The sequence below is a fragment of the Montanilutibacter psychrotolerans genome (assembly GCF_003719825.1).
Taxonomy (GTDB): Bacteria; Pseudomonadota; Gammaproteobacteria; order Xanthomonadales; family Xanthomonadaceae; genus Montanilutibacter; species Montanilutibacter psychrotolerans.
In genome coordinates this window covers 1-230,686 of the sequence record NZ_RIBS01000002.1, presented here as the reverse complement: position 1 = coordinate 230,686, position 230,686 = coordinate 1, and the positions used below count along the sequence as shown (strand labels likewise).

At 67.8% G+C, this 230,686-nt stretch carries 191 protein-coding genes, 12 tRNA genes, 1 other RNA gene and 1 pseudogene (1 of these 205 cut by a window edge); 80 read left to right on the top strand and 125 right to left on the bottom strand.

What is annotated here, in order from left to right:
• The 5 genes from ispH to murJ all read right to left on the bottom strand — a co-directional run.
• Positions 1-772 carry the 5' portion of a 4-hydroxy-3-methylbut-2-enyl diphosphate reductase gene (gene ispH / locus EER27_RS04620; RefSeq protein ID WP_123086863.1) on the bottom strand. The gene continues 179 nt to the left of window position 1, outside the view, so only the first 772 of its 951 coding nucleotides appear in the window; its start codon is at positions 770-772; the stop codon falls past the left edge of the window.
• A gap of 60 nt (positions 773-832) precedes the next feature.
• Positions 833-1,348 (bottom strand): signal peptidase II, encoded by a 516-nt coding sequence (lspA, locus tag EER27_RS04615; RefSeq protein ID WP_123086862.1) that lies wholly within the window; start codon positions 1,346-1,348, stop codon positions 833-835.
• A gap of 127 nt (positions 1,349-1,475) precedes the next feature.
• Complete coding sequence (gene ileS, locus EER27_RS04610) at positions 1,476-4,319, bottom strand: isoleucine--tRNA ligase (protein WP_223807206.1); 2,844 nt, start codon at positions 4,317-4,319, stop codon at positions 1,476-1,478.
• Between the two features lie 62 nt (positions 4,320-4,381).
• Positions 4,382-5,332 (bottom strand): bifunctional riboflavin kinase/FAD synthetase, encoded by a 951-nt coding sequence (locus tag EER27_RS04605; RefSeq protein ID WP_123086860.1) that lies wholly within the window; start codon positions 5,330-5,332, stop codon positions 4,382-4,384.
• A gap of 49 nt (positions 5,333-5,381) precedes the next feature.
• Positions 5,382-6,923, bottom strand: coding sequence for a murein biosynthesis integral membrane protein MurJ (gene murJ, locus EER27_RS04600; RefSeq protein WP_123086859.1), 1,542 nt, complete (start codon positions 6,921-6,923; stop codon positions 5,382-5,384).
• Positions 6,924-7,094: 171 nt separating this feature from the next.
• Here murJ and rpsT point away from each other — a divergent pair, with 171 nt between their 5' ends.
• On the top strand, positions 7,095-7,364 hold the full coding sequence (gene rpsT, locus EER27_RS04595) for a 30S ribosomal protein S20 (protein WP_123086858.1): 270 nt from the start codon (positions 7,095-7,097) through the stop codon (positions 7,362-7,364).
• A gap of 231 nt (positions 7,365-7,595) precedes the next feature.
• Here rpsT and obgE read toward each other — a convergent pair whose 3' ends face one another.
• From obgE to rplU, 3 genes are all read right to left on the bottom strand, one after another.
• The gene (obgE, locus tag EER27_RS04590) at positions 7,596-8,666 is read right to left on the bottom strand and encodes a GTPase ObgE (protein WP_123086857.1); all 1,071 of its coding nucleotides are present in this window, start codon (positions 8,664-8,666) and stop codon (positions 7,596-7,598) included.
• Between the two features lie 202 nt (positions 8,667-8,868).
• Entirely contained in the window at positions 8,869-9,126 is a 258-nt protein-coding gene (gene rpmA, locus EER27_RS04585) for a 50S ribosomal protein L27 (RefSeq protein WP_123086856.1), read from the bottom strand.
• A gap of 12 nt (positions 9,127-9,138) precedes the next feature.
• Positions 9,139-9,456 carry a 50S ribosomal protein L21 gene (gene rplU / locus EER27_RS04580; RefSeq protein WP_123086855.1) on the bottom strand — a complete coding sequence of 106 codons (318 nt, stop codon included), beginning with the start codon at positions 9,454-9,456 and terminating at the stop codon, positions 9,139-9,141.
• A gap of 960 nt (positions 9,457-10,416) precedes the next feature.
• Here rplU and EER27_RS04575 point away from each other — a divergent pair.
• From EER27_RS04575 to EER27_RS17250, 4 genes are all read left to right on the top strand, one after another.
• Positions 10,417-12,492, top strand: a complete 2,076-nt coding sequence (locus tag EER27_RS04575) for a S8 family peptidase (protein ID WP_190285645.1) — start codon at positions 10,417-10,419, stop codon at positions 12,490-12,492.
• A gap of 106 nt (positions 12,493-12,598) precedes the next feature.
• The gene (locus tag EER27_RS04570) at positions 12,599-13,561 is read left to right on the top strand and encodes an OmpA family protein (RefSeq protein ID WP_123086853.1); all 963 of its coding nucleotides are present in this window, start codon (positions 12,599-12,601) and stop codon (positions 13,559-13,561) included.
• A gap of 161 nt (positions 13,562-13,722) precedes the next feature.
• Positions 13,723-16,635 carry an excinuclease ABC subunit UvrA gene (gene uvrA / locus EER27_RS04565; RefSeq protein WP_123086852.1) on the top strand — a complete coding sequence of 971 codons (2,913 nt, stop codon included), beginning with the start codon at positions 13,723-13,725 and terminating at the stop codon, positions 16,633-16,635.
• A gap of 671 nt (positions 16,636-17,306) precedes the next feature.
• Entirely contained in the window at positions 17,307-17,678 is a 372-nt protein-coding gene (locus tag EER27_RS17250) for an acyl-CoA thioesterase (RefSeq protein ID WP_425480818.1), read from the top strand.
• A gap of 163 nt (positions 17,679-17,841) precedes the next feature.
• Here the strand turns inward: EER27_RS17250 and EER27_RS04555 are convergent, their stop codons facing one another.
• Complete coding sequence (locus EER27_RS04555) at positions 17,842-18,288, bottom strand: copper chaperone PCu(A)C (RefSeq protein WP_123086851.1); 447 nt, start codon at positions 18,286-18,288, stop codon at positions 17,842-17,844.
• Positions 18,289-18,541: 253 nt separating this feature from the next.
• Here EER27_RS04555 and EER27_RS04550 point away from each other — a divergent pair, with 253 nt between their 5' ends.
• The gene (locus EER27_RS04550; RefSeq protein WP_123086850.1) at positions 18,542-19,300 is read left to right on the top strand and encodes an enoyl-CoA hydratase/isomerase family protein; all 759 of its coding nucleotides are present in this window, start codon (positions 18,542-18,544) and stop codon (positions 19,298-19,300) included.
• A 134-nt stretch (positions 19,301-19,434) separates the two neighbouring features.
• Here EER27_RS04550 and EER27_RS04545 read toward each other — a convergent pair whose 3' ends face one another.
• The 3 genes and pseudogenes from EER27_RS04545 to EER27_RS04535 form a co-directional block, all read right to left on the bottom strand.
• Positions 19,435-20,283: a sulfurtransferase gene (locus EER27_RS04545; RefSeq protein ID WP_123086849.1), complete on the bottom strand. Its 849-nt coding sequence runs from the start codon at positions 20,281-20,283 to the stop codon at positions 19,435-19,437.
• Positions 20,280-21,082: pseudogene (locus tag EER27_RS04540) on the bottom strand (CoA pyrophosphatase). Before EER27_RS04540 ends, EER27_RS04545 begins: the two are co-directional and overlap by 4 nt.
• Before the next feature lie 268 nt (positions 21,083-21,350).
• Positions 21,351-22,034, bottom strand: coding sequence for an FKBP-type peptidyl-prolyl cis-trans isomerase N-terminal domain-containing protein (locus EER27_RS04535; protein ID WP_123086848.1), 684 nt, complete (start codon positions 22,032-22,034; stop codon positions 21,351-21,353).
• Positions 22,035-22,263: 229 nt separating this feature from the next.
• On the opposite strand from EER27_RS04535, the gene EER27_RS04530 reads away from it, so the two are divergent.
• The 4 genes from EER27_RS04530 to EER27_RS04515 all read left to right on the top strand — a co-directional run bounded on the left by EER27_RS04530 (position 22,264) and on the right by EER27_RS04515 (position 25,547).
• Positions 22,264-23,046 carry an enoyl-CoA hydratase/isomerase family protein gene (locus EER27_RS04530; protein WP_123086847.1) on the top strand — a complete coding sequence of 261 codons (783 nt, stop codon included), beginning with the start codon at positions 22,264-22,266 and terminating at the stop codon, positions 23,044-23,046.
• A gap of 53 nt (positions 23,047-23,099) precedes the next feature.
• Positions 23,100-23,465, top strand: a complete 366-nt coding sequence (locus EER27_RS17475) for a hypothetical protein (protein WP_123087253.1) — start codon at positions 23,100-23,102, stop codon at positions 23,463-23,465.
• 131 nt (positions 23,466-23,596) lie between these two features.
• On the top strand, positions 23,597-24,250 hold the full coding sequence (nth, locus tag EER27_RS04520; protein ID WP_123086846.1) for an endonuclease III: 654 nt from the start codon (positions 23,597-23,599) through the stop codon (positions 24,248-24,250).
• 145 nt (positions 24,251-24,395) lie between these two features.
• A complete protein-coding gene (locus EER27_RS04515) occupies positions 24,396-25,547 on the top strand; it encodes an OprO/OprP family phosphate-selective porin (protein WP_123086845.1) in 1,152 nt (383 codons plus the stop codon).
• Between the two features lie 305 nt (positions 25,548-25,852).
• On the opposite strand, the gene EER27_RS04510 is transcribed toward EER27_RS04515, so the two are convergent.
• A complete protein-coding gene (locus EER27_RS04510) occupies positions 25,853-27,400 on the bottom strand; it encodes a glycoside hydrolase family 71 protein (RefSeq protein WP_123086844.1) in 1,548 nt (515 codons plus the stop codon).
• A 319-nt stretch (positions 27,401-27,719) separates the two neighbouring features.
• Between EER27_RS04510 and pstS (EER27_RS04505) the strand changes: the two genes are divergently transcribed.
• The 11 genes from pstS (EER27_RS04505) (at position 27,720) to rnt (ending at position 37,866) form a co-directional block, all read left to right on the top strand.
• Positions 27,720-28,739 (top strand): phosphate ABC transporter substrate-binding protein PstS, encoded by a 1,020-nt coding sequence (gene pstS / locus EER27_RS04505; protein ID WP_223807172.1) that lies wholly within the window; start codon positions 27,720-27,722, stop codon positions 28,737-28,739.
• Between the two features lie 303 nt (positions 28,740-29,042).
• The gene (gene pstS / locus EER27_RS04500) at positions 29,043-30,134 is read left to right on the top strand and encodes a phosphate ABC transporter substrate-binding protein PstS (RefSeq protein WP_123087252.1); all 1,092 of its coding nucleotides are present in this window, start codon (positions 29,043-29,045) and stop codon (positions 30,132-30,134) included.
• A gap of 165 nt (positions 30,135-30,299) precedes the next feature.
• The gene (gene pstC, locus EER27_RS04495) at positions 30,300-31,268 is read left to right on the top strand and encodes a phosphate ABC transporter permease subunit PstC (protein WP_123086842.1); all 969 of its coding nucleotides are present in this window, start codon (positions 30,300-30,302) and stop codon (positions 31,266-31,268) included.
• Entirely contained in the window at positions 31,268-32,155 is an 888-nt protein-coding gene (gene pstA, locus EER27_RS04490; RefSeq protein WP_123086841.1) for a phosphate ABC transporter permease PstA, read from the top strand. Before pstC ends, pstA begins: the two co-directional genes overlap by 1 nt.
• Before the next feature lie 34 nt (positions 32,156-32,189).
• The gene (pstB, locus tag EER27_RS04485; protein WP_223807171.1) at positions 32,190-33,002 is read left to right on the top strand and encodes a phosphate ABC transporter ATP-binding protein PstB; all 813 of its coding nucleotides are present in this window, start codon (positions 32,190-32,192) and stop codon (positions 33,000-33,002) included.
• A 154-nt stretch (positions 33,003-33,156) separates the two neighbouring features.
• The gene (phoU, locus tag EER27_RS04480; protein ID WP_123086839.1) at positions 33,157-33,867 is read left to right on the top strand and encodes a phosphate signaling complex protein PhoU; all 711 of its coding nucleotides are present in this window, start codon (positions 33,157-33,159) and stop codon (positions 33,865-33,867) included.
• 229 nt (positions 33,868-34,096) lie between these two features.
• On the top strand, positions 34,097-34,615 hold the full coding sequence (locus tag EER27_RS04475) for an RNA polymerase sigma factor (protein WP_123086838.1): 519 nt from the start codon (positions 34,097-34,099) through the stop codon (positions 34,613-34,615).
• Positions 34,616-34,711: 96 nt separating this feature from the next.
• Positions 34,712-35,308, top strand: coding sequence for an HvfA family oxazolone/thioamide-modified RiPP metallophore (locus EER27_RS04470; protein ID WP_123086837.1), 597 nt, complete (start codon positions 34,712-34,714; stop codon positions 35,306-35,308).
• Positions 35,309-35,367: 59 nt separating this feature from the next.
• The gene (locus EER27_RS04465; protein ID WP_123086836.1) at positions 35,368-36,216 is read left to right on the top strand and encodes an HvfB family MNIO-type RiPP peptide maturase; all 849 of its coding nucleotides are present in this window, start codon (positions 35,368-35,370) and stop codon (positions 36,214-36,216) included.
• Positions 36,203-37,015: an HvfC family RiPP maturation protein gene (locus EER27_RS04460; protein WP_123086835.1), complete on the top strand. Its 813-nt coding sequence runs from the start codon at positions 36,203-36,205 to the stop codon at positions 37,013-37,015. Before EER27_RS04465 ends, EER27_RS04460 begins: the two co-directional genes overlap by 14 nt.
• A gap of 164 nt (positions 37,016-37,179) precedes the next feature.
• Positions 37,180-37,866, top strand: a complete 687-nt coding sequence (gene rnt, locus EER27_RS04455) for a ribonuclease T (protein WP_425480814.1) — start codon at positions 37,180-37,182, stop codon at positions 37,864-37,866.
• An 87-nt stretch (positions 37,867-37,953) separates the two neighbouring features.
• Here the strand turns inward: rnt and folE2 are convergent, their stop codons facing one another.
• The 6 genes from folE2 to efp form a co-directional block, all read right to left on the bottom strand.
• Positions 37,954-38,898, bottom strand: coding sequence for a GTP cyclohydrolase FolE2 (gene folE2 / locus EER27_RS04450; RefSeq protein ID WP_223807170.1), 945 nt, complete (start codon positions 38,896-38,898; stop codon positions 37,954-37,956).
• Between the two features lie 90 nt (positions 38,899-38,988).
• On the bottom strand, positions 38,989-39,756 hold the full coding sequence (locus EER27_RS04445; RefSeq protein WP_148040931.1) for an isoprenoid biosynthesis enzyme family protein: 768 nt from the start codon (positions 39,754-39,756) through the stop codon (positions 38,989-38,991).
• Entirely contained in the window at positions 39,753-40,427 is a 675-nt protein-coding gene (locus tag EER27_RS04440) for a phosphoglycolate phosphatase (RefSeq protein ID WP_123086832.1), read from the bottom strand. Before EER27_RS04440 ends, EER27_RS04445 begins: the two co-directional genes overlap by 4 nt.
• A gap of 313 nt (positions 40,428-40,740) precedes the next feature.
• A complete protein-coding gene (gene ubiG, locus EER27_RS04430) occupies positions 40,741-41,469 on the bottom strand; it encodes a bifunctional 2-polyprenyl-6-hydroxyphenol methylase/3-demethylubiquinol 3-O-methyltransferase UbiG (protein WP_123086830.1) in 729 nt (242 codons plus the stop codon).
• Between the two features lie 142 nt (positions 41,470-41,611).
• Positions 41,612-42,955 (bottom strand): TRZ/ATZ family hydrolase, encoded by a 1,344-nt coding sequence (locus EER27_RS04425; protein ID WP_123086829.1) that lies wholly within the window; start codon positions 42,953-42,955, stop codon positions 41,612-41,614.
• A 177-nt stretch (positions 42,956-43,132) separates the two neighbouring features.
• On the bottom strand, positions 43,133-43,699 hold the full coding sequence (gene efp / locus EER27_RS04420) for an elongation factor P (protein ID WP_123086828.1): 567 nt from the start codon (positions 43,697-43,699) through the stop codon (positions 43,133-43,135).
• A gap of 139 nt (positions 43,700-43,838) precedes the next feature.
• Between efp and epmB the strand changes: the two genes are divergently transcribed.
• Both epmB and EER27_RS04410 read left to right on the top strand, forming a co-directional pair.
• Positions 43,839-44,870 (top strand): EF-P beta-lysylation protein EpmB, encoded by a 1,032-nt coding sequence (gene epmB, locus EER27_RS04415; protein WP_123086827.1) that lies wholly within the window; start codon positions 43,839-43,841, stop codon positions 44,868-44,870.
• Positions 44,871-44,987: 117 nt separating this feature from the next.
• Entirely contained in the window at positions 44,988-47,072 is a 2,085-nt protein-coding gene (locus tag EER27_RS04410; RefSeq protein ID WP_123086826.1) for an EAL domain-containing response regulator, read from the top strand.
• A gap of 379 nt (positions 47,073-47,451) precedes the next feature.
• On the opposite strand, the gene htpX is transcribed toward EER27_RS04410, so the two are convergent.
• Entirely contained in the window at positions 47,452-48,366 is a 915-nt protein-coding gene (htpX, locus tag EER27_RS04405; RefSeq protein WP_123086825.1) for a protease HtpX, read from the bottom strand.
• A gap of 96 nt (positions 48,367-48,462) precedes the next feature.
• Here htpX and cysZ point away from each other — a divergent pair, with 96 nt between their 5' ends.
• The 4 genes from cysZ to EER27_RS04385 all read left to right on the top strand — a co-directional run bounded on the left by cysZ (position 48,463) and on the right by EER27_RS04385 (position 51,754).
• The gene (cysZ, locus tag EER27_RS04400; protein WP_123086824.1) at positions 48,463-49,218 is read left to right on the top strand and encodes a sulfate transporter CysZ; all 756 of its coding nucleotides are present in this window, start codon (positions 48,463-48,465) and stop codon (positions 49,216-49,218) included.
• A gap of 10 nt (positions 49,219-49,228) precedes the next feature.
• The gene (gluQRS, locus tag EER27_RS04395) at positions 49,229-50,176 is read left to right on the top strand and encodes a tRNA glutamyl-Q(34) synthetase GluQRS (protein ID WP_123086823.1); all 948 of its coding nucleotides are present in this window, start codon (positions 49,229-49,231) and stop codon (positions 50,174-50,176) included.
• 45 nt (positions 50,177-50,221) lie between these two features.
• Positions 50,222-50,962 carry an acetoacetyl-CoA reductase gene (gene phbB, locus EER27_RS04390; protein ID WP_123086822.1) on the top strand — a complete coding sequence of 247 codons (741 nt, stop codon included), beginning with the start codon at positions 50,222-50,224 and terminating at the stop codon, positions 50,960-50,962.
• Between the two features lie 285 nt (positions 50,963-51,247).
• Entirely contained in the window at positions 51,248-51,754 is a 507-nt protein-coding gene (locus EER27_RS04385) for a hypothetical protein (protein WP_148040930.1), read from the top strand.
• A gap of 273 nt (positions 51,755-52,027) precedes the next feature.
• Here EER27_RS04385 and EER27_RS17055 read toward each other — a convergent pair whose 3' ends face one another.
• From EER27_RS17055 to EER27_RS04360, 5 genes are all read right to left on the bottom strand, one after another.
• A complete protein-coding gene (locus EER27_RS17055; protein ID WP_123086820.1) occupies positions 52,028-52,369 on the bottom strand; it encodes a hypothetical protein in 342 nt (113 codons plus the stop codon).
• A 366-nt stretch (positions 52,370-52,735) separates the two neighbouring features.
• Positions 52,736-55,552: a serine/threonine-protein kinase gene (locus EER27_RS04375; RefSeq protein ID WP_123086819.1), complete on the bottom strand. Its 2,817-nt coding sequence runs from the start codon at positions 55,550-55,552 to the stop codon at positions 52,736-52,738.
• Between the two features lie 161 nt (positions 55,553-55,713).
• A complete protein-coding gene (locus EER27_RS04370; protein WP_148040928.1) occupies positions 55,714-56,289 on the bottom strand; it encodes an ECF-type sigma factor in 576 nt (191 codons plus the stop codon).
• Between the two features lie 123 nt (positions 56,290-56,412).
• Complete coding sequence (locus EER27_RS04365) at positions 56,413-58,209, bottom strand: TPM domain-containing protein (protein WP_123086817.1); 1,797 nt, start codon at positions 58,207-58,209, stop codon at positions 56,413-56,415.
• Between the two features lie 70 nt (positions 58,210-58,279).
• On the bottom strand, positions 58,280-59,167 hold the full coding sequence (locus EER27_RS04360) for a DUF3667 domain-containing protein (protein ID WP_123086816.1): 888 nt from the start codon (positions 59,165-59,167) through the stop codon (positions 58,280-58,282).
• 229 nt (positions 59,168-59,396) lie between these two features.
• On the opposite strand from EER27_RS04360, the gene phaR reads away from it, so the two are divergent.
• Positions 59,397-59,888: a polyhydroxyalkanoate synthesis repressor PhaR gene (phaR, locus tag EER27_RS04355; protein WP_123086815.1), complete on the top strand. Its 492-nt coding sequence runs from the start codon at positions 59,397-59,399 to the stop codon at positions 59,886-59,888.
• 214 nt (positions 59,889-60,102) lie between these two features.
• Positions 60,103-60,843, top strand: a complete 741-nt coding sequence (gene phbB, locus EER27_RS04350) for an acetoacetyl-CoA reductase (protein ID WP_123086814.1) — start codon at positions 60,103-60,105, stop codon at positions 60,841-60,843.
• A gap of 43 nt (positions 60,844-60,886) precedes the next feature.
• Here the strand turns inward: phbB (EER27_RS04350) and EER27_RS04345 are convergent, their stop codons facing one another.
• Positions 60,887-61,810 carry a M48 family metallopeptidase gene (locus EER27_RS04345; protein ID WP_123086813.1) on the bottom strand — a complete coding sequence of 308 codons (924 nt, stop codon included), beginning with the start codon at positions 61,808-61,810 and terminating at the stop codon, positions 60,887-60,889.
• A gap of 18 nt (positions 61,811-61,828) precedes the next feature.
• Positions 61,829-63,679, bottom strand: a complete 1,851-nt coding sequence (locus EER27_RS04340) for a formylglycine-generating enzyme family protein (RefSeq protein WP_123086812.1) — start codon at positions 63,677-63,679, stop codon at positions 61,829-61,831.
• A gap of 125 nt (positions 63,680-63,804) precedes the next feature.
• Here EER27_RS04340 and rnd point away from each other — a divergent pair, with 125 nt between their 5' ends.
• A complete protein-coding gene (rnd, locus tag EER27_RS04335; RefSeq protein ID WP_123086811.1) occupies positions 63,805-64,923 on the top strand; it encodes a ribonuclease D in 1,119 nt (372 codons plus the stop codon).
• A 96-nt stretch (positions 64,924-65,019) separates the two neighbouring features.
• Positions 65,020-65,095, top strand: a tRNA-Ala gene (locus tag EER27_RS04330).
• Positions 65,096-65,224: 129 nt separating this feature from the next.
• Here the strand turns inward: EER27_RS04330 and EER27_RS04325 are convergent.
• The 3 genes from EER27_RS04325 to EER27_RS04315 form a co-directional block, all read right to left on the bottom strand.
• On the bottom strand, positions 65,225-65,758 hold the full coding sequence (locus EER27_RS04325) for a hypothetical protein (RefSeq protein ID WP_123086810.1): 534 nt from the start codon (positions 65,756-65,758) through the stop codon (positions 65,225-65,227).
• A gap of 536 nt (positions 65,759-66,294) precedes the next feature.
• Entirely contained in the window at positions 66,295-66,600 is a 306-nt protein-coding gene (locus tag EER27_RS04320) for a hypothetical protein (protein WP_148040927.1), read from the bottom strand.
• 83 nt (positions 66,601-66,683) lie between these two features.
• Positions 66,684-71,564: an RHS repeat-associated core domain-containing protein gene (locus EER27_RS04315; protein ID WP_123086808.1), complete on the bottom strand. Its 4,881-nt coding sequence runs from the start codon at positions 71,562-71,564 to the stop codon at positions 66,684-66,686.
• A gap of 468 nt (positions 71,565-72,032) precedes the next feature.
• Between EER27_RS04315 and nfi the strand changes: the two genes are divergently transcribed.
• Positions 72,033-72,710, top strand: coding sequence for a deoxyribonuclease V (gene nfi / locus EER27_RS04310; protein WP_123086807.1), 678 nt, complete (start codon positions 72,033-72,035; stop codon positions 72,708-72,710).
• A 46-nt stretch (positions 72,711-72,756) separates the two neighbouring features.
• Here the strand turns inward: nfi and EER27_RS04305 are convergent, their stop codons facing one another.
• The 15 genes from EER27_RS04305 to EER27_RS04240 form a co-directional block, all read right to left on the bottom strand.
• Positions 72,757-73,122, bottom strand: coding sequence for a toxin-antitoxin system YwqK family antitoxin (locus tag EER27_RS04305; RefSeq protein ID WP_190285643.1), 366 nt, complete (start codon positions 73,120-73,122; stop codon positions 72,757-72,759).
• 58 nt (positions 73,123-73,180) lie between these two features.
• On the bottom strand, positions 73,181-77,998 hold the full coding sequence (locus EER27_RS04300; protein ID WP_190285642.1) for an RHS repeat-associated core domain-containing protein: 4,818 nt from the start codon (positions 77,996-77,998) through the stop codon (positions 73,181-73,183).
• A 488-nt stretch (positions 77,999-78,486) separates the two neighbouring features.
• Positions 78,487-79,167: a hypothetical protein gene (locus EER27_RS04295; RefSeq protein ID WP_148040926.1), complete on the bottom strand. Its 681-nt coding sequence runs from the start codon at positions 79,165-79,167 to the stop codon at positions 78,487-78,489.
• The gene (locus tag EER27_RS04290) at positions 79,164-79,505 is read right to left on the bottom strand and encodes a hypothetical protein (protein ID WP_223807169.1); all 342 of its coding nucleotides are present in this window, start codon (positions 79,503-79,505) and stop codon (positions 79,164-79,166) included. The genes EER27_RS04295 and EER27_RS04290 overlap by 4 nt, the downstream gene beginning before the upstream one ends.
• Positions 79,506-79,678: 173 nt before the next feature.
• Positions 79,679-79,957 carry a hypothetical protein gene (locus tag EER27_RS04285; protein ID WP_123086803.1) on the bottom strand — a complete coding sequence of 93 codons (279 nt, stop codon included), beginning with the start codon at positions 79,955-79,957 and terminating at the stop codon, positions 79,679-79,681.
• A complete protein-coding gene (locus EER27_RS04280) occupies positions 79,950-84,890 on the bottom strand; it encodes an RHS repeat-associated core domain-containing protein (RefSeq protein WP_123086802.1) in 4,941 nt (1,646 codons plus the stop codon). Before EER27_RS04280 ends, EER27_RS04285 begins: the two co-directional genes overlap by 8 nt.
• A 263-nt stretch (positions 84,891-85,153) precedes the next feature.
• Entirely contained in the window at positions 85,154-85,525 is a 372-nt protein-coding gene (locus tag EER27_RS04275; RefSeq protein ID WP_148040925.1) for a hypothetical protein, read from the bottom strand.
• A 14-nt stretch (positions 85,526-85,539) separates the two neighbouring features.
• Positions 85,540-90,567 (bottom strand): RHS repeat-associated core domain-containing protein, encoded by a 5,028-nt coding sequence (locus tag EER27_RS04270; protein WP_123086800.1) that lies wholly within the window; start codon positions 90,565-90,567, stop codon positions 85,540-85,542.
• 286 nt (positions 90,568-90,853) lie between these two features.
• Positions 90,854-91,240 carry an immunity 22 family protein gene (locus EER27_RS04265; protein WP_123086799.1) on the bottom strand — a complete coding sequence of 129 codons (387 nt, stop codon included), beginning with the start codon at positions 91,238-91,240 and terminating at the stop codon, positions 90,854-90,856.
• A 161-nt stretch (positions 91,241-91,401) separates the two neighbouring features.
• Positions 91,402-91,923: an SMI1/KNR4 family protein gene (locus EER27_RS04260; protein ID WP_123086798.1), complete on the bottom strand. Its 522-nt coding sequence runs from the start codon at positions 91,921-91,923 to the stop codon at positions 91,402-91,404.
• Between the two features lie 137 nt (positions 91,924-92,060).
• The gene (locus tag EER27_RS04255) at positions 92,061-92,672 is read right to left on the bottom strand and encodes a DUF8184 family protein (RefSeq protein ID WP_148040924.1); all 612 of its coding nucleotides are present in this window, start codon (positions 92,670-92,672) and stop codon (positions 92,061-92,063) included.
• Positions 92,660-97,279, bottom strand: coding sequence for an RHS repeat-associated core domain-containing protein (locus tag EER27_RS04250; RefSeq protein WP_123086796.1), 4,620 nt, complete (start codon positions 97,277-97,279; stop codon positions 92,660-92,662). Before EER27_RS04250 ends, EER27_RS04255 begins: the two co-directional genes overlap by 13 nt.
• Before the next feature lie 47 nt (positions 97,280-97,326).
• Entirely contained in the window at positions 97,327-97,455 is a 129-nt protein-coding gene (locus EER27_RS17430; RefSeq protein WP_263316925.1) for a hypothetical protein, read from the bottom strand.
• The gene (locus EER27_RS04245; protein WP_223807168.1) at positions 97,452-99,083 is read right to left on the bottom strand and encodes a hypothetical protein; all 1,632 of its coding nucleotides are present in this window, start codon (positions 99,081-99,083) and stop codon (positions 97,452-97,454) included. Before EER27_RS04245 ends, EER27_RS17430 begins: the two co-directional genes overlap by 4 nt.
• Positions 99,084-99,169: 86 nt before the next feature.
• The gene (locus EER27_RS04240) at positions 99,170-101,440 is read right to left on the bottom strand and encodes a type VI secretion system Vgr family protein (RefSeq protein WP_223807167.1); all 2,271 of its coding nucleotides are present in this window, start codon (positions 101,438-101,440) and stop codon (positions 99,170-99,172) included.
• Positions 101,441-101,735: 295 nt separating this feature from the next.
• On the opposite strand from EER27_RS04240, the gene EER27_RS04235 reads away from it, so the two are divergent.
• The 8 genes from EER27_RS04235 (at position 101,736) to EER27_RS04200 (ending at position 109,551) form a co-directional block, all read left to right on the top strand.
• Positions 101,736-101,812 (top strand) — tRNA-Arg (locus EER27_RS04235).
• A 119-nt stretch (positions 101,813-101,931) separates the two neighbouring features.
• On the top strand, positions 101,932-103,464 hold the full coding sequence (amaB, locus tag EER27_RS04230; protein WP_123086794.1) for an L-piperidine-6-carboxylate dehydrogenase: 1,533 nt from the start codon (positions 101,932-101,934) through the stop codon (positions 103,462-103,464).
• Positions 103,465-103,513: 49 nt separating this feature from the next.
• Positions 103,514-103,795, top strand: coding sequence for a DUF4190 domain-containing protein (locus EER27_RS04225; protein ID WP_123086793.1), 282 nt, complete (start codon positions 103,514-103,516; stop codon positions 103,793-103,795).
• Between the two features lie 13 nt (positions 103,796-103,808).
• Positions 103,809-104,870 carry a quinone-dependent dihydroorotate dehydrogenase gene (locus EER27_RS04220; RefSeq protein ID WP_123086792.1) on the top strand — a complete coding sequence of 354 codons (1,062 nt, stop codon included), beginning with the start codon at positions 103,809-103,811 and terminating at the stop codon, positions 104,868-104,870.
• Positions 104,871-104,891: 21 nt separating this feature from the next.
• Positions 104,892-105,938: a UDP-N-acetylmuramate dehydrogenase gene (murB, locus tag EER27_RS04215; RefSeq protein ID WP_123086791.1), complete on the top strand. Its 1,047-nt coding sequence runs from the start codon at positions 104,892-104,894 to the stop codon at positions 105,936-105,938.
• Positions 105,939-106,094: 156 nt separating this feature from the next.
• Positions 106,095-107,009, top strand: a complete 915-nt coding sequence (locus tag EER27_RS04210; RefSeq protein WP_223807166.1) for a DMT family transporter — start codon at positions 106,095-106,097, stop codon at positions 107,007-107,009.
• Positions 107,010-107,328: 319 nt separating this feature from the next.
• Complete coding sequence (locus EER27_RS04205; RefSeq protein WP_123086789.1) at positions 107,329-108,744, top strand: pectin acetylesterase-family hydrolase; 1,416 nt, start codon at positions 107,329-107,331, stop codon at positions 108,742-108,744.
• A gap of 174 nt (positions 108,745-108,918) precedes the next feature.
• On the top strand, positions 108,919-109,551 hold the full coding sequence (locus tag EER27_RS04200; protein ID WP_148040923.1) for a hypothetical protein: 633 nt from the start codon (positions 108,919-108,921) through the stop codon (positions 109,549-109,551).
• Positions 109,552-109,689: 138 nt separating this feature from the next.
• On the opposite strand, the gene EER27_RS04195 is transcribed toward EER27_RS04200, so the two are convergent.
• Both EER27_RS04195 and ispG read right to left on the bottom strand, forming a co-directional pair.
• A complete protein-coding gene (locus EER27_RS04195; protein WP_223807204.1) occupies positions 109,690-110,319 on the bottom strand; it encodes a phosphatase PAP2 family protein in 630 nt (209 codons plus the stop codon).
• A 97-nt stretch (positions 110,320-110,416) separates the two neighbouring features.
• A complete protein-coding gene (gene ispG, locus EER27_RS04190; RefSeq protein ID WP_123086786.1) occupies positions 110,417-111,688 on the bottom strand; it encodes a flavodoxin-dependent (E)-4-hydroxy-3-methylbut-2-enyl-diphosphate synthase in 1,272 nt (423 codons plus the stop codon).
• A gap of 170 nt (positions 111,689-111,858) precedes the next feature.
• Here ispG and xseA point away from each other — a divergent pair, with 170 nt between their 5' ends.
• The 3 genes from xseA to EER27_RS04175 all read left to right on the top strand — a co-directional run bounded on the left by xseA (position 111,859) and on the right by EER27_RS04175 (position 116,606).
• Entirely contained in the window at positions 111,859-113,190 is a 1,332-nt protein-coding gene (gene xseA / locus EER27_RS04185) for an exodeoxyribonuclease VII large subunit (protein WP_123086785.1), read from the top strand.
• A gap of 136 nt (positions 113,191-113,326) precedes the next feature.
• The gene (locus EER27_RS04180) at positions 113,327-114,757 is read left to right on the top strand and encodes an aldehyde dehydrogenase family protein (RefSeq protein ID WP_123086784.1); all 1,431 of its coding nucleotides are present in this window, start codon (positions 113,327-113,329) and stop codon (positions 114,755-114,757) included.
• Between the two features lie 139 nt (positions 114,758-114,896).
• Positions 114,897-116,606, top strand: a complete 1,710-nt coding sequence (locus tag EER27_RS04175) for a vWA domain-containing protein (RefSeq protein WP_123086783.1) — start codon at positions 114,897-114,899, stop codon at positions 116,604-116,606.
• 6 nt (positions 116,607-116,612) lie between these two features.
• On the opposite strand, the gene EER27_RS04170 is transcribed toward EER27_RS04175, so the two are convergent.
• Positions 116,613-119,522, bottom strand: a complete 2,910-nt coding sequence (locus tag EER27_RS04170; protein WP_123086782.1) for an EAL domain-containing protein — start codon at positions 119,520-119,522, stop codon at positions 116,613-116,615.
• 237 nt (positions 119,523-119,759) lie between these two features.
• On the opposite strand from EER27_RS04170, the gene EER27_RS04165 reads away from it, so the two are divergent.
• From EER27_RS04165 to EER27_RS04145, 5 genes are all read left to right on the top strand, one after another.
• Positions 119,760-120,329: an RNA polymerase sigma factor gene (locus EER27_RS04165; RefSeq protein WP_123086781.1), complete on the top strand. Its 570-nt coding sequence runs from the start codon at positions 119,760-119,762 to the stop codon at positions 120,327-120,329.
• The gene (locus EER27_RS04160; protein WP_123086780.1) at positions 120,326-121,381 is read left to right on the top strand and encodes a hypothetical protein; all 1,056 of its coding nucleotides are present in this window, start codon (positions 120,326-120,328) and stop codon (positions 121,379-121,381) included. Before EER27_RS04165 ends, EER27_RS04160 begins: the two co-directional genes overlap by 4 nt.
• An 88-nt stretch (positions 121,382-121,469) precedes the next feature.
• Positions 121,470-122,078: an IMPACT family protein gene (locus EER27_RS04155; RefSeq protein WP_223807165.1), complete on the top strand. Its 609-nt coding sequence runs from the start codon at positions 121,470-121,472 to the stop codon at positions 122,076-122,078.
• Positions 122,075-123,835 (top strand): ABC transporter transmembrane domain-containing protein, encoded by a 1,761-nt coding sequence (locus tag EER27_RS04150; RefSeq protein WP_123086778.1) that lies wholly within the window; start codon positions 122,075-122,077, stop codon positions 123,833-123,835. The genes EER27_RS04155 and EER27_RS04150 overlap by 4 nt, the downstream gene beginning before the upstream one ends.
• 109 nt (positions 123,836-123,944) lie before the next feature.
• Entirely contained in the window at positions 123,945-124,466 is a 522-nt protein-coding gene (locus EER27_RS04145; RefSeq protein WP_123086777.1) for a DUF4303 domain-containing protein, read from the top strand.
• 296 nt (positions 124,467-124,762) lie between these two features.
• On the opposite strand, the gene EER27_RS16850 is transcribed toward EER27_RS04145, so the two are convergent.
• Genes EER27_RS16850 through EER27_RS04125 form a run of 4 tightly spaced genes read right to left on the bottom strand, consistent with a single transcriptional unit; the run spans position 124,763 to position 132,795 of the window.
• Positions 124,763-125,686 (bottom strand): DUF6708 domain-containing protein, encoded by a 924-nt coding sequence (locus EER27_RS16850; RefSeq protein ID WP_148040922.1) that lies wholly within the window; start codon positions 125,684-125,686, stop codon positions 124,763-124,765.
• A gap of 4 nt (positions 125,687-125,690) precedes the next feature.
• Positions 125,691-129,056, bottom strand: a complete 3,366-nt coding sequence (locus EER27_RS04135) for a T6SS effector BTH_I2691 family protein (protein ID WP_148040921.1) — start codon at positions 129,054-129,056, stop codon at positions 125,691-125,693.
• 5 nt (positions 129,057-129,061) lie between these two features.
• The gene (locus EER27_RS04130) at positions 129,062-130,057 is read right to left on the bottom strand and encodes a DUF4123 domain-containing protein (protein ID WP_148040920.1); all 996 of its coding nucleotides are present in this window, start codon (positions 130,055-130,057) and stop codon (positions 129,062-129,064) included.
• Positions 130,045-132,795 (bottom strand): type VI secretion system Vgr family protein, encoded by a 2,751-nt coding sequence (locus EER27_RS04125; RefSeq protein WP_123086773.1) that lies wholly within the window; start codon positions 132,793-132,795, stop codon positions 130,045-130,047. The genes EER27_RS04130 and EER27_RS04125 overlap by 13 nt, the downstream gene beginning before the upstream one ends.
• A 400-nt stretch (positions 132,796-133,195) precedes the next feature.
• Here EER27_RS04125 and EER27_RS17425 point away from each other — a divergent pair, with 400 nt between their 5' ends.
• Positions 133,196-133,330, top strand: a complete 135-nt coding sequence (locus EER27_RS17425) for a hypothetical protein (RefSeq protein ID WP_263316924.1) — start codon at positions 133,196-133,198, stop codon at positions 133,328-133,330.
• 54 nt (positions 133,331-133,384) lie between these two features.
• Here EER27_RS17425 and EER27_RS04120 read toward each other — a convergent pair whose 3' ends face one another.
• The 11 genes from EER27_RS04120 to EER27_RS04070 all read right to left on the bottom strand — a co-directional run bounded on the left by EER27_RS04120 (position 133,385) and on the right by EER27_RS04070 (position 145,230).
• Positions 133,385-135,022, bottom strand: coding sequence for an acyl-CoA dehydrogenase family protein (locus EER27_RS04120; protein ID WP_123086772.1), 1,638 nt, complete (start codon positions 135,020-135,022; stop codon positions 133,385-133,387).
• Positions 135,023-135,125: 103 nt separating this feature from the next.
• On the bottom strand, positions 135,126-136,379 hold the full coding sequence (locus EER27_RS04115; RefSeq protein ID WP_123086771.1) for an FAD-dependent oxidoreductase: 1,254 nt from the start codon (positions 136,377-136,379) through the stop codon (positions 135,126-135,128).
• A gap of 125 nt (positions 136,380-136,504) precedes the next feature.
• On the bottom strand, positions 136,505-136,711 hold the full coding sequence (locus EER27_RS04110) for a cold-shock protein (RefSeq protein ID WP_123086770.1): 207 nt from the start codon (positions 136,709-136,711) through the stop codon (positions 136,505-136,507).
• 115 nt (positions 136,712-136,826) lie between these two features.
• On the bottom strand, positions 136,827-137,579 hold the full coding sequence (locus EER27_RS04105; RefSeq protein ID WP_190285641.1) for an S-methyl-5'-thioinosine phosphorylase: 753 nt from the start codon (positions 137,577-137,579) through the stop codon (positions 136,827-136,829).
• 1 nt (position 137,580) lies between these two features.
• Positions 137,581-138,135: a hypoxanthine-guanine phosphoribosyltransferase gene (locus EER27_RS04100; RefSeq protein WP_123086769.1), complete on the bottom strand. Its 555-nt coding sequence runs from the start codon at positions 138,133-138,135 to the stop codon at positions 137,581-137,583.
• A complete protein-coding gene (gene nagZ / locus EER27_RS04095; RefSeq protein ID WP_123086768.1) occupies positions 138,135-139,130 on the bottom strand; it encodes a beta-N-acetylhexosaminidase in 996 nt (331 codons plus the stop codon). The genes EER27_RS04100 and nagZ overlap by 1 nt, the downstream gene beginning before the upstream one ends.
• Before the next feature lie 332 nt (positions 139,131-139,462).
• Positions 139,463-140,161, bottom strand: a complete 699-nt coding sequence (locus EER27_RS04090) for a DsbA family oxidoreductase (protein ID WP_123086767.1) — start codon at positions 140,159-140,161, stop codon at positions 139,463-139,465.
• Positions 140,162-140,211: 50 nt separating this feature from the next.
• Positions 140,212-140,739: a CYTH domain-containing protein gene (locus EER27_RS04085; RefSeq protein ID WP_123086766.1), complete on the bottom strand. Its 528-nt coding sequence runs from the start codon at positions 140,737-140,739 to the stop codon at positions 140,212-140,214.
• Between the two features lie 81 nt (positions 140,740-140,820).
• A complete protein-coding gene (gene rlmD, locus EER27_RS04080; RefSeq protein WP_425480817.1) occupies positions 140,821-142,194 on the bottom strand; it encodes a 23S rRNA (uracil(1939)-C(5))-methyltransferase RlmD in 1,374 nt (457 codons plus the stop codon).
• 142 nt (positions 142,195-142,336) lie between these two features.
• Positions 142,337-142,963, bottom strand: a complete 627-nt coding sequence (locus tag EER27_RS04075) for a YdbL family probable chaperone protein (protein WP_123086765.1) — start codon at positions 142,961-142,963, stop codon at positions 142,337-142,339.
• A gap of 239 nt (positions 142,964-143,202) precedes the next feature.
• Positions 143,203-145,230, bottom strand: a complete 2,028-nt coding sequence (locus EER27_RS04070; protein WP_123086764.1) for an intermembrane phospholipid transport YdbH family protein — start codon at positions 145,228-145,230, stop codon at positions 143,203-143,205.
• Positions 145,231-145,263: 33 nt separating this feature from the next.
• On the opposite strand from EER27_RS04070, the gene EER27_RS04065 reads away from it, so the two are divergent.
• On the top strand, positions 145,264-146,079 hold the full coding sequence (locus tag EER27_RS04065; RefSeq protein WP_190285639.1) for a response regulator: 816 nt from the start codon (positions 145,264-145,266) through the stop codon (positions 146,077-146,079).
• A gap of 47 nt (positions 146,080-146,126) precedes the next feature.
• Here EER27_RS04065 and recO read toward each other — a convergent pair whose 3' ends face one another.
• The 9 genes from recO to rpoE all read right to left on the bottom strand — a co-directional run bounded on the left by recO (position 146,127) and on the right by rpoE (position 155,284).
• Complete coding sequence (gene recO, locus EER27_RS04060; RefSeq protein ID WP_123086762.1) at positions 146,127-146,900, bottom strand: DNA repair protein RecO; 774 nt, start codon at positions 146,898-146,900, stop codon at positions 146,127-146,129.
• 93 nt (positions 146,901-146,993) lie between these two features.
• Positions 146,994-147,902, bottom strand: coding sequence for a GTPase Era (gene era, locus EER27_RS04055; RefSeq protein WP_123086761.1), 909 nt, complete (start codon positions 147,900-147,902; stop codon positions 146,994-146,996).
• 305 nt (positions 147,903-148,207) lie between these two features.
• Positions 148,208-148,876 (bottom strand): ribonuclease III, encoded by a 669-nt coding sequence (rnc, locus tag EER27_RS04050; protein WP_123086760.1) that lies wholly within the window; start codon positions 148,874-148,876, stop codon positions 148,208-148,210.
• 1 nt (position 148,877) lies between these two features.
• A complete protein-coding gene (locus EER27_RS04045; protein ID WP_123086759.1) occupies positions 148,878-149,255 on the bottom strand; it encodes a DUF4845 domain-containing protein in 378 nt (125 codons plus the stop codon).
• A gap of 52 nt (positions 149,256-149,307) precedes the next feature.
• Positions 149,308-150,093 carry a signal peptidase I gene (lepB, locus tag EER27_RS04040; RefSeq protein ID WP_123086758.1) on the bottom strand — a complete coding sequence of 262 codons (786 nt, stop codon included), beginning with the start codon at positions 150,091-150,093 and terminating at the stop codon, positions 149,308-149,310.
• Positions 150,094-150,212: 119 nt separating this feature from the next.
• Complete coding sequence (gene lepA, locus EER27_RS04035) at positions 150,213-152,006, bottom strand: translation elongation factor 4 (protein WP_123086757.1); 1,794 nt, start codon at positions 152,004-152,006, stop codon at positions 150,213-150,215.
• Positions 152,007-152,153: 147 nt separating this feature from the next.
• Positions 152,154-153,668 carry a DegQ family serine endoprotease gene (locus EER27_RS04030; RefSeq protein WP_123086756.1) on the bottom strand — a complete coding sequence of 505 codons (1,515 nt, stop codon included), beginning with the start codon at positions 153,666-153,668 and terminating at the stop codon, positions 152,154-152,156.
• 60 nt (positions 153,669-153,728) lie between these two features.
• Positions 153,729-154,637 (bottom strand): sigma-E factor negative regulatory protein, encoded by a 909-nt coding sequence (locus EER27_RS04025; protein ID WP_190285638.1) that lies wholly within the window; start codon positions 154,635-154,637, stop codon positions 153,729-153,731.
• An 8-nt stretch (positions 154,638-154,645) separates the two neighbouring features.
• Entirely contained in the window at positions 154,646-155,284 is a 639-nt protein-coding gene (gene rpoE, locus EER27_RS04020; RefSeq protein WP_123086754.1) for an RNA polymerase sigma factor RpoE, read from the bottom strand.
• A gap of 225 nt (positions 155,285-155,509) precedes the next feature.
• On the opposite strand from rpoE, the gene EER27_RS04015 reads away from it, so the two are divergent.
• The gene (locus EER27_RS04015) at positions 155,510-157,588 is read left to right on the top strand and encodes a 3-hydroxyacyl-CoA dehydrogenase NAD-binding domain-containing protein (protein WP_123086753.1); all 2,079 of its coding nucleotides are present in this window, start codon (positions 155,510-155,512) and stop codon (positions 157,586-157,588) included.
• Between the two features lie 138 nt (positions 157,589-157,726).
• Here the strand turns inward: EER27_RS04015 and EER27_RS04010 are convergent, their stop codons facing one another.
• The 14 genes from EER27_RS04010 to EER27_RS03945 form a co-directional block, all read right to left on the bottom strand.
• Positions 157,727-158,359 (bottom strand): hypothetical protein, encoded by a 633-nt coding sequence (locus EER27_RS04010; protein WP_148040919.1) that lies wholly within the window; start codon positions 158,357-158,359, stop codon positions 157,727-157,729.
• A gap of 45 nt (positions 158,360-158,404) precedes the next feature.
• The gene (locus EER27_RS04005) at positions 158,405-158,767 is read right to left on the bottom strand and encodes a PilZ domain-containing protein (RefSeq protein ID WP_123086751.1); all 363 of its coding nucleotides are present in this window, start codon (positions 158,765-158,767) and stop codon (positions 158,405-158,407) included.
• Positions 158,768-158,769: 2 nt separating this feature from the next.
• Complete coding sequence (locus EER27_RS04000) at positions 158,770-159,732, bottom strand: DNA polymerase III subunit delta' (protein ID WP_123086750.1); 963 nt, start codon at positions 159,730-159,732, stop codon at positions 158,770-158,772.
• Positions 159,729-160,397 carry a dTMP kinase gene (tmk, locus tag EER27_RS03995; protein WP_123086749.1) on the bottom strand — a complete coding sequence of 223 codons (669 nt, stop codon included), beginning with the start codon at positions 160,395-160,397 and terminating at the stop codon, positions 159,729-159,731. Before tmk ends, EER27_RS04000 begins: the two co-directional genes overlap by 4 nt.
• Positions 160,394-161,401, bottom strand: coding sequence for an endolytic transglycosylase MltG (mltG, locus tag EER27_RS03990; RefSeq protein ID WP_123087247.1), 1,008 nt, complete (start codon positions 161,399-161,401; stop codon positions 160,394-160,396). Before mltG ends, tmk begins: the two co-directional genes overlap by 4 nt.
• Before the next feature lie 79 nt (positions 161,402-161,480).
• On the bottom strand, positions 161,481-162,317 hold the full coding sequence (gene pabC / locus EER27_RS03985; RefSeq protein WP_190285637.1) for an aminodeoxychorismate lyase: 837 nt from the start codon (positions 162,315-162,317) through the stop codon (positions 161,481-161,483).
• Positions 162,318-162,393: 76 nt separating this feature from the next.
• Positions 162,394-163,746: an aminodeoxychorismate synthase component I gene (locus tag EER27_RS03980; RefSeq protein ID WP_123086747.1), complete on the bottom strand. Its 1,353-nt coding sequence runs from the start codon at positions 163,744-163,746 to the stop codon at positions 162,394-162,396.
• Positions 163,747-163,981: 235 nt separating this feature from the next.
• A complete protein-coding gene (gene fabF, locus EER27_RS03975; RefSeq protein WP_123087246.1) occupies positions 163,982-165,232 on the bottom strand; it encodes a beta-ketoacyl-ACP synthase II in 1,251 nt (416 codons plus the stop codon).
• A gap of 165 nt (positions 165,233-165,397) precedes the next feature.
• Positions 165,398-165,637 carry an acyl carrier protein gene (gene acpP / locus EER27_RS03970; RefSeq protein WP_036135371.1) on the bottom strand — a complete coding sequence of 80 codons (240 nt, stop codon included), beginning with the start codon at positions 165,635-165,637 and terminating at the stop codon, positions 165,398-165,400.
• A 116-nt stretch (positions 165,638-165,753) separates the two neighbouring features.
• A complete protein-coding gene (fabG, locus tag EER27_RS03965) occupies positions 165,754-166,497 on the bottom strand; it encodes a 3-oxoacyl-ACP reductase FabG (RefSeq protein WP_123086746.1) in 744 nt (247 codons plus the stop codon).
• A 97-nt stretch (positions 166,498-166,594) separates the two neighbouring features.
• Positions 166,595-167,551: an ACP S-malonyltransferase gene (gene fabD / locus EER27_RS03960; RefSeq protein WP_123086745.1), complete on the bottom strand. Its 957-nt coding sequence runs from the start codon at positions 167,549-167,551 to the stop codon at positions 166,595-166,597.
• A gap of 337 nt (positions 167,552-167,888) precedes the next feature.
• Complete coding sequence (locus EER27_RS03955; protein WP_123086744.1) at positions 167,889-168,869, bottom strand: beta-ketoacyl-ACP synthase III; 981 nt, start codon at positions 168,867-168,869, stop codon at positions 167,889-167,891.
• 186 nt (positions 168,870-169,055) lie between these two features.
• Complete coding sequence (rpmF, locus tag EER27_RS03950) at positions 169,056-169,250, bottom strand: 50S ribosomal protein L32 (protein WP_123086743.1); 195 nt, start codon at positions 169,248-169,250, stop codon at positions 169,056-169,058.
• A 43-nt stretch (positions 169,251-169,293) separates the two neighbouring features.
• Positions 169,294-169,806, bottom strand: coding sequence for a YceD family protein (locus EER27_RS03945; RefSeq protein WP_123086742.1), 513 nt, complete (start codon positions 169,804-169,806; stop codon positions 169,294-169,296).
• A 123-nt stretch (positions 169,807-169,929) separates the two neighbouring features.
• On the opposite strand from EER27_RS03945, the gene EER27_RS03940 reads away from it, so the two are divergent.
• A complete protein-coding gene (locus EER27_RS03940) occupies positions 169,930-170,289 on the top strand; it encodes a hypothetical protein (RefSeq protein ID WP_123086741.1) in 360 nt (119 codons plus the stop codon).
• A 3-nt stretch (positions 170,290-170,292) separates the two neighbouring features.
• Positions 170,293-170,895: a Maf family protein gene (locus EER27_RS03935; RefSeq protein ID WP_123086740.1), complete on the top strand. Its 603-nt coding sequence runs from the start codon at positions 170,293-170,295 to the stop codon at positions 170,893-170,895.
• A gap of 48 nt (positions 170,896-170,943) precedes the next feature.
• On the opposite strand, the gene EER27_RS03930 is transcribed toward EER27_RS03935, so the two are convergent.
• Entirely contained in the window at positions 170,944-172,782 is a 1,839-nt protein-coding gene (locus tag EER27_RS03930; protein WP_123086739.1) for an ArnT family glycosyltransferase, read from the bottom strand.
• A 46-nt stretch (positions 172,783-172,828) separates the two neighbouring features.
• Between EER27_RS03930 and EER27_RS03925 the strand changes: the two genes are divergently transcribed.
• From EER27_RS03925 to EER27_RS03910, 4 genes are all read left to right on the top strand, one after another.
• Positions 172,829-173,782: an AAA family ATPase gene (locus EER27_RS03925; RefSeq protein ID WP_123086738.1), complete on the top strand. Its 954-nt coding sequence runs from the start codon at positions 172,829-172,831 to the stop codon at positions 173,780-173,782.
• A gap of 153 nt (positions 173,783-173,935) precedes the next feature.
• On the top strand, positions 173,936-174,877 hold the full coding sequence (locus tag EER27_RS03920) for a DUF58 domain-containing protein (RefSeq protein ID WP_123086737.1): 942 nt from the start codon (positions 173,936-173,938) through the stop codon (positions 174,875-174,877).
• Positions 174,870-176,861 carry a transglutaminase TgpA family protein gene (locus EER27_RS03915; RefSeq protein WP_123086736.1) on the top strand — a complete coding sequence of 664 codons (1,992 nt, stop codon included), beginning with the start codon at positions 174,870-174,872 and terminating at the stop codon, positions 176,859-176,861. Before EER27_RS03920 ends, EER27_RS03915 begins: the two co-directional genes overlap by 8 nt.
• Positions 176,858-177,343: a Slp family lipoprotein gene (locus EER27_RS03910; protein WP_190285636.1), complete on the top strand. Its 486-nt coding sequence runs from the start codon at positions 176,858-176,860 to the stop codon at positions 177,341-177,343. Before EER27_RS03915 ends, EER27_RS03910 begins: the two co-directional genes overlap by 4 nt.
• Positions 177,344-177,542: 199 nt before the next feature.
• Here EER27_RS03910 and EER27_RS03905 read toward each other — a convergent pair whose 3' ends face one another.
• The 5 genes from EER27_RS03905 to dnaX form a co-directional block, all read right to left on the bottom strand.
• Positions 177,543-178,052: a hypothetical protein gene (locus EER27_RS03905; protein WP_123086734.1), complete on the bottom strand. Its 510-nt coding sequence runs from the start codon at positions 178,050-178,052 to the stop codon at positions 177,543-177,545.
• Positions 178,053-178,133: 81 nt separating this feature from the next.
• The gene (locus EER27_RS03900; protein ID WP_123086733.1) at positions 178,134-178,487 is read right to left on the bottom strand and encodes a histidine triad nucleotide-binding protein; all 354 of its coding nucleotides are present in this window, start codon (positions 178,485-178,487) and stop codon (positions 178,134-178,136) included.
• A 100-nt stretch (positions 178,488-178,587) separates the two neighbouring features.
• Complete coding sequence (gene recR, locus EER27_RS03895) at positions 178,588-179,187, bottom strand: recombination mediator RecR (RefSeq protein WP_123086732.1); 600 nt, start codon at positions 179,185-179,187, stop codon at positions 178,588-178,590.
• Between the two features lie 151 nt (positions 179,188-179,338).
• Positions 179,339-179,659 (bottom strand): YbaB/EbfC family nucleoid-associated protein, encoded by a 321-nt coding sequence (locus EER27_RS03890; protein ID WP_123086731.1) that lies wholly within the window; start codon positions 179,657-179,659, stop codon positions 179,339-179,341.
• Positions 179,660-179,780: 121 nt separating this feature from the next.
• Positions 179,781-181,901 carry a DNA polymerase III subunit gamma/tau gene (gene dnaX / locus EER27_RS03885; RefSeq protein ID WP_123086730.1) on the bottom strand — a complete coding sequence of 707 codons (2,121 nt, stop codon included), beginning with the start codon at positions 181,899-181,901 and terminating at the stop codon, positions 179,781-179,783.
• A 256-nt stretch (positions 181,902-182,157) separates the two neighbouring features.
• On the opposite strand from dnaX, the gene EER27_RS03880 reads away from it, so the two are divergent.
• Positions 182,158-182,250: transfer RNA gene (locus tag EER27_RS03880), tRNA-Ser, on the top strand.
• A gap of 117 nt (positions 182,251-182,367) precedes the next feature.
• Positions 182,368-182,464, top strand: an RNA gene (gene ffs, locus EER27_RS03875) — signal recognition particle sRNA small type.
• 119 nt (positions 182,465-182,583) lie between these two features.
• Here the strand turns inward: ffs and EER27_RS03870 are convergent.
• The 6 genes from EER27_RS03870 to EER27_RS03845 all read right to left on the bottom strand — a co-directional run bounded on the left by EER27_RS03870 (position 182,584) and on the right by EER27_RS03845 (position 186,527).
• Positions 182,584-183,036: a molybdenum cofactor biosynthesis protein MoaE gene (locus EER27_RS03870; protein ID WP_123086729.1), complete on the bottom strand. Its 453-nt coding sequence runs from the start codon at positions 183,034-183,036 to the stop codon at positions 182,584-182,586.
• An 84-nt stretch (positions 183,037-183,120) separates the two neighbouring features.
• Positions 183,121-183,384, bottom strand: a complete 264-nt coding sequence (locus EER27_RS03865) for a MoaD/ThiS family protein (protein ID WP_123087245.1) — start codon at positions 183,382-183,384, stop codon at positions 183,121-183,123.
• A 59-nt stretch (positions 183,385-183,443) separates the two neighbouring features.
• Positions 183,444-183,935 (bottom strand): cyclic pyranopterin monophosphate synthase MoaC, encoded by a 492-nt coding sequence (moaC, locus tag EER27_RS03860; protein ID WP_223807164.1) that lies wholly within the window; start codon positions 183,933-183,935, stop codon positions 183,444-183,446.
• 60 nt (positions 183,936-183,995) lie between these two features.
• A complete protein-coding gene (gene moaA / locus EER27_RS03855; RefSeq protein WP_123086728.1) occupies positions 183,996-185,021 on the bottom strand; it encodes a GTP 3',8-cyclase MoaA in 1,026 nt (341 codons plus the stop codon).
• Complete coding sequence (locus EER27_RS03850; protein ID WP_123086727.1) at positions 185,018-185,776, bottom strand: MBL fold metallo-hydrolase; 759 nt, start codon at positions 185,774-185,776, stop codon at positions 185,018-185,020. The genes moaA and EER27_RS03850 overlap by 4 nt, the downstream gene beginning before the upstream one ends.
• 1 nt (position 185,777) lies before the next feature.
• Positions 185,778-186,527, bottom strand: a complete 750-nt coding sequence (locus EER27_RS03845; protein ID WP_123086726.1) for a 3-deoxy-D-manno-octulosonic acid kinase — start codon at positions 186,525-186,527, stop codon at positions 185,778-185,780.
• Between the two features lie 16 nt (positions 186,528-186,543).
• Here EER27_RS03845 and EER27_RS03840 point away from each other — a divergent pair, with 16 nt between their 5' ends.
• Entirely contained in the window at positions 186,544-187,599 is a 1,056-nt protein-coding gene (locus tag EER27_RS03840; RefSeq protein WP_123086725.1) for a glycosyltransferase family 9 protein, read from the top strand.
• Positions 187,600-187,692: 93 nt separating this feature from the next.
• Here EER27_RS03840 and EER27_RS03835 read toward each other — a convergent pair whose 3' ends face one another.
• Complete coding sequence (locus tag EER27_RS03835; protein WP_123087243.1) at positions 187,693-188,106, bottom strand: DUF6165 family protein; 414 nt, start codon at positions 188,104-188,106, stop codon at positions 187,693-187,695.
• A 101-nt stretch (positions 188,107-188,207) separates the two neighbouring features.
• Between EER27_RS03835 and EER27_RS03830 the strand changes: the two genes are divergently transcribed.
• Both EER27_RS03830 and EER27_RS03825 read left to right on the top strand, forming a co-directional pair.
• Positions 188,208-188,298: transfer RNA gene (locus tag EER27_RS03830), tRNA-Ser, on the top strand.
• 163 nt (positions 188,299-188,461) lie between these two features.
• Complete coding sequence (locus tag EER27_RS03825; RefSeq protein ID WP_123086724.1) at positions 188,462-189,166, top strand: PP2C family protein-serine/threonine phosphatase; 705 nt, start codon at positions 188,462-188,464, stop codon at positions 189,164-189,166.
• A gap of 72 nt (positions 189,167-189,238) precedes the next feature.
• Here EER27_RS03825 and dnaQ read toward each other — a convergent pair whose 3' ends face one another.
• The 3 genes from dnaQ to EER27_RS03810 all read right to left on the bottom strand — a co-directional run bounded on the left by dnaQ (position 189,239) and on the right by EER27_RS03810 (position 191,249).
• Positions 189,239-189,970: a DNA polymerase III subunit epsilon gene (dnaQ, locus tag EER27_RS03820; protein WP_123086723.1), complete on the bottom strand. Its 732-nt coding sequence runs from the start codon at positions 189,968-189,970 to the stop codon at positions 189,239-189,241.
• A gap of 70 nt (positions 189,971-190,040) precedes the next feature.
• Positions 190,041-190,517 carry a ribonuclease HI gene (rnhA, locus tag EER27_RS03815; RefSeq protein ID WP_123086722.1) on the bottom strand — a complete coding sequence of 159 codons (477 nt, stop codon included), beginning with the start codon at positions 190,515-190,517 and terminating at the stop codon, positions 190,041-190,043.
• A gap of 27 nt (positions 190,518-190,544) precedes the next feature.
• Positions 190,545-191,249, bottom strand: coding sequence for a methyltransferase domain-containing protein (locus tag EER27_RS03810; RefSeq protein ID WP_190285635.1), 705 nt, complete (start codon positions 191,247-191,249; stop codon positions 190,545-190,547).
• A gap of 116 nt (positions 191,250-191,365) precedes the next feature.
• Here EER27_RS03810 and gloB point away from each other — a divergent pair, with 116 nt between their 5' ends.
• The 3 genes from gloB to EER27_RS03795 all read left to right on the top strand — a co-directional run bounded on the left by gloB (position 191,366) and on the right by EER27_RS03795 (position 194,330).
• Positions 191,366-192,145, top strand: a complete 780-nt coding sequence (gene gloB, locus EER27_RS03805; RefSeq protein WP_123086720.1) for a hydroxyacylglutathione hydrolase — start codon at positions 191,366-191,368, stop codon at positions 192,143-192,145.
• Positions 192,121-193,386 (top strand): lytic transglycosylase domain-containing protein, encoded by a 1,266-nt coding sequence (locus EER27_RS03800; RefSeq protein WP_425480813.1) that lies wholly within the window; start codon positions 192,121-192,123, stop codon positions 193,384-193,386. The genes gloB and EER27_RS03800 overlap by 25 nt, the downstream gene beginning before the upstream one ends.
• A gap of 152 nt (positions 193,387-193,538) precedes the next feature.
• Positions 193,539-194,330, top strand: a complete 792-nt coding sequence (locus tag EER27_RS03795) for an enoyl-ACP reductase FabI (RefSeq protein ID WP_123086718.1) — start codon at positions 193,539-193,541, stop codon at positions 194,328-194,330.
• A 114-nt stretch (positions 194,331-194,444) separates the two neighbouring features.
• Here EER27_RS03795 and EER27_RS03790 read toward each other — a convergent pair whose 3' ends face one another.
• From EER27_RS03790 to EER27_RS03725, 14 genes are all read right to left on the bottom strand, one after another.
• Positions 194,445-196,424, bottom strand: a complete 1,980-nt coding sequence (locus EER27_RS03790) for a SurA N-terminal domain-containing protein (protein ID WP_123086717.1) — start codon at positions 196,422-196,424, stop codon at positions 194,445-194,447.
• 180 nt (positions 196,425-196,604) lie between these two features.
• A tRNA-Asp gene (locus EER27_RS03785) sits at positions 196,605-196,681 on the bottom strand.
• Between the two features lie 107 nt (positions 196,682-196,788).
• Positions 196,789-196,865: transfer RNA gene (locus tag EER27_RS03780), tRNA-Asp, on the bottom strand.
• Positions 196,866-196,902: 37 nt separating this feature from the next.
• Positions 196,903-196,977: transfer RNA gene (locus EER27_RS03775), tRNA-Val, on the bottom strand.
• An 11-nt stretch (positions 196,978-196,988) separates the two neighbouring features.
• Positions 196,989-197,288 carry an HU family DNA-binding protein gene (locus EER27_RS03770; protein WP_484502468.1) on the bottom strand — a complete coding sequence of 100 codons (300 nt, stop codon included), beginning with the start codon at positions 197,286-197,288 and terminating at the stop codon, positions 196,989-196,991.
• Positions 197,289-197,480: 192 nt separating this feature from the next.
• Positions 197,481-199,913: an endopeptidase La gene (gene lon / locus EER27_RS03765; protein ID WP_123086715.1), complete on the bottom strand. Its 2,433-nt coding sequence runs from the start codon at positions 199,911-199,913 to the stop codon at positions 197,481-197,483.
• A 204-nt stretch (positions 199,914-200,117) separates the two neighbouring features.
• Complete coding sequence (clpX, locus tag EER27_RS03760; protein WP_123086714.1) at positions 200,118-201,410, bottom strand: ATP-dependent Clp protease ATP-binding subunit ClpX; 1,293 nt, start codon at positions 201,408-201,410, stop codon at positions 200,118-200,120.
• A gap of 139 nt (positions 201,411-201,549) precedes the next feature.
• Positions 201,550-202,176: an ATP-dependent Clp endopeptidase proteolytic subunit ClpP gene (gene clpP, locus EER27_RS03755; protein ID WP_123086713.1), complete on the bottom strand. Its 627-nt coding sequence runs from the start codon at positions 202,174-202,176 to the stop codon at positions 201,550-201,552.
• A gap of 121 nt (positions 202,177-202,297) precedes the next feature.
• Positions 202,298-203,590 (bottom strand): trigger factor, encoded by a 1,293-nt coding sequence (gene tig / locus EER27_RS03750; protein WP_123087242.1) that lies wholly within the window; start codon positions 203,588-203,590, stop codon positions 202,298-202,300.
• A 169-nt stretch (positions 203,591-203,759) separates the two neighbouring features.
• Positions 203,760-203,845, bottom strand: a tRNA-Leu gene (locus EER27_RS03745).
• An 88-nt stretch (positions 203,846-203,933) separates the two neighbouring features.
• Positions 203,934-204,009 (bottom strand) — tRNA-Lys (locus EER27_RS03740).
• Between the two features lie 32 nt (positions 204,010-204,041).
• A tRNA-His gene (locus EER27_RS03735) sits at positions 204,042-204,118 on the bottom strand.
• A 33-nt stretch (positions 204,119-204,151) separates the two neighbouring features.
• Positions 204,152-204,228: transfer RNA gene (locus EER27_RS03730), tRNA-Arg, on the bottom strand.
• Positions 204,229-204,259: 31 nt separating this feature from the next.
• A tRNA-Pro gene (locus tag EER27_RS03725) sits at positions 204,260-204,336 on the bottom strand.
• Between the two features lie 145 nt (positions 204,337-204,481).
• Here EER27_RS03725 and EER27_RS03720 point away from each other — a divergent pair.
• Positions 204,482-205,237, top strand: a complete 756-nt coding sequence (locus EER27_RS03720) for a Bax inhibitor-1/YccA family protein (RefSeq protein WP_190285634.1) — start codon at positions 204,482-204,484, stop codon at positions 205,235-205,237.
• Between the two features lie 84 nt (positions 205,238-205,321).
• Here EER27_RS03720 and EER27_RS03715 read toward each other — a convergent pair whose 3' ends face one another.
• The 4 genes from EER27_RS03715 to grxC all read right to left on the bottom strand — a co-directional run bounded on the left by EER27_RS03715 (position 205,322) and on the right by grxC (position 208,903).
• Positions 205,322-206,671, bottom strand: a complete 1,350-nt coding sequence (locus tag EER27_RS03715; protein ID WP_123086711.1) for a Na+/H+ antiporter NhaC family protein — start codon at positions 206,669-206,671, stop codon at positions 205,322-205,324.
• 220 nt (positions 206,672-206,891) lie between these two features.
• Complete coding sequence (locus EER27_RS03710) at positions 206,892-207,899, bottom strand: isocitrate dehydrogenase (protein ID WP_123086710.1); 1,008 nt, start codon at positions 207,897-207,899, stop codon at positions 206,892-206,894.
• A gap of 312 nt (positions 207,900-208,211) precedes the next feature.
• Positions 208,212-208,622 carry a carboxymuconolactone decarboxylase family protein gene (locus EER27_RS03705; protein WP_123086709.1) on the bottom strand — a complete coding sequence of 137 codons (411 nt, stop codon included), beginning with the start codon at positions 208,620-208,622 and terminating at the stop codon, positions 208,212-208,214.
• Positions 208,619-208,903, bottom strand: coding sequence for a glutaredoxin 3 (gene grxC / locus EER27_RS03700; protein WP_223807162.1), 285 nt, complete (start codon positions 208,901-208,903; stop codon positions 208,619-208,621). Before grxC ends, EER27_RS03705 begins: the two co-directional genes overlap by 4 nt.
• A gap of 259 nt (positions 208,904-209,162) precedes the next feature.
• Between grxC and EER27_RS03695 the strand changes: the two genes are divergently transcribed.
• The 5 genes from EER27_RS03695 (at position 209,163) to ppx (ending at position 216,912) form a co-directional block, all read left to right on the top strand.
• Positions 209,163-210,749, top strand: a complete 1,587-nt coding sequence (locus EER27_RS03695; RefSeq protein ID WP_223807161.1) for a M48 family metalloprotease — start codon at positions 209,163-209,165, stop codon at positions 210,747-210,749.
• Between the two features lie 233 nt (positions 210,750-210,982).
• Positions 210,983-211,690 carry a phosphate regulon transcriptional regulator PhoB gene (gene phoB / locus EER27_RS03690; protein ID WP_123086707.1) on the top strand — a complete coding sequence of 236 codons (708 nt, stop codon included), beginning with the start codon at positions 210,983-210,985 and terminating at the stop codon, positions 211,688-211,690.
• 115 nt (positions 211,691-211,805) lie between these two features.
• On the top strand, positions 211,806-213,125 hold the full coding sequence (phoR, locus tag EER27_RS03685) for a phosphate regulon sensor histidine kinase PhoR (protein WP_123086706.1): 1,320 nt from the start codon (positions 211,806-211,808) through the stop codon (positions 213,123-213,125).
• Between the two features lie 170 nt (positions 213,126-213,295).
• Positions 213,296-215,368, top strand: coding sequence for a polyphosphate kinase 1 (gene ppk1 / locus EER27_RS03680; protein WP_123087240.1), 2,073 nt, complete (start codon positions 213,296-213,298; stop codon positions 215,366-215,368).
• A 23-nt stretch (positions 215,369-215,391) separates the two neighbouring features.
• A complete protein-coding gene (gene ppx, locus EER27_RS03675) occupies positions 215,392-216,912 on the top strand; it encodes an exopolyphosphatase (protein ID WP_123087239.1) in 1,521 nt (506 codons plus the stop codon).
• Between the two features lie 56 nt (positions 216,913-216,968).
• On the opposite strand, the gene EER27_RS03670 is transcribed toward ppx, so the two are convergent.
• Positions 216,969-217,883: a LysR family transcriptional regulator gene (locus EER27_RS03670; RefSeq protein ID WP_123086705.1), complete on the bottom strand. Its 915-nt coding sequence runs from the start codon at positions 217,881-217,883 to the stop codon at positions 216,969-216,971.
• 106 nt (positions 217,884-217,989) lie between these two features.
• Between EER27_RS03670 and gstA the strand changes: the two genes are divergently transcribed.
• The 7 genes from gstA (at position 217,990) to EER27_RS03640 (ending at position 225,406) form a co-directional block, all read left to right on the top strand.
• Positions 217,990-218,613, top strand: a complete 624-nt coding sequence (gene gstA / locus EER27_RS03665) for a glutathione transferase GstA (RefSeq protein WP_123086704.1) — start codon at positions 217,990-217,992, stop codon at positions 218,611-218,613.
• Positions 218,610-219,701 (top strand): NAD(P)H-dependent flavin oxidoreductase, encoded by a 1,092-nt coding sequence (locus EER27_RS03660; RefSeq protein WP_223807159.1) that lies wholly within the window; start codon positions 218,610-218,612, stop codon positions 219,699-219,701. The genes gstA and EER27_RS03660 overlap by 4 nt, the downstream gene beginning before the upstream one ends.
• 532 nt (positions 219,702-220,233) lie before the next feature.
• Complete coding sequence (locus EER27_RS16845) at positions 220,234-220,485, top strand: hypothetical protein (protein ID WP_148040918.1); 252 nt, start codon at positions 220,234-220,236, stop codon at positions 220,483-220,485.
• 98 nt (positions 220,486-220,583) lie between these two features.
• Complete coding sequence (locus EER27_RS03655; protein ID WP_123086703.1) at positions 220,584-221,090, top strand: Csu type fimbrial protein; 507 nt, start codon at positions 220,584-220,586, stop codon at positions 221,088-221,090.
• A 14-nt stretch (positions 221,091-221,104) separates the two neighbouring features.
• The gene (locus EER27_RS03650) at positions 221,105-221,908 is read left to right on the top strand and encodes a fimbrial biogenesis chaperone (protein ID WP_123087237.1); all 804 of its coding nucleotides are present in this window, start codon (positions 221,105-221,107) and stop codon (positions 221,906-221,908) included.
• Positions 221,909-222,014: 106 nt separating this feature from the next.
• On the top strand, positions 222,015-224,378 hold the full coding sequence (locus tag EER27_RS03645; RefSeq protein ID WP_123087236.1) for a fimbria/pilus outer membrane usher protein: 2,364 nt from the start codon (positions 222,015-222,017) through the stop codon (positions 224,376-224,378).
• Positions 224,375-225,406 carry a Csu type fimbrial protein gene (locus EER27_RS03640; protein ID WP_123086702.1) on the top strand — a complete coding sequence of 344 codons (1,032 nt, stop codon included), beginning with the start codon at positions 224,375-224,377 and terminating at the stop codon, positions 225,404-225,406. Before EER27_RS03645 ends, EER27_RS03640 begins: the two co-directional genes overlap by 4 nt.
• Positions 225,407-225,490: 84 nt before the next feature.
• Here the strand turns inward: EER27_RS03640 and EER27_RS03635 are convergent, their stop codons facing one another.
• The 3 genes from EER27_RS03635 to EER27_RS03625 form a co-directional block, all read right to left on the bottom strand.
• Positions 225,491-226,021: an REP-associated tyrosine transposase gene (locus EER27_RS03635; RefSeq protein ID WP_123086701.1), complete on the bottom strand. Its 531-nt coding sequence runs from the start codon at positions 226,019-226,021 to the stop codon at positions 225,491-225,493.
• Positions 226,022-226,362: 341 nt separating this feature from the next.
• Positions 226,363-226,653, bottom strand: a complete 291-nt coding sequence (locus tag EER27_RS03630) for a YciI family protein (RefSeq protein WP_123086700.1) — start codon at positions 226,651-226,653, stop codon at positions 226,363-226,365.
• 267 nt (positions 226,654-226,920) lie between these two features.
• Positions 226,921-227,130: a hypothetical protein gene (locus EER27_RS03625; RefSeq protein ID WP_148040917.1), complete on the bottom strand. Its 210-nt coding sequence runs from the start codon at positions 227,128-227,130 to the stop codon at positions 226,921-226,923.
• Between the two features lie 512 nt (positions 227,131-227,642).
• Here EER27_RS03625 and rpsB point away from each other — a divergent pair.
• Together rpsB and tsf are read left to right on the top strand one after the other, a co-directional pair.
• Entirely contained in the window at positions 227,643-228,464 is an 822-nt protein-coding gene (rpsB, locus tag EER27_RS03620) for a 30S ribosomal protein S2 (RefSeq protein WP_123086698.1), read from the top strand.
• Positions 228,465-228,610: 146 nt separating this feature from the next.
• Positions 228,611-229,486 (top strand): translation elongation factor Ts, encoded by an 876-nt coding sequence (gene tsf / locus EER27_RS03615; protein WP_123086697.1) that lies wholly within the window; start codon positions 228,611-228,613, stop codon positions 229,484-229,486.
• A gap of 169 nt (positions 229,487-229,655) precedes the next feature.
• Here the strand turns inward: tsf and EER27_RS03610 are convergent, their stop codons facing one another.
• Positions 229,656-230,348 (bottom strand): AIM24 family protein, encoded by a 693-nt coding sequence (locus EER27_RS03610; protein ID WP_123086696.1) that lies wholly within the window; start codon positions 230,346-230,348, stop codon positions 229,656-229,658.
• Between the last annotated feature and the right edge of the window lie 338 nt (positions 230,349-230,686).

The following is a 230,686-nucleotide window of genomic DNA, read 5'->3' as shown; positions in this document are numbered from 1 at the left end:
CCCACTGCGGGTCGATTTCGATCGCGCCGTCGATCAGGTAGGCATCAACGCCCTCGCGCTCGGCCAGCTCGCGCAGGCGGTTGGAATTGGAGCTGTTGGGCGAGCCGACCACCAGCACCAGGTCGCACTGGGCCGCCAGCTCGCGCACGGCGTCCTGGCGGTTCTGGGTGGCATAGCAGATGTCGTCGTTCTTCGGGCCCTGGATCGACGGGAAGCGCACCTTCAGCGCCTCGATGACGGTGCGGGTGTCGTCGACCGACAGCGTGGTCTGCGTGGTGTAGGCGAGGTTGTCGGGTTGGCTCACTTCCAGCACGTTGACGTCGTCGACGTCCTCCACCAGGTAGATCTGGCCGGTGCCTGCCTCGCGTCGCCACTGGCCCATCGTGCCTTCGACTTCGGGGTGGCCCTCGTGGCCGATCAGCACCACGTCACGGCCGGCGCGGCAGTTGCGGGTGACCTCCAGGTGCACCTTGGTGACCAGCGGACAGGTGGCGTCGAAGACCTTGAGTCCGCGACGGTCGGCCTCGGCGCGCACGGCCTGCGAGACGCCGTGGGCGCTGAAGATCACCGTGGCGTCGTCAGGCACTTCGTGGAGTTCTTCGACGAAGATCGCGCCGCGCCGCTTGAGGTCGTCAACGACAAACCGGTTGTGCACGACTTCGTGGCGCACGTAGATCGGTGCGCCCAGGGTTTCGATGGCGCGCTTGACGATCTCGATCGCGCGGTCGACGCCGGCGCAGAAGCCACGGGGGTTGGCGAGCAGTACGTCCATGGGATCAGTGCTCCCGCTGCAGAAGGACGGAGTGCGCGGTACGTGAGCCAGCCATCGATCTTACTCCCCTGCCCCGGTGCCGGCCTTGGCGGAGTCGCCGGACTTCGTCAACGCCGTGGCGAAGATTCCCACGGCGGCAACCACGATCGCCGAATCGGCGATGTTGAACGCGGGCCAGTAGTAATCGCCGACGTGCCATTGGATGAAATCCACGACATGGCCGTGCAGGAGGCGGTCGATGAGGTTGCCGATGGCTCCGCCGATCACCAGCGAGAACGGCAACGCGGTCTTCCAGTCGTGGCGCGGGGTGCGCGACATCCAGACGCCAAGACCGATGCTGATGGCCAGCGCGAGCACGCTGAAGAAGTACTTCTGCCAGCCGCCGGCATCGCTGAGGAAACTGAAGGCCGCGCCGGTGTTGTAGGTGCGGTACCAGTTCCAGAAGCCCTCGATCACCGGAACCTGGGTGTACTCGGGCAGCGACGACAGCACCCAGGCCTTGCTGAGCTGGTCGAGGACGATGACCACGACCGAGACGATCAGCCAGGGCAACGCGTTGGGTTTGGGATGGGACATGGTGGGGCTCCTGGTTCCCGCTTGCGGTGCGGCTCCCGTTCGGGAGCCAGGCACCTTGGCCGGGAGGGTGTGTCACGTGGTCGCCGGTCCGGTCGAAACCGGCGCCGGCACGGCTGCGCGCGGCCAATCAGAACCAGCGACGGTCCTCGCCTTCGCCGTCGACGTTGTCGACGCAGCGGCCGCACAGCGTCGGATGGGCGGCAAGCAGGCCGACGTCGGCCCGGTAATGCCAGCAACGCGCGCACTTGGATTTCGTGGAAGCACTGGCGGACACCGCGATGTCCTTGATGGCGTCGTCGGCCACGATCTCGACATCGCCGCTGATGAACAGGAAGCGCAATTCGTCGACGAACGGCGACAACCAGTTCTGCTCGGTGACGCCACAGCGCAGCGAGATCTCCGCCTCCAGCGCGGCGCCGATCTCGCCTGCGGCGCGCATCGGCTCGAGCGTCGCGCTGACCTGCTCGCGCAGCGCCAGCAGCCGGTCGAAATCTGCCGCCGACAGCGGCGCGTCATCGGGCAGCGGCGACAGGCCGTCGTACCACGTGGTGAACAGCACGTTGTCCTCGCGCGCCACGCCGTTCTCGTGCTGCGGCAGGTAACGCCACATCTCGTCGGCGGTGAAGCTCAGGATTGGTGCGATCCAGCGAACGAATGCCTCGGCGATGCGGTACATCGCGGTCTGTGCCGAACGCCGACCGCGGGAATCCTCGCGCATCGTGTACAGGCGGTCCTTGGTGACGTCCAGATACAGCGACCCCAGATCAACACTGCAGAAGTTGGACAGCGCCTGCACGATCTCGGCGAAGTCGTAGCGCTCGTAGGCGGCGACGATCTTCTCCTGCAGCTGGTGCGCGCGGTGCACGATCCAGCGGTCCAGCACCACCATGTCGGCGGGCGCGACCAGGTCGCGAGCCGGCTCGAACCCGTGCAAGTTGCCCAGCAGGAAGCGCGCGGTGTTGCGAATGCGGCGGTAGGCGTCGCCGCTGCGCTTCAGGATCTCGTCCGACACCGACATCTCGTTGCAGTAGTCGGTCGAGGCGATCCACAGGCGCAGAACGTCGGCGCCCATCCCGCTGATGACCTTCTGCGGCTCGACGGTATTGCCGATCGACTTGGACATCTTCTTGCCCTGCGCATCGACGGTGAAGCCGTGCGTCAGCACCTGCCGGTACGGCGCCACGCCGTCCATCGCCACGCCGGTGAGCAGCGAGCTGTGGAACCAGCCGCGGTGCTGGTCGGAGCCTTCCAGGTAGAGATCGGCCGGCTTGCCCAGGCCATCGTCCGCGCGCTGCGCAAGCACGCACTCGTGGGTGACACCGGAGTCGAACCAGACGTCGAGGATGTCGCTGATCTTGTCGTAGTCGCCGGCCTCGTCGCCGAGCAGTTCGGCCGCGTCGAGCGTGTACCAGGCGTCGACGCCATCGTGCTCGATGCGTTGTGCAACCTGGAGCATGAGTTCTGGCGTGCGCGGGTGCGGCTCGCCGGTCTCGCGGTGAACGAACATCGCGATCGGCACGCCCCAGGTGCGCTGGCGGCTGATGCACCAGTCCGGGCGCCCTTCGATCATGCCGTAGATGCGCGCCTCGCCCCACTCGGGCACCCACGCGACGCGGCCGATCTCGGCCAGCGCATCGCGGCGCAGGTTGGCCTGCTCCATCGAGATGAACCACTGCGGCGTCGCACGGAACGCAACGGGCGTCTTGTGACGCCAGCAATGCGGGTAACTGTGTCCGACCTTGCTCGCGGCCAGCAGCGTGCCATTGGCGCGAAGCACCTCGATGATCGGATCGTTGGCCTTCCAGATGTGCAGGCCGGCCAGCACCAGCTCGCCCGCCGGCGGCGTCGAGGGCAGGTACAGGCCGCGGCCATCGACCGGGTTCATCTGCGCGGCGCTGTACTGGTCCAGCAGGTCGTAGCGCAGCGCGACGGAAAAGTCTTCCTGACCGTGGCCGGGCGCGGTGTGCACCACGCCGGTGCCGTCGTCGGCGGTGACGTGTTCGCCGACCAGCACGGGCAGGTCGCGTTCGGCGTAGAACGGATGCTGCAGGTGATGACCTTCGAGCTCGGCACCCGTGACACGACCCAGTGGCGCGTAATCCGGCAGACCCTGCACGTCCATCAAGGTCTCGAACACGCCGTAGCGCGTCAGCGCACGGGTCCACAGCGCATCGGCGAGCACGAGCAGGCGGCGCTTGCCCTGCGGCGTGCGCGGGCCTTCGACCAGCACGTAGTCGAGCTCGGCGCCGACGGTAACTGCCAGGCTGGCCGGCAGCGTCCACGGGGTGGTGGTCCAGATCGGCATCGCCACGTCGGTGTCGCCATCGATGGCGACACCGAACACGGCGGCAAGCTTGCCCGGGTTGCGTGCGGGATAGGCGACGTCGATGGTCGGCGACACCTTGTCGGCGTATTCGATCTCGGCCTCGGCCAGTGCCGAACCGCAGTCGAAGCACCAGTGCACGGGCTTGGCGCCGCGCACCAGGTGGCCGCGCTCGACGATCTTCGCCAACGCGCGGACGATGCCGGCCTCGGTGCTGAAATCCATCGTGCGGTACGGATTGGCCCAGTCGCCGATCACGCCCAGGCGCTTGAAGTCGCGGCGCTGGAGGTCGATCTGCTCGGTGGCGTACTCGCGGCACTTCTGGCGGAACGCGGCGGCGTCGAGCTTGTCGCCGACCTTGCCGTGCTTCTTCTCGACCGCATGCTCGATCGGCAGACCGTGGCAGTCCCAGCCCGGCACGTAAGGCGCATCGAAGCCGGCCAGCAGCTTCGACTTGACGATCACGTCCTTGAGGACCTTGTTGACCGCGTGGCCAATGTGGATGCTGCCGTTCGCGTATGGCGGGCCGTCGTGCAGCACGAAGCGGCGCTCGCGCTGACCGACCTTGTCGCGAATGCGCGCGTACAAGTCCTCGGCCTCCCAGCGCGCGAGCGTCTCGGGCTCGCGCTTGGGCAGGTCGCCGCGCATCGGGAAATCCGTCGCGGGCAGGTGCAGGGTGGATTTGTACGGGTTGGCGGAAGCGTCGGAATTCACGCGAGGGCTCGTTGTTGGTAGTGCGCAAGGAGGTCGCGTGCCTGTTGGGCATCGCGATGCATCTGCTCGGTCAATGCCGGCAGGTTGTCGAACTTGAGCTCATCGCGCAGCTTTGCGACGAACTCGACCTCGATCCGGCGTCCGTACAGATCGCCGTCGAAGTCGAACAGATGGGCTTCGAGCAAGGGTTCGACGCCGTCGACCGTGGGCCGGGTACCCAGGCTGGACACCGATGGCCACGGCTGGGGCCCCACGCCGTGCACGCGCGTGGCGTAGATGCCCGACAGCGCCGGCGTCTTGCCGCCGAAGCGAAGATTTGCGGTGGGGAACCCAAGCGTGCGCCCCAGTTGCTTGCCACGCACCACCCGCCCGCCGATCGCATACGGCCTGCCCAGCAGCTGGGCGGCCGTGGCGAAGTCGCCGGCCTGCAACGCAGCGCGGATGCGGGTGCTGGACACGCGCTCCCCGTCGAGCAGCACCGGGGCGATCTCGCCAGCGACGAAGCCGCACTCTTCGCCTATGCGCTGCAGCAACGCCAGATCGCCGGCGCGGCCCTTGCCGAAGCGGAATTCGGGTCCGACCCAGACCTCGCGTGCCGACAATCGCTGCACCAGCACCTGCTGGACGAACGCCTCGGCCGATTGGCTGCACAGGCGCTTGTCGAAGCGAAGCAGACCGACCTGGTCAACGCCCAGGTCACGCAGGCCTTCGAACTTGGCCCGCGCAGACAACAAGCGCGGCGGCGGGTTGGCGGGGGCGAAGAACTCGCGCGGCAGCGGCTCGAAGCTCAACGCCACCGACGCAAGGCCCAAATCGCGCGCACGCGAAATCGTGTGGCGCACCAACGCCCGATGCCCAAGGTGCAGGCCGTCGAAGGCGCCGATGCAGACCACACTGCCGTGCGGGCACCGGGGCCCGCCTTCGACGTCACGAAACAGCCTGCTCATTGCGTTGAAGTATAGCCGTGGTGCGGCTTCTCAAGGTTCCACGGCCGTATCAATGGCGCAGATGGCGTGGCCGAAGGCCCAGCGCCAGCACCGTCGCGCCATACGCGGCAGCCCCGGCAGCCACCGCGGCCATCAGCCAGATCCAGCGCCACAGGGCCGGCAGGACCGTCCAGTCGCCGACGTGCTGACGCACCGCCAGCACCACCGCGGCCATTACCACCAGCCCCACGAGGATGCGCAGCAACCAGCGCCCCCAGCCTGGCTCGGCGTGATACAGCCCCTGTCGACGGAGGTAGCGCCACAGCAGCGCGGCGTTGAGCATGCCGGCGATGGCCGTCGCGGCGGCGATGCCGACATGGGCGCTCTTGTAGCCCGCCAGCCAAAGTGGCGTCACCAGGGCGATGGTCAGCAGTACGTTGGCGACCACCGTCCAGATCGCCGCACGCATCGGCGTCCTGGTGTCCTGGCGCGCGTAGAACGCTGGCAGCAGCACCTTGCTGAGCATGAACGTCGGAATGCCCACGCTCATTGCGGTCAGTGCGTAACCGACCATGCGAGTGTCCTCGGCGGTGAAACGGCCGTGCCGGAACAGCGCGGCAGTCAGCGGCTCAGACAGCAGGGCCAGCCCCAGTGCGGCCGGCGTGCCGATCAGCATGACGATGCGCAAGCCCCAGTCCAGCGCCTTGGAGTAACCGGCGGCATCCGCATCGGCGTGGTGGCGCGACAGCTGCGGCAGGATCACCGTACCGATCGCGACGCCGAACAAGCCCAGCGGCAGCTCGGTGAGACGGTCGGAGTAGTACAGCCAGGACTGCGCGGCGGGTACCAGGAGCGATGCGAACATGGTGCCGACCAGCACGTTCACCTGGGCCACCGACGAAGAGAAGATCGTCGGCAGCATCAGCTTGCGCACCCGCTGCACCCCTTCGTGGCGGAAATTGAAGCGGAATCTCGGACGAATCCCCAGCCGGCCCATCGCCGGCCACAGCACCGCCATCTGCAGGATGCCCGCGGCCAATACGCCCCAGGCCATGGCCTGCTCGGGCACCTTGAGGTAGTCCGCCAGGAACAGCATCGCCGCAATCATCGCCAGGTTGTGCAGCACCGGCGTCAGCGCTGGCAGGCCAAAGTGCTTGAAGCTGTTGAGCGCCGCGCCCGCCAGCGCGGTCATCGAGATGAACGTCAGGTACGGGAAGGTGATGCGCAGCATGTCCGCGGCCAGCGGCACGGTCTGCGCGTCCTTGTCGGCAAACAGCAGGAACAGCCTGGCGATCCACGGCGCCATCAACATGCCCAGCGCACTGACCACCACCACCGCAGCCAGCAGCGCGCCGGCGATGTGATCAAGGAACTCCTGCAAGGCCTTCTGGTCACCCTTCTGCTTGAGCTCGGACAGGACCGGCACGAACGCCGACGAGAACGACCCTTCGGCGAAGATCCGCCGCAGGTAATTGGGGATGCGATACGCGACGACGAACGCGCTGACCGCCGGCCCGGCGCCGAACAGGCTGGCCTGCAGCCAGTCGCGCAGATAGCCGGCGATGCGCGAGATGAAGGTCATCAGGCTGAACACCGCGGTCGAACGCAGCATGCCGCCCTGCCGGCGGGCGTTGCCCGGGCCGCCACCGCTCACGCATCACCCCACATCGCAAAGTCTCCACAGCAGTTGACGCAAGCCACTGAATCCTCCATACTTTTGGGTCTGATTTTCCGTAACACGATCTTCCACCCAGCTTTATTCAAAACTTTCCAGGAATTCGCCGTGGCAAACATCAAGTCCGCCAAGAAGCGCGCCAAGCAGGCTGTCGTGCGCAATGCCCGTAACGCCAGCCAGCGTTCGATGCTGCGCACCGCCGTGAAGAAGGTGCTCAAGGCCCTGGGCGAGAACGACGCCGCCGGCGCCGAGACCGCCTTCGCGATCGCCCAGCCGGTCCTCGACCGCCTGAGCTCGCGCGGCCTGATCCACAAGAACAAGGCTGCTCGCCACAAGAGCCGCCTGACCGCTCGCATCAAGGCCCTCAAGGCCGCTTGATACGCCGGTAGCAAGACACGAAAAAACCCGGCTCCGGCCGGGTTTTTTTGTGCCCGCGATTTGACCGCTGCGAGCGTCGAGCCGAGTGGTCGACCCGGGCGCATTGCACCGACGCGCACGCGCACGCGTCGCCACGAGATCCGCGCCGCCTGCAGCGCGCACCCGACAAAACGAAAAGCCGGCGTGGGCCGGCTCTTTCGATGGGACAGTCACCCCGGACACGCCCTGGCCTCAGCCGGCGCCGCCATTGGCGGCTGCTTCCAGTTCATCCTCGCGCTGGCGATCGAAGAACGCCATGACGTCCAGCATGATCGGCATCGTGCCGTCGCGGCCGATGGCCGACACCAGGTACCAGCGGTCCGTCCAGCCGAGTTCGTCGATCACCGCCTGGGCCGCCGCCTTCTGCTCTTCCTCGAGCAGCAGGTCGGCCTTGTTGAGCACCAGCCAGCGAGGCTTCTGGAGCAGCTCGGGATCGTGCTTGCGCAGCTCGTTTTCGATCGCGCGCACCTGCTCGGCCGGCGTCAGTCCCGCTGCCTCGCCCTCGTGCAACTCCATGGGGGCGATATCGACCAGGTGCAACAGCAGGCGCGTACGCTGCAGGTGGCGCAGGAACTGCGCGCCAAGGCCGGCACCGTCGGCCGCCCCTTCGATCAGGCCGGGAATGTCGGCGATGACGAAGCTGCGGTACTGCTCGACGCGCACCACGCCAAGGTTGGGGTACAGCGTGGTGAACGGATAGTCCGCCACCTTTGGCGTTGCCGCCGACACGGCCCGGATCAGGGTGCTCTTGCCGGCATTCGGGAAGCCAAGGAGGCCAACGTCGGCAAGCAGCTTGAGCTCCATCTTCAGCATGCGCTGCTCGCCTTCCAGGCCGGGTAATGCGCGCTGCGGAGAGCGATTGGTGGAACTCTTGAAATGCATGTTGCCAAGGCCGCCCTTGCCACCCTTGGCTACCAGCAACCGATCACCGTGGCGAGTCAGGTCGCCGATCACCTCGTCGGTTTCGACATTGGTGATCACCGTGCCAACCGGCACCGTGATGGTCAGGTCATCGCCACCTTTGCCGTACGCCTGCCGACCCATCCCGTTCTCGCCACGCTTGGCGCGGAACATCTTCTGGTGGCGGAAGTCGACCAAGGTGTTGAGGTTTTCGTCCGCGACGAGCCAGACGCTGCCGCCGTCACCGCCATCGCCGCCATCGGGACCACCGAGCGGGATGAACTTCTCGCGACGGAAACCAACGCAGCCATTGCCGCCATTGCCTGCGATGACCTGGATTTCGGCTTCGTCGACGAGTTTCATGAGGGGAACCTTGGATATTGCGGGAATGGTGATACGGAACTGACGCGCAAGGCGAGGCCGGATCCGGTCGCGTACGGGCGAGTTTAGCCCCGAGCCGCAAGCCCGGGCGGCATCGCCCGAGGATTGCCCCGGTGAATGCCCAGCTCCACAGAAACGAAAAGCCCCGCCGAAGCGGGGCCTCCCGGACTGCAGCGACCGGCGATTACTCGCCGATGACGCTGACGGTGCGGCGCTTCTTCGGGCCCTTGGTCGAGAACTCGACCTTGCCATCGACGAGCGCGAACAGCGTGTGGTCACGGCCGAGGCCGACGCCGCTACCCGGATGGAACTGGGTGCCGCGCTGACGCACGATGATGTTGCCGGCCTCGATGGCCTGGCCGCCGTAGATCTTCACGCCCAAGTACTTCGGGTTGGAGTCGCGGCCGTTGCGGGTTGAACCTACGCCCTTTTTCTGTGCCATGGCGGCTTCTCCTTACTTGGCGCCACCGGCGATGCCGGTGATCTCGATTTCGGTGAAATGCTGACGGTGACCCATCTGCTTGCGGTGATGCTTGCGGCGACGGAACTTCACGATGCGCACCTTGTCGGCGCGGCCGTGGCCGATCACCTTGGCAGAGACGACGGCACCCTTCACGGCATCGCCAATCTTCACGCCATCGCTACCGCCCAGCATCAGGACGTTTTCGAGTTTGATCTCGCTGCCGGCTTCGACATCGAGCAGCTCGACACGCAGGGTTTCACCCTGCATCACGCGGTATTGCTTACCGCCTGTGACTACAACTGCGTACATGACCAGATTCCTCTGTAGTTATTTTTGGTCGCTGCCGCACCCGAAACCGGGCGGACAGAAGCGGAATTGTAGAGGCTTCAGCGAGTTACGGCAACCACCCCCACATCCACCGGGGAGAGTCGGCCCAGGACGCGCGCCCGCGCTCGGCAACAGCGGCCCGGGGCGCGCAATGGCCCGAGAGCCGCCAGAAATGCGACGGATGTCACAGCCCGCACGCCCTCGGGTGACGGCGGAGGCGGCGGCAGGGCGATCAAGCCATGGACGGCCCCGGGGCAGGCCCGATTTTGAAGGCGTAACACCGCCCCCGGGAGCACTTCGACCCGACGGAACGCGGTGAACTGCCATCCCCCTACCCCACGAATCTGCCAGTCACCCCCTTGACGGAGCACTGTCGCGGCTTTGCGCGAACTCGGCCACTCGTTCACGCAGGAGTCACTTGCGCGACGACAACACGTCCTCTAGGTTCGATTGCGATCGCCTCCGGCGGTCGTTCGCAATCCCGACGGCACCTCGCGTGACCATGCCCCTGGGCACTGGCCAGCGCGTGATGGCGTCGCCATCGAGTGATGCGCCCCATGCGACAGGATGTCGTACAAGAGTTCGCGGCCAAGCTGGCCAAATCGTGGCCGACGTGCACCCGGACGGGCATGTCCGGCCAAGTGCGGCGGCCCGATCCTGCGAGTTCGGCGCACTCGCCTTGCTTGCGCATCCAGGCGCTACAGGCGCAACACGCTATCGGCCCGTTGGGCCGGCCCCATCCGCAGCATGCCCGCCGGCAACCCGATCCGAGGTTGCCCGGGCCACCGCCATTCGTCCGCCTGCCCCGCCCACATGGAAGGCGAACGGGCCGGTGACGACGCAAGTCCCTGCGACGTGCCATCAGGCCCGACGCGGGAAAACACCCGGAACAGCACAGGGGATGTGACGGGATTCCTGAAGCAACAGAAAAGGATTTTTGTGATGACTCGTAAAGCTCCTTCGATCAAGCTGACCTTGCTCGCCATCGCCACCGCGGTAGCGATCTCACCCGCGGCCTATTCCGGCAGCAAGTTCGCTGCAGTGGCCGGACAGGACCGTCTGGCAGCGCCGGCAGCACAAGGCGCGGCCAAGGCCGAGCAGTACGACCGCTTCATCGTTTCCTATCGCGCCGACGCCAAGCGCCTCGTCGCCAACACGCGCAGCCAGCAGCTGACGACCGCCTCGCGCACGCTGGGCTTCGCGGTCCGCCCGATGCGCACGCTCGCCACCGGTGCCGAGCTGCTGCGTACCGATCGCAAGCTCGACGACGCGGCGATGAAGCTGCTGGCGATCGAACTGATGAAGGACCCGAACGTCCTCGCCGTCGAGCCCGACCGCCTGCGCAAGCCGCTGATGGTTCCCAACGATCCCGGCTACGCGCAGCAGTGGCACTACAAGAATGGCCCGGGCGGCATCAACGCCGAACCGGCGTGGGACCTGTCGACCGGCACCGGCGTCGTGGTGGCGGTGCTCGACACCGGCATCACCCCGCATAGCGACCTCAACGGCAACATCGTTCCGGGCTACGACTTCATCAACGACCCCGAAGTGTCCGTCGACGGCGACGGCCGCGACGCGGACGCCAACGACCCGGGCGATTGGCACGACGGCTCGTGCAGCATCTTTGGCACCCCCGATGACAGCAGCTGGCACGGCACCCACGTCGCCGGCACGATCGCGGCGGCGACCAACAACGGTGCCGGCGTGGCCGGCGTCGCGCACGGTGCGAAGGTCCAGCCGGTGCGTGTGCTTGGTCGCTGCGGTGGCTACGAGTCCGACATCATCGATGCAGTGACCTGGGCTTCGGGCGGCACCGTCGCCGGCGTGCCCGCCAACCCGACCCCGGCCGAGGTCATCAACCTCAGCCTGGGCGGCAGTGGCGCGTGCAGCGTGGCCGAGCAGGCGGCGTTCGATGGCGCGGTGGCACGCGGCACCACGGTGGCGATCGCCGCCGGCAACTCCGGTTCCGACGTCGCCAACTTCTCGCCGGCCAACTGCAACAACATCATCGCCGTGTCGGCGGTGGGGCCGACCGGCGCGCTGGCCGGCTACTCCAACTTCGGTGCCAAGGTCGACGTCGCCGCTCCGGGCGGCTCGGGCGCGGCGCCGGCAGAGGCCAACATCCTGTCGACGCTGAATCTCGGCGCCCAGGGCCAGGAAGGTGAAGGCTTTGCGTGGTACGCCGGCACCTCGATGGCGGCACCGCACGTGGCCGGCGTGATCGCGTTGATGCAGGCAGCCGCGGCCGCCCCGAAGACCCCGGCGGAGATCGAGAAGATCCTCGTCAACACCGCCTATGCCAACGGCGGCTTCCCGGTGTCGTGCGGCTACGACAAGCCCTGTGGTTCGGGTGTGGTGGATGCCCGCGCCGCGGTCGCCGTTGCCAACGGCAGCGAGCCGTTGCCGTCCGACCCGCCGCCGCCGCCGCCGCCGCCGCCGGCAATCCCGCTGTCCAACGGTGTGACCGTCACGGCCATCGAAGTGCTCAAGAACGGCCGCATCCGTTACGAGCTGGCCGTGCCCAACGGCGCGTCGAACCTGCTGTTCGCCATGTACGGCGGCACCGGCGACGCGGACATCTACGTGCGTTATGGCGCCGAACCGACCGATACCGCCTACGACTGCCGTCCGTTCTCGGCTGGCAACAACGAGAACTGCTTCTTCCCGACCCCGCAGGGCGGCAAGTGGTACGTGACGATCAAGGGCTTTGCCGCGACCAGCACCGGGATCTCGCTGTACCCGAGCTTCGTGGACGGCAACTGGCCGCGAGCACTTGAGGCCGAAGCCACCGCGCTCAGCAGCCACCGCACCCGGGTGAACCTGAGCTGGACCCACGGCAAGCGCAACGTCGACGTCTGGCGCAACGGCGCGATCCTCAAGACCGTCCGTAACAACGGCGCCACCATCGACACGTTCCGGATCATCGGATCGGGCACGATGGCCTACAAGCTGTGCAACAACGGCACCGCGGAGTGCTCGGACGAAGTCTCCATCGACTACGCGTCGAAGAAGAAGTAATCGCGGCAACGCAATCGGAAGGCCCGGCAACGGGCCTTCCCTTGTCGGAGCGGGCCACGCCCGCCCCGGCACGTTCCGCCCGCCACGCCACGTTCCGGAGAGCTACATGACCGCAGCCGTTCCACGCGATGCCACCACGTCCGGGCATCGCGCCATCGGGAAGACCCTTCCGCTGGCCCTGTTGATCGCCACCGCCCTCGTCGGCGCGTGCTCGCAGGCGCCGCCACCCGCGCAGCCGGCCGCTTCCGCGACCGCCGAGCCCGCGCCACCCGCGCCCGCCAAGCCGGTGAGCAGCGCCAACATCGTCCCCTCCGACGCCCGCATCAGCCTGGTCAACAACAACGGCCAGTTGCGCTACGACGGGCAAGTCGACAACGAAGCCACCGCCAAGCGCATCGTCGCCGCGCTTTCGGGCACCCACGCCCAGAGCCGCCTGTCCGGTCACCTGGCCACCGAACCCGGCACGCGTCCGGCGTCGTGGCAGGACAACCTGGGCGCGTTCGCCGCCGATTTCGACGTCTCCGGCGCCGCCGTCAGTTTCGAAGCCGACCGGATTGTCCTGTCCGGCCAGGTTGCCCAGGCCGATCGGCGCCGGCTGCTTGAACGGGCCCGGGTCCTGTTTCCCAAGCACCGCTACCTCGGCCTGTTCGAAGGCCTCGACGCCGACGCGGCGCCTCCGTCCGGGCCGGCCCGTGCGCTGGCTGATTTCAAGCCCGGCGGCTCGGAGGTGGAGTTGTTGATGGCGCTGAACCAGTCCTCGATCGGTTTCGCTCGCGAAAGCGCACAGATCGACGCATCCAGCCTCGACCTGGTCAGCCGTGCCGCCACCGCGCTCAAAGCCGCCCCCGGCGATGCGCGCATCGAGATTTCCGGTCCGGTTGACGACACAGGCGACAACGAACGCGACCTTGCCTTGTCCAAGCAGCGCGCCGACGCGCTGAAGGCGCAGCTGATCATCAACGGCGTCAATCCTGCGGCGATCGAGACCCGCGGCCGCACGCGGGCCACCGCCGACAAGGCATCCTCGCCGCACCAGGGCAATCTGGGATTCCGCCTGCTGAGCCAGTAGCGACACGCTGGCAGCACCGCCACGCAAGGGTCGCGGGCGCCATTCCCGCGACCCGGCCCGGGACTTTCCTTACGCGGATTTGCCCCCACATCCTGCAGTGCCTAAGCTCACTGGTTCGCCGTTGCCAGCTGACGGCGCCCCCACCCCACTGCAGGCTCCCGATGGCGCTGGATTTCATCCGCATCCGCGGTGCGCGGACGCACAACCTCAAGAACATCGACCTCGACCTGCCTCGCGACAAGTTGATCGTGATCACCGGCCTGTCGGGCTCGGGCAAATCGTCGCTGGCGTTCGACACCATCTACGCCGAAGGCCAGCGTCGCTATGTCGAGTCGCTGTCGGCCTACGCGCGGCAATTCCTGTCGGTGATGGAAAAGCCCGACGTCGATCACATCGAGGGCCTCAGCCCGGCGATCTCGATCGAACAGAAGTCGACATCGCACAACCCGCGGTCGACGGTCGGCACCATCACCGAAATCTACGACTACCTGCGCCTGCTGTACGCACGCGTCGGCATGCCGCGCTGCCCCGACCACGACTACCCGCTGGAAGCCCAGACGGTCAGCCAGATGGTCGATCAGGTCATCGCGCTGGGCGCCACCGACGAAGGCCGCGAGCAACGCTGGATGCTGCTGGCGCCGGTGGTGCGTGAGCGCAAGGGCGAACACGCCCAGGTGTTCGAGCAGTTGCGCGCGCAAGGCTACGTTCGCGTGCGCGTGGACGGCGTCCTGCACGAGATCGACGCGGTGCCGCCGTTGGCGTTGCGCGTCAAGCACACCATCGAGGCCGTGGTCGATCGCTTCAAGCCGCGCGAGGACCTCAAGCAGCGCCTGGCCGAATCGTTCGAGACCGCGCTCAAGATCGGCGACGGCATGGCGCAGGTGGTGTCGCTGGACAACGCCGACGCCGCGCCGCTGCTGTTCTCGTCCAAGTACAGCTGCCCGGTCTGCGATTACGCATTGCCGGAGCTGGAACCGCGGCTGTTCTCGTTCAACTCGCCGGTGGGCGCATGCCCGACCTGCGACGGCCTCGGCGTCGCGCAGTTCTTCGATCCCGCGCGCGTGGTCGTGCACCCCGAATTGGCCTTGTCGGCCGGCGCGGTGCGCGGCTGGGACCGTCGCAATGCGTACTACTTCCAGCTCATCCAGTCGCTGGCCAAGCACTACAGGTTCGATGTCGACACGCCGTGGCAGCTGCTGACCGATGACGTGCGCAACGCCGTGCTGTTTGGCAGTGGCAACGAGCTGATCAACTTCAACTACCTCACCGAGAGCGGCACGCGCAGCCAGCGCAAGCACAAGTTCGAGGGCATCGTGCCCAACCTCGAACGTCGCTACCGCGAGACCGAATCCTCGGCGGTGCGCGAGGAACTATCGAAGTACATCAGCGAGCGCTCCTGCACCGAGTGCGGCGGCGCGCGCCTCAACCGCGCGGCGCGCAGCGTGTTCGTCGCCGACCGTCCGCTGCCGGAGCTGGTGGTGTTGCCCGTCGACGAGGCGCTGACGTTCTTCCGCGGCCTCAACCTGCCCGGCTGGCGCGGCGAGATCGCCGGCAAGATCGTCAAGGAGATCGGCGATCGACTGCGCTTCCTCGTCGATGTCGGCCTCGATTACCTCACCCTTGAACGCAAGGCCGATTCGCTGTCCGGTGGCGAGGCCCAGCGCATCCGCCTGGCCAGCCAGATCGGTGCGGGCCTGGTGGGCGTGATGTACGTGCTCGACGAGCCGTCGATCGGCCTGCACCAGCGCGACAACGAGCGCTTGCTCGGCACCCTCACCCGACTGCGCGACCTGGGCAACACGGTGATCGTGGTCGAGCACGACGAGGACGCCATCCGGCTTGCCGACTACATCGTCGACATCGGCCCGGGCGCTGGCGTGCACGGCGGCGAGGTGGTGGCGCAGGGCCAGTTTGCGGACGTGCTGAAGGCGCCGCGATCGCTGACCGGCCAGTACCTCAGCGGAAAGAGGCGCATCGAGGTGCCCGGAAAGCGCCACAAGCCCAATCCCAAGGCGCTGTTCAAGCTGCGCGGCGCCAGCGGCAACAACCTCAAGGACGTCGACCTCACGATCCCGGCCAGCCTGTTCACGTGCGTCACCGGCGTGTCCGGTTCGGGCAAGTCGACGCTGATCAACGACACGCTGTACTCCATCGCCGCCAACGAACTCAACGGCGCGTCGCACACCATCGCGCCGCACCGTTCGTACGAGAACATCGAGCTGTTCGACAAGGTGGTCGACATCGACCAGTCGCCGATCGGTCGTACCCCGCGCTCCAACCCGGCAACCTACACCGGCCTGTTCACGCCACTGCGCGAGCTGTTCGCGCAGGTGCCCGAGGCGCGCGCGCGCGGCTACTCGCCGGGCCGTTTCAGCTTCAACGTGCGCGGCGGACGCTGCGAAGCCTGCCAGGGCGACGGCCTGATCAAGGTCGAGATGCACTTCCTGCCCGATGTGTACGTACCGTGCGACGTCTGCGGGGGCAAGCGCTACAACCGCGAGACGCTGGAGGTGCTGTACAAGGGTTACAACATCAACGACGTCCTGGGCATGACGGTCGAGGATGCGCTGTCGCTGTTCGAGGCGATCCCGTCGATCTCGCGCAAGCTCGAAACGCTGATGGACGTGGGCCTGAGCTACATCAAGCTCGGCCAATCGGCGACCACGCTCTCCGGCGGCGAGGCGCAACGCGTCAAGCTGTCCAAGGAGCTGTCTCGCCGCGACACGGGCCAGACGCTGTACATCCTCGACGAGCCCACCACCGGCCTGCACTTCCACGACATCGAGCACCTGCTCGCCGTGCTGCATCGTCTGCGCGACGACGGCAACACCGTGGTCGTGATCGAGCACAACCTGGATGTCATCAAGACCGCCGACTGGGTGATCGACCTGGGTCCGGAGGGCGGCCATCGCGGCGGCACCATCCTGGCCACGGGCACGCCCGAAGACATCGCGGCACTGCCGCATTCGCATACCGGCCACTTCCTCGCCCCGCTGCTGGGCGTGGGCAAGCCCGATACCACCAAGGGCCGCTCCGGCGCCCGCAAGACCGACAAGAAGACTTCCGCCGCATGAGCGACACCCGTTCCCCCAGCTCCTCCAAGCCCGGTTCCCACGAGTCCCGTCCCGACAAGTCCGGTTCCGAGAAGGCCCGCACCGAGAAGCCCGGTTCCGAGAAGCCCCGCTCCGAGAAGCCCAGCTCCGACAAGCCCCGTGCCGACAAGCCGGCCGACGCATCGGCCGCCAAGCCCGCCGGCAAGGCCCGCAAGCCGCGCAAGCCCGCACCCCGCAAGCGCAAGGCCGCTGTGGCCACGGCCGACATCGCCGTCGCCCAGCCCGAAACCGGGGCCGCACAGGCCGCAACCTCGTCCCATGACGATCCGTCGGCACCGGCGCACCGTCCCATTGCAGACGTGATCGTGACCACCGATGCGCCGGCCGGTCCGGCCGTCGCTGACCTCGGCGCGGTGACGCCGGTCGCCGCCGCGGTCGCGATCGCGGGCAGCGCCGCACCCGCGGCCACGGCGCCCGCCACGCCTCTCGATGCGGCTCCCGCCGCAGCGCCAGCCGCACCGGTTGCCGCTACCGAAGCCGTTGTCGCGCCGGCCCCGGAACGCGCGGTTACCCAGCAACAGCGGGCACCCGACAGTGGCAAAACCACGCAACGTCACGACGAGAAGCCGCGCCAGCAACACGGCAAGCGCGCCCAGCACGGCGCCGGCATCCAGACCCTGATCCGCGTGCCGATGCCGGTGCGCTGGCGTGACCTGGACGCGTTCAACCACGTCAACAACTCCAAGTACCTGAGCTACCTGGAGGAAGCACGACTGCAGTGGATGCTGACCGTGCCGGGCCAGGGCCTGGACGAGCACGTCGCCCCCGTCGTCGCCGCGGCCAATCTCAACTACCGGCGCCCGATCGAGTGGCCGAACGAGGTGATGATCGAGCTGTTTGTCGAGCGTCTGGGCAACACCAGCCTCAGCATCGGCCATCGCATCGTCGATGCACGCGACACCTCGGTGTTGTACTGCGACGGCCAGGTGGTGATGGTCTGGATCGATCGCGGCACCGGCGCGGCCGCACCTTTGCCGTCGGCGGTCCGCACGGCCTGCGCCTGACAGGCGCGCTTCGGCGGCCGCTATTTCGGCGGCCGCGATTCAACGTCGCCCCGGCAGTCGCTGCGACCTCGCGGGCGGCTTGGGGCACCCTCAGCGGTTCGCGGCATGCGAGGCGAAGCGGTCGCACCGGTCGCCGCGTTCGTTGGCGCGGCCGGTGGGGCGATTACTGGCCCGGTCGACGAACGTCGAACTCGCCCCGCAGTACGCCGCCTTCCTTCAGTGCGAATTCCACCACCACCTTGCTGCCCGGCCGCAGCGGCGCGGTCGGACGCATCAACATCAGGTGCATGCCGCCGGGCTTGAGCACGGCAACGCCGTCTGGCGCGATGCGCAGCTCGGGCATCGCGCGCATGCGGCTGATGCCGTCGACGATGCGCGTTTCGTGCAGCGAGGTGTCGGCGAACGACGGGCTGCTGGCACCGACGATCGTGACCGGCGTGGCGCAGCGGTTCTCGATGCGCGCGAACCCGGCGAGCATCGGCATCTGCGCAGGCGGCATGCGAACCCAACCTTCGCTGATGGTGGGCGTGCAGGCACGTGCACCGGCAGGCAGGAACGCGGCTGCAATCAGCGAAACCGCAAGGACAATGGAGGCGCGTGGGCTGTTCATCGGCCTATGATACGGCAGCGTCTTTCCGCAGCCCGTCATGTGCCGCGCTTCGCCCTGCTCCGCGGGCATGCACGTCCTCGGCGGACCTTCACCGGAGTCGACCTGCGACAGTCACCAACGCCCGACTGTCGCCGTTCGCGCGCCGATGCACGGAAGGATGCGGAAACGCCGAATTCGACGTCGACGTGCCGGCTCAGCATCGCGCACGACTCGACCGTACCGCCCATTGCCGCTGGATCCAGGGAGTGAACCCATGAGCCTCATCGAGACCATCCACCACGGCGACGTGGTCGAACTGCAACTGGCTCGCGCGCCGGTCAACGCCTTGAACCCCGAGTTGTGCCTGGCGCTGCGCGCGGGCATCGACAAGGCCGTCGCGGAGGGGGCCGGCGGCATCGTGCTCAGCGGTGGCCAGAAGGTGTTCTCCGCCGGCCTTGACGTGCCGCATCTGCTGTCGCTGGGTGAGGACCGCGCGGCATTGACCGCCGCCTGGCAGGCTTTCTTCGACGCTGCGCTCGCGATCGCGGCGAGCCCGGTACCGGTGGTCGCGGCGATCGCCGGACATGCGCCGGCCGGCGGCTGCGTGCTCGCGCTGTGCTGCGATTACCGGGTGATGGTGTCGGGGCCGGCGCGGATCGGCCTCAACGAGACACAGGTCGGGCTGGTCGCCCCCGAAGGCATCCAGCGGCTGCTGCGGCGTGTGGTCGGCGACTACCGCGCCGAGCGTCTGTTGGTCGCCGGCGAGATGGTCGATGCCGGGCAGGCCCTGCAGATCGGCCTGGTCGACGAACTCGTCGAAGTCGAACACGTGGCGCAGCGAGCGCGTCTTTGGCTCGAACAGCTGCTGGCCTTGCCGCGCGCGGCCATGCTGCAGACGCGCGCGATTGCACGCGCCGACGTCGCCGCCGCACTGCAGCCGCAGAACATCGAACTGCCGCGCTTCATCGAAAGCTGGTACTCGGCCGGCACCCAGCAGGCGCTGCATGCGCTGGTGGACCGGCTGCGCAAGTAGGTTCGTTGCGCGATCACGGGGCACGTCGTGACGCGGTTGCGTCACGACGGCCTTTTACCGGATTGCGTGGCAGGTGCGACTCCCTGCCTCGTACAGACCGCTGCCGTCCGGCAACGGCCACCGTACCTCGGCGCTCAGCCTTCGCCGGTCGCCACCGGTCGCGACGGGTCTTCCAGCCATCCGCTCCACGAGCCGGTGAATAGACGCGCGCCCGGCAACCCGGCATGCGCCATCGCCAGCAAGTGATGGCAGGCGGTGACACCCGATCCGCACATCACCACGGCCTGCAACGGCGCGCGGCCGTCGAGCAAGGCGGTGAATTCGGCGGCCAGTTCCTCGCGCGGCTTGAAGCGACCGTCGCGCAGGTTGTCGACGTACGGACGGTTGAGCGCACCCGGCACGTGTCCGGCAACGCGATCCAGCGGCTCGATCTCGCCGCGGAAACGTTCGCGCGCACGTGCATCGACCAGCAGCCCACCGGCCTCCACGTGCAATGCCGCCTGCTCGGCATCCAGCAGGAGGCCGCGCTCGAACAGTGCCTCGTAGACCGTCGCCGCGGGCGTCGGCACCTGATCGTCGACCGGCAGCCCTAGCGCGGTCCAGCGCGACCAGCCGCCGTCGAGCACGGCGACCTGTTCGTGGCCGAGTGCGCGCAGCAGAAACCAGGCACGCGCCGCGGCCAGAGCGCCGTCGCCGGCGTCGTACACCACGACACGGTGGGCCTGCGTGATACCCCAGCGCCCCAGCGCCGCGGTGAAGTCCTCGGCGTCCGGCCAGGGATGACGACCGCCGGTCTTGCGATGGTCGGACAGATCACGGTCGAGATCGGCATGGCGAGCGCCCGGAATGTGCCCGGCCCGCCAGTTCGCTTCGCCAGCCGTGCGGTCGGCGAGCACCACGCGCGCATCCAGCACCACCAGGTCGTCGTCGCCCAACGCATTGGCCAGTTCCTCGGCCGATACCAACGCTGTCCAGTTCGTCATCGCACGCCCTCCAGGCGTTGCCTCAGGTTGTACAGCATCGATGCGGTCGCGCCCCAGATGCGTTGCGCCGGGTAGCGGTACTCGAACACATGGCGGATGCGACCGCGGAATTCCAGCTCCCGTCGCTCGAGGCGATCGGGATCGAGCAACAGCGCCAGTGGCACTTCGAACACTTCGGCGACTTCGCCGGGGTCCGGGAGTGCCTGGTAGTCGGCTGCAATCAACGCGACCAGTGGCGTAACCCGGAAGCCGGTGATCGTCGCCAGCGGATCCAGATAGCCCAGCGGTCGGATCTGCGCTTCGTCCAGACCGATCTCTTCGCCGGCCTCGCGGATTGCGGCGGCACGCACGTCGGCGTCGCCGGGCTCGGTCCGGCCGCCGGGGAAACTCACCTGGCCACCGTGGTTGCGCAACCGATCGGTGCGCCGGGTCAACACGACCTGCAAGCCCTCCTCGCGCGGCACCAGGCCGACCAGCACCGCGGCGTCAACCAGGCTGTCGCCGTCGAGCAGGCCATCGAGCTCGTCGAGGTTCCAGCATGGCCCATCCGGTGGCGCGTCCAGCGGATGCAGCGCCGGTACCAGCTCGGAGACACTGGCCTGCAGGGTGTTCACCGAAGCCGCGACTCGCGTTCGGGCAGCACGGTTTCCATGAGCCGGAGGCGCTCGTCGTCGTTCATCTGCGACCAGCGGGCGATTTCCGCACCGGTGCGCAGGCAGCCGCCGCACAGGCCGTCATCGCGCAGCGTGCAAACGCCGGTGCAAGGGCTGAGGACGGCGCGGAACGATGGAGAAATCATGGGAAGGTTGTACCGGCACAGCCACGCCCGGAGGGCAGGCTGGCCTTGATGGTAAAAGCACGGTCGAGACCGGACGGAACCGCGAACGGCCGCAGCGGGCGGTCCACATTGTGCAGGACGGCACGTGTGCGGTGGCACATGCAGGCAGGATCGCGCGATTCGCACGGGCCTGCACCCACCATCCCACCAGGCATCACGCCGGCCAGAAATGCGTTGCGCCGGCAAGCCGGCGCAACGCGGAAACCGCTGGGCATGCCTGCCCGGCTGTTTACTTGACGCTGATCAGCTTGACCTCGAACTGCACCGCCATGTTCGGCGGGAACGGCGTGTTCGGGTTGGCGCCATAAGCGTGTTCCGGCGGCAGGGTGATTTCCCACTTCGAGCCGGCGGGCATCATCAGCAGCACGTCGCGCATCGCCTTCATCTCGATGTCGCTGAGCTTGATGTCCGGCATCGCGCGGCCCTGGGCGTTCTGCGGCTGGCGCTCGCCCCATGCAAACGGGCCGGCGACTTCGAGCTGCACGGTGCTGGCCAGCGTCGGCTTGGCGCCGGTGCCGGTCTCGACGATGCGGTACTGCACGCCGCTGGCAAGGCTCTGCACGCCCGGCTTGCCCTTGTTGGCGGCAACGAAGGCATCGCTCTTGGTCTTGTTGGTGGCCGCGGCAGTTTCCCACTCGGCCTTGGCCTTGGCGGTCTGGCGGGCCTGCATGGCCTGAACGGCAGCGCGCAGCTGGTCGACGGGAACCGTCGGCGGCGTCTTGCTGTTGCCGTCCCGCAGGCCCTTGATGATGGTGTTGATGTCGACCTGCTCACCGCTCTCGGCGACGTTGCGACCAAGGTCGTAACCCAGCGCGTAGCTCAGCTTGCCCTTCTCGGTCGAAGTGTCCTGTGCAGCGGCGTTGCCGGCCAGAACCATGGCCGCGACAGCGGCAGCGATCAAACGCAACTTCATTCGGTGGAACCTCCGGGGGTTGATCGAGGCCGTGATGCGGCTTCGACGGAATAACGCAATGTCGGTCTAATCGGCCCGAATTGACGCGCTAGGATAACGACGCCCGCCCTTAACCGCCACTGACGTCGCCGGGGTCTGACCACGGCAGCGCCAGCGAGTTCCATCGTGGCTAAGTGCTTGTCCTGCTTGCCAAACCACGCCCCCCCCCGCGACCCCAGCCGGAACCCACATGTCCGAATCGCCCCTGCTCGTTTCCGATCACGGCGCCGTGCGCCGCATCACCGTCAATCGCCCCGACAAACTGAACGCGCTCAACGCCGCCACGCTCGACGCCCTGCTGGTGGCGTTCGACGCGGCCGCCGACGACGCGTCAGTACGCGCGGTAATCCTGACCGGCGCTGGCCCGAAGGCCTTTGTCGCCGGTGCCGACATTGCCGAGATGAACCAGCTGACGCCGGTGCAGGGCCGCGATTTCTCGCTGCGCGGGCAACGGATGATGCGTCGCGTGGAGAAGATGCCAAAGCCGGTGATCGCGATGGTCAACGGTTTCGCCCTGGGCGGTGGTCTGGAACTGGCCATGTGCTGCCACCTGCGCATCGCCGCCGACACCGCCAAGGTCGGCCAGCCGGAAATCAACCTCGGCCTGATCCCCGGTTTCGGCGGTACCCAGCGCCTGCTGCGCCTGGCCGGCCGTGCGGCGACGCTGGAGCTGTGCCTGGTCGGCGCACCGATCGACGCCAACCGCGCGCGCGAGCTCGGCATCGTCAACCGCGTGGTCCCCGCCGCCGAGCTGGAGGCCGAAACGATGAAGCTGGCCGAACAGCTGGCCGGCGCCGCACCGCTGGCCCTGCGCGGCACGCTCGACTGCATAAACGTCGGTGGCGAATGCGGCATCGAGGAAGGCCTGGAGTACGAAGCCGCGCAGTTCGGCCTGATGTTCGCCACCCAGGACATGCGCGAAGGCACCAGCGCGTTCCTGGAGCGTCGCAAGCCGGTGTTTGGCGGCCAGTGAGTCCGATCGGCCACTGCCCGAACTGCGGCTGCCGCGATGCCGGCGGCACCGCCGTGCATGCGGTGGTCGCGGCATTGCTCGACGGCGACGTCGATGCCGCGCTGGAACGCGGACTGCTGGTCACGCCGGCGTGTCTGGCCTGCGATGGGGCCTGCACCGCCGTGTTCGCCAACGCACGCGGCGAGCGCCAGCGCGCGCTGGCCGCCCGCGAACGCTACCGCGAGCGCGCGACGCGGTTGCAGCGACGGGCCGACGAGCGCGCGCAACGCCGCCAGGCCGGCGCGGGCGCAGCAACGGGTCCCGCCTCCGAGGCAACCCAGACACCGCAAGCCCCGGCGCCTCGCCCCGCACTCCCGTCGGCCGCCGCCGCGGCACTGGCTCGTGCCAAAGCGCGCGCCGCGGGGCAGGAACCACGATGAGCAAGACGACAAGTCCGCCGGCAAGATCGCGCACGCCCGGTGCCGCAAAACCCGGACTGCGCAAGGCGAAGACGGGCACCGCCGCAGCGTCCCCAGCTCGCAAGCCGGCCGCGCGTGGCAGCACTGCGCGCATGCCAGCCGCAGACGCCGAGCGGATGTTCGAGCGACTCAAGGCGCTCAACCCCAAGCCGGTCACCGAGCTGGAGTACACCAGTCCCTACGAGCTGCTGGTGGCGGTCGCGCTGTCGGCGCAGGCCACCGACGTCGGCGTCAACAAGGCCACCCGGAAGCTGTTCCCGGTGGCCAACACGCCGCAGGCGATCGCCGCGCTCGGCGTCGAAAGTCTCAAGCGCTACATCGCCACCATCGGCCTGTACAACACCAAGGCAGCCAACGTGGTGGCCATGGCCCATCGGTTGATCGAGCACCATGGCGGCGACGTCCCGCGCGACCGCGTCGCGCTGGAAGCCCTGCCCGGCGTGGGCCGCAAGACCGCCAACGTGGTGCTCAACACCGCGTTCGGCGAACCGACGATGGCCGTCGATACGCACATCTTCCGCGTTGCCAATCGCACCGGCCTGGCGCCGGGCAAGACCGTGCGCGCGGTCGAGGACGGCCTGTTGAAGGCCGTGCCCGCGGCCTACCTTCACGACGCGCACCATTGGCTGATCCTGCACGGCCGCTACGTCTGCAAGGCCCGCAAGCCCGATTGCCCGCACTGCGCGATTCGCGACCTGTGCCGATTCAAGGACAAGACACCGGGGGAGCCGGACGCAGTGACGTGACGGGGACGGCAGCGTGGGCGTGATGGCGATGCCCCTGGCGGCTTCATCAAAGCGTCATCCCGCGGACACAAGTCAGCGTTGTCACATTTACGCAATCTTCACAACCTAGGCTGCGCCGCACCTCTCCACGTTCCAGGCCGCCGCAATGAAACTCTCCCGCAACATCCTCGCCGTCGCCCTGCTCGGCGCCATCGTCGCCCCGGCCGCGCACGCGGAAATCGCGATCGACGTGATCGGCGGTTCCGAGATCACGTTCGAAGGCCTGGTCCAGGCCGACTACAACAAGTTCAACAGCGACGTGGCCAACCTCAATGCCGACGCGCCCGATGGCACGGACGCCGACCAGGAGCTGCGCCGCGCCGAGCTGGTGCTCAAGGGCAAGGGCCCGGGCAACATCGAGTGGGTGATCGGTTACGACGCCAAGGCCGACAAGTGGCTCGACGTCAACGCCAAGTACAAGCTCGGCGGCGACAGCAACCACTACCTGCAGCTGGGCCAGTTCAAGCAGCCCAACAGCCTGGAAGAGCTGTCCTCGACCAAGAACAACGACTTCATCTCCAAGGCGATGGTGACCAACACCTTCGCCGTCGCCCGCCGCCTCGGCGCTGGCTACACCTTCGGCACCAACGACTACAGCCTGACCGCCAGCTACTTCGGTCGCGAGCTGACGCGCAACCTGGCCCACGGTTCGGGCTACGGCCTCCGCGGCACCTGGGCGCCGATCAACGACAAGGGCAACGTGCTGCACCTGGGCCTGTCGTACGTGAACTTCGACACCGATGCCGACACCCTGCGCTACCGCGCGCGTCCGGACGCCGACCTCGCCGGCGCCCGTCTGGTCGACACCGGCAACCTCACCAACACCGACCGCGTCTCGACGATCGGCCTGGAAAGCTTCTACGTGCACGGCCCGCTGAAGCTGCAGGGCGAGTACATGAAGTCCGATGTCAGCCGCTACGGCACCAACAGCGACGACTTCAGCGGCACCTCGGGTTACCTCAGCGGCGTGTACAACATCACCGGGGAGACCTGGGGCTACAAGGCCGGCGTGCCGACCACCGGCCTGCCCGACGATCCGGCGACCGGCATGTGGCAGGTGGGCCTGCGCTACGACACGATGGACCTGGACGACGGCAGGGTGCTTGGCGGACAGATGGACACCGTCACCGCCGGCGTCAACTGGTACTGGCGTTCGAACTTCAAGTTCATGCTGAACTACGTCAAGGCCACCAGCGACCGCCGCGGCGTCAGCGATGACCCGAGCATCATCGAAGGCCGCGTGCAGTTCTTCTGGTAAGCCACATCAGCCAGGTCGGGCGCTACCGCACCCGTCCCGGCGATACCGGGCCCGCACGTCACAGCCACAGTGCCGGGTCCTGAACGAAGAAAGGCGCGACTCCGGTCGCGCCTTTTTCGTATCCCGCGTCGGAGATTCCCATCCTGCGCGGAACGCCGCCATCGGACCGTGGGGCTTCGCCGCGCACGCATGAGCACAAGAGCGTCCGCGTGCCACGCACGTCGTTCTCACACCCTGCCAACTCCCGACGCACCCGCTGAAGGCGTGGTGCGCCGGAAGTGCATGCCCGTGGCGACGCGACGGAATTACTCAGGCAACGGACGCTGGCACTCGATGCTGCCGCCCGCGTAGTACGTCAGGTCCTGATAGGTCACCGACGCCGTGCTCGACACGCGGCTGGCCAGCGATTCGATCAGTTGCCCACCGCGACGCAGCTCGAACTCCGGCCGGGTGCCGGGCACCAGCGGCACCTTGAACGAAACCAGTCCGGCGTTCGCGTTCAATTTGCGGATGTTGCTGCCCTGGCGGATCGTTAGCTCACCCGGTGCGGTCAGCAACGCCAGGAGCTCGACGTTGTTCTCGGCCGCCGGACCGGCCGGGATCTTGAACGCGCCCGCGGTCTGCTTGGTGGTGTCGTACGGCGCATCGGCGCGCTGCTTGCGATGGAAGTAGTACAGGCCATCACGCTGGATCGGGGGCGCCACGCCGGTCTTGAACCACGCGGTGTAGTACGCGGTCAGGTCGGCCACGGCATAGCCGCGGTCACGCGATGGTGCGATCTGCGTCTCGCTGTAGTCGTTCCACGTCAGCAGCGTCAACCAGTCGGCATCGCTCTCGATCGCCTTCTGGAAGAAACCGCGCATCGTCGAGCTGTTGGAGGGCTCCCAATGGCGCAGCTCGAGCAGGGTGTCCTTGCGCACGCGAATGTCCTGGAACGCGGCACGGGCGATCCACTTGACGCCGTGATTGCGCGCTTCGGTGGCTTCGGTGACGTTGGAGGAAGCCTGCGTCGCCCAGCGTCCATCCCAGCGCGAGTAACCGTCGATGGTGCGGTACCACTCGTCCGGGTCCGGCAGCGCGGCTATGGTGCTGCGCGAAAGGAAGAACGGGTACCACGCGGTCTCCACGCCTTGGGCCTGCAACTGGTCGAACAGCAGTTGCCACCATTGGATCGGCTTGCCGCCGCTCGACGCCGGCCGCTCCGGATAGAACGTCACCAGCGGCAGGCGCCCATCGGGCAGACGATAGACCGACGGGTGGTTGGCGACGGCACGGATGGTTGCCGCCAGCTCGTCGGGCAGTGCGTTCGCTTCCTTCGGGAAGCCGGGGCCGAGCACGATCTTGAAGCCCGGATCGACCGCCTGCGCGGCGGCCAGCATGGCGTTCACGCGGTTCCAGCGGTCGTCGGAATGCTGTTGCCGGTGCGACATCTCAAGGATGAAACCGTCCAGGCCCATCGCAATGGCCTGGCGGATCTCGACCTCGAAGTTCAACTGCCGCCAGTTGGATTCGGGCCGCTTGGGCATCGTCAACGGCCGATCGCGCAGGGCGCCGCCGGTGTTGCTGTACTGGCTGCTTCCGCCGGTGGGGCTCAACCAGCGGTCGTACCAGTTGCTGCTGTCGGCCTCGTTGCTGATCGACAACGGGTACGGCGGAAAGTACCAGGCGAAAACCTTCTTCTCGGAGGCGCGCAGCACTTCGATGCTGGGCTGCGCGAAGGCGTAGCACTGCGACGAGGCATTCGCGGCGACGTTGGCGGGCGTGCGAGGCCCCGCGCTCATCGCGGGGGGCGCCATCGCCAATGCGATCAGCACGGCGGCACATCGGACCAGGCGCGGACATGAAGCGATCATGACGGTCTTCCTTGAGGGTCGTTGTTGGCGGCACGACGACACGCGTGTCGTCTGCCGGACGGTGAATCCTTGCGTGCAGGCGACGCTAGTGAGCGAGTGCCGTGGATGCAACGGCGCGAAAAAGAAAGTGCTAAGCCACGCACACAAACCTCGCCAGAAGCTGTGTTCCAGCCGTGGACGCAATGCACCAGCCGCGGTATGTCGCGAGGCGATCGACCGGCGTCATGGGACCGAAACATTCGCGACGCGCGGCTGTCACGAGACCGTTATGAAATGGCCGCGGGCGGGCTACGCCCGTGTCGTCCTCCAGGAGTCCTTCGTGTTCAAGTCCATCCAGTTCCGCCTCGCCGCGATTGCGTTGTCCGTCGCGTTCGTGGCCAATGCGCAGGCTGCCGACGTAACCGGCGCCGGTGCTTCGTTCGTGTATCCGGTCATGTCGAAGTGGTCGGCCGATTACGCCGCCGCCAGCGGCAAGCGCGTCAATTACCAGTCGATCGGCTCCGGCGGCGGCATCGCGCAGATCAAGGCCGCGACCGTCGACTTCGGCTCGTCCGATGCGCCGCTGCGTCCCGAAGAGTTGGCGCGCCACGGCCTGGCACAGTTCCCGTCGGTGATCGGCGGCGTGGTGCCGGTGCTCAACGTGCCGGGCATCCAGGCCGGTGCGATGAAGCTCGACGGCGCGCTGCTGGCCGACGTTTTCCTGGGCCGGGTCACCAAATGGAACGACCCGCGCATCGTCGCGCTCAATGCCGGCCTGCAGCTGCCCGACCTGAAAATCACCGTGGTCCACCGCTCCGACGGCTCGGGCACCACGTTCAACTTCGTCAACTACCTGTCCAAGGTCAGCCCGCAGTGGCAGTCCACGGTGGGTGAAGGCACCGCCGTGAAGTGGCCGATCGGCATCGGCGGCAAGGGCAACGAAGGCGTCGCGGCTTACGTCAAGCAGATCCGTGGCGGCATCGGCTACGTCGAGATGTCCTATGCCCTGCAGAACCGCATGGCCTACTCGCGCCTGCGCAACGCCGCCGGCAACTACGTCAACCCGAGCGATGACAGCTTCCAGGCCGCCGCCGCGAGCGCCGACTGGGCCTCTGCCCGCGACTTCTACCTGGTGATGACCAATGCCCCGGGCGAGAACTCCTGGCCGATCACCGCCACCAACTTCATCCTGATGTACAAGCAGCCCAAGAATGCCGCCGGCGCCAAGAACGCCAAGGAATTCTTCCGCTGGGTGTACGCCAACGGTGACGCGCAGGCCAAGGCGCTGGACTACGTCTCCCTGCCCGACGCGCTGGTCCAGCGCATCGAGGCCTACTGGACGCAGAACATGGCGTACTGAGCCGGCGGCTGACCGGATCAAACCGAGGCGCACTCCGGCTTCGTGCACGACCTGCGACGGGCCTTCGGGCCCGTCGTTCGTTGGGCCGACCGGGCCGACCGGGCCGAGCGCCGCGCATCCGCGCCATCTCGGGGCCCGCAGCGGACGCCCGCCCGGCCGGCCCACAACCCGGAAAGCCTTGCGCACCGGCACCCGCCCCCCGTGAATGAAGGGCAGGTTGCCGGTGTCATTGCCGTGTAACAAAAACATCATTTCATGGCGCCATCGCCGACCGCCCGGTCGGCCTTCGTCATGGAGTTACGCATGAAGTCCTCGCCGGTACGCCTTGCGGCCCTTTCCCTCGCCATCGTGGTGGCCGTTGCCGCGTGCAAGCCCGGTGCCGACGCTCCGGCGACCGCCGACGGCGCCACCGCGCCCGCAGCCGGTGCGCCTGCTGGCGACCGCGTCGCAGCCGAGATCACCGGCGCCGGTGCGACCTTCATCTTCCCGCTGATCTCCAAGTGGTCGGGCGATTACCACCAGGCCACCGGCGCGAAGGTCAACTACCAGTCGATCGGTTCCGGCGGCGGCATCGCGCAGATCAAGGCCGGCACGGTGGACTTCGGCTCGTCCGACAAGCCGCTGTCGAGCGAGGAACTCGCTGCCGCCGGCCTGGGGCAATTCCCGTCGGCCATCGGCGGGGTGGTGCCGGTCGTCAATGTCGAGGGCGTCGCGGCCGGCAAGCTGCGCCTCACCGGCCCGCTGTTGGCGGACATCTTCTTGGGCAAGGTGGCCAAGTGGAACGATCCGGCCATCGCCGCGATCAATCCCGGCGTCGCCCTGCCCGACCTGAAGATCAACCTCGTGCACCGCTCCGACGGATCGGGCACCACCTTCAATTTCGCCAACTACCTGTCCAAGGTCAGCCCGGCCTGGAAGGACAGCGTCGGCGAAGGCACCTCGGTCAAGTGGCCAGGTGGTGTCGGCGGCAAGGGCAACGAAGGCGTGGCGTCGTACGTGCAGCAGATCAAGGGTTCGATCGGCTATGTCGAGCTGGCCTATGCGATCCAGAACAACATGGCCTACACCACGCTGCAGAACGCCGCCGGCAACTGGATCGAGCCCAACGCCGCGTCGTTCCAGGCCGCGGCCGCCACCGCCGACTGGGCCGGTGCGAAGGACTTCAACCTCGTGATCACCAATGCCGCCGGCCCGCAGGCATGGCCGATCACCGCCACCAATTTCATCCTGATGCACAAGCAGCCCAAGGACGCCAAGCGCAGCGCGGATGCGCTGGCGTTCTTCAAGTGGGCCCTCGAAGGCGGCCAGCCGCAGGCGCAGGAGCTGCACTACGTGCCGCTGCCGGCCGAGCTGGTCACCCAGGTGAAGGCGTACTGGGCCGCCGAGTTCAAGTGAGGCTGGCAGCCCGTCCGCGCCCCGCGCGGACGTGGCAGCCGCGTCGTACTGGCCATGCCCCCGACGCGGGGCCGTGACACGAACCGGGTTGACCGCAACGCCTGCCCACCACCCGCGCGCCTGCTCCAGGACGGAGCAGGCAGGACATCGCCCTTGCGAGTACCGATGAACACCACCACCCTCCCCGCCACCGCGCCCAGCCGCCGCGACGTGCTCGATGCGCGCAACGACCGGCTGTTCCGCTACGCGCTCAATGCCACCGTCGCCCTGGTGCTGGTGGCCCTGGCGGGTGCTGCGCTGTCGATGCTGTGGGGCGGCCGCCACGTGCTGGCGACCTCCGGCCTGGATTTCTTCATCACCACCGAGTGGAACCCGGTCGAGGACAAATACGGCGCACTGGTGCCGATCTACGGCACGGTGATCACCGCCCTCATCGCCATGCTGATCGCGGTACCGGTGAGCTTCGGCATCGCGTTCTTCCTGACCGAAGTCGCACCGCGCTGGCTGCGCGCGCCGGTGGCCACCGCCATCGAGCTGCTGGCCGGCATTCCGTCGATCATCTACGGCATGTGGGGCCTGTTCGTGCTGGTGCCGGTGATGACGGAATACGTCACGCCCTGGCTCAACGACCACGCTGGCGAGCTGCCCGTCATCGGACGTTTCTTCCAGGGTCCGCCGCTGGGCATCGGCATGCTCACTGCCGGCATCGTGCTGGCAATCATGGTCATCCCGTTCATTTCCTCCGTGATGCGCGAGGTGTTCCTGACCGTGCCGACACGACTCAAGGAATCGGCCTACGCACTGGGTTCGACGCGCTGGGAAGTGAGCTGGGACATCGTACTTCCGTACACGCGCTCGGCCGTGATCGGCGGCATCTTCCTCGGCCTGGGTCGCGCGCTGGGCGAAACGATGGCGGTGGCGTTCGTGATCGGCAACAGCGTCAACTTCTCGGCTTCGCTGCTGGAGCCGGGGACCACCATCGCCGCCCTGATCGCCAACGATTTCGGCGAGGCGACCGAAACCTATCGATCGGCGCTGCTGCTGCTGGGCTTCGTGCTGTTCGTGGTCACCTTCGTGGTGCTGGCGCTGGCACGCTTGATGCTGATGCAGCTGTCGCGCAAGGAGGGCAATTGATGAACGCCACCACCGCTTCGGTCGTGTCGCCTGCCGCCGCGTCCCTGTATCGCCGTCGTCGCATCGCCAACGTGGTCGCACTGACGCTGTCGTGCGCGGCCGCGTTGCTGGGCCTGTTCTTCCTGGGCTGGATCCTCTGGACGCTGGTGGCCAAGGGCCTGGGCGGCATCGACTGGGCGCTGTTCTCCCAGGACACGCCACCGCCGATGCAGGTGGGCGGCCTGCGCAACGCGTTCTTCGGCAGCGCCGTGATGTGCGCGATCGCGATCGCGATCGGCACCCCGCTGGGCATCGCCGCCGGCACCTGGCTGGCCGAGTACGGTGCCGGCCGCAAGCTCGGCACGGTGGTGCGCTTCGTCAACGACATCCTGCTGTCGGCGCCATCGATCGTGCTCGGCCTGTTCGTCTACACGCTGGTGGTGATGCAGAGCGGCGGCAACTTCTCGGCACTGGCAGGCGCGATCTCGCTGGCCTTCATCGTGCTGCCCGTCGTCGTGCGTACCACCGACGAGATGCTGCGGCTGGTGCCCTCGCAGATGCGCGAAGCCGCGCTGTCGCTGGGCGTCCCGCAGTGGAAGGTGATCGTGCAGGTGCTGTACCGCAGTGCCTCGGCGGGCATCGTCACCGGCGTGTTGCTCGCGCTGGCACGCATCTCCGGCGAAACCGCACCGCTGTTGTTCACCGCATTCGGCAACCAGTACTGGAGCACCGACGTATTGCAGCCCATCGCCAGCGTGCCGGTCGTGATGAACCAGTTTGCCGGCAGCCCCTACGAAACCTGGCAGACGCTGGCCTGGGCCGGCGCCCTGGTGCTGACCCTGTTCGTGCTGGTGATCAGCCTGCTGGCGCGTGCTCTCATACTGCGCAACCGGGTGAGCCATGACTGACCTTTCGATCCAACCCGACCTGCGAACCCCGCCCATGAACGACGCCCGCATTTCCCTCGCCATGCCCGCGCGCGCCCCTGCGGCCGAAGTCGCCCCGGTCAAGCTCGCCGCGCGCGGGCTGAACTTCCACTACGACAAATTTCACGCGCTCAAGGACATCCACCTGGAGATCCCCGAGAAGCGCGTGACCGCGCTGATCGGACCGTCGGGCTGCGGCAAGTCGACGCTGTTGCGCATCTTCAACCGCATTTATGCGCTGTACCCCAAGCTGGTGGCATCGGGCCAGGTGCTGCTCGACGGCGAAAACATCCTTGACGCCAAGTACCCGATGAACCGGCTGCGCAGCAAGGTCGGCATGGTGTTCCAGAAGCCGGTGCCGTTCCCGATGACGATCTTCGAGAACGTCGCCTACGGCATCCGGCATCACGAGAAGCTTTCCAAGGCCGAGATGGCCGTCCGCGTCGAGGGCGCGCTGCGCCAGGGCGCGCTGTGGGACGAGGTCAAGGACAAGCTGGGCCAGAGTGCACTGGGACTGTCCGGCGGCCAGCAGCAGCGGCTGTGCATCGCCCGCGCGGTGGCGCTCAAGCCCGACGTGCTGTTGCTCGACGAGCCGACGTCGGCACTGGACCCGATCTCCACCAGCCGCATCGAACAACTGGTGGAAGAGCTCAAGAAGGACTACACGATCGCCATCGTGACCCACAACATGCAACAGGCCGCGCGCGTGTCCGACTTCACCGCCTTCATGTACCTGGGCGACCTGGTCGAGCACGGCCCCACCGAAACCATCTTCCAGAGTCCGACCCGGCAGCAGACCGAGGACTACATCACCGGCCGGTTCGGCTGAGCCGGACGCGTCACGCCGACACGACGACGGTGGCGCAGCAGGTGCAGGCGACGCGACGTCGCCGCATGCAGCGCGCGCCCTTTCCCATCCCGCCCATCGGGCACCTTCTTCCGGAGGAAGGAGGGAACCACATCAAGGACGAAGGAGCACCGACATGAGCCCCCCAATGCACGACCACATCGTCAAGAGCTACGACGACGAGCAGCACCGCCTGCTCGACGAGACCCTGCGCATGGGCGAGATGGCCGCCTCCCAGCTGGAGGCCGCGCTGGACGTCGTGCGACGCCGCGACGGCAAGGCCGCCGAGCGCATCATCGCCAACGACGAGGCGATCGACGCGCTCGAGCAAGAGATCAGCCACGACGTCATGAAGCTGGCGCTGCGCGGGCCGATGGCGCGCGACCTGCGCCAGATCCTCGCCGCGATCCGCATCGCCTCCGACATCGAGCGCATCGGCGACTACGCGGCCAACGTCGCCAAGCGTTCGACGGCGCTGAACCTGTCGCCGCCGCTGCCGCACGTCAACGGCCTGCATGCGCTGGGCACGCTGGCGGTGACGCAGCTGCGCGATGTGCTGGCCGCGTACCGGACCAGCGACGTCGAAGCCGCGCAGCGCGTTCGGGCGCGCGACGCCGAGGTCGACCTGGCCTACACCGCGCTGTTCCGCGAGCTCCTGACCTACATGATGGAGGACGCACGCAGCATCACTGCCTGCACCCACCTGCTGTTCATGGCCAAGAACATCGAGCGGATCGGCGACCACGCCACCAACATCGCCGAGAACGTCTGGTTCCTCGTGCGCGGCGAGGAGCTGCTGCCGCCGCGCGAGAAGCGCGACGACAGCAACACCGCCACCGGGCCGTAATCGACCGGTTGCACTTGCTGGCTGGACTCGCTGGCTGGACCCGGTAGTGGTGGGCCGAGCTCGGTTGGCTGAACCCGCAGGGTGGAGCGCGGGGGCCGAATCCCCAGCCTGAATCCGCGCAAAACCACGGCCCGGGGCATCGCACCCGGGCCGAACCGTTTCGGCCCTCGCTTGACTCTTCTCCGATGCGTGGTGGGCAATCCCTGCCCTACTGCCGGAGAATCGTCCCATGGCCGCCATCGTGATTGCCCCCGACGACCTGCACGCCGCCCGCCGTGGCGATGCGATGGCGCTCGAGCGCGTGCTGGCCCATTCGCGCCAGGACCTGCGCCGCTACGCCGAGTACCACTGCGTCATCAACGACGTGGAGGACGCGGTGCAGGAAACCCTGATCACCGTCTCGCGCAAGCTGGCCGACCTGCGCGCGTTGGAGTGTTTCACCTCCTGGCTGTTCCGTATCGTCAAGCGCGAATGCAACCGCCTCAAGCGCGCCATGCGCACGATCAGCGGAGACGTGATCACCGACGACATCCTGCCGCCGGTGCAGCACGAACCGGCCGAATGGCGGCACGATGTCGCTGCCGCACTCGAGTCCCTGCCGGCCCACTACCGCGAAGTGGTGTTGCTGCGCGACCTCGAAGGCCTGACCATCGCCGAGATCGCGGACCGGCTCGACATCGGCCGCGAAGCCGTCAAGTCGCGGCTGCATCGCGCACGTCTGCTGGCGCGCGAGTACCTCGACCGCTGACCGTAATGCGACGAATGCGTCAACCTGCCGGCTCGTCACTGGCGTAGATTCCTGCCTTCAGTTCCCCCAACCCCGTCCATCCAAGGAGAGACCCGCATGAACAGCAAGAACCGCAAGCCGATGTCGCTCGCCGTTGGCGCCGCCCTGATTGGCGGCCTGAGTCTGAGCGCGTCGGCCTTCGCGATGAGCGACCTGACCCAGGGCTACCTGCTCGGCGCGCAGGAAGCCGCAGCCGCCGCGGCCCCCGCCGAAGGCAAGTGTGGCGAAGGTGCGTGCGGCATGACCAAGATGGACACCGACCAGGACGGCAGCCTGTCGCAGGCCGAGTACACGGCCGCGCACGGCGGCGACGGCAGCGGTTTCGCTGCACACGACACCAACGGTGACGGTTCGATCAGCGCTGCCGAGGTGGAAGCCCACCACGCCGCCAAGGCCGGTGAAGGCAAGTGCGGCGAAGGCCAGTGCGGTGGCGACAAGACCGCCGGCGAAGGCAGCTGTGGTGGCCACGCCGCCGCAGGCGAAGCCAAGGCTGCCGAAGGCGGCTGCGGTGCCCACGCCGCTGCAGCGGCACCCGAGGCGGCCGCTGCGGCTCCGGCAGCAGCTGCCGCTCCGGCGCAGACCGCACCGGCTCCCACCTTGGTCCCGGCCGCCAAGAAGGCCGCCGAAGGCAAGTGCGGCGGTTCGACGCCGTAATGGTTGGCATCGTCCGCTCGCAGGCGTTGGTGCTTTCCTGTGCGGACTGCCGCTGAACCATGAGCCGACCGCTGCCTGCAACGAGCGTCGGACTCGGACTGCGGCGGGCCCTGCTGGGCCCGCTGCAGGACGCGCCCACCGGCGACTTCGATTTCCTCGAATGCGCGCCGGAGAACTGGATCGGCGTGGGCGGTCGCCTCGGCGACGCGCTCGCGCAGCTGGCGTCCCGTCACCCGCTGTGCTGCCATGGCCTGTCGTTGTCGCTGGGCGGTTGCGCGCCGCTCGATCGCGAATTGTTGGCGCAGGTGCGCGATTTCCTCGACCACTACCGCGTCCCGCTGTACAGCGAGCACCTGAGCTACTGCAGCGACGACGGCCAGTTGTACGACCTGTTACCAATTCCGTTCACCGAAGAAGCCGTGCGCCACGTCGCCGCGCGCATCCAAGAAACACAGGACCTGCTCGGTCGCCGCATCGCCATCGAGAACGCTTCGTACTACGCCGCGCCGCACCAGCGCATGAGCGAGCTGGAGTTCACGTGCGCGGTGTTGGCCGAAGCCGATTGCGACCTGCTGCTGGACGTCAACAACGTCTACGTCAACGCGATCAATCATCGCTACGACGCCAGCGCGTTCATTGCCGGCCTGCCAGGTGATCGCATTGCCTGCCTTCACGTCGCCGGCCATTACGACGAAGCGCCGGACCTCAAGATCGACACCCACGGCGCACCGGTCAAGGATGCGGTGTGGTCGTTGCTGGGCGAAACCTACGCACGTTTCGGCGCGCGTCCGACGGTGCTCGAACGCGATTTCAATTTCCCGCCCTACGCCGAGTTGGTTGCCGAACTGGGCACCGTCCGTTCGATCATGCGCGATCACGCGCGCGCCGACCGCCATGCCCACGCCTGACCGACCCACTGCCGACACACCGATCGCCCAAGCGCCCGCGCGCCTGCGCGAGCAACAGTTCGAGCTGACACGGCACCTGCGCGATCCGCAGTCCATCCCTGCACCGCCCGGCATCGAGGAACGCCGCCTGGCGGTGTATCGCGAGTTGCTGTTCAACAATCTCGCCGGCCTGCTGGCCGGCAGCTTTCCGGTGATCCGCAGGCTGCTCGACGACGGTGCCTGGCGCACGCTGGTGCGCGATTTCTATCGCGAGCACCGCTGTCGCTCGCCGCTGTTCACGCGCATCGCGGGCGAGTTCACCGACTACCTCGCGCAGGTGCCGTTGCACGAGCGCGACCTGCCGGCATTCCTGCCCGAGCTGGCGCATTACGAGTGGGTCGAGCTGGCGCTGCAGATCGACGAGTCGGCGGCGCCCGCGCCTTGGACGCCTGCCGACGAATCGGACCTGGTGGACACGGGCCTGGCGCTGTCGCCACTGGCCTGGCCATTGGCTTACCGGTGGCCCGTGCACAGGATCGGCCCGGACCATCGCCCCGACACGCCACCGGACACGCCCACGTTGCTGCTGGTTCGACGCGAACGCGACGGCAATGTGCGCTTTTCCGAACTGAGCCCGCTGGCATTCCGCCTGCTCCAGCTGCTGGAAGCCGGGCCGGGAGCGACGGGCCGCACGTTGCTGCTGGCGCTGGCCGTCGAGGCTGGCAGCGACGATGCCAGCGCATTCGTCGCGCACGGCGTGCCGCTGCTGCGCCAGATGCAGGCCAGTGGCGTCCTGACGGCTACCTCGAGCGCGGACTGACAGCCGCATTCCGACGACTCGATGACCCGGCGCGACGGCGCGCCAGCCAAGCGCACCGGCGTCAGCAACCCCGCCGACCGCCGACCGAAGGGAGCCGCAACGTCCGGGTTCCGGGTCGGTCTGCTAGGCTTCCGCACCGCACCAACGCCGTACCGAGTCCCGCCATGCCCGCAATGCCCGTCGACGTCCCCTCCGGGATCGCCGCCCCCGCCCCTGCCGCCGAAGCCACCACCACATCGGCGCCCGGCACGCTGGCGTCCCGCTTTCGCGGCTTCCTGCCGGTGGTGGTGGATGTGGAAACCGGCGGCTTCGACTGGAACCGCCATGCCCTGCTCGAGATCGCGGTCGCTCCGCTGGACCTCGACGAGAACGGCCAGCTCGTGGTCGGTGAGATCACCAGCAGCCATGTGATGCCGGCACCCGGCACCGAGATCGACCCGAAGTCGCTGGAGATCACCGGCATCGATGTCGACCACCCGTTCCGCGCGGCACGCAACGAGCGCGCGGCGCTCGATCACGTGTTTGCGCCGGTGCGCGAGGCAGCCAAGCGGCACGGCTGCCAGCGCGCGATCCTGGTCGGTCACAACGCCCACTTCGATCTCAATTTCCTCAACGCCGCCGTCGCGCGTTGCGGCCACAAGCGCAACCCGTTCCATCCGTTCAGCGTGTTCGACACGGTCACCCTGGCCGGTGTCGCCTACGGCCAGACCGTGCTTGCGCGCGCGGTGCAGGCCTCGGGCCTGGAGTGGGACGGCAACCAGGCGCATTCGGCGGTGTACGACACCGAGCGCACCGCGCAGCTGTTCTGCCGGATCGTCAACGCGCTGCCGCGGTTGACGTCGGCCGGTTGATGCCGCCCGGCTGAGGCTCGTCGGGCGACATCGGCGCGACATCGCCGACGCATTCGTCACCGCGGGAGCCGCGGTGACGCGCTCACTTCAAGCGACGTTGACGCCGCTGACCCGCGCCACCGCATCGTGCGGGTGCAGGCTTTCGTAGTGCTCGACCTCTGCCTCGAATCGCTCGATGCGCGGATCGGCGGCGAGCACCGCAGCGACACGGCGCGCAGCGTCCTCGCAGAACATGAGGTTCTCGGCATTGAGGCGGGCGAAGGCCTGCTCGTCGTCGCGCTTGACGGCGGTCTGGACCGGCGTGCCCAGCGCGTGCTCGACCGCATCGATCAATGCCGCCAATGGCAGTTCGTCGAACTGCGGGCGCAACTCGACGCGCATCGAAGCGCGGCTGCGCTGCGCGTGCGGCGTGGCGGCCAGGCCACGCTCCGACGCCAGCCAGTCACTCACCACCGCGGCCGACAACGGCCGGGCGACCGCGAAATCCTCGCTGAAGCGCTCGGCGTTGAGCTGGCGCGACAACGCGGCAGACGCCGGACACGTACTGGAATATTCGACCGAGAACTTCAGCGCCAGGCGCAGGTGACCGCCGCTGAGGTTGGCGTCGATCTCGACCGGATAGCGCTTCCAGCCGGCGTTGCCGCTGGCCAGCGCGGGCCGCAGCAGCAACTGGTCGTAGCGCAGCGCCAGGCGTGCCTGTGAGGAGATGCCGGCCTGCGAATCCACCAGCGACTGCAGCACGCGGCGCAGGCCAGCCGGGGTCACCACTTCGCTGGCAAACGCGTCCTGCAGGCGCAGGTAGAGCCGCGACATGTGGATGCCGCGCGTGTCGGCCGAGGTCAGGTCGACACCGACGTCGACCGAGGCGGCGACCTGGATCGGATCGCCTCCCGGGGAGGCGACGCGCAGTGGCAGGGCGATGTTCGACATCCCGACCCAGTCGAGCGGACGCGCCATGGCGGCGGCGTCGAACGCCACGTCGGGGAGTTCGCGTACGACGGCGGGATGGAGGCTATGCGGGGGATTGGTCACGTCAGCACAGGTGGGGGCGGCGCGTGGGGTTCGCAACGGGGGCCATTCTAGCCGGCCCGCCGGCCGCCCCCTCCCTCGCACCTGCAACAGTCAGTTGCGGGCGGCGCGCCAGGCCTGCCAGAGCGTCGACCAGGCCGGCAGCGGACGGACCGCATCGCCGCGGCGCAGCCGTTCGCGTGCCAGGGCCGCGTGGACTCGTCGCAGCCGGGTCGACGCCCGCTGGCCGGGCCACCGGGCGGTCTGCTCGTTGATCCAGGCGGCGCTCGCGTTGCCCTCGCCGGCCCGCGCCAGCATCGCCAGTGGCACCTGCGTCTCGTCGCCGTGCAGGCCACGCGCCTGCAGCAGGCAGGCCGTGATCACGGCGGCATCGGCCGTAGCGCGAGCCTCCGTGCGATCGGCGTCGCCGTCGGCGGACGCCTCCGCTGGCGACAGCGCCGCGTCGATGCGGGCGATGGCCAGCGCGAACGGCTGCAGCATCGCGGCGGCTTCGTCGAGATCGCGCGGGCGCTCGCGACTGGCGGCCAGCGCCGGCAACGCCGCCGCCAGTGCCGCCCACGGCGCCGGCAGACGCTGCAAGGCGACGCCCAGCGGGTGGCGGCGGGCGCCCCGGGACCAGCCAGCCAGCTCCTCCTGCCACCAGGCCAGCTTGGCCGCGCCCGGGCGCGCATCGCTGCCGCCCCAGGCCGCGTCGCCCAGTTCCTGCTGCAAGGTGGCCCAGGCCAGGGCGGCGGCGCGTTGCCCGACGGGCACAAACACCTCCGCCAGCGGCCATTCCGGCCAGCGCACCCGCCACTTGCCGATGAAATCGGCCAGCGCTTCGCCGCCGTCGTCACGGCTGTCGATGTCCGGCGCGCTCATGGTGTTGCCGGCCAGGCCGCTGCTGCGCACAGCTCGCCGGCGTCCTCGATCAGCACGTCGCCGTTCCAGGCCAGCGGATCGTCCTCGGCCAGGCGGTAGCCCCACAGCGCGACCACCGACGGCATGCCGGCGGCGCGCGCGGCGATGATGTCGCGCTCGTCGTCGCCGACGTACACGCAGTCTTCCGGCGCCACGTCGATGCGCTGCGCGGCAACCAGCAGCGGCAACGGATCGGGCTTGCGTGCCGCCAGGGTGTCGCCGCCGATCAGCACCGCACAGCGGTGTTGCCAACCCAGCAGCGGGATCAGCTGCACCGCGAGGTACTCGGGCTTGTTGGTGACGATGCCCCAGACGCAGCCCTGCGCCTCGAGCGCGGCGAGCATGGCTTCGACACCGGCAAACGGCGCACCGTGCCGGCCCAGCTCGCGTTGGTAGAGCGCGAGAAACTCGGGGATCCAGCCATCGCGCTGTTGCGCGTCGACATCGTCGAACGCCGCACCCACCATCGCCCGCGCGCCCTTGGACACGTGCGGACGCAGGTCGGCCAGGGCCATGTCGGGCCGGCCGCGCGCGGCGCGCATGGCGTTGACGGCGGCGAGCATGTCCGGCGCGCTGTCGAGCAGCGTGCCATCGAGGTCGAACAGCACGGCTTTGGGGAATCGGGTGGGCATGGGACTCGGGGTTCGGGGGTCGGGGGTCGGGGGTCGGGGGTCGGGGGTCGGGGGTCGGGGTGCGGGGTGCGGGGTGCGGGGTGCGGGGTGCGGGGTTCGAGGTTCGGGGTTCAGGGTTCAGGGTTCAGGGGCTTGATCTTGATCAGCTCGGTAGGAGGAGTGGTCTCAGATCCCATTGCACTGAACCGCCTCGCCGACCCGAATCACGATGTCGGCCACAGACCACAGGCGCCACAGGTCCCGAGTCCCGAGTCCCGAGTCCCGAGAGTCCCGAGCCCCGAGCCCCGAGTCCCGAGAGTCCCGAATCCTCACGTCACTCCCCGCCTGGCTTCACCGCGCAGGCCAGGTAGTTCACGTCGGTGCGCGAGATCACCTTGGCCGAGTTGTTCCACGGTTCGTACATCAGTCCGCTGACGTCCTCGAGTCGCAGGTCGGCCTCGCGCAGCCAGGCGGCCAGTTCGGACGGCTTGATGAAATCGCGATAGGTGTGGGTGCCCTTGGGCAGCAGCCCCGCGACGTACTCGGCGCCGACGATGGCCAACGCGAATGCCGCCGGTGTGCGGTTGAGCGTCGACAGGAACAGACGCCCGCCAGGCTTCAACAGCGTTGCGCAGGCGGCGATGATCGCGCCCGGGTCGGGCACGTGCTCGAGCATCTCCATGCAGGTGATCGCATCGAAACTGCCGGGCAGCTCCGCCGCCAGCGACTCCACCGACTGCAGGCGGTAGTCGACCTCCACGCCGGTTTCCAGCCGGTGCAGCTTGGCCACCTTGACCAGTTCCGGCGCCAGGTCGAGCGCGGTGACCTGCGCGCCTTCGACGGCCAGCGCTTCGCTGAGCAGACCGGCGCCGCAGCCGACGTCGAGCACGCGCGCACCGCGCAACGTGGTGCGCTGGGCCACATAACCCAGGCGCGCCGGGTTCAGCGCGTGCAGTGCCTTCTGCGGGCCTTCCGGGTCCCACCAGCGGTTGGCCAGTGCGCCGAACTTGTCGAGCTCGGCCTGGCTGAAGTTGTCGTTGGGCGCGGCGGAAGGGTCGGTCATGGCGGCACATCCAGGAAAGCATCGTTACGGCTGGCCCGCCTCATCGGACGCGGGCCGGGAGGGCCGGACTTCGGGCGCGATTCACCCAGTGACGCCGAGCCCAGGAAACGGAAACGAAATGGCGGAAGTTGCGAGGTGCAGATCATGAGATCCGGATACCGGCGATCCGGCTGCGCCATTGGCGCGCGTTGGCCACCAGCGCCTCGACATCCAGGTCGACCAGCACGCGCTGGCGCAGCTTCGCACGCCCTGCGATCCACACATCGCTGATCTGGTGCCGGCCGGTGGCGTAGACCAGTTGCGAGATCACGTGGTGCAGCGGCTGGGTTTCCAGTTGACCCAGGTCGACGCAGGCCAGGTCGGCCATCTTGCCCGGCTCGATCGAGCCGATCCGGTCGTCGAAGCCCAGCGCCTTTGCGCCACCCAGCGTGGCCGCATGCAGCGCGCTGGCGGCGTCGAGCGCGGACGCGTCGCCGGACACGGCCTTGGCCAGCAGGGCCGCGGTGCGCATCTCGCCGAACATGTCCAGGTCGTTGTTGCTGGCGCAGCCGTCGGTGCCGATGGCGACGTTGACGCCGCCGCGCTGCAGATTTCCGACCGGGCAGAAACCCGAGGCCAGCTTGAGGTTGGATTCCGGGCAATGCACCACGCTGACGCCACGCTGCGCGCACAGTGCGATCTCGGCGGAGTTCAGCTGGGTCATGTGCACGGCGATCAGGCGATCGTTGACCAGGCCCAGGCGGTCCAGCCGCGCGAGCGGGCGCTGGCCATGCGTGGCCTGAGATTCGTCGCACTCGTGGGCCGTCTCGTGCACATGGCAGTGCACGGGGATGTCGAGCTGGTCGGACAGCATGCGGATGCGTTCGAAGCTCGTATCCGACACCGTGTACGGCGCGTGCGGGGCAAACGCCGTCGCCACCAGCGGGTCATCGCGCCACTGGTCCCAGACTTCGCCTGCCTTGTCGAAGTACTCGTCGTCGGACTTCGCCCAGGCGGTGGGGAAATCGATCACCGGCAGGCCAACGCGCGCACGGAAGCCATGGCGCTTGTAGACGGCGGCCTGCACGTCGGGGAAGAAGTAGTTCTCGTTGGCGCAGGTGGTGCCGCCGCGCAGCATCTCGGCGATTGCCAGGGTGATGCCGTCGGCGACGAACTCCGGCCCGATCACCGCACCCTCGATCGGCCAGATGTGGCCCTGCAGCCATTCCATCAGCGGCAGATCGTCGGCGATGCCGCGCAGCAGCGTCATCGGGTTGTGCGTGTGGGCGTTGACCAGGCCCGGGATCAGCGCCGCATCCGGGCGCGAGACGGTCTCGCCGGCGACGTAGCGTCGACGGGCCTCGGCGGTGGGCAGCACGGCGACGATGGCGCCGGCCGTGACGACAACGGCGTGGTCCTCGAGGGCCACGCCGTGCGGGATGACCGGCACGACCCAGCCGGCTTCGATCAACAGGTCGCAGGGCTGGGGTGCGTGTTCGGTCGTCATGCGTTTCCTTTGTCGTGGTCCCGGGATGGCCGGGCGTCCCTGTCGAGGGCGGGCATGCACCTGGCGAGATGCCACGCCGCACCATCGCGTCCTGCGATCGTGTTCCGCGATCGGCCGCCATCGCGCCGGGCACGACGGCGGTCGTTCCGCGCGCCGGAGCGCGCGGGGTCGGCGGTCTTACTTGACGCGGCTGACGTACTCACCCGAGCGGGTGTCGACCTTGACGGTCTCGTCCTGGCTGACGAACAGCGGCACGCGCACCACCGCGCCAGTCTCGAGCGTGGCCGGCTTGCCGCCGCCACCCGAGGTGTCGCCGCGAACGCCCGGGTCGGTCTCGACGATCTTCAGCTCAACGAAGTTCGGCGGCTGGACCATGATCGGCACGCCGTTCCACAGCGTCACCACGCACTCTTCCTCGCCCTTGAGCCACTTTTCGGCGCCGCCCATGCCGGCCTTGTCGGACTGGACCTGCTCGAAGCTCTCCGGGTTCATGAAGTGCCAGTACTCGCCATCGGCGTACAGGAACTGCATGTCGGTGTCGACGACGTCCGCGGCCTCGACGTCGTCGGTGGCCTTCATGGTCATTTCGACCACGCGGCCGGACTTGATGCTGCGGTACTTCACGCGGGTGAAGGCCTGGCCCTTGCCCGGCTTGACGTACTCGGTCTCGGTGATGATGCACGGGTCGCGGTTGACCAGGATCTTCATCCCGTTCTTGACGTCGTTCATGCCATAGGTGGCCATGCTGGAACTCCTGCGGAAATGTGAGGGGGTTGGAGCAGTCCGTCGGAACGGCTGTCTCCGGGCCGCCTGGATCGGCGGGCGCTAGAATGCCGGGCTGCGCGGCCGCCAAAGGCCGCACCAGCGCAAAAAACGGACCCGCATGATACCCGCAGCCCCGGCCTCCTTGCAGCCGCCCTCCGCCATCGCCCCGATGCCGACTCCGCGCTGGCAACAGCTGTGGCGCGACGCGGTGCGCGATCCACGCGAACTGCTGGCGATGCTCGGCCTGGAATCGGCCGCCCTGGCGATCTCCGACGAGGCGGCCGCGCAGTTCCCACTGCGGGTACCGCGCGGCTTCGTGGCACGCATGCGCCACGGCGACCCGAACGACCCGTTGCTGCGCCAGGTGCTGCCGCTGGATGCCGAGATGCACCCGATGCCGGGCTTCAGCCTGGACGCGGTAGGCGACGGGGCCGCCAAGGCCGGCGACGGCGTGATCCGCAAGTACCGCGGCCGGGCCCTGCTGGTCAGCACGGGCAGCTGCGCGATCCATTGCCGCTATTGCTTCCGCCGGCACTTCCCGTATGCCGAGGAGACCGCGGCCGCGGCCGGGTGGCGCAACGCGGTCGAGTTGATCCGCGCCGACGCGTCGATCGACGAGGTGATCCTGTCGGGCGGCGACCCCTGGTCGCTGTCGACGTCGAAGCTTGCCGAACTGACCGATGCGCTGGCCACGATCGGCCACCTCAAGCGCCTGCGCATCCACACCCGCCTGCCAGTGGTGCTGCCCGAACGCGTCGATGCCGCCCTGCTGGAGTGGCTGTCGGCATTGCCCTGGCCGGTGACGGTGGTCCTGCACGCCAACCACGCCCGCGAGTTCGACGCCCAGGTGGACGCCGCCCTGGCGAGCCTGCGCGGCACCGGGGTGATGCTGCTCAACCAGGCCGTGCTGCTGCGCGGGGTCAACGACTCGGTGGAGGCACTGGCCGAGCTCAGCGAACGCGGCCACGCCGCCGGCGTGCTGCCCTACTACCTGCACCAGCTCGACCGGGTCCAGGGCTCGGCACACTTCGAGATCGGCGACGACCGCGCGCGCAGTCTGCATGCTGCATTGGCCGCGCGGCTTTCGGGCTACCTTGTGCCAAAGTTGGTGCGCGAGGTCGCAGGGGACACCGGCAAGCGCCCGCTGTAGCACGTCGACAGCCGCCCCGGCGCGGCCATCAGCGACGCCCTGGGTCACGAAACGCCGCGTTGCGCATGGACGGCAGACGCTGCTTCGTGTCATAACGCCGGGCCTAAGGAGGTGGCTATGCAATTCGGTAAAGACGCCGCACTGCGCCTGCTGATCGTCGACGACAGTGTCGAAGCCGCCGAGGCGATCGTCAGCGGACTGCGCAACGGTGGCATCGCGGCCCGGCCCAGCCGGCCCGAAAACGAGGCCCAGTTCGACGAGTTGCTTGGCAGCCAGCCGCCAGACATGGTGGTGGCCGCGCGCGATGCGCGCAGCGTGCCGCTGGCCACGGTGATGCGGCTGGTCGACGCCAGCGGCAAGGACCTGCCGGTTCTGGTCGTACAGGACACCATCGACGACGCCAGCGTGCTCGAAGCGGCCCAGATGGGCGTGCGCGCGATCGCCTTGCGCGGTCGCATCGAACACGTGCAGAGCGTGGTTCGCGCCGAATGGGCCGACCTGGAGGCACGCCGCTCGCAACGCAAACTGGCCGCCCAGGTCCGCGAGACCGAGCGCCGCTGCGACTCGCTGATCGAGTCCTCGCGCGACCCCATCGCCTACGTCCACGAAGGCATGCATATCCGCGCCAACTCGGCGTACCTGGAAATCTTCGGATACGAGTCGTTCGACGAGATCGAGGGCATGTCGCTGCTCGACATGGTCGCGCCGCACGACGTCGAAGGTTTCAAGCACCTGCTCAAGCAGTTGTCCAAGGGCGAGGCACCCCCGCCACGCCACGAACTGACCGCCCGCACGCTGGACGGAACCGACTTCCCCGCGGTCATGGAATTCACCGCCGCCACCTACGAGGGCGAGTCGTGCCAGCAGGTGGTGATCCGCCGTCACGAACCCGAGTTCGACCCCGAGCTCGCGCGAGAAGTCGAGGAACTGCGCCAGCGCGACCAGGCCACCGGCCTGCTCAACCGCGCAACGTTCCTGCGCGCGCTCGAGGACGTCATCGCCGACGCCGCCCAGAACGCCAGCAGCCATAGCCTGCTGCTGGTCGAGCCCGACCACTACACGCAATTGCTGCAGGACATCGGCCTGGACGCCGCCGACCAGCTGATCGGTGCCTGCGCCGCCCGCCTGCGCAGCGCGCTGGGTCCGGACGACATCGCCGCGCGCTTCGGCGAGCATCAGTTCGCCGTGCTCCGTCGCAACACCGAGCACCGTGGCACGCTCGAGCTGGCCGAAGCCGTGCGCAAGGCATTCGCTGAAAACCTGCTCGAGGCCGGGAGCCGCTCGCTCAACGCCACCACCAGCATCGGCGGCGTGCAGATCGGCCAGCGCATCGCCAGCGTCACAGCGGTGCTGGGCAAGGCCAGCCAGGGCGTGCAGTCCACGATCGGCGTGGGCGGCAACCGTATCGAGCTGTTCGACCCGGGCGCGGTCGATCGCGCCGAACAGGAGCGCATCGAAGCCTGGGTCGCGCGCATCCGCGATGCGATCGACAACGACCAGTTCCTGATGCACTACCAACCGGTGATCAGCCTGCACGGCGAGCCGGAAGAGAAGTACGACGCCTACCTGCGCATGCGCGGTGAGCACGGCGACCTGGTGCAGCCGTTGACGTTCCTGCCGATTGCCGAGGAGCACGGGCTGCTCTGGGAGATCGACCGCTGGGTAGTCGGACGCGCCATCGCGGTGATCGGCGAGCGCCTCAAGCTCGGCCGGCGTACCACCCTGATGGTGCGCATCACCGAGGCATCGCTCCAGGACGACAGCCTGGTCGTGCTGATCCGCGAACAGCTGACCAAGCACGGCGCCGAAGGCAACCTGCTGGTGCTGCAATTGTCCGAGTCCAAGGTGTTCACCAACCTCGGCGCGGCGCAGACGTTCCTGTCGCAGGTGTCGGCGCTGGGCGTGCAGGTCGGCCTGGAGCAGTTCGGCAGCGGCCTCAATTCGTTCCAGCTGCTGAGCCATTTCGACGCGTCGCTGCTGAAGCTGGACCGGGCATTCATGGAGGAGCTGGCCGGCAGCGCCGAACACCAGCAGCGCGTGCGCGCCATCGCCGACAAGGCCCACGAACTGGGCAAGCAGACGATCGCCGAATTCGTGCAGGACGCGGCCAGCATGACCCACCTGTTCGCCGCGGGCGTCGACTACGCCCAGGGCCACTTCCTGGCAGCGGCCGGCCCGGAAATGGACTACGAGTTCCAGTAAAGCCCTTGGCGGTGCCCACCCGGCACCGCCGTTGCACCGGCGGGGCCGGAGTTGAACTGGCGGGTGTGGGCGAAACAGCGACTGGGGCAAGCGAAGCGAACCCCGGCATCGCGAAGCCCCCACAACCGCGGAACCAGCGCGCAGCGGGCGCCTAAAGTGCCCGTCGCAAATCACCGCAACGCGTCGTTGGGTGTTTGCGTCGGCCGACGCCGCCTGTCACCCCGCGTCATTGGGTTTTCGCTGCGGCCGACGCCGCCATCGTCACACGCCGTGGGCTCCGTCTCGCTCAGCTCAGCTCACGCGTCACCCCACCCATGCGTTGCGCATGGGCGGGGGAAGCACAGGGCGTCCTGGCGGGAGCCCTCGCCTCGTCAGCGCCTCAGCGGCTGACCACGCGACCCTGCGCCGACTGCATCGGCGAGACGTTGCGCAACGCTTCGATGCGCTGCTCCAGCGGCGGGTGGCTCATCAGCAGCTTGCTCAGGCCGTGGCCGACGGCGCCGCTGATGCCGAATGCCGCCACCTGCTTGGGCAGCGTGCTGGCGCCGTAGGTCTGCGACAGGCGCTGCAGCGCGGCAATCATCTTGTCGCGACCGGCCAGGCTGGCTCCGCCCGCATCGGCGCGGAACTCGCGGTAACGCGAGAACCACATCGCAATCATGCTGGCGAACAGGCCGAATACCATGTCCAGCACGAACACGATCACGTAGTAGCCGATTCCGGGGCCGCCTTCGCGGTTGCCGCTGATGTAGCTGTCGATGACCCGTCCGACCACGCGCGCCAAGACGATCACGAAGGTGTTCAGCACGCCCTGGATCAGCGCCATGGTCACCATATCGCCGTTGGCGACGTGGCTGACCTCGTGCGCCAGCACCGCTTCGGCCTCCTCGCGGCTCATCGCGCGCAGCAGGCCCGTGGAGACGGCGACCAGCGAGTTGTTGCGGCTGGGACCGGTGGCGAAGGCGTTGATCTCGGGCGCGTCGTAGATCGCGACCTCGGGCATCTTGATGCCGGCGGCCTCCGCCTGGCGACGCACGGTGGTGACCAGCCACTGTTCGGACTCGTTGCGCGGCTGTTCGATCACGTACGCGCCCGTGCCGCGCTTGGCCATCCACTTGGACAGCATCAGCGAGATCATCGATCCGCCAAAACCGAACATCGTGGCCATCAGCAGCAATGCGCCGTTGTTGCCCAGCTGGATGCCGAAGACGTTCTGCAACACCGCCATGACGATGCTGAGCAATGCCAGCACGGCCAGGTTGGTGGCAAGGAAAAGTGCGATTCGCTTGAACATGGGGCCTCTGCTTTCCGGACCGGAGGGTTGCCGGGGTTTCTGCCTAGATTGGGTAGACTCGCCGCCACTTCAAGCCCACCCGGAATCCCCTCACGCATGGACCTGCACCGTACCGGCCTCGCCCTGGCCCAGCACGCGGTCTCGCCGCTGGCCGGCGCGCGCTACCTCCTGCGCGGTTATCGGATGCTGTTCAACCCCGGCATCCGCCGCTTCGTGGCGTGGCCGCTGCTGGCCAACCTGGTGCTGCTGACGCTGGCGTTCGCCGGCGCGCTGTGGGGCATGGACTGGCTGCTCGACCGCTGGATCAGCGAATCGTGGAGCTGGGTGAACTGGATCCTCAAGCCGCTGCTGGGGTTGCTGCTACTGGCGGTCACGGTGCTGTCGTTCGGCCTGGTCGGGCAATTGCTGCTGGCGCCGTTCTACGGCCTGCTGGCGCGACGGGTGGAAATGCGCCTGCGCGGCGGCAGCCAGGAGGTGGAGATCCCGCTGATGGTCGAGCTGCGCCAGTCGCTGCGCCTGCAGCTGCGCATCCTGGGCTATGTCGCGGTGCGCCTGTTGCTGGTGCTGGTGGTCAGCCTGATCCCGGGACTTGGCCTGCTGGCCGCGCCGATCAACCTCTTGTTCGCCGGCTGGCTGCTGGCGATCGAAACCGCCGGCAACCCGCTGGGCAACTGGGGCTGGGCGCCGCAACGGCAGCTGGCATTCCTGCGCCGCCATCGCAGTGCGGCGATCGGCTTCGGCGTGTGCGTGGTCGCCGCGAGCCTGGTGCCGGTGCTGAACTTCGCGGCGATGCCCGCGGCGGTGTGCGGCATGACCGCGTTCTGCCTCGACCACGCCGGCCCGGAAGACTGACGTCACGCGCATGGCCTCGACACACCCGCACGATGCCGCGTCGGCGCCCGACGGCTACCGCGGTCGCTTCGCACCCTCGCCCACCGGTCCGCTGCACATGGGCTCGCTGGTGGCCGCGTTGGGTAGCTGGCTGCTGGCCCGTCATGCCGGTGGTGCGTGGTTGCTGCGGATCGAGGACATCGACCCACCGCGCGAGGTCGCCGGCGCGGCGGACGCGCAACTGGCGGCATTGGCTGCCTTCGGCCTGCACGGCGACGGACCGGTGATGCGGCAGAGCCAGCGCGACGTGCCGTACCAGGAGGCGCTCGATGCCCTGCTCGCCACGGGTGCGGCGTTTGCGTGCCATTGCAGTCGCAGCGACCTGGCATCCAGCGGCGGCATCCACCGTCTTTGCGTCGCCCGCGCGCCGCGCAGCGGCCAGGTGCAACCGGCGATACGCCTGCGGGTTGCCGATGGCGCGGTGGTGCGTTTCGACGATCTCATCCAGGGGCCGCAGCAGCAGGATGTCGCCGGCGTGGTTGGCGACTTCGTGTTGCGCCGCGCCGATGGCTACTGGGCCTATCAGCTGGCCGTGGTGGTCGACGATGCCGCGCAGCGCATCACCGACGTCGTGCGCGGAGCCGACCTGCTCGGCTCGACCGCCCGCCAGATCCTGCTGCAACGCGCGCTCGGCCTGCCGACGCCGCGCTACGCCCACCTGCCGCTGGTGCTCGACGCACACGGACGAAAGCTGTCCAAATCCGATGCGGCGCAACCGGTCGATCCCGACCAGCCCGTGGCAGCGTTGCGCACGGCCTGGCAGTTGATCGGCCAGGACGCGTCCGCGCTGGCGGAGGCAGGCGATGCCGACGCCCTGCTGGCCTGTGCACTGGCCGCGTTCAAGCCGCAGGCGATACCGCCCGGACAGCCGCCGGCCGACATTGCAGCGCAGCGTAGAACTTTCATGATTGGCGACTAGAATCCATGGCGGACCGCACCTTGCGGTCGACATGGAGAGCACGGCATGCAGTCACGCGTTGCACTGGTCACCGGCGGTACTGGCGGCATCGGCACCTCGATCGTGAAGCAGCTCGCCCGGATGGGTCACCGCGTCGCCACCAATTTCCGCGACGAAGCCAAGGGACTGGCGTGGCAGGCGCAGTTGCGCGACGAGGGCGTCGACGTCGCACTCGCGCAGGGCGACGTGGCATCGCCCGAGCAGGCAGAAGCGCTGGTGCGCGAGGTCGAGCGGCAACTCGGACCGGTCGAGATCCTCATCAACAACGCCGGCATCACCCGCGACTCGACGTTCCACAAGATGACCGCGCAGCAGTGGAACGACGTGATCGGCACCAACCTCAATTCCTGCTTCAACGTCACCCGCCCCGTCATCGAGGGCATGCGCGATCGCAAGTGGGGGCGGATCGTGCAGATCGCCTCGATCAACGGCCAGAAGGGCCAGTACGGCCAGGCCAACTACGCCGCCGCAAAGGCCGGCATGCACGGCTTCACGATCTCGCTGGCGCAGGAAAACGCGAAGTTCGGCATCACCGTCAACACCGTCTCGCCCGGCTACATCGGCACCGACATGGTGATGGCCGTGCCCGAGGAAGTGCGCAACAAGATCGTCGCGCAGATCCCCACCGGGCGCCTGGGCACGCCGGAGGAAATCGCCTACGCGGTGGGCTTCTTCATGCCAGACGAAGCCGCCTGGATCACCGGCGCCAACCTGTCCGCGAACGGCGGCCAGTACATGGGCTGGTAGGGCCCGCCGCCGCGCCAGCGGATAGCACCCCGGAAAAGGCCAGCCGCAGGGCTGGCCTTTTTGCGTCTGGAGCGACAGCGAGGCAGTCGCGCGGCGCGCACGTAGTTGGGCCGGACGCAGGGTCGGACTCCCACAGGGCGGCGCGATGCTCGCCGTCACCCGGGTCGAGCGCCACACTGGTTTTGCTGACGTGCGTCACATCGGCGAGGGGGGGAGGCTTGTGTTCTGCGCGTTTTTCGTTGTGACCCGGTAACGACACCGGCTCCGCCCGCCACGGAAACCGCCATGCAGGACCCCCGCCCCACCCCGCTCCCGTGCCCCGTTCCGGACCCCGAGCCGGCCCGAGACGTCGGACTGGCCAGTCACGACGCAGCGCTCGGCCTGACCAGTCTGTTGCTGGGCACGCCAGGCCTGACGGCCAACGGCGCGGTCCTGCTGGATCTGTCGACGCCGGCCTACACCATGGCCATGCAGGTGCCGGCGGAACTGCGGGAGCGGATCGAATCGCAGGTCATCGACAACGCCGAGCTGCAAGTGATGGACGCAACCACGTTCGAACAGCAGGGCGCGGGCCTGTTGCTGGGGCGTCTGGGCGTCGACGTGGTACGCGCACGCGAACAGGTGCAGCGCTTCGTCGAGCGTCTCGCCGGCTCACGCGGCGCCCCACTTGGCCTGGCATGGGACGGCACGATCATGGTCACCGCCAGCGATTACCAATTGGCCGACACGCGCTATCGGCACTGGTTGGGGGAGTCCGTACCGGCACCAACGATCTCCAAGGCGGTTGGCTAGCCCGCCGTAGGATGGGTTGAGCGCAGCGATACCCATCACCGCGATCCGAGCGCGCACCAAGGCCACGGCCGGGCAGTGGCCGGCGAGCACGCCGTAGGATGGGTTGAGCGCAGCGATACCCATCACCACGATCCGAACGCGCGCGCCAAGGTGGCCGGCGAGTCGAGGCGATCCCCTGCGTAGCCGGTTGCCGAGGGCGACAACACCAGACGCAATTGGTCGCCGTGGCGTGCGATGGGTATCGCTGCGCTCAACCCATCCTACTGGGCTAGTTCAGCCAACCTCATCTGGATGAAATGACCGTTCGCGATCCCACTCACTCTTGGGCTTCTTTAGGAACTGCCAAAACGCGTAGGCGTAGCCTGCCAAGAAGACAACGACAAAACCGCCGTCCGGCCAGCCCAAAGTGAATGCCATAAATGGCCCGACCACCAGCAGGATGGCACTCCAAAGGATGTTCATGCCAATGGCGTGACTTCTCAATTCTCGGTAAGACCTAAAGCCCGCGTACTTGTGGAGCACGCTTTGGCCTTGACGCTTCAGGCAGACCCCCCAGAAGGTCAAGTAGCCCAACCCCCACGCGGCCGGCAAGCCGAGCAGTATCGACAACAGCATCGCGTTTCCCCCGGGCATCACTCGGAGAATTATGTCGGCTTTCGGTAGCCGTAGGATGGGTTGAGCGCAGCGATACCCATCAACCGCAATCCGAACGCGCGCCAAGGCCACGGCCGGGCAGCACGCCGTAGGGTGGGTTGAGCGTAGCGAAACCCATTAACCGCGGTCCAGCTGCGCACGCCAAGGTGACCGCGCGGCGGTGGCCGGCGAGTCGAGGCGATCCCCTGCGTATCCGGTTGCAGAGGGCAACAACACCAGGCGCAAATGGTCGTCGTGGCGTGCGATGGGTATCGCTGCGCTCAACCCATCCTACTGGGCCCTCCAAGACGGTGGGTTAGCCAGCCGACCGAGCCGGTGGCAACCGAATCAGAAGTCGAACACCAGCCCAAACGGTTCTGACAGGGGCGCATCCCCGGCCAGGGCCTGCAGTTTCGTGCGCGACTGGTGCAGGCGTTGCGGCGCCGGTCCCGCGCCGCCGAGGTCGTGCGCCAGGCGGGCGTGTAGCAGGTCGAATTGCCACAGCAGCGGATGCTCGGCCGCATTGAGCGCAGCCGCGTATCGCGGCCGCATCGCAGCCAGCACGAGAACCGCCGACGCATCGCGCGACTGCACCGCGCGCGCCCATTGCAGGTGGATCTCGCTGCGCACCAGACGCGGGTCCACGCGGGTCGCCTGCGATTTGCGCTGGCGCATCATCGCCAGGGCACGTTCGAACCAGTCGATCGCCCCCGCACTGTCGCCGGCCAGCAGGCGGCAACGGCCGAGCGCGTCCATCGCGCCGGACGCGCCGGCATCGGGCTTGCCTTCGGCCAGTAGCAGGCTTTCCTGCAACGCCGCCTGGAACGCGCGCTCCGCTCCGGCCAGGTCGCCTTGTTGCAGCGACACCTCGCCCAGGATGTGACGCACATTGGCGTGCACGTCATCGGGACGATCGGCCGCCGCCGCGAAACCGGCCGGATTCAGGCGCTGATCGGCCTGGCGTGCCAGCGGCGCGGCAAGGTCGGGGCGCAGCGCGGCGTTGAGCAGTTTGGCGGCGAACCCTTCCGACTGGGCCAGCACCTCGGGGTCGATGTCCTTGCCGCGCAGGTGCGGCAGCTGCGCCATCATCAGGTCGGCGCCGCGGCGGTAGTCGCCGCGCACGCCGTAGGACAGCGCCAGTTGCAGTCGCAGCGTGGCCACGCGCGGATGGTGGACGCTGAGCAGCTTGGTCATCCGTGGCAACACGGCCTCGTAGCCGGCAATCGCGATATCGGTCTCGCCCAGCCTGGACTGGGCACGGGCCAGGTTGTAGCGGGCGACCAGCTGATCGGCCTCCAGCGCGTCTGGCGTCTGCTGGTGCAGGCGCAGGGCCTGCTCGTAGACCGGGATGGCTTCACGCACCTGACCGCTGCGCACCAGCGCGATCGCCACGTTGGTGTGCGCGCGTGCCTTGTACTTGGTGGCACCGCCACCGTCGGCCATCAGCAGCGCAAGCGCCTCGCGGTAGTCCACCAGTGCCCGCTCCTCCTGCCCCAGACCGGCCAGTGCGTTGCCGCGCTCCAGCAGCAGGCGCGCCGCGGGCGGCTCGTTCACCTGCGGCAGACTGCGGGCGAAGGCCATGTTGGCGTCGATCACGTCGAAGGCGGCCTGGTGGTCGTGGTCCTCGGCGCTGGCATAGGACAGGTACTCGACCAGCTGCAGGTACTCGTCGGGACGCGCGTCGCGCTCCGGCGCCAGCTGCTCCATGGCGTACCGCAGGTGCGGCCGCGCCTTGGCCATGTACCCCATGCTCATGAAGACCGTGCCCACTTCACTTTCCAGTTGGCCACGCGTGCGCGGGTCGTCACCGAAGCGCTCGGGCAGCCCGGCGGCGGCGCGCTCCAGCAATTGCGCGGCGGTGAGGGCCTCGCCCTCGGTCTGTTCGGGCTTGCTCTCGACGAACACGTCGCGCAGGAACGCGATGGTGGCCTCGGCACGCTGGAACTGCTCGCGTTCGGCCTGCAGCTTGCGCCAGCCGAACCCGCCGGCACCGACGGCAACCATCGCCAGCACCGCCACCAGGCTGCTGGCGACGCGATGCCGGCGCACGAACTTTCGGCCCCGGTAGGCCCAACCGTCGCGGTGCACGCGCACCGGCAGATGCTGCTGCCAGCGTCGCAGGTCGTCGGCCAGCGCCTGCGCGGTGGGGTAGCGGTCGCCGGGTTCGTCGGCGGTGGCCACCGCGACGATCCGTTCGAGGTCGCCGCGCAGCACGGCCTGCAGGCGCGACGGTGCGAGTCCGCGCGCGGAGGCGATCGCCAGCGCGCCGGCGGCGTCATCGCGCATGCGTGCGGCGTAGTCGGCCGCCAGGCGTGGCCACGGCGGCGGCCCGGCTTCGCCCGTGCGCGCGGGCAGCGGACCGCCGAGCATCTCGCGCAGCAGCAGACCGAGCTGGTAGATGTCGGTGGCGATCGTCGGTGTTTCGCCCCGGCGCTGTTCGGGCGCGGCGTAGCTTGGCGTCATCGCCAGCAGTTGGGTCTGGGTGGCATCGCCGTCGTCGAGCAGGCGGGCGATGCCGAAGTCGAGCAGCTTGGGTTCGCCGTCGGCGCCCACCAGCACGTTGGCCGGCTTGATGTCGCGATGCACGACCAGATTGGCATGCGCGAACTGCACGGCCTCGCACAGCCGCGCCAGCAGCCCGACCCGGGTGTCGACACCGACCTTGTGCTGGTCGCACCAGCGCGTGATGGTCTCGCCGCGCACGTACTCCAGCGCAAACCATGGGTTGCCGTGGTCGTCGATGCCGCCGTCCAGCAGCTGCGCGATCTGCGGATGCTGCAGGCGCGCGAGGATCGCGCGCTCGCGCAGGAAGCGTTCTGCCAGCGGCGCGTAACCGGCGCGGATGCGCTTGATGGCGACCTCGCGCTCGAACGCACCGTCGGCGCGTTCAGCCAGCAGCACCTCGCCCATGCCGCCATGGCCGATGCGCCGTCGCAGTCGCCATGGGCCCAGGCGTTCGCCATCCACTGCCGGTTGCATCGGCGGCGGTAGCGGCCCGTGCGTTTCGTCCTCGTCGACGCGCGCAAGCAGCGCCTCGACGCGTTCGCGCAGCTCGGGCCTGCCCTCGCAGCGCGCGGCGATCGCGCCGGCTCGCGCTTCGGGCGCGTGCTCGAGCACTTCGCGCAGCAACTGCAGGGCATCACGATCGAGCTGGGTGTTGGCCATGGCGTTCCGTGTGTGGGCGGCATGGAGACCGCGCCTGGAATGGGACTACGAACTGTCGGCGACGAACCTGACATTGCCGGCGCCGCGCCTTCTGCAACCGGCCGGCGCGCCGGCCGCTCGGGCAACCCGACGCCGACATCGCGCGGCCACCTGTCGCCGGATCAGTCCTCGAGTCGTTCGCGCAACCAGGCGCGTGCGGCCGCCCAGTCGCGGTAGATCGTGCGCTCCTCGACATCCAGCAAGGTCGCGACCTCCGCCACGCTGAGGCCCACGAAGTAACGCAGCTCGACCACCTTGGCCATTCGCTCGTCGATCGTCGCCAGCTCCCGCAGCGCGTCGTCCAGCTCGGGCAGACGCGTGTCGTCGGGGATCGGCAGGTTCAACGCCAGCGTGAAGTCGTCGCGCCGCCATTGCCCGCCGTGCTTGTCGCTGGCGGCCTTGCGGGCGCGATCGACCAGCAACTGGCGCATGATCCGCGCCGCGGTGTTGAACAGGTGCGCGCGGCTGTGCAGCTGCTGCGGCTGCTCGGCCCCCAGCAGACGCAGGAACACGTCGTTGACCAGGGCGGTCGGCTGCAGCGTGTCGTGGCCGCGGTGGCCGCGCAGTTCGCGATTGGCGATCGCGCGCAGCTCCGAGTAGACCATCGGCAACAGCTGGTCCAGCGCCTGGGCATCGCCCGCGCTCCAGCGCTGCACCAGTACCGTAGCGTCGTGGCCAGTCGTGGCGTTATCGTGCATTCGCGTGATCTCCCCACGGCCGGGGCCGCGGGGCGCATGGTTGCCGGCGGCGGCGCCGTGCGTCAACTGGCGCCGGACGGGTCCGCCGCGGTGGCGACGGGGCCGGACGGACTCCCGGAAGGCTCAGTCGAGCTGGTCATAGCTCAGCACGTCCAGGCTCTGGGTGTCCTTGGTGTTCCAGGTGAAGTTGTCGACGCGGGTGATGAACGCGTAGCGGCGCCCCTGCGCCAGCGCGCCGCCCGGCATCAGGCCCTGGGTGTTGGGATCGACGTACAGGACCACCTTGTGGCCCTCGGCCACCTGCACCTGCAACGGGAGGAAGCCCTGGCGAAGCCGGACGGTGCTGACCCATGCCGCCTTGTCGCCGGTCGGCGGATTGAGCCGGAGCACCGTGCCCTGCATGCGCACGATCTTGCCGCGGGTCGGGTCGCTGTTCGGATCGCTGGCGACGCCGCGCTGCATGGCGGTATCCCAGGCGCTCTTGAACGTCGTCCAGGCCTGGCCGTAGCTCTGGTAGGGAATCGTCCAGTCGAAATTGTCGGTGTCGCGGCGGAAGCGGTCGCTGCGACCGAAGAACATTTCGCTGGCGCCACCGCGACAGCCGTGCTTGCAGCTGAAGGCGATGGTCGACAGCACACGTCGCATGTCCCGGGTTGCCTCTTCGACGTCGGCGCTGCCCACCATGGTGGTTGCCAGTGCCACGCCCGGGCCCATCGCCAGGCCGGCCTGCTGGACTTTGGGCGCATACACCAGCACGACGCCGTTGCCGACATCGAGCTTGCCCACGCGCAGCTGGCGCAGCATCGCCTGGGCATAGGCGTTGGCGTCCAGTCCGTCGAGGTCGTCCACGACCAGGGTCACGATCTCCACGCCATGTGCCTGGGCGTGGTCGAACATCGCCTTTTCCACCTTCGCACGCACCACAGGCTCGACCATGCCGGTTTCGTCGTAGACAAACCGGCTGAACTTGGATGGCGTGGCGCTGGCACTGACGGCCGGCAGCACGTCGCGCACGCCGCCGGGCGCCGGCGCGCTGACCGCCACGGTGTCAGGCGTGACGCCTGCCGTTGCCGGGTGGGCCGGCGTCGGAAGCGAGGTTATGGGGCCGGCGGACGATGCCGGTGCAACCACCACCGGGCTCTGGTTCTGCGCGATGGGCGGCGCTACGCCGCTGCTGCAGCGGGTCCCGCCCTGCTGCAGGCAGGCCTGCTTCCAGCCGTCCTCGATCGCCGCCACGCGCTTGCCCCGCCCGGGATGCGTCGGGCCGTCGCCTTCGGGCACGAGGGTGACCATCGCCTTCTGCGCATCGACCAGTTGCGCGCCCATCTTGTAGAGCACGAAGCCGCTGAACTTGTCGGCCTCCAGCTCGATCGGCGGCTGGCTGCCACCGGGGGTGATGGTGTGCCCGGACAGGTGGTGGCCGATCTCGTGCGCCATGATGCTCACCGGCGCCCAGTCGTTGTTGCCGGTCGCGCGGCGGACTTCGTCCATGAAGTTCTTGTTGAACGCGATCACGCGGCGCGGCAGCTTGTCCGGTCCCAGCACGATCAGCGCGGCGGCGTTGGGCACGTTGGCCTCGACCACGTGGAAGTTCTGCGGCAAGCCGGTGAAGTTCATGATCCTGGCGACCATGTCGCGGCAGTCCGTCGGCGGATTGCCGCCCATGCCGTTCGCGTCCACCGTCACCGGCGAGCCGTCGTACGAGCACGCCTGCAGCGACAGGGCCAGCTGGTCGACCATTTCCGTCTCACTCATCGCCAGCGCCACGCTGGGCGGGGTCGCGGCCGGCACGACGCCGCCGCGCGCGTCCTGCGCGACCGCTTCGGCCGGCGAGCCGCCACAGCCTGCCAGCGCCACTGCCAGGGCGGTCGGTATCGCGGCCAGGGTGAGGGTGCGGCGCAGCGTCTGATTGCACTTCATGGTTTGGGTTCCAATGGGTAAGGAGACTCGGGATGGGCATCGGTCTCGTGTCCGGCGCCCGTGATGCGACTCAGGCCAGTTGTGCCATCACTGCCTTGATCAGGGCCCACGCGTACAGACGCTGCAGGCCGACCTTGATCGCGACGAACAACGCGATCGCCAACAGCAGCCGCGGCCATTCGCGCCGCAGGTCGATGACGAAGAACTGGCGGAACGCGACGGTCACGATCGTCGCCGCGACCAGGTTCATGTAGAGGACCGACCACTGCTTGTGGATCTGCAGGTAGTCGGCGCTGCGCAGCAGCAGGGGCGGCAGCATGTTGAGCAGCTGCGCGCACAGGATCAGGAACTGGCAGTAGGTCGCCAGCACCAGGTGCTCGACAGAGTTGTAGCCAAGCCGACGACGGAAGATCAACAGCGAGCTGGCCAGTACCGCGACGATGCCGAGCGAGAAGCTCCACTTGCCGTACGACTGCAGCAGCTCGCCGGCCTTGCCGAGGTTTGCATCACCGGCGGCAAACCAGCGGTTTTCGCTCAGCAGCAGCAACAACAGCCCCACGGCCACCAGCAACAGTTTCAGTGGATGGGTGTGGCGTTTGCGCGCGCCCAGCACGTATTCGCGCGCCACCCGCCCTGGCCCGGTGGCCAACGCCCACGCGGCCTTGACGATGTCCAGCTCGAACCAGCGCCAGCTCTGCCAGATCTCGGTGCGCAGGTCGCGACTGCTGAACCGCACCACCTTCTTCTGCCCGCATTGGCCGCAGAACGGCGTGCTCAGTCCGGCGCCGCAGTTGCGGCAGATGGCCCGTTCGAAATGCGCGCCGTCAACGTCGGCCGGCAGCACGCCCGGCGCGATGCACTCGTCCGCCGCCGATCGCGGCAACGACGCCGGCTGGCGCTCCGGCTGCGCCACTGAGAGCAGGCGCCCCGGTGGTGATGTGGTCGAGGCTGGATCCATGGCGCTCCCTTCCCGTCGGTCGCCGTTCGCGTCACGGCGTCGTCGCCTGGCGCAGTCGCGGAACAGCCCGCGCTCTACTGTCGGGTACGAAGGAGTGGATCGATTCCTGACATTCCCCGCCTGGACGGCCGGCTGCCCGCCGGCGGTCGAGCAACGGCGATGGCTGCTTGCATGGCCCGTTCCCCTGAGCCATGCTCGGCTCCATCAGGTTTTAGAGCCTTTGCCCAATATGACCTCGCTACGAGTCATCAAGAAGTACCCGAATCGGCGGCTCTACGACACCGAGATCTCGAGCTACATCACGATCGAGGACGTTCGCCAGTTGATCGTCGACGGTGAGGATTTCGAGGTGCGCGACGCGCGCTCGGGCGATGACCTCACCCGCCAGGTACTGCTGCAGATCATCGCCGAGCAGGAGCAGGACGGTGAGCCGGTGCTGTCCACCCAGTTGCTCAGCCAGATCATTCGCTTCTACGGCGACTCGTTGCAGGGTTTCATGGGCAGCTACCTGGAGCGCTCGATGCAGGTCTTCCTCGACCAGCAGCAGCAATTCCGCAGCCAGGTCGGTGGCATGCTCGGCCAGACGCCCTGGGCGATGATGAACCAGCTCACCGAACGCAACATGGCCATGTGGAAGGAGTTCCAGCAGAACCTTTCCGGCAGCGTCGGCCAGACCCCTTCGGCAACCAAGGCCCGTCCGGAAACCAAGCGCGGGCGCTGAACCCGGGACGACGGGCGCGCGCCGCATCGGGCGCCGTTCGGGGTTGCGCACGCGGCCGACGCGTGCGACGAAGCGGCAGTGCCCACGGTGGCGCGCCGCGCCCGGGACCCAGCCCCTGCGCCCCTCGCCCGCCACCAACTTCCATTGCGCCGCCCACACCGGGTGCGCATCGGCCCGCGGCGCCGTCCGGGCCACGAACCCTCAGGCAAGCCCCATGAACAAGCGCATCGCCGTCGTCAGCGGCGGCATCGGCGGACTCGGCACCGAGATCTGCAAGACCCTCGCCCGGGCCGGGCGCCGCGTGGTCGCAATCGACCTGCCCGGGCACCCGGATCGCATCGACGCGTTCTCCCGCGCAACCCAAGGCCTGGATGTCAGCTTCGAAGCAGCCGACGTCGCGGACTTCGAGGCCTGCGCGGCACTGGTGCGCAAGGTCGAGGACGAACACGGCTCGCTCGACATCCTCGTCAACGCTGCCGGCATCACCCGCGACACCAGCTTGCGCAAGATGGACCGCCGGCAATGGGACGAGGTGCTGTCGGTCAATCTGGACGGCGTGTTCAACCTGTGCCGGCACGCGGTGGACGGGATGACCACGCGCGGCTTCGGCCGCATCGTCAACATCAGTTCGGTCAATGGCCAGACCGGTCAGTTCGGGCAGACCAACTACTGCGCGGCCAAGGCCGGCATGCACGGTTTCACGATGGCGCTGGCACGCGATGTCGCCCGGCGCGGCGTCACCGTGAACTCTGTTTCGCCGGGGTACTGCGAAACGGCGATGGTGATGGCGGTGCCCGAGGAGATCCGCGCGCGGATCGTCGACAACGTCCCGGTGGGGCGCCTGGGCAAGCCCGAGGAGATCGCACGCGCGGTCGAGTTTCTTGGCGCCGACGACGCGGGCTTCATCACCGGGGCCAACATCCCGGTGAATGGCGGGATGTTCATGAGCTTCTGATCGGCGACGGCCGCACTCCCGGCCGTGCCGATGGCACGCCGCACTACGGCGCGCGTTGCCCCTGGCAGTACTTGGCGCGGAACGCCTCGGCCTGCGGCATCAACGATTGCAGATGGGCGATGCGGTTGTCCGGATCGGGATGGGTCGACGCGAACTCAGGCGGGCGTTGCCCGCTGCCCAGCTGCGCCATGCGTTGCCACAGCGGGATCGCCGCGGCCGGGTCGTAGCAGGCGGCGGCGGCCAGCATCAGGCCCACCTGATCCGCCTGCGTCTCGTGGGTGCGGCCGTACGGCAGGATGAACCCGTACTGCGCGCCTGCCCCCAATGCCGCCATCACCGCTTGCTGCTGTTGCGGGTCCATGCCGCCAAACGCGACGCCGGCGGCCATTTGCCCCATCTGCACGAGCTTCTGCTGCGCCATGCGTTGCGAACCATGTCGCAGCAACGCATGGGCGATCTCATGGCCCATCACCACGGCCATCGCGTGCTCGTTCTCGGCCACGGGCAACAACCCGGTGTACACCGCCATCTTGCCGCCGGGCAGGCAGAACGCATTGACCTCCTCGGACTGGATCACGCTGACATCCCACTGGAACCCCTGATAGTCGGTCGGCGCCTGCTGTTGGTTCTGCGCGGCCAGCGCCGCGGTGACCTCCGGTACCCGGGCCACCAGGCGGTTGGCGATCTCACGGATCTGCCGGCTGACCTGCGCGTCGGGGGGCAGCAACGCACCCTGCGCGGCAGCGTCGCTCTGCACCTGCTGGTAGGCCTGGGTGCCGAGCTGCACTTCCTCCTCGGCGGTGGCGCCGTAGTGGGCTTTCTCGCCGGTGTAGGGATCGACCTTGGCGCTGCCGAACCACGTCCATGCCGCGTAGCCGGCAAACAGGATCAGGATCCACCAGCGCACACCGCCGCCTCGCCGTTTGCCGCCCTGTGCAGCGGCGCCACCCATCGGATCGATCCTCATGCCTGCCACCCTCGCCTGTCAGATGTCACGGACCACGCGGAATCCCACGCGGGCGTTGGTTGCGTCGGTGTCGGCGCTGGCGCGCCAGGCCGAACGCGTCTGTGCTGGCGAGCTCGCCCACGAGCCGCCACGCACCACCGCCGTCCGACAGCCGGGATTGACCCAGGCCTGGCCGCCGTCGGGCGCGCGTCGGTAGCTGTCGTGCCAACAGTCGGCCACCCACTCGCTGACGTTACCGGTCATGTCGTGAAGGCCATAGCCATTGGCGCGGTAGCTGCCAACCCGCACCGGCCCCCAGGCACCATCGCCGTACCCGGCAAAGGCGTTGCGCCATCGGCGCCCACTGGGCGACGGGTCCTCGGCACCGGTGAAGTTGCCCGTGCGCGGCGGCGGCACATCCGCGGCCCACGGAAAGCGTCCGTCGCTGCCCGCCCGCAGCGCGTACTCGAACTCAGCTTCGCTGGGCAGCCGGTAACGCTTCCCGGTCTGCTGCGACAACCACTGCGCGTAGGCCAGCGCGTCCTTGTGGCTGACGTGCAGCACCGGCTGGTCGTCCGCGGCGGGCTTGCCGGCATAGTCGGCCCGCCAGTCGACGCCGCCGCGGCGCACCAGGTTGCCACTGCGTTCGTCGTAGGCGGTGGAATAGCCACGGCGCGTGGCACGCGCGCGATGACCGCTGGCGGTGATGAAACGCCGGAACTCGGCGACGCTGACCTCGGTGCGCGCCATCGCGAATCCGCGCGCGAAGCGCACGTTCCGGGCCGGGCGTTCTGCATCGCCGGCGTCGGCCTCGCCCTCGGCCGCCCCCATGCGGAATGCGCCGTGCGGCACGATCACCAATTGCGGTCCGCGGCCGCCGTCACCCAGCGCGTCGGTGAAAGTCTGACCAGGGCGGAACAGGCCGTAGTGCACGGCCAGGTCGATGCGCTCGCGCAGTTCCACCGCCGCCGGATCGCCGCTGGGCGCGATCCGCAACAGCTGCGCCAGATGCTCGCGGGCGGTGTCGATGCCGTCTTCCTGCGACAACGCGGCAATGCCCTGGTCGCGAAGCTGGCCGACGCGCGCCACGCGCTGCGCCTGGATACGCGCGCGCGCGTGATCGACGGTATCCAACTCGGGTCGGACCTTGCCGGCGTGTGCCAGCCAGGTTTCGACCGCTGCATAGTCGCTGCTCTCGGCGGCGGACTCCGCACGACGGATCAGCGCGCTTTCGGCGGCAGCAAGCCCCTGGGACGCACGCGCATCGCCAGGACGCAGCTTCAGCGCCTCGCGGAATTTCGCCAGCGCACCGCCCTTGCCGCTTTCGCCGATGCGGCCATCGGCGAGTTCGCGCTCGCCCAGACGGTTGGCCTGCTGGGATTGGTCGGCCGTGTCCAGCCGCGCCAGGTAGGCCAGCACGGCGTCGGCGTCGCGATCGATCGTGCGCGCGACGGCGCCGATCTCGTGCGCATGGCGCAGTTGCAGTGGATCGTCGTCGATCGTGGCCAGCGCCGCGTCGCCCTGCGCCAGCAGTCGCGTGGTGGCGTCGCCCAGCGCCTTCGCAGTGGCTGTGTCCGTGGCGTCGTGGGTGCGCAGGGCCAGGTAGATCGGAATCGCCGCATCGGCGTCGCCGTACAGGCGGCCCTCCGCCAGCGCGGTGGCGGCGCGCTTGCGCAATGCGGCGGCGTTGTCGGCGGTGACCTCGATGACCGGCGCGCGCCACGGCGGCACCGGCGAGACTTCCTGGTCCGCGCTGACGGTGACGGCAGGCGCGCGCGCATCCGGGGCCGCTGGGGTGCGCGCAGCCTCGTCCGGTGACGGCCGGCTGCAGCCAACCGCCAGTGCACTTGCGATGGTCGCCACCAGGGTGGCCGTCAGGATCCCGCGCATCGTCCTCCGTACCCTGCGACTGCGCCCGACACGGGGGCTGCCGAACTGTCCGGAACGAGCCCGGGCCTCTGAAATTAGGCTATTGTCGCCCGCCCCGGCAAGTTTGCCGCGTGACCGTAGCGCCTGTGACCGACTGGATTACCGACCCCGCCCTCCTGCAGCAGCGCCTTGCCTTCCGCCCGGCGCGGATTGGCCTGGACACCGAGTTCATTCGCGAGCGTACCTTCTGGCCACAGCTGGCCCTGGTGCAGATCGCGTTCGAGACCGCCGACGGCGCCATGGAGGTCCTGCTGGTCGACCCGCTGGCCCCCGGCATCCTCGATGCCCTCGCGCCGATCCTGGCCGACACGGGCATCCTCAAGCTCATGCACAGCCCCAGCGAGGATCTGGTCGCGTTCCGGCACAGCTGCGGCGTGGTGCCCCAACCGTTGTTCGATACCCAGCTGGCCGCGGCGCTGGCCGGGATCGGCAGCGGCCTGGGCTACCAGAAGCTGGTCGAACAGTTGACCGGCATCGCACTGGCCAAGGGCGAGACGCGCTCGGACTGGCTGCGCCGCCCGTTGTCGCCCGCGCAGTTGGAATACGCCGCCGACGACGTCCGTCATCTGTTCGCGATGCACGACATCCTGCACGGTCAGTTGGAGCGGTTGGGCAGAAGCGAATGGCTCGCCGAAGACGCTACCCGCACCGTCCTCAACGCCGAGAACGAAGGCCCGGAGCGCTGGCCGCACCTGTCGCTGCGCAGCGCGCAGTTCCTCGATCGCGACAGTCAGCAGCGTCTGCTGCGTCTGCTGCGTTGGCGCGACGTGTACGCGCGCGGCAACGACCGCCCGCGCAACTGGATCCTCGACAACGAACTGGCCGTCGCGATCGCGCGCACCACGCCGGGCGATCGGGGCGCGATGCTGCAACTGCTCGACAGCCATCCCAAGGCGCCGCGCAAGCTGGCCGACGTGATCTGGGACGCGCTGGGCACGCCGCTGGCGGACGAGAACGACGCACCGGATGCATCCGTCGCCGAAACCCGCGACAAGCAGCGCCTGCGCAAACTGCAGGACGCCGTGGCGGCGCGCAGCAGTGAACTCGGTCTCGCCGATGGCGTGCTGGCCTCCCGCCGCTGGCTGGAAGCATTGCTCGACCAGGGCCAGTGGCCGGAGGCACTGGCGGGATGGCGCCGGCAGTTGCTCGAACCGGTGTTGGCGCCGTTGATCGCGCAGCCACCGGCCACGCAACCGGCGAGCTGACCGGCTCGGCGCGGCGTCCCGCATCGATGGATGCGCGAGGGATGCAAAGGGCTGGCGCTGGTCGAATCATGCCGCTAAACTGGCGGCCACTTTCGTGGGGCGGTAGCTCAGCTGGGAGAGCGCCACGTTCGCATCGTGGAGGTCAGGGGTTCGATCCCCCTCCGCTCCACCACGAAATGAGAAGGGCCGTGAGCAATCACGGCCCTTTTTCTTTGGATCTTCACGCTCGCCAGGGCTTCCGTGCAGAACCCAAAAAAAGAGCGGCCCTGAGGCCGCTCCTTTTATCCATCGCCGTTGGCGCTCAACCGTTGACCACCAACTGGATGTTGTGCTTTTTGGCATACACCTTCTGTGCAGCGTCCAGCGCCTCGCCGTCGGTGTCGTAGGTGTCGGATGCGGCCTGCAGCCGCTCGAGCAACGGCGCCAGCTGCGCTTCGGTGTAGCCATCGGGCAGGGCTGCGATTTCCTGCATCGTGGCCAGCACTGTGTCGACGCTCTTCTGGAAGGCCTTCAGTTTGACGTCGAGATCCTGCGCGTCTTCGGGAATCCCGAAGCCCTCGTAGCCCTTGCCGTAGTTGCCCAGTTCCTTGCGCGGATTGTCCAGCGAGTTCTTGTACCCCTTCATCGACTTGAGCTCGCTCGCGTCTGCCAGCATCTTCTCGCCGCGCTCGCCGCCGATCCAGGGCTCGGTCTGCGAGACGACGCCGTTCCAGATCGAGATGTTGTGAGTCAGGTAGTCGTCCGGCGACATGTTCTTGTTGCCGGTGGTGGGATCGCACGCGGACACCAGAGTCGCGCACAGCGCAAGAAATACGAGGGTTACGAGATTCTTCAAGAGGATTTCCTTATTAAAAACGATGCCTGCCAACAATCGGCGTGGTAGCGGAGGGCAAGGGAGTCGACGCATGGCAACATGCCGAGTCGGGGCCGGCGAGATCTTCCTTGATGGGTGCATTGGCTACAGGCCAGGCCGATGTACGACCCGAGCGAGCGATGCGCGGCGATTGTACCGCCAACGCCAGCGCCGACCGCATGCGCGCCGCCATTGCGTAAGGCGACGCTCCCAAATGCGCGCGATCCACGCAGGCGGACACGATGCGACCTCCCCCGATTTCGGGTAGCACGCCGATCTGAAGTCCCATCCCACCAGGGCTGGCGTAACGAAAACGCCCCCACATCGCGAGCCGATTCCTCGCGTCGCCCCGAATCATCGACGCGATCGTGCATCGCGTCGCTCAATCAACCGATGCACAGCCAGCGGCGCCGCTGAGATCCCTGCGTGCGCGCCGACTCGATCACGCCAAGGATCGACGGTGCTTGCCAGCGCTGTCCGACGTCGCGGGTGCGCGGTTGGCGTGGCTTGGCCTGCTTCTAGAATCGCTTGAAGAACCCGTACTCCTGCCACTCGAGGATCGACATTGCCCCTTCGTCGTCCCCTTCGAACTCCATGAGGTTTCCGAACGGGTCGCGAATCACGGCGGTCAGGCCACCGGGGTGCATGTAGACCGCCTTGAACTCCACCCCGCGTCGTATCCACTCCGCGCAACGGCCGGAGATATCGCCGTCGAAACCGAGGCTGAAGAGGGAATACTCCTGTGGCGTTACGACGCCATCAACGTACTTGAGCTGAAGTTCAACCTCGTCACTGGGCCAGACCGAGATGGCGCCGTGTGTCATGGGAAATCCAAGCTTTCCTGAGTAGAACTCGAGCGCCTGATCCTTGCGCGCGCGCGGGATGTGCAAATGGACAACCAACCTCATCAGACGCACCTCGTCATGGAAGGGGGGCGGGTGCTGACCGACGAGGCAGCACGGACCGCCGCAATCAGCGTGGATTTTCCACGGTGGACCGTTGCCCCAACTCTGTTGAGGGCTTCGACCTCCGCCTGGTAGAACGGACTTCTGTTCACCGCGCCATCCACTCCGATGTCGATGAAGTGGTACCCCTCGCGGTGCATTCTCTCTATCCAATCGACATTTCCCTGGATGGCCAGCTCTTCCCACTCCCTGGTACTCATGTCGTAGGCGCTCGCCCCCGAATCGCGGACGATGCGGCTCCAGTCCTTGGATATCGTTCTGAACTCGGTATTGGGAAGCTTCTTCCTCACCTCTTCGGCATATTTGTTGACGGCATTCTGGCCCTCGCCAAAGATGACGTACTTCTCGAGCCCGAGCGGGTCGATCCAGCCAAACGCGTTCGCCGCGTACGCATACAGATTGCTCCCGCCGATGATTCGAATCGGGTCCTGCCCGACGAACATGCCAAGCGACGGAGCGTAGTAGCGATGGCGGTTGTAATGCAGGCCCGTCTCCGCATCGAAGTACTGCCCCTGGAAACGCAGCGGGTTGTCGACCTTGGCAACGTGCTGGGTGGTGATCTCACCCCAGGCGGCATGACTGGCTGACCACAGCAGCTCGCCGTCGGCGGCGGTGATGCGCGTGGGGCAGCCGTTGGGGTCCACGTGGTAGTGGCGGATGCGGGTGACCCAGCGGGTGGTGTCTGTCGCCGGGGCGGCGGAGAACAACGCGACCACGGTGCTTGCGGCGTTGGACGGAGCAGTCGATGCGCCGTTGGGATTCGTTGAATCCTGTGCTTGGGAAACGGGCACTCCTGAAACGGGCGCAATGGAAAACGCGTCGGCCTCGGTTTTCCTCTCGGCCGGGGCCGTGACTGCCGCTGGCGGCGCGACGATTGCCCGCGCAGGTTTGTCGCCAGCGGCGCCCAATGCCATTCCACCCAGGCCGGATTCCCCGGCCTCCGGACGTGCTCCCTGCAAGGAGCCGGTGTCCGGCTCGCGAGGCGCGGCGATGGCATTGAGGGCGCCGGTAGACGGTGTGTCGGCGGGTGCGACGCCCAGCCTCATGCCGCCGAGGCCGCCGAAACCGGCGGTGGCGGCACTGGCGTCGGCCGGTCCTCTCGCCGGCCGATCCGCGAAACGCTTCAGCGAGGGATCCGGTGCGAGAGTCGCCGCATTCCCAGGCGACTGCGCGGCCGCCCTCCCCGTCAGGGGCTGCGCGGGGGCTGGCTCGACGGGGGCAAGCGCTCCCGCGCCGTCGCCTTTCGTGGGCGCGACGGCGCCGGTAGCCCCCGGCGACTCGAAAGCACCGCCATCCACGCGGTTCGCGTCGTTCGCCGCACTCGCGTCCTCCGGCACCGCCACGCGATCGATCAGCGCCAGCGGGACGAAACTGCCGGGGTAATAGACGTACTCGCGCACCTGCGCGTGCAGCGGCTCGAAGGCGCGCTGTCGTTGGCGTCGGGTGAGGAAATCCAGCGGCACGCCATCGTCGCGCAAGGCGGGGGCGTTGGTTTGGCCGTTGGGGTGGGTGACCTCGCCCAGCAGGGCGTCGCCGTCCCAGAAGAACCAGGTGGTGTGGGTGGGGTTGCGTTTGAACACCCGCCGGCCCAGCGCGTCGTAGCCGTAGCGCGTGCGTTGACCGAGGCGGATGCTTTCCACCAGGCGCTGGTTGACGTCCCAGTGCAAGTGCAGGTCGCGGACGTCGTCGCCGGGGCGGTCAAAGCGGCGGGTTTCGCCACGGCGGACCAGGTTGCCGGCGCGGTCGAAGACGTAGCGCTGGCCCTCATGGTCGCCTTCCCGGGACCAGTGTTCTGGTTCGGCCGCACCGCCAACCACCTGCTTCGCGCGGATCTGCTGCACGCGGGTGCGCAGGCGATCGCCGGCCGGGTCGCTGAGGTGGTGGGTCAGCTGGCTGCGTGGGTCGAGGTGAGTGAGCAGGCGGCCGATGGGGTCGTAGGTGTAGACATCATCGCCCTGCTGGCTGTCGCGGCGTGCGGTCAGGTTGCCGCTGCGATCGTAGTCGTACGCGGTGTCGAACAGCGCCGCTTCGCCGCGCATCACGCGCTGCGCGCTGAGCATGCCGCGCTCGTCGTAGTGCAGCTCGCGTTGTACCTGCGGGCTCAGGTGCTCGGTGGTGGCGCGGCCCAGTGCATCGCGTTCGAAGACGATTGGCGCGTCGTCGTTGAGGATGATGCGGCTCACCTGACCACGCGCGTCGTAGTCGCAGGCGACGCGGTGCCCGGCGCTGGTCTGTCGCAACACGCGCCGGCCGCAGGCATCGAAGGTGTTGGCGATGCGGAAGCCGTCCTGGACTTCTTCGCTCAGGCGGCCCTCGGCATCGAAGGCGCGAGTGATGCGCCGGTGCGGATTGCACACCTCGACCAGGTGACCCTGCCGGTCGTACTTGAAGGTCTCCCTGAAACCGTCCGGCAAGGTCTTGGCGGTGAGGCGGCCGAGCCGATCGGTGGCGTAGGCGATTTCGCGACCCAGCGGGTCGCTGGTGCCGGTCAGGCGACCGGCAGGGTCGTAGCGGTACTGGCGCGGCTGGCCCCAGTAATCCACTTCCTCGACGATCCGGCCCATTGCGTCGCGACGCAGCTGGTAACGCTCGCCGCGCTGGTTGATGAGCGCGACCAGTTGCTCCTCGCTGTCGTACTCGTAGCGCATGCTGTGGCCGTCGGCCTGCACGCGCCGCGCGATCTGGCCGATGCCGACGTACTCCAGCCGGGTGACCTGGCCGGCCTCGTCGGTGTGGCGGACCAGCTGGCCCTCGGCGTCGTACTCGCAGCGGACAACGCCGCCGGGGTGCTCGACACGCTGCAGCCGGCCCCGCGGATCGAACTGGTAACGCGTGACCTGCCCCGCCGCGTTGGTCTGCGACTGCAGCCGGCCGAGTCCATCGTGCGCGTAACGGTCGCTCGCACCGAGCGGGTCGGTAAGCCGATGCAATTGGCCGTGGCGATCGAACTGCAGTTGCGTCACCGCGCCCAGCGGGTCGGTGTGCGACTGCAGTTGGCCGGCGTCGTCGTACTCGAACCTCGACACCGCGCCCAGCGGCGTGGCCTGTTCGATCAGCAGGCCGCGCTCGTCCCAACACTGCCGCCACACCGCCTGACCCGGATCGGTAACGGCGACCGGGCGGTCGTCGGCGTCGTAGGCGGATTCCAGGGTGCTGCCGTCGGGCCGCGTGAGCGTGAGCAGGTTGCCGCGCTCGTCGTACGCGAACTGCGTGCGCGCACCGGCGGGGTCGGTGGTGGCGACGGTGCGGCCGACGTCGTCGTACTCGAACACCGTCACGCCGTCGAGCGGATCGATCTCGCACAGCGGCAGGCCGTTGTCGTCGAACTTCACGATCGACACGTGGCCCAGCGAGTCGGTGATCTCGGTTTCGTTGAGTTGGCTGTCGTAGCGGAAACGGTAGTCGTGCAGACCGCCGTCGCCCCACGCGTGGATGACCTGCCAGCGGGCGTTGTAGGCGTAGTAGAACGACAGACCGACGCGGTCGGTGTGACGCAGCAGGCGGTGCTGCTGGTACTCGAACGTGCGCGCCGCGTCGAGGGCGTCCAGCGCCGCGACCAGGTCGCCCTCGGCGCTGTAGCGATAGCTCACCAGCGGATGGTTCAGACCGGTCGCCGGATCGTGCAGTTGCAGACGCTCGATGCGACCGCCGCGCGATGCCACCTCCAGGAACCGTCCCTGCAGGACCTGTCCGGTGCCGGCATCGTCAATGCCGCTTTCGACAATGCGAACCAGTTGGCCGTCACGGCGTTCGAACCGCCAGTGATTGCCGCACAGGCCCTCGATACGTTCGATCGGCAACGCCTGTGGTTGCAATGCCGCGACGTTCGCCGGACCCGCGACAAAGCCGTGCCGCAGGCCGTCCTTGGTGCGCACCCATAGTTCGTCGCCTTCACGGAACAACCGCGCGCCGTCGACGAACTCGCGCACCGCATGCTCGATGCCCTCGCCCGCCGGCAGCTGCGGAAACACTGCCGTGCTGGCCGCGTCGACGAACAGCACCGTGCCGTCGGGTTCGATCTCCAGGCGGATGTCGGCCGGGGTCTGCCAGCCGTGGCCGCACACACCCGCATGCGCGTTGTTGGAACCGTAACGGCGCGTCCACGCCAGCGGCAGGCGGCCGGGAATGCTGAAGTCTTCGTGCGCGACCGACACGCTGCCGTCGCGGATATCCACTGGCTCGGCGCGCAGCACCTTGCACTTCAGGAACCCCGGCTCCATGTTCTTGAACAGCTTCTGCCGCACTTTCTTGAACGCATCCGCCGCGCGCCCGGCGATGCCGGTCTTCTTGAGCACCTTACCCAGCCCCGCCAGGCCCGCGTTGAACAGCAGCGAGGTCCACGACACCGTCGGCGGACCACCGACAAACACGTTGGTCGGGATCGCCAGGTTCAGCGTGGTCGGCAGCAGCAGCGACAAGTGCGGCTTCTTCGGCTTCTTCAGCCGGAACGGCGCCACCATGCCCACGATGTTGCACGCCAGCACCGGCATCGCCACCCGCGAGAACGGTTCGCCGTCGGCGAGCACCGTCTTGCTGCCCATGAAGATCTCGTCGTCCCATTGCGGGCCCATCGGCATCTTCATGGTCGGCATCCACACCCCGCCCACCGGGATGTGGATGTCCAACCCCATCGAACCGGCCGTGGCGCGCTTGATGCCGTTGACCTGCACGGTGCCGCCGATCACCGGGATGTAGTCGAACGGATCGAGCACGATGCCGATGTGCGGCGTCGGCAACGGGATCGGAATCGGTGACGGCGGAATCAGGTACAGATGGATATCGATCCCGAGTTGCGGATCGAAATGCTTGGCAGCGATGGTCATCGTGGTGCGTGTCCTGCGGTCCGTGCAGTGGTCGTCCAGAAGGGCCAGTCGAACAACAGTTGGGCCCCTCGATCCCTGATCATCGGCATCGCAGCAGAGGCGTCACCGATCCGCATCGCGCGAAAGTCACGCGACGGTGCACAAAGATTACTCCGCCAACGCGTGCAACTCGGGTGCCGCGGTCAGGGCCTTCGTCACGTTCTGCACAATCTCGTCCCGCGACAACCGCCGGGATCCCCAGCCCGCTCACCAACCCGTTCGTCCGGCACCGGTCACGCGCCGGCGCCACTGCGCGGCTGGCGAATCGCCAACGCCCAGATCGCGTCGAATCACGGAGTGGATTCAGACCAGGCAGTCGCCATCGCCGGGGTGACGCGGAGTGGTGTTGCCGACGGTATTGGAGCTCGCCGCATTCCTCGGCATCGCCGGACCGGGCTACGCTAGATGCCCTCCACTCGGCCGCGCTGCATGCATCCCTACCTCGACTTGCCCTGGCCTGCCGACGAAGCCGCAGCCGAAGACCAGCAACGGCGACTCGCACCGCTGGTCGAGCGCGAGGACCGGTTCGCCGACATCCGTTACGTGGCCGGCGTCGACGTGGCCTACGCAGCGCACAGCGACCGCCTGGTCGCCGCCGCGGTGGTCTTGGATGCGACCTCGCTGGCAGTGGTCGAACAAAGTCTGGTCGAGGACGTGGTGCGCTTCCCCTACATCCCCGGGCTGTTCTCGTTTCGCGAGTTGCCGCCCATCGCCGCCGCCCTGCAGCGGCTGCAGACCCCGCCGGACCTGATCGTCTGCGATGGCCAGGGGCTGGCGCATCCACGCCGCTTCGGCCTGGCTTGCCACCTGGGCGTGATGTTCGACGTGCCGGTGATCGGTTGCGGCAAGACCCGGCTGGTGGGCCGCCATGCGCCGGTCGGGCCCGCACGCGGCGAGCATGCCGACCTGCTCGATGGCGACGAGATCATCGGCAGCGCGCTGCGAACCCGAACCGGAATCAATCCGTTGTACGTGTCGGTGGGCCACCGCATTGGACTTGCCAGTGCGCGCGACTGGGTGTTGCGCTTGAGCCCCACCTACCGCCTGCCGGAAACGACGCGGGCCGCGGACCACCTGGTGCAGGAGGCCCTGAAAGTCGCCGACTGAAGGACCTCCTCGCCCTGGCAGCGCCCTGGGCGCAGGCCGCCCGTGCTCAGCCCGCCGGTCCGCGCGCCTTGCGCTCACGCAGCTGCAGCAGCAACGTGTGCAACGTCGACCCGGGTTCGAGCACACGGTGCACCTGCAGCTGCCCGCTTTCGTCCCATTCGTTGTATTCGGTCTCGACGCCCAGCTCGGCCCGCTTCACCGACGCCAGCACGCCGTTCTCGTGCCAGGTCGTGAGCTTGTCCGGGCCGCACCCGTGCTGGGCAATCCACTCGTGGCTCAACTGTCCATTGGGGTGCCACTCGCGGCAAAGACCCTTTGGCAATCCGTTGACCATCGTCAACTCGTAGCTGAGCTGCCCGTCCGGATAGGTGCAGTACGTCACGCCGGTGAACGGTTGCCCATCCAGCGTCATCTGATCGCCTTCACCGGGCTCCAGATCTTCGTCCGAAACCCGCAAGACCGGGGGAGATTCATTTGACAAAGTGCACTCCATCGAGCAGATGCTCGCAATGTGGACAGGCCTCTTTGTAATCGCCGATGGCGACACCGGGCTTGCCGTAGGACTCCATTGACCATACGGCGATGTCGCTCAGGGTTGCGCCCTTCCGCGCATTCAACAGTTCATTGACCGCGTAGATCTCGGAATGCGTGCCTGGACCCTTGCTAATCTCCTCGCCATTGTGTGCCCGATAGGGCGGCACGCTGGACATCCTTTCGTTGATCGACGGGTGGAGATCGCTTGGAAAGTAGCCAGCGAGATTGTTGGTGTAGACCTTGCTCATTTTCCCTGTCTTGAGGTCGACGGCAATGGAAAAGCAGGGCCCGCGCTTCTTCTTGCCGATACGGCCTTTCATGCCTGTATATTCCTCCCAGGTCGCCTTCTTCATCGCGGCTTCCTGCGCCGCGGTGGGGCACTTCTTCAACCCCAGTGGATCGATCCACCCCACCGGGTTGATGCCGTAGGCGTAGAGATCATCGCCGCCCACCAGGCGCAGCGGGTCCTGCGTGACGTACTGTCCGGAGTGCGGGTCGTAATAACGAAAGCGGTTGTAGCTCAGCCCGGTTTCGGCATCGTGGTACTGCCCTTGGTAGCGCAGGGGGTTGTCCACTTCATCGGCGTGCAGGCACGCGATCGCGCCCCAGGTGGCATAGCTGGCCGACCACACGACGTGCCCTGCGTCGTCGAACAGGCGCACCGGGAGGCCATTCGGGTCGACGTGGTAGTGGAAGACCTCGCGATCGTCGGCGTCTTCAGGAACCGCACCCTCGGGCGACGGAGCCAGTGGTTGCGATGTCACCGGCGCGTCGGCGTGCCGGTCCGTTCCGCTGGCGGTCCCAGCGGGGCCCGCGTGCGAGGACGACGACGGAGTCGCTGTATCGCTCAGGCCCTCCGCCTGCACGGCAAGGCCGCGTGACGGCCCCTGTGTCATCCCTTCCGCGCATCCCAGCCTGGTCAGGGCCGCATCGCCATCCGACACGGGCACCGCCGTGCTCACCGCGTTCTCGCGGGTCTGCGATGGTTCGGCGTGGACAGGCTCACGACCGCCGAGGGCAAGCCCCCCCAGTCCGCCAAAGCCCAGGCCGGACGCGGAGCGTGTCGAGGATACTGGCGCAAGCATCGCGATCGGCTTTGCCGGTGGTGCGCACGCGAGACCTCCCGCGGCCGCTGACGAAGGCGCGACGGGAAGCAGGCCTGAGCGCATCACAGCCCCAGGCTGTGGAGCGGCAACAAGTGCGGCGGCGCACGGCGCTTGTGGCGACGCCGCTGCCGTGACTGCGCGCTGCCGCCTCGATGATGCCGACGAGCGCCGGTCCACCAGCGCCAGCGGCACGAAACTGCCCGGGTAGTAGATGAACTCGCGAACGCGGGCATGCAGCGACGCCGAGGACTCACGGCGCTTGCGGGCAGCCATCAGGTCGGCGACGGTGCCGGTGGCGCGCACGGTCCCGTGTGCCTGCGCGTTGCCTTCGCGAACCTCGCCGAGCAATGCGTCGCCATCCCAGAAAAACCACGTGGTGTGGGTCGGCCCGCGCTTGAACGCCCGACGGCCGAGGGCGTCGTAGCCATAGTGCGTGGTCACTCCATCGCCGCGGCTTTCCACCAGCCGGTGATTCCCGTCCCAGCGCAGCTGCAGCCCGTCTTCTTCGCCAGGGTTGCCCGGGCGGCTCGTCGTACGACGGCGCCGCACGAGGTTGCCGGCCCGGTCGAAGCTGTAGTCCTGGCCGTCCCAGCTTCCCTCGCGGGCCCAGTGTCCGGGGGCGTGGCCCTCGGCTCCGGCGGCCTGCTGCAGGCGAACCTCCTGCACGTGCGTGGTCATGCGGCCACCGGCCGGGTCGTGCAGGAACTGCGCGCTGCGTCCAGCCGCGTCGGTGTGCGCCAGCAGGCGGCCAATCGGGTCGTAGGCAAAAGCTTCAGCCCCATGCTGGCTGTCGCTGCGCCGGGTCATGTTTCCGGAGCGGTCAAAGTCGTATGCAGTCTCGAAGGCCGTCGTCTGTCCGACGAGCACCGTCTCGCTGGCGGGCAGGCCCAGCGCGTTGTAGCGGCGCAGACGCTGCAGGCGTTCGCCCATGCGCTCGCCGACGATGCGCCCCAGAGCATCGCGCTCGATGACCATCGGCGAGCCGTCGTTGATCGTGATTGCCGACACCAGCCCGCGGACGTCGAACTGCTGCGCAACACGATTGCCGGCGCTGGTTTCGCGCAGTACACGATTGCCGAGCGCATCGTAGGTGTTGCTGATCCGGAAGCCGTCCTGACGCTCCTCGACGAGCCGTCGCTCCGCGTCGAAAACCCTTTGCACCAGACGATGCGCGCTGCGCATCTCGACCAGCTGACCGCAGCGATCGTAGCGAAAGGTTTCCTGCACTTTGTGGCCCGGGCGCAGGGTATCGTCCATGTGGCGGGCGGTGATCCTGCCCAGCCGATCGTTGCTGCAGGTGACCACCTGACCGGACGGATCGATTGTCTCGATCAGCCGCCCACCCGCGTCGAAACGGTAATGACGCGCCTGGCCCCAGTAATCGACTTCACGGACGATGCGGCCCAGCGGATCGAACTCGAACTCGCAACGCTCCCCACGCTGGTTGACGAAGGCGACAAGGCGCTCTTCGGTGTCGTACAGATGGTGCACCGCGTGCCCATCGGGCTGGACGCGCCTGCTGAGCTGGCCGGTACCGGCATACTCCAGGCGCGTGACCGCGCCGGCCGCATCCACGTGACGCAACAGACGATCCTCGGCGTCGAACGTGTGGTGCAGCTCGCCTCCGCCTGGCAGCAAGACCCGGACCACTCGCCCCTTCGCGTCGTGGTGGTAGCGCGTCATCGCGCCGACGACATCGACATGACAGATCAGGCGCCCCATCGCGTCATGCTCGAAGCGATTGGCGTGCCCCAGCGGATCGGTCATGCAGGCCAGTTGCCCATGCCGATCGAACGCAACAAGCGTGCTGGCCCCCAGCGCGTTGGTAACGCTGTGCAACTGACCGTGGTGGTCGTAGTCATAGCGGGTGGTTGCCCCCAGCGGCGAGCACTGGGCGCGCAGCAGGCCGCGCTTGTCCCACTGCCGGGCCCAGGTGGCGCCGTCCGGTTCGATCGTCTCGATCGATCGATCCTCCTCGTCGTAGCGGACCTGCAACTGGCTGCCATCGGCACGGGTGAGTTTCAGCGCGTTGCCGCGATCGTCGTACGCGAACTCTGTACGCAGGCCCATCGGGTCGACCACGGCCGTGGTGCGGCCGACCTCGTCGTACTCGAACACGGTCACGCCGTCGAGTGGATCGATCTCGCACAGCGGCAGGCCGTTGTCATCGAACTTCACCAACGACACGTGACCCAGCGAGTCGGTGATCTCGGTCTCGTTGAGCGCGCTGTCGTAGCGGAACCGGTAGTCGTGCAGGCCGCCGTCGCCCCAGGCGTGGATGGCCTGCCACCGGGCGTTGTAGGCGTAGTAGAACGACAGGCCGACGCGGTCGGTGTGGCGCAGCAGTCGGTGCTGCTGGTACTCGAACGTGAGCGCCGCATCGAGGGCGTCCGACGCCGCGACCAGGTCGCCTCCGCCATCGTGACGATAGCTGACCAATGGGTGGCTGATGCCGGTGGCGGGGTCGTGCAATTGCAAGCGTTCGATCAGGCCACGACGCGTCTGCACGTCCAGATAGCGCCCCTGCAGGCCGTCGACACCGCTTTCGACAATGCGAACCAGCTGGCCGTCACGGCGCTCGAACCGCCAGTGGTTGCCGCACAGGTCCTCGATGCGTTCGATCGGCAGCGCCTGTGGTTGCAGTGCCGCGACGTTCGCGGGGCCCGCGACAAAACCGTACCGCAGGCCCTCCTTGGTGCGTACCCACAGCCCGTCGCCATCGCGGAACAACCGCGCGCCGTCCACGAACTCGCGCACCGCGTGCTCGATGCCCTCGCCCGCCGGTAGCTGCGGGAACACCGCGGTACTGCTCGCGTCGACGAACAGCACCGTGCCGTCGGGCTCGATCTCCAGGCGAATGTCGGCCGGGGTCTGCCAGCCGTGGCCGCACAGCCCGGCGTGGGCATTGACCGAGCTGTAGCGACGCGTCCACGTCAGCGGCAGGCGGCCGGGAATACTGAAGTCCTCGTGTTCCACCGACACGCTGCCGTCGCGGATGTCCACCGGTTCGGCACGCAGCACGACGCACTTCAGGAACCCGGGCTCCATGTTCTCGAACAGCTTCTGACGCACTTTTTTGAACGACTTCGAAGCGCGCCGGGCGATGCGGGACTTCTTCAGCACCTTGCCCAGCCCCGCCAGGCCCGCGCCGAACAGCAGCGAGGTCCACGACACGGTCGGCGGACCACCGACGAAAACGTTGGTCGGAATCGCCAGGTTCAGCGTGGTCGGCAACAGCAGCGAAACGTGCGGCTTCTTAGGCTTCAGCCGGAACGGCGCCACCATGCCCACGATGTTGCACGCCAGCACGGGCATCGCCACCCGCGCGAACGGTTCGCTGTCGGCGAGCACCGTCTTGCTGCCCATGAAGATCTCGTCTTCCCACTGCGGCCCCATCGGCATCTTCATCGTCGGCATCCACGCACCGCCCACCGGGATGTGGATGTCCAGGCCCATCGAACCGGCCGTGGCGCGCTTGATGCCGTTGACCTGCACGGTGCCGCCAATCACCGGGACGTAGTCGAACGGATCGAGCACGATGCCGATGTGCGGCGTCGGCAACGGAACCGGAACCAGCGACGGCGGAATCAGGTACAGATGGATGTCGATCCCGAGTTGCGGATCGAAATGCTTGGCGGCGATGGTCATCGTGGCGCGCTTCCTGCGGTCCGTGCAGTGGTCGTCCAGAAGGGCCAGTCGGACAACAGCCGTGCCCCTCGATCCCTGGTCATCGGCATCGCAGCGGGCGTCGCCGATCCGCATCGCGCCAAGATCACACGACGTGCTCAAAGCGTATGCCGCCAATGCGCTGAACTTTGTGCCGAAGCAAAGGACTTCATTGCGCTCTGCGCGATCACGCGTCCCGCAGAAATCGCGCCGGGATCACCTACCCGCTTGCCGGCGCCTCGTAACGGTCACGCGCCCACCCGTAGTGGACGAAGGCTAGACCTAATGCATGGGGGCTAACCCGATCGTCTCGATCCGGACGCGGTTCCGCTGGTTGGCGCGGCAGAACTACATCGTCGCCAACCGGGCCAGCCACATGGAACTGCCGCAGCTGGAGCAGCGTGCGACAAAAGCAACACCGCCCGGCCGTGCCGAGCGATGGGTTGGTTCTTGGCGGCTAGGAAAGAAGGCTACGAGGCCGCTGGCGGCTTTGAGAAGTCTTTGTAGAAGACATCATCTCTCACCTGCCCGATGACCTCGCGCAATGCCTCCTTACGGGCAATAACCCACGCGTCCCCATCGCTCTGGATCAACATTCCGTCGACCTCAGGTAAGTCGCACACCGTTTGTGCCGCTCGAATCAGCGGCATCCCTGTGAACTCTTCACCCAGCCTGACGTCATCCATCGACGTGTAGAACAACCCAATTCGGCCCAGATCAATGTTCGCAATTTGCAGCCTGAGCCCCATGCCGGAAGGCGCGTCCAAAGATCCTCGACACGCCGCAATTGCGGTTGCATCCACCGAGGAAAAGACGTCTGAATTGCTGAAGCGGCGAAAAAATCCCGCATCGGCCTCGCGATCAGTGCTTTCGATGATGCACTCGTTGAGAGTCATTGAACCGAGCCAGTAGGTGGTCGAACCGAACATCGAATGAGCAGCCAGCAATGTCCCTTCGGGTACAACGGCTATGCCACTGCCAGTTTCATCGCCACTATCGCCGCTGGAGACGGTTGCACTTGCAACGCTGACGACGGTCCGCCCTTCAGACCGCAGGCTACCGCTTGCCGCTCCGAAGCGAACAATTCGACCACGCGACGCCGCACGCAACGACCGACGATCGGCCGTGACTGACCGCAAGGCGCGCGTCACGTCTCCTTGCGTCGCTGATAGACAGCGGAGGTATAGGCGCGTGGTTCGACCGGCAGCCTTCCGTACAACTGCTCAGCGTCCTTTCGCCACCAGTAGTCCGAATACTGCCCCGGCGTGCTCGATTCATAGATCGCCACCATGCCCAGCAGTGCAGATGGCGTGTCGGCCAGGAAGTCCCAGCCATCCCGCTCCGCTCCGAACATCTCGGAGGCCGGGTTGTACCAAAGCTGATACCCCTTCTCTTTCAGCACAGCCAAAGCCGTGTTGTAGACATTCGTATAGTCGCAAAGCGCTGGCATGACATTTCCTTGAAGAAGGGGCGAGTCGGTCAGGTGCAACGACCGGAATTGGGCAACAACGTCATCGCAGAGAACGGTATCCCGTTCTTGAATGGCCGCCTGCACCGCGCAACTCGGGTGCCCAAGCCGGGGCATTCGCCACGTTCTGCACAATCTCGCATCCCGCAGCACCAGTCGGGATCACCTACCCGCTTGCCAGCGCCCTGCACCGGTCACGCTCCAACACCACCGCGCGGCTGACGCATCGCCAATGCCCAGACCGCGTCGAATGCTTCGTCCGGAATGGGCTCGGCCCGCTCCGTCGCGGGATCGAACTCGGGGCGGCTGGTGAAGTCGTACTCGCCGTCAAAGCTGTCCTCACGCGTGGCCCAGTAGTAGACCCCGTTGAAGACGCTGACGTGGCGGACGATCATTCCGTCCACGACCTCGCAGAAGAACTCGCCCTCGTCCCCTTCGTGGGACTCCATGTACATCTTGTAGTAGTTACCCACGACACCCCACCGGTCCGTGACTTCTAATTCGTCCAGTCAAATCGAGGTTTCCATCGTTGAGCACGAACTGGATACCCCTTCTTGCGTTGTTTCCATTGGCCGTCAATCCGTGCCGAACTTCCAGATCGCTGACGTCGATCTCGATGTAGTGGGTCAGATTGTCGATGTTCGATCCTCGATTGTAGAAGAGCGAGGACAGCTGCCCAAGCGACAACTTCTTGTCCCTGAGTTGCTGCTGGTTGAGATCCTGCTTCGTCGCCACGCCGACGACATCCTCCGGAACGATATCGGCAAGGTACTGTCCGTCGCCGTAGCGGGCGTGGTCGAATCCGGTGGAACGCCACAGTTCGTTCGAATCCAGGATTCTCTGCAGGTTCTCCCCGCTGGTGTAGTGGAACAGTGTCGTCCTGCCGCCGTCGTACACGATGCTCGGGAGGCGCTCCGGGCCGCCCGCGTACGTGCCACCGAAACTGCCGACGGGTTCGACCGGCGGATCGACCGGTGTGCTGGTAAGGCCCAGTGGATCCGCCCAGGCAATGGCGTTTCGCGAGTACTCGTACGTGTTGGTGCCGCCGAGCAGCCGGATCGGATCCTGACCGACAAACTGTCCGATGCCACTGTCGTAATAGCGATGCCGGTTGTAGTGCAGCCCGCTTTCGGCGTCGAAGTATTGCCCCTGGAACCGCAGCGGGTTGTCGATGCGAGCAACGTGCTGCTGTCGCGTCGCTCCCCACGCAGTGAAGCCCATCGACCAGGCGACCTGCCCGTCCATGGTCGTCACTCGTGTCGGACAACCGTTTGGGTCCACGTGGTAGTGATAGACCACCGTCTCCCATTCGACACTTGCCTGCCGTTCTTCGGACAGATCCGCGCGCGCGATGACCGGGACAGAGGCCGCCTCGAAAGCGTCTTCGTTCGCGGGCACGGCCGTGTCGACCGTCGAACGAATGATCTCGCTCGACGTCACTGGCGCTGCAGCCAACAGGCCGGGCCCGGATTGACCTGACGTGCCGCCGGCGCTTGCCAGCATCCCCAGTCCGCCCAGGCCGCCCAATGCCGCAACCGGACCTGTGCTCTGGGCTTGCGCTGGAACGTCCGAGGTCGGTCCCGAATCACTTGGCGCCGCTGGCTGCGCCGTACCCGATGCCTCAGTCGCCTGAGCGAGGGCGAGCGATCCAGTTGCGGGCTCCTTGGCGGTCGGCTGGCCGAGGGTCATTGCGCCCAGCCCGCCAAATCCACCGCCAGTCATTGGCGAGGCCCGCGTGCCCGCTGGCGTGGGCGCTTTCGCGTGTGCCGGTGCTGACTGGATGACCGCGGCCGCATGTGGCGCGACAAGCGGCACGAGTGGAACCTTTTTCGGCGCAGATGCGTCACGGGAGGCGTTCGGGTGCCGCATGACCGGGTCGCCGGCCTGGCTCGCAGTCGATCGGACTTCCTGCTTGTCCAACATCGCCAGCGGCACGAACGTGCCCGGGTAGTACACGTACTCGCGTGCGCGCTTGTGCAACGCCTCGAACGCCTGCTTGCGCTTTCGCGCCGCCAGGAGGTCGAGGACGTTGCTTTCGCCAAGCGCCGGCATCTTGACCGCGTCGTTGGCGTGAGTGACTTCAGCCAGCAGCGCATTCCCATCCCAGAAGAACCAGGTGGTATGGGTCGGATTGCGCTTGAAGACACGGCGACCAAGCGGGTCGTAGCCGTATCCCGTGCACTTGCCGTCCTTGCGGCTTTCGACCAGGCGGTTGTTGGCGTCCCAGCGCAGGTGCAGGTCACGGACCTCGTCGCCGGGGCCATCAAAGCTGCGGGACTCACCACGGCGGACCAGGTTGCCCGAGCGGTCAAATACGTAGTGCAGGCCTTCGTGGCTGCCTTCCCGAGTCCACTGGTCAGGCAGGATGTCGGCGCCAACGGCCCGCTGCAGGCGCAACTCCTGTACCCGGGTACGCAGGCGGTCGCCCGCCGGGTCGTTCAGGAAATGGGTGATCCTGTTGGTTGGGTCGACATGACTCAACAAGCGTCCCAAGGGGTCATAGGCGTAGTGATCATCGCCGTGTTCGCTGTCGTTGCGTCCCGTCAGGTTGCCGCTGCGATCGTATGCATAGCGCGTCTCGAACAGTGGCGCCTCGCCGTGCGACACCGATTGCGCGGTCAGCCGACCGCGGGCGTCGTACTTTCTTTGGCGCCGCACCTGGGGGCCGAGACGCTCGCCGACGATGCGGCCCATCTCGTCGCGCTCGATGACGATCGGCGCTTCATCGTTGAGCGCGATGCGGTCGAGGTGTCCGCTCCGGTCGTACGCGCAAGCGACGCGATTGCCGATGCTGGTTTCGCGCAACACGCGCCGACCGAGGATGTCGTAGGTGCTGGTGACGCGGAATCCGTCCTGATTCTCTTCGACCAGCTGCCCCGCCGCGTCGAAGGTGCGCGTCACGTGGCGATGCGGGTTACGCAGCTCGATCAGGCGACCCGCCCGGTCGTACTTGAACTGCTCTTTGAACGGCTTTGCTCCTCCGTCCGGGTGCAGCAGCGTCTTGGCGGTGATGCGTCCCAAGGGATCGGTGACGTAGGCCGTTGCCTGCCCCAACGGGTCGACGATGCCGGTCAGGCGTCCGGCGGCGTCGTAACGGTATTGACGCGCCTGGTTCCAGTAGTCCACCTCTTCGGTGACGCGCCCAACCGGGTCGCGGTGGAGACGGTGCGTCTCTCCGCGCTGGTTGGTGACGGCGACGAGCCGTTCTTCGGTGTCGTACTCGTAACGGACGCAGTGGCCGTCGGGCTGCACGCGCTTGGCGACCTGGCCCAGGCCGACAAACTCCAGTCGGGTGACTGCGCCGAAAGTGTCGGTGTGGCGGGTCAGCTGGTCTTCGGCGTCGTAGTCGCAACGCACCCTGCCGGAGGGCTGTTCCACTTGCAGCAGTCGGCCCTTGGCGTCGTAGTGGTAGCGAGCAACCTGGCCATCGCGGGTGGTCCGCTGCTGCAGGCAGCCCAGGCCATCGTGCGTAAACGTGCTCGCCGCACCCGCCGGATCAACCAGACGTTGCAAGTGACCATGGCGATCGAACTGCAATCGGGTCGATGCGCCCAATGGATCGGTGTGGTTGCGCAGCAGTCCGTTGTCGTCATAGTCGAAGTGCGATATCGCACCCAACGGCGTGACCTGCTCGATCAGCAGACCGCGCGCGTCCCAGCGTTGCGTCCAGGCGGCTCCACCGGGGTCGGTGACCGTGAGCGGGCGGTCGTCATCGTCATAGGTGCTGCACAACGTGTTGCCATCGGCCCGGGTCAGCGTGAGCAGATTGCCGCGCTCGTCGTATTCGAACTCGGACCGCAGGCCCATCGGGTCGACCACGGCCGTCGTGCGGCCGACGTCGTCGTACTCGAACACCGTCACGCCATCGAGCGGATCGATCTCGCACAGCGGCAGGCCGTTGTCGTCGAACTTCACGATCGACACGTGGCCCAGCGAGTCGGTGATCTCGGTCTCGTTGAGCGCGCTGTCGTAGCGGAACCGGTAGTCGTGCAGGCCGCCGTCGCCCCAGGCGTGGATAACCTGCCAGCGGGCGTTGTAGGCGTAGTAGAACGACAGACCGACGCGGTCGGTGTGGCGCAGCAAATGGTGCTGCTGGTACTCGAACGTGCGCGCCGCGTCGAGTGCGTCCAGCGCCGCGACCAGGTCGCCCTCGGCGCTGTAGCGATAGCTCACCAGCGGGTGGTTCAGACCGGTCGCCGGATCGTGCAGTTGCAGGCGCTCGATGCGACCGCCGCGCGATGCCACCTCCAGGAACCGTCCCTGCAAGACCTGTCCGGTGCCGGCATCGTCAATGCCGCTTTCGACAATGCGGACCAGGCTGCCGTGCGCGCGCTCGAACCGCCAGTGGTTGCCACACAGGTCCTCGATACGTTCGATCGGCAACGCCTGTGGTTGCAATGCCGCGACGTTCGCCGGACCCGCGACAAAGCCGTGCCGCAGGCCGTCCTTGGTGCGCACCCATAGTTCGTCGCCTTCACGGAACAACCGCGCGCCGTCAACGAACTCGCGCACCGCGTGCTCGATGCCCTCGCCCACCGGCAGCTGCGGAAATACCGCCGTGCTGCTCGCGTCGACGAACAGCACCGTGCCGTCGGGTTCGATCTCCAGGCGGATGTCGGCCGGGGTCTGCCAGCCGTGGCCGCACACACCCGCATGCGCGTTGTTGGAACCGTAACGGCGCGTCCACGCCAGCGGCAGGCGGCCGGGAATGCTGAAGTCTTCGTGCGCGACCGACACGCTGCCGTCGCGGATATCCACTGGCTCGGCGCGCAGCACCTTGCACTTCAGGAACCCCGGCTCCATGTTCTTGAACAGCTTCTGCCGCACTTTCTTGAACGTATCCGCCGCGCGCCCGGCGATGCCGGTCTTCTTGAGCACCTTACCCAGCCCCGCCAGGCCCGCGTTGAACAGCAGCGAGGTCCACGACACCGTCGGCGGACCACCGACAAACACGTTGGTCGGGATCGCCAGGTTCAGCGTGGTCGGCAGCAGCAGCGACAAGTGCGGCTTCTTCGGCTTCTTCAGCCGGAACGGCGCCACCATGCCCACGATGTTGCACGCCAACACCGGCATCGCCACCCGCGAGAACGGTTCGCCGTCGGCGAGCACCGTCTTGCTGCCCATGAAGATCTCGTCGTCCCATTGCGGGCCCATCGGCATCTTCATGGTCGGCATCCACACCCCGCCCACCGGGATGTGGATGTCCAGGCCCATCGAACCGGCCGTGGCGCGCTTGATGCCGTTGACCTGCACCGTGCCGCCGATCACCGGGATGTAGTCGAACGGATCGAGCACGATGCCGATGTGCGGCGTCGGCAACGGGATCGGAATCGGTGACGGCGGGATCAGGTAGAGGTGGATGTCGATCCCGAGTTGCGGATCGAAATGCTTGGCAGCGATGGTCATCGTGGTGCGTGTCCTGCGGTCCGTGCAGTGGTCGATCAGAAGGGCCAGTGGAACAACAGCTTGGCCCTTCGATCGCTGATCATCGGCATCGCAGCAGAGGCGTCGCCGATCCGCATCGCGCGAAGATCACGCGACGGGGCGCAAAGAATAATCCGCCAATGCGCGTCGGACTCGAATCGCAGCTGTACGAAATCGCAACACTGTGTCGTCGCGCAGGTTTTCGATGGCCTGCCGCGCGACCTGGCGTCGCGCGGCGCGTGCGGTCAGCGTGCGTCTGCCTGGTTGGCCAGCTCCGGCAATCCCGCCTGGCGTCGCGCCTGCACGATGTAATCCAGGTAGCGCGGTGCGTTGTCCTGACTGCTGCGATAGGCGTTCAGGCGCAGGCGCCAGTGCTCGTCCCAGCTCGGCGTACCGCCCGAAGGCCGCTCGCCCGAGCGTTCACGCTCGATGTCCCGATCCACCGATCCGGTGAAGTCGGCCCACATCCGATCGGTGTCGCGGATCATCACGTTACCTTGGGTATCGCGACGCGAGTCGACGAACGGCTCCTCTCCCCGCGCCCCACGGCTGCAGGCGGCCATGACCAGCCCGGCAACGACGACGATGCCCAGCCCGATCCACATCCATCCGCTCATCGATTTGTTCTCCATCAATCTCCGCCCGGCGGCAAGCCACGCTGCAGTCCGTTGTCGGTGTGGATATTCACCGTGTTCTTCCAGTTTCGTATCACGCCCCACAGCCGCTTGGGATTGATCGTGGTGTAGGCGTTGGCGACATCGCCGTAGGGCTGATCGTAGATCAGGGTACCGCCGTTGACGTTGACCGCGTCCTGCGCGCTGTTGCGGCTGAGCGCGGGGCTGCGCATGTCGAACGTCGACCCCGGTGGCAGCAGGCCGCGGCGCGCGGCGTTGGCGGCGGTCAGCGTGCCCTGGCTGTGGGCGATGATGCGCATCGGGTGATCGACGCCGCGGAACGCGTCAGCGAAACCGTCGGTCAGCGGATCGATTCTTGGGTTGCGACCGCGGAACAGCCGCTGCATGCCCGCCTCCCAGATATCGCCCAGGCCGCCTGCGGACGAATGGTTGAAGTAGGCCGGCTGTCGCGTCTGGTTGACGATGCGCACGATCTCGTCGCGATCACCGCGGATGCCGTTGGTCCGCACTTCCTGGTAGTCATTGAGATTGCGCGACCCGCCGTCCGGGAAGATCCATTCACCGCGCCGGCATGCGGCCAGCCCCCACGGGTCCACCCACGACAACGGCCCGCCGTTGCCATAGAGATACGGATTGATGCCGCCGGCCAGACCTGCGGGATCGGCGCTGATGTACGCGCCGACGTGCGCATCGTAGTAGCGGTGCAAGTTGTAGTTCAGGCCCGTCTCGACGTCGTGGTACTGGCCCTGCAGGCGCAGCGGATTGGCGACGGCGGAATCCGGATGTGGTGCCGGCGCGCCCCAGGGATCGTGCGGGGCGCTCCATACCACCGCGCCCTGCGCATCGGTGATGCGCACCGGGCAGCTGTTGGCGTCGTTGTGGAAGAAGTACATCGTGCGAACACGCTGCATCGCCGGAAGTGCGGGGCTGGTGGAAGGCTTCGGCGGCCCCGCCGTGGTGCGTTCCGGCGACGAGGGCACGGACGACGCTGCCGCTTCCGGCCTGCCTGGGGCGGGTGGTGTCGGTGTCGGTGTCGGCGCTGGCGTGACCGCGGACGCCGAAGGCGAACCGGCCATGCGCAGTGGCGACTGCGCGGCCAGTCGCATTCCCTGCCCCAACTTTCCGGCCATCGGCGCGGCCGTTGGCGTTCCCAGTGGGCCGCCCAACGACAGGCCCTGGCCCAGGCCAGCCGGCGGCGCAGCCGCGGGCGGGCTGTCGCCGGTGTCGCCGGTGTCGCCGGTGTCGCCGGTGTCGCTGGGGGCGGAGCCAGGCGCCGGCACACCGGCATCGCGCACATCGGTCGCGTCGTGCGAGCGGCTTGGCGGCGACCCCGGCAGCATCGGCGATGGGTCGCGCAACGCAAGGGCGCCTTCGCCCGCGGCAGGCATTCCGAACCGTTCCGCTGCGGGCGCGGGGACAGGTGCTTCGACCGCGTCTGCCGCCGCGCCATCCTCCACACGAAGCGCCGCGCCGCCCGCCGCACTGTCGCCATCGCACGCGTCATGGTCGCTATCGACCGGTTCCAACCGGTCCTCGACCAGCACCAACGGCTCGAACGTGTCGGGGCGATACACGTACTCGCGCGCTTGCGGATGCAGCGCCTTCAGCGCACGCAGGCGCTCGCGGGCCGCCACGAAGTCGACCACCTGCCCCGAGTGCAGCGCCACCGGGGTGTCCTGCGCGGCATGGGGCTGCTCCACTTCGGCCAGCAGTGCATCGCCGTCCCAGAAGAACCACGTGGTGCCCGTGGCACGCCGCTTGAACACGCGGCGACCCAGCGCGTCATAGCCGTAGCGCGTGCACTGGCCATTGCGTTCCCCGCCTTCCCAGCGGCTTTCGACGAGACGCTGCTGCGCATCCCACACCAGGCGCAGGCGCGGCGATCCGGGCAGGTGCTCGGCGACGCGCTCGAGCAGGTTGCCGGCGCGGTCGTAGGTGTAACGGACGCCGTCGTGCGTGCCTTCGCGCGACCAATCGACCACCGCCTCGTCGGCACCACCGGCAGCGCGGCGCATCTCGACCGCGCGCACGCGCGTGCCCAGTCGGTCGCCGGCCGGATCGACCAGCCAGGCGTGGATGCGGCCGGCAGCGTCCACGCGCTCCAGCAACCGACCCATCGGGTCGTGCACGTAGCGATCATCCCCCTGGTGACTGTCGTAGCGGGCCAGCGGCCGGCCGGCACGATCGTGGTCGTACGCCGTGCCGAACAACGGCTCGGCGTCCTTGAGCAACAGCTGCGCGCTGATGTGGCCGTCGTCGCTGTACTCGAACTGGCGTGTCAATGCCGGACTGAGACGCTCGACGACCGTCTGCCCCAGCAGATTCCGGCCGATCGCGATCGGGGCGGCGTCGTTGACGGTGATTCCCTGCGGCCGGCCAGCCGGATCGTAAGCAATCGCGACGGTGTTGCCGGCATCGCTGCGGCGGAGCACGCGGTTGCCGCTGGCGTCGTAGCCGTAGTCGACCGCGAAGCCGTTCTGCACTTCGCGGGTGAGCCTGCCGTCGCCATCGAACGCGCGGACGATGTGGCTGGCAGGGCTGCGCAGTTCGATCAGCTGCCCGCGGCAGTCGTAGCGGTAACGCTCGCTGACCTGGCGTTGCGGGTCGTCGGTGTCGGGCATCGTGCGCGTGGTGATGCGCCCGAGCGCATCGGTCTCGTAGGCAACCTGACGACCCAGTGCGTCGTGCGTGCGCCGCAGGCGTCCGGCCGGGTCGTAGTCGTAGCGACGCGACTGGCCCCAGTAGTCGACCTCTTCGATCACCCGGCCCAGCGGGTCGCGCCGCAGTGCATGCCGCTCGCCGCGCTGGTTGAGCACCCCGACCAGCCGCTCCTCGGTGTCGTACTCGTAACGTACCGCGTGCCCGTCGGGCTGCACGCGTCGTGCGATCTGGCCAATGCCGGCGTACTCGATCCGCGTCAGCGCACCGGCCTCGTCGCGGTGCGCCACCAGTTGCCCTTCGCCGTCGTACTCGCACGCAACGGTCGCGCCGTTGGGGCGCACGATCTTCAGGACGCGGCCCTTGTCGTCGTTGCGGAACACCGTGGCCGCGCCATTGGCATCGACCAGCCGCTGAAGCCTGCCCAGTGCATCGTGTTCGTAGGCGGTGGCATGGCCGAGCGGATTGGTGACCGATGCGACCAGACCGTGGCGATCGAAGGCGATCGTGCTGCGTGCGCCAAGCGGGTTCACCTGGCCCTGCAACTGTCCGCGCTCGTCGTACTCGTTGCGCGTCGCCGCGCCCGACGGCAGGACGTGCTCGAGCAACAGGCCGCGAGGATCCCAGCGCTGGGTCCAACTGGCGGCACCGTCAGCGAACGCGATGGGCAGATCGTTGTCGTCGTAATCGATGCGCATTGCGCTGCCGTCGGCGCGGGTCAGCGCCAGCAGATTGCCGCGCGCGTCGTACGCAAACCCGGTGCGCAGGCCCATCGGGTCGACCACGGCTGTCGTGCGGCCAACGTCGTCGTACTCGAACACCGTCACGCCATCGAGCGGATCGATCTCGCACAGCGGCAGGCCGTTGTCGTCGAACTTGATGACCGAGACGTGCCCGAGCGAATCGGTGACCTCGGTTTCGTTGAGCACCGTGTCGTAGCGGAACCGGTAGTCGTGCAGGCCGCCGTCGCCCCAGGCGTGCACCACGCGCCAGTGCCGGTCGTAGCCGTAGCAGAACGACAGCCCCACGCGGTCGGTGTGGCGCAGCAGGTGGTGCTGCTGGTACTCGAAGGTGCGCGCCGCATCGAGGGCATCCAGCGCGGCGACCAGGTCGCCTTCGCCGTCGTACTCGTATCGGACCAGCGGATGGTTGCTGCCGGTCGCGGGGTCATGCAACTGCATCCGGTCGATCCGGCCATGACGGGATTCGACCTCCACGAAGCGGCCCTGCAGACCGTCGAAGGCACTTTCGACGATGCGAATCAGCCGCCCGTCGCGACGCTCGAAGCGCCAGTGGTTGCCGCAGTGGTCCTCGATACTCTCGATGGGCACGCGGCGCGGCGCCAACACGATCACGCTACCGAGCTCGTGCGGGAAGCGGTGAACGACGCCGTACTTCGAACGCACCAGCAGCCAGCTTCCACGCTCGTCGTCGCGCCGGATCAACCGCGCACCGTCGACGATCTCCAGCACTGCATGCTCGATGCCCTCGCCCGCCGGCAATTGCGGGAACACGGCGGTGCTGGCCGCGTCGACGAACAGCACAGTGCCGTCGGGCTCGATTTCCAGGCGGATGTCGGCCGGGGTCTGCCAGCCGTGCCCGCACAGGCCGGCGTAGGCATTGACCGAGCTGTAGCGACGCGTCCACGTCAGCGGCAGGCGGCCGGGAATATTGAAGTCCTCGTGTTCCACCGAGACGCTGCCGTCGCGGATGTCCACCGGTTCGGCACGCAGCACGTTGCACTTGAGGAACCCCGGGGGCAGGTTTGCAAACAGCTTCTGCCGAACCCTCTTGAACGCATCCGCCGCGCGCCCGGCGATGCCGGTCTTCTTGAGCACCTTACCCAGCCCCGCCAGGCCCGCGTTGAACAGCAACGACGTCCACGACACCGTCGGCGGACCACCGACAAACACGTTGGTCGGAATCGCCAGGTTCAACGTGGTCGGCAGCAGCAGCGACAAATGCGGCTTCTTCGGCTTCTTCAGCCGGAACGGCGCCACCATGCCCACGATGTTGCACGCCAGCACCGGCATCGCCACCCGCGAGAACGGTTCGCCGTCGGCGAGCACCGTCTTGCTGCCCATGAAGATCTCGTCGTCCCATTGCGGGCCCATCGGCATCTTCATGGTCGGCATCCAGATCCCGCCCACCGGGATGTGGATGTCCAGACCCATCGAACCGGCCGTGGCGCGTTTGATGCCGTTGACGTGCACGGTGCCGCCGATCACCGGGATGTAGTCGAACGGATCGAGCACGATGCCGATGTGCGGCGTCGGCAACGGGATCGGAATCGGTGACGGCGGAATCAGGTACAGATGGATGTCGATCCCGAGTTGCGGATCGAAATGCTTGGCAGCGATGGTCATGTTTCCGGCATCTCCCTTTGCCTGGCTTCCGGCCCCATCGGCGCGCGCTCGCGAACCGGATGAAACCGTGCCTCGTCAACGTTCCTTCGCCTAGCCCGGACGCCCCTGTCCGCAGCCCGACGCAAACCGATACTGCCCCTCAACAACCTTCCGCCGCCAGTGACCGGGACCCGTCCGAACGGATCGGAACACCCCCGCCTGCAGCCAACGCCAGTGCTACGCCTTTATCACTCCCCGATCCGTGCGTGCGTTCGCAATCGCACACTTCCAGCCCACGCACCTGCGCTCAGGCAGCAAACCCGAACACGCCCACCAGGACCAGGTCGTTGTAACGCTGGCCCACCCGGGTGGTGCCGTCGAAGTCGACCATCGTGAAGCAGGCGTTTGCCTGGGCAATGCCGTGGGCCTCGCATGCGGCGTTGATTTCCACGTCGAACTGATCCGAGTAGGGCACCACGCCGATGACCTGCTGCACATCGACAATGTCGCCTGCGTAATGCGACGAGAAGAAGTCGAAATCGAACCATTCCACACCGGTATCGCGGCAGAACCCGCACGCGCAGCCCCGCCCCTCCAGGTCGAAGTAGCTGTGCCAGGCGTCATCGTCGCGCTGCTCGCTGGTTCCGATCCAGACGTGGATTTTCCGGTTGGGTGCGGGGGGCGTTATGTCCATGGGCAAGGCATTCCTCCGTTCACGCGTTCATCCGGGACGGCAGGATGCCGCGCAGTGTCTGACTCAACTGGGCGGAGTACGCGCCCGGATTGGTGATGATTCCGACAAGCCTGCGCGGCAACTGCGGCACACCGGTGGTTGATGCGCCGGGTACATCGGGCTCATGCCAGCGTCGGAACAAACTCGGGAGACTGGTCGGCCATCGCCGCTGTCACGCGATCCAGGAATGCCTGGAACGAGTCCGCGACCCGATAGAGGTCGCCCGATTCGTCGACCTCGGCAAAATGCACGCGGCGCCGCTCCTGGCTGTGCAGATGGGTGCGGTCCCAGTAGAACAATCCGGCGTGGGGGCCGCTGCCCACCAGCACGTACGGGTTCCCGCCCGGATCGCTGCCGACGATCGTCGCGTCCTCGACAAAAGCAATCTCGTCAACGAACTCGCCGTTGAAGTCGACGAGATTGAAGTTCTCGTTCTGCAGGCCGTAGCCCAGGAAGGTGTCGAAGGAAATCTGCCCGTTGTCGACGCCGTCGTACGTCAGCTCGCAATAGTTCGGACGGTCGATGTACCAGCCGTTGTAGCGCTCGAGGAAGCCCCGGTAGTCGCCGGGAAGCGTCCGTTCCAGTTCGGCCTGCAATGCGTCGATCTCGTCGGCCGTCAGGCCCTTCGCGTACTCAATTGCCATGCGGTGTGCTCCTCACGCCATGCCGCCTGTGCAGTACGACGAGAAGATGTCGACATCGAGCCATTCCCCGTCGCGATCATCGTACTCCCGGCACCTTGCCTTGACTGGACGTCGACTCCAACGGTGCGCGAACTCGCTCAATCCGGCAAACCGGCCTCGAGCAGTTCGGACAAGGTCTCGGCAACGAACGGGGCGGTGGCCAGTTCGTAATCGATCTCGCCGTCCGGCGAGCGGCAGACGATGCGCTGGCCATCGACGCCGGCCGACAGCAACTCAACACGTTGCCACGGGCTGGGAATCACCAGAAACAACTGACCGTCCTTGCGCGTGATGCGGATCGATTTCTCAACCTTTCCGTCGACGGACCGGATCACGTTGAGCAAGGTGATGGCTCCCTGTTGCAGGTTGACCTCGATCACGTCGTGCGCGTCGGGCGGAAGCGCGTGCCCGCCCTGCAACAAGCGGTGCGTGAGTCGGTGCATCACCTGGTCGCTGTCATACGTGCTCGTGACCTCGAACGATTCCGGCTCGCCCCGATAGACGGCTTCGAGCTGCATGGTCCGGAAGTCATCCGAGAACCCGGCATGCGTCACCGGTACCAGCGATCGCTCGCCCGCGGGGTTCTGGTCGATCTCCAGCGTCTGCGTCGCGGTGTCGAAGTACAAAGAAGGCTCGGCTGAAACCCGGATCTTTCCGGAGCGGTAGTCACAGGAAAATACGGCGTTTTTCGGATTTTTCACGGTATGCATGGTGCGACGTTCTCCAGAGCCTCCCAGGCCCGCTTCGACTTCTGTGGATCGGTTCCGTCCCCGGCGTGGATGCCGTGCAGCGTCTGACTCAACTGGGCGAAATGCGCAGCTGGAATGGTGATGGTTCCAACGACCCTGTTACCCACGCTCTTGGGAATCGTCACACTAGCGGCGTTGCCTTGCTGGAGCACATCGAAGATGTTCGCACGGCAACCGGTGCAAACGCCCACCGGCTTGATGCCGCTGTCCCGGAAATGGCCGACCACGTCGCTGATGGTGACGTGCTGGTTGTCGAAACCTCCGCCCTCGTCGAGGAACCAGTTGAGGGCGTTGATTTCCGCATGGCCCGGACCGTCGGTGCTTGCCATGCGCTTGGAGACATTGCCTACCGTGATCGTCGCCGTAGCACCGTTCATGGGGTCGTCTCCCCACAAGCCCAGCGGATCGATCCAGCCGGTCGGGTTGTCGACGTAGGCGTAAACGTTGAGTCCCCCCATCAGGCCGATCGGATCCTGGCTGACGTACTGTCCGATCGTCGGGTCGTAGTACCGATACCGGTTGTAGTGAAGGCCCGACTCGGAATCGAAGTACTGCCCCTGGAACCGCAACGGATTGGCGATCTCCGTCACCGTGGTACCTGCCACCGCGCCCCAGGCGGAAAGACCGGTTGACCAGACCACCCTGCCTTCGGCATCGGTGATCCGGCGCGGGCAACCGTTTGGATCGTTGTGAAAGTGGTAGATGGCGCGCGGCGGCGTCGGTGCGTCCGCGTGGCCCGACGCTTCCGCGTCTTCATCGGCCCCGGGAGTGGCGTCAACCACCGCAACCGGCTCGATGGCGTCGGCTTGGCGGATGACTGGCTCGTCAATCGCTTCCTGCTGAGATGGCGTCGCGGCCAACGACCACCCGCCACCCAGGCTGGCTCCCAGTCCCAGCCCGGGCGGCTTCTCCGATGCGGGACCGGCATCGGCGAGAGGACCGCCAAGTCTGGCCAATGCACCCGCCGAGGCGTCGCGACCGGAAAACGGCGATATGGCATGGGCGACGCCGGGCATCGGCGTCACCTCGAGCGCCTTGCGCGCCGGCACCGACCTGACGAAAGCGGACGAATCGCCGCTGTCGAGAGGCTCGATCAGGAACAACGGCTCGAACGAACCGGGCCGATACACATACTCGCGCGCCTTCGCATGGAAATTCTTGCGCGCGTCGGCATGCCGGCGCGCGGCAAGCAGATCGATCACCTTGCCGCTGGTGGCATTGGTGGTCTCGGCAGCATCGTCGTTTGGCCGTGTAACTTCGGCCATCAAGGCATCGCCGTCCCAGAAGAACCAGGTCGTCTCGCGCGCACCGCGCTTGAACACTCGACGCCCCAGGGCATCGTAGCCGTAGCGCGTGCGGGACTCGACACCGTCTGCACCGAGCACGCGGACCTGCGTCAGGCGTTGGTGGGCATCCCAGTCCAGGCTGAGCGGTGATTCGCCGGACCGATGGGGGGTACTGCGACTGCCGAGGTTGCCGGCCGCATCGAAACGGTATCGCCGGCCACCGTGATCACCCTCGCGCCACCACTCCGATACGACGTCGGCGTCTCCTCCCATGACGCTGCGAACTTGCGCCTGTTGTACCCGCGTCTGGAGCCGGTCGCCGGCCGGGTCGCTGAACCAGTTGGCCAGCCGGCCTTCGGGGTCCGTGTGCTCGATCAGTCGGCCCAGGGGGTCGTAGGCAAACCGGTCCGTTCCCTGGCCGGTATCGGCGCGACGCGTGAGGTTGCCCTTGATGTCGTACTCATAGGAGGTTTCGAACACCGGCACCTGGCCCCGGTGCAAGACGAGCGCCGCCATGTGGCCATCTAGGTAGGTGCGCTGTCGTACCAGCGCGGCCCCCAACAGTTCGCGCACGGGGAGGCCGGCGGCATCGCGCTCGATGCGGATGGCATCAGCATCGTCGACCGCAATCCGTACCGGCATACCTCGCGCATCGAGTTCGAACGTCAAGGCGTTGCCGACATCGCTGCTGCGCCCGACACGCCGCCCCATCGGATCGTACGCATACTTGATGTGGAAGCCGTTTTGCACCTCCTCGATGAGACGGTCCTCGGCATCGAAGCGGCGGGTCACCTGGCTGGCCGGACTGCTGAACTTGATGAGCTGTCCCGCTGCGCTGTAGCAGAAGCGCTCCTTGAGCTGGACGCCAGGATGGGCGTCGTCAGGCGTACGCTTCTCGATGATGCGTCCGAGCGCATCGGTCGTGAAGAACATCACCCGTCCCAACGGATCGCTACTGCTCACGATCCGGCTGGCCGCGTCATAGCGATGGTGTCGCGACTGGCCCCAAAAGTCGGTCTCGCGGACCACCCGGCCCAGTGCATCGCGATCGAACTGGTAGGTTTCGTCGCGCTGGTTGACGACTGCCGTCAACTGCCCTTCGCTGCCGTAGCGGTAGCGGACGCTGGCTTGCCCAGGCTGCGAGCGCCGCGCAATCCAGCCGATTCCGCAGTACTCAAGATGCGTCACCAGACCGCTTTCGTCGCGGTGGCGGATCAAACGGTCCTCGCTGTCGTACTCGCAGTTGACGCGCTCCGCGCCCGGTCGAACGATCTCCACCAAGCGTCGCTTTGCATCGTAACGATACTGCGTGCTGCGACCGTCGGGGTGCTGCTCCTCCAGCAGGCATCCCATCACGTCGTGACGACGATGGATGGTGCGATCCAGCGCGTCGGTCACCTCGGCAAGCAGGCCATACCGATCAAATGCCAGCCGAAGCTGGGCGCCGCAGGCATCGGTGTGCTCAGTCAGCAATCCGCACGCATCGTATCGATAGTGCAGTTCATGGCCCAACGGAGTCCGTTGCGCGGTCATCTGACCGCGCTCGTCCCAATCCTGGCACCAGGCAGCGCCCAACGCATCGACGACCCGAACCGGACGATCGTTGTCGTCGTACTCGGCGGCGTCGGCGCCGCCATCGGCGCGGACCAGGCGGAGCACGTTGCCGCGCTCGTCGTACTCGAACTGGGTACGCAGGCCCATCGGGTCGACCACGGCCGTCGTGCGGCCGACGTCGTCGTACTCGAACACCGTCACGCCGTCGAGCGGATCGATCTCGCACAGCGGCAGGCCGTTGTCGTCGAACTTCACCAACGACACGTGGCCCAGCGAGTCGGTGATCTCGGTCTCGTGCAACAGATCGTCGTAGTGGAACCGGTAGTCGTGCAGGCCACCGTCACCCCAGGCGTGAATGACCTTCCAGCGGGCGTTGTAGGCGTAGTAGAACGACAGACCGACGCGGTCGGTGTGGCGCAGCAGGCGGTGCTGCTGGTACTCGAACGTGCGTGCGGCGTCGAGGGCGTCCAATGCCGCGATCAGATCGCCTTCGCCATCGTGGCGATAGCTGACCAGTGGGTGGCTGATGCCGCTAGCGGGGTCGTGCAATTGCAGGCGTTCGATCAGACCGTGACGCGTCTGCACATCCAGGTAGCGCCCCTGCAGGCCGTCGATGCCGCTTTCGACAATGCGAACCAGTTGGCCGTCACGGCGTTCGAACCGCCAGTGATTGCCACACAGGTCCTCGATACGCTCGATCGGCAGCGCCCGCGGCTGCAGTGCCGCGACGTTCGCCGGACCCGCGACAAAGCCGTGCCGCAGACCGTCCTTGGTGCGCACCCACAGCCACTCGTCTTCGCGGAACAACCGCGCGCCGTCGACGAACTCGCGCACCGCGTGCTCGATGCCCTCGCCCGCCGGCAGTTGCGGGAACACCGCCGTGCTGCTCGCGTCGATGAACAACACCGTGCCGTCAGGCTCGACTTCCAGGCGGATGTCGGCCGGCGTTTGCCAGCCGTGGCCGCACAGGCCGGCGTGGGCATTGACCGAGCTGTAGCGACGCGTCCACGTCAGCGGCAGGCGGCCGGGAATGTTGAAGTCCTCGTGTTCCACCGACACGCTGCCGTCGCGGATGTCCACCGGCTCGGCGCGCAGCACCTTGCACTTCAAAAACCCCGGTTCCATGTTCTTGAACAGCTTCTGCCGCACTTTCTTGAACGCATCCGCCGCGCGCCCGGCGATGCCGGTCTTCTTCAGCACCTTGCCCAGCCCCGCCAGGCCCGCGTTGAACAGCAACGACGTCCACGACACCGTCGGCGGACCACCGACGAACACGTTGGTCGGGATCGCCAGGTTCAACGTGGTCGGCAGCAGCAGCGACAAATGCGGCTTCTTCGGCTTCTTCAGCCGGAACGGCGCCACCATGCCCACGATGTTGCACGCCAACACCGGCATCGCCACCCGCGAAAACGGTTCGCCGTCGGCGAGCACCGTCTTGCTGCCCATGAAGATCTCGTCGTCCCACTGCGGGCCCATCGGCATCTTCATGGTCGGCATCCAGATCCCGCCCACGGGAATGTGGATGTCCAACCCCATCGACCCCGCCGTGGCGCGCTTGATGCCATTGACCTGCACCGTGCCGCCGATCACCGGGATGTAGTCGAACGGATCGAGCACGATGCCGATGTGCGGCGTCGGCAACGGGATCGGAATCGGTGACGGCGGGATCAGGTACAGATGGATGTCGATCCCCAGTTGCGGATCGAAATGCTTGGCAGCGATGGTCATGGCTGAACTCCTTGTCCGTTGCCGGACTCAACGCCTGACCGCATCCCTCACAGGATGCGACGTAGCCCTCGCAGAAACGCGCGAACCTCTTCGTTGTGCTGGTCACCCAGCCAATACACGACCGCGATGCCCGCCACGATGAACGCGCCCAGCACGATCCACCGACGCAGGATCACGCGATCTGCTCCGCCAGCTCAGGCGCCGCGCTCTTCGCGCCGCCGGCCTTGGCATCACCCTCCAGCAGGTCGGACGGATCCGGCAGCTCGGCGAACTTCGGCGGCGCGCTCCATTCCGGCACGTCCTTGTCGAGCGGGTGCTTGACGTCGGGCAAGCCGTTCCAGGTGGCGTGCAGGAAATCGCGGCCCACCGCGACCACCTTGCGGAAGAATTCATCGCCGCCGGCGATCAGGCGCTCGCGCTCATGGCAGACCTTGGCGAAGCTGGTCTCGAAACGGCCGAACATTGCCGATTCGATCTTCTCCAGCGCCGCCGGCACCGGCACTGCGCCGAGCTTGGTCGAATCGGTTTCGGCCTGCGCATGGGCGGCCGCGATCTCGGCCTGGTATTCGGTGGCGCATTGCTCGATCTTCTCGACGCGGCGCGCGTCCTGCAGACGCAGCATGTCCTGCAGCAGCAGCGGCAGGGTTGTCATCGGTCGGTCGGATGGCGGCATCGCGCGCGCCTCGGCCATCGCGGCCAGATAGTGCTCGCGCGCGGGCTCACGCTTGCCCGCCGATGCCAGGCAGAAACCCGCCATGCGCAGGCCTTCCAGCACGAACATCGCGTTGGGCACGCGCCGAGCCGCCTCGGCGCCTTCCACATACGCCTGCGCGGCACGTTCGGGCTGCTCGGCCGTCAACCACGCGCCGGCTTCGCCGAACCAGGTCTGCATGACCAGGTTGGCGCCGGCCGGGTGCTGCGCCAGCTCGGCCTTGGTGGCGCACTCGCGCGCACTGCGGTAGCGCGCGATCGCTTCGGGAAGCTGCTTCTCCTTGAGGTGCCCGCCGGCCACGGCCATGTGCAGCACCACCTGCTGATCCGGCCATTGCTGGCGCTCGGCCAGTGCCAGCGCCTTGTCGGCACGCTTGGCGGTCTGCGCCGCGGTGCCGCGCTCAAGCAGGGTCATCACGTCGGCCAGCATCTGCCGGTACGCCGTCTGCGGCCCGGCACCGCCGGATTGCGCGGCGGTCGCGCGGGCGATGTCGAACATGTCGATCGGCGCATCGATCACCCGCACCGCCTTGCCGTGGCGTTCGACCAGCGCCTGCCACTGCTTCGACTCGGCATGGTCGACGATCGACAGGCGCACGTTCGCAGCCACCGGCGCAGCAAGGGCGTTGTCGAGCCAGTGTTCCAACGCCTGCGCCGAACTCACGCGCGAGGGCGAGAGGTTGGCGGCGAAGTAGCGAAGATGCGGCTGGTAGTGCGTGGCGAAGGACTCGAACATCTTCACCACACCCATCGGACTATCGGGGTACTCGGCGTGGGCGCCTTGCCAGTCGATGGCGGCGCCCTGTTCCTTGAGGCTTTCGCGACTGCCCACGTAGCCCACCTGCAAGGTGTCCAGCAGCGCGCGGCTGTAGCCGAAACCGGTTTCGAAGGGGGCGTCGAAATTGACGAACAAATCGGGCGTCATCGCGACCTCCGAGTGCTTGTGCGCCTCGAAGAACGCCGCGAGCATCCGGTCGGCATTGCCGGGGATGCGCCAGACCACCAGACGCACGTCTGGCGATTCGGTCGCCTCGATCCAGAGATCGCGCAGGTCGTCGATCCGCTTTTCGACGGGGCTCTTGGCTTCGCTCATTGCTTGCTACTCCCTGCGGCGGCGATCGCATGGTGCGTTCGCCGCATACGGCGTCCTGGGTGGCCGCGTGGCGGCCACCAAACGACTCAGTTCAGATTGATCTTGGCGCCGTTGACGGTGACGCCTGCGGCATTGATCACGATCGTCGAGCCACCCGAGGAGATGGTGATCTCGCCGCTGGTGATCGAGATGCCGGAGGCTTCGCCTACGCCCATCGCGACCAGGCTGTCCGACACCACCGCCATGTCGCCCTTGGACGCGTTGACCTGCGTGCCGGTGGCGAAATGGGTGAGGTTGCCCGTCACCGTGACCGTGCGCTCGCCCACATTGGAATCCTCGACCACGCCTTCGACATGGCGCTTGTCCAGGTTGTTCACGTTGACGTTGCGCCCCGACTGAAGGGTTTCGGTCAACTTCTTGGCCACGGTCCACTCGGCCGGACCCTCGATGGTCTCCGTCCACGGACCACCGGAGCGCGTGCTGGTGTAGGGGCCGGTCAGGGTGGTCTTCAGTGGGCCGGTGATGGTCTCGGTGTAGCCGACCCCGGGAATGGTGAGCGTCTGGCCGGTCTCGAAGGTTTCGGTAACCGGGCCCTTGACGGTGCTGGTCTTCATGCCCGTCACCGTGCTGGTTCGCGCCCCGGTCACGGTCAGGGAGTCGTCGCCGGTCACGCTGATCCCGCGCTTGCCGCCGACCGAGATGGTCTGGTCGACGCCGACGCTCATCGTGTGGTTGTTGGCCACGTCGGTGGACTTGTTGTTCTTGACCGACGCGGTCTGGTCGTTCTGCACCGTGGTCGCCATGTCGCGCTGGGCGTGCATGTTGAGCAGCTGCTTGCCGGCGCCGTCGTGCATGGTGACTTCGTTGTGGCCCTCGCCCTTGACGGTCCGGGACTTCATGCCGCTGACCTCAAGGCCGAACGGGGGCATGTTGTCTTCGTTGTAGACACGACCGGTGATGATCGGACGGTCCGGGTCACCATCGAGGAAGTCGACCACGACCTCCTGGCCGATACGCGGCGCCGACACGCCGCCCATGCCGCTGCCGGCCCAGGGGCTGGCCACGCGCACCCAGCACGAGCTGCTTTCGTCGAAGCGGCCGAGGCGGTCCCAGTGGAACTGCACCTTCACCCGGCCGTACTTGTCGGCGTGGATCTCCTCGCCCGGCGGGCCGACCACGGTCGCGGTCTGCGGACCGGGCATGCGCGGACGCGGGGTGTTGCGCAACGGCCGGTAGGCGATCTTGCGCCGCAGGCAGGTCACCTGGCAGCGGTAGATGCCGCCGACCACGTCATCGAAATCCTCGTTGAAGTTGTTGCGCGCCTCGTGATGGACCTCGAGAAGCAGGAACTCGCGCGTCTCGGATTCGGCTTCGGTGTGGTCGTAGTGCCCGTACAGCTCGAAGTGACGGCCCGCCTGCAGCAGGCGGTGGCTGCCGGCACCCTCGAACAGCTTGGTCTGCCACGCCTCTTCCTGCGCGCGCAGGCCCGCCAGTGCCTCGCCGATGCGGCTGTCGGCATAGCGCGCGGCGCCGTCGTAGCGGTACGTCTCCAGCTTGGGCAGCACGCCGCTGGGGATATCGAGCAGGCGGTCGGCCGCGAGCGGGCTGCGCGGCTGCTTGAAGTCGAAGCTCTTGAGTGATTGCACGTTGGAGCCGACACGCCGGCGCGTTGCCCAATGGTCCAGGCCGTTCTCGACCTGCACGCCCTGCTCGGCCTGCCAGGCCACGCGCGGTGCGTGGTCGATCGGCTTGCTGGTGGTCGAGTCGTCAGCCAGGACCATCGTGTGGCCTTCCTGGTTGTGCTCGAAGAAGTAGTGGATGCCCGCATCCTCGAGCAGGCGCGACACGAACGCGAAGTCGGACTCGTTGTACTGCACGCAGTACGAGAGCTTGGGGTAGGCGCCGGCGGTGACGTCGTAGCGCACCGTCGCCAGTCCCGAATAGCCCTCGAAGACCTGCTCGACGATCTCGACCACCGACAACGCCTGGAAGATGCGGCAATTGGCGGAGTGTTCGAGGAACGCGAACCACGGGCTGACGCTGGCGCGGTAGCGGGCCAGGCCACCGTCGGTGCCGGTGCGGGCGAACTCGCGCACGTAACCGTGGAACTGCCGGTCGCCGGCCGGCGTCTGCAGGTTGAGCATCAGCGGTTGGCCGACCAGCTGCTTGAGCTCGAGGTGGGCGTCGGGCGAGAGCAGCTCCACGTCGTAGGTGAACGGCCGCGACACGAACTCGCTGCCCTGGAAGCGCGCCACGACGAAGGGCTCGGGGCTCAGCGGCGAGGTCACACGGATCAGACGGGTGTCCTGGTTGAAACGGACGACGCGGGCCAAGGCCTCGGGGGTGTATCCGTACACGGTGCATCTCCTTTGCATGCCGCCGTTGCGGCTATCGGTCAGGCGTCGCCTTTGCCCTGCGGGTGCAGGTCCGGCGCACGTCGCTCACTGGTTTCGCCATAAAGGCTAGTCGGTTCACGCCCTGCTGTATGAACCGATTCTGAGCCCGAACGTACCTGACCGCACGTGATGGCGTTCGCAGGTCAATCGCATCGTGCCGACGTGTCAGCCCGATGACAGATCAGCCCGGTGACAAGGCCGGGCCGGGACCGGCGATTTCCGGCCGGCCTGCGGTTCGTGCAAAAATGGCAAGCTTGGCCCCGTAGCTCAGCTGGATAGAGCGGTCCCCTCCTAAGGGACAGGTCGCACGTTCGAATCGTGTCGGGGCCGCCAGACCACCATCTGTCGCGCGTTTGTGCGCAAGAGCCCGGCCCGAGACGGCCGGACTTCTCAATAGCTTGCCGTGTCGGGGCGTCCATCCCGGCCGGCAACCGCCCCAGGGAGTTACCGCAATGACCCACCCCGTCCTGACCGCCCTCGGCCTGAACGACACCGAGTCGGGCACCTACCTCGGCAGCGGCCAGTGGTCCGCGACCGCTGACGCCGGTGTGCTCGAATCGATCAATCCGACGACCGGCGACGTCCTGGCCCGGGTCCAGGCGTCGTCGCAGTCCGATTACGACACCATCGTCGAGCGTGCCCAGGCCGCCTTCAAGGTGTGGCGCACCACGCCGGCCCCGCGCCGCGGCGAGGCGATCCGCCTGTGCGCGGACGCCCTGCGCCAGCACAAGGACGCACTGGGTTCGCTGGTCGCGCTGGAGATGGGCAAGTCCAAGCCCGAAGGCGACGGCGAAGTGCAGGAGATGATCGACATCGGCGAGTTCGCCGTGGGTCTGTCGCGCCAGCTGTACGGCCTGACCATGCACTCCGAGCGCCCGGGCCACCGCATGTACGAGCAGTGGCACCCGCTGGGCCTGGTGGGCGTGATCTCGGCGTTCAACTTCCCGGTTGCCGTGTGGGCCTGGAACTCGTTCATCGCCGCCATCTGCGGTGACATCACCATCTGGAAGCCGTCGCCGAAGACCCCGCTGTCGGCCGTGGCCTCGATGAAGATCTGCAACGACGCGCTGAAGGCCGGCGGTTTCCCGGACATCTTCTTCCTGTTCAACGACGCCGGCACCGAGCTGGCCTCGTCGTTCGTCGACGACAAGCGCATCGGGCTGGTCAGCTTCACCGGTTCGACCAAGGTCGGCCGCATGGTCGGCGAGCGCGTCGCGCGCCGCATGGGCCGTTCGCTGCTCGAGCTGGGCGGCAACAACGCCATCATCGTCGACGCCAGCGCCGACCTGAAGCTGGCGATCCCGGCGATCGTGTTCGGCGCCGTCGGCACCGCCGGCCAGCGCTGCACCACCACGCGCCGGTTGTTCGTCCAGGAATCGATCTTCGATGACGTGCTGGCCAAGCTGGTCGCCGCGTACAAGCAGGTCGAGAAGAAGATCGGCGACCCGACCGACCCGACCAACCTGATGGGCCCGCTCAACAGCCGCGACGCGGTGCAGGCCTACCTCGATGCGGTCGAGAACGCCAAGGCGGCCGGCGGTACGGTGCAGACCGGCGGCGCGGCCATCGAGGGTCGCGGCAACTTCGTGCTGCCCACCATCGTCACCGGCCTGGAAAACGATGCCGAGGTCGTGCAGACCGAAACCTTCGCCCCGATCCTGTACGTCATGAAGTTCAAGACGCTGGACGAGGCGATCGAGCTGCAGAACGCCGTGCCGCAGGGCCTGTCGTCGTCGATCTTCACCGAGAACCTGAAGGCGGCCGAGGCGTTCCTGTCGGCGGCCGGTTCGGACTGCGGCATCGCCAACGTCAACATCGGCACCAGCGGCGCCGAGATCGGCGGCGCGTTCGGCGGTGAGAAGGAGACCGGCGGTGGTCGTGAGTCGGGTTCGGATGCCTGGCGCGCCTACATGCGCCGCCAGACGAATACGATCAACTACTCCGACGCGCTGCCGCTCGCCCAGGGCATCAAGTTCGAGTTCTGATCGTTCGAGTTCTGATCCCACGCCGCGCCAACCGACACAGGGAAGCACCATGCAGACCAGTACCCGCCAGACCAGCACGCTCGCCGTCGTCAGCCTGGTTGCCGGCATCCTGGGCTGGACGGTGCTACCCCTGCTCGGAAGCATCGGCGCGATCATCCTCGGCCACCTGGCCCGCGCCGAAATCCGGCGCGAGCCGCAACGCCTGGAAGGCGATGCGATGGCCGTCGCCGGACTAGTGCTGGGATGGGTTTCGGCACTGCTGTGGGTGCTGGGCATCCTGGCCTTTCTGGCGTTCTTTGGCGGACTGGCCTGGCTGGCCGCGCTGAACTGAGTCACGGACCGACATGTACTCGCTAGCACGCCCCTTCCTGTTCCACCTCGACGCCGAGCGCGCCCACGGCCTGGGCCTCAAGGCGCTCGAAGCGGCTTACCGCAGCGGCTTCAACCCGCTGCTGGCGGCCACGTCCGAGCCGCTGCCCACCAAGGTATTCGGCCTGACTTTCCCTAACCCGGTCGGCCTGGCCGCCGGGCTGGACAAGAACGGGGAGCACATCGACGCGCTGCTCGCGCTGGGCTTTGGCTTCGTCGAAATCGGCACGGTCACGCCGCGCCCGCAGGCCGGCAACCCCAAGCCGCGCATGTTCCGCCTTCCCGAGCACCAGGCCGTCATCAACCGCCTGGGCTTCAACAACGCCGGCGTCGATGCGCTGGTGCGCAATGTCGAACGCGCGCGCCGCAAGGGCGCGGGCCTGCTGGGCATCAACATCGGCAAGAACCGCGACACGCCCAACGAGTCGGCCGAAGACGACTACCTGCACTGCCTCGAGCGCGTCTACCCGCTGGCCGACTACATCACCGTCAACATCTCCTCGCCCAACACCGCGGGACTGCGCGAGCTGCAGGAAGAACAGTCCCTGCGCCGCCTGGTGACCATCCTGCGCGACATGCAGGAACTGCTGGGCGCCAAGCACGGCAAGCGGGTGCCGATGCTGGTCAAGGTGGCGCCGGACCTGTCCGACGCCGACATCGAAGCGGCCGCGCGCGTGCTATCGGACCTGCACGTCGACGGCGTGATCGCCACCAACACCACCATCGCGCGCACCTCGGTCGAGGGCTCGCGCCATGCGGGCGAAGCCGGCGGCCTGTCCGGCAAGCCGTTGATGGCCCAATCGACCATGGTGCTGCGCATGCTGCGTACGCGCCTTCCCGAATCCATGCCGCTGGTCGGCGTGGGCGGCATCCTCACCGGCGCCGACGCGGTCACCAAGATGGCGGCCGGCGCGAGCCTGGTGCAGTGCTACAGCGGCCTGGTCTATCGCGGCCCGGCGCTGGTGCACGAATGCGTCGAGGCGATCCGCCGACGCAAGGAAGCCCCCAGCCGCGGCAACGTGCCACCAACGCTCTGAAGGACCGGTCTGCCGCATCGCATGAATGACGCCATCCGCATCACCCGCGATGCTCCGCTGCAGTCGCGCAACTCCTTCGGCGTGCGTGCGCGTGCGCCGATGCTGGTCGAAGTCGCCGACGCCGGCGCCCTGCCCCAGGTGCTGCAACGCCCCGAGCTGAGCGACGGGATCGCGCTGGTGCTCGGTGGCGGCAGCAACCTGCTGTTCGCCGGCGACCCGGCCGGCGTGGTGCTGGCCCTGGCCGGCCGCCGCACCACCGTGGTTCCCGGCAGCGACAACGACGACGGCGCCATCGTGCGTGCCGACGCCGGCGTGATCTGGCACGAGCTGGTCCTGCGCACGCTCGATATCGGCCTGTCCGGGCTCGAGAACCTGGCGCTGATCCCGGGCACCGCCGGCGCTGCGCCGATCCAGAACATCGGTGCCTACGGCGTCGAGGTCTGCGACTACATCCACGCGGTCGAAGCCTTCGAGCCGGCGACCGGCAAACTGCACCGGCTGGACCGCGACGCCTGCCGGTTTGCCTACCGCGACAGCCTGTTCAAGCAGCAGCCCGATCGCTACATCGTCACCGCCGTGGAGTTTGCGCTGCCGCGCAGCCCGCGACTGAAACTCGACTACGCCGGCATCGGCGAACAGCTCGACGCCGAAGGCATCACCGCACCGACGCCACGCGATGTCGCCGACGCGGTCATCGCGATCCGTCGCCGCAAGCTGCCCGACCCGGACCGGCTGGGCAACGCCGGCAGTTTCTTCAAGAACCCCATCGTGCCGGCAACGCAGGCCGACGCCCTGCTGGCCGAACACCCCGCCCTGCCCGCATTCCGTGGCAACGACGCGCACAGTCGCAAGCTGTCTGCGGCCTGGCTGATCGATGCCTGCGGCTGGAAAGGGCATCGCGACGGCGACGCCGGCGTCGCCGCGTCGCACGCGCTGGTGCTGGTCAACCACGGTCATGCCAGCGGCCAGCAGTTGCTCGACCTCGCGCGTCGTATCGCCGAGTCGGTGCACGCACGCTTCGGCGTCGCGCTGGAGCCCGAGCCTCGCGTGATCGGCGCCAGCTGGTAGTCCGATGCCGAGACGGCACTGCAGCGCCCACGGCGGCGCGCCCGATCACCGGCGTGCGCGCCGCGCCGTCGGCGATCTCCCCGGAGCGGCGCCAACGCATGCTGCAACCGGATCCGCGGGTCCCGGACCACGCCACCGCTGACCCACCCGAGCCCCATGCCGACAACGCCCCGTCACCCGCACGCTCGCGCCGCCCTGCTCATGCTCGGCAGCACCCTGTTCTTCGCGTTGATGACGGTGGCGATCCGGCTGGCATCGGAAACCCTGCATACGTTCGAGATCGCGTTCTTCCGCAACTTCTTCGGTGTCGTGGCCGCGTTGCCGCTGGTGTTCAAGCACGGCCCGGGGCTGCTGCGGACCGACCGCCTGCCCAAGTACCTGTTCCGCTGCCTGATCGGCGTGGTGTCGATGTTCTGCAGCTTCTGGGCCATCGGCAACCTGCCGCTCGCCCAGGCCGTGTCGCTGTCGTATTCCACGCCGCTGTTCGTGACCATCGCCGCGGTGTGGTTCCTGCACGAGCACGTCCGCGCGCGACGCTGGGTGGCGGTGGTGGCCGGCTTCATCGGCGTATTGGTGATCGTGCGCCCGGGCAGCGCGGAATTCTCCGCCGCCAGCCTGGTGGCGGTGGCGGCCGCCGTGCTCAGCGGACTCGTGTCGATCCAGATCAAGCAGCTTTCGGCCACCGAACCGGCCGACCGCATCGTGTTGTGGACCACGCTGCTGTGGGTGCCGATGTCGCTGGGCCCGGCGCTGTTCGTGTGGGAATGGCCGCAAGGCATCACCTGGCTGTGGGTGGCTGCCGCGGGCGGACTGGGCACGGCGGGTCACATGCTGTGGACGCGCGCGATCAAACTGGGCGACGTGTCCGCGCTGACCCCGATCAGCTTCATGCAATTGCCGGTGGTGGCGCTGTTCGGGTTCCTGCTGTTCAACGAGGACATCGACCGCTGGACGGCGATCGGCGCCGGCATCATTTTCGCCGCCAACGCCTACATCGCGCGCCGCGAGGCGGTGCTGGCGCGCAACGCGCAGACCTCCGCGCCACTCACGGGTGCCAAGCCGGGCGAGTGACTGGCGGTGCGCTTGCCCTGATGAGCCAACGGTGGTGCCGCCCGAGATGGCCGGCCCATGAACCACCGGCCACGTCTCCGCTTGTGCAACGCAGCGAAGACACGCCGCCTGGCAGCGCGAAAGGGGGGTAAACCGGCCGCCGCGCGGGCAGTTCGCGGCCGTATTCGGCGCCAACCGGCCGCCGTCGTTGACCCCGCCGGAAGCCGGCCCGTATCACTACGCAGCCGTATGGTTACGGCAACCGGCGCCCAGGATTGGCTGCTCATTCCTTGCAGGGCGTGCTGGCACGGCTCACAGGACTGACCGGAGGGATACGCCCATGGACCGCAAGCACTCGGCAAGCCTCGCACTCGGCATCGCACTGGCCCTGGCCGCTCCGGCCGCCCTGGCCGAAGACGGCGACTACTGGTGGTGGCAACAGATCGCCAACCTGTTCTCACCGCCGCCGGCCGACAACCGCGTCACCAGCGACCAGGCCAACGCGGCCAGCTACCCGCTGCGCGATCACGCGGACGGCTTCAGCGACGGGTTCCAGCCCGGGCTCTACTACAGCTGGCAGACCGTGCGCATGGCGCCGGAAACCGGCGCGGTGTGCAGCAACGGTTCGCCGTTCAAGATCTTCGTCAACCGCGTGCCCAACACCCGCAACACGCTCATCTACATGGAAGGTGGCGGCGCATGCTGGGACTACGACAGCTGCCAGGGCCTGACCAAGCGCGGCGCGCGCAATCCCAACGGCATCCCCGACGACTACATGAGCCTGCTCAACCCTTCGGCGAGCCTGGTCAGCCCCTTCGTCACGCGGGTGTCGATCACCGCCGATTACGTCAAGACGCAGAACTGGAACCTGGTCTACGTGCCCTACTGCACGGGCGACATCTATGCCGGCGACAAGGTGGCCGTGTACCCCGACCCGCGGGGCGAGAAGCCGCCGCTGGTCTATCACCACAACGGCCTGCGCAACCAGCGCGCGGTGGTGGCCTGGATGAAGAACCACCTGCCGCGTCCCACCCAGCTGGTGCAGACCGGCTGCAGCGCCGGCGGCGTTGGCAGCCTGATCAACTACGAACACATGCGCGGCGATCTGGCCGCCGATCGCGGCTTCCTGATCGACGACTCCGGCCCGGTGTTCAGCGCTCCGGTCGGCGCCGATCCGAACCAGTACCCGTCGCAACCGCTGTTCACCACCATCCGCTCGGCCTGGGGCATGGACGCGGCCAACGGGCCGCTGGCGTACGCCGCGGCGGGCCTGGGTGCTCACGGCTTCAACAGCACCGACCTGGGTACGGTGGTTCCTGCGCTGGCGGCCAAGCGTCCGGGCGACCGCCTGGGCATCACCTACTTCTGGCAGGACCTGAATTACTCGTCGTACTCGTACGAGCGCTTCCACGACGACATCGCCAACGCGCCGACCCAAGCCGCGAAGGAAGCGCTGATCCACCAGAAATGGGCGGTCGACACCCACCGGCTGCGCCAGACCACCGATGCGCTGCCCAACGTCGGCGGCTACTACCCGCAGTTCCGCGCGCTCAACGAGAGCCACTGCGACAGCATCGTCGACTTCAAGCATGGCGACGTGCAGGAGCGCAATCTGCAGCTGGGCAACTTCATCGACAACGTGCTCAACGGCCAAGGCGCGGTGATGGACGCCTCCGAGGCCAACGACGCGGCCGATCGCGCCAAGCCGTACAACATCTTCTACGCGCTGATCGACCAGTTGCTGGCCGGTGGTTGAACACTGCCGAGCGTCGCCGGGGCCCGCCGCGATTGACCGCGGCGGGTCCGTCGGGCGGGTGTGGGCAAGCCAGGGGCGGCTTACCCACGCCTCAGGCGCGGCGCGGCGGCGCCCCGGAGCAGATGCCGCGATGGCCGCACGTCGCGGCACGGTCGAACCCACAGGGAGCTTTCGATGAAACGACGGAACCTCGCGGTAGTGGTGGTGCTCGTGCTCGGCATCGGCGGAACGCTGGGCGTCGCGCAGTGGCGGCAAGCCGCGCCACCCGTGGCGGCCGCCACCGACCGGACGGACAACCCGGGAACGGCGCGGGGCAATCCCGGCGTGCCCGAGGCGTGGCGCAACGATCCGCGCGTGCGCGCCTACCGCGACCGCCTTGCCTTCCAGCGCGACGCCCGATTGTTCGCGCGCCAGGCCGCCGGCCTCGACCCGGCCGAGCGCGCACGCCGCGCAGGGCGCCTGGCCAGCGCGATCGATCACTACGAACGGGCCGGCGAGCTGTCCGCCGGCGAAACCCTGATGCTGCGCATCGGCCTGATCCGCGCCGACGACGGCGACGAAGCCACCCAGGTGCGTCGCATCACCGACCTGGTCGAGCGCTACCGCGCGCATGCCCGCGCGCGCAACGCGGCCTTCCTTCAAGCGCAGCGCAATGACCCCGCGTTCAACGACTACAAGCATCGTGAGGCGCGCATCGTCCGCGAGGTGATGGCCATGACCCGGATCCCCGGCGGACTTCCCCGCGACACGTACCTGCGCCAACGCCTTCAGCAGGAGCGGCAGCTGGCGTACGCGGACACGCATTGATGCGTGAACCGGCGCGCTCCTGCGAGATTCGGGGTGAGGGGCGCGATGTCCGATGACGGGTGAGGAGGAAATGCGTCGGCGGTTGCGGGTACGTCGCGTGCCGATCTCGTATGCCGGGGTGCGCTTTGCTTCCCCGGCCTAGGCTGTTTGCGAGCGCCAAGGCCGGAAGTCGCCCCGGAACACCAGCAAGTACACCGCCACCGCCCATACCGAGGCCGCGGCCCAGCCGGCCAGGATGTCGGACGGGAAATGCACGCCCAGGTAGATCCGCGACAACCCAACCAGCGGCACGAACACCGCCATGGCCGCGACCACCGGCCAGCGCCATCGCGTGTGCCACGTCAGCAGCACCAGCACCCACGCCAGCGTCATCGAGCCCATGGCGTGGCCACTGGGAAAACTGAAGTTGTGCTCGGGTGCGATCGACTCCCACAGCGCCGGTCGGTCGCGCGCAAACGCCGGCTTGGCCGCGAGGTTCAGCAACGCCGAACCCGCCAACGCGATGGCGGCAAACGCCGCTTCGCGAAACCGCCGGCACAGCGTCAGGCCCAGCACCAGCACGATGTCGAACGGCACCACGCCCTGCAGATAGCCGATTCGGCTGACCAGCACGAACAGGCGGTCGAAGCCGTCGCGCGCCAGCGAATGCGCCAGGCGCAGGATCGGTTCGTCGAACGGGATCTCCGCTCGCTCGTGAATCTCGTCGGCCAGCTCGGCAAACCCCCACAGCGGCAGCAGCAAGCCCATGAACACCAGGGCAAGGCGCATGCCATGCCGGCGCAGCAGGCGCGCGATCAGGCCTGCTTCAACCTGCAGTGCCGTGCTGGCGGCCTGCGACGCAACGTCGACCGCGTCGCGCCCGGGTTCAGGCGACGCGGGCATTCCCGCCATAGTTCCGTTCGACGTAGAGGTCGATGAGGCCGACGAACTCGTCGGCGATGTTCTCGCCGCGCAAGGTCACGGTCTTCTCGCCATCCTCGAACACCGGCGCTGCCGGTGCCTCGCCCGTGCCCGGCAGCGAGATGCCGATGTTGGCGTGTCGCGATTCGCCCGGGCCATTGACGATGCAGCCCATCACCGCAAGCGTGAGGTTCTCCGCGCCCGGATGGGTGACCTTCCACTCGGGCATCTTCGCCCGGACGTGCTCCTGCACCTTCTGCGCGAGCTCCTGGAAGAACGTGCTGGTAGTGCGTCCGCAGCCCGGGCACGCGGTGACCATCGGCGTGAACGCGCGCAGTCCCATGGTCTGCAGCAATTCCTGAGCAACGATGACCTCGTTGCTGCGCGCCTGACCCGGTTCGGGCGTCAGCGAGATGCGGATCGTGTCGCCGATGCCTTCCTGCAGCAGCACGCCCAGCGCCGCGCTCGACGCCACGATGCCCTTGCTGCCGATGCCGGCCTCGGTCAGGCCCAGGTGCAGCGCGTAGTCGCCGCGGCGGGCCAGCTCGCGGTACACCGCGACCAGCTCCTGCACGCCACTGACCTTGGCGCTGAGCACGATGCGATCGGCCGGCAGGCCAATCTCCACGGCGCGGGCGGCCGACTCCAGCGCCGACAGGATCAGCGCCTCGCGCAGCACGCGGCCTGCGTCCCAGGGTTCGGCGCGCAGGTGGTTCTCGTCCATCAGCCGGGTGGCCAGCGACTGGTCGAGCGACCCCCAGTTGGCGCCGATCCGCACCGGTTTGTCGTGCTTGATCGCCAGCTCGATGAGCGTTGCGAACTGCGCATCCTTCTTCTTGCCGAACCCGACGTTGCCGGGGTTGATGCGGTACTTGGCCAGCGCCTGGGCGGCGGCCGGCTCGGCGGTCAACAGCTGGTGCCCGTTGTAGTGGAAGTCGCCGATGATGGGGACCTCGATGCCCATCATCGCCAGCTTGTCGACGATGCGCGGCACCGCGGCGGCGGCTTCGGCGGTGTTGACCGTCACCCGCACCATCTCCGAACCCGCGCGCCACAGTTCGGCCACCTGCTTGGTGGTGCTGGCGACATCGGCCGTGTCGGTGTTGGTCATCGACTGCACCACCACCGGCGCGCCGCCACCGACCTGGACGCCACCGATGGTGACGGCTCGGGTCAGGCGGCGCGGCAAGGGGCCGAATCCGGGGTTGGCGCAGGGCAGAATCTGGTCGGTCGTCATCCCCCTATTGTAAGCCACCGCCCAGCGGCGCTTGCCCTGTTCCGGGTTCAGCACGCCCCGTCACGACGTGCCCACCGGTGGCTGCCCGCAGCGCCGCCATGCGAGCCCGGCGTGACCGGGGACGGCGCCTGCGTTACCTTGGCCCGCCCGATCGCGATGCCCCACCGCAGATGAACCGCGACGACGCCAACCACGTCCTCAGCCCGAGCCAGCTCAACACGCTGGCGCGCGACCTGCTGGAAGGCGCGTTCGGGCTGGTGTGGGTCGAAGGCGAACTGGGCAATCTCTCGCGGCCGTCCTCGGGACACCTGTACTTCACGCTCAAGGACGCGCGCGCGCAGGTGCGCTGCGCGATGTTCAAGCCCAAGAGCAGCTGGCTGAAATTCGTGCCGCGCGAGGGTTTGCGCGTGCTCGCGCGCGGCCGGTTGACGCTGTACGAGGCGCGCGGCGACTACCAGCTGGTGCTGGACCACATGGAAGAAGCCGGCGAAGGCGCGCTGCGCCGCGCCTACGACGAACTCAAGGCGCGCCTGCAGGCCGAAGGCCTGTTCGACGCCGAGCGCAAACGCGCGTTGCCGGCGTTTCCGTCGCGAATCGGCGTGATCACCTCGGCCAGCGGCGCGGCGGTGCGCGACGTGCTCAGCGTACTCGCCCGGCGCTTTCCGCTGGTGGACGCCGAGGTGCTGCCGGTGCCCGTGCAGGGCGACGGCGCGGCCGCGCAGATCACCCGGATGCTGCAGCGCGCCGATGCCTGCGGGCGTTACGACGTGCTGGTGCTGGCGCGCGGCGGCGGCTCGTTGGAAGACCTGTGGGCGTTCAACGACGAGGCCCTGGCCCGAGCGATCGCGGCGAGTTCGACACCGGTGGTGTCGGCGATCGGCCACGAGACCGACTTCAGCCTGTCCGATTTCGCTGCCGATCTGCGCGCGCCAACGCCGTCGGTCGCGGCCGAACTGCTGGTGCCCAGCCGCGACGACCTGCTGCGCCGGTTGGCCGCGATCGACGCGCGCCTGCGCAACCTGCAACTGCAACGCCTGCGGCAGGCGATGCAACGCGCCGACCGTGCCGCGCTTCGCCTGCACGCCTTGCGACCTCGCGCGCGCCTGGACCTGCTGCATCGTCGCCAGGCCGAAGCGCTGCGACGCCTGTCCGCGGCCTGGCAACGCCGCCTGGAGCGCGAGCGTGCACGGCTGCGGCATGCCGAGGCGGTGCTGCGCGCTGGCCATCCGCAACGCCGCATGGACCGCCTTCAAGCGCGCCTGGCCGCAGTGGCCCAGCGTCCACAGGCGGCGATGGCGCGCCGCCTGGCGCACGACGCGTTGCGCCTGCGCGGCCTGGCCCGTTCGCTGGAAGCGGTGAGCCCGCTGGCAACCGTCGCCCGCGGTTACGCGATCCTGCGGACCGAAGACGGCCGCGTGGTGCGCAGCGTGCTGGATGCCGCGCCCGGCGATCGCGTGGCCGCCCGCCTCGTCGATGGCGAGCTGCGGCTGCGCGTGGAGTAGTCCCGCGCGGGCCACCCGGGCTGGCCTGGTCGCAAGCGAAGGCACAGCGAGTGAACGCAGCCAGCGCACGTGCACGCCGGCGCATCCCGTTTGCGCTTAACCTCGCCACTCCAGCGCCGGTGGAAAGGAGCCCCGCATGTTGAAGAAGCGCTACCCCTATTACCTGGCCAATCGTCCGGTCATGGCCGACAGCCAGCTCGACGTCCACGACAAGTACAGCGGCCGGCGTGTCGCGCGCGTGGCGATGGCCGATGCGGGCACGGTGAGAAAGGCGATCGTCGCCGCGCACAAGGCGCGCGACGCCATGGCCGCCTTCACGCCCGATGCCCGACGCGACGTGCTCGAACATTGCGTGCGCCGCTTCGGTGAGCGCAGCGAGGAACTCGCGCGCGCGCTGTGCATCGAGGCAGGCAAACCGATCCGCGACGCGCGCGGCGAAGTGGCCCGGCTGATCGACACCTTCCGCATCGCCGCCGGCGAGGCGACGCGCATCGAGGGCGAGACGATCGAGCTGCAGCTCTCGCCGCGCACACGCGGCTACCGTGGCATCACACGACGGGTGCCGGTGGGCGTTTGCAGTTTCATCACGCCGTTCAATTTTCCGCTCAACCTGGTCGCGCACAAGGTTGCCCCGGCCATCGCCGCGGGCTGCCCGTTCGTGCTCAAGCCGGCGGCCAAGACGCCGCTGGGCGCGCTGATCATCGCCGAGGTGCTGGCCGAGACCGATCTGCCCCGCGGCGCGTTCTCGGTGCTGCCGTGCTCCAACGAGGACGCCGCGCAACTGGTCGAGGACGAACGCATTGCGCTGCTGAGCTTCACCGGCGGTCCGATCGGCTGGGAGCTCAAGGCGCGTGCCGGACGCAAGAAGGTGACCCTGGAGCTGGGCGGCAACGCGGCGTGCATCGTCGACGCCGATCCGGGGGCGTCGCTGGATCATGTCGTCGAACGGCTGGTGTTTGGCGCCTACTACCAGAGCGGCCAGAGCTGCATCAGCGTGCAGCGCATCTACGCGCACGCGGCGGTGTACGACAAGCTGCGCCGCAAGCTCAAGGCGGCGGTCGGCAAGCTGCGCATGGGCGACCCCGGCGACGAGGCCACCTTCATCGGCCCGATGATCGACGAGGACGCGGCGATCCGTGTCGCGTCGTGGATTGACCAGGCGCGCAAGGCCGGCGCCAAGCTGATCGCCGGCGGCACGCGCGAAGGCAACCTGCTGCCGGCGAGCCTGCTGGAGAAGGTGCCGCGCGATGCGTTGCTCAACCGTTGCGAGGCGTTCGGGCCGGTCGCACTGCTCGAGCCGTTCGAGGACTTCGATGCCGCGATCGACGCGGTCAACGACAGCGAGTTCGGCCTGCAGGCCGGCGTGTTCACTGGCCGCCTCGACCACGCGATGCGGGCCTGGGACCGGCTCGACGTCGGCGGCGTGATCGTCGGCGATGTGCCGAGCTTCCGCGTCGACAACATGCCCTATGGCGGAGTGAAGCACTCCGGGCTGGGCCGGGAGGGTGTGCGCCACGCGATCGCCGACATGACCGAGCCGCGTTTGCTGGTGATCCGCACGGTGTGAGCCTGCGCGGCGTGAGCAGCGAGCGGGCTCGCGCCCCGCTCGCTGCCCGCTCGTCACTGGCCGAAAGGTTTTCTTCGCCAGGGCAACCCCACCCGCCAGCACCGTGCGTTCGAGCTTCCGTCCACCACGGGAGTACCCCATGAAACGCCATCTGCTGTTCGTCGCGATCCTCGGCTGCGCCGCGCTGACCTCCTGCCAGACCGCCGGCGACTCGGCCGCTTCCGCGTCCGACAAAGAGTCCGACCCCACCGAAGGCCGCGCGCCGGAAGCACCGCTCGAGTTCGTTGCCGTCACCGGCAGCCGCGAGCAGCGCGCCGAGCTCGCCCGCCGCGCACCGGCTGGCGCGCCGTCTCTAAACGGCTACCTGGCGCAACCCATGCAGGCGATCGCCGGACATCCGGTCGCCAACACCGAGAAGTACGCGCAGCGCGACGACAACCCGGTGCAGCGCACGTCCGAGCAACCGGTGTCGACGTTCTCGATCGACGTCGACACCGGCAGCTACAGCAACGTCCGCCGCATGCTGACCCAGGGCCAGCGCCCGCCGGCCGACGCGGTGCGCGCGGAGGAGTTCCTCAACTACTTCGACTACGGCCACGCCGCACCGCAATCGCGCGAAACGCCGTTCCGGGTCAGCACCGAACTCGCGCTGGCCCCGTGGAACAGCAAACGCCAGCTGCTGATGATCGGCATCAAGGGCTACGACGTGCCAAAGGCGAGCCTGCCGCCGGCCAACCTGGTGTTCCTGATCGACACCTCCGGCTCGATGAACTCGCCCGACAAGCTGCCGCTGCTGAAGGAATCGTTCGCGATGCTGACCCGGCAACTGCGACCGCAGGACCGCGTCTCGATCGTGGTCTACGCCGGCGCCGCCGGACTGGTGCTCCCGCCCACCGCCGGAGACCGCCAGGAGGAGATCCTCTCCGCGCTCGATCGCCTGTCCGCCGGCGGCAGCACCAACGGCGGCGACGGCATCCGCCTGGCCTATGCGACGGCCCGGCAGGCCTTCGTGGAAGGCGGGAGCAATCGGGTGATCCTGGCCACCGACGGCGATTTCAATGTCGGCACGGTCGATGGCGGTTCGTTGGAGACGATGGTCGGCGACCAGCGCAAGTCCGGCATCGCGCTGACCACGCTCGGCTTCGGCCAGGGCAACTACAACGATGCGCTGGCAGAGAAGCTGGCCGACGTGGGCGACGGCAACCACGCCTACATCGACAGCGTGCAGGAAGCGCAAAAGGTGCTGGTGCAGCAGATGGGCGCCACGCTGATGACCATCGCGCGCGACGTCAAGATCCAGGTCGAATTCAACCCGGCCACGGTGGCCGAGTACCGTCTGATCGGCTACGAGAACCGCCTGCTCAATCGCGAGGATTTCGCCAACGACAAGGTCGACGCCGGCGACATCGGCGCGGGCCACCAGGTCACCGCGCTGTACGAGATCACCCCCACCGGCACCGACGGCGACCGGTTGCCGGCCTTGCGTTACGGCGCCGATGCCCCTGCGGCCGGCAACACCCGCGAGGTCGCCCACGTGCGCCTGCGCTACAAGCGCCCCGAACAGGACACCAGCCGGCTGATCGAAGCGCCGATCCTGCGCAGCCAGCTCAAGCCGGCGGCCGGCGAATCGATGCGATTTGCCGCGGCCGTCGCCGGATTCGCCGACCTGCTGCGCGGCGGCAGCCGTTTCGATGGCTGGAGCTGGGACGCGGTTGCGGCGACGGCGCGTGGCGCCCAGGGCGACGATCGCGGCGGCGAGCGCGCGGGCTTCATCGAGCTGATGGAACTGGCTCGGCCGATGCTGGCCGGCGATGCCGCCGCCCAGGGCGAGGTGGCGGTCAGCGAATGACCGCGGTCAGTGCCCCACGGCCAGCGCAACCGCGCTGACCATGTTCTCGGCCGGGCGACCGAACAGGTAGCCCTGGCCCTGGCCGCAGCCCAGCTCGCGCAGCACGCGACGCTGGGCTTCGGTCTCGATGCCCTCGCCGATGGTGTGGATGCCCAAGGTGCCGGCCAGCGCCTGGATCGCGCGCACGACGGCGATGCTTTCGGTCTGGTTCTCGCCGACCAGGCCGGCGACGAAGCTCTGGTCGATCTTCAGGCATTCGATCGGGAAGCGGTGCAGGTACGACAGCGCCGAGAAGCCGGTACCGAAGTCGTCGAGCTGGGCAAGCACGCCGTGGCTGCGCAGCGTGCGCAGGGTGCGCAGCGCGCGCGGCACGTCGTCGAGCAGCGCCACCTCGGTGATCTCGATGCGCAGGCGGCTGGGGTCGGCGCCGGCATCGTCCAGCAGGTGCAGCAGGCGGTCGGCGAAATCGGCCGAACGGAAGTGGCGCGGCGAGACGTTGATGGACAGATAGCCCTCGCCGCCCATCGCCAGGCGCTGGGTGACCTGGCGGTACATCACCCAGTCGACTTCCTCGATCAGGCCGCTGTCCTCGCCAAGGCCGATGAACTCGCCCGGCAACAGCAGGCCGCGGCGCTCGTGCCGCCAGCGCAGCAACGCCTCGTGACCGACCACGGCGTGGTCGGACAGCCGCACGATCGGCTGGTAGAACGCGACGAAACCCTCGCCGTTGATCGCCCGGCGCAGGTCGGCCTCGAGATCCAGGATGTGCACGGCCTGCTCGCGCATCGCTTCGTCGAACACCGCCCAGCGATCGCGCCCCGCGGCCTTGGCGCGGTACATCGCCGCATCGGCGTCGCGCAGCAGTTCGGCGCCGGTGCGGTAGCGCTGGTGCCACAGGGCGATGCCGAGACTGGCCGACGGGAACACTTCGCGCCCCGCCACCCAGCACGGCTGGCCAAGCGCGGTCAGGATGCGCTGCGAGAGTTCCTCGGCCACATGCAGCGCCTCGAGGTCCTCGATCAGGATCGCAAACTCGTCGCCGCCCAGGCGCGCGACGGTGTCGGCGCCGCGCACCGCCGAGACGATGCGGCGTCCGGCCTCGATCAGCAGTTCGTCGCCGGCCGAATGCCCGGCGCTGTCGTTGACCAGCTTGAAGCGGTCGAGGTCGAGGAACAGCACCGCGAACAGGCGCGAGGGGTCGTGATGGGCGCGCGCGATGGCGGCGCTGAGGCGGTCGAGCAGCTGGTTGCGGTTGGGCAGGCCGGTCAGCGCGTCGTGGCGCGCCTGGTGGGTGAGCTGCTGTTCGGCGCGCAGTCGCTCGCCAATCTGCTCGAGCAGCTCGGCATTGGCCTGGGCCAGTTCGCGGGTGCGGTCGAGCACGCGCTGTTCCAGCTCGGCATGCGCGCTGACCAGGCGGTCCTGCGACTGCTTGCGCGCCAGGCCGATGCTGATGTGATGGGCGACGAAGGTCAGCAGGTCCTGGTCGCGCGCGCTGAAGGTGATGGCCGGCGAGTAGCTCTGCACGGCAATCACGCCGACGACCGAGTCATTGCGCACCAGCGGCACGCCAAGCCAGCAATGCGCCAGCGCGCCGTGGCTGCGAGCCACGCCGCGTGCTTCCAGGCCGTTGATGCGCGCGCGATCGGCCAGCAACGGCTGGCCGCTGGAGATCACGTACTCGGTCAGGCCCGCCGACAGGCGGCGCGGCAGGCGGCTGATGTCGCGTTCGTCGATGGAGTACGGGAAGTCGAGGTTCTCGCCGTTCTCCGACAGCAGCGCGATGTAGAAATTGCGCGCGTACAGCAGCTCGCCGACCACGTCATGCACCTGGGCGTAGAAGCGCTCCAGGGTCTCGGAAGTGATCGACAGCTCGGCGATGCGGAACAACGCGCGCTGCAGGCGTTCGGCACGCTGGCGTTCGACGATCTCCGCCTGCAGGTCGCGGTTGCTCTGCTGCAGCGCGCGGGTGCGTTCTTCGACGCGCAGTTCGAGTTCCTCGCGCGCCTGGTGGCGGTCGAGCGCGGTGAGGATGTGCTGGGCGACGAACACCAGCAGTGCACGCTCCTCGTCGCGGTAGCTGTCGGGGCGGTCGTAGCTTTGCACCACGATCGCGCCGCAGACGCGGTCGTCGCGGCGCATCGGCACGCCCAGCCAATCCTCGCTGTCGGGCCCTTGGTCCTTTTCGAGCGCCGCCGTGTCGATCTCAGCGTCGGAGGCCACACCCAGTTGTTTGCGGATCTCCACGGAGTTGCCACGCAACGGCTCGCCGTGGCGCAGCATCGCCAGCGTGAGGCTGTTGGGCATGTCCTCGGCGCGGATGTAGCGATCCGGATCGGCCTGGTAGGGGTCGAGCTGGTCGGCGAAGTACAGGAAGCGCATCGTCTGCCGCACGTCGTCGTACAGCACGATGTAGAAATTGTCGGCGTACATCAGGCCGGCCACCACGCCGTGGATGCGGCGCAGCATGTCGCTCAACTCGAGGTCGGAGCCGGCCAGGTCGGCAATCTCGTACAAGGCCTGCTGCAGGCGCTCGGATTTGCGCAGCGACTCGGCGCGCGCGTGCTGTCGTGCCGCCGCCAGGTGCGCCTCGACCAGCGCCTGCGCCAGCCGCAGCCAGCCCAGTGCCGCCGATGGCGCCATGGGCTGCGCCGGGGCGGCAACCAGCACCACCGACGTTTCCTCGTCCTTGTCCAGCCAGGTGCGTTCGAGCCGGACCGGGCTGCAGACGGCTTCGCTGCGGCTGTTCAGCAGGCGGTCGGCGCGTGTCGCCAGGGCCGCCACCTCGATGCCGGCGCCCGCTCCGCCCTGGGCACCGCCGCCATCGCGCCAGCGCAACACCAGCGTGGAGCCAGCCGGAAGCGCCGCCAACAGGGCGTTTGCCAGTGAATCGGCAGGGATCTGCAGTTCGCCTGCCATCCCGGTCGTGTGCCTGTTGCCCTTCGTTTGCACCGCGCCCAGCCCCTCTTGATTCCTGCAGGATACCGCGCCGTACAGGTGCCGGCCCAACCCCATCGCACGCCCCCGGCCGTTGCCATGAGGGTGACCCAGCTATCGCCCCTGCCCCTGTCCCGCCCGACGCCGCGCCTTGCCTCGGTACCTGCACCTTGCCGCAGCGGCTTCCCGTCGGCAACGTCAACCCGTAACCTTGCGCCGATGAATTCCGGTGCGGACCACGCTGGCCTGGAGCCGGGCGACGATGTGTTGATGCAGGCCTGGGTGGCCGGCGACGTCGCTGCGTTCGAAATTCTGTACGCCCGACACCGCGGCCCCTTGTACCGCTTCCTGTTGCGCCAATTGCGTGACGCAGCGCTCGCCGACGAGTTTTTCCAGGACGTCTGGCAGCGCGTGATCGCCGCCCGTGCCGGCTGGAAGCCCGATGCCGCATTCAGCACCTGGCTGTTCCGCATCGCCCACAATCGGCTCAACGACTATTGGCGCGGACTGCGGCATCGGCCTGCCGCGCCGACGGATGCCGACGAGCGCGCCGCGCGCGTGCCCGACCCGACCACCCCGGAGCGCGAGCTGTCCGAGTTCGAGCAGCGCCGCCGCCTGCAACTGGCCATCGAGGAACTGCCCGAAGAACAGCGCGTGGTGGTGCAGCTTCGACTCGAACAGGAGCTGAGCCTGGAAGAGATCGGCGACATCACCGGCGCCGGTCGCGAAACCGTCAAATCGCGGCTGCGCTACGCGATGGACAAGCTCCGCGCGAGGCTCAACGAATGAACCGCCACCCCACCGAACCGCTGACGCCCGAAGAGCGCGCGCTGGCCGACCGCCTGACGCGGTTGGGTCCGCACGACGGGCCGCCGCCCGCGCTCGACGCCCGGATCCTGGCCGCCGCACACGCTGCGGTGGCCGCTCCGGCGCGTCCGCGGCGCCGGCGCTGGCTGGCATTGACCGGCATGCCGGCGGGCGGCCTGATCACTGGCGTCGGCATGGCGGCCACCCTGGTGCTGGCACTGGGCGTGGTCTGGCAGATGCGGCCGATGGAGCGGGTGGACAGTACGGCCGCCGAGGGTCCGACGGCGGAGGACGACGGCTTCATCGTCGTCGAGCCGATCGCCAGGCCAGATCGCGACCTGACCGTACCGGCGCCGCCACCACCGCCGGGCGAGCCGCCCGCCACACTGCCGCCGACCGCGATGCAGCAGGCCCCGGGCGCAGCGGCCAACGCACCGATGGGCGCGCAACGGCAGGAAGGCGTCGACGGATCCGTCGCGGCCGCCAGCGCGCCAGCACAACCGGCGCCGGTCGTCGCAAGCGAACCCGAGGCCGACGCCGCGGCAGCTGCCGCCGACACATTCGCCAGCGACGCCGCCGCTGCCCCGGCGATGGCCGAAGCCGCCGCCCCGGCCGCGCCCCCGGCGCCGGCCGCGGAACAGCGACAGCGCGCCACCTACACCAACTCCGCGCGGGCCACCGCGGCCCAGCGCGCGCGCGAGGAAGCGCCCGTCGCGCGCAAGGCCGCTGCCGCGCCCGTGGCAGCCGGTGTGCCCAGCCCCGAGGGTTACCGTGACCGCGCGGCCGCCGACGCCCTGGACCGCGTCGAAGTCACCGGCAGCCGGGTCAAGCGTGCCGACCTGGATGCGGACAAAACGTCCCATGCCGCGCAACTTGCCGCGGACGCCACGCTCGACCCGGCCGACTGGCTGCAGCGCATCCGCGACCATCGCTCGCACGGGGACATCGACCTCGCCCGGGCCAGCCTCGCGCGCTTCCGCAGCACGCACCCCAGGGTGCGCGTGCCCGACGACCTGCGCGCGCTGGAACGCTGAAGGTGCCATCTGGCTTCGCACCCGCGGGCGTATTGCCGGCCGCATCGGGCCGGCTCGCCGCGCGATGCGACCGGGCGCGGGCCGTGACGTGAGCCTGGACACCCTGGCCCGCCGCGCCACACACGCGCTGGAGGTCAAGCACAGCCGCTTCCTCGCACTGGCCGCGCCGGTGGCCTCCGCCGAGGCCGCACTCGCGTTCCTGGCCGAGGTGGGTGACCCGGCGGCGACCCACAACTGCTGGGCCTACCGCATCGGCGGGCAATACCGTTCCAGCGACGACGGCGAACCGGCAGGCACCGCCGGCCGCCCGATCCTGGCCGCGATCGACGGCCAGGGCTACGACCGCGTGGTGGTGGTGGTCACGCGCTGGTACGGCGGCATCAACCTCGGCGCGGGCGGGCTGGTGCGCGCCTACGGCGGTTGCGCCGCCGAGTGCCTGCGCCTGGCCGAACGCGAACGGCTGGTCGCATACGCGGGCCTGCGCCTGGCCTATCCGTTCGAGCACACCGGCGCGGTGCATGCCGCGCTGGCGCAGCACGGCGCCGAGAAACTCGACGAATCCTTCGACGCCGGCGGCGCGCAATTGCGCATCCGCGTGCCCGCGCACGCCGTCGAACCCTTGAAACTGCAGCTTCGCGACGCCACCCGTGACAGGGTCCGCACCGCCGCGGCCGACACCCCCGACGAGATCGAATGACCGACGCCACCACTCTCAAGGCGCCCATCGGCAGCCTGCGCACTTTGTGGCCGTTCGTGCGCCGGCACATGACGCTGTTCGTGGCCTGGCTGGTGGCGCTGGCCTGCTCGAGCGCCGCCACGCTGACCTTGCCCTCGGCAGGACGCCGCATGATCGACGAAGGCTTCGCTGCCGGCAGCGGCGCGGCCATCGACCAGTCCTTCCTGTTCCTGTTTGGCGTCGCCTTGGCTCTCGCCTTCGCTACAGCTGCGCGCTTCTTCTTCGTCTCGCTGCTGGGCGAACGCGTGGTCGCCGACCTGCGCGAACGCCTCTACGCGCACCTGATCGGCCTGGACGCCGGTTTCCACGACCGCAATCGCAGCGGCGAGTTGGTCTCGCGCCTGACCGCCGACGCCGAACTGCTGCGCAGCGTGGTCGGCTCGGGCATGTCGGTGGCCCTGCGCAGCTCGATCACCGTGATCGGCTCGATCGTCATGATGTTCGTCACCAGTCCGCGCCTGGCGGTGTTCGCGTTGGTGGGCATTCCGCTGACAGTGCTGCCGATCGTCATCGGCGGGCGTCGCCTGCGCAAGATTTCCCGCGCCAGCCAGGACAGCGTGGCCGACGCAAACGCCCTGGCCTCGGAAACGTTGGGGGCGGTACGCACGGTCCAGGCGCACGCGCGCGAGCCTTACGAGCGCGGACGCTTCGGCGCGGCGCTGGAGACCGCCGTGCGCACGGCGCGCAAGCGTATCGGTGCACAGGCGATCGTGACCGCCGTGGCCATCACCTTGGTGTTCGGAGCAATCACCGCGGTGCTGTGGTCGGGCGCGCACTCGGTGGTGTCCGGCGCGATGAAGCCGGGTGTGTTGTTCGAATTCCTGTTCTATTCGCTGATCGGTGGCGGCTCGATCGCCGCACTGGCCGAAGTCTGGAACGAACTGCAGCGCGCCGCTGGCGGCATGGGCCGGATCAGCGAACTGCTGCAGGAAGCCCCGACCGTCGCGCCGCCGGCCCAGCCGACCGCGCTGCCACACCCGGTGCGTGGCGAGATCGCGATGGACAACGTGACCTTCCATTACCCGCAGCGCCCCGACCTGCCCGCGCTCGAACACTTCACCCTGCGCGTGCATCCGGGTGAGACGGTCGCCCTGGTCGGCCCGTCCGGCGCCGGCAAGAGCACGGTGTTCTCGCTGCTGCTGCGCTTCCACGACCCCGAGCACGGCTCGCTGGCAGTCGACGGCATCAACCTGCGCGCGCTCGATCCGGCGCAACTGCGCGAAGCCATCGCGCTGGTGCCGCAGCAACCCACCATTTTCGCCAGCAGCGCGCGCGACAACATCCGCTACGGCCGGCTCGATGCCAGCGATGCGGACGTCGACGCGGCCGTCACCGCCGCACACGCGGCCGATTTCATCAGCGCGTTGCCGCAAAAGCTCGACACCGAGCTGGGCGAGCGCGGTGCGCGCCTGTCGGGCGGCCAGCAGCAGCGCATCGCGATCGCGCGCGCGCTGCTGAAGGACGCACCAATCCTTCTGCTGGACGAGGCCACCAGCGCGCTCGACGCGCAAAGCGAACGCGCGGTGCAGCAGGCGCTGGAAACGCTGATGGAGGGTCGCACCACGATCGTGATAGCGCACCGCCTCGCCACCGTGCTCAAGGCCGATCGCATCGTGGTCATGGACCACGGCCGCATCGTCGCCGAGGGCAGTCACGCGGCGTTGATCGCCCAGGGCGGCCTGTACGCCGAACTGGCCAAGCTGCAGTTCCTGGACTGAGCACCCGCGCTCGTCCGCTTGAACACGCCACCGCCACGGATGTCCGGGCGGTCATCGCATCCACCCGACCGGGGCACGCGCACGACGCCGCCCGACCTGGACACACGCCATGCAGGACCCTCTCGACTTCGGTACGCTGCGCCTGGCCACCCGCGACGAAATCGTCCGCACGCTCGGCATTGCCCGCCAGCGCCACCCCGACGACCGCATCGCCGGCTACGCGCTGGTCACCGACGACGCCGTGGCGACGATCTCCTACGTGTTCTGCCTGCAGTCGCAGTTGGCCGGCGATGACGACCCGCTGCGCTTCGATGCCGGTTCGTGGCAGCTGGGCGGCGAGGCGGGCAGCTTCGCTTCCACCTGGCAGTGGCTGGCAATCCGCAAGGCCGGTGAACGGCAAGGCGATCGCCGGCAGAACTGGGATCGCTCGTTCGACGCCCTGGTGCAGGCACTGCACGAAGTGAAAGCGGCCGGGTTGGTCGACGACCGGGTGTTCCTGAGCGTCCACAACCACGAGGCCTGCGCGCACATGCAATGGAAAGAGCACGACGCCATCGCGCGCCTCAACGCCCCGCACCTGCTGCAGTGCCACCCCCGCTTCGTCGACGCCCTGCTCAATGGGCTGGAATAGCTAGCCAGGCCTTGAACTCGAGCAGGACGCCAGTTCGCAGGGCTGCTTCCCTGGTTACGCCTGACCGGTAACAGCCAGCTTCGCGACTTCCTCTGCACTCAGTGCCCGACCGCCGGTCGCAGCGATGATTTCCGGCGGGAACTGCGGCAGCTTGGTGCGATCGAGGTCGCGTAAGCACTCGCCGGGAAGTATCGACGGGTCGTCTTCTTCCCTGTAGTTGCGATCAGCTTTGCACTTCGACGCTGCCCTTGCTGCGCGGGCAGTCCTGGTCGATCGCGCCGTGCAGGAGATGCGCGTCAGGCGCCACGGGAGCGAGCGTCGATTTCCGGCGGCCAGCTCGGCTCGGGCGCCACGCGCATCACGATGTAGTGGCACAGCCCGAACGGCAGCAGGATCCAGAACAAAGGGGTGGTGATGGCGGCGATAAACCAGCCGATGGCGGGGAGGTCGCGGCGGAAGGCGCGGCCTTCCTCGGTCGGGTCGAACCACGGCATGTAGAAAAACAGGCTGTGCCAGAAGTTGGCGCCCGGCTTTTTCACGGGATATTCGGGCAGGCCGACTCGGCCGTGCTCCATGAAATGCCGGCAATAGGCCCAGGTGGCGCGCAGGCCCGCCGTGGTGACGACGTTGCCCTTCAGTTGGATGCGATCCACCACTTCGGTGGTGCCGGGCTTGCAGCTGACCAGGAACAACGCATAGCGCACGATATAGGCCTTGCCGCTGAAACCCGCCTGCCTTGTCAGTTCCGCGTGGACCGTATCCCAGTCAAATTCCTTGATGGTTGCCGGCCAGCGGCCGAAGGGATTCCACGTGTGCCAATGGTGATACACGAACACCTTGCCAATCCGCCGATTGAAGCGCACTGGCATACCCAACGATATAGCTGAATCAATACGAATCAACAAGAAGTTGAAAACCATCAGCGCCACCACAGCGGCCATCAGAAGTAGGGTAAAGATTGCATCCTGATCGAAGTCCCTAGAAAAATCCGACGAAAATATCGACATAAGACTCAATGCGCCGAGCATCCCAACGACGCCGAATGCCAGCAAGACACCGCGCAGGAGACTAGACGCGCGCGACAGTTCCAGCGACACGTCATCGATGGAAAGGAAATCGTCACGGATGTCGGGCGCATCCATCTCGGACGCATCGCGCTCTGGGAGATCCTCATGCCAGTGCAGGTCTTGTGGCTGGAAACGCGACCGATCGCTTGTCATTCCCTCAATCCTTGTCCTTCAAGGTCAGCGTTGCCAGCGCATCCTTGTCACTATAGTCGGGCCAGTAATCCACCTTCAGCCGGGCCGTCTGGAATTTCTCTCGCTGCACGTCGAAGCTGCCCTTGATCGACCAGAGGCCGCCTTCGCCCTGGCTTAGCTGGCCGCCTTCGAAGTTGCGGAACCAGTCCTCCGGCTTGTCGCGGGAGAACCAGTCGGATACTCCGCGACTGGGCGATGCGGAGACATAGTGCTGCGCGGGCGGCAGTCCCAGCCTGCCACCGTGCGCGGTGATCTCCCCACGGCGCTCGTGAACTGCGTACAGCCGCCACTCCAACGCCGACCGACCCGGGGAATAGCTGCCCAAGGTGATATCGAAAGTAATGGTTTCGTACCCCGTTACGCGCTCCTCAAGGCCCAACCAGGCGTCGCTGAAGCCCATCTGTGCCGAGAGCCCGACCAGGATCGCGTTCAATTCCGCGAGTTCCTCGAAGCGCATCTCATCGGACCATTTGCCCTCGCTGCGCTTGCCGTATCCGAAACAACAACGGTCGAGCCAGATCTCGGCTTGTGTGTCTTCGGCATTGATCGCCGCCCAGGTTGCGATCACGCCGATCGCTACGAGGGCAAGCGCGATACCAAGCGGACCTAACAGGGATGACATACCAACGTATGCCGCGAAACCACCGAATCCTGCAGCGAAGAAGTAGGCTGCCGCAGCAAGGCCATACCACCTCTTGGCGTCATCATCGCCTCTTTCGCGGGCCCGCAGTAGCGCGAAGATTGACTGTACTGAATCAACTACCGAAGCAACCGCTGCGACTGTAGCGCCCACCCTAACGACGGCCTTACCCGTCGCTTCCAGTGCGCTTCTACCAAGCAGTGCGCCGCTTTTCTCCATGGCGGCACCCACCAACTCAACCGTACCGCCGACCACGCCGATGCCGGCGGAGGTCAGTGCAAGCTGCGCCTCGGTGGCACGCGGCCCCAGCTTCTCGTCCAGGTCCTTCATGGAGTTCTTGAACGCCCAGCCCTGCATGAACACCGCGCCCGCGGCAAGGATCACGCTGCCGCTTCCGGCCACGCGCAACGACTTGCCGGCCACGTCTCGGCTGAAACCCAGCAGGCGCCCTGCTGGCACGGTGATCCCGGCGCGCAGGCTGGCCAGGTTTCTCGCCGCTTGTTCGCTCAACAACATCGCGCCCAACTGCGCATTGCGCAGTGCGTTGTTGGTCGCGTGGATCACGCCGCCGGCCTGGCGTTCACGCTCAAGGAACTCCTGTCGGGCTCGGCGCACGTCATCGCGCACACCCTGGCCGTCAACTGCGCCCCAGGCCTTGCCGATGTCGTTCCGCAAAGCGGCAACCTGGCGCTGCACCTCTGCCGCTTTTTCGAACGACCAGATCGTGGCGTTGATGACGAAATCGCGGATCTTGGGGTCGTCGATATCCAGAAGACCGGCAACGGCCAGTGAACGCACCCTGCGTCCGGCCGAATCCAGCACCTCCTTCGCTGCGGCGCTGGCTTTCCCTAGCCCCTTGAAGGCTTGTCGCGCCAGCATGCGCTGGTACTCGCCCACAGTGAGTTGGACGCGCAGCACCGTGGTCTCGACACCCTCGTAAAGCAGCATGGCACCCTGCTGGGCACGCAGAACGATGTCAAAGACGCGCTGGTTGATGGCCTCGCCTGCAGCGAGCATTCGCGATTCGACCTCGCTCGCTGCACCGGCCAATGCCAGAAGCGTGTCGGCGACAGCCGCTTTCGCAGGCGCTGCAACGTGCTGTTTGAATTGATCGCTGTCTGCTAGTCCCTTGATGACGTCGTAGAGATCGTCGGCCTTGTTTTCGCCGTTGGTCGGATCAAGGAACTGCAACGCCCTCGGGGCATTGCCAAACAGGACTTTGTAGACCGGGTTGTCCTTTGCATCCGGCTTTGCGGCAAGCCATGTCTTCCAACGCTCATAGCTTGGCGTTCCGATCACGCCACCAGCCAGGCAAGGCGCGCAGTCGCGGACCAGTTGCACGCGATGCTCGGCACCGGCGTTGTCGTAGTCAGCGATCCAGGCCGTCCACTGCGGCGTCTTGGCAAGCTCGGCCCAATCGTGGTCGCAGTACTCGATGGTCTTGGCGAAGGAGTCCATCGCACTGTTGAAGCGGTCCTCGAATGCCTTGCGCGCCCCCTCGTCATAACGCTTTGCCAAACGGGACCATGCATTGGTCGCGTCGGTGCGCGCTCGCTCGGCGCGAGTGGTTGTGATTTCCAGTTGCTGACTCATGCGGGGCAGGTCGTCCGGAAGGAAGATTCGCTCGGTCTGTACGTCCGGCTTGCCTTCTTTGATTTCCTGCGCTGTTCGCGCGCTCAGCGTGCTGGTCTCGATGACCTTCTTCAGGCCCATGATGGATTGCGAGACCGTCAGGCGACGCATCTCGACCTCGCATGTCTTCTGCCGCGCCTCAACAAAATGCAGGCGGGTGGCATTGGCTTCCTGCACGGCCCCCATTGCGTCGTGCAAGACGATGGCAGCCGCCGTGTGGCCGGCGCCTCGCGTGTCGCGATAGCACTGGACGTACTGCTCCATCGCTTGCGCCTGTGCCGGACGGCCACCATGGCCGTGCGCGCTCGTCCAAGTCATAAGGTCGGACTGTCCGCTCATCGCTTGCCGAGCGTTGTAATGCCGCTCGGCAAGGCACGCGATGTCGGTTGCGGCGTATTCGTCAACGAGTCCCGTGAGTTTGGTTGCCGCTCCGTCGAGGTCAAAGGCGTCCGGCTGTGTATCCGGCGTGGTTTCCAGTGCCTTGCAATCGAAGCGCTGCATCCGCTCGGCGGGTCTTCTTTCGTACTTCTCACGCACGGCCTTGGTCCAACGCGCGCTGCTGAAGCCAATCCAGACTACCGGCGTGGCCTTGACATACTTGATGTGGATGAAGCTGGCTGGGATGTTGTCGCCAGAGCGCGTGCAGGATGTCGACATCTCCTGCCCTACCTTGCGATCGATGTCGTCGGGGTCCGGCAAAAGGCGCAGGTTGCCCTGCTCGGTCACGGCGTACACCTGCCACAGCCCGGGCTTGTTCAGATAGACGTAGACAAAGCCTTCGCGCAGGGTCCGCAACGTGTACCGATGCATGTCCATCGCCGGCATCTGGCCCAAGCCACTGGCCTTGCCAAGCAACGCTTGCAGAGAGGCCTGCCCTCGCCGCTTGTTCAAATAGGAAGGGACAACGGCGTAACGCAGAGGCAACAACGGCAAACCCTGGCGAGAGCAGAACGGGCAGCCCGCCGCCGCCCCAGCTGCTACCACCGCCGCGGCAGATGCGTTGCTTGAAAGTGCCGCCGAGCCGCCGGCGCTGCCCTGACCGGTCTTCTGGGAATCCATCGAAGTCATTCCATTGAAATCGCAATTGAGGATCTGTGCGAGTAAGCCGCGATGTCGCTCAGCATCGGCTCCGAAAGCCGCGCAAGCCCTTCACGAAGTGATGCCGCTCCCTGCACAACCGCTTCGATACAGTACTGGGCCGCGGGATGCAGATGCCAACCTGGTGAAACGGTGAGGCAGTTCAGTGCGTAGAGCACGCGATCTTCCACATCGTGCATACCCGCCGATTCGGCCAGTTGCAGCGCTGCATCGACCTTCTTTTCCGCGTCGACTGGTATCGCATGACCGGCCTTGGATAAAGCCAGGACCACCTTGCGCGCCAGAGGGACGCGCGCCTGGGATCGCGCGTGCTGTGGACCAAGGATTTGGGCACTCAGCTCCTGGGGCTCCACCCCACCTCCCGGAACGACTTCACGCAGCACTCCCGCGCTGTCTACGAAGAACCATGCCGCGATGCCGCGCAGCCAACCGTCGATGCACGCTGGCGTTTCCATCTCAATCGCCAGCGCCAGTCGGTACGGCTCAAACCATGGAAAGACGCGACGCTGCCTTTTGATGGGATCAAGAACGACCGTGGCACGGGCCAGGTGCCTGGCCAGTTGATCCGCCGTCATCGACGACACCAGCCATCCGCACACATATGCGCCGTTGATGCTGGCGCACCGCTCCAGGGCGGTAGCGACTGTCTGTTGGATCAGCGCGTCGTCGACATAGCCGCGGCTCTCTGCGCTGCGCAGTTGCAGCAGAAGGGGGCAAATCGCCGGGTCATGGGCAAAGTCCTTGCGCCGAACCGTTGTCATCGTCGATCTCACCTTCCGGACGGCAAGACGCGACGGATGCAGTGGATCGAACTGGGCTACCGGATGGTTCGTATCCAGCAAGGCCCACACCTGCATTCCCTCCGCAGCATCAACCTGCTCGAACATGCGCTCCTGCAAACGGCTGGCCAGTTGGCGCACCACTTCGGGAAGATCGTCGAGCCGAGAGTTCATTGCTTCCACTCGCATTCCGCCAGCGGTCCGCTCGGCAACGCGTCCTTTTCGACGCTCGCGCTCTTCGGCCCGGTCCATTCCTTCTTGCTGGCCTTGAACTCGATGGTGCCCGGCGCGCCCAGTTCGATGTTGCCGCCCTCGAGTTTCAGGTAGGCGCCGGCCGCGGTGACCAGCACGTGTTTGCTGGGGGCGGCGATGCTGACGTCGGCCTCGGTGCTGGACAGGGTGACGTTGAGCTGCGCGGCAACGCGGGCGATTTCCTTGTGCGCGCGGGCGCTGACCGCGCCTTGTGCCGCGTGCAGGGCGATGCCGCGCTCCTGGTTGGGCTTGCCCGCCGGCGCTTGCCCGCCTTGGGTGAACAGCACGATGCCGCCGGCCGCCGCGTGCACCGTCTCGCCCTGGCTCAGCCACTGCAGGTCGCCGTCGGCGGCCAGCAGGGTCTGTGTGCCCGATACCCACACCTGGTCGGCCGGGGTCACGCTGACCAGACCGGCCGGGCTGCTGGCAACGATGGCCGAGCTGGACCAGCCGGGCACCTCGCCGTCGCCACCGCCGATGCCGTCGCCGGGGGCGCTGCCGCTCTGCGTGGCCTTGAGGGTTTCGGCCGTGGTCGCCAGGGTGGTCTGCACCGGCAGGTCGCCGCTGTCGTCGGGGAGCCCCGCGGTCTGCGCGCTGGCCGCACCGGCCAGCGACTGCACCAGCTGCGTCGACTTGCCCAGCTGCGATTGCGCGCCGCTGGCGGCCATCTGCTCGCGGCCGGGCTCGGTGCTGATCAACAGTCCGGCACCGGCGCGCAGCGCACCGCTCGCCCGCGTTGCCAGTTCGGCACCGAAGCCGCGCTCGGCCCCGCGCAGGTTGTCTTCGCCGCCCTTGAGGTGGCCCAGGTTGAGTTCGCTGTCGTGCTGGGTGGTGGTGGCCTGGGCGCGGCCCTGGCCGGGCGTGTCGTCCAGGCGCAACTGCTGGTAGCCGCCGCTGCCGCCCTGGCTGTCGGCCAGCGCCTGGCTCTTGAAGCCGGTGAACACCGGCGCGTGCGCGTTGCCGTCGAACCACGCGGCCGCATTGCCGGTGGCACCGGCAGCACCGCCGGCCACCCGGTTGTGCGCGGCGTCGGCCTGGCCGCGACCGTTGTAGACCGCGCCGATCACCACCGGCCGGTCGATGTCGCCTTCCAGGAACGCGACCAGCACTTCCTGGCCCTTGCGCGGCAGCAGCACGCCGCCCCAGTTGTCACCGGCCCACGGCGTGGCCACGCGGACCCAGGTCCAGGCCGCGTCGTTGCCCGGCGCGTTGTCGTCGCCGGCCGGGTGCGATTGGCGGTTGCTGGCGTCGCCGCCGCGCTGCCAGGCGAACTGCACCTTGAGGCGGTGATCGCGATCGGTCTGCAACGGCGCGCCGTCGCTGACCACGATCGCGGTCTGGGTGCCGTGCACGGTCGGCTTGGGGTGCCGACGCAGGCCGTGGCCGTCGACGGTCTGCGGCCGGTACGGCACCGCCGCGGGCAGTGCGTCGAAGGCGTTGCGGTAGAAGTCGGTGGCGGTGTCGTCGTCGGTCCCGTCCGACAGGCCGTCGTCGGCCGGCGCCGCGCCGCCGAACGCCTCGCCCAGCGGCAGCGCCGGCAACCCGACCAGGCCCAGTTGCGCCTCGACCTGCTCGAACACCTCCGCGCCGAGGTTGTTGCGTGCGCGGTGTTGCACGCGCAGGCAGTGGAACGCCGCGCCCTCGTGGTGGGGATGCTGGCGCAGCACGAAGCGCGCGCCGGGCGCGAGCACGCGCCAGCTGCCGCCACCGTGAACGCTGTCGGCGGCGACCTGCAGCGCTTCGAGCTGCTGGCGCGCGTAACGCGCGCCGGTGGCCGCGTCGGGCCAGGCGTACGGGCCGGCGGTGTCGACGTCGGCAATGGCCACGCCGCCGTGTTGGGTGCCCTCGGCTTCGCTCGGACGCAGGCCGCGGCTGCGGTAGTCCCAGCTGGCGCGTTGCAGACGCGTGGTCTGCCAGCGCCGCGTGGACGACCAGTGCTGGATGCTGTCGCTGCGCTCGGTGGCATCGCTGCGGTGGAAACGCACCGCACCGGCATCGACGAACGCGTCGTTGTGGTCGGCCAGCACCAGGGTGTGCGCGCCCAGGCTCTCGCCGCCGGTGTCGCCGCGGTGCTCGAACCAGTAGCCGATGCCCTCCTCGGCCAGCACGCGCTCGACGAACGCCAGGTCGCTCTCCTGGTACTGCGTGGTCAGGCTGCGCTTGCGGTACACCGACTGGTCGGCCAGCTCCCAGCGCCAGGCCGGCGCCAGCTTGCCGGCATCGGCGTAGTCGGCAAACACCGACTCGACGATCTCGACCACCGTCATGTCCTGGAACACGTAGCTGTCGATGCGCTGGCGGGCGAACGCGAGCCACGGCTCCAGCACCAGCCGGTAGCGCGCCAGGCCGCCGTTGCTGCCAAGCCGCTCGAAACGGGTGACGTGCGCGTGGAACGGCCGCAGCTGCGTGCGCGACGCGTCGGTCAGCAGCTCCAGCAGCACCGGCTGGCCCAGCAGCTGCGCCAGGTCGATGTGGGCATCGACCGACAGCGCCGTCAGCTCGAGGCGGAAGCCGGCCTCGACATGCGCTCCGGGCGACAGCGACTCGACGCCATCCAGCGTCTCGGCGACCAGCACGTCCGGGCCGAGTGCGCTGTGGAATCGAAGCAGTCGATCAACGTGTTTCGATCCGCCGACCATTGCGGTCAGCAGGTGAGTCATCGCATCCATGCGTTAACACTCCTGGTTCCGCGGGGAACCCGGGAACGAGGATATCGACGCTTCGCAATTAATCAGTAGGCGCGCGGCCCGTCGTTTGGTCAGACTTTCCCTAACGATGGCATGTATCCCGCGCACCGCGACGATCCAGGCCACCCTGCCCACCGGTCGAGAACGACGGCGAGACCTCGCTGCTGTACGGCGGGCGCCTGAGCCACGTGGTCAACAAACGCCACGAGTCGGGCGCGTTCCGCGTGCAGACGCAGTTCGGCGGCGTCTACACGCGCTGGACACGCCCCCCCTGCCAGCGCGCTGGCACTGGGCGAACAAACCCTGGCGGCCATCGAGACGCCGCTGCCGCACGCACGCACGCATCGACATCGTGCCTGACGTCGATGGCCGCTGGCATTGATTGGAGCCCGATCCCATCGAGCACGATTTACTTCTCGATGCGGATGCACAGGCAGGCGCAGGGTGCGCGGCGCGTGAGTTGCTCGACGCGGTGACGGGCTCGACCGACATCGCGATGGCCAACGTGGTCGGCTAGCTGGCGCGCAAGTCGCCACGGGTACAGCCGGGCAAACCGGCGGCGCTGAACCTCCTACGCCGGCAACGCGCGCTCGATCCACGCCGCGTCCGCCAGCCCCGCTGCCAAGGTGCCGAAAGTCGCGCCGCGCCCGTCGGCCAGGCGACTGAGGCAGTAGGCCTCGGCCATCGGGCTGTCGGCGCGCAGCAACGCCGCCGCCTGCAGGGCCAACGCCAGCCGCTCGACCAGCACCCGCGCCTGGCCCTCCTCGGGCAACTGGCTGCCATCGAGTACCGGACGCAGCGCCGCCAACGCCTTGGCGCAGAGCGGGTGGATACCGGCAGCGAACGCCAACTCGTCGACCAGCGCCGTCGCACTGGCCGGCTCGCGCGCCAGCGCACGCAGCACGTCCAGGCACTGGATGTTGCCGCTGCCTTCCCAGATGGAGTTGAGCGGCGCCTGACGGTAGATCCGCGGCAGCATCGACTCCTCGACGTAGCCGGCGCCACCAAGGCACTCCTGGGCCTCGTTCACGAACACCGGCGAACGCTTGCAGATCCAGTACTTGCCGATCGCGGTGGCCACACGCGCGAACGCGGCAGCACCGGCATCGTGGGGCGCGGCGTCGACCGCGCGCGCCACACGCATCGACAGCACGATGGCGGCCTCGGCTTCCAGCGCCAGGTCGGCAAGCACGTTGCGCATCAGCGCGTGCGCGAGCAGCGGCTTGCCGAACGCCTGCCGGTGACGGGCGTGGTGGATCGCCTGCGCCAGCGCCATGCGCATCTGCGCCGAGGAACCGAGCATGCAGTCGAGCCGGGTGAGCATGACCATCTCGAGCACCGTCGCCACGCCGCGTCCCTCGTCGCCGATGCGCCGTGCCCAGGCGCCCGTGAACTCGACCTCGGACGACGCGTTGGACCAGTCGCCGAGCTTGTCCTTCAGGCGCATCAGCGTGAATGCATTGCGGCTGCCGTCGGGCCGCCAGCGCGGCAACAGGAAGCATCCCAGGCCACCGGGCGCCTGCGCCAGCACCAGGAAGCCATCGGACATCGGCGCCGAGAAGAACCACTTGTGGCCAACCAGTTCGTACTCGCCCTCGGTCGCCAACGGCGTGGCCACCGTGGTGTTGGCCCGCACGTCGCTGCCGCCCTGCTTCTCGGTCATGCCCATGCCCAGGGTGACGCCGGGCTTGTCGTCGATCGGCACATTGCGCGGGTCGTAGTGCGGCGCGGCGGCCTTGTCGCGCCAATGCGACAGCGCTGGCTCGCGCGCAAGCACCGGCACCGCGGCATGGGTCATCGTGAGCGGGCAACTGCTGCCCGGTTCGACCTGATGATGCAGATAGCTCAACGCCGCACGCGCGACGTGCGCGCCGGGCCGCGGCTGCGACCACGACAGACCGGCCACACCGTGTTCGATCGCCGAGCGCATGATCGCGTGGTAGTTCGGGTGGAACTCGACCACGTCGATGCGGCGTCCGTGGCGATCGTGCGTGCGCAGTCGCGGGCGGTCGCGGTGCGCATCGAACGACTGCGCGTAGATCGCGTCGCCGGCCAGTGCGCCGTAGCGTTCCAGGTGCGGTCGCCATTCGTCGGCGCCATCGCGCGCGATGGCATCGCGCAACGCCCGGTCATCGGCAAACAGGCTGCGCGGTGCGAATTCCGGCGGCTGGTTGTTCACCTGGTGCGTGGCGAACGGCGTGGTGGTCATGGGCGGGTCCCTCCTGGTCCCAGCATAGTGCCCCGCCACGCGGGGGAATCGACCCGCACGTCCTGCGATGCGAGACGACAGCGCACCGCATCACACACACGCGTCAACCGGCGACCAGGTCCCCGTGCATCGTCCTGGAGCCGTCCAGTGCCTCAAGGAACTCCGGCGCCAGGCGCAGGGTGCCGAACCAGCCGCTGCGCGTGCCGGTCAGCACGCGCAGCATCTGCCCTCGCCCGCCGGGCACACGCGACATCGGGTGGAAAACCAGATCGCGACAGGCGGCGATCCGGTCGTGCTCGGACTGGAAAAGTGGCGTCAGCCAGCGACTCCAGAAATGGTAGATGCCGACGTGCTGTTGCCTGCCGCGCTGGAACGCGTCCAGCGCCTCGGGCAACGCGGCGTGCTGGCGCAGCGCATCGCGCAGCGCCCGTGCATCGAGCAACGCCATGTTGACGCCCTGGCCCAGTTGCGGGCTCATCGCGTGCGCGGCATCGCCCAGCAGCACAGCGCGGCCACGATGCCAGTCGCGCGTCACCGCGTCGCGGTAGCGCGCCTGTGCCAGGCCGTGCGGCACCGGCGTGTTGTGGAGGCGATCGGCGGCGTCGGCCCAGACGGCGCGCACGTCGTCGCGCCATCGCGTCGGGTCGATGCCCTCGTGCTGCAGCTGGCAGGCCGGCACGCTCCAGAAGAAGCTCAATCGCGGCACCGGATCGCCGGGACGCGTGCCAACCGGCAGCATGCCGATCATGCGGCGCGCGCCGACGTAGCGCTGCTGCAACTCCCCCGGCCAGGCCCAGTCGCCCTGCTCCACCAGGCACCACTGCGCGCCCCACGGGTAGGGCCGATCGATCCGCGGTGCAGCCACCTGGCCGCGTAGGCGCGAGGCCGCGCCGTCGGCAACGATCACCAGATCGAACGGGCCGTGCCGCTGGCCGTCGGCGTCCTCGACCCATCCACGCTCCGCGTCGACCGCGACGATGCGACAACCGACGTGGACGCTGCGACCTTCGCGCCAGGCATCGTCGAGTAGCCCGAACAACGCGCCGCGCTGCAGGCCCAGCCCGAACAGGCGTCCGTCGAGTTCGCGATAGCGCATGTCCATGACCGCGCGGCCGCGGCAGGTTTCGCCGTACAGGCGTCCGACACGGGCGCCATGGGCAAGCACGTCATCGAGCAGCCCCAGCTCCCACAGCACCTCCAGCCCGATCGGCTGCAACATGAAGCCTGCGCCCACCGGGCCCGGCGCCGGTGCCTGCTCGAACACGTCCACCGAATGGCCATCGCGCCCGAGCAGCAACGCCGCGGCCTGGCCGCCGGTGCCGTAGCCTACGATCCCGATCCGCATGGGTTTGCTCATCCTCGCGACCCTTCCGTACGACGTCGCCATCGGCGGCATGAAAAAAAGGCCCCGCCGTAGCGGGGCCCCAGACCCTGGATCTTGCCGGCCCGGCAGGCCCGGACCGCCACGCAGGTGTCGACGGGTCAGGCCGCCGGTGCGACTTCGGACGCTTGCGCGCCCTTCGGGCCCTGCGTCAGCTGGTAGCTGACACGCTGGCCTTCCTGGAGGCTGCGGAAACCCTTTGCTGCGATCGCAGAGAAATGCACGAATACATCCGCGCTGCCATCCTCTGGCGAGATGAAGCCGAAGCCCTTGGCGTCGTTGAACCATTTCACGGTGCCGTACTGCATATCCTTATTGACCTCATGCTGGGTGCGGTGATGGCGCCGGCGCTTTGGGCCGCCAGACGCCGGGCGAGTATGCAAACTGAACGGGGCGTTGACAATCGCCACGCGCCTCGCGCGGTCACCCCTCCAGCAGCGCGCCCAACAGCGACGGCAACTTGGCCGATGCCACGGCCACGTTGTCGAGCACGTCCTGCAGCGTGATCACCTCGTCCGGGTCGGGCCCAGCGCCGGCGGCCCAGTTGGCGACGATCGCCAGGCAGGCGTACTCGAGGCCGAGTTCGCGCGCGATGCCGGCCTCAGGCATGCCGGTCATGCCGACCAGGTCGCAGCCGTCGCGGCGCATGCGCGTGATCTCGGCGCGGGTCTCCAGGCGCGGGCCCTGGGTGGCGCCATAGCAACCGCCATCGGCCACCGGAACGCCGGCCTTCTTGGCTGCGGCCAGTACCGCCGCACGCAGGCTGCGCGAATACGGCTCGCCAAAGTCCACGTGCAGCACCTCGGTGCCCGGCTCCTCGCAGATCGTCGAGACGCGGCCCCAGGTGTAGTCGATCAGCTGATCGGGGCAGCCCAGCGCGCGCGGCGCGAACGCGGTGCTGATTCCGCCGACGGTGTTGAGCGCGAGTACGCGCGTGGCGCCCAGCGCCTGCAGTGCGGCCAGGTTGGCGCGGTAGTTGACCCGGTGCGGCGGCATCGAATGGCCTTCGCCATGACGGGCGAGGAACGCGACACGACGCCCGGCCAGCATGCCCACGCGCACCGGCCCGGACGGCGCGCCGTAGCGCGTGACCGGCTGGTGACTCTCGACGTCCTGGAGTTGCGCCAGCTGGTAGAGGCCGGTGCCGCCGATGATGGCCAGTTCGATGTCTCTCATCTCAATCCTTCAACGCGTAGATGTCGGGCAGGTTGCGGCCCTGCTCGTGGTAGTCCATGCCATAGCCGAACACGTAGCGATCGGGCACATCCACCGCCACGTAGTCCGCGCACAGCCCCGCAACGCAGCGATCGTGCTGCTTCACCGACAACGCGGCGATGCGCACCTCGGTCGCCCCCTGCTCCTTGCACCAGGCGCGCACCGCGGCCAGCGTGTGGCCCTCGTCGACGATGTCGTCGGCAAGGATCACCCGGCGCCCCTGGAGCGATGTCGCCGGGCGGTGCTTCCACACCAGTTCGCTGCCGGTGGTCTGGCCGCGATAACGCGTGGCATGCAGGTAATCGAATTCCAGGTCCAGGCCGAGCGCGCCAAGCTCCATCGCCAGCAGCGACGCGAACGGCATGCCACCGTGCATGACGGTGAGGTAGACCGGTACGCTGCCGATGTAGTCGGCGTGGATGGCGCGCGCCATCGCGATGACGCCCGCTTCGATGGCGAAGCGGTCGACGACGATTTCAGCGTTGGCCAGTGCGGCCGCGAGTTCCGGGCGCTCCATCACGCCAGCCCTTCGATGCGGCCGCGGGTGTTGCCGTATCGCGCGTCGGCCAGCAGGCCATCCCAGCCCATCGGACCGCGGCCGAGCAGGCCCGCCAGGGCCATGGTGTTGAGCTTGCGGTCCTTGATGGCGCCCAACGACTCCTCCACCAGCTCCGGGTGACAGACCAGCACGACGTCGCAGCCGGCATCCAGGTGCAGGTCGACGCGCGCCTTGATGCCGCCGGCCGAGAACGCCGCCGCCATGCCGATGTCGTCGCTGAACACCACGCCGCGGAAGCCCATTTCCTTGCGCAGGATGTCCTCGATCCAGACCTTCGAATAACCCGCCGGCTCCGGCGCCACGGCCGGGTACGCCACGTGCGCCATCATCACCGCGTCGGCCTTGGCCTCGATGCCGGCGACAAAGGGAACCAGGTCGAGCGCGCGAATCTCGTCCAGCGGACGCGGATCGACCGCATCGTCGAAATGCGTGTCCTCCAGCACCGAGCCGTGACCCGGGAAGTGCTTGAGGGTGGCCGCCATGCCGGCCGAATGCATGCCCTGCACGTAGGCGCGCGTGAACTGCGCGACCACGTGCGGATCGGCGGAGAACGCGCGATTGCCGATTGCCAGGTTGCCGCGGCCCAGGTCGACCACGGGAGCGAAGCTGAGGTCGATGCCGGTCGCGCGGATCTCGCTGGCCATCAGCCAGGCATGCTCCTGCGCGAGCGCGAGTGCGCCCTGCGGGTCGTTGGCAAACCGCGCGTCAAAGCCTTCCAGCGGCGGCAATGCGCTGTAGCCCTCGCGGAAGCGCTGCACGCGACCGCCTTCCTGGTCCACGCAGATCAGCTGCGGGCGCGACGCGGCCTCGCGGATGGCCTGCGACAGTTCAGTGACCTGCGCCTTGGACGCGAAGTTTCGGGTGAACAGGATCACGCCGGCGCAGGCATCGTGCTGCAGCCAGTCGCGCTCCTGCGCGGTGAGTTCGGTGCCGGCTACGCCGATCACGAGCATGCGGGGGACTCCGGTTCTGTCGAGTGACACGCCGTTGGGCGCGGACCGGCATTGTCGCCCAGATGGCGCGGCGGGCGCAGCCCGGCTGGCGATCGGGCGGGCTGGCGTCGGGCTGCCTGGCGATCGGACCGGCCGGCGATCGGACCGGCTGTGATCGGGCTGGCGACGATCGGCACCACAGGCGGTGCCACGACGCCGCCGTAGCGGCGACGGTCGAACCGCGCGTTCAGTCAGCGCGGTTCCGGCGATGAGGTCAGCTGCCGCGGTCGCTCATGCGCTGCGAGCGACGCACCCGCCGCCACAGGGCGACCGCGGGCGCGGGGCGGGGTCGTTCAGACCGCGCAGCCGGTGGGGCCGCACGCATCGCCCGAAGCGGCTTGCGCGGCGTCGATCGCCGGCACGGTCAGGCCCAGCTTCGCGAAGATCTCGAGAAACGCCTGCGGTGGCTGACCGCCCTGCACGCCAACGCGGCCGTCGATGATGAACGTCGGCACCGCGGTGATGCCCAGCGCGCGTGCCTGGCCAAGCTGCGCCTGCACCTCGGCGATGCCTTCGTCCGACGCCAGCATCGCGCGCACGCGCGCTTCGTCCAGACCACCGGCGATGCCCGCCTCCACCAGCACCTGCGTATCGGCGAGATTGCGGCCGTGCGCGAAATGCGCGCGGAACAACGCTTCGCCCACCGCGCCGGCATCGCCCTCGCGACCGGCCAGCCACACCAGGCGATGCGCCTTGAGTGTGTTGACACGCACCTGGCCACGGTCGAAATCGAACGGCAACCCTTCCGCCCGGCCGGTGGCCTGGGTGCTGGCAAGAATCTGCTCGGTGCGCTCGATGCCACCGAACTTGCGCACGTAGGCCTCGCGCAGCGGCACGGGGGTTTCGTCGCTGTCGGGGTCGAGCTGGAACGCGTGCCAGTGGATGTCGACCGACGTGCCGGCCTGTCCGAGTTGGTCCAGCGCGGCCTGCAGGCGATGTTTGCCGATCCAGCACCAGGGGCAGACCAGGTCGGACCAGATGTCGATGCGCATGGGGGGTTCCGTCGTGTGGCTATCGACGGGAGGTGGGGGCGCGGGCGCCCTCAGTCAACCGCGGCGCCGGGCGTGCCGGCGCGCTCGTTCGGGCTCCATTGCACGTACGGGCGGCTGGCCAGCGCCAGGTTGTAGTAGCGGGCGGCGTCGGTGACTTCAGCGCCAATCCACGGCGGCAGCGCGAATACCTCGTCGGCCGACGCCAGTTCGATCTCGGCCACCACCAGTCCGGCGTTGTCGCCGAGGAATTCGTCGACCTCCCACAGGTGGCCTTCGAACTCGACCAGGTGCCGTCGCTTGTCGACCAGCCCGCCGACACTGAGCGCCAGCAGCGCGCGTGCGTCAGCAACCGGAATCGGATACTCGAACTCCTGGCGCGTGTGGCCCAGCTCGCGCGACTTGAAATTCAGGTACGCCGCGTCGCCGGCGATGCGCACGCGCACCGAGGCCTTCATCGCACCGCTGTCCATGCTCGCCAGGTCGTTGAGGTAGCCCTGCGCCATCGGCACGACCTCGCGCGCCGCAGCACGCCAGCCGTCGCCGGTGACCAGGAACTTGCGTTCGATCTCGATGGGCATTGCATTTTCTCCAGCGCCGGCGGCACGGCCGGCAGGTTCCATCGCACCCGTCGCGCGACAGGCATCAACGCGGACGGTTGCCTACGGCTCGAACACCGCGATCGATTCCACGTGCGCGGTGTGCGGGAACATGTCCATCACGCCGGCGGCCTTGAGCTTCCAGCCGCGCTCGTTGACCAGGTAACCCGCATCGCGCGCCAGCGACGCCGGATGGCAGCTCACGTACACGATGCGCTTGAACTGCTTGAGCGGCAGCTGGGTCAGCACGAAATCCGCGCCCGAACGCGGCGGATCCAGCAGCAGTCGGTCGAAGCCCTCGCCCATCCACGGCTGGGTGGACAGGTCCTTGCCCAGGTCAGCAGCATGGAACTGCGCGTTGGCGATGCCGTTGGCAGCGGCATTGTCGCGCGCGCGCTGCACCAGGCCGGCCTCGCCTTCCACGCCGACCACTTCGCGCACTTGGCGCGCCAGCGGCAGGGTGAAGTTGCCCAGGCCGCAGAACAGATCGAGCACCCGGTCGTCGGGGCCGGCGTCGAGCAGGTCGAGCGCGGACTGGATCATCTTGCCGTTGAGGCCGGCGTTGACCTGGATGAAGTCCAGCGGACGGAATGCAAACCGGAGGTCCCACTGCGGCAAGGCGAAGGCCAGCGTGGGTTCGGCCGGCCACAGCGGGTGCACGCTGTCGACGCCACCGGGCTGCAGGTAGATCGCGAAATCGTGCTGCTGCCCGAACGCGACCAGCGCGTCGCGATCGGCCTGGGACAGCGGCGCCAGGTGGCGGAAGGTCAGCGCGATGCCGCTGAAGTCCGGCGTGGGGTCGCCGGCGATGAACTCGATCTGCGGAATGTCGCGGCGGCCATCGAGGCCATCGACCAGCTGCGACAGTGCGCCGATGCGCTCGCCGATCTGCGGGATGACGGTGTGGCACTCGCCGATGTCGGCCACGAAGCGCGGGTCGGTCTCGCGGAACCCGACCAGGGTCTTGTCCTTTTTCTCGACGCGTCGCACCGAGAACCGGCCCTTGCGGCGGTAGCCCCAGGCGGCGTCGGTCAGCGGCGCGAGCACGCGCTCGGGCGTCACGTGGCCGATGCGCTCCAGGTTCTCGATCAGCACCCGCTGCTTGGCGACGATCTGCTGCGATTCGTCGTAGTGCTGCAATGCGCAGCCGCTGCACACGCCGAAATGCGGGCAGCGCGGGCTCACGCGTTCGGGAGCGGCCTGCAGCACCTCGACGGTACGCGCCTCGTCGAAACTCTTGTGGCGGCCGGTCTGGCTGGCCATCACCCGCTCGCCAGGCAGCGCTCCGGCGACGAACACCGCCTTTCCGTCGGCACGCCGCGCAACGCCGCGGCCGTCATGGGTCATGCCGGTGATGTCGGCTTCGAAGGGGGTCTGGTCGATACGGTTGCGGGCCACGGCTGCTAGCGGTGATTCAGGGGGCGCGCATTGTGACAGAAGCGGTTGGATCGGGACTCGGGACTCGGGACTCGGGACTCGGGGTTCGGGGTTCGGGGTTCGGGGTTCGGGGTTCGGGAAGCGGGAAACGAATTCCGGGACTCGGGGTTCGAGTCCCGAGTCCCGAGTCCCGAAAAGTGGACTACTTCTGCTTCCAGGTGCCAGCGGCGTCCTGGTAGTACCAGCCGGCTCGGGCGCTGGCGACCCACTGGCGGGCAAACACGTCGCGGATCTGCGACTCCCACTCGGGGTGGCCGTTGGCGACCGCGACTTCGCGGTACACCGCCTTGCGATCGCGGTTGTCGTCGGCGACGGCGCTGTTGACCGCAACGCGATCCTTCAGCGCGAGCTTGGCGGCATCACGCACCACGATCGTGCCGTCGCGGCCGAAGCCAAGCGCGCCGGCGTCGAAGCCCGCACGCAGCTGCGCGTCGAACCGCCCGGCCATGCGTGCCTGAATTGCCTGGATGGCCGGCGTCTTGATGGTGATGTCGGGCTGCCCCTGCGCGTGCGCGGTGCCGATACCCACCAGCGACAGCCAGTCGATGCGCAGGGCGAGCTGGCGCGTGGGAGCGTGTTGCAGCGAGGCGCTTGGCCCGCCCGAAGACGGCGCGGGTTCGGTCGCCGGGGTGGTGGCTTCATCGCCGATCACCTTCTCGACGAATTCCTTGGCGGCTTCCTTGGCCTCGGCGGCCGGGAAGTACACGTTGATCGTGACGCACGCCGTCAGCATCACGGCGGCGATCGGCAATCCCATCCAACGACGCATGGTGTTTCTCCCGTTGTTCGCGCAACTGTGCGCGGTTGTGCGCATGTCGCGCGCTGGTTCAAGGATCCGTCCGCGGGTTTGCGATCCGTCCACGCCGCGAAGGATTCGCACGCGGGCGCTACCTTAACTCGACTCCACTGCCCTCGATCAAACACTACCGATCAATCACCACCGATGAATCGCCGTCGATGAACCGTCCTCGACGAATCGACTTCAAATGTCGCGCCCAGCACGTGCCGCTAGTCGAACACCGGCTTGACGTCACCGCTGCCCACCGCCGCGAGGCGCTCGAGCAGGGTCGGCCAGTCGACGCGGCGGTTAAAACCCACCACCCGCAGCCTCGGAATGCCTGAGCCGTCCACGATAATGAAGCCCTGCCCGGCTGAACCGATGCCGTCCATCTGGCACACCTCGTCAGCCAACCGACAGGCGATGCCCAATCGCGAATAGCCAAAGTCGTCGAACAGCCCGATCAGTTGCGATTGCAGACTGTTGGCGAACGAGGCGTCGCCGACGCTCGACAGGTCCTGCACGGCGCGCTGGCTGATGCGCTGGCGCACGCCGTCGTGGCGCTGGCTGTGCAGTTGCGCGTCGAACGCGACGGGCGTCCAGTCGACCAGTCGTAGTGCGTCGATGCGACCGTCGAGGCGTCCGGTGATCGAGCCGAAATCGAAAGCGCCGGTCAGCGCTTCCATGTCGAGATCGTCCAGCGAGATGTCCGCCGACAACGTCGGTGCCGTGCCGAATGGCCGCTCCATCGCCAGCGACGACACCGCCACGCGGCCATCGAAGACCTGCATGTCAAAGCCGCCCTCGAACTCGAGGCGGTCGTTGGCGTAGCGCGCCTGGGGAATGCGACCGCTGAGCTCGCCGCCGAATGCGGGCCACTCCAGCGCCTTGGCCAGTTGCCCGACGTCGAGCCGATCGAGCGCGAGCCCGAAGCCAACCTCGAACGGATGGCCGTCGGCGGGAGGACGGATGCGCAGGTGATCGAAGCCGGCACGCCCACCGAGGATCGGAAACGCCACCGGCTCGCGCAGGCGCAACTCGCCCTGGCTGCTGGAAAACGGCAACCGCGCGGCGCCGAACGCGAGGCCGTAGAGCTCGCCCCCTTGCCACTGCAATGCGCTTTCGACGGCGGTGGTGGACGAGAAACGCAGGTCTCCGTCGAGCCCGTCGAAGCCGAATCGATGCTGTGGATCGCTGATTCCCAGCGCCTGCAACCGGGCGTCGGCAGAACGCAACGCGCCGTCGACCAGGTGCAGGTCGGCCTCGAGCCTGCCGCGCAGTTCGAGATCGCCCAGGCCCGCCAGGCCAAGCCAACCGGAGAGGTAGCCGTCGCGCAGGGGCTGCAGGTTGCCGCTGCGCGCGTGCAGTTCCAACGCGCGCAGGCTGCCGTCGGCGCCCAGCGCGGCGCTGCCGGACAGGGCGAGGATCTCTTCGTCGCGCCAGGCGAAGTGCGGCAGCGACCAACCGCCACTGCCACCGCGCGCCGCCTCGAGCGCCACCGCCACCGATCGCTGCTGCAACGACACGTAGGTGTTGCCAAACAGCAGTTCGCCGCCCACCAGGTGGCCACGCAGCGCCGCGTGGGTCCGCTCGCCCAGTTGCATGTCCAGCTGCAGTCTGGCCGAAACGTTTTCGGCGGCAACCGCACCATCGGGTGTGTCCAGACCAAGCGCCTGCACGGACAGGGGCCCGGTGACTCGCACCGGCCGGTCGGTCGCGGCGGTGATGGCCAGGGTGGCGTCGACGCGTCCCTGCTTGAGGCGGGCCTCCGGCCAGGCCTTGGCCAGCAATGCGGCGCTCCAGGCGATCGGAACCTGGCGCAGGTCGATGCGGGTCAGGTCCGGTGTCGCGGCATCGCGGTGCAGTCCGATGACGGCGTCGCCACGTGACAACCGCGCGTGCGTGTCCGCCACGCCAATCGCCAACGACAGGCGCAGCGGTTTGCCGCGATCGCCGCGGACCGCTCCATCGCAGTGCCAGCCGCCGTTGCCGACGCGCCGCAACGGGCATTGCCAGTCCACGTCGCCGAAGCGGTAGCCCAGGTCCGGCGCGTCGATGCGGGCGGCCTGCAAGCGCAACACGCCCTCGGTCGCGCCCTCGTGCCACTGCAGGCGCACGCGGACGTCATCGAGCGTGGCCACCGCGGTGCTCACGCGCGCGATGCGGGCGCTCACGACGCGTGCCTGCGCGTGCGTCGCCAGCGGCAACAACACCGGCAGCAACAGGGTCGACAGCAGGCGTAGCATCGTGCGCGTCATGGACGAAGGATAACCAGACCAATGGAGAGGACGATGAAACACCAGGCAACGAATGCCGACGCCGGCCGGGCTGCATCGACCGGGAACGCGGCGCTGGCCGGTACGATGCGTGGGACGGACGCGGTGCCGCGCCTGCTGCTGGTCGAAGACGATGCAACGACGAGTGCGTTCCTGGCTGCTGCCGCCTCGGCGCTGCCCGCCCAGGTGGACACGGCCGACAGCGTCGCGACGGCGCTGGAACTGGCCACGCACGGCGAGTACGCGCTGTGGATGTTCGACGCGCAGCTGCCCGACGGCCGTGGCAGCGACCTGCTGCTGCGCCTGCGCGCGCGCCACCCGCACACGCCCGCGCTGGCCCACACCGCCGACCGCGAAGCCTCCTCCACGGCGGCGTTGCTGGCGGCCGGATTCGCCGAGGTGCTGGTCAAGCCGCTGCCCGCCTCCACGGTACGCGACGCATTGCGCCGGCTGCTCGGCGATGCGGTTGCCGACACCCCCGAGCGCTACCGCCCCGAACCCGGCGAACCCGGCCTGCCGGCATTGCCGGTGTGGGACGACGAGGTGGCCAGCCGCGCGCTCAACGGCAATCGCGAACACATCGCCAGCCTGCGCCAATTGTTCCTGGACGAACTGCCGCAGGCGCGCGAGGTGGTCCTGACGGCGGCCAACTCAGGCGACGTGGCGGCAGTGCGAGGCCAGTTGCACAAGCTCAGTGCCAGCTGCGGTTTTGTTGGCGCGGCGCGGCTCGCCGCCTGCGTAGAGGCCCTGCGCGAGCACCCGGAAGACGGCGCGCGACTGGCTGCGTTCGAGCGCTGCGCCGGTGAGCTCCTGGACAACGCTGCTCGCTGACCGTTGCGCGCGCCGCGAGGCCGCCACCGGATCTGCTGGATTTGCCGTCAAGCGGTGCCGTCGTCGTGCTGGCGGGTCGACGCGGGCGGCAAACGGCGGGGGGTGACCCTGGCCAGCGATTCGAGCATCTCCCACGACTTCAGGCCGCGCGGCCCGAGGTGGTGGGCCAGCACGCCGCGCAGCGCGCGTCGCAGGCTGGACAGATCTTCTGCGCCGGGCCGCGTGTCGGCGCCCAGCGCCAGCAGGCCCGCGCCGGTCGCGGCGCCGGCGCGATCGGCCTGGCCGCGGTCCATGAGCAATCGACGCGGACCGTGTTCGGGGTCGAGGCGGTAGCGCGCGGCCGCATCGATGGCGACGCCGTCGCCATCGCAGTGCCATTCGAAGCCGACACCGAGCTCGTCGAGCAGGTCGCGCTCGAACCGCCGCAGGGTCCAGGCGACGGAGTCGTCGCTGCCCAATCGCGCGCGCGCGCGTCCGTAGGCGGCGAACAGACCCGGCTGCGGGTCCTGGCGCGGCGCCAGGCGCAGGGTCAGTTCATTGAGATAGAAGCCCGCAAGCATCGCGTCGCCCACCAGGCGCGGCGCGGCATCCAGCGCCTCGGCAGACACCAGGCGCGCCAGCTCGCCCTGCTGGACGGCATCGAATCGGATCCATTGCAGGGGTTGCAGTGCCGCGCGCAGGACCTGCCGCTTCGGCCCCTGCACGCCGCGTGCGACCAGCCCCATCCTGCCGTGCCGCTCGCTCAGCACCTCGACCAGCAGGCTGGTCTCGCGCCACGGACGGGCGTGCAGGACGAAGGCGGGTTCGGCGGTCAGGCGCATGGAACAGGCGTGCGGCTCGCAGGACGGATGGCTGGAGCGGGCGGCATCGTCAAGCCGTTCGCGTCGACCGGCCGCCGGCCACACCGGCCCCGATCAGTCGTGGTACCCGAAGGCGCGCAGTGCGGCTTCATCATCGGACCAGCCTTCGCGCACGCGCACCCAGGTTTCCAGGAACACCTTGGCGCCGAACAACCGCTCCATCTGGATGCGCGACTTGCTGCCGATCTCGCGCAGCCGCTCGCCGCCCTTGCCGATCACGATCGCCTTCTGGCCATCGCGCTCGACCCAGATCACCGCACCGATGCGCAACATCGTGCCGTCGACCTCGAATTTCTCGATCTCGACCGTTGTGGCGTACGGCAGCTCTTCGCCGAGTTGGCGCATGAGCTGCTCGCGCACCAGCTCGCCGGCGAGGAAACGTTGGCTCTTGTCGGTGATCTCGTCTTCGGCGTACATCGCCTCCTGCACCGGCATCAGCGCCAGCAGGGTCTTCACCAGTGGATCCAGGCCGTTGCGCTTGAGCGCCGACACCGGGTGCACACCGGCAAAGTCGCGGCCTTCGCTGATCTTGGCCAGGTACGGCAGCAGCACGGTCTTGTCCTTCATGCGATCGACCTGGTTGACCACCAGCACCACCGGCACGCCGGCGCCACGCAAGGCCTCGTAGGCAAAGCTGTCGGCGTCGTCCCATTGCCCGGCGCGCACCACCAGCACCGCCGCGTCGACGCCCTCGACGGCGCCCCGGGCGGCGCGGTTCATCCAGCGGTGCATTGCGGTTGCCGACGACTTGCCCTGCTCACGGTGGATGCCGGGGGTGTCGACCAGCAGCAACTGGCCTTCGGGGAAGGTCGCGATGCCAAGCAGGCGATGGCGGGTGGTCTGCGGGCGCGGCGAGACGATGCTGATCTTGGCGCCGACGAGCGCGTTGGTCAGGGTCGACTTGCCGACGTTCGGGCGGCCGATCACGGCAACGTGGCCGGTGCGATAGGTGGAGGTTGTCATTCGGGGATTGTCCGCGTGACGCGCCCCGGGGGCAAACCCGGCGGAACGTCGTGGTTGGGGGCGGGGATGCCGATGGCGTCATCCTCGCGTGAAGTCGGTACGGCCGCGGCGGCATCGGCCGTTGCCGTGGCGGGTGCCGGGGCGTCAGGGCACGGGGTCGGGCGGCGGAAACGGCGGCAGCACCGCGGGTCGGGCCGCGACGGCGACGTTGGAACCGCGCCCGGGATCGGTGGCAACACGGCCTTCGCGCCACGGCCCCCTGGACCCTGGACCTTCACCGGCCACGCGACGCCGGGGACCTCGGGTCAGGCGTCGACCTTGAGCGCTCGAAGGGCGGCTTCGGCAGCAATCTGCTCGGCAGCCCGACGCGAACCGGCCTCGCCTTCGGTCACGATGTCCACGTGGGCCAAGCTGCAGCTCACCCGGAAGGTCTTGGCGTGGTCCTCGCCGCTCTCGGCCTCCAGCGCGTAGACAGGAAGCGGCTTCTGCCGTCCCTGCAGCCATTCCTGGAGTCGCGTCTTGGCGTCCTTGCCCACCTTGTGGGGCGGTGGCAACGCGGCCATTGCCGCGGCAAACCACGGCAGCACCGCATCGCGGCAGGACTCGAAGCCGGCGTCGAGATAGATCGCCGCCACTACCGCCTCCAGCGCGTCGGCGAGGATCGAGTCGCGGCGGTGACCGCCGGACTTCATCTCGCCGGGACCCAGGGTCAGGTGCGCGCCGAGATCGAGCTCACGCGCGATCGGCGCCAGCGCGGACTCGCGCACCAGCTCGGCGCGCGCACGGGTCAGCGCGCCCTCGTCGGCCTGTGGCCATTGCCGGTACAGCGCCTCGGCGATGAACTGGTTGACCAGCGCATCGCCAAGGAATTCCAGCCGTTCGTTGTGCGGCGCACCGGCGCTGCGGTGCGTCAATGCCTGGGCCAGCAGTTCCGGACGCTTGAACGCGTGGTTGACGTCAGGCAATGGCGACACGTTACTCGGTGCCGTCGGGACGCAGCGGCTGCTCGACCTTGAAACGGCCCACCACGTCGATGTTGGCGATCAACGGCTTGCGCACTTCGTATTCGGCGAGAAGGAACGCGTTGGAATCCTTGCGGACGATCTTCACGTCCTCGGGCTTGACGCTTTCGATGTAGCTGGTGTCGAAACGGCGCGACAGCGACTCACGGAGCCTGAAGGCGTCCATGGTGGCGGCGCCGGGCTCGCTGGCCAGCGCGGAGAGCGAACGCTTGACCGAATAGTATTCCGAGTACATCGGCACCAGCTTCATTCCCATGTAGGCGAACACGCCCACTACGGCGAGCACCATGATGAAACCGATCAGAGTTATGCCACGCTGGTTGTGCTTCATCCGAATACTCCCCTTGAGCTGTCAGTAACCAGTATCACGACGCGATCTGGTGTTAAGGAATTCGCGTGCCGATACGCGAGAAATCGACCCCACCGTCGATATGCATCCACACCAGGAACGCCCTGCCCCGCAGGTTCCGTTCCGGAAGGACGCCCCAGTATCTACTGTCCTCGCTATTATCGCGATTGTCGCCCATCACGAAATAGTGACCTTCGGGCACCTGCCATTCGCCTTCCTTCTCGTCGAACAACGTCGGTCCGGGACGTTCGAGGACGCTGTGAAGGTGGTTGCCGAGCTGCTCGCGCAGTTCGTCCGCCCCGCTCATCTCGCTCCCCTTGCCCCGGCCCTCGTAGGTCCCGACCGTCTTGTATTCCATCTGCTTGCCGTTTACGTACACGCGATTGTCGCGATACGCAACCACGTCACCGGGCAATCCGACCACGCGCTTGATCCAGTATTCGTCCATGTGCTCGGGCGGATTGAACACCACCACGTCGCCACGCTCGGGCTCGTTCAGCGAGATGATCTTCTGGTTGCTGATCGGCAGACGCAGCCCGTAGGTGAACTTGTTGACCAGGATGAAATCGCCGGTCAGCAAGGTCGGCATCATCGAGTTCGACGGAATCCGGAACGGTTCGGCGATGAAACTGCGCAGTATCAGCACCACCAGCAGCACCGGGAAGAACGACTTGGAATAGTCGATCAGCACCGGCTCGGTCCCATCGTCGAGCAGGCCTTCGCGGGCCGCGCGGCGCTTTGCCAGGAACAGCTTGTCGAGCAGCCAGACGAGGCCGGTCAGCAACGTCAGCACCACCAGGACCATCTCGAACCAACGCATGCGTGTTCCTTCTGAAGATCAGAGTTGAGGGGATGGGGAAAAGGGGAAGAAAGTTCCGCGCCGCCCCCGTGATAACGGGAGGCCGCTGAGCTGCCCCGTCCCCTGCTCCGCTGCCCGTCTTACTTGTTGTCGACCGTGAGAACCGCCAGGAAAGCTTCCTGCGGAATCTCCACACGCCCCACCTGCTTCATCCGCTTCTTGCCCTCTTTCTGCTTCTCGAGGAGCTTCTTCTTGCGGGTGATGTCGCCACCGTAGCATTTGGCCAGCACGTTCTTGCGCATCGCCTTGACCGTGCTGCGGGCGATGATCTGCGAGCCGATGGCGGCCTGGATCGCGACGTCGAACATCTGCCGCGGAATCAGCTCTTTCATCTTCTCGCACAGGTCGCGGCCACGCCGGTCGGCATGGCTGCGATGGGTGATGACGCTGAGCGCGTCGACCTTGTCGCCGTTGATCAGCGTGTCCACGCGGACGAACGGGCCCGCGTCGAAACGCAGGAAGTGGTAGTCCAGCGAGGCATAGCCACGCGATACCGACTTGAGCTTGTCGAAGAAGTCCAGCACCACTTCGGCCATCGGCAGCTCGTAGCTGATCTGCACCTGGCCGCCCATGTAGTTGATGCCGACCTGGCTGCCGCGCTTTTCCTCGCACAACGTGATCACGTTGCCGACGTAGTCGGGCGGAGTGAGGATGTTGGCGCGGATGATCGGTTCGCGGATTTCCTCGACCATGTTCACCGGCGGCAACTTGGCCGGGTTGTCCATGGGAATGACGGTGCCGTCGGTCTTCAGCACTTCGTAGACCACCGTCGGCGCGGTGCTGATCAGGTTGAGGTCGTACTCGCGCTCCAGGCGCTCCTGCACGATTTCCATGTGCAGCATGCCCAGGAAGCCGCAGCGGAATCCGAAGCCCATCGCTTCCGAGCTCTCGGGCTCGAAGCGCAGCGCGGCATCGTTGAGTCGCAGCTTGTCCAGCGCCTCGCGCAGGTCCGGATAGTCCTCGGCATCCACCGGGAACAGGCCGGCGAACACGCGCGGCTGCATCTCCTGGAAGCCCGGCAGCGGCTTGCTGGCCGGGTCGCTGGCCAGCGTCAGCGTGTCGCCGACCGGCGCGCCGTGTACGTCCTTGATCGATGCGTTGATCCAGCCCACCTCGCCCGCGCCGAGCTTTGGCAGGTCCTTGCGCTTGGGCGTGAACACGCCGACCTTGTCGACCAGGTGGGTGCGGCCGGTCGACATCACCAGGATCTTGCTGCCCGGGGTGATCTCACCCTGCATCACGCGCACCAGCGACACCACGCCCAGGTAGTTGTCGAACCAGGAGTCGATGATCAGGGCCTGCAGCTTGTCGGTGTCGCGCGGCTTCGGCGGCGGGATGCGGTGCACGATCGCCTCGAGCACCTCCACCACGTTCAGGCCGGTCTTGGCGCTGATGGCGACGGCGTCCTCGGCGTCGATCCCGATCACCGCCTCGATCTCGGCCTTGGCGCGGTCGATGTCCGCGGTGGGCAGGTCGATCTTGTTGAGCACGGGCACGACTTCCAGGCCCTGCTCGACCGCCGTGTAGCAGTTGGCGACCGATTGCGCCTCGACGCCCTGGGCGGCATCGACCACCAGCAGGGCGCCTTCGCAGGCGGCCAGCGAACGGCTGACTTCATAGCTGAAGTCGACGTGGCCGGGGGTGTCGATGAAATTGAGCTGGTAGGTCTTGCCGTCGCGCGCGGTGTAGGGCAGCGACACGGACTGGGCCTTGATGGTGATGCCGCGTTCGCGCTCGATCGGATTGGAGTCGAGCACCTGCGCCTCCATCTCGCGCGCCTGCAGGCCACCGCAGAGCTGGATGATGCGATCGGCGAGCGTCGACTTGCCGTGGTCGACGTGGGCAATGATGGAAAAGTTTCGGATCAGCTGCATGCGGGGGCGGCGGCTCGCGCCTTTGGACCGGAAAGGTTAACGCGCGATTATCGCATACCCCATCGCGTCTCCCGCCACCGGGCCGGGCGCCCGATGCGATCGCCTCGGCGCCCCGGCTTGCCTTGCCGGGACGCCTGGGACGCAGGTTCAGCCGGCCTGGGGGTCCGGCGTGACCGCGACGAACTGGGTGCCGTTGCCACGCCGGATCAGCAGCATGACGGTCTGGTCGGGCTGCACGGACGCCAGCGCGCGGTCCAGCGCGGCGGCGGTGCCGACGCTGTTGCGCCCCACCGCGAGGATCACGTCGCCCGGCTGCAATCCGGCTTCGCCGGCGGCATCTCCGGTGATGCGGGCCAACCGCACGCCTTCGCCGCTGGCCAGGCCAAGCCGCTGCCGCTCGACGGCGGTCAGATCCTGGGCAACCAGCCCCAGCGCGTTGCCGCGACCCGGAGCCGCCGGCGCGGTGTTTCCGCTGCCCGCTGGCGGGGCACTGGCGATGGGGGCGTCCAGTTCGCCGACCACCACGTCCAGTTCAATCGGCTTGCCGGCACGGATCACGCTGACCTTGGCGCGCGAGCCGGGCGCCACGGCGCCCACCAGCGGCGGCAATCCCGAGGACTCGTCCACCGGGCGGCCGTTGAACGCGCGAATCACGTCCATGCGTTCGATGCCGGCCTTTTCGGCCGGGCTGCCGGCCACCACGTCGGCGACCAGCGCACCGCGGGAGTCCGGCAGGCCCAGGCCCCTGGCGGTGTCTGCAGTGATCTGCTGGACCTGCACGCCCAGCTGGCCGCGACTGACCCGGCCGGTGGCGCGCAGCTGCTCGGCGGCGTTCATGGCCAGGTCGATCGGGATGGCGAAGCTCACGCCCATGTAGCCGCCGGAGTTGGAGAAGATCTGCGAGTTGATGCCGACCACCTCGCCTGCGGTGTTGAGCAGCGGGCCACCGGAATTGCCCTGGTTGATGGCGACGTCGGTCTGGATGAAGGGCACGTACTGCTGGCCCGAACCGGTGCTGCGGCCCACCGCGCTGACGATACCGGCGGTGACCGAGTGCTCGAGGCCGAACGGCGAGCCGATCGCGATCACCCACTGCCCTGCCCGCGTCAGGCTGGCGTTTGCGACGCGCAGCGACGGCAAGCCCTTGGCGTCGATCTTCAGCAGGGCGACGTCGGTCGCCTGGTCGCTGCCGACCACCTTGGCGGTGAATTCGCGACGATCGGACAGGCGGATGCTGACTTCATCGGCGCCGTCGACCACGTGGTGGTTGGTCAGCACGTAACCGTCATCGGAAATCAGGAACCCGGTGCCGAGCGAGGAACCGCGGCGCGGCCCGCGAGGGCCGTTGGGATCGCCCGGCATCGGCATCCCTTCCGGGCCGAAGAAGCGTCGGAAGATCTCCGGGATGTCGCCCTCGTCCGGCATCTGCCCGCGCGCGACACGGCGCGGGGCGCTCTGTGCGCTCACGCTGACAACCGCCGGACCCACCTTCTGCACCAGGGCGGTGAAATCCGGCAGGCCCGTCACGAGCGGCGCGGCCGGCGCGGCAGCCGGCGGCGGCGCGATCGGATTGGCGGCAACGGGAGATTGCGCCGTGCAGGCGGCCGGGACGGAGAGGGCAATGGCGCTGACCAAAGCAAGCGCACGGAGCGGTCGGTTCATTGAACGGCCTCGGAGGATGGACTCTGGATTGGACGGCCGGCGCCAGGGCGCCGGCGGTGCTCAGCGCTGCCCGTCGGTGCCCGACGCCCGGCCCTGCTGCGGATCCGGATTGGCGACTGGCTGATGCAGGCGCGGCTCGAACGGGTAGAACGACGGCGAATCGCCGGACTGGGACGTACCGAAGCTGGCCGTGAGGCCGCCACCGGACGGATAGGCCGTCAGCACGGCGCGTGGCCAAGGCCGCGCAACGGCCTCGGCGGGCGGCTGGAACGGTCGGAGCGCATCCTGCGTGACGGTGCCGGACGTCGCCACGACAACCGCACCGGTGCTGGAGGTGGCGATCATCGGCAGGCTATCCGCCCGCTGCGCGATACGGCGTTGCGCGCGCTGCACCTGGCCACGGGAGCGGCGTTCGGCGACACGTCGAGGCACCTGCGCGACGGCGACCACGGCGGCGCTCGCGTCGGCGAGCGATGCCGCGGGCGATGGACTGACGGGACGCTCCGGGCTGGTCGGCGAGGTCGGCGCTGCTGTAGCCAGCGAGGGAACGGAAGGTTCGGTGCCGTTGGACGACGGCCCGGTGGAGAACGGCCGCGACACGAACAGCGCCGCCATGGCGACCGACGCGGCCAGCGCCGCGCCGCCGACCCAGCGACGACGCGCGCTGCGCTGAAGCGTCGTGGAAGCCCCGCGCGCGTCAGCCGCGCCCGGTACCGGCACCGGCACGGAAACCGGCCGCGACGGCCGCTGCTCGGCTTCGATGCGCTCAAGCACCGCCTCGGCGAACCCACGCGGTGCCGATGCCGTGGCCCGCCCGCGCAACGCGTCGCCAGCCAGCTGCCAGCGGCTGCAGGTCTCGCGCCAGGCCGGATCGTGGCCGAGGCGCTTCATCGCGAAGCGTTCGGCATCCCCCCGCAGTTCGCCGTCGAACAGCGCGCTGAGGGTCTCGAGGTCGGATTCGTGATTCATGGCGGACATCATGGATGGGCACGTTCCCGGGGCTGGTGGTCCAACAAGGGGCGCAACTCGTTGTCGATGGCTTCGCGGGCACGGAAGATCCGCGAACGCACCGTGCCGATCGGGCATCCCATCCGCTCGGCGATTTCTTCGTAGCTGAGGCCATCGACCTCACGCAGGTTGATCGCCACGCGCAGTTCCTCGGGCAGGGCCCCCACCGCACGCATCACCGTCTGCTCGACCTCCTGGCGCAGCAGCTCGCGCTCGGGAGTGTCGTTGTCGCGCAGGCGGATGCCGGCGTCGTACTGCTCGGCGTCACCCACGTCGATGTCGTCCGTCGGCGGACGGCGGTTCTGCGCTACGAGATGGTTCTTGGCGGTGTTCACGGCGATCCGGTGCAACCATGTGTAGAACTGTGCATCGCCACGAAAGTTCGCCAGCGCGCGGTAGGCGCGGATGAACGTTTCCTGGGCGACGTCCTGGCATTCGCTCCAGTCGGAGATGTAGCGCCCGATCAACCCGACGATGCGGTGCTGGTACTTACGCACCAGCACGTCGAACGCCGTGCTGTCGCCACGCTGGACCCGCAGGACCAGTTCCTGGTCCAGTTCGGTCTCTTGCGCTGCATCCCGCTTCTGGTGTGTCTCTAATTCGGCCATGCCGCGCCGGCGCTCCTGTCAGCTCGGCCTTGGCCGAGCAATGGGACATCCCTGTCGGGGAAAAGTTCAACGCGATATCAATGGGGCCGCATCGCGTCGGCCGCAACTGCCATCCGGCATGCCCGAGGGGCGTTCGCGGAGGCCCCGGCCGACCGGCCGATTTGACGGCCGTCGAACAAGATCGGGATGATAGTGGCTCCCCCATACCTGAACGGATGGTGCCGCATGAATGCTGGCGTCAATGCACTTGCGAGCTTCGACGGGCTGCGCGCCCGCCACTGGCTCACCGAAATGCGCGACGACGGCGTGCTGGTGCTGTCTTTCGATCGCGAGGCGTCGCCGGTCAACACGTTCTCGCAGGACGTGCTGATCGAGCTCGACAGCGTGCTCGAGCGTCTGGCGCTGGACCCGCCCAAGGGCATGGTGATCCGGTCGGCCAAGGCCAGCGGCTTCATCGCCGGTGCCGACATCAAGGAATTCCAGAGCTTCGACGAGAAGGGCGTGGTCGGCGACGCGATCCGACGCGGCCAGCAGGTATTCCAACGCCTGTCCGAGCTGCCTTTTCCGACCGTCGCGGCCATCCACGGCTTCTGCATGGGCGGTGGTACCGAGATCGCCTTGGCCTGCCGCTATCGCGTGGCCAGCAACGACGGCTCGACCCGCATCGGCCTGCCGGAAGTGAAGCTGGGCATCTACCCCGGCTGGGGCGGCAGCGCACGCCTGCCGCAGCTGGTCGGCGCGCCATCGGCGTTCGACCTGATGCTGACCGGGCGCACGCTGTCGGCGGCGAGCGCACGCGCGATGGGCGTGGTCGACAAGGTCGTCGAACCGGCATTGCTGGTCGATGCCGCCGCCGCGCTGGCGCTCAAGGGCACCCAGCGCCCGTTCAAGCAGCGCTTCACTGCATGGGCGACCAACACCTGGCCCGCGCGCCAGGTGCTCGCGCCGATGCTGGTCAAGCAGGTCGCGCGCAAGGCCCGCAAGGAGCACTACCCGGCGCCGTTCGCGTTGATCGGCACCTGGCAGCGCACCGGCGGCGGTATCCAGGCGCGGCTTGCCGGTGAACGCAAGTCCGTGGTCAAGCTCGCCTCGACCTCGACCGCGCGCAACCTGATCCGGGTGTTTTTCCTTCAGGAGCGCCTCAAGGGCCAGGGCGGCAAGGATCACGGCATCGCCCGCGTGCACGTCGTCGGCGCCGGCGTGATGGGCGGCGACATCGCCGCCTGGTCGGCCTACAAGGGCTTCCAGGTGACCCTGGCCGATCGCGAGCAGCGTTTCATCGACGCCGCCCTGGAGCGCGCCCAGGGATTGTTCGCCAAGAAGGTCAAGGACGAGACCAAGCGTCCGGCGGTCGCGGCACGCCTGAAGGGCGACCTCGCCGGCGAAGGCGCGGCCGACGCCGACCTGGTGATCGAGGCGATCATCGAAAAGCCCGAGGCCAAGCGCGACCTGTACGCGCAGGTCGAACCGGCAATGAAGCCCGGCGCGCTGCTGACCACCAACACCTCATCGATCCCGCTCACCGAATTGCGCGGCCACATCCAGCGTCCGGCGCAGTTCGGCGGGCTGCATTACTTCAATCCGGTGGCGCTGATGCCGCTGGTCGAAATCATCCGCCACGACGCCATGGCGCCGGAAACCGAGCAGCGCCTGGCCGCCTTCTGCAAGGCGATCGACAAGCTGCCGGTGCCGGTCGCGGGCACGCCCGGCTTCCTGGTCAATCGCGTGCTGTTCCCGTACATGCTCGAGGCCGCCACCGCGTTTGCCGAAGGCATTCCGGGTGCGGCGATCGACAAGGCCGCCGTGAAGTTCGGCATGCCGATGGGGCCGATCGAACTGATCGACACGGTGGGCCTGGATGTGGCCGCGGGCGTCGGCGCGGAGCTGGCGCCGTTCCTCGGCCTGCCGATTCCGGCCTCACTCTCGACGCCCCCGGAACAGGGCAAGCGCGGCAAGAAGGACGGCCAGGGCCTTTACCGGTGGGAGAACGGCCGGGCGCAGAAGCCCGAGCTGCCCAAGGACTACCAGATGCCGTCCGACCTGGAGGATCGCCTGATCCTGCCGCTGATCAACGAAGCGGTGGCCTGCCTGCACGATGGGGTGGTCAGCGATGCCGACCTGCTCGATGCCGGCGTGATCTTCGGCACGGGCTTCGCACCGTTCCGTGGTGGCCCGATCCAGTACGTACGCGAAACCGGCGCCGATGCCCTGCTCGAACGCCTCAAGACCCTGCACGCGCGTTACGGCGATCGCTTCGCCCCGCGCCAGGGCTGGGACAACCCGGCGCTGCGCACGAAAGCCTGACCGGGTTCGCCCCCAGCGGGGGCGCTCGGCGATGACTTGCGGCGAGGGCGCACCGTGCCCTCTCCGCCCGTACCGTGCTCCGCCGGCGCTGCCGGGCACGCCGCCGCACCGGACTTGCGACCCGTGTCTACGGTCCGCTCAGCAACCCATCGGGGGCAGGAAGTCGATCGTGTGGATCACCCGCCAGGCGTCGCCGTGGCGCTGCTCGATCCGCACCCGCACCTTGCTGATGCCAACGTACGTCGGCAGCTCACCGGGCACGCGGACCGAGCGCGCCAAGTCCAACCAATGGGCGCCGTCGGCCACCATGCCGTTACGCACCAGAACGCGCTGGGTTTCGGCGACGATCTCGTCGGTGGTGGTGGGCGGAAAGCACGTCGATTCGTGTTCGGCAGGAACCGGGAGCGCGAACTCCAGACCGCGCGAATTTCGCGCCGGACGCCATTCCGATCGACAATGTTTCCAGTCGACGAAATCCAGGTGCGGGCCTTCGCCACTGAGCGCCATGCTGGTCTCGAACTGGACGCTGACCCGGTACTGCCCGCCATCGGCTTGGGCCGGCAGCAGGCGCAACGTGGCGCCGGCGATGTCATCGCCGAGCTCGAGATCCACCTGCTGTTGCTCGGGAACCGGTGCGTCGTAACGCCATCCACTGAACTGGCGTTCGTGGCCTGCTGGCGAGGGGTCGATCACGATGCTGCGCAACCCGCCTGCCTGCGCGAACGGGGCAAGCAACAGCAGCACACACGGCAGCCAGCGGTACATGGGCATCGGGCCTGAAGGGGAAAGGGTGCCCGGGGCCCGGGCTCGCCGGATTTACATCGTGTAGGTCGGGCGATCCGCGGCCAGCGTGCCGGCCAGCAATGCTTCGATCTTGCCCTTGACCGCTTCACCCTCGGCGGTGTCGGCGAACTGCACGCCGATACCGGCCGGGCGGTTGCCCTGCGCGCCGGTGGGCGTCACCCACACCACCTTGCCGGCCACCGGCAGACGCTCGGTCGAGTCGGGCAGCGTGACCAGCAAAAACACCTCGTCACCCAGGAAATAGCGTCGCGGCGATGGCACGAACACACCACCATTCTTGAGGAACGGCATGTAGGCGTTGAACAGCTGCGCCTTGTCCTTTACCGCCAGCGACAGAATGCCCTGTCGTGCCGCACCCGCACCCGTTGCACTCATTCTTATCCCCTTGTCGCGTGCCTGCCGTGGGCGGCACGCCAAGCCATCAACAATTCAACCATCGCAAGGTCCGCCCGTACCGTACTGCGCAGCAGGTCGCGAACGCGATTGGCCTGATCAAACCATGCCGCAAGACTGCGCGCGCGCGCCGGGGCGGTCAAGTCGGCAGCGGCCTGTGCGAGCGCCAGATCGGCGGCATGGCGCAGGCGCAATTCGGCGTACTCGTCGCCGGCCCAGCGTTGGGCAACCTCGACCACCGACGCATCCGGACGCGCGAGCCGGTCCAGGTCGCCGGACACCTCGCGGCGCAGTGCCAGGCCATTGCCCTGCAGCCACTCGTGGGCAAGACCGGGGTGACCGCGCGCCGCATCCAGCGCCTCTTCGGCCACGGCCGCGGTGTGTCCGTTGCCGCGCAGCCAGGCCAGCGCTTCCGGGCGCGGCGGCAGGCGGAACTCAAGCCGCTGGCAACGGCTGCGGATGGTTGCCGACAGCCGCGCGGGGTGCGCACTGATCAGCCACAGGTAGCGGCCCGGCACCGGTTCTTCCAAGGTCTTGAGCAGGGCATTGCTGGCCGCGTGGTTGATCGCTTCGCCCGGATCGATGATCGCGACCTGCGCGCCGCCGTACTGCGGCGTCAACACCAGTTGCTCCGACAGTCGCCGCACCTGTTCGATGACGATCTCGGTGCGGAGTTTCGTTCCTTCCTTGTTGGGAATGAACGACACGCACTGGTAGTCCGGGTGCGTGCCCGACGCGAACAGGTGGCACCCGCGGCAGCTCCCGCACGGCTCGCCGTCGGCACCGCGGGCGATGCACAGCAGGCGCCGCGCCAGACGCTCGGCAACGGCGCGCTTGCCCAGCTGGGCGGGGCCGCACAACAGCAGTCCATGGCCTAGCCGGCCGGCGTCGATGGCGGCGGCGGCCTGGTCGTAGATGCGCTGCTGCCAGGGTGCGAAGGCGCTCATCGCACGGTTCGCAGGTACGCGTGCATCGCCTCGAGCGCCTGCGTGGCAACTTCCGCGGCAGGCTGGCTGGCGTCGATCACGTGGAAGCGTCGTGGCTCGGCAGCCGCACGCTTGAGGTAACCCGCGCGCACGCTTTCGAAGAAGTCGTCGTGCTCACCTTCGATGCGATCGGCCGGCCCCCGCCCGCGCGCGCGCTGCAGGCCCACCGCGACCGGCACGTCGAGCAGCAGCGTCAACCCCGGAACGATTCCCACCACCCGCCGCTCCAGGTCGGCGATGAAGCCACCGTCGAGGCCGCGCGCGGCGCCCTGGTAGGCGTAGCTGGCGTCGGTGAAGCGATCGCTGAGTACCCAGGCGCCGCGCTCCAGCGCAGGCAGGATGGTCTGGCGTACGTGCTGGGCACGGGCGGCGAACATCAGCAGCAGCTCGGTATCGGCCGCCGGCGCTTCGTGGCCGCCGTCGTCGGTCGACGTGCCGAGCAGCAGCTCGCGGATGCGTTCGGCCAGCGGCGTGCCACCGGGCTCGCGGCTGCTGACGACTTCGGCACCGGTCGCCAGCAACGCATCGCGCAAGGCCGCCAGCACGGTCGACTTTCCGGCGCCCTCGCCGCCCTCAAGCGTGACCAGTCGGGGCCAGACCACCAGTCCGTTCGATGCGTCGCTCATTGCGAGCTCTTCGCCCGGGCCGCGCGGTAGTTGCGCAGATAGGCCTGCACGTTGGCCTCGTGCTCGGCCAGGGTCCGCGCGAACAAATGACGTCCGCTGCCATCGCCGATCGCGACAAAGTAGAGGTGCTCGCCAGGTGCGGGCTGCGCCACCGCGGCCAGCGCATCCGCGCCAGGCATCGCGATGGGCGTCGGCGGCAATCCCGCGCGCGTGTAACTGTTGTAGGGCGTGTCGGCGAGCAGGTCGCGCTTGCGGATGTTGCCGTCGTAACCCGGGCCGAGTCCGTAGATCACCGTCGGGTCGGTCTGCAGGCGCATGCCGATTTTCAGGCGCCGCTCGAACAACCCCGCGATCTGCGGACGCTCGGACGCGACGCCGGTTTCCTTTTCGACGATCGACGCCAGCGCCAGCATCTCGTCCGGGGTCTTGAGCACCGAATCGCTGCGGCGACGCTGCCATGCCGCGTCCAGCGCCTTCTCCATCGCGTCGTGCGCGCGACGGAGCACGTCCAGGTCACTGTCGCCGCGGGTGTAGACGTAGGTCTCGGGCAGGAAGCGGCCTTCCGGATGCTGGCCCGCATGGCCGATCGTCTTCATCAGCGTCGCATCGTCCAGCTGCGCGGCCTCCTGCTCCAGCGGGCGCGCCCTGGCAAGCGCGGCGCGCAGCTGGCGGATGTTCCACCCTTCGACGATCGTGAAGCCGTGGCTGACCACGTTGCCGTCGCGCATCGCGATCAGCAGCGCACGCGGCGACATGCCGGCCGCGAGCGCGTACTCGCCGACCTGCAGCCGGCCCGCCGCGCCGAGCTGCTTGGCCAGCACGCGCCATTCGAGCGGCTGGCCGGTGTCGATGCCGGCTGCGCGCAGCTTGCGCACCACCACCGGCAGCGAGTCGCCGCGCTCGACGGTGATGCTGGTGCCGGGCTGGAGCCCTTCAAGCGGGCCGTCGGCGAAGTGCGTGAAGCGCTGCCACGCCCAGAACCCCGCGCCGGCGGCGACGATCATCAGGAACAGGAAAAAGGTGCCAATACGGCTCTTGCGGTTGCGACTCACGAAGACTCCGTGGCGGAAAGACGGTGGCGTATCACGTGAACAGGGGCGCAGCCGACACGAAGGCGGGATGGGCGGTTGCCAGCCTCCGCTGCAGCGCTACCACCTCGGGATCCATCGACCAGTGGCGCGTTCCCAGCCGCGCGACCGGCAGGATACCGCGCACCGCGTTGCACAGGAAAACCGCCGTCGCAGACTCGATCTCGACCACAGCAAGTCGGCCGACATCGGCATCCAGCGCCGCCAGCACCCAGTCGCGGCAAACGCCGGCAACACCACAGCGATCGACCGCCGGCGTGCGCCAGCGTCCCCCGACGTTCGCGAACAGATTGGCCGACGTGGCACAGACCACGTCGCCCTCGCCGCTGCGCATCAGCCCTTCGTCGGCATCGCGGTCCAGGGCCAGTGGATCGTCCCATTCGCCACGCGCGAGCACCTGTTCGAGTCGGTTGCAGTGCTTGAGTCCAGCCAGGGCGGGCTGGATGGCCAGCGTGGTGGTGCACCAGCGCAGGGCAAGGCCAGCCGCCGGCACCGGCGGGGGCAGCGGGTGCCGCGACAGCACCCAGGTCGGCGTTGCATCGACAGGCGGCGCGTAGCCACGGCCACCGCTGCCACGGCTGAGCAGCAACTTGATGACGCCGTCGCCTCCGTCCAGCAGCGCCAGTGCTTCGTCGCGCACCTGGATCGGGTCCGGCAACGGCAGGCGCAGTCGCTGCGCCCCACGCGTCAGTCGCGCCCAGTGCGCGGGCCACCATGGCAGCGTGCCGCGGTGCGCGCGCAGCGTTTCGAACAGGCCGTCGCCGTAGGCCAGCCCGCGGTCGTTGCCGGCAATCGAATCCACGCGTTGCCGCCCCTGGAAAATCGCGATCATCGCGCTCCCCCTCGATGGCCCGCCACGCATCGGGCTGGATGCACGGCACCTGCGGGCGCCAACGCGGGCGCGCGCTTCACCCGGCGACTCCAAGGGCGCGGAACATGCCGCGGGCCTTGGCGCGGGTCTCGTCCAGTTCCTTCTGCGGGTCCGAGTCGGCGACGATGCCCGCGCCGGTACGAAAACGCAGGCGATCGCCTTCCAGCTCGGCACTGCGAATCAGGATGTTGAGGTCCATGTCGCCGTCCCGGTTGAGCCAGCCCATCGCGCCGGTGTAGGCGCCCCGCCCCTCGCCTTCCAGCTCGGCAATGATCTGCATGCACCGCACCTTCGGACAGCCGGTGATGGTGCCGCCCGGGAACGTCGCGCGGATCACCTCGCCCGGGCTCACGCCGGCACGCAGGCAACCACGCACGTTGCTGACGATGTGGTGCACGTGCGCGTAGCTTTCCACGCTCATCAGCTCATCGACCTCGACGCTGCCCGGCGTGCACACGCGTCCCAGGTCGTTGCGCTCGAGATCGATCAGCATCACGTGCTCGGCACGTTCTTTCGGGTGGCCGACCAGCTCGCGGATACGCGCGGCATCGTCGTCGCCGGCTGACCGCGGTCGCGTGCCGGCGATCGGTCGGGTTTCGACGAGCTCGCCGCGCACCGACACCAGGCGCTCGGGCGATGCGCTGACCACCGCCCAATCGGCACCGGCGAACACGCCCGCGAACGGTGCCGGGTTGTTCTCTCGCAGCCGCTGGAACAGCGCGGCCGGCGTCACCGGCGTCGCGAACCGCGCCTGCCAGGCGCGCGACAGGTTGACCTGGAACACATCGCCGGCCCGCAGGTAGTCCACGACCCGTGCGACGCCATCGGTGTAGCGCTGCGGTGCGTCCTCGTCCAGCGCCACCGGCGCCTGCCACGTGGCCGGCATCTGCGCGGCCGCGGACACCGCATCGGCCGCCATCGCATCGAGCATCGATTCGTGCCCGCGCTCGACAACCATCACGCATTCGCCGGTATTGCAGTCGCGCAGCAACGCACCGGGACACCGCAGCGCCATCGCCACCGGCAACGAGCCGGGGGCGGGCGGAAGTCGCAGCACGGGCTCGACCTGCATCGCCAGCTCGTACCCCAACAGCAGCGCCCAGCCGCCACGGAACGGCCAGCGCGGCTCGTCGCGATCGACGCGCAGGGCACGCCAGGCCTTGTCGAGCTCGGAAAGGAAATCGCCGGCCAGCGGCCGGTCATCCTGGTCGCGGGTGACGCCATCGCGATCCAGGCGCAGCGACCCGCCATCGGCGGCAAGCAGCATGTCCCAGCGTCCCTGCGCGGTGCCGTGCGCGCTGGACTCGAGCAGCAGCGGGTAACGCGCGGGCGCGCTGCGCTGCAGCTCGAGCAGGTCGACGGGGGTGGTCAGCGCACGGGTCAGCAGCATGGTCGTTTTCCACGGGAGCGCTGGCGACGGCAGGCGCGGGTCGAAGGTTCGGCGCGATCACCGGTGGGTCGAACGCCACTGTGGCACGGACGGCCGGGATTGCCATCGGCGGGACCTGGCCGCCAGGGCGACGCCGCAGCGTCGCGGCCCCGGCGCGCCGGCGACGAATCGATCGCCGCCAGCGCGCTTCACCGTCCGGGCGTGCCCGCCGCGGACGGGAAACGCAAAGCCCGGGTCAAAGACGCTTGAACACCAGGGTGCCGTTGGTACCGCCGAAGCCGAAGCCGTTGGACACCGCGACGTCCACCTGCACTTCGCGCGCGACGTTGGGCACGTAGTCCAGATCGCAGCCCTCGCCGGGCTGATCGAGGTTGATCGTCGGCGGGATGATGCCGGTGTGCAGCGCCATCACCGAGAAGATCGCCTCGGCACCGCCCGCGGCGCCGAGCAGGTGGCCGGTCATCGACTTGGTCGAGCTGACCATGGTGGTGGCGGCGTGCTGGCCCAGCGCACGCTTGATCGCCAGCGTCTCGGCAAGGTCGCCCAGCGGCGTCGACGTACCGTGTGCGTTGAGGTAGCCGACTTCATCGGTATTGACGCCCGCATCCTTGAGCGCGGCGACCATGCAGCGCGCCGGGCCTTCGCCGTTCTCGCTGGGCGCGGTCATGTGGAACGCGTCGGAGGTCGCACCGAAGCCGGCCAGCTCGCAATAGATGCGTGCGCCGCGCGCCTTGGCGTGCTCGTACTCTTCCAGGATCAGGATGCCGGCGCCATCGCCCAGCACGAAGCCGTCGCGATCCTTGTCCCACGGCCGCGATGCGCGGGTCGGGTCGTCGTTGCGGGTCGACATCGCCTTCATCGAGCAGAAGCCGCCCACCGACGTCGGCGACGAGCCACGTTCGGCGCCGCCGGCCACCATGATGTCGGCATCGCCGTACTGGATCATGCGCATCGCCATGCCGATCGAATGGTTGGACGTGGCGCAGGCGGAAACCGCCGAGAAATTCGGGCCCTTGATGCCGGTCAGCAACGAGACCTGGCCGGGCAGCATGTTGATGATGGTGCTGGGTACGTAGAACGGCGAGATCTTGCGCGGGCCGCCCTCGTGGAACTTGATCGTCTGCTCTTCGATGCCGAGCAGTCCGCCGATGCCCGAGCCGATCAGCGCACCGATGCGCTCGGCGTTGGAATCGTCGACGGTGAGGTTGGCGTCTTCCATCGCCATCAGCGAGGCAGCAACGCCGTAATGGATGAATTCCTCCATCTTGCGAGCGTCCTTCGCATTCACCCACTTGGTGATGTCGAAGTCGCGCACTTCACCGGCAATGCGGGTGGTGAACGCGGACGCGTCGAAATGGGTGATCGGGCCGATGCCGGAGCGGCCGTTGACGATGCCGTCCCAGCTGCTGGCAAGATCGTTGCCAAGTGGGGAGACGATGCCGAGGCCAGTAACCACTACGCGTCGCGAAGCCGGACGGTTTGACATGGGTAACTCCGTGCTGTTGCCACTGATGGCCTGCCCGTCCGGTGTGCTCACCGGCAGGGCCGCCACGTTCAAAAACGCGGGGCCGCAAAGCGGCCCCGGTTTGGTTGTGCTGGACGCGCGACGGACCGGCTTCCGGGCCGTGCGTTCCGGTCAGGCCGCGGGCCCTCAGGCCTTGACGTGCGCCTTGACGTAGTCGATCGCCTGCTGCACCGAGGTGATCTTCTCGGCTTCCTCGTCCGGGATCTCGCACTCGAACTCTTCTTCGAGGGCCATCACCAACTCGACGGTGTCGAGCGAATCCGCACCAAGGTCGTCGACGAACGAGGCATTGTTGGTGACCTCTTCTTCCTTGACGCCCAGCTGCTCGACCACGATCTTCTTGACGCGCTCTTCGATGCTGCTCATTTCTGCTCACTCCTCCCGGACGGGATGTTAGATGGAATAGTCTAATGGAATAGACGGCGATCGCGAACCTTCGCAAAAGCCGTTCGGATTCAACAACTTGGAGCCCATCCAGGGGCTCACGGCATGTACATGCCGCCGTTGACATGCAGGGTCTCGCCAGTGATGTAGGCCGCCGACGGACCCGCCAGGAACGCCACCGCGCGTGCGATGTCGGCCGGCTCACCAAGACGACCGAGCGCGATCTGGCCCAGCATCGCGGCTTTGGCGTCCTCGGGCAGCGACTTGGTCATGTCGGTGTCGATGAAACCCGGTGCGACCACGTTGACGGTAACGCCGCGCGAACCGATCTCGCGGGCCAGCGATTTGCTGAACGCGATGATGCCAGCCTTGGCGGCGGCGTAGTTGGCCTGCCCGGCATTGCCGGTCACGCCGATCACGGACGCGATATTGATGATGCGGCCGCGGCGCGCCTTCATCATGGAGCGCATCACCGCCTTGCTGGTGCGGAAGACGCTGCTGAGGTTGGTGTCGAGGATGGCCTGCCAGTCCTCTTCCTTCATGCGCATCAGCAGGTTGTCGCGCGTGATGCCGGCGTTGTTGACCAGAATCGAGACCGCGCCGAATTCCTTGCTGATGCCATCGATCAGCGCTTCGACCGCCGCGCCGTCGACGACGTCGAGCACGCGGCCGTGGCCGCCCTGCGCTGCAAGCCGCGCACCGATTGCCTGCGCGCCCGATTCGGACGTGGCCGTACCGATCACGGTGGCGCCTTGTGCGGCAAGTTCGTCGGCGATGGCCGCACCGATGCCGCGGCTGGCGCCGGTGACAAGGGCGATCTCGCCCTGCAATGGAAGCGTCATGGGTTCTCCTTCAAGACGTCTGGCGCGGGTCACGCGGACTGCAGCGGACAGGGCATTCGAACGGCGTGCCGTTGCCTGCGTCAAGCCGCGCCGGGATTCAGTGGTTCCAGTCCGCCAGGGCGGATTCGAAATCGGTCGGCATGCCAAGCGCGCGCGCGTCGAGCGACTTGTCGATGCGCTTGGCCAGACCGGTGAGCACCTTGCCGGGGCCGCATTCGCCGATCCGCGTCGCGCCACCGGCGGCCAGCGCCTGCACGCAACGGGTCCACTGCACCGGAAGGTAGAGCTGGCGCACAAGCGCGTCACGGATCGATTCGACGCCCTCATGCACTTCGCCATCGACGTTCTGCACCACCGGCACCGACGGCGCCTGCCACGGCAGCGCGGTCATCGCCTCGGCGAGGCGGTTGGCGGCTTCGCGCATCAACGGTGTGTGCGAGGGCACGCTGACAGCCAGCTTGACCGCCTTGCGCACGCCACGTTCGGCGAGCTGCTCGAGCGCGGCATCCACCGCGGCGGCATGGCCGCCGATCACGATCTGTCCGGGCGAGTTGAAGTTGGCGGGCACGACCACTGCATCGCCCGACACGGCCTGGCAGACCTCCAGTACCACGGCATCTTCGGCGCCAAGCACGGCGGCCATCGCGCCGCTGCCAGCCGGGGCGGCATCCTGCATCAGCTGCCCACGCAGGCGCACCAGGCGGGCGGCGTCATGCAGCGACAACGCACCGCCGGCCACCAACGCGGCGTACTCGCCAAGGCTGTGGCCGGCGAACAGGGCAGGAATCGCACCACCGCGTGCCTGCCAGAGGCGCCAGACGGCGACACCGGCCGCAAGCAATGCCGGCTGCGTGAATTCGGTGCGATTGAGCTGGTCTTCCGGACCCTGTTGGCACAGCGCCCACAAATCGGCGCCAGCGCCATCGCTGGCCTCGGTAAAGGTCTCCACGACCAGCGGCGCGGACGCGGCCAGATCGGTCAGCATGCCCAGCGACTGCGAGCCCTGCCCCGGGAACACGAATGCCAGTTGATTGTTGGCTGCCTGCGATTCCATCACGCCCGACCCAGCAAAAGAGCGGGCAATGATACGAGCGAATCGCGTGCTGCGTCTGTACCGCCACGTACAGTGACGGCCAGCGTCAGGTTGATGAAGAAACGTACCAGCGCCAACGCATTGGGCTGCGCCGGGCTTTCCAGTCGTCGACACCCGTATCGCAAGCGATCGCAGTCGCCGATGCGTGGCCTGCATCGCGACCACGCTGCACCGTCCGGCGGGTCGATGGCAACGCCACAAACGACGCGGGCCCGACCAGATGGCCGAGCCCGCGAAGGACATTCGACGCTGCGCACTGCGCGATGCGTCACGTCGATGGATCAGCCGTGTCGACGGATCAGTAGCGCAGCAGTGCCGAGCCCCAGGTGAAGCCGCCGCCGAAGGCCTCCAGCAACAGCAGCTGGCCGCGCTGCACCTTGCCCGAACGCACCGCCTCGTCCAGCGCCAGCGGCACCGAACCCGACGACGTGTTGCCGTGCTTGTCGACAGTGACGACGACGCGCTCCATCGGCATGTCCAGGCGCTTGGCCGTGGCTTCGATGATGCGCAGGTTCGCCTGGTGCGGGATCAGCCAGTCGATCTCGTGACGATCCAGGCCGTTTGCCTCGAGCGTTTCCTCGACCACCGAGTCGAGCGCCTTGACCGCGTGCTTGAAGACTTCGTTGCCGGTCATCAGCACCTTGACGCCGGCGTTGTGCTCTTCGGGCTTGAAGCCCACCGAGACGCCCACCGGGTTCCACAGCAGTTCCTTCTTGCCGCCGTCTGCGTGCAGATGGGTGCTGAGGATGCCGGTCTCGCTGTCGGCCTTGAGCACCACCGCGCCGGCACCGTCGCCGAACAGCACGCAGGTGCCGCGATCGGTCCAGTCGAGCATGCGCGTCAGCGTTTCCGCGCCGACCACCAGCACCGTCTTGGCGGCGCCGGAGCGGATGAACTTGTCGGCCACCGTCAGCGCGTAGACAAAGCCCGAACAGGCGGCGTTGACGTCAAACGCGGCGCAGCCGTCCGCGCCGAGACGGTGCTGCAGCAGGCAGGCCGTAGAGGGGAAAATCAGGTCCGGCGTGGTCGTGCCGAGCACGATCAGGTCGAGATCCTTCGCCTCGACGCCGGCGGCCTCGAGCGCACGCACGGAGGCGTGGTAGGCCAGGTCGCTGGTAGTCTCACCCTCGGCGGCCACGTGACGCTGGCGGATGCCGGTACGCGCGGTGATCCATTCGTCGCTCGTGTCGACGAATTTCGCGAGGTCATCGTTGGTGAGGCACTTTTCCGGCAGGTAACTGCCGGTACCCGCGATGCGGGCATAGATCTGTTCGGTCATCTGGGGGATCCCGCAGCGGAAGCATTGCCAGGAGCCGCCGGCATACGCCGGGGCCGGAGCCTCACCGCGGGCTACCGCCAGATTGCAACGGCTGAAACCACCACCGTCCAACCATGCCGGCAAGGCCGGCAGCGACGGCCGCGCGCATCGGGGATGCAGGCGCGGCGCGGCGGGTAGCGACGAAACTTACTCTTCGTCGGCAACCTTCGACTGGGTGTTGATGACCTTCTTGCCGCGGTAGTAGCCGTCGGCGGTCACGTGGTGGCGCAGGTGGGTCTCGCCGGTGGTCGGATCGGTGGCCAGCTGCTTGCTGGACAGCGCATCGTGCGAGCGGCGCATGCCACGCTTGGACGGGGAAACTCGGGACTTCTGAACAGCCATGGTCTTGCTCCAAGGAATACGGCAGGTGACTAGCTTGCGGTGACTATTTCGGTTTGTTCTTCAATGCCGACAGCGCAGCGAACGGGTTGACGCGTTCCAGCTCGGCCTCCTGGGCCGGCCAGTCGCGCTCCATCGCTTCCGTGCCGGGCATTGTCGGCACGACCGGAACGGCAAGGATCAATTCGTCCTCGACCAGCCCGATGGTCTGCAGCATGCCGTCTTCCGGCATCAGCAGGGGTTCGTATCCCGGCGGCAGCGCGGCTTCGTCCGCCTCTTCGCGGATCAGGCCAAGCCGCTGCACGACCTGCACCGGATACAGGAAACGTTGCAGGCTGCGCTGGCAAAGCAGCGGCAGCTCGGCATCGATCCGCATCTCCAGGTACGGGACGCGCAACTCGTCCTGGCCGAAATCGAGGGCGAAACGGACGTCGCCTTCGCTGTCGACCAGGTAGTCGTGCAACCGGGTCAGCGCCGCCAGCGGGACACGGCCTTCCACGCCGCGTCGCGCTGCGACCATGCGCCAAGCATCCAGCATCTCGGGCAGGTTCGCTGACATAAGCCGCGGAATGGTAGAGACCGCAGCCCCGGCTGTCAAACCGGAAAGCCTTTGCCGATCGGGATTTGCCCCCGCCCCGCGAGCCACGGCAGACTGCCAGCCCACCTGCAGCGCCCTGCGTCCGTGAATACCACCCTTCTGCTGTTGAGCGCCGCGGTTTCCGCCGGCGTGCTGGTCCTGATCGTGCGCCTGTTCAGCGGGCGCCGCCGGCGCGCCGTGCGCGCGGTGCTCGACGCCGCCGACGCGCTGGAGGAGCGCCTGCGCACGGCCCGCGCCGAGATCAAGGCGGTTGCCGGCGGCGAAGGCGATGACCCGGTCCGGGACGCGATGCGCGAGATGCTGCGCCAGCGGGTCTGGCTGCGCGACTACGGCAGCCAGGCCAGCCTTGCCCAGCTGGCGGAGGTACGCGGCTCGATCGACGCTGCCCGCAACCGCATCGACCAGCAGCTGGTGCGCATCGAGCGCGCGCGCGCGGTGAGCTGAACGATGCCGTTCCACGACAACCCGACTGCCCAGCAGCCACTGATCCTGGCCTCGACCTCCCGTTACCGGCGCGAACTGCTGGAGCGCTTGCGCCTGCCGTTCAGCATCGCCCGGCCCGAGAGCGACGAAACCGCGCTGCCGGACGAAACGCCGGCGGCATTGGCGCTGCGACTGGCCCACGCCAAGGCGGCCGCCGTGGCGGCACTGCACCCCGACGCCTGGGTGATCGGCTCCGACCAGGTGGCCGAGCTGGGCACCGCCACGCTGGGCAAGCCCGGCAACCGGGAAGCGGCCGTCGGGCAGCTGGCCGCGATGTCGGGCCAGCCGGTCCGGTTCCGCACCGGCGTGTGCCTGTATCGCCAGGGCGTCACGCCGCACCTTTGGCTGGATACCACCACCGTTCGCTTCCGGACGCTGCGGGGCGACGAGATCGGACGCTACGTCGATGCCGAGCAACCGTTCGACTGCGCCGGCAGCTTCAAATGCGAGGGGCTGGGCATCAGCCTGTTCGACGCGATCGAAACGCAGGACCCGACCGCGCTGATCGGCTTGCCGCTGATCGCCACCGCACGGCTATTGCGCGAGGCCGGTTTTTCGGTGCCTTGACGGGCGCCCTGGCCTGACGAGCGCCCGACACAGCTGACGCCGGGGGCGCTAGCGGACGACCTCGATCGGCTGCTCGGACCAGTCCTCGATGCTGCCATCGCGGCCATGCAGACGCAGGCCGAGCCAATGGCGACCGGCGGGAACGCCGCCCAGGTCAATCTTGCCGCCCAGTCCGACGAGCGGGTGCTGGGGATCGGTCGAGATCTTCCAGTAGCGGGCCACGCCGTCGTTGTGCCGGCCGTACTCCGCCGGGCCGATCACCTTTCCGTCCAGGGTGACGTCGACCCGCGCGATGCCGACGCCGTCCTTGAAGGCCCAGCCGGCCAGTTCCAGCGGGCCTGCGACCTTCGCCCCCGCAACCGGCGCGTCGAGCCAGGCCATCGCCGGCGTGGTGCAGCGGCCTGCACGGGGCCGGTCGAGCCGGAACAACAGGAAGCGCTGGCGACCGTGATCGACATTGATCACCCGTGGCGGCGGCAACGGACCGACCGCGTCGCACAACGCGTGGTAACGCGCGAGCAGGGTCTTGTACTGGACGTCGCTGGCGCCGACCACCAGCAGCACCGGCGCGTCGCCCCACGCAGCGCGACCCGGCGTCTGCAGGCCCCACAGCTTCAGTTGCGGCGCCCGGCCGTGCTTGTGGTTGAGCGGATGGTCGAGCACGGGGATGTTCGCGTCGCCCAGCGCGAAACCCAGCTCGGCACCAAGCTTGAAGTTCTCGGCCACGATGCGGGTGTTGGCCGGCATCGCCGACCACTCCAGGCGCACCGCATCGGCAAGCCGGTCCCAGCCGGCGAAGTTGGAGGGATACCACTTTTCGGCCGCGCTTTGCGCGCGCACCTCGGGCAACGACACCACGACGTAGTAGCCCAGCATCGCCACCAATCCGACGGCGGACAACGACCACGTCGCCGCGCGCAGCCAGGCAGGCCAGCGCGCCAGCAATGCCGGCAACAACGGCAGCAGCGCCAGGTAGCCCGGCAGCGGCCAGTGGAAACTCACCCGCTCGGTGTCGGCAAAAAAGCCCAGCGCGAAGAAGCCCAGCACCACCAGCCCACCCAGCAGCGCTAGGTAACGCGAGGCCGGCAAGGCGCTTCGACCACCACGCCAGGCCGCGATAGCCAGCGCGGCAAACAGTAGCGGCGTCACCAGCAGCGCCTGGATGACCACGAACGAAATGCCGTCGGCATGAAATGCCCACGGGTGACGATCGACCAGCTGGAAGCGCAGCCCGGCATCGGCGTTGTCGAAGTTCCAGGCCAGCAGCGGCGTCCATGCCGCGGCGCCGAACGCGACGGCAGTCCATACGCGCACGTCGCGCAGCGCCTGGCGGCCGTCGGCGAGCAACAGCAGGGCGACGAAGCCCACGGCAATCACGCCGATGAACCGGTAGTGGGTGAGCGCGCCGATCGCAAGACCCAGCGCGAGTTCGAGTGCACCGCCGGCATCGACCCGGCGCAACAGTCGCGCACCGGCGTCGACGCACAGCAGCGTCGCCAGCGCCATCGCCGCATCGGGCAATGCCAGCAGCCCCAGCGTGCCGGCCAGCGGAAGCAGCAGCGCGAAGCAGCCGGCCTGCCATCCGTAGGCCTCACCGAATTCGCGGCGCGTGATGTGGACGACCAGCCACGGCAAGGCCGCGGCAATCATCAGAAACGGCGCGCGCAGGCCCAGCGGCGTGTTGCCGCCGAGCGTGACACCGAGCCGTGTCAACCACGCCGTCAACCCCGGCAGATCGGAGTAGGCCGCGGCAAGGTGCTGGCCTTCCAGCCAGTAAAACGCCTCGTCGACGAACAAGGGCAGGCGGGCGGCGACCAGCACCTTGATCGCCAGCACCACCGCGAACAGCACGAGAAAGCGCTGTCGCGCACGCAATTCGTCCTGCATCGTCTCCTGACCTCGCTAAACTCAATCGGATTCAAGGAGACTTCCGATGTCGGCATCCCCCAAGACAGCAAGCATGCTACCCGATGGCCTGCGCGACGCCCTCGACCGCGCCCAGAACCAGGTGAACGGGCTGGTGCTTGGCAAGGTCCAAGAAGTCAGGCTGGCGTTCGTGGCGCTGTTGTCGGACGGTCACTTGCTGATCGAAGACCTTCCCGGCCTGGGCAAGACCACCCTCGCCCACGCGCTCGCGGCAACCCTGGGCCTGGACTTCCAGCGTGTGCAGTTCACCTCCGATCTGTTGCCGGCCGATGTCGTCGGCGTTTCGGTGTTCGACCCGCAAGCGCGTCGTTTCGAGTTCCACCCGGGACCGGTGTTCACCCAGGTGCTGCTGGCCGACGAAATCAACCGCGCGCCACCGCGCACGCAAAGCGCCCTCCTGGAGGCGATGGCCGAACACCAGGTGACCGTCGACGGGACCACCCACGCGTTGCCGTCACCGTTTTTCGTGATTGCCACCCAGAACCCGGTCGACCTCTCGGGCACCTACCCGCTGCCCGATTCGCAACTCGACCGCTTCCTGCTGCGCCTGGCGCTGGGTTATCCGGGCGAGGCCGCTGAACGCGACCTGCTGTCGGGCAGTGACCGCCGCACCCTGATCGCACGGGCCCAACCGATGCTCGGCAGCGACGACGTGCTGGCTGGACGTGCGGCCGTGTCGGCGGTGCATGCCAGCGAAGCACTCATCGACTACGTGCAGGCGCTGCTGGCGCGCAGCCGCAAGCACCCGGGCGTGCGTGTCGGCCTGTCGCCACGCGCGGGTCTGGCGCTACTGCGCGCTTCACGCGCGTACGCGCTGCTGCTCGGTCGCAATCACGTTTTGCCCGACGACGTGCAGGCGTTGTTCACCGCCGTCACCGCGCATCGACTGGTGGCCGACGCCGACGCCGGCAGCGACGCGGCATTGGCCAAGGCGATCTTGCACGCCGTACCGGTCGATTGAATTGCGCGATGTCCAGCAGGCAATGGCAGACCACCCACGGCAGATGAGCATCCGCAGGTGAGCAATCGAACACCAACCGGCCGGCGCCCATCGACCGGCGATGACGCACCAGCGGGCCGGGCGCAACGGCTGTTCCGCCGCGCGTACGCACGCATGCAGGCGTGGACCCGGCCGCGCGACCCGGAGCCCCTGCCGGTGCATTTCGTCCGCCAGCGCATCTACGTGCTGCCGACCGGCTTCGGCCTCTTCTACGCGGCGCTGCTGTTTTCGATGGTGATCGGCGCGCTCAACTTCAACAACAACCCGGCCCTGTTGCTGGCGCTGTTGCTGGCCGGTGCCGGGCTGACCAGCCTGGTGGCCGGACACCTCCAACTGGCCGGGCTGACGGTGGTGGCGGTCGAAGCCGAACCCGTGGCCGCCGGGAGCCCCATTACCCTGCGCCTGCACGCGCACGCCGCCGATCAACGCCGACGCCGCGGCCTCCGCGTTGCATTTGCGCACTCCGACGGATCGGCCAGCCAACGACATGCCGTGCTGAACCTCGAACAGGACCACGGCGAGGCGGCGCTGGACATCGAGACCGAGCGGCGTGGATGGCTGGAACTGCCGCGTCTGCGAGTGTCCACGACTCGTCCGCTCGGCCTGGCACGTGCCTGGGCGTACGCCTGGCCGGATGCGCCGCTGCTGGTCTATCCCGCCCCCGAGGCGCACGGACCGGCATTGCCTGAAGGCGCCGGCCAGCAGGTGCACACCCGCCTTCATCCGACCGGCGACGACGTCCATCACCTGCGCGCCTACCGCGCGGGCGATGCCCGCCGCGCGATTGCGTGGAAACATTCGGCTCGACGCGACACGCTGCTGGTGCGCGAGTACGAACAGCCGCTCGGCGCAGAAGTCGTGCTGGCCTGGAACGCGCTGTCGGGCCTGCCCTACGAGGGACGGATCGCGCGACTTGCCCGCTGGGTCGACGAGGCCGAGCGCGAAGGTCGCCGGTACCGCCTCGATCTACCCGCGCAACCCGCGCTCGGCCCCGACCAGGGTGCCCAGCATCGCCACGCCTGCCTGCGCGCCCTGGCCTTGTTGCCCCATGACTAGTCGTCGCACAAACGCCAACCGGCTCGATTCGGTCAGCCGCGCGTGGGCGTACGCGGCGGGCATCGGCGGTCTGTTGCCGCTGCTGACCCAGCTGCCCGGGACCACTGCGGCCACGATCATGGTGACCTGCGCATTTACCACGGGCTTGTCCTGGCGTCGCGCGATACCCGCGATTCCCCGGTTCCTGTTGCTGATGGCGGTGGTGGGGACAGTGCTGTCGCTCACCGGCTACTCCATCGGCCGGGACACAGGCGTTGCCCTGCTCGGCGCCATGCTGGCGATCAAACCGGCCGAAACGTCCACGCTGCGAGATGCGCGCAGCCTGGTCGGCTTTGGCCTGTTTGCCCCGTTCTCGACCTTCCTGCTGGACCAGGGCCCGCTGGTGCTGACACTCGGCCTGTTGGCGGCGTTCTTCTCGCTGGCCGCGCTGCATCGATTCGCCGATGTCGAGTCCGAGGACAGCGTCTCGCCGCCACTGCGCCAACGCCTGACAGGCGTCGGACGCCTGCTCGGCATCGGATTGCCGCTCGCCCTGGCGGCGTTCTGGTTATTCCCGCGACTGACCACGCCGTTGTGGGGCTTGCCCGAGCGCGCGCTCGGCCGCTCCGGACTGTCCGACCGGATGACCCCGGGGCAGTGGCTGGACCTGATGGGCGACGGCACTCCAGTGCTGCGCGCGCAGTTTTTCGGCAAGACACCGATGCCGTCGCAGATGTACTGGCGCGGCCCGGTGCTGTGGGACTTTGACGGGCAAAGCTGGACGCAGCCGTCGTTCACCCGCGACATGCCGCCCCCTCCGGTCCAGTCGCAATCGGTGGTGTGGGATTACCAGGTCGAGATCGAACCCACCGATCGCCGGCAACTCGTCGCGCTGGACCTGCCAAGGGCAGCGCCCGACGGCAGCCATCTGGACTACAACCGCAGCCTGCGCACGACGTCGCCACTGTTCTCCATGACGCGCTGGCGCATCCGGTCCTCGCCACCGGCGGCCCATCAGCCCGACCTGCCGCCGGCAGTGCGCGCGCGCGCACTGGCGTTGCCGGACGGCTACAACCCCCGCACGCTCGCCCTGGCGCGCCAATGGCGACTCGAGGCGGGCAACGATGACCAGGCGCTCATCCGTCGCAGCCTCGCCTGGATCCGCAGCGAGTTCGCCTACACGCTGGAGACGCCATTGCCGGGGCGCGACGGCGTCGATGAGTTCCTGTTCGACCAGAAGGCCGGGTTCTGCCAGCACTTCAGCTCCTCGTTCGCGGTGCTGATGCGCGCAGCGGGCATTCCCGCCCGCGTGGTCACCGGGTATGCGGGCGGCTACCGCAACCCGATCGGTGACTACTGGCTGGTGCGGCGCCTGGACGCGCATGCCTGGACGGAGGTTTGGCTTCGCGGGCGCGGCTGGACGCGCGTGGACCCGACCGCCGCGGTGGCGCCGGAGCGCATTTTCGACACGCTGGCCGATCGCACCCTCGACACGCAGGGTGGGCTGCTGGGCGGCATCGCCACGGCGGCGCCGTTGCTGGATGTCAGTGACTGGATGCGGCGCGGCTGGAACGATTTCGTGCTGGGCTTCAACGCCGAACGCCAGCAGCACATGCTGCGCCCACTGGGCATCCCGCGCCTGGACACCTCCCACCTGATCGGCCTGTTCACCACGTGCGCCCTGCTCGGCCTGTTGTGGATGACCTGGCTGAGCTCGCGCGGCGAGCGCCAGCGCGACCCGGTACTGCGTGCCTGGCATGCGCTCAGCCGGCGTTATGCGCGCCTGGACCTGGCCCGGCAGTCGCACGAAACCGCCGACGGCTGGGTTGAGCGCGTCACGGCGGTACGTCCGGACCTGGGCGATCCGCTGCAACGGCTCAGCCATCATTTCAACGAATGGCGGTACGCTCAGGCCGACCCAGCGCGGGTCGCGCATCGACAGCCGCGTGGCCTCATCCGCGAACTGCGCGCGCATCGTCCACAACCGCTCGGAGAACGCCGATGAACAGCAGATTCGCGGTAGTCGCCCTCGCCACGGCCGTGCTGGCGGCCTGCGCCTCGCAGCCTCGACCGTTGCAGGGCGAATTCAATCCGATCACCCCACGCGATGCCACGACCGGCGATTCCACTGGCGCGATGGTGCGCTGGGGTGGTCGCGTGGTGGCGGTGGAACCCCAGACCGACCGCACCTGCTTCGAGATGATCTCGACGCGACTGGACACCTACGGCCGGCCGTACTGGGCCAGCGACGACACCGGCGGGCGCTTTCTCGCCTGCCGCGTGGGCTTCTACGACCCCGCCCTGTTCCAGGTCAACCGTGAAGTGACGTTCACCGGACGCGTCGCCGGGTACGAAAGCCGCCGCATCGGCCAGTACGACTACCGATTCCCCAAGGTCGAGGCCGACGTCGTCTACCTGTGGCCCGTGCGCGATCGCGTCGACGTCATCACCCGCCCGGCCCCGTGGCCGTGGTGGGGCTGGTGGTGATCGACCGGCGCGGTTAGCGAGCCGGGCATCATCGACCCCAGAACGCGGCCAGCCGCACCGATCGCCCGTCAGTACTCGTTGCGGGCGATCGGGTTGCGCGCGGCTACCGCGGTGGGTTGCGGTGCGTTGGCGGCGAGGGCGAACGGCTGAAATTGGGCCGAACCACAAAGCGGCTTCGGCTTGAATGAATCGTCGTGCCCTACTGATCCGCTAACCATCCCAGATAGGAAGCGGCACCGTCCGGAGACAACGCCAACGCCGCCTCCGCCACGGTGGCATCGCCTTTGACGGCAGCTATGGCAGCAAGCACGCAAGCAACCATGTCTCCGTCCCATGGGCGAGATGCAGCTGCCGCGGCCAGGGCAGGCAACTGGCTCAGGGCGGCAAAGTAGGCCTGCTCCAGATCCGCGGGTACGGACATGCCTTGGTGCTTCCGGCAGATCTCGACCCACGCGGGAAATTGGAAGTACGTCGAGCCAGCCTGTTCCGGTTGGGACGCAAGGGCGCTCACGACGTGGGGTACTGCCGCAAATGAGGCTGAATACACGTCGCCTTGATGCGCCAATGAACTCCATAGAGTGAACCAGGGCTCCGACTCTCCGGCGGCTTCCGGTAGAGATTGAAGCTGGCGGAGCAAGGAAGGGGTGTCCAGCGCGGGGCCGTATGCATGCTGGAGCTCTCCCCAGCGCGAACTGTCCAGACTCAGCATGCGAGAAACTTCCTTAGGGGCATGACCTGGGCCCTCGCCGCGGCCGGTGGAGGACTCCCGCCGCGGCTGCCCATCCGCGCCTCAGCGCGACGTGCCGAAGCGACCCAGCGGCGCGCCGGCCAACAGGTGCAGATGCACCTGGAACACGGTCTGGCCGCCGTTGCCGTTGCAGTTCATGACCACCCGGTAGCCGTCGTCGGCGAAGCCCTGCTGCTTGGCGTACGCAGCCGCTGCCAGGGTCAACCGGCCGATGACCTCGGCCTGCGAAGGTTGCAGGTCGTTGAGCGTGGCGACGTCGGTCTTGGGCACGAACAGCACGTGCACGGGCGCCTGCGGTGCGATGTCGCGGAACGCGATCAGGTGCTCGTCTTCGAACACCACGTCGGCGGGGATCTCGCGACGGATGATCTTGTGGAAGATGGTGTCGTCAGTCATGGCGCTTCCCGGTTGCGAAATGAAGGGGATTGCTGCGTTGCATGGCGTTGGCGTTGCATGACTCTGAAGCCGAAATCGTGGAATCGGGCCAGTTGCCGGGTCACTCGGGCATTTCGCCACGGCTGCCGAACGCGTGCGACAGCGTGCCGCGATCGACGTACTCCAGCTCGCCGCCCAATGGGACGCCGTGCGCGAGCCGACTGGGCCGTACCCCGTGCTGTCGGGCCAGCTGGGCCAGGTAGTGCGCGGTGGCCTCGCCTTCGACCGTGGGATTGGTGGCAATGATCAGTTCCTGCACCTCGCCCTCGGCCAGGCGCTGCGCCAGGCGGTCCAGGCCCAGCTCGCGCGGGCCGACGCCATCGAGCGGGCTGAGCCGTCCCTGCAGCACGTAGTACAGGCCGCGGTAACCGGTGGCCTGCTCGATGGCCAATCGGTCGGCCGGCGATTCGACGATGCACAGCAGGTGCGCCTCGCGCGCGGCACTGGCGCAGGTTGCGCAGACCTCGGTTTCGCTGAAGTCGCGGCAGCGCACGCAATGGCCGATCTTCTCGACCGCTACCGCCAAGGCTTCCGACAGACGCTGCCCGCCCGCGCGCTCACGTTCGAGCACGTGGTAGGCCATGCGTTGCGCCGACTTCTGCCCGACACCGGGCAGCACGCGGAACGCTTCGATCAGTTGTTCAAGCAGGGATGACGACATCGGTCACGGCAATCCGTCAGCGCCAGGCGATCGCACGCGGCGAGGCGCGGGCCCGGCGGCAAGTCCGACGGGCGAACGCGGGCCAGAACCCCGCCTTCGGCCCGCTGCTGCGCCCGGGGCGCGGCGTTGCGCCGCACTCCGGACGATGCGATCAGAACGGCATCTTCATGCCGGGCGGCAGCTGCATGCCCGCGGTGGCCGCGCCCATGCGGTCCTGCGACGCGGCGTTGACCTTGTTGACCGCGTCGTTGAACGCCGCCGCCACCAGGTCTTCGGCCATTTCCGGGTCGCTGACCACGCTGGGGTCGATGCGCACCTTGCGGCACTCCATGCGACCGGTAAGCACCACGCTGACCATGCCGCCGCCGGCGTTGCCGGTGACTTCGAGCTTGGCCAGCTCTTCCTGGGCGCGCTGCATGTTTTCCTGCATCTTCTGCGCCTGCTGCATCAGTTGGGCGATATTTCCGCGCATCGGGTCCTGCCTTTCTTCTGTCAATGGCCGGGGCGATGCCCCGACTGGGATGGTCCCGCCGGCTCGGCCGCGGGGTTGTCGATTCAGATGGGGGCGCGGCGGGCAAACGCCACGTCCCGGTTCAGGCTTCGTCGAACGGCCGGATCGAGTCGGGAACCACGCGCGCGCCGTGCTCGTCGATCAGGCGGCGCACGTCCGGGTCGGCCATGAATGCGGCCTCCGCGGCGGCCTGGCGCTCGTCGCGCGCACGCTCGTTGCGCTCGCGCAGCGACACCACCGATTTGTCGGCGTCCTGGAAATGGATCTGTGGCGCCGAGCCGAGCTTGATTGCCAGCGCGTCGGCCAGCGCCTGCACCAGGCCGGTGGCACGCAGGTGTTCGTCGTCTGGCGGCAACGACAGGCGAAGCACGCCCTCACGACAGGCGATGAAACCGGCGTGCTCGGCCAGCAACCGCGCCGGACCACGCAGGCCACTGCCCAGCACGAAGGCATGCCAGTCGTCGGCGTCTTCGATCTCGGGGAAGTCCTGGAGGGCGACAACCGGTGCTGCGGCGGTGGGCGGGTGTTCGATGGGCGCTGCAGTCGACATCGGCGGCGCCGGCGCCGCCTGGACGTCGGAAGGCGAGACGCCCTCGGCGTCCGGCACGCGCGTCTCGGGCGAGGCCGGCGGACGCGCCAGCGATGCATCGAAGGTGATGGGCCGGGACGCCTGCGGCGGCGCCCACGGCGGAAGGTCGTCGCCCGAATCCGGCAGGGAGCCGGTGCCGCGCGGCATCGCCGCCGCGGCGGGCAGATCGCTCCCGAGCGATTCGGACGTCACTCGCGGCTGGGCCAACGGTTCGTCGATCGGCCCCGGCGGGACGGGCATCGGTTCACGGTGCACTGGCGTGGAAGCCGAGGCCGCTTGGGTCGTCATCGCCGGCGCATCGCCCACGGTTTGGCTCACGGAGGTGATCACGGCGCGCTCCCCGCTGGCCGCCGGCATGGCGGGCAGCGCTGCGGCCGGGAGTGCAGCGAGGTTGTCGACGACGTCGCGCACCGGCGCATCGGGTGCGGCGGACGCCGCGGCCGAAGCGTCCATGCCGCCACGCGTCGCCGCGGGCGCCACCGAGCTCGATTCGCGTCCGGGTTGTGTGCCACCGGCCTCGTTGCCGGCCGGCCGGAACGCGAGCATGCGCAGCACGCTCATCTCGAATCCGGCGCGCGTGCTGGGCGCCAGCGGCAGATCGCGGCGCCCGTTGATGGCCATCTGGTACCACAGCTGCACCACTTCCGGGCGCAGCTTCGCGGCCAGCCCCTCGATGTCCACGGCATCGGCCTCGATCGCCACATCCGGCACCAGCTGTCGCACCTGCACGCGGTGCAGGGCGTCGCCCAACGCCTCGAGCACGCTGCCCCAGTCCGGCGAGAACTCGGCGAGCACGCCGACCTCGGCCATCAGTGCGGCGCCATCGCCGTCGGCCAACGCCCCGAGCAATGCACCCACGCGGGTGCGGTCGACCGATCCGAGCATCGTCGCCACCGCGGCATCGCCCAGGGCGATCTCACCGCCGGCGCCGGTGTAGCCGATTGCCTGGTCGAGCAGCGACAAACCATCGCGCAGGCTGCCATCGGCGGCCTTGCTGATCTGGCGGATCGCGCCGGGGTCGGCGGCGATGCCCTCGGCGGCGAGGATGCGGGTGATCTGGCCGCTGATCTGCGCCTCGTCGAGGCGCTTGAGGTTGAACTGCAGGCAGCGCGACAGCACCGTGACCGGCAGCTTCTGCGGGTCGGTGGTGGCCAGCAGGAACTTCACGTGCCCGGGCGGTTCTTCAAGCGTCTTGAGCAGCGCGTTGAAGGCCGATTTCGACAGCATGTGCACTTCGTCGATCAGGTAGACCTTCACCCGGCCGCGACTGGGCATGTACTGGGCGTTGTCGATCAGGTCGCGCACGTCATCCACGCCGGTGTTGGACGCGGCGTCGATCTCCAGCAGGTCGATGAAGCGGCCCGCGTCGATGTCGCGGCAGGAATTGCACTCCCCGCACGGGTCGGCCGAGGTGCCGGCCTCGCAGTTCAGCGACTTGGCGAAGATCCGCGCGATCGTGGTCTTGCCCACGCCACGGGTGCCGGTGAACAGGAACGCGTGGTGGACGCGGCCCGAGTCCAGGGCATTGCTGAGCGCGCGCACCACGTGCTCCTGCCCGACCAGTTCGGCGAAGCGCCTGGGGCGCCATTTGCGGGCAAGGACGAGGTAGGACATCGGAGCCTTTGCGGGAAGTCGAAGGGGGCCCAGCGCCGCCGATTCCGCGCCCGAAAACCGGGCGCGACCGCCAGCGGGGCGATGCGCAGGCCGCGAGAACGCGGCGCGGGTTCATTGTGCCATGGCCATCCGTGACAACCGTGGCCACGACGACGCGATTGCACCTCCCCCGGAAGGCGACTTGTCCGCGACCGCCGCGACGGCTAGACTCTGCGCCCCTGAAGCCGGCCGGACGCCGCTTTCAGGTGCAGTACCCGGAGAGGTGTCCGAGTGGTTGAAGGAGCACGCCTGGAAAGTGTGTAAGCGTCTAAACCGCGCTTCGGGGGTTCGAATCCCCCTCTCTCCGCCAGTTCCACGGGCCCGCCGCTACACCGCACACCGTGCGGATGCAGCGACGGGCTTCGTATAAGTGCTGTCGTGAATGCAAGTGCCGTCGTGAATGTGGTTGCAAGTGTCCATGGTGGCCCCGTCGGCCCCTCGCGACGCTAGGTCGAAAACCCCGCCAGGGCCGGAAGGCAGCAACGGTATCGACTGACGCGGGTGCCGAGGTCAGCCGGCGGGGCCATCGCCTTTTTCGGGCACCGCCGATCGCGCAACGCCTCGTCCGGATTCCTCGCCCCGTGCGCCCCGCCTCACTTGCGCCGCCTCGCGTGCCTCGCCTCACACGCCTCTGGGGACGTGTTCAGCGCGATCCTTCCTGTGGATGCAGCCAGCCGGCGTCGCCGTCGGCATAACGCTCGTGCTTCCAGATCGGCACGCGCGCCTTGACCTCGTCGATCACGAACCGGCACGCGGCAAACGCCGCATCGCGGTGCGCGGCGCTGACGCCGACCCAGACCGCCAGCTCGCCCACCGCCAGCTCACCGACTCGGTGAATGCAGCACGCATCGGCAATGGAGAAACGCTGCACGGCCTCGGCCAGGATCGCCTCCCCTTCAGCCTGCGCAAGCTCCGCGTACGCCTCGTAACGCAGGCCCAGCACCGCACGCCCCTGATGGTGATCACGCACCCAGCCCTCGAAACTGGCGTAGGCGCCGGCATCGGCGCGCAGCAGGCGAGCGCGCAGTGGCGCGATGTCGAAGGGCGCGCTGGCCAGTTGGAAGCGTTGCGGGGTGGTCGGGCGGGTGTCGGTCATGCGCTTGAGGCTCGTTGTGCACTTTGCATCGGGAATGCGGGCTGCGGATGTCGGTAGAACCCGGCCTACCGTGATCGCGTGGCGTCAGCCGCCGCTGACCGGCGGAATGAATGCGACTTCACTGCCCGCGCGCGGCACGTCACCCCAGTGGGCGAACGCGCCATCGACCGCCACCCGCAGTCGATCGACTGGCAGTGCGAAGCCGTGTCGCGCCTGCAGACGCAGGTAGAGCGCGCGCAGGTCGGCGGCATCGGCGACCACCGTTTCGGTCTCGCAGCCGGCGGCATCGCGCAGGCTCGCGAAGTACAGCACGGTCAAGGTGCCCGACGGCAATGCGCCAGGCGACATCGCGCGCTCGGAGGTCATGCCTTCCGAGGTCATGTTTTTCGAGGTCGGGCTTTCCGATGTCATGGCGTCCCCACGTCGCGCTTGCCGCCGCGCTTTCCCAACAGCTTGGCCGGCCCGATCACGATGGCGTGCGACAACGCCTTGCACATGTCGTAGACCGTCAGTGCGGCGACCGTGGCGCCGGTCAGCGCTTCCATCTCGACGCCGGTGCGGTGGACGGTCTTCACCGAGCACTCGATGCGCAGTGTGGTCGGGCCGTCCCAGTCGATCGTCATCCGGCAGCCGTCGATCGGCAACGGATGGCAGAACGGAATCAGCTCGTGCGTGCGCTTGACCGCCATCGTGCCGGCGATGATCGCGGTATCGACGATGCCGCCCTTGGCGCTACGCAACCCACTTTCGTGCAACTGCGCGGCCACTGCACGAGGGAACGTCACCCGGCATCGCGCGCGTGCCTCGCGGGCCGTCGCCGGCTTGGCCGACACGTCGACCATCGCCGGCCGTCCGGCCGGGTCGATGTGGGTGAGGCTGCGCTTGCTCGACTTGCTCAACGTGGGTTGCTCCAAGGCCTTTGGATGCACAACGGGAGTGGCTGGCGAAACAACGCCGCATCAGCCGCCAACGAGAAACATCTCGACATGCCGACGCGACGCCACCGCGTCACTGCCGCGCAGTTCGCTGTAGCGGTCGCCACGACGCGCCCACAGCTCGGCGACACGGTCGGCCAGGGCCAGCTCGCCGGCGGCGATCACCGGCCGCAGCGGCACACCCTCGCCAGCGAACAGGCAGGTGTACAGCGCGCCGTCGGCGGAAACGCGGGCGCGATGGCAATCACCGCAGAACGGCGCGCTGACCGAGCTCACGAAACCGATCTCGCCACCGCCATCGACGAACCCGTAGCGCGAAGCGACTTCGCCGCGATAGGTCGGCTCCAGCGGTCGCAGCGGCCAACGCGCGTGGATCCGCTCGAGCAGCTGCGCAGACGGCACCACACGTTCGCGGCGCCAGTTGTTGCAGTTGCCGACGTCCATGTACTCGATGAAGCGCAGCACGTGGCCATGCACGCGCGCGTAGTCGACCAGCGCCGGCACTTCGCCGTCGTTGACACCCCGCTGCACCACGCAATTGAGTTTGACCGGTGCCAGGCCCGCGGCCTTTGCGGCGGCAATGCCCGCCAGCGTGTGCGCCACTTCGCCGCGTCCGCCGGACAGTTCACGGAACATCGCCGGATCCAACGCGTCCAGGCTGACGGTGACCCGGCCGAGACCGGCGTCGCGCAGGGCCTGGGCCTGCGTCGCCAGCAGCGCGCCATTGGTGGTCAGCGCGATGTCGTCCAGTCCGTCGATCGTCGCCAGCCGTCGCACCAGGTCGGCCAGGTTGCGCCGCAGCAGCGGTTCGCCACCGGTCAGGCGCAGCTTGCGCACGCCCAGTCGCACGAAACCGCGCACCAGCGTCTCGATCTCGTCGAACGACAGGCGCGTGGCGGCATCGAATCCGTAATCGTCCGGCACGCGATCGGCCGGCATGCAATACGGGCAGCGGAAGTTGCAGGCCTCTATCACCGACAGCCGCAGGTCACGCAGCGGCCGGCCGAGCAGATCGCGCGGCGGCGGCAGGAAATCGGGCACAGCGTTCACTCCGGCGTGGCGCGGGCGGCGCTCGGCTCGGTCAGCACAACGACCTCACCCGGACGACCGACGCGATAACCGCGTGCCGTCAGGATATCGCCGTCGGCGGCGCTGGCGTAGTGGTAAAGCATGCAGCGCGCCAGCAGTTCACGCGGGTACTCGCGCTCCAGGTCGTCGATGCCACTGTGCGACGGATTGCCGTGCAGGGCGCAATCGTGCGCGACCAGCTCGCCGGCATCGGCGAATTTTGCCAATTGCTCCGGGATCGGCCGGGTATCGCCGGTCCACACCACGCTGCCGTGCAGGCGCAGGCCAAACGAGGTATCGGGCCAGTGGTGACGCGTGCCAAACACCTCCAGCCGCACGCCGTCATGCCAGAACGCGTTCGACACCGGGATCACGTGGAACGCGTCCCAGAAATTCACGCCGCCCTCGGCCAGTGCGTTGGGGTAGTCGCCCACGCGCTGGTGCAGCAGCGGCACCAACGGCGCCGGCACGTACAGGCGCACCTTGCCGCGCCATTGGGGATCGAACCAGCTGTCGACGAACAGTCGCTCGAAGCCGGCGACGTGGTCGAGGTGTACGTGGGTCAGGAACAACGCGCGCGGCGGCTCGCCGTAGTGCGCCATGAACGAGGTCAGGCCTTCCCCGCCGCAGTCGACGGTGAGCCACGGCTTGCCGTCGCGCTCGATCGTGGCCATCGCCGAGCCGAGCTCGACGGCCGCCGCGTTGCCCACGCCGTTGAGTCGCAGTGTCCAGGACATGTCAGTACCCACGCGACCAGACATTGTCGTAGGCCGCTCGCAGGCGGGCGTAGTCGCGCTCGACCTCGTCGACCGAGCGCCCGCCACGCAGCTTCAGCAGCGATCGCTTGAGCCGGGCGAGGTTGCGCTCGCGCCACGGTGTGGCCGGGATGCGCATGCGGCCCCGGTCCAGGTCGATGATCCAGCCGCGGCCGGTCGGGTCGAACAGCAGGTTGTGCGCATTGAGGTCGGCATGATCGAGCCCGGCGCGATGCCCGCGCGCGATCAGCCGGCCGGCCTCCTCCCACGGCGCACCATCGCCCGCCACGCCGGCGCGATCGGCCAGAGTGCGCACGTGGTCTAGGCGATCGAGCAGGATTGCGGCGCGGTAGTACATGCCTTCTCGGCGATAGTAAGCGGCGATCGGCTGCGGTACCGGCACGCCCTTGGCGGCCACGGCGCGCGTCAGGCGAAACTCGGCGAAGCTGCGCGTGCGGGCCGCGCCGTGCCACAGGTAGCGATCGCGGTTGAAATGGGCCATCACGCCGCCGCGCAGGTAGCAGCGCAGCAGCGCAGGACCGGCAGGGCCGTCGACAAACCAGGCGCCACCGCGGCCACCGCTTTGCACCGGCCGCGCCTGCTGCCCCCAGAATGCCGGGGAAAACCATTGCGGGTCCGCTTGCCGCACGCGCGTGGCGTCGAACAGAATCGCGCCGTAGCCGCTGTCATCGCGGAACGGCGTCAATCCTTCGGTCGCGTCATACCCCGTCATCAGTCGGAGTCTAACAATTCACGCATCTCACGCACCTGCCTCGCTCTCCCTGCTGCGGCTTTCCGCGCTTGGTGATGTCACCCACGTGGTCCCACTGGTGCGCACACTACGTGACGCCTGGCCAACGCTGCCACTGACCTGGGTAATCGGCAAGGGCGAGCGACGCCTGCTCGACGGCCTCGAGGGCGTCCAGTTCATCGAGTACGACAAGAAGACCGGCCTGGCCGGCATGCGCGCACTGCGCCGGGAGCTGCAAGGCCAGCGCTTTGACGTGTTGCTGCAGATGCAGGTGGCAGCGCGCGCAAACCTCCTTTCGGCATTCATCCCGGCCAAGCGCCGGATCGGCTACGACCGCGCGCGCTCCAAGGACGGCCACGGACTGTTCATCAACGAACGCATCCCCGACCGACCCGGCATCCACGTGCTCGATGCGCTGGGCAGCTTCTGCGAACCACTGGGCCTGAAGCAGACCACGGTGCGCTGGGACCTGCCGGTGCCGGCGGAGGCTCGCGACTGGGCGCGCGCGCAATGGCCCCAGGACGGCGTGCCCACGCTGCTCATCTCGCCGTGCTCGAGCCATGCACTGCGCAACTGGTATCCCCAGCGCCATGCCGCGCTTGCCGACCACGCGATCGCACGCGGTTGGCGCGTGGTGCTGTGTGGCGGGCGCAGCGAGCTTGAACGCAGCACCACTGACGCCATCGTCGCCGCCATGAAAGGCACGGCGCTGGATCTGGTCGGCAAGGACACGCTGAAACAACTGCCTGCGCTGCTGGAGCGTGCGGACCTGGTGGTAACCCCCGACTCGGGCCCGATGCACATCGCCAATGCGATGGGCACCAAGGTCATGGGCCTGCATGCAGCCAGCAATCCGGCGCGCAGTGGGCCCTACAGCGACCGCCGCTATTGCGTCGACCGTTACGACGACGCGGCCCGCAAGTACCTGGGCAAGCCCGCTGGCGAGCTGAAATGGGGCACCAAGATCGAGCACGAGGGCGTCATGGACCTGATCACGGTCGAGGACGCCATCGCGGCATTCGAACGCTACGTCAGCGACCACCCATCCAGGTGACATCGCCGCGCGCACGCGCGGCTGGCCGGATCGGCGGCCGCGACACTGGGAACATCGCCACTACCGACCAACCGGATCGGCGCACGTGGGGCGTCAGCCTGCCGGGGCCGTACCGGTCCCGTAGTCCTGGTACGACTTCTCCTCGACATAGCTCGATCCGAGCGCGAGGTTGATGTCCTTCTTGATGCGCGCGCGCGTGTCGTTTTCGAAGTACACGCTGCGGGCCAGGCGGATGAATTCCGCATCGAACGCCTGCGCCTTCTCCTTGATGCGGATGTCGTCCTCGATCACCCACAGCCGTTCGTTGACGGCCTTGAGGTCGGCGCGCAGCCGCACGATGTCGCTGCCGGCGGCCGGATGGGCCATCCAGGTGTTTTCCAGCGCGGACAGCTCGTTGCGGACATTGACCAGCTTGGCCGGGTCTTCCATGCGCTCGGACTTGATCTGCAGGATCGCGATCTTGTCGAGCAGTTCGCCAAAGGACACCGGAACCAGGATCTCGGACATGGACGCCATCTCAGTCATTGTGGGGGGGCGACAGTGTAACGGCCTGCCATTGCCGCTTGTCGAACGGCGCCTGGCCCCGTATCATCCCCCGGCTGCAACCCGGAGAGGTGGCAGAGTGGTTGAATGTACCTGACTCGAAATCAGGCGTGCGTTTATAGCGCACCGGGGGTTCGAATCCCTCCCTCTCCGCCAGATTTGCCAACGCCTCCGCAAGGAGGCGTTGTTGTTTTTGGCCAACGAGCCGCTCGATCCGAGGCGAGTCTGACTAGGTCTTTGCCTTGCCTCGCGGCCGCTCGCCCGCGATGATTCCGTTACCCGCCCTAAAGACCCCGAAGCGAAACGGCATGATCCACTCATGATCGAATTCGGACACCTGACGCACGTCGGCCTGCGCCGGGAGCTCAACGAAGACACCTATTACGGAGACAGCGACCTGGGGCTGTGGCTGGTCGCCGACGGCATGGGCGGACATGAATACGGCGAAGTCGCCAGCGCCCTTGCGCGCGAGGCCATCGTTCGCGAGATCCGTGACGGCACGTCGCTGGCGCAGGCGATCCGCATCGCTGACGAGGAAATCATCCGCACTTCGCGACGTCGCAACGACGCCCTGCCGATGGGCACCACCGTGGTAGCGGCGCGCGTCAGCGGCAATCGCTTTGAAGTGGCATGGGTCGGTGACAGCCGCGTTTACCTGTGGCGCGACGGCCAACTGGCGCAACTGTCGCAGGACCACAGCTACGTGCAGGAGTTGATCGCCAACGGCGCCATCACCCACGAGCAGGCACGCAGCCACCCGCACCGCAACGTGGTGACCCAGGCCCTGGGCGTGACCGATCCCCGCAACCTGAACGTCGAAACGATGACCGGCGAGCTGCGTCCCGGCATGCAGCTGTTGCTGTGCAGCGATGGCCTGACCGAAGAGGTAGACGACGGCAACATCGCCACGGTTCTCTCCCAGCAGGGCTGCAGCGCACAGGAATGCGTCGATTCCCTGGTGGCCGCCGCGCTCGACGGCGGCGGTTCCGACAACGTCACCGTGGTGCTGGTGCGCAACCACTGACGCGGCGCGCGGCGCGGATGCGCCGGCTCCGCCCCCGCGTTCCGGGGACGCGATGAAGCACGGCAGGACGTGTCAGGCGGCGACTTCGTCGACCGGCACCAGCCACTGGTCCCAAACCGCCTTGCCAGCCTTCTTGCGCAGCTTCTCCAGGCGCGCCTCGTGCGCGGCAAGGTCTTCGTCCTCGATCGCCACCCGCGGACGTGGACGGCTGGCATCGAGCTGCACGGCGACCGCCTCGACCGGCGCGTCGACGCCATCGGCACTGCCGAAGCCGATTTCTTCCTGCCCCGACGTCAGTGCGATGTAGACCTCGGCGAGGATCTGCGCATCGAGCAACGCGCCGTGCAGCTGCCGGTGACCGTTGTCGACGCCCAGGCGCTTGCACAATGCATCCAGCGAATTGCGCTGGCCCGGGAACTGCTTGCGTGCCAGCAGCAGCGAGTCTTCGATGTTGCTCGCGTGTCCGGACACCGTGCCGTACTGCGGCCCGAGGCGAGACAGCTCGTGATCGAGGAAGCCCACGTCGAACGCAGCGTTGTGGATCACCAACTCGGCGCCGGCGATGAAGGCCAGGAATTCGTCGACGATCTCCTCGAACCGTGGCTTGTCGGCCAGGAATTCGAGGGTGAGGCCGGTGACTTCCTGGGCGCCCTGCTCGAACTGGCAGTCGGGTTTGAGGTAGGTATGGAACGTTCGGCCGGTGGGTCGGCGCTCGACGAACTCGACGCAGCCGATTTCGACGACGCGGTTGCCGTTGCGCCAGTTCAGGCCGGTGGTTTCGGTATCAAGGATGACTTGGCGCATGCGGTTCAGTGTAGTGGGCGGTTGGGCCAGGAGAAAACGACGGTGCCGTGCCGCGGCGACTGCATGGGGCTCAGGCGGTGCGGGTCGCCCGTCCGCTGGCGCGCACCGCGGCCGCGGCCGCGCTTGCCAGTCCATCCACGCGCTCGTTGTCGGGGTCGCCCGAGTGGCCCTTGACCCACTTCCACTCGATCTGGTGACGCAGCGACGCCGCGTGCAGGCGCTCCCACAGGTCGCGATTCTTGACCGGATCGCCGCCGGCCGTCTTCCAGCCGCGCCGGACCCAGTTCTTCATCCATTCGGTGATGCCCTGGCGGACGTACTGGGAATCGGTGGTCAGGGTCACGATGCACGGCTCGGTCAGCGCCTCCAGCGCCATGATCGCGCCCATCAATTCCATTCGATTGTTGGTGGTGTCGGGTTCGCCACCGGAGAGCTCGCGCTCCTGGGTCTTGTAGCGCAGCAGTGCGCCCCAGCCGCCAGGGCCCGGATTGCCCAGGCAGGCGCCGTCGGTATTGATGTTGATCGTCTTGCGAGGGGATTCGGTCATCGCCCCATTATCACCGAGCGTCGACGGTCACCGGCAGTCTTCGCGTGTCCGCGCGGCACTGTCGCGTCGCAACGCGCCGCCGGCATGCCAGCGCAACTGGCGCAGTGGCGTTGGCGGCACGAGTGCGTGCGCACGCTTGCCGGCGGTCAGCACGAACGCCGCGCGCAACCGGTCGGAGGCCGCGACGCCTGCCTGCGTCGGCTCATCGGGCCGCCAGCGCGGTCCCACCCATTGCAGGCTCAGCGAGTCGGTCGCGAACCCTGCGCCGCGCAACGCCGCCTGCCATTGCCCGGGAGCGCGCGCGCGCAGCCCGGACCCGGTCCAGCGCAGGCGGTACGGCGTCCAGGGGTTGAGCGCCGCCAGCCACAGCATGCCGCCCGGGATCAGCACGCGCGCGCATTCGTCGAGCAACCCGTCGATGTCGTCATCGCCGTCGACCACGTGCTGCAGCAGCACGACGCCCAGTGCCTCGCTCGCCAGCGGCAACGGCAGCGAACAGCGCAGGCTGCCCGAGAACCCGCCGCCGTCGCGGACCAGGGTGACGCCCCGTCCATCGCTTGTGATCGGCGCGGTGGCCGCGGACAGGCCGAACCAGGCCCAGGGCAGCGCGGGCCGCCCGGACAGCAGGCGCGTCATCGCCGCCGATTCGCTTGCAAGCACGGCCTGGCCGGCCGGTGTGTCGAACCAGGACCGGGCAGTTTCGGGTTGACGGCCGTAGGACAGGGCGGGCATGGTCGCCTTCCGCAACAGGGCGCGACAAGGAAGGAGCGTTGATTCTGCGACAAACCCGCCCGTCCGGGTGACTTGTCGTACCGACGCCCGCAGGGGCAGCCACGGAGCCTGTGACGATGCGCCTGAAACCGCTGTCCGCATTCAGCGACAACTACATCTGGACGCTTGAGGGGCCGGCAGGCAAGGCGCTGGTAGTCGATCCGGGCCAGGCCGCACCGGTGCTGGCTGCGGCAGATCGTGGCCTGGAACCCGTCGCGGTACTGCTGACCCACCATCACGACGACCATATCGGCGGCGTCAGGGCCTTGCTGCAGCGATGGCCTGACCTGGCGGTGTTCTCGCCGGCCGACGAACGGATCGCCTTCCCGGCCATCACCGTCGGCGACGGGCAGCAGATCGAAGCGGCTGGCATCGCGTTCGAGGTTATCGCCGTCCCCGGGCACACCCGCAGCCACATCGCCTACTACGCCGCCGAAGCGGGCGACGGCCCGCTGCTGTTCAGCGGCGACACGCTGTTCAGCTTGGGCTGCGGGCGCCTGTTCGAAGGTAGCGCCGCCCAGATGCACGCATCGCTGTCCCGTCTGGCCACCCTGCCCGCAGAGACAAGGGTCTGCTGCGGCCATGAGTACACGCTGTCCAACGCCGCATTCGCGTGCGTGGTCGACCCCGACAACCCGGCGCTGCGGCGCCGCCTGGAAGAGGCCCAAGCCATGCGCGAAGCCCATCGTCCCACCCTCCCGAGCACACTGGCCGGCGAACTTGCTGCCAATCCGTTCCTCCGCGTCGCCACGCCCGGGGTCCGCACCGGGCTGCAGCAGCGCCTGGGGCGTGAATTGGTCGACGATATCGACGCGTTCGCGGAACTTAGACTATGGAAAGACGGGTTCCGCGCATGAGTCGTGGCCTACGTCCCATCGCGCGGGCCATCGCGGTGGCGGCCCTGATGGGCGCGGGGCTTGCCTGCGCCGCCGCCCCGCCCCGCCCCGCTGTCGATGCACCCGCCCGCGATGCGCCTGCCACCGCGCAACGTGGCGACGCCGACCCGGCCGCAACGCGCAGTGGTCGTGAGATCTACCAGCGCTTTCGCGAGGGACTGGCCGACCCGGCGTGCGGACCTGCCACGAGCGCCCGCTGGAGCGAGCATTTCGCGTCCGCGCCCAGGCGCCTGGCCAGTCGCAACGACGACACGCTGCCGTTGTTCGGCTACGTCGTGGATGCGCTGCGCGAGGCCAACCTGCCGACCGAGTACGCGCTGATCCCGTTCATCGAAAGCGGCTACAAGCCCGAAGCCCGAAGCGCGGCGGGCCCCGCCGGCTTGTGGCAGATGATCGCGCTGACCGCGCGCAACCACCACGTGCCGATCCGCGACGGCTACGACGGCCGGCTCTCGCCGGTCGATTCGACGCAGGCCGCGGTGCGCTACCTCAAGACGCTGCACGGCATGTTCGCCGGCGACTGGCGGTTGGCCGTGATGGCGTACAACGCGGGCGAGTACCGCGTGTTCGGCGCGCTCAAGCGCAGCGGCCAGACCGCGCGCAACGCGCGCCCCGATCAGCTGGCGAGCCTGTCCGACACCACCCAGTCGTATGTCCGCAAACTGCATGCGCTGTCGTGCCTGATGGAGCGCGCGGACGATCGCGAGGAATGGCTGCGCGCCCTCGACCGGCCGGTCCCGCGGCTGGAGGCGGTGGAACTGCCGTCGAACACGACGCGCCTGCAGGATTGGGCGACGCGGACCGGCCGGGACGCGGCGCAACTGCAACGCCTGAACCCCGCGCTCGCGAACGGACGCATCCAGCCCGCACCCGGGCGGCCCACCCGCGTCCTTGCCCCGACCGGCACCGCTGTATCGGCCGATGTCGCCTCGGCGCAGCCCCAGGTGCCGGACGCCCCGCAAGCCCTCGACACGCCGGAGCAGCGCACGCCCGCCAGGTCCCGATCCGCAACCGGGACGACGGATCCCGCGGGCGCGCCACGCCGCCATACCGTTGCCGCCGGCGACAATCCGTGGACGATCGCGCGGCGCTACGGCATCCGGGTGGCGGAACTGCTGCGCCACAACGATCTGCCCGCCGGAAGCATTCTCCGGCCCGGCCAACGTCTGTGGATCGACGGTCACTCGGCAAAGTCACCCTGACCGGGCGGTGCGCCGGATCGCCCGGCGTGCCGACAGCCCATGCCCGTGGCCTGGAATCGGAACCTCGATGTGGCCGACGACGGCCGCCCAAGGCACACTAGAGTCTTTGCTCGGCCGCGTTCCGGCCCCTTCCCCACTTCCCTGGAGCACCCATGGGTTTCCTGCAAGGCAAGCGTGCACTGATCACCGGCATCGCCAGCGAGCGTTCGATCGCCTCGGGTATCGCTGAAGCGATGCACCGCGAAGGCGCCGAACTGGCGTTCACCTACCAGAACGACAAGCTCAAGACGCGCGTCGAAAAGGCTGCGGCGGAGTACGGCAGCAAGATCGTGCTGCCGCTGGATGTCAGCGACGACGCACAGATTGCCGCCTGCCTCGAGCAGCTCGGGCAGCACTGGAGCGACGGTTTCGACATCCTCGTGCACGCGATCGCCTATGCCCCGCGCGAAGCGATTGCCGGCCAATTCCTCGATGGCCTGACCCGCGAGAACTTCGCGATCGCCCACGACATTTCGTCCTATTCGCTGGCGGCGATGGCCAAGGCCGCGCGTCCGTTGATGGCCGGCCGTAACGGTTCGATCCTCACGCTGAGCTATCTCGGCGCAGAACGGGCGCTAGCGGGCTACAACGTGATGGGCGTGGCCAAGGCGAGCCTGGAAGCGACCGTGCGCTACCTGTCGTACAACCTCGGTCCGGAAGGCACGCGCGTAAACGCGATCTCCGCCGGTCCGATCAAGACGCTCGCCGCAGCGGGCATTGCCGGTTTCCGAAAGATCCTCGGCCACGTCGAGGAAAACGCTCCTCTGCGTCGCACCGTCACGATCGAAGACGTCGGCAACGTTGCGGCCTTCCTGTGCTCCGACCTGGCTGCCGGCGTCACGGGCGAGATCACGTACGTCGATGCCGGCTACAACATCGTCGGCATGACCGGGATCAGCGAGTAAGTCGATCGAATAAGCCGATCGAACGCGGGCAGGCCGAGAGGTCATCGCCCGACGCAGACAAGCAAAAGGCCCGGTGAAAACCGGGCCTTTTGCCATGCGTCGGTACGGAAACGCTTACAGATTCGACTCGACCACCTTGATGCGATAGCGCTTGCGCAGCGCGCTGAGCATTGCCTTGGCGTCCTCGTCACCACGCATCTGGGCAATGCCCTGGCGCAGGCCCGCACTCTGCTCAGGCGGCACGGTGGCCGGATCGGTGGGAATCACTTTGTTGACCGTGAACAGCACGATGCGGCCATCGGCAAGAACCGCCTTGCCAGGCGCGCTTTTGCCCTCCGCCGGCGGCGCGGCGGCAAACGCCGCTTCCGACACCACCGGCTCGGGCATCGGCGCGCCGCGCGGCAGGTCCGGAATCTCCTGCGGCGGCTCGGCCTGCTTTTCCGTGGCAATCGTGGCCAGCGACTCGCCGGCGCGCAGCCGGGCAACCAGGGCATCGGCGTCCTTCATGGCCGCCTTGGCCGAACGATCGGCGCGCACGCTGGCGATTACCTTGGCCTGGACCTCGGACAGCGGCAGGGTGCGCTCGGGATTGCTCGCCACCACGCGCACCAGGACGCTGTGGTTGGGCGCGATCTCGATCGGGTCGCTGACGGTTCCGTCCTCGATCAGGCTCTCGGAGAACACCGCGCGCTTCACCGCGGGCGTGGCGAGGATGCCCTCGCTGGCATCGCGCGCGAACGGCCCAAGCTTCTGGACCGGCAGGTTCATCGCGCGCGCCGCTGGCGCGAGCGACGACGGATTCTTGTAGACCAGGTCGATCAGCTTGGTGGAAACATCGTTGAAGGCGCGATCCCGGTCAGCCTCGGCCTGCTCGCGGGCGAGCTGTTCGCGAACCTGCTCGAACGGTTGCTGGGTTCCACTCTTGAGCTCGCGCAGCTGGATGACGTGCCAGCCGAAGTCGCTCTTGATCGGACCGCTCACCTCGCCAAGCTTCATGGCAAACAGCGCGTCTTCGAACGGACCGACCATCATGCCCTTGCCCACCCAGCCCAGGTCGCCGCCGGTGCCCTTGGATCCGGCATCGTCGCTGTTGGCGCGGGCCAGCGCCGCGAAATCCGCGCCGGGCGCTTTCGCGTCGGCGGCCAGCTTGGCGGCCTTGTCCTGCGCCGCCTTCTGCGCGGCAGCGTCGCCACCTTCCGGGACACGCACGAGGATGTGCGACGCCAGGCGCTCTTCAGCGGCGGCGTAGCGCGACTTTTCCTGCTCGTAACGAGCACGCAGCGCGGCTTCGTCGGCGGCCGCCGGCACCGGCATGGCAGCGGCGTCAAGTTCGACGTACTCGATGCTGACCGTCTGCGGGGCGCGGAACTGTGCGGGATGCGCGTCGTACCAGGCCTTGATCTCGGCCGCGCTGACAGCAGACGTGTCCGGTGCCGGTGACGGGAGCATCACGAGACTGACGCTGCGGCGTTCGCCAAGCAGCTTCATCAGTCGATTGAGCTCACCGTCGGTAACGAACCCGGTGGTGCCAACGCCGCGAGACAGCAGCGACTGACGCAGTTGGATGCGGACCCCGTCCTCGAACTGGCGCGGGGACTGCGCGGGGACCTGCGATGCGAGCACGAGCTGGTAGCGCGTGGCGTCGAACTTGCCATCGACGTGGAAGGCCGGTACCGACTGGATCGCGTCGCGCACCTGCAGATCGCTGATCACGATCCCGGCGTCCTGCAGCGCGATGCCCTGCACCTTCTGGTCGATCAGCGATTCGAGCACGGCACGTTTGCTGTCCATGCTTTCGAATGCACGCGGATCAAACGCCTCGCCCATCTGCGTCCGCTGCTGCTGGCGCATCAGTTCGAACTGCTTGCGGAACTCGTCGGCACTGATGGTTTCGTGCTGCCAGAACACCGACACCGGCCACCACGAAGGTGCGGATTTCCACCAGCTCGGCGGTGCGTCGATGCGCACAACAGCGTTGTCGTTGCGCTGGCCCATGTACTGCTCGATGCCGACGAAGGCAAACGGAATGGTCAGCAATCCCAGGACCACGGTTGCGATCCAGCCGGAGGTCTTGTCGCGAAGTGTTTGCAGCATGTCGAGATCGGGTCGGGACGGAAGCCCGAGAGTGTAGCGTGCCTCTGCCCGTCTGGCGTCCGTCGGCGTCTGCGCCAACTCACTGTACTGACACCCGAACGTCGAGCAGGACGCCAGATGGCGCGCGCCGGGATCCTCAAGACGAAAAAAAAGCCCCGTTTCCGGGGCCTTTGGTAAAACTGGCGGAGTGGACGGGACTCGAACCCGCGACCTCCGGCGTGACAGGCCAGCATTCTAACCGACTGAACTACCACTCCGCACTTTGAAACTTGCTGCCCGACAATTATAGCGTGATGAACCAACCATCGCACCACGTTGCCTTCTTCAAAAACAGAGGCGCCGATGAGGGCGCCTCTGGCAAAACTGGCGGAGTGGACGGGACTCGAACCCGCGACCTCCGGCGTGACAGGCCAGCATTCTAACCGACTGAACTACCACTCCGCACTTTGAAACCTGTCGAACCAACTCGTGGTGCTGTTGGTGGGTGCTGAGGGTTTCGAACCCCCGACCCTCTCCGTGTAAAGGAGACGCTCTACCGCTGAGCTAAGCACCCGAGCGAGTTGCTCAGTTTACAGCATCCTTCAGCGCCTTGCCAGCCTTGAATGCAGGATTCTTCGAGGCCTTGATCTTGATCGTCTCACCGGTCTTCGGGTTGCGGCCCTGGCGAGCAGCGCGCTTGCGGACCTGGAAGGTGCCAAAGCCGACGAGCGTCACGGTGTCGCCCTTCTTCAGCGCCTTGGTAATGACACTGACCATCGCGTCAACGGCACCGGCGGCGTCGGTCTTCGACAGCTCGGCCGCATCGGCGACGGCACTAACAAAATCAGCCTTGTTCATTCTTTTTGACTCCCTTTGCGGCGCGATGCCGCAGTGTTCTGAGAATCGGGTGGAGACTCACGTGCACTCCCCCGACCGACCTTGCCGAAAGGCGCTGGTACAAGCCAGCCGCCAAACGGTTGCGTTCGTTATACCAGTGGCATTTTGGGGGTGCAAGACTGAAAGCTAGCAATGACGGGGCTTCCAGCCGATTCCGCCCGATTCCGACCAAAGGTCACGTCAGTGCTTGACGTTCGGCGCCGATGATGATTTGCCACGACGCCTGACCGGCACCTCGGGGACCACCGGCGTGGTCGCCGGGGTGACGGGTCGCTCGAGTGCGATGTCGAGCACTTCGTCGATCCAGCGCACCGGCACGATCTTCATTCCCTGCATGACGCTCTTGGGGAGGTCGGACAGATCCTTCTTGTTCTCGTCGGGGATGATCACCGTGGTGATGCCGCCACGCAGCGCCGCCAGCAGCTTCTCCTTCAACCCGCCGATCGGCAGCACGCGGCCGCGCAGCGTGATTTCGCCAGTCATGGCCACCGCGGCCTTGACCGGATTCTTGGTCAGCATCGATACCAGTGCCGTCGCCATCGCGATGCCTGCACTGGGTCCGTCCTTCGGCGTCGCGCCTTCCGGCACGTGCACGTGCACGTCGTGCTTCTGCAGGAAGTCCAGGTCGATGCCCAATGCCTCGGTGCGCGCACGCACGACCGACAGCGCGGCCGACGCGGACTCCTTCATGACATCGCCAAGCTGCCCCGTCAGGATCAACTGGCCCTTGCCCGGAACCAGGGTGGCTTCGACCTGCAGCAGGTCACCGCCGACCTCGGTCCAGGCCAGTCCGGTGACCAGGCCGATCTCGTTCTGTTCCTCGGCGCGGCCAAAGTCGTAGCGCCTTACGCCCAGGTACTTGTCGAGATTCTTCGAGGACACGTTGATCGCGCCGTCCTTGCCCTTGCGGACCTTGGGGCCGGCCAACGCGATTTCCTTGACCACCTTGCGGCAGATCTTGGAAATCTCGCGCTCGAGGTTGCGAACGCCCGACTCGCGCGTGTAGTAGCGGACGATGTCGCGCACCGCGCTCTCGGCGATCTTCAGCTCGTCGACCTTCAGGCCGTTCGCCTTGATCTGCTTGGGCATCAGATAGCGCATCGCGATATTGAGTTTTTCTTCCTCGGTGTAGCCGGGGATCCGGATGACTTCCATGCGATCGAGAAGCGGACCGGGGATGTTGAGCGAGTTGGACGTCGCCACGAACATCACTTCGCTGAGGTCGAGGTCGACCTCCAGGTAGTGATCGTTGAACGCGTTGTTCTGCTCGGGATCGAGCACCTCCAGCAACGCCGAGGACGGATCGCCACGGAAGTCCATCGACATCTTGTCGATCTCGTCGAGCACGAACAGCGGGTTCTTGCTGCCGACCTTGTTGAGGTTCTGCACGATCCGGCCCGGCATCGATCCGACGTAGGTCCGACGATGACCGCGGATCTCGGCTTCATCGCGCACGCCGCCCAGCGACATGCGCACGAACTTGCGATTGGTGGCCTTGGCGATCGATTGGCCGAGTGAGGTCTTGCCGACGCCTGGCGGGCCCACCAGGCACAGGATGGCCCCCTTCATGTTCTTGACGCGCGTCTGCACCGCCAGGTACTCGAGGATTCGCTCCTTGACCCTCTCGAGGCCGAAGTGGTCGGCATCGAGGACGTCCTGGGCGGACTTGAGGTCCTTGCGGATCTTGCTGCGCTTCTTCCACGGCACGCCGAGCAACCAGTCGAGATAGTTGCGAACGACGGCGGCTTCGGCCGACATCGGCGACATCTGCTTGAGCTTGTTGAGTTCGGACTTGGCCTTGACCTCGACCGGCTTGGGCATGCCGGACTCGGCGATCTTGCGGGTCAGCTCATCGATGTCGTTGGGCGCGTCCTCGCTCTCGCCGAGCTCCTTCTGGATCGCCTTCATCTGTTCGTTGAGGTAGTACTCGCGCTGGCTCTTCTCCATCTGCGACTTGACGCGGCCGCGGATGCGCTTTTCCAGCTGCTGCACGTCGATCTCGCCGTCGACGAGTCCAACCAGTTGCTCCAGTCGTGCACCGATCGCGTGCGTCTCCAGCAACTTCTGCTTGTCGCCGATGCGCACGCCCAGGTGGGCGGCGATGGTGTCCGCCAGTCGGCCGGGTTCATCGATGCCGGCGAGGGTCTGCATCAGCTCGGGCGGCAGCTTGCGATTGGTCTTCACGTACTGCTCGAACAGTCCCATGAGCGACCGCGTGATGGCGTCGAGTTCCCGCGGTTCGCGGTCCAACGCCGGCTCGATCATCGTCGCTTGCCCGACCAGCACCGAATCGCGCTCGTTGACGTTCTCGACCTCGACGCGTGAGACGCCTTCCACGAGCACCTTGATCGTGCCGTCGGGCAGCTTCAGCAATTGCAGCACCTGGGCGAGCGTGCCGATCGCATAGAGATCCGTCGCGCCCGGATCGTCGGTTTCGGCGGATTTCTGGGCCACCAGCAGGATGCGCTTGTCCGATTCCATGGCCTGGTCGAGCGCGCGGATCGACTTGTCGCGCCCCACAAACAGCGGGATCACCATGTGCGGGAATACGACGACGTCGCGCAGCGGCAACACCGGCAAATCGAACGTGTCGCGGTCGGTCGGGTCGGTCATGGGGGCTCCGGGGAAAGCAGGGCCAGCGTCGCACGCGGCCGGGAATTTGGTGGGCGCGATGGCCCATGGCGACGGTTATGGGGGCCGGCGCAGACGGATGCAAGCAGGCCGCGCTCGATGGCGCGGCCTGCTTGTCAATTTCCCTTTTTTATCAGCCACTTATGGCTGAATGCAGCACGCCATGAGCGTGCCGCCAGCACCGGATCAGTCGCCGGACGCCGCCTTGGGCGCCGCCGCCGGGGGCGTCTGGTAAATCAGGTACGGATCGGTCTTGTGATCGATGACCGATTCGTCCACCACGACCTTGCTGACGTTCTCCAGCGACGGGAGGTCGTACATCGTGTCCAGCAGCACCGATTCCACGATGGTTCGCAGGCCGCGCGCGCCGGTCTTGCGCTTGAGCGCCTTGCGCGCGATCGCCGCGAGGGCGTCCGGCCGGAACTCCAGCTCGACACCTTCCATGTCGAACAGCTTGCGGAACTGCTTGGTGATCGCGTTCCTGGGCTCGGTGAGGATCGTGATGAGCGCAGCCTCGTCGAGTTCCTCGAGCGTTGCGACCACCGGCAGGCGACCCACGAACTCGGGGATCAGACCGAACTTGATGAGATCTTCCGGCTCGACGTCGGCCAGGATCTTGCCCGTGTCGGCCTTGATCGTGCTGCTCTTGACCTTGGCGCCGAAGCCGATGCCACCCGCCTCGGTGCTGCGCTGCTGGATGATCTTCTCCAGGCCGGCGAACGCACCGCCCACGATGAACAGGATGTTGCGGGTGTCGACCTGCAGGAACTCCTGCTGCGGATGCTTGCGCCCGCCCTGCGGCGGCACGCTGGCAACGGTACCCTCGATCAGCTTGAGCAGGGCCTGCTGTACGCCTTCGCCGGACACGTCACGGGTGATGGACGGGTTGTCGGACTTGCGCGAGATCTTGTCGATCTCGTCGATGTAGACGATACCCTGCTGCGCCTTCTCGACGTCGTAGTCGCACTTCTGCAGCAGCTTCTGGATGATGTTCTCGACGTCCTCGCCAACATAGCCGGCTTCGGTCAACGTCGTGGCATCGGCCATCGTGAACGGCACGTTGAGCATGCGCGCCAGCGTTTCGGCCAGCAACGTCTTGCCCGAGCCGGTGGGACCGACCAGCAGGATGTTCGACTTGGCCAGTTCGACGTCGTCGTTCTTCTGGCGGCTCTCGATGCGCTTGTAATGGTTGTACACCGCGACAGCGAGCGTGCGCTTGGCGCGCGCCTGGCCGATCACGTATTGATCGAGGACCTCGAGGATCTCCTTGGGCTTGGGCAGGTGGCTGCGCGCCGACTGCGCCTTCTCCTCGAGCTCCTCGCGAATGATGTCGTTGCACAGCTCGACGCATTCATCGCAGATGAACACGCTCGGGCCCGCGATGAGCTTGCGGACTTCATGCTGGCTCTTACCGCAAAACGAGCAGTAGAGAATCTTGTTGCTGTCGCCCGTACCGCGGCCTTGTCGCTCTTCGCTCATGCTTCCGCCCAAGTGGTGCTCTTAGTCTCCGCAACCCCGCCACTGCGGGGTTTGCGGGTGTTACGGCCCGAGAATAGCACAGCGATCCGGCCAGCCACGAAGGCTGGAGCCCGGGCCAAACCGCTGGTACATCAAAGGCTTAGGAAGCCTGGATCGAATCGTCCGGGCGGCGCTCGAGGACCTGGTCGATCAAACCGTACTCGCGCGAGGCCTCGGCGCTCTTGAAGTTGTCACGTTCGGTATCGCGCGCAATCGTCTCCAGCGCCTGCCCGGTGTGCTTGGAAAGCACCTCGTTAAGGCGTTGGCGCAGGGTCAGGATCTCGCGGGCATGGATGTCGATGTCCGTGGCCTGGCCCTGGAACCCGCCCAGCGGCTGGTGGATCATCACGCGCGAATTCGGCAGCGCGTAGCGCTTGCCGGGTGCACCCGACGCCAGCAGCAGCGCGCCCATCGAAGCAGCCTGGCCGACGCAGATCGTGCTCACGTCCGGCTTGATGTACTGCATGGTGTCGTAGATCGCCATGCCCGCGGTCACGACGCCGCCGGGCGAGTTGATGTACAGGCTGATGTCCTTCTCGGGATTGTCGGCCTCGAGGAACAGCAACTGGGCGACCACCACGTTGGCCATGTAGTCGTCGATCGGACCGACCAGGAAAATCACGCGTTCCTTGAGCAGGCGCGAGTAGATGTCGTACGCCCGCTCGCCACGGCTGGTCTGCTCGACCACCATCGGAACGAGGTTCAAGGCTTGGGTTCGGTTATCCATTCGACGGCACCTGTGGGCATGCGAGTTGGGCGCTGGAAGCAAGCGCGGTCCGGTCAACTTGGGGCCGACCGGACCGCAGCGCAAGACCTAGCGAATCGGAAACGCGCGTTGCTGCGTGATGTTACTGACGGATCGCGTCGCTGAACGACATGGACTGCTCGGTGTGCTGGGCGCGCTCGGCGATCCAGTCGATCACCTGCTCTTCCATCACGCGTGCCTGCAGGCCGGACATCAGCTGCTGGTCGTTGCGGTAAAGCTCGATCACCTGCTGCGGCTCCTCGTAGGTCGAAGCGATCAGCTTGAGGGTCTCGTTGAGGCGCTTGGGATCCAGGGTCAGTTGGTTGCGGCGGGCGATCTCGCCCACCAGCAGGCCCACCAGCACGCGCTTGCGCGCCGGCTCCATGAACGTCAGGTGGGCATCGGCCGGCGCGTCGACCGGACGGCCCTGGCGACGGGCCTGCTCGATTGCCTGGCGGGCCATGTCGCGGGCCTCGCCCTCGACCAGCTTCGGCGGCATTTCGACCTGTTCGTAGGCGGCGATCAGCTGCTCGCCCACTTCACGGCGCAGGCGGGTCATCAGCGCGCCCTTGAGCTCGCGCTCGAGGTTGCTGCGGATGTCGGCGCGGAACTGCTCGGCGTCGCCGCTCTTGATGCCGAAGCTCTTGATGAACGCATCGTCCACCTCGGGCATCACCGGCTCGGAAACCTTGGTGGCCTTCAGATGGACAGTGACCGTGCGGCCGGCGAACTGCGGCACGCGCCAGTCAGCCGGGAAGTCGATCTCGGCCTGCTTTTCCTCGCCCGCGACCATGCCGGTCATCGCCGCTTCGATCGCCGGGAACATGGCGCCCGAACCGATGATGCTGGCACCGCGCTCGACGCCCTCGGCGGGCACGCGCTCGTCGCCGGCCACCGACCAGGTCTCGATCTCAACCGCATCGCCTTCCGTCGCGGCGCGCTCGACCGGGTTCCAGGTGCGGCGCTGCAGACGCAGGTTCTCGACCATGGTGTCGAGGTCGGCGTCGCTGACCTCGGCGGTGTGGCGGATCACGTTGAGCTTGGCGACGTCGATGTCGCCGAAGTCCGGCACCACCTCGAAGGTCGCGACGAACGACAGCTCGGCGTCGGCCGCCGGTTCGATACGCGGATTGCCAGCCAGCTGCAGCGCGTTCTCGCGCACGGCGTTGCTGAAGCCTTCGCGCAGCAGACCGTCGAGGATCTCAGCGCGGACCTGCTCGCCGAAACGCTGCTCGATGACCTTGGCGGGCACCTTGCCCGGACGGAAGCCCTTGATCTTGGCGCCACGCGCGATCTCACGCAGGCGACCGCCGACCTGGCTTTCGAGGCGGTCGGCCGGAAGGCTGAAGGTCATGCGGCGTTCAAGGGTACCCAGCGATTCGACCGAAACTTGCATATCCACTCCTGCTACCGCGGCGCTCGGGCGCGGAACAATGTTGATGACCTGGTTGGCCGCGTGCGGGCACGGCAGCCCCGTACCGCCCATGCGGAACGCAGTAGTTTGGCTGATTACGCGCGTCGCTGCCAGCGCCCCGGCGGAGGCCAGGGGGCAACGGATCGTCGGGTGGTGCGAAAGGCGGGACTCGAACCCGCACGGGGGTTACCCGCTGGAACCTAAATCCAGTGCGTCTACCAATTCCGCCACTTTCGCGCATGCCGCACCGGCACTGCCGGGGCGTTGAGGAGCGTACCGCACATAAAGAAAAAAGCACCTGGGGATACCAGGTGCTTTTTAGTATTGGTGGGCTGTCAAGGATTCGAACCTTGGACCTATTGATTAAGAGTCAACTGCTCTACCAACTGAGCTAACAGCCCGAAACGTCTGCGAATTGTACTGCAAAAAAACGTGGGGTGGAAGACGGGATTTGAACCCGCGACCCCCGGAATCACAATCCGGTGCTCTAACCAACTGAGCTACATCCACCACAGAAACCACATGAAGCATTCTTGCATGACTTGGCGCGCCCGGCAGGAATCGAACCTGCAACCACCGGCTTAGAAGGCCGGTGCTCTATCCGGTTGAGCTACGGGCGCCAGTCGGACATCTTAACTGACGCCAGCCCAGTGGTCGGGGCAGAGGGATTCGAACCCCCGACCCTCTGGTCCCAAACCAGATGCGCTACCAGACTGCGCTATGCCCCGAAGCCGGGCTTTCGTTGCGCGCCAACGCCGCGAAAGGCCGGCTATTTTGCGTGCAACCAGGCGCCGTGTCAACGTGCGTCTGCGCGCCGGCCGCGCGGCTGTGTATGCTCGCCCCCATACCCTGGCGCCAATCAAAGGAGCAACCATGCGCAGCGGCAATCCTGCATTGAAGGAATCCACGTTCCTCGACCTCGGCACCGGTGCGCTGAGCCGTGGCGACAACGAGGTAATGTCCCTCAATGGCACCGTCAACAAGACCGGCGCGCTGCTGTTGCTGTGCGTGCTTACCGCAACGTTCGCGTGGCACCAGGTGAGCACGCCGGACGGGATCGTCGGCGCAGCCCCGTACGTGTGGGGTGGCGCCATTGGCGGCCTGGTGCTGGCACTGATTACCACGTTCAAGAAGACCTGGTCGCCGGTGACCGCGCCGCTGTACGCCCTGGTTGAAGGCTTCTTCCTTGGCGCGATCTCGGCGATGTTCAACCATCGGTACGAGGGCATCGTGCTGCAGGCGGTGATGCTGACGATCGGCACGCTGTTCGCGCTGCTGTTTGCCTATCGCACGGGCCTGATCAAGGCCACCGAGAACTTCAAGCTGGGTGTCGCTGCGGCCACCGGCGGCATTGCCCTGCTCTACCTGGTCAGCTTCGGACTGAGCTTTTTCGGCATCCGCGTGCCCTACATCCACGAGTCGGGCCTGATCGGAATCGGGTTCAGCCTGTTCGTCGTCGTGATCGCGGCACTGAACCTGGTGCTCGACTTCGACTTCATCGAGACCGGCGTCGAGCAGCGCGCACCCAAGTACATGGAGTGGTACGGCGCGTTCGGCCTGATGGTCACGCTGGTGTGGCTGTACATCGAGTTCCTGCGCCTGCTGGCCAAGCTGCAGTCGCGCAACTGAGACAACGCGGCATCGACAGGAAACGAAAAAGGGGCGCGGTTGCGCCCCTTCTTCGTTTCAGCCTGCCGTGTCGCGCCGGGGCGCTCAGCCGGCAGCCGTGGACGGCGCCGGTTGTCGCGCGCGATTGCGTGTCGGCCACAGCATCACCGCGATGGTGATCGCCCCCAGCAGCCAGCTGTAGTAGACGCTTCCTGCCAGCGCCAACGGCGACACGGCGCCCAGCGACGCAGCCAGCAGGATCTGCGCGCCATACGGCAGCACGCCTTGTGTGACGCACGCAAAGATGTCCAGCACGCTGGCCGCGCGCGCAGGCGCCACGCCATGCTGCTGGGCGATGTCGCGGGCGAGGCTGCCGCTGATCAGGATCGCGACGGTGTTGTTGGCGGTGAAGACGTCGGCCGTCGTCGACAAGGCGGCAATGCTGATTTCACCGGCGCGGCGGCTCTTGTGTCCGCGTGCAAATCGACCGATTGCCTGGGCCAGCCAAGCCAGGCCGCCGGTAGCCTTCATCAGTGCGCCCAGCCCGCCAACCAGCAACGACAACAGCGTGATCTCGACCATGCTTTCGAAGCCTTCCCAGACGTGGGAGGCGTAGGCCGCGACGCCGAAATCCTCGGTAAGGAACGCACCGAAGGCGCCTGCCACCAGCAGTCCAACGCTCAGGACGATGATCACGTCGACACCCGCCAGGGCCAGGCCGAGCACCACCAGGTACGGCACGATCAGCCACGGCGAGACGGGGTCGAGGGTCTGCACCGGCGCGGTATCGCCGACAAACCCGAGCACCACGAGCGTGATCAGCGCCGCGGGAAGCGCCAGCTTGAAGTTCTCGCGGAACTTCGCGCGCATCGTGCAGCCCTGCGTGCGGCTGGCGACGATGGCGGTGTCGGAGATCACCGACAGGTTGTCACCGAAGGTGGCACCGCCGATCACCGCACCGAGTACCAGCGCGCGATCCAGGCCCGACGCATCGGACACGCCTAGTGCAATCGGCGCGACCGCGGCAATCGTGCCCATCGACGTGCCCAGCGACAGCGAAATGAATCCGGCGACCAGGAACAGGCCCGGCAGCAGCAGCGCCGGCGGCACGTTGCCGATGCCCAGCGCGACGATCGCGTCGACTGCGCCAATCGCCTTGGACACTTCGACGAAGCCGCCTGCCAGCAGGAAGATCAGGCACATCAGCATCACGTTGCTGTCGCCCATGCCCGACAGCAGCGTGTCCAGCGCCGGAAGCTTGCGGCGCCAGGCGATGAACGCCGCCAACGCCAACGCCGGCAGGATCGCCACCGGCGCGCGCAGCTGGTAGAAGCCCATCGCCTCGCCGTGCGCGGTGAAGTACAGCCCGGCACCGAAGAACAGCGCCAGGAACAACAGCAAGGGGGTCAGCGCGATCGCGCTGGGGCGGACCGCCGGGGCCGGTGGCGCATTCATCTCTTTATCCGAATGGAACTAATCAGATCATTTTGCAGTGCAACACGGGCGCTGTCGAGTAACAGGGCCAGAACACAGCCTCCCCGCCCGCCCCTCCAATCCCATCAGGCTCCCGGACGATGCGCCCTCGGCGCCGCGAGGGCCCAAAACGCGCAAAGGGCGCCGAAGCGCCCCTTGCAAGACCTGCTAAACCGGGCGAACCGGCTCAGGCTGGCAGGCCTCAGACCCGGCTGGCGATCGCCTTGGCGAACGACATCGTGTTGCCGGTGCCGCCCAGGTCGGCGGTGAGCGAGTCCTTGGCCTCGAGGGTGGCAATGATCGCCGCGCGCAGGCGTTCGGCCTTCTCGGTCTGGCCGAGGTGATCGAGCATCTGTGCCGCGCCCAGCAACAGCGCGCACGGGTTGGCCTTGCCCTGACCGGCGATGTCGGGCGCAGTGCCGTGCACCGCCTCGAAGATCGCCGCGTCGGTGCCGATGTTGGCGCCCGGCGCCAGGCCCAGGCCGCCGACGAGACCGGCACACAGGTCGGAGATGATGTCGCCGAACAGGTTGGTGGTGACGATGATGTCGAACTGTTCCGGGCGCATCACCAGCTGCATGCAGGTGTTGTCCACGATCATCTCGTTGCACTCGATGTCCGGGTACTCGGCCGCAACCGCACGCGCGGTGCGCAGGTACAGGCCCGAGGTCGACTTCAGGATGTTGGCCTTGTGCACCACCGTGACCTTCTTGCGGCCGGTACGGCGCGCCAGGTCGAAGGCGTAGCGGACGATGCGCTCGGAACCACGACGCGTGGTGCGGGTGATCGAGGTGGCGGTTTCGCCGTCTTCAGAGAGCGCCTGGCCTTCGGCGCTGTAGGCGCCTTCGGTGTTTTCGCGCACGGTGATCAGGTCGACGCCAGAACCGAAACGCGACTTGGTGTTCGGGAACGACTTGGCCGGACGCACGTTGGCGTACAGGTCGAAGCGCTTGCGCAGCTCGACGTTGATCGAGCTGAAGCCTTCGCCGACCGGCGTGGTCAGCGGGCTCTTGAGGGCGATGCGGTTGCGGCGGATCGAGTCCATCGTCGCCGCCGGCAGCAGCTCGCCGTGCTTCTCGAGTGCGACCAGGCCGGCATCGGCGAACTCGTACTGCAGGCCGACGTCCATCACGTCGAGCACGTGCAGGGTGGCGTCCATGATTTCCGGGCCGATACCGTCGCCACGGATGACCGTAATGGTCTGCGTCATAAGGGGTTTCCTGCTGGTGGGCGCGCCGGACCCGAGGTACGGCGGCGGATGGTTTAGCCGCGGAATTATGCCGGAAGCGGCCCCGGCCTGCAGGTAAACGCCCACCCGACGATGGTCCAAGGCCGGTTCGGCAAACCCGTCCGGGTCATGCGCGCGCCTGACAAAATGCCGATACCAGCCGGTCCGGCCCGAAGACGCTCGCGGTCGCACACTCTGCGCAGGCAGGCGCCACATCCGGCAGGCGCCCCGTCCCGGGCCGGGTCGTCGCAGCTGCCCCGGGCATGCCGGGCAGCCGGTCATTCGATCGCGGCGTCAGTCGTGGTCGTGCACGGGCGGCGTGGCGGTGTCGCCCTGCTCGAGCCGGTCCAGGAAATCGACCGCCCGGCGAAGGTGCGGAATCACGATCGAGCCACCCACCACAAGACCCACCGAGAACGCCTCGAACATCTCGTCCCGGTTCACGCCGGCGTCCTTGCATTGCGCCACGTGGTAGCTGATGCAGTCGTCGCAACGCAGCACCATCGAGGCCACCAGACCAAGCAGTTCCTTGGTCTTCAGGTCCAGCGCGCCGGGCTGGTAGGTCTGCGTGTCGAGCGCGAAGAAGCGCCGCACGACCTGGTTGGGCTCGGCGAGAATGCGCTCGTTCATGCGCTTGCGGAATGCGGTGAACGCCGCAACGCGATCTTCCTCGCCGCCGTCCGGCTTCTGGTTGTCGGCGCTCATGCCACGGACCCCGCCAGCAGCGGATCAAGTCCACCGGCACGGTGCAGCGCGATCATGTCGTCGTAGCCGCCAACGTGCGTGTCGCCCACGAAGATCTGCGGGACGCTGGTGCGTCGGGTCAACGCCATCATCTTTTCGCGCTCCGCCGGGTCCAGATCGATGCGGACTTCCGTCCACCCATGGCCTTTGCTCTTGAGGAAGTTCTTGGCCGCGACGCAGTAGGGACAGATTGCCGTCGTGTAGATCACGACCTGCGGCGTGGTAGTGGCGTTGTCACTCAAAACGGTTCTCCTGGGCGCTGTGATTGCTCGGCGGCCGATGCTGCGTGAACTCGGCCGGCCCGGCGCGGTCGAACCCCCGTCGCCGTGGCCTGCGAGGGTATATGGTCCCATGCCCGCGGCATTTCCACCCCGCTGTCCGCACCATCACCCGCCACCCGGCCCGCGTGTTTGCCCGTAGCCTTAACGGGGATTCACCCAGCCTGCGCCGCGCGGCCGCATCCTGCCGCAGTCGCATTCCAACGACCCGAGGGGACCCCGCTTGCGCCGCATCACCCTGCTCACCGCCGCTCTGACCCTCGCCCTGGCCGCCGTCTGCAGCCCGGCCCAGGAGTCGCGGCTGCCCGATATCGGATCCTCCGCCGGCGAGCTGCTGAACCCAGCGCAGCAGGCGGAGTACGGCGAGATGTTGCTGGCGCAGTTGCGCCATTACGACTACGTGCTGGAAGACCCGTTGGTGGACGAATGGCTGGACCAGCTCGGCAGCCGCCTGGCCAACAACAGCGATCGCCCGCAACAGCCGTTCACCTTCTTCATGCTGCGCCAGCGCCAGATCAACGCGTTCGCCACGCTGGGCGGCTACATCGGCGTCAACGCGGGACTGGTGCTCAACGCCGAACGCGAGGACGAGGTCGCCGGCGTGCTCTCGCACGAGATCGCCCACGTCACCCAGCAGCACGTGCTGCGTGCGGTCGAACGGGCCCAGCGCGACCAGTTGCCGATCCTGTTGGCGATGCTCGGCGCGATCGTGCTCGCGCAGTCCGCCGGTGGCACCTCCTCCACCGACGGATCCAACGCGGCGATCGTCTCGGCGATGGCGCTGCTGCAGCAGCGCCAGATCGACTACACCCGATCCAACGAATCCGAAGCCGACCGCGTCGGCATCCAGACGTTGTCTCGCAGCCAGTACGACCCCGCGGCGATGGCGGATTTCTTCGAGCGCCTGCACGTTGCCAGCCGCAGCAACCGGGCCAACGAGTACAACACCAGCGACGATTACCTGATGACCCACCCGGTCACCACCACGCGCATCAGCGAGGCCAAGGAGCGCGCCGAGCAGATCGCGCGCGCGCCAGGCCGCTTCAACGCGGGCACCACCCTGGCCAGCGACAACCCGCTGTTGCCAGGTGGCCTGCGCATCGGCGATGCCATGCCGACCCAGGGCGGGACCGGACGCTTCGAGTTCGCCCGTGAGCGCCTGCGCGTGCTCAGCGCCGACACGCCGCGCGCGGCCATCGACGAATACACGCGGCTGGCCCGCGCCGGCAAGGCCAGCCCCGCGCAGCGCTACGGCCTGGCGGTCGCGCAACTGCGCGGCAACCAGCCGGCCGCCGCGGCCGCAATCCTGGGGGAACTGCTCGAACAACGTCCCGGTGACACCTGGGTGCTGCTGGCCCTGGCCGAGGCCGAGGCGCAGAGCGGCAAGCACGCTGCGGCCGACGCACGCCTGGATGCCCTGCTCAAGCAAAGTCCGCACAACCGCGCCGTGGCGCTGACCTTCGCGCGCCTGCTGGCGGAGCGGAACAACGCCGCTGCCGGCCAGCGGGCGCAGGCGCTGCTGCGTCCGTTGCTGTCGCAGTCGGCCGATGACGCGGTGTTCCAGAAGACCTACGCACGTGCCTGCGAGCTGGCCGGCGATCGCATCCGCGCCGGCGAGGCCTATGCCGAAGCGGCCTACCTGGGCGGACGGCCGGAGCAGGCACTGGTTCAGCTCAACACGCTCAAGAAGAACACCGAGCTGGACTACTACGCCCGGGCGCGGATCGAAGCGCGCATCGCCGCGATCACGCCCACGGTGCTCGAACTCCGCCGCCAGGGCGTTCGCGACGAAGACCTGCAACGCCGGTAAGGGCGCACCGGTCTCGCATGTCACGGAGCTGTCACTAAACGGTAGTGTACTGACGCCGCTCAGGGGAGTCGGGTTGTCCCGGCTCCCTACGGTGCAGGGATGCACCGTGCGCGCCGTGGCGGCTGTCGCCGCGACGCGCGGAGCCGGACCGGCCTGAAGGCCGGCCGCGTCACCCCGGACGGCGCCCTGAGGGCGACGTCGGGGCCACTCCTGGTCTTTCCCCCGGTGACCACGTGCAAAAGCGCATCCTGATTGTCGAAGACGAGCCCGCCATCCGCGACATGGTCGCCTTCGCCCTGCGCAAGGGCGACTACGACCCGATTCATGCCGGTGACGCCCGCGAAGCCCAATCGGCCATCGCCGATCGGGTGCCGGACCTGATCCTGCTCGACTGGATGCTGCCCGGCACCAGCGGCCTGGAGCTGGCCCGCCGCTGGCGCAAGGAATCGCTGACGCGCGAAGTGCCGATCATCATGCTCACCGCGCGCGGCGAGGAAAACGATCGCGTCGGCGGGCTCGAAGCCGGCGTCGACGATTACGTGGTCAAGCCGTTCTCGGCACGCGAACTGCTTGCGCGCATCCGTGCGGTGCTGCGGCGGTCCCGTGAAGACGACGAGGACGGCAGCGTCGGCGTCGGATCGCTGCGCATCGACGGGGCGGCTCACCGTGTATTCGCCAACGCCGAAAGCGGCGACCAGCCGGTGCAGATCGGCCCGACCGAGTACCGGCTGCTGCACTTCTTCATGACCCATCCCGAGCGCGTGTACTCGCGCACCCAGTTGCTCGACCACGTCTGGGGCGGCAGCGTGTACGTGGAAGAGCGCACCGTCGACGTGCACATCCGTCGCCTGCGCAAGACGCTCGAACCGCACCTGCTCGATGGCATGGTGCAGACCGTGCGCGGCGCGGGCTACCGGTTCTCGGCCTCGCCAGAAGTGTGATGCCGCCGGCTGGCGCCCCTCGCCGGCCGGCACCGCTGCGAACGCCCGCCGGCCGCACCGCCGGCGGAAACTTCACCCGCGCCGCGTTCCCGCGTCCGCCGCTAGACTCCAACGCATGCCCCCCAGAGCCCGTTCCGCCTGGTTCCGCACCCTCGGCCAGCTCGCGCTGATCCTCGCCGCCGCCGCGGTGGTGGGCGCGCTGGTGGGGCAGCCCTGGCCGGTGTTGACCCTGGCTGCGCTGGGCGTGGTCGCCTGGCACTACTGGCAGCTGCGCGGCCTGCTGACGCGCCTCACCGCCCGCCAGCGGCTCGAACCGGTTGCCGGTGCCGGCGTCTGGAACGAGCTCGACCACCTGCTCGCCCGGGGCCAGGGCGAGATGCGCGGCCGCAAGCGGCGCCTGATCGAGATGCTGCGCGCCTACCGCGCGGCCGCCGCGGCATTGCCCGACGCGATCGTGGTGGTCGAACGCAACAGCCAGCGCGTGCAGTGGTTCAACGAGGCCAGCGGACCGCTGCTGGGCCTGCGCTACCCGCAGGACATCGGCGCCGCGCTGGTCGACCGACTGCAGCCGCTGCCGCTGTCGCACTGGCTGGCTGCCGGGCGCAATGCCGAAGCGCTGGAGACGCCTTCGCCGTTCAGCCCCGGCACCACGCTGAGCCTGCGACTGATTCCGTACTCGGAAAACCTGTGGCTGCTGGTTGCGCGCGATGTCAGCCGATTGCTGCAGTTGGAACAGATGCGCCGCGATTTCGTCGCCAACGTGTCCCACGAACTGCGTACGCCGCTGACGGTGGTGCACGGCTACCTGGACATGCTCGACCCGGCCGAACACCCCGACTGGGCGCCGATCCTGGGCGAGATGCAGCGCCAGTCCCAGCGCATGACCCAGCTGGTCGAGGACCTGCTGACGCTGTCGCGCCTGGAATCGCAGGACAGCCTGCACGAAGAGGATCACGTGGCGATGTCGTCGATGGTCGGCACGCTGCGGCGCGAAGCGATGGCGCTGAGCCAGGGCCGCCATGAGGTCAGCGCACAGGACACCGCCAACGTCGACCTGTGGGGAGCGCACAAGGAGCTTCACAGCGCCTTCTCCAACCTGGTCAGCAACGCCGTGCGGTACACGCCGGCGGGCGGCAGCATCCGCATTGTCTTCCGTCGCGACGGCGACGGCGTTTCGCTGGAGGTCACCGACAGCGGCTACGGCATTCCCGCCGGGCACCTGCCGCGCCTGACCGAACGCTTCTACCGCGTGTCGACCAGCCGCTCACGCGAGAGCGGCGGCACCGGCCTGGGCCTGGCGATCGTCAAGCACGTGCTGAACCTGCACCAGGCACGGCTGGAAGTCGCCAGCGAGGTCGGTCGTGGTAGTACCTTCTCCTGTCACTTTGGCGCTGAGCGCCTGCGTACCAGGGAAACCACCGGGATGACGCCATGAACGCTCCGAACAGCAACGCCAACGCCGGCCACGACGCCACCGCGATCGACACGGACGCCGCCGGAACGCCACGCCGGCCGTCGGAGGCGGCGGGCGAATCATCGGGACGCGTGCGCGAACCCGCCCACGCACCCAGCCGCCCGGAGCCCTTGCCCTTGGACACCAGCCCCATGCAGGACCTGGGCGACAGCGATCCGCTGCGCGACAACGCGTTGTACTTCAACCGCGAGTTGTCGCAGCTGGACTTCAACTTCCGCGTGCTCGCGCAAGCGCAGGACCCCCAGGTGCCGCTGCTGGAACGCCTGAAGTACCTATGCATCAGCTGCACCAACCTCGATGAGTTCTTCGAGATCCGCGCCGGCACGCTGCGCCACGCCCAGGACCTGGGCCTGCCGACCGGCGCCGACGGCCTGCCGCCGGCCACGGTGCTGGCGCGCATCCACGATCGCGCCGCCGAACTGGTGCAGGCGCAGTACGAATGCTGGAACCACGTGCTGCGCCCGGCGATGGACGACGCCGGCGTACGCGTGCTCGGCCGCGACTGCTGGAGCGAATCGCAGATGCGCTGGCTGCGCGACTACTTCCGCGACGAGGTCATGCCGGTGCTGTCGCCGCTGGGCCTCGATCCGGCGCACCCGTTTCCGAAGATCCTCAACAAGTCGCTCAACATCGTGGTCGTGCTGGAAGGCAAGGACGCGTTCGGCCGCCAGGGCAACCTCGCCATCGTGCGAGCGCCGCGCTCGCTGCCGCGCATCATCCAGTTGCCCGAGGACGTGTCCGGCGGCCCGCACGACTTCGTGTTCCTGTCGGCGGTGTTGTCGACCTTCGTCGACGAGATGTTTCCGGGAATGCTGGTCAAGGGCGCGTACCAGTTCCGCGTGACGCGCAACTCCGAGCTGATCGTCGACGAGGAAGAAGTCGACAACATCGCGCTGGCCCTGCGTGACGAACTCGTCGGCCGCGGGTACCTCCGCGCGGTGAGGCTGGAGATCGCCGAGCAGTGCCCCAAACCGATCGTGCGCACCCTGCTGGAGAACTTCGACCTGCCCGAGAACGCGGTCTACCGCATCAACGGACCGGTCAACCTCAACCGCGTGACCCAGGTGTACGACCTGGTGCAGCGCGCCGATCTGAAGTTCCCGCCGTACCAGCCGCGCCAGCTGCCGGGTGTCGAAAACATCTTCGACACGGTCGGCAGCGGCGACGTGCTTCTGCACCACCCCTTCGACGCGTTCACCCCGGTGCTGGAACTGGTCCGCCAGGCCGCCGAAGACCCGAACGTGCTCGCGATCAAGCAGACCCTGTACCGCTCGGGCAAGGATTCGCAGATCGTCGAGCAGCTGGTGCAGGCCGCGCGCAACGGCAAGGACGTCACCGTGGTGGTGGAACTGCGCGCGCGCTTCGACGAGGAGGCCAACCTGGGCTTCGCCGACCGCCTGCAGGAAGCCGGCGTGCAGGTGGTGTACGGCGTGGTGGGCTACAAGACCCACGCCAAGATGCTGCTGGTGGTGCGCCGCGAGGGCAGCAAACTGCGCCGCTACGTGCACCTGGGCACCGGCAACTACCACGCCGGCACCGCGCGGGCGTACACCGATTTCGGCCTGATCACCGCCGACCCCGACATCGGCAACGACGTCCACCTGATCTTCCAGCAGCTGTCGGGGCTGGCGCCGGCAATCAAGCTCAAGCGCATGCTGCAATCGCCGTTCACCCTGCACGCCGGGGTGCTCAAGCGCATCGACCGCGAGACCCGGCTGGCGCGTGCCGGCAAGCGGGGTCGCATCATCGCCAAGATGAACGCACTCAACGAGCCGCAGGTGATCCGCGCGCTCTACCAGGCCTCGCAGGCCGGCGTGCAGATCGACCTGATCGTGCGCAGCGCCTGCACCCTGCGACCGGGCGTGCCTGGCATTTCGGACAACATCCGCGTGCGTTCGATCGTTGGACGCTTCCTGGAGCACCACCGCATCTACTGGTTCGGCAACGACGGCGAACCCGAGCTGTTCTGCGCCAGCGCCGACTGGCTGGAACGCAACCTGCTGCGGCGTGTCGAGACCGGCTTCCCGATCCTCGACAACGGCCTGGCGCGGCGCATCCACGACGAGGCACTGACCAACTACCTGGCCGACAACGTCAATGCCTGGCAGTTGGAGGCCGACGGCAGTTACCGCCGCGTGCAGCCCGAGATGGGGGCCTCGGCGCACTCGGCGCAGGCGTCGTTGTTGGCCCAGATCTGCGAATAGCCGATCATTCCCCCATGAACGGAATGCTCCACACGGCCCGGTTGCCGCTACAAGACGGCGATCTGCTGGCCGCGGTCGACCTTGGCTCCAACAGTTTCCACATGGTGGTGGCCAGCTACGTGCTCGGCCAGCTGCGCGTGGTCGATCGCCTGCGCGAGACCGTCCGCATGGCCGAAGGCCTGGACCGCAGGGGCGGCCTGGACCCCGAGTTCCGGCAGCGCGCGCTGGACTGCCTGTCGCGTTTCGGCCAGCGCCTGCGCGACATTCCGCCGCAGCGGGTGCGTGCGATCGCCACCAACACCGTGCGCCGCCTGGCTGCGCCGCAGAGCTTCCTGATGCCGGCGGAGTCGGCGCTGGGGCATGCGATCGAGGTTGTCGCCGGCCGCGAGGAAGCACGCCTGATCTACCTCGGCGTCGCACACGCGCAGCGCCCGCGCGACGGCGGCCTGCGGCTGGTCATCGACATCGGCGGCGGCTCCACCGAATGCATCATCGGGTCGGGTTTCGAGGCGATCGAGCGCGAGAGCCTGCAGCTGGGCTGCATTGCCAGCACCCGCCGTTTCTTCGAAAACGGCAAGCTCAGCCGCAAGCGCTGGAAGGATGCGCTGGCCGAGGTCACCGCCGAGTTCCAGCAGTTCGCCGGCACCTACCGCGCCCTGGGTTGGGACGAGGCCCTGGGCTCGTCGGGCACCTGCAAGGCAATTGGCGACGTCTGCGCGGCCATGAAGCTGACAAAGGGCGCCATCACCGCCGAGGCCCTGCCGCAGTTGCGCGACCGCATGCTGCAGGCCGACCGGATCGACGCGATCGACCTGCCCGGCCTGTCGGCCGATCGCCGTCCGATCATCGCCGGCGGCGTGCTCGTGCTCGAGGCGGCCTTCGCCGCACTTGGCCTGCAACGGCTGATGGTCAGCAAGGCCGCGATGCGCGAGGGCGTGCTTTACGACATGCTCGGACGCGGCGGCGTCAACGACCCGCGCGACGTCGCGGTGGCGGCGCTGATCCAGCGCTACGGCATCGACAACGTCCAGGCCGGGCAAGTCGAGGCGAGCGCACTTCGCATGTTCGACCAGGTGGCAGCGGCCTGGATGCTCGATGACGACGACCGCGTGATGCTGGCCCGCGCCGCACGGCTGCACGAGTTGGGCCTGGCCATCGCGCACAGCCAGTACCACGTTCACGGCGCGTACGTGCTCGAGCACTCCGACATCTCCGGCTTCTCGCGCCAGCAGCAGCAGTTCCTCGCCGCACTGGTACGCACCCACCGCCGCAAGGTGCCCAAGTCCGCGTTCGACGCGCTGCCCGATCGCCTGTTGGCGACCGCGCGTCGCAACGCCGCCCTGCTTCGCCTGGCAGTGCTGCTGCACCGCAGCCACGATACCGATCCGATCCCGCGCCTCGACGCACGCGCCGACGACAGCAGCTTGCGCCTGACGCTGGACAAGCGCTGGCTGGAAACGCGCCCCCTGCTCAAGGCCGACCTGCACGGCGAACCCGACGACCTGGCAGGCCTGGGCATCGGGCTACGCATCGAAGCCCTGTAGCGCGACGCCCCGCGCGTTACGCCGCCGCGCGCGTCGATCGCGCGGCATGGCACTGCTCAGCCCGCGCCCCACTGCGCCATCAGGAAGTCGACCAGCACCCGCACCCGCAGTGGCATGTGCCGGCTGCCGGGGTAGATCAGCGAGAAGGGTCGCGAACGTCCACCGTATGGGCTCAGCACCTCGACCAGCCGCCCGTCGCGCAGGTCATCCTCGACGATGAAGCGGTAGGTCTGCAGTACCCCCGCGCCATGACGCGCCAGGGTCACCGTGGCCAGCAGATCGCCGCTGCAGCACGCGCCGCCTTCGGTGGCCAGTTCGACATCGCGATCGACATCGCGGAACAGCCACGGCACGCGCTGGCCACTGCTGGGCAGCACGAACTGGATGCAGTCGTGGCGGTCCAGATCGGCCAACGTCCGTGGCGTGCCGCGCCGCGCCAGATACTCGGGCGTCGCCACCACCACCAGCGCCGCGTCCTCCAGCTTGCGCGCCACCAGTCCCGAGTCCGGTGGCGTGCGCCCGCGGATTGCCAGGTCGAAACCCTCCGCGATGAAGTCGATGTTGCGATTGCTCAGGTGCACGTCGACCTGGACGTCCGGATACAGCGCCCGGAACGCCGCCAGTCGCGGCAGCAGCCGGCAGTGTCCGAGCGGCGTCGAAACGCTGATGCGCACGATCCCGGCCGGGCGAAGTTGCTGGCCGGTGAGCTCGCGCTCGGCCTCGGCCAGCTGGCTCAACGCCGGCCGACATTGGGCGTGATAGGCACGGCCCGCATCGGTCAGCCGGACCTTGCGCGTGCTGCGCACGAACAGCCGCACACCCAGGCGCGATTCCAGCCGGCTTACCGAGCGGCTGACCGCCGCCGGCGTGAGCCCGGCGCGCGTCGCGGCCAAGGTGAAACTCTCCAACTCGGCGGACAGGCAGAACAGTTCGATGCTGCCCAGCATCAGCGCGTCGAACTGTCGGGCCATCTTGTTACTCCATGTAACTTGTGGAGTGAATGATTCCACGTTTATCGCGCCAGATCACCGCAATAGCATCACCGTCGTTCCTCCCCCATTCCTTGGAGTCACGACGATGAAGCTGTACTTCGCCCCCGGCGCCTGCTCGCTTGCCGTCCACATCGCCCTGCGCGAGTCCGCGCTGCCGTTCACGCTCGAACGTGTCGACACCAGCAGCCACACCACCGAGACAGGTACCGATTTCCACGCCGTCAACAGCCGCGGCCAGGTGCCGGTGCTGGAGTTCGGCGATGGCCAACGCATGACCGAAGGCGCGGTGATCGCCCAGTACGTTGCCGACCAGGCCAACGCCGGCAACCTCATCCCCTCCGTCGGCAGCCTGGCCCGCTACCGCGTGTTGGAGTGGCAGAACTACGTGGGCACCGAGCTGCACAAGGCGTACACGCCGCTGTTCAATCCGGCGCTCGACACGCAGGCCAAGCGCACCCTCGTGGCCGTGCTGCGCGGCAAGTACGAGTGGCTGGACGCGCGCCTGCGCGAGCTTTCCGCCACGGGCCACGACTTCCTGACGGGTGCGTCGTTCACCGTCGCCGACGCCTACCTGTTCACCGTGTCGCGTTGGGCGCGGTTCGTCGACCTCGACCTGGGCGGCCTGCCGTCGCTGCACGCCTACCTGGCGCGTGTCGGCGAACGCGATGCCGTGCGCGCGGCCCTGCAGGCCGAGGGTCTGCCGGCGTGAAGCGCTGGCCCGCCACGGACGCGATGCGCCGGCTCGGGCTGCGCCTGCCGATCGTGCAGGGACCGTTCGGTGGCGGGCTGTCGTCGGTTGAACTGACCACGGCCGTCAGCGACGCCGGCGGGCTCGGTTCGTTTGGTGCGCACCACCTCGATGCCGCGGGGATCGACGACACCGCGTCGGCGATCCGCGCCCGCAGCGCCGGGCCGTTCGCGCTGAATCTGTGGGTGCCGTTCGAGGACAGCGAAGCTCCCGACGTCGACGACGAACAATTCGCCCGCTACGTCGCCCTGCTGCAACCGTACTTCGACGAACTCGGCGTGCCCGCGCCACAGCGTCCAGCGCGGTACATGCCGCGCTTCGACGAACAGGTCGACGCGGTGCTGGCCGCCCGGCCGGCCGTTTTCAGCTTCGTGTTCGGCATTCCGCCCGAGGACGTGCTGCGCCGCTGCCGCGACCTGAGCATCACCACGCTGGGCGCGGCAACCACTCCCGACGAAGCCGTTGCACTGGCCCAGGCGGGCGTCGACATGATCGTGGCCACCGGCTTCGAGGCCGGCGGCCACCGCGTGTCGTTCCTGCGCCCCGCCGAGGAGTCGCTGACGGGGACGTTCGCGCTGGTGCCGCAAGTGGTCGACGCGGTCGACTGTCCGGTGATCGCCGCCGGCGGCATCGGTGATGGCCGCGGACTGGTCGCGGCGATGGCGCTGGGCGCGCAGGCGGTGCAGATCGGCACGGCGTTCCTGGCCTGCAGCGAGTCCAACGCCAGCGACGTCCATCGACGTCGTCTGTTCAGTGGCGACGCACGCCACACCGCCCTGACCCGTGCGTTCAGCGGCCGCCTCGCCCGTGGCATCCGCAACCGGCTCATGGACGAACTGGCCGATCACGCGACCGAACTCGCCCCCTACCCCGTGCAGAACTGGCTGACCGGTCGCTTCAAGTCCGAAGCGGTCGCCCAGGACCGCCCCGACCTGATGTCGCTATGGTCCGGCCAGGCCGCCCCGTTGCTTCGCGAACGAAACGCCGCCGCGCTGATCACGCACCTGATGGCGCAAGCGCAGGCCGTGGCCGCGCGAATGGGTGCCTGACGACGATCCGGCCGGGCGCGCGGCCGGCGACGGAGCGGAAAGCCCTCCAGCCGGGGACTTTCCGTAGGGCGCATTAGCCGAAGGCGTAATGCGCCGGATGGAACGCGAAGATGGATCCGACCTCCGCGGCAACCAATCCGGCGCAATGCGCTTCGCTTATTGACGCCCTACGAGTGCTGATTGTCCAAGCGCAGGCCGTGGCCGCGCGAATGGGTGCCTGACGCTGATCCGGCCGGGCGCGCGGCCGGCGACGGGGCGGAAAGCCCTCCAGCCGGGGACTTTCCGTAGGGCGCATTAGCCGAAGGCGTAATGCGCCGGATGGGGCGCGAAGATGGATCCGACCTCCGCGGCAACCAATACGGCGCAATGCGCTTCGCTTATTGACGCCCTACGAGTGCTGAATGTCCAAGCGCAGGCCGTGGCCGCGCGAATGTCCGAGCGCGCGGCCAGCGAGGGGTCGAAAGCCCTCCAGCCGGGGACTTTCCGTAGGGCGCATTAGCCGAAGGCGTAATGCGCCGGATGGAACGCGAAGATGGATCCGACCTCCGCGGCAACCAATCCGGCGCAATGCGCTTCGCTTATTGACGCCCTACGAGTGCGCCTTGCGGCCTTCCGCTTGGGAAACGGGGATTTTTCCCTGTCATCCCATGCGAACGCCAGCGCGTGGTCGATCTGGGAGGTGCCGGGGCTGTCCGGCCACGACACGCGGCGCACACACCAGTCCGCCTATCCTGCCAACACGCAAACACCGTGGCCGTTGCTTGACACGGAGCGGTGGGAATGAAACCGTCGGCGAGGAAAGGCAAGCCGTCGTCGCACGCCCCGCAGGTTCCGCACCCGCAGTCCCTGCGTCAGGAAGTCCTTCGCGCCGGAGAGATGCACATGACACGGATCCAGTCGTTGCTTTCCACCGTACTGCTCGCCACCGCCGCACTGTACGTGCCCGCTGCGCACGCACAGACGGCCACCACCACGTTTGACGTCACCATCACCATCCAGAGTAGTTGCACCGTCAACACGCCGGCCGCCACCGACGTCGCCTTCGGCACTCACCCGTCCACCGACACCAACATCGACGCCGCCGGCCAGTTGAACGTCAACTGCACGCCGGGCACGGACTACACCATCTCGCTGGACGAAGGCCTCAACGCCGGCGGCGGCGGCGTTGCCGCGCGGGCGATGATCAACGGTGGTACCGACCTGGTGCCCTACCAGCTCTACACCGACTCGGGACGCACCGACATATGGGGCGAGACCATCGGCACCGACACGGTGGCAGGCACGGGCACCGGCGCGGTCCAGGCCTATCAGGTGTACGGCCGGGTACCCAGCGCCGGCTTCCCTGCCGACAGTTACTCAGACACCGTCACCGCAACCGTCACCTACTGAGCGTGCCCATCACGATGCCCACACGGCCCTCGTCCGGGGCGCCGCTGGTCGTGTTCGCGCTGGCAACGCTCGCATGGCTGGCCATGGGCCACGACAGCCGCGCGGCGAGTCTGCAGGTGGCACCGACCACGATCACCCTGCAGGCACGACAGGCCGCCGAAGGCCTGACGCTGAGCAACACCGGAGCGCAGACGCTGCACGCACAATTGCGCGTTTTCCGTTGGACGCAGCACGATGGCGTGGACCGGCTCGACGCCACCGGCGACGTGGTGCTGAGCCCACCGATGCTCGAACTCGCCCCTGGCGCGCGACAGCTGGTCCGCATCGTGCGCACCGGGCCGGCACCCGTCGACCGGGAAGCCAGCTACCGCGTCATCGTCGATGAACTACCCATCGATGCTCACGACGCATCACGCTCCGGGTTGCGGCTTGCGCTGCGCTATTCGATCCCCGTGTTCCTGATGCCCGTCAACCGGCCTCAATCGGATGTGTCACGACCGGATGCGTCCCAGGCACAGCTCTCCGCAACCCTGCATGCACGGCTCGGGGGGGCCCACCCGACGCGCTTCATCGAGATCGACAACACCGGCGATGCGCACGCGCAGATCGCGGACCTGGCGTTCGTCGGCGACGACGGCCAACGCGTGGCCGTCGCACCCGGATTGTCGGGCTACGTGCTGCCGGGCCAGCGCATGCGCTGGAACCTGCCGGTCACGCTCGACCTCGAACGCGATGCCGGGCGCGACGGCGCGTTCAAGGCAAGGATCAACGGCGAACCGGGCGAACGCACGTTGGTGCTGGATGCGACGGCCCGGTGATGCAGGGCCGCGCACAGCGCCGCCGATTCCCTCGTGCGTGCCGGGTGCGTCGCAACCCACCGCGCGGCAGTCGGCCAACAGGCGACTGGCCACGCTGGTGGCCGCCATGCTCGCGCTGCTTGCCGAAGATGCCGCCGCGCAGCACGCACCCGACGGCGGCGTGGCGGCCGCGGAACTTCCGCCGGCCCAACCGGGCGGCCATGCGAGCGCGCAGGTGCTGTACCTCGAAGTGGTGCTGAACCGCACGCGGCTGCCGCAACTGGTGCGCTTCATCCGTCGTGACGGCCGCATGTTCGCCGACAGCCGCGACCTGCGCGGCATGGGGTTCACTCTCCCCGGCCACGAACTCTCCGCCGAAATCGCACTCGATCGGCTTCCCGGCGTGCAGACCCGGTACGACCTCGCCAACCAGCGCATCGACATCGACGCGCCCCTGTCGCAGCTCACGTTGCCGACCACGCGATTGAACACCCGCGACGGGCGTGCTGCGCCGATCACCGCCACCGCACCCGGCCTGCTGCTCAACTACGACCTGTACGCCAGTCACGACAAGTCGAACAGTGGCCTCACCGCCACCGGCGAACTACGCGCGTTCGGCATCGGGCCCGGTGTGTTCAGCACCTCGGCCGTGACACGCGGCTACCGTTCCGACGACGACGGCTGGCGCGGCCAGACGGTGCGCCTGCAGAGCAACTGGGAGTTGTCGTTTCCCGCAGCGGCGCTGACGTTGACCGTGGGCGACACCTTCAGCGGCTTTCTCGACTGGACCCGCCCGGTGCGCCTGGGCGGTGTGCAGATCGGCCGCAACTTCGGCCTGCAGCCCTATCGCGTCACCACCCCAATGCCGGCGTTTCTTGGCGAGGTGGCGGTGCCGTCGGTCGTGGATCTGTACGTCAACGGCGTGCGCCAGTACCGCGGCGAATTGCCGGTGGGTCCCTTCCAGTTGTCCACCGTGCCGGGCATCAGCGGTGTGGGCAACGCGCACCTGGTCATCACCGACGCGTTTGGCCGCACGCGCAACCTCGACTTCCCGTTCTATTCCACCCGGCAGCTGTTGGCCAAGGGTCTGTCGGACTGGTCGCTGAGCGCTGGCACCGTGCGGCAGGACTACGGCGTCCGCTCGTTTTCGTATGCCAGCGAACCGGTCTTCAGCGGCAACCTGCGTCATGGCATCAGCGACAACCTGACCCTGGAATCGCACGCCGAAGCCGGCGGTGGCCTGCGCAACGCAGGGCTCGGTGGCGTGTGGCTGATCGGTCGCGCAGGTGTGTTCAGCGCATCGCACGCGCGCAGCCGACTGGATCGCGAACACGGCTCGCAGACCACCCTGGGCTACGCCTGGAACAACGGCCACTTCAACGTCTCCGCTGACAGCCAGCGCACGTCCGGCGACTACCGCGACATCGCCTCGCTGTACGGCCCGCGTGCGCCTGAGATCAGCGAACGCGCACTGGCGGGCTTCACCACCGCATGGCTGGGCAATGTCGGCATCAACTACGTCCGCCTGCGCCAGGACGATACCGATGCGGCATCGACCGTGGGCCCCGCCACTGCCCGCTATGCCGGCGTTTCGTGGACGCGCAATTTCGCGCGCGACTGGTCGGTCAACCTGTCCTACAACCGCAATCTCGACGACCACAACGACCGCAGCCTGTACCTCAGCATCGCGGTTTCGCTGGGTCACGACCACCGGCTCGACACATCCTGGCAACGCAACAACGGACGCGACAGCACGGTCATCGATCTGACCCGACCGGTTCCCGGCGATGGTGGCGCGGGCTGGCGCGTGCAGATGCACACCGGCGACGGCGGAGATGGAGGCCTGGCCGAAGTGGGCTGGCTGGGAGCTCACGGTCGCGTCGGATTGGGTCTCGCGCGCCTGGGCGGCTACGGGCACGGCTACGCGCAGGCCAGCGGCGGCCTGGTATGGATGGGCGGGCACGGGTTTGCGTCGCGTCGTATCGACGATGCGTTTGCGGTGATCACCACCGACGGGATCGGCGGCGTTCCGGTGCAGCTGGAGAATCGTCCCATCGGTCACACCGATGCCGACGGGGTGCTGCTGGTGGCGCCGCTCAATGCGTGGCAGCACAACAAGCTCTCCATCGACCCGATGTCCCTGCCCGCAGCGATGCGCATCGCTGACACCGAATTGATCGCCACGCCCAGCGACCGCGCCGGTGCGCGCGTCCGCTTCGCGATCACGCCCATTCGCGCGGCCCTGGTGGTGCTGCACGACCGCGCGGGCAAGCCGCTGCCGCTGAACACCCGGGTGCGCGTGGAAGGCAGCGCGGCCGACGTCATCGTCGGCTACGACGGCGAGACCTACATCGAAGACCTGGGCACGCACAACCGGTTGCGCGTGCAGACGCCGTCGGGCACGTGCGTTGCCCGCTTCGACTACCCGGAAACCGTCAACGCCATTCCGCGCATCGGCCCGCTGCCGTGCGGCGACGAGACGCCACGATGAACCCGCTGCCACGTGCCATCGGACGGCTGCTGGGCGCATTGCTGCTGGCTGCGCTGTGGTGGTGTCTGCCCGCGCCCGCCCAGGCCGCCACCAGTTGCAACACCACGCCCACGCCATTGAGCTTCGGCACCGTGACCGGCGCGGCCAACGTCGACAACACCGCCACCGTCGGCATCACCTGCTCGACCAGCGGGCTGACATTGCTGGCCACGGTCCGCGTTCGGATGTGCCTGAACATCGACGCAGGCGTCAACGGCGCCGGCCAGACAAACCCCCGTCGCCTGACCAACACCTTCGGCGATCCCATGCAGTTCCAGATCTATCGCGACGCCGCGCGCACCCAGATATGGGGAAGCACGTCGACGCCGGCCACGCCCACCCCGGTGCAGATCGATCTGCAATACAACGCACCGGTGCTTGGCGGCAGCGGCAACACCTCGGCCACCCTGTTCGGGCGCGTGGCCGCGCAGCTGGGTCTGTCCGCAGGGCTGCACAACAACCCGTTCACCGGTGCCCACACCCGCCTGGACTACCGGTACGCCGAGCAACTGCTGGGCACGCCGCCCTACCCCGCGTCGTGCACGTCCGGCGGAACCGGCGGCGGCAGCATCACCTTCCCGTTCACCGCCAGCGCCACGGTGCCCAACCACTGCATCATCGACAGCGCCACCGACCTGGATTTCGGCAACGTGCCCGGGCCGATCGCCGCCGACATCGACCAGACCTCCACCGTCACGATGACCTGCACCAACCGCACACCCTGGAACATGGCGCTGGACGACGGCCAGAACGCCAGCGGCGTGCTGCGCCGCATGCGCCTGGGCGCCACCGGCAACTACCTCGGCTACGAGCTGTACCGCGATGCCGGACGCACGTTGCGCTGGGGTGCCGCCATCGGCACCGACACCGTTCCCGGCACCGGCAGCGGCTCGTCCCAATCGCTGACCGTCCACGGACGCGTCCCAGCGGTCCAGTCCGTACCCCCAGGCGACTACGCCGACGTGATAACCGTCACCGTGACGTACTGAGCCTCCCCCACCGTAGGATGGGTTGAGCAACGCGATACCCATCAACGCAACCGTAGGATGGGTTGAGCGAAGCGACCCCCATCATCACCGCTCGCCGAACCCACCATCAACGCCAACCCCGACACCCCAATCCACGGGCAACCGGCCTTCGGCCACGTAACGATGAAACGTCGAATGCGGCCAATCCACGGTCCGTTCCACATGCCGGTGTTTGACTGGATTGAAGTGGACGTAATCGACGTGGCGACGCAGGTCGTTTTCATCGCGAATCAGATGCTCCCAATAGCGACGCTGCCAGATGCCGCGCTCACCCTTGGCGACACGGCTGTCGCGACGGCCTTCTCCAAACGGGATCTGTCGTGAAAACCAGGTCTTGACAAGGCGCCAGCGCAACGAATGATCGGCGTCGCCATCGGGCAGCGTCCAGACCGCATGCAAGTGCTCGGGCATGACCACCATCGCGTCGATCACGAACGGATGCCGGCCACGCGCATAGCGCACCGCATTGCGAAGGTCATCGATGCGGTCGGTCAGCAGCGTGGTGTCGCGGCGGGCGAGATTGACGGTGAAAAAGTAGCTGGCGCCGGGTACGCGGGCGCGTCGGTAATCGGTCATCCATGACCTCGTGTGACGGCGCTGATGGGTATCGCTTCGCTCAACCCATCCTACGGCCTAACGCGTTTCACCAAGGTCGGCCAAGGCCCACCTGGCCCCGCAACGCAGGATGGGTCGGGCGCGACAATACCCATCAACAGAAACGTAGGATGGGTTGAGCGCAGCGATACCCATCGACAGTGATTAGCGAACTCGCGAATACGGCAGTTCCCAGAGTGGCCGGGGCAGAAGACGTTGCGCCGCCGCACGACGACAAAGCGGACCACGCATTGCAGTCGACGTGGCGCGTGACGGGTATCGCTTCGCCCAACCCATCCTGCGCAGAGGCCCTTCGGAACGCGTCAGGCCACGACCAGCGACTCAAGCGATCGCGTCGCCATGTTTGCCGTGAACTGCACGACCTGGAAGCTGGCCACGTCGTGAATCTGGAAAGGGTCTTCGGCCAGGATCGCCTGCAACCCCGCCAAGGACGAGCCGTTCGCCAGGATCACCCCGCCATCCCGCGGCTCCTTTGGCCCGGAGAGAAGAAACACTCCCGCGTCGTAGTTCCTCTTCAGGAACTCCCGATGTGCCGGGAGATGCGCATCCACATCGGCAAGCGGCTTGGTGTAGGTCAACAGCACAATGAACATGGCATTCCTTCGCGAGGCGGGCCCGCATCTTGAAGGCTATCGCAGCGCCACTCCATCCCCCCGACTGGCTTTCACGATGGTGGTCCAACGCCCACCGCCCCCCCCAACGTAGGATGGGTTGAGCGCAGCGATACCCATCGACAGTGATCAGGGAACGCGCGAACGCGGCGGATCCACGGATGGTCGGGGTAGAGGAGGCTCTGCCGCTGCACGGCGAATCACGGCATGCAAGGCCGTCGATGTGGCGAGTGATGGGTATCGCTGCGCTCAACCCATCCTACGGCGCTGCACCCTGTCTATCTGGCGCTGGGATCCCTGCCTGCCGAGCGCCATGCCTCGTATGACCAATGGTTGCGAGCGGGCGTCAGCGAGGACGACAGTGGCCTCGCGGATCAGCACCTGACGCGTGCTGCCGCTGGGCGTGACGCCGACTTCGGTGGTGCGGCCCATCGTGTCGCGCACGTAGTCAACCGCCATGCCGCCAGGGTACGTCATCGACGTCAGCTGCCCGAAGGCAGAATCCGCCTGGCCAGCGGCGGCGCGGACTATAACAAAGGGGGTCGTCCGCCCGACCACGCGCCTCAGGAGGATTTGCCGGGGCGCAAACGAGCCACAAAGGCCTCACAGCGCCGCCAGCCTTCGCCGCGGGCGCAAAACGCAACCCCGCCAAAGGACAGATTGCGGCAAGCTCCTCCGAACGGGTTGCCCCGGCCATTTGCCCCAGCCCCCCTGTCCCGGCTACAATCCCGCGGCTTCGTGTCGCCCTGGCTCCGTCCAGGCCTCGCGCAGTCGCCCACGCCGGGCGTCATCGGCGAATACACACCTGCTGCCACAGCCCGTGCCGGGGTGCTTCACACGTCCGCCAGGACCGCGAAGTTCGGACACGGAGGCCGCAGGGAGGCCCAACCCCGGAACCATCGCCCCAGCCTCGCGCGGGGCAGCCGCCACACCTTTCCGGCGGCCGGTTCCACTGCCTTGGAGTTACCGCAATGCCCCAGATCACCATGCGCCAGATGCTCGAAGCGGGCGTCCACTTCGGCCACCAGACCCGTTACTGGAACCCGAAGATGGGTCCGTACATCTTCGGTGCCCGCGGCAAGATCCACATCATCAACCTCGAGAAGACCGTTCCGCTCTTCAACGACGCGATGAACTTCCTCTCGGGCATCGCCCAGAAGCGCGGCATGATCCTGTTCCTCGGCACCAAGCGCAGCGCGCGCGAGTCGATCAAGGAAGAAGCCGAGCGTTGCGGCATGCCGTACATGAACCAGCGTTGGCTGGGCGGCACGCTGACCAACTTCGCGACCGTCAAGAAGTCCGTGCAGCGCCTGAAGGAGCTGGAAGCGGCCGAGACCGACGGCACCTTCCTGAAGCTGGTCAAGCACGAAGTGCTGGGCCTGCGTCGCGAGCGCGACAAGCTGCTGGCCTCGCTGGGCGGCATCAAGGAAATGAACCGCCTGCCCGACGCGATCTTCGTGATCGACATCGGTCATGAAGACATCGCGATCAAGGAAGCCAAGAAGCTCGGCATCCCGGTCATCGCCGTGGTCGACACCAACTACAACCCGGAGCTGGTGGACTACGCAATCCCGGGCAACGACGACGCCATCCGCGCCGTGCAGCTGTACGCCCGTGCCGCCGCCGACGCCGTGCTGGAAGGCAAGGCTGCCGCTCCGTCGGCCGCCTCGGTCCGTGAAGACGAGTTCGCCGAAGCCGCCGAAGGCGAGAACGGCAAGGCCCCGCGCCGCGCTCCGGCCAAGAAGGGCAAGGCTGACGAGGCTCCGGCCGAAGACGCCCCTGCTGCAGAGTAAGAACCGCGTCATGCGGCCGCGCGATGCTGCGCGGCCGCTTCCCAATTTCCCGCCGCCCTGACGACACGGATTCCGCACACGCCTTTCGGCGTGCCCGCGGCCTTCCACGCCACGTCCGGGATGGCAATGCACCTGAGGCAACCCCCATGGCAGAGATCACCGCTTCCCTCGTCAAGGAACTGCGCGAGCGCACTGGCGCCGGCATGATGGAATGCAAGAAGGCCCTCACCGAGAACAACGGTGACATCGACGCGTCGGCCGAGTGGCTGCGCAAGTCGGGCCTGGCCAAGGCCGACAAGAAGGCCAGCCGCGTCGCCGCCGAGGGCCGCATCGTCGCCGCCCAGGCCGACGGCCGCGCCGTGCTGGTCGAGATCAACTCCGAGACCGACTTCGTCGCCAAGGACACCAACTTCCTGTCGTTCACCGACACCGTCGGCCAGGCCGCGCTTGGCGCTGCCGACGTCGACGCGCTGAAGGCCACGCAGCTGGCCAACGGCCAGACCGTCGAGGAAGCCCGCGCCGAACTGATCGCCAAGGTCGGCGAGAACGTGCAGGTCCGCCGCATCGCCCGCATCGACAGCGCCAACACCCTGTCGGCCTACGTGCACGGCGGCCGCATCGGCGTGCTGGTCGAGGTCAAGGGTGGCGACGCCGAACTGGCGCGCGGCCTGGCGATGCACATCGCCGCGATGAACCCGCCGCACATCAAGGCGTCGGACGTCCCGGCCGAGTTCGTCGAGAAGGAAAAGGAAATCGAGCTGGCCAAGATGACCGACAAGGACAAGGCCAAGCCGGCCGACATCCTCGAGAAGATCATCGGCGGCAAGATCGCCAAGATCGTCAACGAAGTCACCCTGTACGGCCAGCCGTACGTGCTCGACACCAACCTGACCGTCGAGGCCGTGCTCAAGGCTGCCGGTGCCGAGGTTGTCACTTTCACGCGTCTCGCCGTCGGCGAAGGCATCGAGAAGGTGGTCGAAGACTACGCCGCTGAAGTCATGAAGCAAGCCGGCCTGGCGTAAGCCGCGCCACCCGCCTCGAAGCTGCAAGGAAAAGGCCGCGGATTCCGCGGCCTTTTTCTTTGGCGCTGCGCCGTCCATTCCGGAGGCGCCTGAGCGGCACGCGAGGTGACGGATGCGGCGTGGCGGCGCTTCCACGCCAGCCACGCGCACCCGAAACTCGCGCCCGACCTCAGCCCTGCTGCTGGAAGTAGATCTCTTCGTACGGCTGCACCACCACCCAGCCGTTGCCGGAGAACTTCATCTGCACGCTCTCGCCCGAGCCGCGACCGAACAGCGTGCCCAGCGAGATGTCCGTGACCATGTCCGGGCTCAGGTTGCCCGACCAGGCCACGGTCGCATTCGGATCGGTGAACACCGGCTGGTCCGGCGTCACGACCAGGGTCATCGGCTCGTAGTGCGAGGTGATCGCCACGACGCCGCTACCGGTCAGCTTCATGTTGAACAGGCCACCGGACACCATGCCGGCCACCTTGCGCATCATCTTGATGTCGGACTTGATGCCATCCTCGTAGGCGAGGATGTCGTTGCCGTTGACGAAGATCGACTCGCCGGCCAGACGCAGCAGCGTGATCTTCTTGCCGGCATCGGCCACGTACACGCGCCCCTGGCCTTCCATCTTCATCATCTGCGTGCCTTCGCCGCTGATGGCCTTCTTCAGCAGGTTGCCCAGGCCCTGGGCGAGCATGCCTTCGCGCACGAACTTGACGCCGCCGCGGTACGCGACCATCGAGCCGGCCTTCGCCCACACCCGGCCGTTCAACTTCACCTCGAGCATGTGCGAGCTTTCCAGCTCGAACACGTCCGGGCTGAGGTCCTTCTGCTTCGAGTCCTCGAGAAAATCCGCCAGGTTCTTGATCGCCATTGCCACTCCTTGGGTTTAAGCCGAGCCGCATCGTGCGGCATCGACAGGACCTTGAATGATAGTGGGTGATTGCGACGGACGAGTCGGCTGTCGCACATTGCGGTGCTTTGGCGCGATCCATGCCGAGGTGGATCTTCATGGCGACGCAACCCATCCGGCGCATTACGCCTGCGGCTAATGCGCCCTACGGGTCTGCGATTGCAACCGGACCGCCCGGATCTCGTAGATACCGTCTTGGCCGTCAACTGCCGGGCAAGTAGTTTGGATCGAACGGCCGGCCGGATTTCACCACGCCAAAGATCAGGTGCAACAGCTTGCGCATGGCGGCGCCGATCTGC

Coding starts and splice junctions, on each gene's coding strand:
- lspA (WP_123086862.1), bottom strand. CDS start 1,348: ATGTCCCATCCCAAACCCAACGCGTTGCCCTGGCTGATCGTCTCGGTC.
- ileS (WP_223807206.1), bottom strand. CDS start 4,319: ATGCGCGGCGACCTGCCCAAGCGCGAGCCCGAGACGCTCGCGCGCTGG.
- EER27_RS04605 (WP_123086860.1), bottom strand. CDS start 5,332: ATGAGCAGGCTGTTTCGTGACGTCGAAGGCGGGCCCCGGTGCCCGCAC.
- murJ (WP_123086859.1), bottom strand. CDS start 6,923: ATGCTGCGTTCGACCGCGGTGTTCAGCCTGATGACCTTCATCTCGCGC.
- obgE (WP_123086857.1), bottom strand. CDS start 8,666: ATGAAACTCGTCGACGAAGCCGAAATCCAGGTCATCGCAGGCAATGGC.
- rpmA (WP_123086856.1), bottom strand. CDS start 9,126: ATGGCACAGAAAAAGGGCGTAGGTTCAACCCGCAACGGCCGCGACTCC.
- rplU (WP_123086855.1), bottom strand. CDS start 9,456: ATGTACGCAGTTGTAGTCACAGGCGGTAAGCAATACCGCGTGATGCAG.
- EER27_RS04575 (WP_190285645.1), top strand. CDS start 10,417: ATGACTCGTAAAGCTCCTTCGATCAAGCTGACCTTGCTCGCCATCGCC.
- EER27_RS04570 (WP_123086853.1), top strand. CDS start 12,599: ATGACCGCAGCCGTTCCACGCGATGCCACCACGTCCGGGCATCGCGCC.
- uvrA (WP_123086852.1), top strand. CDS start 13,723: ATGGCGCTGGATTTCATCCGCATCCGCGGTGCGCGGACGCACAACCTC.
- EER27_RS17250 (WP_425480818.1), top strand. CDS start 17,307: ATGCCGGTGCGCTGGCGTGACCTGGACGCGTTCAACCACGTCAACAAC.
- EER27_RS04555 (WP_123086851.1), bottom strand. CDS start 18,288: ATGAACAGCCCACGCGCCTCCATTGTCCTTGCGGTTTCGCTGATTGCA.
- EER27_RS04550 (WP_123086850.1), top strand. CDS start 18,542: ATGAGCCTCATCGAGACCATCCACCACGGCGACGTGGTCGAACTGCAA.
- EER27_RS04545 (WP_123086849.1), bottom strand. CDS start 20,283: ATGACGAACTGGACAGCGTTGGTATCGGCCGAGGAACTGGCCAATGCG.
- EER27_RS04535 (WP_123086848.1), bottom strand. CDS start 22,034: ATGAAGTTGCGTTTGATCGCTGCCGCTGTCGCGGCCATGGTTCTGGCC.
- EER27_RS04530 (WP_123086847.1), top strand. CDS start 22,264: ATGTCCGAATCGCCCCTGCTCGTTTCCGATCACGGCGCCGTGCGCCGC.
- nth (WP_123086846.1), top strand. CDS start 23,597: ATGCCAGCCGCAGACGCCGAGCGGATGTTCGAGCGACTCAAGGCGCTC.
- EER27_RS04515 (WP_123086845.1), top strand. CDS start 24,396: ATGAAACTCTCCCGCAACATCCTCGCCGTCGCCCTGCTCGGCGCCATC.
- EER27_RS04510 (WP_123086844.1), bottom strand. CDS start 27,400: ATGATCGCTTCATGTCCGCGCCTGGTCCGATGTGCCGCCGTGCTGATC.
- pstS (WP_123087252.1), top strand. CDS start 29,043: ATGAAGTCCTCGCCGGTACGCCTTGCGGCCCTTTCCCTCGCCATCGTG.
- pstC (WP_123086842.1), top strand. CDS start 30,300: ATGAACACCACCACCCTCCCCGCCACCGCGCCCAGCCGCCGCGACGTG.
- pstA (WP_123086841.1), top strand. CDS start 31,268: ATGAACGCCACCACCGCTTCGGTCGTGTCGCCTGCCGCCGCGTCCCTG.
- pstB (WP_223807171.1), top strand. CDS start 32,190: ATGAACGACGCCCGCATTTCCCTCGCCATGCCCGCGCGCGCCCCTGCG.
- phoU (WP_123086839.1), top strand. CDS start 33,157: ATGAGCCCCCCAATGCACGACCACATCGTCAAGAGCTACGACGACGAG.
- EER27_RS04475 (WP_123086838.1), top strand. CDS start 34,097: ATGGCCGCCATCGTGATTGCCCCCGACGACCTGCACGCCGCCCGCCGT.
- EER27_RS04470 (WP_123086837.1), top strand. CDS start 34,712: ATGAACAGCAAGAACCGCAAGCCGATGTCGCTCGCCGTTGGCGCCGCC.
- EER27_RS04465 (WP_123086836.1), top strand. CDS start 35,368: ATGAGCCGACCGCTGCCTGCAACGAGCGTCGGACTCGGACTGCGGCGG.
- EER27_RS04460 (WP_123086835.1), top strand. CDS start 36,203: ATGCCCACGCCTGACCGACCCACTGCCGACACACCGATCGCCCAAGCG.
- rnt (WP_425480814.1), top strand. CDS start 37,180: ATGCCCGCAATGCCCGTCGACGTCCCCTCCGGGATCGCCGCCCCCGCC.
- EER27_RS04445 (WP_148040931.1), bottom strand. CDS start 39,756: ATGAGCGCGCCGGACATCGACAGCCGTGACGACGGCGGCGAAGCGCTG.
- EER27_RS04440 (WP_123086832.1), bottom strand. CDS start 40,427: ATGCCCACCCGATTCCCCAAAGCCGTGCTGTTCGACCTCGATGGCACG.
- ubiG (WP_123086830.1), bottom strand. CDS start 41,469: ATGACCGACCCTTCCGCCGCGCCCAACGACAACTTCAGCCAGGCCGAG.
- EER27_RS04425 (WP_123086829.1), bottom strand. CDS start 42,955: ATGACGACCGAACACGCACCCCAGCCCTGCGACCTGTTGATCGAAGCC.
- efp (WP_123086828.1), bottom strand. CDS start 43,699: ATGGCCACCTATGGCATGAACGACGTCAAGAACGGGATGAAGATCCTG.
- epmB (WP_123086827.1), top strand. CDS start 43,839: ATGATACCCGCAGCCCCGGCCTCCTTGCAGCCGCCCTCCGCCATCGCC.
- EER27_RS04410 (WP_123086826.1), top strand. CDS start 44,988: ATGCAATTCGGTAAAGACGCCGCACTGCGCCTGCTGATCGTCGACGAC.
- htpX (WP_123086825.1), bottom strand. CDS start 48,366: ATGTTCAAGCGAATCGCACTTTTCCTTGCCACCAACCTGGCCGTGCTG.
- cysZ (WP_123086824.1), top strand. CDS start 48,463: ATGGACCTGCACCGTACCGGCCTCGCCCTGGCCCAGCACGCGGTCTCG.
- gluQRS (WP_123086823.1), top strand. CDS start 49,229: ATGGCCTCGACACACCCGCACGATGCCGCGTCGGCGCCCGACGGCTAC.
- phbB (WP_123086822.1), top strand. CDS start 50,222: ATGCAGTCACGCGTTGCACTGGTCACCGGCGGTACTGGCGGCATCGGC.
- EER27_RS04385 (WP_148040930.1), top strand. CDS start 51,248: ATGCAGGACCCCCGCCCCACCCCGCTCCCGTGCCCCGTTCCGGACCCC.
- EER27_RS17055 (WP_123086820.1), bottom strand. CDS start 52,369: ATGCTGTTGTCGATACTGCTCGGCTTGCCGGCCGCGTGGGGGTTGGGC.
- EER27_RS04375 (WP_123086819.1), bottom strand. CDS start 55,552: ATGGCCAACACCCAGCTCGATCGTGATGCCCTGCAGTTGCTGCGCGAA.
- EER27_RS04370 (WP_148040928.1), bottom strand. CDS start 56,289: ATGCACGATAACGCCACGACTGGCCACGACGCTACGGTACTGGTGCAG.
- EER27_RS04365 (WP_123086817.1), bottom strand. CDS start 58,209: ATGAAGTGCAATCAGACGCTGCGCCGCACCCTCACCCTGGCCGCGATA.
- EER27_RS04360 (WP_123086816.1), bottom strand. CDS start 59,167: ATGGATCCAGCCTCGACCACATCACCACCGGGGCGCCTGCTCTCAGTG.
- phaR (WP_123086815.1), top strand. CDS start 59,397: ATGACCTCGCTACGAGTCATCAAGAAGTACCCGAATCGGCGGCTCTAC.
- phbB (WP_123086814.1), top strand. CDS start 60,103: ATGAACAAGCGCATCGCCGTCGTCAGCGGCGGCATCGGCGGACTCGGC.
- EER27_RS04345 (WP_123086813.1), bottom strand. CDS start 61,810: ATGAGGATCGATCCGATGGGTGGCGCCGCTGCACAGGGCGGCAAACGG.
- EER27_RS04340 (WP_123086812.1), bottom strand. CDS start 63,679: ATGCGCGGGATCCTGACGGCCACCCTGGTGGCGACCATCGCAAGTGCA.
- EER27_RS04320 (WP_148040927.1), bottom strand. CDS start 66,600: ATGACACACGGCGCCATCTCGGTCTGGCCCAGTGACGAGGTTGAACTT.
- EER27_RS04315 (WP_123086808.1), bottom strand. CDS start 71,564: ATGACCATCGCTGCCAAGCATTTCGATCCGCAACTCGGGATCGATATC.
- nfi (WP_123086807.1), top strand. CDS start 72,033: ATGCATCCCTACCTCGACTTGCCCTGGCCTGCCGACGAAGCCGCAGCC.
- EER27_RS04305 (WP_190285643.1), bottom strand. CDS start 73,122: ATGACGCTGGATGGGCAACCGTTCACCGGCGTGACGTACTGCACCTAT.
- EER27_RS04300 (WP_190285642.1), bottom strand. CDS start 77,998: ATGACCATCGCCGCCAAGCATTTCGATCCGCAACTCGGGATCGACATC.
- EER27_RS04280 (WP_123086802.1), bottom strand. CDS start 84,890: ATGACCATCGCTGCCAAGCATTTCGATCCGCAACTCGGGATCGACATC.
- EER27_RS04275 (WP_148040925.1), bottom strand. CDS start 85,525: ATGAGCGGATGGATGTGGATCGGGCTGGGCATCGTCGTCGTTGCCGGG.
- EER27_RS04270 (WP_123086800.1), bottom strand. CDS start 90,567: ATGACCATCGCTGCCAAGCATTTCGATCCGCAACTCGGGATCGACATC.
- EER27_RS04265 (WP_123086799.1), bottom strand. CDS start 91,240: ATGGACATAACGCCCCCCGCACCCAACCGGAAAATCCACGTCTGGATC.
- EER27_RS04260 (WP_123086798.1), bottom strand. CDS start 91,923: ATGGCAATTGAGTACGCGAAGGGCCTGACGGCCGACGAGATCGACGCA.
- EER27_RS04255 (WP_148040924.1), bottom strand. CDS start 92,672: ATGCATACCGTGAAAAATCCGAAAAACGCCGTATTTTCCTGTGACTAC.
- EER27_RS04250 (WP_123086796.1), bottom strand. CDS start 97,279: ATGACCATCGCTGCCAAGCATTTCGATCCGCAACTGGGGATCGACATC.
- EER27_RS04245 (WP_223807168.1), bottom strand. CDS start 99,083: ATGAGCGAAGCCAAGAGCCCCGTCGAAAAGCGGATCGACGACCTGCGC.
- amaB (WP_123086794.1), top strand. CDS start 101,932: ATGACCCACCCCGTCCTGACCGCCCTCGGCCTGAACGACACCGAGTCG.
- EER27_RS04225 (WP_123086793.1), top strand. CDS start 103,514: ATGCAGACCAGTACCCGCCAGACCAGCACGCTCGCCGTCGTCAGCCTG.
- EER27_RS04220 (WP_123086792.1), top strand. CDS start 103,809: ATGTACTCGCTAGCACGCCCCTTCCTGTTCCACCTCGACGCCGAGCGC.
- murB (WP_123086791.1), top strand. CDS start 104,892: ATGAATGACGCCATCCGCATCACCCGCGATGCTCCGCTGCAGTCGCGC.
- EER27_RS04210 (WP_223807166.1), top strand. CDS start 106,095: ATGCCGACAACGCCCCGTCACCCGCACGCTCGCGCCGCCCTGCTCATG.
- EER27_RS04205 (WP_123086789.1), top strand. CDS start 107,329: ATGGACCGCAAGCACTCGGCAAGCCTCGCACTCGGCATCGCACTGGCC.
- EER27_RS04200 (WP_148040923.1), top strand. CDS start 108,919: ATGAAACGACGGAACCTCGCGGTAGTGGTGGTGCTCGTGCTCGGCATC.
- EER27_RS04195 (WP_223807204.1), bottom strand. CDS start 110,319: ATGCGCCTTGCCCTGGTGTTCATGGGCTTGCTGCTGCCGCTGTGGGGG.
- ispG (WP_123086786.1), bottom strand. CDS start 111,688: ATGACGACCGACCAGATTCTGCCCTGCGCCAACCCCGGATTCGGCCCC.
- xseA (WP_123086785.1), top strand. CDS start 111,859: ATGAACCGCGACGACGCCAACCACGTCCTCAGCCCGAGCCAGCTCAAC.
- EER27_RS04180 (WP_123086784.1), top strand. CDS start 113,327: ATGTTGAAGAAGCGCTACCCCTATTACCTGGCCAATCGTCCGGTCATG.
- EER27_RS04175 (WP_123086783.1), top strand. CDS start 114,897: ATGAAACGCCATCTGCTGTTCGTCGCGATCCTCGGCTGCGCCGCGCTG.
- EER27_RS04170 (WP_123086782.1), bottom strand. CDS start 119,522: ATGGCAGGCGAACTGCAGATCCCTGCCGATTCACTGGCAAACGCCCTG.
- EER27_RS04165 (WP_123086781.1), top strand. CDS start 119,760: ATGAATTCCGGTGCGGACCACGCTGGCCTGGAGCCGGGCGACGATGTG.
- EER27_RS04160 (WP_123086780.1), top strand. CDS start 120,326: ATGAACCGCCACCCCACCGAACCGCTGACGCCCGAAGAGCGCGCGCTG.
- EER27_RS04150 (WP_123086778.1), top strand. CDS start 122,075: ATGACCGACGCCACCACTCTCAAGGCGCCCATCGGCAGCCTGCGCACT.
- EER27_RS04145 (WP_123086777.1), top strand. CDS start 123,945: ATGCAGGACCCTCTCGACTTCGGTACGCTGCGCCTGGCCACCCGCGAC.
- EER27_RS16850 (WP_148040922.1), bottom strand. CDS start 125,686: ATGACAAGCGATCGGTCGCGTTTCCAGCCACAAGACCTGCACTGGCAT.
- EER27_RS04135 (WP_148040921.1), bottom strand. CDS start 129,056: ATGGATTCCCAGAAGACCGGTCAGGGCAGCGCCGGCGGCTCGGCGGCA.
- EER27_RS04125 (WP_123086773.1), bottom strand. CDS start 132,795: ATGGATGCGATGACTCACCTGCTGACCGCAATGGTCGGCGGATCGAAA.
- EER27_RS04120 (WP_123086772.1), bottom strand. CDS start 135,022: ATGACCACCACGCCGTTCGCCACGCACCAGGTGAACAACCAGCCGCCG.
- EER27_RS04115 (WP_123086771.1), bottom strand. CDS start 136,379: ATGAGCAAACCCATGCGGATCGGGATCGTAGGCTACGGCACCGGCGGC.
- EER27_RS04110 (WP_123086770.1), bottom strand. CDS start 136,711: ATGCAGTACGGCACCGTGAAATGGTTCAACGACGCCAAGGGCTTCGGC.
- EER27_RS04105 (WP_190285641.1), bottom strand. CDS start 137,579: ATGAGAGACATCGAACTGGCCATCATCGGCGGCACCGGCCTCTACCAG.
- EER27_RS04100 (WP_123086769.1), bottom strand. CDS start 138,135: ATGGAGCGCCCGGAACTCGCGGCCGCACTGGCCAACGCTGAAATCGTC.
- nagZ (WP_123086768.1), bottom strand. CDS start 139,130: ATGCTCGTGATCGGCGTAGCCGGCACCGAACTCACCGCGCAGGAGCGC.
- EER27_RS04090 (WP_123086767.1), bottom strand. CDS start 140,161: ATGCGCATCGACATCTGGTCCGACCTGGTCTGCCCCTGGTGCTGGATC.
- EER27_RS04085 (WP_123086766.1), bottom strand. CDS start 140,739: ATGCCCATCGAGATCGAACGCAAGTTCCTGGTCACCGGCGACGGCTGG.
- EER27_RS04075 (WP_123086765.1), bottom strand. CDS start 142,963: ATGCGTCGTTGGATGGGATTGCCGATCGCCGCCGTGATGCTGACGGCG.
- EER27_RS04070 (WP_123086764.1), bottom strand. CDS start 145,230: ATGACGCGCACGATGCTACGCCTGCTGTCGACCCTGTTGCTGCCGGTG.
- EER27_RS04065 (WP_190285639.1), top strand. CDS start 145,264: ATGAAACACCAGGCAACGAATGCCGACGCCGGCCGGGCTGCATCGACC.
- recO (WP_123086762.1), bottom strand. CDS start 146,900: ATGCGCCTGACCGCCGAACCCGCCTTCGTCCTGCACGCCCGTCCGTGG.
- era (WP_123086761.1), bottom strand. CDS start 147,902: ATGACAACCTCCACCTATCGCACCGGCCACGTTGCCGTGATCGGCCGC.
- EER27_RS04045 (WP_123086759.1), bottom strand. CDS start 149,255: ATGAAGCACAACCAGCGTGGCATAACTCTGATCGGTTTCATCATGGTG.
- lepB (WP_123086758.1), bottom strand. CDS start 150,093: ATGCGTTGGTTCGAGATGGTCCTGGTGGTGCTGACGTTGCTGACCGGC.
- lepA (WP_123086757.1), bottom strand. CDS start 152,006: ATGCAGCTGATCCGAAACTTTTCCATCATTGCCCACGTCGACCACGGC.
- EER27_RS04030 (WP_123086756.1), bottom strand. CDS start 153,668: ATGAACCGACCGCTCCGTGCGCTTGCTTTGGTCAGCGCCATTGCCCTC.
- EER27_RS04025 (WP_190285638.1), bottom strand. CDS start 154,637: ATGAATCACGAATCCGACCTCGAGACCCTCAGCGCGCTGTTCGACGGC.
- rpoE (WP_123086754.1), bottom strand. CDS start 155,284: ATGGCCGAATTAGAGACACACCAGAAGCGGGATGCAGCGCAAGAGACC.
- EER27_RS04015 (WP_123086753.1), top strand. CDS start 155,510: ATGAATGCTGGCGTCAATGCACTTGCGAGCTTCGACGGGCTGCGCGCC.
- EER27_RS04010 (WP_148040919.1), bottom strand. CDS start 158,359: ATGCCCATGTACCGCTGGCTGCCGTGTGTGCTGCTGTTGCTTGCCCCG.
- EER27_RS04005 (WP_123086751.1), bottom strand. CDS start 158,767: ATGAGTGCAACGGGTGCGGGTGCGGCACGACAGGGCATTCTGTCGCTG.
- EER27_RS04000 (WP_123086750.1), bottom strand. CDS start 159,732: ATGAGCGCCTTCGCACCCTGGCAGCAGCGCATCTACGACCAGGCCGCC.
- tmk (WP_123086749.1), bottom strand. CDS start 160,397: ATGAGCGACGCATCGAACGGACTGGTGGTCTGGCCCCGACTGGTCACG.
- mltG (WP_123087247.1), bottom strand. CDS start 161,401: ATGATCGTCGCCGCCGGCGCGGGGTTCTGGGCGTGGCAGCGCTTCACG.
- pabC (WP_190285637.1), bottom strand. CDS start 162,317: ATGATCGCGATTTTCCAGGGGCGGCAACGCGTGGATTCGATTGCCGGC.
- EER27_RS03980 (WP_123086747.1), bottom strand. CDS start 163,746: ATGCTGCTGACCCGTGCGCTGACCACCCCCGTCGACCTGCTCGAGCTG.
- fabF (WP_123087246.1), bottom strand. CDS start 165,232: ATGTCAAACCGTCCGGCTTCGCGACGCGTAGTGGTTACTGGCCTCGGC.
- acpP (WP_036135371.1), bottom strand. CDS start 165,637: ATGAGCAGCATCGAAGAGCGCGTCAAGAAGATCGTGGTCGAGCAGCTG.
- fabG (WP_123086746.1), bottom strand. CDS start 166,497: ATGACGCTTCCATTGCAGGGCGAGATCGCCCTTGTCACCGGCGCCAGC.
- fabD (WP_123086745.1), bottom strand. CDS start 167,551: ATGGAATCGCAGGCAGCCAACAATCAACTGGCATTCGTGTTCCCGGGG.
- EER27_RS03955 (WP_123086744.1), bottom strand. CDS start 168,869: ATGACCGAACAGATCTATGCCCGCATCGCGGGTACCGGCAGTTACCTG.
- rpmF (WP_123086743.1), bottom strand. CDS start 169,250: ATGGCTGTTCAGAAGTCCCGAGTTTCCCCGTCCAAGCGTGGCATGCGC.
- EER27_RS03945 (WP_123086742.1), bottom strand. CDS start 169,806: ATGTCAGCGAACCTGCCCGAGATGCTGGATGCTTGGCGCATGGTCGCA.
- EER27_RS03935 (WP_123086740.1), top strand. CDS start 170,293: ATGCCGTTCCACGACAACCCGACTGCCCAGCAGCCACTGATCCTGGCC.
- EER27_RS03930 (WP_123086739.1), bottom strand. CDS start 172,782: ATGCAGGACGAATTGCGTGCGCGACAGCGCTTTCTCGTGCTGTTCGCG.
- EER27_RS03925 (WP_123086738.1), top strand. CDS start 172,829: ATGTCGGCATCCCCCAAGACAGCAAGCATGCTACCCGATGGCCTGCGC.
- EER27_RS03920 (WP_123086737.1), top strand. CDS start 173,936: ATGCAGGCGTGGACCCGGCCGCGCGACCCGGAGCCCCTGCCGGTGCAT.
- EER27_RS03915 (WP_123086736.1), top strand. CDS start 174,870: ATGACTAGTCGTCGCACAAACGCCAACCGGCTCGATTCGGTCAGCCGC.
- EER27_RS03910 (WP_190285636.1), top strand. CDS start 176,858: ATGAACAGCAGATTCGCGGTAGTCGCCCTCGCCACGGCCGTGCTGGCG.
- EER27_RS03905 (WP_123086734.1), bottom strand. CDS start 178,052: ATGCTGAGTCTGGACAGTTCGCGCTGGGGAGAGCTCCAGCATGCATAC.
- EER27_RS03900 (WP_123086733.1), bottom strand. CDS start 178,487: ATGACTGACGACACCATCTTCCACAAGATCATCCGTCGCGAGATCCCC.
- recR (WP_123086732.1), bottom strand. CDS start 179,187: ATGTCGTCATCCCTGCTTGAACAACTGATCGAAGCGTTCCGCGTGCTG.
- EER27_RS03890 (WP_123086731.1), bottom strand. CDS start 179,659: ATGCGCGGAAATATCGCCCAACTGATGCAGCAGGCGCAGAAGATGCAG.
- dnaX (WP_123086730.1), bottom strand. CDS start 181,901: ATGTCCTACCTCGTCCTTGCCCGCAAATGGCGCCCCAGGCGCTTCGCC.
- EER27_RS03870 (WP_123086729.1), bottom strand. CDS start 183,036: ATGACCGACACCCGCCCGACCACCCCGCAACGCTTCCAACTGGCCAGC.
- EER27_RS03865 (WP_123087245.1), bottom strand. CDS start 183,384: ATGTCGCCTGGCGCATTGCCGTCGGGCACCTTGACCGTGCTGTACTTC.
- EER27_RS03850 (WP_123086727.1), bottom strand. CDS start 185,776: ATGTCCTGGACACTGCGACTCAACGGCGTGGGCAACGCGGCGGCCGTC.
- EER27_RS03845 (WP_123086726.1), bottom strand. CDS start 186,527: ATGACGGGGTATGACGCGACCGAAGGATTGACGCCGTTCCGCGATGAC.
- EER27_RS03835 (WP_123087243.1), bottom strand. CDS start 188,106: ATGTCCGAGATCCTGGTTCCGGTGTCCTTTGGCGAACTGCTCGACAAG.
- EER27_RS03825 (WP_123086724.1), top strand. CDS start 188,462: ATGATCGAATTCGGACACCTGACGCACGTCGGCCTGCGCCGGGAGCTC.
- dnaQ (WP_123086723.1), bottom strand. CDS start 189,970: ATGCGCCAAGTCATCCTTGATACCGAAACCACCGGCCTGAACTGGCGC.
- rnhA (WP_123086722.1), bottom strand. CDS start 190,517: ATGACCGAATCCCCTCGCAAGACGATCAACATCAATACCGACGGCGCC.
- EER27_RS03810 (WP_190285635.1), bottom strand. CDS start 191,249: ATGCCCGCCCTGTCCTACGGCCGTCAACCCGAAACTGCCCGGTCCTGG.
- gloB (WP_123086720.1), top strand. CDS start 191,366: ATGCGCCTGAAACCGCTGTCCGCATTCAGCGACAACTACATCTGGACG.
- EER27_RS03800 (WP_425480813.1), top strand. CDS start 192,121: ATGGAAAGACGGGTTCCGCGCATGAGTCGTGGCCTACGTCCCATCGCG.
- EER27_RS03795 (WP_123086718.1), top strand. CDS start 193,539: ATGGGTTTCCTGCAAGGCAAGCGTGCACTGATCACCGGCATCGCCAGC.
- EER27_RS03790 (WP_123086717.1), bottom strand. CDS start 196,424: ATGCTGCAAACACTTCGCGACAAGACCTCCGGCTGGATCGCAACCGTG.
- lon (WP_123086715.1), bottom strand. CDS start 199,913: ATGACCGACCCGACCGACCGCGACACGTTCGATTTGCCGGTGTTGCCG.
- clpX (WP_123086714.1), bottom strand. CDS start 201,410: ATGAGCGAAGAGCGACAAGGCCGCGGTACGGGCGACAGCAACAAGATT.
- clpP (WP_123086713.1), bottom strand. CDS start 202,176: ATGGATAACCGAACCCAAGCCTTGAACCTCGTTCCGATGGTGGTCGAG.
- tig (WP_123087242.1), bottom strand. CDS start 203,590: ATGCAAGTTTCGGTCGAATCGCTGGGTACCCTTGAACGCCGCATGACC.
- EER27_RS03720 (WP_190285634.1), top strand. CDS start 204,482: ATGCGCAGCGGCAATCCTGCATTGAAGGAATCCACGTTCCTCGACCTC.
- EER27_RS03715 (WP_123086711.1), bottom strand. CDS start 206,671: ATGAATGCGCCACCGGCCCCGGCGGTCCGCCCCAGCGCGATCGCGCTG.
- EER27_RS03710 (WP_123086710.1), bottom strand. CDS start 207,899: ATGACGCAGACCATTACGGTCATCCGTGGCGACGGTATCGGCCCGGAA.
- EER27_RS03705 (WP_123086709.1), bottom strand. CDS start 208,622: ATGAGCGCCGACAACCAGAAGCCGGACGGCGGCGAGGAAGATCGCGTT.
- phoR (WP_123086706.1), top strand. CDS start 211,806: ATGCCCCCCAGAGCCCGTTCCGCCTGGTTCCGCACCCTCGGCCAGCTC.
- ppk1 (WP_123087240.1), top strand. CDS start 213,296: ATGCAGGACCTGGGCGACAGCGATCCGCTGCGCGACAACGCGTTGTAC.
- ppx (WP_123087239.1), top strand. CDS start 215,392: ATGCTCCACACGGCCCGGTTGCCGCTACAAGACGGCGATCTGCTGGCC.
- EER27_RS03670 (WP_123086705.1), bottom strand. CDS start 217,883: ATGGCCCGACAGTTCGACGCGCTGATGCTGGGCAGCATCGAACTGTTC.
- gstA (WP_123086704.1), top strand. CDS start 217,990: ATGAAGCTGTACTTCGCCCCCGGCGCCTGCTCGCTTGCCGTCCACATC.
- EER27_RS16845 (WP_148040918.1), top strand. CDS start 220,234: ATGGATCCGACCTCCGCGGCAACCAATCCGGCGCAATGCGCTTCGCTT.
- EER27_RS03655 (WP_123086703.1), top strand. CDS start 220,584: ATGACACGGATCCAGTCGTTGCTTTCCACCGTACTGCTCGCCACCGCC.
- EER27_RS03650 (WP_123087237.1), top strand. CDS start 221,105: ATGCCCACACGGCCCTCGTCCGGGGCGCCGCTGGTCGTGTTCGCGCTG.
- EER27_RS03645 (WP_123087236.1), top strand. CDS start 222,015: ATGCTCGCGCTGCTTGCCGAAGATGCCGCCGCGCAGCACGCACCCGAC.
- EER27_RS03640 (WP_123086702.1), top strand. CDS start 224,375: ATGAACCCGCTGCCACGTGCCATCGGACGGCTGCTGGGCGCATTGCTG.
- EER27_RS03635 (WP_123086701.1), bottom strand. CDS start 226,021: ATGACCGATTACCGACGCGCCCGCGTACCCGGCGCCAGCTACTTTTTC.
- EER27_RS03630 (WP_123086700.1), bottom strand. CDS start 226,653: ATGTTCATTGTGCTGTTGACCTACACCAAGCCGCTTGCCGATGTGGAT.
- EER27_RS03625 (WP_148040917.1), bottom strand. CDS start 227,130: ATGGCGGTTGACTACGTGCGCGACACGATGGGCCGCACCACCGAAGTC.
- rpsB (WP_123086698.1), top strand. CDS start 227,643: ATGCCCCAGATCACCATGCGCCAGATGCTCGAAGCGGGCGTCCACTTC.
- tsf (WP_123086697.1), top strand. CDS start 228,611: ATGGCAGAGATCACCGCTTCCCTCGTCAAGGAACTGCGCGAGCGCACT.
- EER27_RS03610 (WP_123086696.1), bottom strand. CDS start 230,348: ATGGCGATCAAGAACCTGGCGGATTTTCTCGAGGACTCGAAGCAGAAG.